The following is a 230,686-nucleotide window of genomic DNA, read 5'->3' as shown; positions in this document are numbered from 1 at the left end:
GGTGTCGTTTGACTGCAAAGTGGCACAAGTGGTCAGCGTGGGCACGCACGACATTCTGTTTTGCGAAGTGCAGGCGCTGGTACGCAATGATGAAACGCACGGTCTGGCATGGTTTGACCGTGGCTATCATCACCTTTTACGGCAGGACGCCCGCTAACGCCGCCTTGTGCGGCCCGCTTTCACTGACACCCTGGAGATGACGATGGCGAGTTCCTGGTTCCCCCGCTGGCAGAAAAAGTCAGCCATGACCGATGATGGGCTGATTGCGCCGGACGAAACGCTGCCGTTTGCGCAGACGGTCGTGCTTGGCCTGCAGCATGCTGTAGCAATGTTTGGCGCAACGGTGCTGATGCCGTTGCTGATGGGACTGGACCCCAATCTGGCGATTCTGGTTTCGGGCATCGGTACGCTGCTGTTCTTCCTGGTCACCGGCGGGCGCGTACCCAGTTATCTCGGATCCAGCGCGGCGTTTGTCGGCGTAATCATCGCGGTAACCGGCTTTAACGGTCAGGGACTCAACCCCAACCTGGCGCTGGCGCTGGGCGGCGTGATTGCCTGCGGCGCGCTCTATACGCTGACTGGCCTGATCGTGATGAAGGTCGGCACCGGCTGGATCGAGCGTCTGATGCCGCCGGTGGTCACGGGCGCGGTGGTGATGGCGATTGGTCTGAACCTGGCGCCAATTGCGGTGCACGGTGTATCCGGCTCGATGTTTGACAGCTGGATGGCGGTGATGACGGTGCTGTGCATTGGTCTGGTGGCGGTATTCACGCGCGGGATGATCCAGCGCCTGCTGATTCTGGTCGGCCTGATTGTCGCGTGGGCCATCTATGCACTGCTAACCAACGTGATGGGCTTCGGCAAACCGGTGGATTTCAGCGGCCTTGCCAACGCACCGTGGTTTGGCCTGCCGCACACCACCGCACCGATCTTTGATATGCAGGCCATCGTGATGATCGCGCCTGTGGCGATCATTCTGGTAGCGGAAAACCTCGGGCACATTAAAGCCGTGGCGGGCATGACCGGGCGCAATCTCGATCCCTGGATGGGCCGCGCCTTTGTCGGTGACGGTCTGGCAACCATGCTGTCGGGCTCAATCGGCGGCAGCGGTGTCACCACCTACGCGGAAAATATCGGTGTGATGGCGGTGACCAAAGTCTATTCAACGCTGGCCTTTGTGGCCGCCGCGGCGATCGCTTTGGTGCTTGGCTTCTCACCGAAATTTGGCGCGCTAATCCACACCATTCCCGGTCCGGTGATTGGTGGCGCCTCGATTGTAGTATTTGGTTTGATTGCGGTGGCAGGCGCACGCATTTGGGTGCAGAACCATGTGGATTTCAATCAGAATGGCAATTTGATCATGGTGGCGACCACGCTGGTGCTGGGCGCCGGTGATTTTGCCCTGAAGATTGGCAGCTTCACCCTTGGCGGCATCGGCACCGCCACCTTTGGTGCCATCATCCTGAACGCGATTTTACAACGTCGCGGCGCCGCGCTGGCGAACGAGGCGGCACGGCAACACCCTTAAGGCTCGAGCGGTGCCTGATCGGGCACCGCTTTCTTGCGGCGTATACGCAGTTCGCTGACGATTACCCCACAAACAATCAAGGCCGCGCCCAGCAGCGCAGCAGCAGGTAGACGCTCGCCCGCCAAACGCCCTACCACGCCCGCCCACACCGGTTCACCGGCGTAAATCACCGTGGCACGCGTCGGTGAAACGCTGCGTTGCGCCCAGTTCATCGTCACCTGAATCAAGGCGCTGGCCGCGCCCAGACCCAACGCGCTCAGCAGCAACGGCGTTGACATGGCAGGAACCGATTCGCCATTCGGGATCATCAGAACAAAGGCGCAGGCCGATGCCACCATCAGCTGAATCAGCGTGACGCGGCGCACATCGACCTGTCCGGCATAACGGCTGATCAGGATGATCTCCGCCGCGATTGCCAGCGTGCTCAGTAAGGTGGCGATTTCACCGGCATTCAGCGTCAAACTGCCATCCTGCGGACCCGCCACCAGCACTAAACCGGTAAACGCCAGCAAAATGCCCAGCCACGCCATCAATCCCGGCGGACGGCGCAGGAATAACCATTGCAGCAGCGGCACCACCGGCACGTAGAGCGCGGTGATAAACGCCGACTGACTGCTGGAAATGGTTTGCATGCCCCAGGTTTGCAGACCGTAGCCGCCGGCAATCGACAGGCCAATCAGCGCCCCGGCTTTGATTTCCAGCCAGGTAACTTGCTTGAGATAACGACGGAAGAAAAAGGCCAGCAGCAGCGATGCCGTAGCAAAACGTAATCCCACAAAAAAGAACGGACCGGAATGGGCCATCGCCCGGTGTACCACCAAAAAAGTGCCACCCCAAACCATGGTAATAAATATGAGCACCAACTCCTGACGCGAAATACGCAGGCTGAGACGAGAAGAAGAAGCGGACATAACGCACCAGAATAATCAGTTGGCGGTCAGTTTGCTCAGAGAGCGGGGAAATTGCAATGCCTGTCACCGCCGGGCGAACCCGGCGGCCGGGGATTAACGGTCAGTCGCGCTATTTCTTGCCGCGGCTGCGTCCCCCTTTTTCACCGGCTACAGACGCGCGCTGTGGGTCGTTTCTAAAATTACCCCCGCTGTTTTTGCCGCCTTTGCGACCCGCTTCTGCGGCCCTTTCACGGTCCTCTGCGAAATTGCCTGATCCTCCACGATGTTCGGCCATCATTTCCTCCACGGATTGAGCATCCAGATTAGGGGCTTGTCACGATGCTGCCGTGAAAAGCCTGGCGGCGGATATTCCGCACACCTGATTAAATAATAGACAACGCAGCGGTGAGATCGGCCTGATATTCACAATTTGAAACAGATAATTCACTCATTTCACTGCGAAAAAGCAAATTTACCGCCGCGTTACAAGCAGTTAGCCGACACTTATTGGCACCTGCTTAACCTCTGTACAGCAGCCTGCGCAGGCTCTTCTATACTTTTGGTTACTCACCACCCTCGCAGGATGAAAACCATGGCAAAGATTTTGGTGCTCTATTATTCGATGTACGGACATATTGAAACCATGGCGCAAGCCGTGGCCGACGGTGCAAAGAGCGTGAGCGGCGCGGAAGTTACAATATTGCGCGTGCCGGAAAGCATGGATGCCGAGCGTTTCGCCCAGGTTGGCGGCAAAGTGGATCAGGCTGCGCCTGAAGCGAAACCGGAAGATTTGCCGCAGTATGATGCCATCATCGTTGGCACACCCACACGCTTCGGCAACATGGCGGGGCAGATGCGTAACTTCTGGGATCGCACTGGCGGCTTGTGGGCTTCGGGCGCGCTGTACGGCAAAATCGCCAGCGTCTTTGCTTCCACCGGTACCGGCGGCGGCCAGGAGCAAACCATCACTTCCGTCTGGACCACCCTCGCCCATCACGGCATGGTGATTGTTCCCATCGGTTATGGCACTAAAGAACTCTTCGACATCTCCCACGTACGCGGCGGAACGCCCTACGGCGCCACCACCCTGGCGGGCGGAGATGGATCACGTCAACCTTCGGCGGAAGAACTGGATATTGCCCGTTTTCAGGGCCAACACGTCGCCGGACTGGCGGTAAAGCTACAGGGATAAAATCCACAACAGGAGACCTTCATGACAACAGAACAGTCGAAAGAGCATCACGTAGGCGAATGGGCATCACTGCGCCACACTTCACGCGAAATCGCTGAAGCCATTTTTGAGGTAGCCAACTACGACGAACGTTTAGCCGAGCAGATCTGGAGCCAGCAAGGCAGCGATGAAGTGCTGATTCGCGCCTTCAAAAAGACCGACCAGGATGTTCTGACCTGGGACGATAAAACGGTCGAGCGCAAAAACGTTTGAATTGCAGGCGGGCATTGTCCCGCCTTTGTTACCTTTACATCACCAAGGAGCCTTGTATGTCAGCCTATCAAAGTATCAATCCAGCCAATAACCAACTGCTAAAAGCGTGGAACGAGCACGATGATGCCTATGCACAACAGGCGCTGGAAACCGCAGATGCGCTTTATCATTCCGCGTGGAGTAAAGGCGATATTCAACCGCGTCTGCAGGTGCTACACCGTTTAGCCGATTTGATTGACCAACGGGCCGAAGAGCTGGCGACCATCGCCAGTAAAGAGATGGGCAAACTGATTGGCCAGAGCCGTGGTGAAGTAAAAATCTGTTCGCAGATCGCCCGCTACTACGCTGAACATGCCGCGACATTTTTACAGCCGCAACCCTACGCCAGCGATGTGGGCGATGCCTGGCTTGAGTACCATCCGATTGGCGTGATCGTCGCGGTCGAGCCGTGGAACTTCCCTTACTATCAGCTGATGCGCGTGCTGGCGCCAAACCTGGCGCTCGGCAATCCGGTGCTGGCGAAACACGCCAATATCGTGCCGCACTGCGCCGATGTGTTTGAAAAGCTGGTAGAAGAAGCCGGTGCGCCAAAAGGCGCATGGACCAACCTGTTTATCTCCACCGATCAAGTCGCGGATTTGATTGCCGATCCGCGCGTGCAAGGCGTGGCGCTGACGGGTTCCGAACGCGCCGGTAGTGCCGTGGCGGAACAGGCCGGTAAACACTTGAAGAAATCGACGCTGGAGCTGGGCGGTAACGATGTGTTTGTGGTGCTGGACGATGCCGATATCGATGAAGCGGTACGTCAGGGTGCGCAAGCTCGCCTCAGTAACTGCGGCCAGGTCTGTACCGCCGCCAAGCGCTTTATTTTGCATGAGAAAATTGCCGATACGTTTATGGCCAAATTTAGCGCGGCTCTGCAATCGGCCACGCCGGGCGATCCGCTTGATGAGAAAACCACGCTTGGTCCGCTCTCTTCAAAAGATGCGCGCGATCGTTTAGTGAAGCAGGTTGAGGAAGCGGTGCAAAATGGCGCGCGCGTGGAGTTTGGTGGACGCGCCATTGATGGCGTCGGCTGCTATTACCAGCCAACGGTGCTCACTGGTCTGACGCCAGACAATCCTGCTTACTATCAGGAGTTCTTTGGCCCGGTAGCACAGGTGTATGTGGTGGCGGACGATCGTGCCGCTGTGGCACTGGCGAATGATTCAAATTACGGCCTGGGCGGTTCAGTCTGGACTAAAGACATTGCGCGCGGCCGTAAGATGGCATCGCAGATTGAAACCGGCATGGTGTTTATCAATTCGCAGAGCGATACCTCCGCAGAGCTGCCGTTTGGTGGCGTGAAACGTTCCGGATACGGACGTGAGTTGTCGGATCTGGGGATTAAAGAGTTCGCCAACCAAAAACTGGTGGTCGTCGCCGGTTAACAGGCACAAAAAACCCCGCCGCGGCGGGGTTTTCTTTGAGCAGCAAACTCAGTTACTGGTCGCTGCTTTGGCCGGTTCTTCTGATTTGGCTGGCGTAGCATCGGCTTGCGCTTTCTGTGCTGCTGCCGCATCAGCCTTGGCTTTCTCATCCGCTGCTTTCTGGGCAGTGGCTTTCTCCGCTTTGGCTTTTTCGTCTGCCGCTTTCTGCGCGGCCGCTTTATCCGCCTTCACTTTCTCTTCAGCCGCTTTCGCGTCTGCAGCCTTCTGTGCTGCGGCTTTATCCGCTGCTGCTTTGTCTGCGGCTGCTTTATCCGCAGCAGTCTGATCGGCTTTCTGCTTAGCGTCATCTGCGGCTGGTGCTGCGGCCGCAGGTGCTGGCTGTTCTGCCGCAGCCGGTGCCGCAGCAGGCTGCAGTGGCGTACCTTGCAGAGCACCGTTCAATGCGCCGATGAATTGATCCCAACTGCAGTAGCCGTTGGCATCCGTTTCACAGCCCGCCAGTTGCAGCGTGACGCGCTTCGGTGGATTTTTCAGGCTCAGCACATCGGCATCGCGCAGCTGATCGGCCGTTTGATAGACGTACTCAATTTTCAGCAGATCTTTGTTGTTCTTCACATCGTGCCAGCGTTCGAATACTACCTGGCCGCCAATCGGCGTTTTCTCATCGTTGCCCGGCAGTTCATAAGGCTTAACCTGCAGCGCGCTGAGTAAGGAGGCGATGTTGGAATCATGACCAACCATCAGCGTCACTTTTGGCGCGTTGGCTTTATCCTGATCGACTAACTGGCTGCGGATGTAATCCACCAGCGGTGCGGCCACTTCGCGCGCCACTTCAGGAGAGGCGAACAGCGCATCCTGATAACCGTTTTTGATCGACGCCAGCTCTTTCCACTGTTCAGGCGTTTTGATCTGGCCCCAGGCAACCTGATCGGCCGGGAAACCTTCGTAATATTGCAGCGTAAACGCATCCACCAGCGAGTTGCCGATTTTCAGCGGACCGCTTACGTTCGGCTCTTTACCGTTATCCGCGCTGAAAGTGTTATCGCCGCTGCTCAAATCACACTGCTTTTTGCCGTTACAGGCCGGGGCAGATTTGTAATCAACGATTTTTTCCAGCTGCTGGAAGGCAGGCTTCAGTGCCAGCTTTTCATTGGCGGCGGTCATAGCAGCCAAGGCTTTCTTGTTGAATTCATCGCTGCCGTCGGTGACGACCGGATTGAAGATCGGATCCATGGTGCCCATCGCATCCTGATGCGTGACCGCGATATCACAGCCAGGGAAGGCGCCAGTGATAAAGTACTGCGCGGTCGCCACGGTGCGCTGCAGGCTGTTGGCGTAGACAAAGATGTTGCTGCTATCCGGGCAAGTCCCGTTCTGGACTAAGCCCTGCTGTGCCAGCCACTGACGGGTATAATTCCCCATGTAGACTTCCAGCACGCCACCTTTGGTGGTGAGCTCACCGCCCGCGACATCCCACTGCGGCCAGCTCTTTTTGGTGGATTGTTCCAGTACGCTGCCGTTGTTGGCGAGCGGCGCACGCAGGTTATGACGGCTTAACATCAGCACCTGCTGGAGTTGCATATCTCCATCCGCAGCATAGGCGGACATGCCCATCGGGAGCGCAGCGATGACTGACAACGCGCAAAGACTCAGTTTCTTGATCATTGTGCCTATTCCATAATTCATCAGTGAAACACTCTGGCTTTCAAACGATTAGCCCGCCAAAGAGCGAATTACCGCACAGTGTAACTCAGCTTGCATCGGAAAATCGCCAGATGTTTGCAAAAAACCGTGCATGGAATATAGCAGTTAACGCGCGTGGCGTCGGGGAACGGCAGCAGATGGAAAAGCAACGCGATGTTTTTCGGAATTTATGAACGCAGAAAAGCAAAAAGCCCGCATTTCTGCGGGCTTCTTTAATATGGCGGAGGAACAGAGATTCGAACTCTGGGATGGTTTCCCATCGACGGTTTTCAAGACCGTTGCCTTAAGCCACTCGGCCATCCCTCCGGGGATTTTTTTGTTGCGTCACTCTGCAAGAGTGAATGGCGGAGGAGGAGAGATTCGAACTCTCGGATGGTTTCCCATCGACGGTTTTCAAGACCGTTGCCTTAAGCCACTCGGCCACCCCTCCGCAATGAGGCGCACTATAAACATCCCCCATAACGATGTAAAGCCTGCAATGAATCGTTCGGCTGAAAAACAGCCAAATTCTATTTTTTCGGCGTCAATTTCGCCATTCTGCTCAGCGAAACAGCAATTTATCGCGTAAAGATGGGTAAAACGCCTTTTCTGTCTTTCAGGCGCTGCGTATCCTCGTGCCATATTTGGTGTTTCTCTCTTTAAGGAGCGCATGATGGAAAGAATTTTTAGCTCGTCGCAGCAATCGTTAGTCAGCACCCACAAGGTGCTGCGCAATACTTATCTGTTACTTGGCTTTACGCTGGCCTTCTCGGCCGTCACCGCCACACTCAGCACCGTGTTTGCCTTGCCTTCACCGGGCCTGATTCTGATGCTGGTCGGCTTTTATGGCTTGATGTTCCTGACGCATAAACTGGCTAACAGCCCGGCAGGTATTCTGGCGGCCTTCGCTTTCACCGGCTTCCTCGGTTACTGCCTTGGTCCAATCCTGAGCTCGTTCCTCACTGCAGGCATGGGTGATGTGATCGCTATGGCGCTGGGCGGCACCGCGCTGGTGTTCTTCGGTTGCTCGGCCTACGTATTGACCACGCGCCGCGATATGTCATTCCTGAGTGGCATGATGATGGCCGGCTTTGTCGTGCTGCTGGTGGCGGTGGTTGCTAATATCTTCCTGCAACTGCCTGCGCTGCATCTGGCGATTAGCGCCCTGTTCATCCTGTTCTCTGCCGGTGCCATCCTGTGGGAAACCAGCAACATCATTCACGGCGGTGAAACCAACTACATTCGCGCTACCGTAAGCCTGTACGTTTCGCTGTATAACATTTTTGTTAGCCTGTTAAGCCTGCTGGGCTTCGCTAACCGCGATTAAGCTGCTGCAATAGTTATTACACCCCGCTTCGGCGGGGTTTTTGCTTTTTATGGTCGGGCGAATTTACAATGTGTCGATTAACGCCATGAGGAATGACTGTGAATTTTGCTGGTAAAGAGATTGCCACCGATGCGGAAGGCTATCTGAAAAATAGCGCGGACTGGAGCGAGCCGCTGGCTGCTGCCATCGCGGAGCAAGAAGCGATCGTGATGAGTGACGCGCATTGGGAAGTAGTGCACTTTGTGCGCAACTTTTACCAGGAATTTAATACCTCGCCGGCGGTACGCATGCTGGTGAAAGCCATGGCGCAAAAGTATGGCGAGGAGAAAGGCAACAGCCGCTATCTGTTCCGTCTTTTCCCGGAAGGCCCGGCCAAGCAGGCGACCAAAATTGCCGGATTGCCGAAACCAGCCAAATGCCTGTAATCAGCCGGAGGTGAATCGCGTAGGCATTTCCCTGGGCTGATGCGGCTCCACCAGCACTTTATCCACCCGCGCGCTACGCGGCCCACCCGCTTTGAGCCAACTGATTAATGCATCGACCTGCTGCGCCTCACCGGACGCCAGCACTTCAACGCTGCCGTCCGACAGATTGTGCGCATAACCGTTAAGATTCAACTCTCTGGCCTGCGCTTGGGTGTGGTAGCGAAACCCCACGCCCTGCACGATGCCGTGCACCCAAATTTTGCAGCATGTGGTAGCCATTGCGTTCTCCCATCGTCTTGCGTTGCAATTTGCCGCCATCCGCCGGAAAATGGCGCCTCATTTTTTCAGGTAAGCATAGCAAACTATGACCGTTCGATTGATTCTCACAAAGGGACGTGAAAAATCCCTGCTCCGCCGCCATCCGTGGGTGTTCTCTGGTGCCGTTGCACGTATGGAAGGTAAAGCCCAGTCTGGTGAAACCATTGATATCTGTGACTGCAATGGCAAATGGCTGGCTCGCGCCGCGTATTCTCCGCAATCACAAATTCGCGCACGCGTCTGGAGTTGGCAACAGGATGAGTCAATCGACATCACCTTCTTCGTGCGCCGCTTTGAGCAAGCCCAGCTGTGGCGTGACTGGCTGGCGAAACGTGATGGGCTGGACAGCTATCGTCTGATTGCCGGTGAGTCTGATGGCATGCCGGGCGTAACCATCGATCGCTTCGGCAACTTCCTGGTGATGCAGCTGTTGTCTGCGGGTGCCGAGTATCAGCGTCCGGCCATCGTCTCCGCCTTACAGCAGTGTTTCCCGGATTGCGCTATTTACGATCGCTCAGACGTGGCGGTGCGTAAAAAAGAGGGACTGGAGCTGGCGCAAGGGCCGGTTTCGGGTGAACTGCCGCCACCGCTGCTGCCGATTACTGAACACGGCATGAAGCTGCTGGTGGATATTCAGGGCGGTCATAAAACCGGCTACTACCTTGATCAGCGTGACAGCCGTTTTGCCACGCGTGGCTACTCAGATAATGCACGCGTGCTGAACTGCTTCTCTTACACCGGTGGTTTTGCGGTTTCTGCCTTGATGGGCGGCTGTCGTGAAGTGATTAGCGTTGATACTTCGCAAGACGCACTCGACGTGGCGAAACAGAACGTTGAACTCAATGGTCTGGATGTGTCGCGTGCCCAGTTTGTGCGTGACGATGTGTTCAAACTGCTGCGTCGTTATCGCGACAGCGGCGAAAAGTTCGACCTGATCGTCATGGATCCGCCGAAATTCGTAGAGAACAAGAACCAGTTGATGGGCGCGTGTCGCGGCTATAAAGATATCAATATGCTGGCCATTCAGCTGTTGAATCCTGGTGGCGTATTGCTGACCTTCTCCTGTTCTGGCCTGATGCCAACCGATTTGTTCCAGAAAATCATCGCTGATGCCGCCGTTGATGCCGGTCGTGATGTACAATTTATAGAGCAGTTCCGTCAGGCAGCCGACCATCCAGTGATCGCCAGCTATCCTGAAGGGCTTTATCTGAAAGGTTTTGCCTGCCGCGTGCTGTGACTTGAAAACGCTGTCCCTGCCTCCATATTGGTTACAGGGCAGTCTTTTGGGAGGTCACAATGATTACGACTAAATTTGGAATTGGACAGCAGGTCCGACATCGTCTCTCCGGGGTGCTCGGCGTTATCGTGGATGTCGATCCGGAGTTTTCGCTTGATGAGCCAGAAGTTGATGATGTCGCTGCCAGCGAAACGCTGCGCGCCGCGCCCTGGTATCATGTGGTGATGGAAGATGAAGAAGGCGATCAGGTGCATACCTATGTCGCTGAAGTTCAGCTGGCGGGGGAAACCTCCTTCGAACATCCCGAACAACCTTCAATGGATGAGCTGGCCGCGTCAATTCGGCAACAGCTGCAGGCACCCAGCCTGAGACATTAATCAAACGGCGACTCCGGTCGCCGTTTCTGTTTTAGTGCCTAATCCCCAGCCGAGGAATTTCAATTTTTGGACAGCGATCCATTATCACGGTCATACCCGCATCTTGCGCCAGCACCGCCGCCTGCTCATTAATCACGCCCAGCTGTAACCACAACGTATCCGCACCAATGGCGATCGCTTCCTGCGCTACGCCCCATGCCGCTTCGGCATTGCGAAACACATCTACCATATCCACTTTTCCGGGTACATCCGCCAGCGTGGCATAGGCGGTTTGACCAAGAAGTTGCTGTCCCGCCAATTTAGGACTCACCGGAATCACCTCGTATCCCTGATCGAGCAAATATTTCATCACGCCATAGCTCGGGCGATCGGGGCGGTCGCTGGCGCCCACTAACGCGATACGTTTGGTTTTAGTCAGCACATCGCGAATCGTTTGATCATTCATCTTTTTTCTCCTGGTTCATTCGCTTAAGTGTAGATGGCATTGCGCATCAGGCTGCAACTGTTGGTCACCAGAACTTTGCGCAGCAGCACGAATAAATATGTAAAAATGTAAATTTACTGCCATAATGTAATACTTTGCTACACATAATCGATTTACCCCCTTCTGCCGGGAGTTGAAATGAAGCTGTCTTTAACTGCTACGGGTTTACTGCTGTTGCTCGTATCAGCCTCATGCCAGGCCATCACTCTCAAGCTCGATCCCGAGATCGAACTGCTGGTGCTGGACGGGCGTAAAATTTCTGGTTCGCTGTTGAAAGGCGCAGGCAGCCTTGAGCTGGATCGTGGGCAGCATCAGTTTCTGTTTCGTGTGGAAAAACCGGGCACTGACGCCGCGCACTTTCATTCCGTGCCGATGATTGTCACTTTCAGCGCCAATGCCCATTCGGTGGCAATTCGCTTGCCTGCGCTCACTAATCGTCGTGAACGTACCACCTTCGACAAAACCCTCAACTTTCAACTGATTGATGAACGCGGCATAGAAATCACCAGCCTGCGCGACCATTTGCCGAAGCCAGGTGATAACGATTTCGAAAAGGCGATGGTGAATTATAATCGTGATGCCCACGCCGCTTCGGTTCCGCGTTTTGCCTTACATTCGCTGAGCGCCAGCGAGGCGCAGTTGAATCTGGATTACGCCTGGCAAGAAGTTAGCGATCTTCCCTCTTTGCATGGCTGGTTCAAGCGTTTTGATGCCGCCACACGTCTGCGTTTTATTAGCTGGATGAAAACCTTACGCGCAAGTTGATAGTGATGAAACGCCAGGGGTAAACTCCTGCATTAACACATAATGCATGAGAAGAAACAGGAAGCCCTATGGAGCAGACCGTTCGTACCCTTCAGGTTCAGAAACATATCGCCCTCGTTGCACACGATCACTGTAAAGCCTCGCTGCTGGAGTGGGTGCAAACCAACCAAAGCACGCTGCAACAGCATGTGTTGTACGCTACCGGCACCACCGGCAATCTGATTAATCGTCATACCGGATTGGATGTTAACGCCATGCTAAGCGGCCCGATGGGCGGCGATCAGCAAGTGGGTGCGTTGATTTCGGAAGGTAAAATTGATGTGCTGATTTTCTTCTGGGATCCGCTGAATGCGGTGCCGCACGATCCAGATGTCAAAGCGCTGCTGCGCCTCGCCACGGTGTGGAATATCCCGGTGGCCAATAACCGCACCACCGCAGATTTTATTATCCAGTCACCGAAGTTTGCCCAACAGATTGAGATTCAGATTCCAGACTATCAGCGTTATCTCGCCGAACGCCTGAAACCCTAATCATCAGGCCTTACGGCTTTGTGGCACACCTAATTCGCGCAGGTGCTCGACAAATACCGAAGGCCGATCTTTATCGAACATCAGCCACACCTGCTGGCGCGCACGCGTCATCGCCACATACGCCAGCCGTCGCTCCTCTGCATCCGGGAAATCTTCCGGCTGCGGCAGCAAACCCTCTTCCATGATGGATTCCCGCGCTTGTGCCGGGAAACCGTCGCGTCCCTGATGCAGCCCCAATACAATAACAAAATCCGCCTGTTGTCCTTTGCTGGCATGGATCGTCATGAAATCCAGCTTTAACTTTGGCCAGCGCGTTTTAGCTTTATCGAGGATTGCTGGCCGCAAATGGTGGTAACGCGCCAGCAGCAGTACGCGCTCTTCGGGTTTGGCATAACCGCTCAGTTTATCGAACAGCGCTTCCAGTTGATCCTGCGGCAGCAAAGTCACCGATTTTTTATTGCCTTTGCTCAAGCTGTTCAGCGGCTTGCGCAGCTGATGCGGGTTCTGTTGTACAAAGCGATTGGCTATCTCACCAATACGATCGTTAAAGCGATAGGTGGTATCCAGCACGCAGCGATCGCCATCGCCGAAATAGTGATGGAACGCGGTGGTCAAACTCATTTCGGCACCGCTAAAGCGATAGATTGCCTGCCAGTCATCGCCCACCGCGTACAGGCTGGTTCGCTTGTTTTGCTGACGCAGCGCCGTTAGCAGTGCAGCTCGCTGCGGTGAGATGTCCTGAAACTCATCGACCAGAATATGCTTCCACGGGCTGATAAAACGCCCTTTCTCCAGAATGGCAATCGCCTGATGAATCAGCCCGGAAAAATCGACCGCGCCCTCCTCTTTCAGCGCGCTTTTCCATGCCTTTAACAGTGGCGCCATCAGTTTGACACGCTTGCTGAAATTATCGCGCTGCGCTTCTGCCACATCCGCGATCATTGCCGCCTGCGCGCCGCCGTGCATGCGCATCAAGCCCAGCCAGCGCTCCATGCGCGATACGATGCGCTGCGCCAGTTTGTCATCTTGCCAAAAGGGACCTTCGGGAATCTCCCACTCCAGCTCATCCTGCAACCACTGACGCCATCCGCTGGCCTGTGCTTTCTTGCTGTTGCACTGCTCGCGCCAGGTCGCAATCAGTAACTGTCGCCGCGCCTTGCTGTCGCTTTCCAGCTTGCTGATCACCGGTTGTTTGTTACTGCCTTCGCGGATGATATGCAGCGCCAATGCATGGAAGGTACGCGCCTGAATCGCGCTCTCACCAAGGCGCGTTTGAATACGGTCATTCATCTCTTCTGCCGCCTGACGACCAAACGCCAGCAACAGAATTTGATCCGCTTGCGCCAGCTTGCGTTTCAGTAGCCAACCCGCGCGCGCCACCAGCACCGAGGTTTTGCCACTGCCCGCCCCCGCCAGCACCAGCAGCGCGTCTTCGCCATTCACTACAGCTTCGCATTGCGATGGATTGAGCGGCGTGGTTTCAACCGTGGAGAAGAATTCGTGATAGTCGCTGAGGATCTTGCTGGTCCATTGGCGATTGCGTTGGCGGATGGCCGCTTCACCTTGCTCAAGCCATTGCTGGCAGAATTCCCAGCGCTCACGACAGTTGTCAAACTCGGCAATGCGCGCGAGAGGCAACGGCAAGGCAGAAAACTGGCGCGTAATGCTCTCTTTTACCGCACTCAGCTCACTGCGTTTCAACCAGCGATCCTGTTGGGTGAAGGCGAGGATTTCCTGCTCCAGCGCAACCAGCACCTCCGCGCTCACCTCGCTCATCTCCTGGCTCCACTGCTGCCAGGCGTGCTGCAAATAATGGAAAAAGCGCTGCGTTTCCTGCCATTCGGTGCCATGAAGGCGCACAACTTTCTCGTCTGGCAGTAGAAACTCCAGTTCGCCCCATACCATGCCGCGTTTGCAGGCAATGTTGAGCAACTGGTTAAACGGAATCAGATATTCATGGCGATCGCCACTGACTTCCACGCCGGCGGCCAGCAAGCGCACCCGATTATAGGGATGCTGTGCCAGACGTTTACCCATTGATGTTGCTTTCAGTTCCATGTCCGCACCGTCATGTGGAATTCGATATCGCGCAGTTTACCTGTCAGACTCTTGACGCTCCAGCCTTAAAACAGGCTAAACTTGGCGCCACATATTGCGGATTGCAAAAGGAAAAACACGTTTATGCGTACCGTACTTAACATTCTTAATTTCATTCTCGGCGGCTTTTTCACCACCCTCAGTTGGTTGTTTGCCACGCTGGTGAGCATCGTGCTGATTTTTACGCTGCCGTTGACGCGTTCCTGCTGGGAAATCACCAAACTGTCTCTGCTGCCCTTTGGCAACGAAGCGGTGCATGTCGATGTGCTGCGTCCCGACAGTAAAAGCCATGTGATGAATACCGGCGGCACCTTCCTTAACATTTTCTGGCTGATACTGTTTGGCTGGTGGTTGTGTCTGGCGCATATCTCGGCCGGTATCGTGCAGTGTCTGACCATCATTGGCATTCCTGTTGGCATCGCCAACTTCAAAATTGCCGCGATTGCGCTGTGGCCGGTTGGCCGTCGCGTGGTCTCCGTTGAAGAAGCGCAGGCTGCGCGTGAAGCCAATGCGCGTCGCCGCTACTGAGGCCGTTCAATGATTCATGACGCCTTGCCAGGCTGGCGACGTTATCTGTTTAACAGCAGCCTGCGCTATTTGCTGCGCATCTTCTTTGCTTTGACCGGATGCGCGGCGGTGCCGTGGTGGCTGCACCAAATCGAGTGGACCATTCCGCTGACGCTGGGCGTGGTCGCCGCGGCGCTGGCAGATCTCGACGATCGCTGGATTGGGCGTGTACGCAATCTGTTGATCACCCTGGTGTGTTTCTGTATTGCTTCGGTGTCGGTGGAGCTGCTGTTCCCCCATCCGTGGGCGTTTGCTCTGGGTCTGGCGCTTTCCAGCTGGGGCTTTATTTTGCTCGGTGCGCTGGGACAGCGTTATGCCACCATCGCCTTTGGTGCGCTGCTGATTGCGGTTTATACCATGCTGGGCATCGGCTTGTTCCCACAGTGGTGGATGCAGCCAGCGCTGCTGTTGATCGGTGCCCTTTGGTACAACTTGCTGACCTTTGTTGGTCATTTGATGTTTCCGGTGCGCCCGGTGCAGGAACAGCTGGCAGGCAGTTTTTCCCAGCTGGCGCGCTATCTTGAAGCCAAAGCAAACCTGTTTGATCCTGATGGCGGCGATCAGGATGACGCTACGCTGGTTGCCACGGCGATGGTCAACAGCCAGTTGGTGGCCCAGCTCAATCTCACTAAAAGCACCATTCAAAGTCGTTTGCGTGGCGACCGCGGTTCACGCAGCACGCGTCGCAGCCTGCACTACTATTTTGTCGCGCAGGATATCCATGAACGCGCCAGCTCCTCGCATCTGCAATATCATTTGCTGCGTGATAACTGGCGTTACAACGAAGTGCTGTTCCGTTTCCAGCGCCTGATGAACATGCAAGCGCGCGCGTGTCGGCAACTGGCGGAGACCATTTTGCTGCGTCAGCCGTGGCATCACGACAGCCATTTTGAACGCACCTTTGAACGGCTGGAAACCGCGCTGCAACGCCTACAGCAGAACGAGCCGCAGGATCCACACATTCATGCACTGTTCTGGCTGCTGCGTAATCTGCGTGCCATTGATGCACAACTGGCATCGATTGAGTCAGAGCAGATGCTGGCCGAACCGTCCCCGCAGAGCGATCACCATCTGTCACGGGAAGGGCTCAGCGGCTGGGCGGATATCCGCTTACGCTTGAGTCGCCATCTCAGCCCACAATCTGCCCTGTTCCGCCATGCAGTGCGTATGTCGCTAGTGCTGTGTGTTGGCTACGCCTTTATTCAAATCACCGGCGTCGATCGCGGTTACTGGATCTTGCTGACCAGCCTGTTCGTCTGTCAGCCCAATTACAACGCCACCCGACGCCGCCTCGCCTTGCGTATCGGCGGTACCTTAGCCGGCATCGCCATCGGTTTGCCGGTCTTGTGGCTGGTGCCCTCGATTGAAGGTCAGCTGGTGCTGATTGTGCTGAGCGGCGTGCTGTTCTTCGCATTCCGCCAGATTCAATATGCACAAGCCACGTTGTTTATCACCTTGCTGGTTCTGCTGTGCTTCAATTTGCTCGGCGAAGGCTTTGAAGTGGCGCTACCGCGCGTGGTGGATACCTTGCTTGGCTGTGGCCTGGCATGGCTAGCGGTGGCTTTTGTCTGGCCCGACTGGCGTTTTCGCAAAATCACCGCCGTTGCCGATCGAACATTGGATGCCAACTGCCGCTATCTGGATGCGATTATGGAGCAATACCATCAAGGCAAGGACAATCGCCTGGCTTATCGCGTGGCACGTCGCGATGCGCATAACGCCGATGCTGAGCTAGCGTCAGTGGTGTCAAACATCAGTGGTGAACTTAAGCTACAACAACCGTTACGTGAGAATGCGTTTCGACTGCTGTGTCTGAACCACTCCTTCCTCAGCTATATCTCGGCGCTGGGAGCGCATCGCGAACAGCTGGCAGATAGTACCTTGCTGACCTTACTGGATGACGCGGTCTGCTTCATAGAAGATGTGCTGCAGATCGATCAGGTTACGGATACGCAAGCCACAGAGATGCAGCAGGCGCTAATGCAGCGCATGAGCGAGATGAAAAACAGCCCGGATACACGCGCACCATTAGTGATTCAGCAATTGGGATTGTTGGTCGCGCTGCTGCCCGAAATTGCCCGTCTACGCCGCACCCTCGTCAACGATTAAGGCTGCTGATGCTCCGCCGCCGCATGCTGGCGGAGCATTTTTAGATACCAGGCGTAGAGCTCTTGCCGGATGGCGCTGGGTAACGCCGCCTCATGATGTCCTGATATTGCACCTTCCAGCGCCAACAGCGTTTTTAACCCAATGTGCTTATTCACCGCGCGTAGTTTCAGCCAGCTTTGTCGCGATCCTGTTTCACACAGCAACCGCACCGAACTGATCCCCACCTTATGCAGCATCAGCTCCAGTCGCAGGCTTAAATTCGGCAGATCTTTCAATCGCAGCGAGACAAGTCTGGTAGCCGCTTCCTCCTGTGCGGCGCGCAATGAGCTAGCCGATAACTGCAATAATTGTTCGGGGTTTTGCCATAACTGTGTATCTACTTTGAAGTAGCTTAAGGTCACCGGCACGCCACGCTTGCGGTAAATCAGCGGTTCGAGTGAACGCTGTGCGTTATAGACGTGAAGCGCCTCGCTGGCTCGGAGATAAAGTGCATCTTCATTGATATAAGCAAAAATCACCTTCTCAATAGTCAGCGCATACCCCCCAAATTGCGTACGTGATTCAATTTTACCTAATGCCGCCAACTGCGCTTTTGATTGCTCAACTACCGGGTTATATCTCTTCATAACGCCCCCTCCAATGGATTCCATGCGCGGGAAATTTCCTATAAAAGCTCGCAGATTCATCTGGTTAGAAGATAAAAAAAACGATTTAGCTGTTCAATGAATAAAAGCAGGAGTGCGGGATCTTGTGCAGAAATTGCGAGGCGTTTTCAGAAATTGAGGTTGATCTTTATCCAGGAAGTCATTACTGTACATCCATACAGTTCATTACTGAGTGATTAAATTATGCGTACTCATTTCTCTGGCCCTGCTGATCGTTCACATCGTTTCGCTTCACCTGGCTTAGCGCAACCTTCGCTGGGTGGAATCACTGAACTGCGCTCCAGCGAACAACCTGAAATGATGCAACTTATGCTGCTTCCGGTACTAAAACAGTTGAGCGAGCAATCGCGCTGGCAGCTGTGGCTCACTCCGGCTCATAAGCTAAATCGTAGCTGGATGCAGCAGTCGGGATTGCCGTTAGAAAAGAGTATGCATATCACCGAATCTGAGCGTTTTAACACCGTTGAAAGTATGGTGAAGGCATTACGTACAGGTAACTACAGCGTCGTGCTTGCCTGGATTCCGTACGAATTGAGTGATGAAGAGCGTTTAGAATTGGAACAAGCAGCGGCGGAAGGTGAAGCACTCGGTCTGATTTTGCGTCCACAGGGACGTCAATATGCTCATTCCAGACAACCTAATGCGTCAAAAATTCCCTCAGATTTGTTTCATTAAGTAAATCCAGGAATTTTCTCAGCATTTTTTTTGCAAAAGTTGCATCTAAGCTACTGATTCTTTTCCCGCCAGCTATGACAATGGCTTAGACGCTTTTTTGTTTTCTAATACCGAAGATTTAGCCATATGATTTGTTAAAATGTGTGTATAAATCGCTGTTTTTTTGCTGCCCGGCGTCACATCATACTTGTAAGTTTCCAATCTCGTTGTAGACTTTAGCTCGCCAGGGTGCTCAATAACCTCCGTTTTTTCGGTAGAGTCAAAAGCGAGCGTTTAGACCCGGCGAAGGATTAACACAAAGAGCAACCTTTTTGCTCATTGCCTATTTGGATGATAACGAGGCGCAAAAATGAAAAAGACAGCTATCGCAATTGCAGTGGCACTGGCTGGCTTCGCTACCGTAGCGCAGGCCGCACCTAAAGATAACACCTGGTACACCGGTGCTAAACTGGGCTGGTCTCAGTATCACGATACTGGTTACTACGGTAACGGTTACGCGAACAATGACGGTCCAACTCACGAATCTCAGCTGGGTGCTGGTGCTTTCCTGGGTTATCAGGCTAACCCGTACCTGGGCTTCGAGCTGGGCTACGACTGGTTGGGCCGTATGCCTAACAAAGGCGACACCATCAACGGCGCGTTCAAAGCACAAGGCGTTCAGCTGGCTGCTAAACTGAGCTACCCAATCACCGAAGACTTCGATGTCTACACCCGTCTGGGTGGTATGGTATGGCGTGCTGATTCAACTCAGAACAACAACGGCGTTCGCATCAGCGACCACGACACCGGCGTTTCTCCGCTGGCTGCTGTTGGTGTTGAATACGCACTGACCAAAAACTGGGCAACTCGCCTGGACTACCAGTGGGTTAACAACATCGGTGACGCAGGTACCGTTGGTGCACGTCCAGACAACAGCATGCTGAGCGTGGGCGTTTCTTACCGTTTCGGTCAGGATGAAGATGCAGCGCCAGTTGTAGCTCCGGCTCCAGCTCCAGCGCCAGTTGTTGAAACTAAGCGTTTCACCCTGAAGTCTGACGTTCTGTTCACCTTCAACAAATCTACTCTGAAGCCAGAAGGTCAGCAGGCTCTTGATCAGCTGTACAGCCAGCTGAGCTCAATGGATCCGAAAGACGGCTCTGTTGTAGTACTGGGCTTCACCGATCGCATCGGTTCAGAGCAGTACAACCAGAAATTGTCTGAGAAGCGCGCGCAATCTGTAGTTGATTACCTGGTATCTAAAGGTATCCCTTCTAACAAGATCTCTGCACGCGGTATGGGCGAATCCAACCCAGTTACTGGCAACACCTGTGACAGCGTGAAAGGCCGCAATGCCCTGATCGACTGCCTGGCGCCAGACCGTCGCGTTGAAATTGACGTGAAAGGTATCAAAGACGTTGTAACTCAGCCACAGGCTTAAGTTATCACGCAGTAAAAAACCCCGCTAAGGCGGGGTTTTTTTATGGCTGAATGTAATGAGAACGAAAAGGATTCTACTCTTTTTCCGAGCCACCATTTCCGAGGATCGCCTGCAGATCCTGCTTCAGCGTAGACATCTGGCTGGCGTACTTCTCTTTGCGTTCAGCATCTTCAATTAACTGAACTATGGTTTCTGACAGCGTATTACTGCGACGCTGCGCTAATCCTGCCAGACGCTGCCACACCAGATATTCCAGATCGATCGATTTCTTACGCGTGTGCTGATGCTCAGCATTAAAGTGACGTTTACGACGTGCACGTATTGTCTGCTTGAGACGATTCTCCAAATCTGGATGAATGTGCTGGGCGATCCACTCGTTAACCTCAACCGGGCTGTTTTCCATCGACAACAACGTATCGACCGCAGCTTGCGCCGCACTAAGCTCAAGATGACGGGTGATCAGTTCACCCTCCCGATGCTTTTTCACCAGGTATTTCCACTTCCATCCACTTTCAAGATTTTCGAGTTGCTGGTATTTCATCGGAATCTCATCGTGATCACGTAACAAACTAAGAATAACAGCTTTTTTCCTGGATGCAGCAAGGAAAAACATGTTGCAGCCGTCACAATCCGGGCCGGAACTCCGCCGTGATTAACCAGGTTGATTCCTGTATAATCGCGCTTTTCCTAAATCAGACTAATGCGAATATTTTGACCAGCACTCAAATTACGTGGCAAGCCCTGCAGCCGGATAGCGACCGCTACCAATCCATTTTCTCGAACGTCTCACTGGAAGATTGCGATAGTCTTGCCGCGGTTCAGCCGCGTCTGCTGAATGCGCTGGCGCATTTGCATCATCAAACCCTGGGTTTTCCGCTGCTGCTGTTACGCAGTCAGGAAAACAGCGATTACCTGGCCTGCATCGCCGATGCGGCGCAACGTTTCCAGCCGGATGAGAATTCTCTTTACGGTGGCGACTATCATGTGATGGGCGATACCGTCAGTCTTCTACCGCCAACCGATATCAATCGCCCCTTCACCAGCCAGGGCGGCGTGCATTTCGCCGACTGGATTGAAGCTGAACAGTTGTTCGGTTGCGTACGTCAATATAAAGACCGTGTGCAGCCTGAACCGGGCTTACTGCATCGCGCCAATGGCGGTACGTTGATTCTTGCGGTCAACACTTTACTGGCACAGCCGCTGCTGTGGCTGCGTTTGCGTAAGTGTATTGAGCAAGGTCGCTTCGATTGGTATTCACAGGATGAGCGTCAACCATTGCCTGTCGCCATTCCCCCGCTACCGTTGCAACTGCGTCTGGTACTGTGTGGCGACCGTGATGCACTGGCCGCTTTCCAGGAAATGGACGTCGAAGTTCATGAGATGGCGCTGTATAGCGAATTCGAAGAGAGCTTACTAATTCTCGACGAAGATGACATGACGTCATGGTGCCAGTGGACGCTAACGCAAGCCGAACAAGCCGGATTAGCGCAGCCTGAAGCCGATTTCTGGCCATTGTTGATCACCGAAGCAGCACGCATGACCGGTGATCAAGACACGTTGCCGCTTTGCCCGCGCTGGCTTCGTCGCCAGCTGCAAGAAGCGGCGCTGCATGGCGACAGCATCAATGGCGAAGCGTTGAAAGAAGCGCTGGAAGCGCGCCAATGGCGTGAAGGCTTCCTCGCCGATCGCATGCGTGATGAAATCCTGCTTAATCAGATCATGATTGAAACCGAAGGCGAAGTGGTTGGGCAAATCAACGGCCTTTCGGTGGTTGAGTTCCCAGGTCATCCGCGTCCGTGGGGAGAACCTTCGCGCATTACCTGTGTGGTACACCCGGGCGATGGCGAGTTCACCGATGTGGAGCGCAAAGCCGAATTAGGTGGCAACATCCATGCGAAAGGCATGATGATTATGCAAGCCTACCTGATTGCCGAGCTGGAGCTAGAGCAACAGCTGCCCTTCTCCGCTTCACTGGTGTTTGAACAATCCTATTCCGAAGTGGATGGCGACAGCGCCTCACTGGCCGAGCTCTGTGCGTTAATCAGTGCGCTGGCTAATCAGCCGGTTAACCAGCAGATTGCGGTGACCGGCTCAGTTGATCAGTTTGGTAACGTGCAGCCCGTCGGCGGCCTGAACGAAAAAATTGAAGGCTTCTTCCAAATCTGTCATTCACGTGAATTGACCGGCAAGCAAGGTGTTATTTTCCCTGCCAGTAACGCGCGCCATCTCAGTCTGAATCAGGATGTTGTGGAAGCGGTTAAGGCCGGACAATTCCATCTTTGGGCCATTGAGAGCGTAGATGAAGCGTTGCCGCTGCTGACCGGCATTGCCTGGCAGAGTGAAAGCGGCGAATCTCTGCTTAGTACCATTCAGGAACGTATTACCCAGCTGAACCAGCAGGAAGCTCGCCTGCGTCCGTGGCCACTACGTTGGCTCAACTGGTTCAACCACAGCTGATAACATTGCTCAGCGTACAACTGTTCGCTAATATTCGGGCTTCACTAAAAGAAGGCATATTGAGAACATGGTAGATAAACGCGAATCCTATAGTAAAGAAGACCTGATTGCCTCGGGTCGCGGCGAACTGTTTGGCGAAAATGGACCGCCGCTTCCATCCAACAACATGTTGATGATGGACCGCGTGGTCAAAATGACCGAAGACGGCGGTAAATTCGATAAAGGTTTCGTCGAAGCCGAACTGGATATCCGCCCTGACCTGTGGTTCTTTGACTGCCACTTCATTGGCGATCCGGTAATGCCGGGTTGCCTCGGCCTCGATGCGATGTGGCAGCTGGTAGGTTTCTACCTCGGCTGGCTGGGCGCAGAAGGTAAAGGCCGCGCGTTGGGCGTGGGTGAAGTGAAGTTCACTGGACAAGTCCTGCCTACCGCCAAAAAAGTGACCTATAAAATTCACTTCAAACGCGTGATTAACCGTAAACTGGTGATGGGCGTGGCAGATGGCGAAGTCTTCGTTGACGGGAACCTGATTTACTCTGCGACCGATTTGAAAGTGGGTCTGTTCAAAGACACTTCAGCTTTCTAATCCTTCCAAATGAAAACCTCCGCACGCAGCGGAGGTTTCTTCCATAATGTTAGACATCCAGCAGTGCTAGGCCACCGCTGACCTGTCCTCCATGGCTTGACGCCAACCTCCCAACCAGTGAGACCGTGCATCGATCAATTGATAAGGGCATATCTCTTTCGAGCGGCCCGTAATACCGGCTTGGTAGCCTCGTGAATGTGCTCGTTCCAGGCGGTCTCTCTTCTGTCTCTTCATGCCTCGTTTCCCTCATTTCAGGTCTGGTGGAATCTGGGTGGAAAGAAAGAGTGGCGATATAATGTTCAACCACAATAATGTTCTAACCCGATGCCGAAGAAAGGTCAATGCGCAAAATTCACGCCAATGTCATGTTTTTGACGTTAAAGTGCCATGTAGAATTGTCAGTTGATTGTCTATCTGGCTGATTAGGCAATAAAAAAAGCCCCTGATTTGACTGCGATCACACTACAGTAAATCAAGGACTTAGCATAAGCATCGAACAAATCTTAATTTAGCGAAACGACACTATTTGCGATTTGTTGTGCGGTTTGCTGCCAGCCGAGAGCCAGAGTACGTACCAGCGCATCATAGCCATCTTCGGTTTGCGGCAGCGTCAGATTAAAGCCATGTTTGATTAGGCGTCCTTGATGCTGCAGTAACCATTCGCCACTCACCACCACTTGTCCATCGTAGCGTCCCTGGAAACCGGTAACGTTTACCGACAGCGTATCGTGCGCATCGCCCAGCGGCGCACCGGCAACCAGGCGGCCAGGTAGCGCTTTACTGAGATTACTGATCAACGTTTGCTGCAACTGTTGATCGAGCGGACTGGCCCACAGGTTATTGGCTGCAATCACGTACTTCACATCGCTGGTCTGATAGACCAGGCCGTTGCCCGCCATGTAATCCGGTACCGTTACTTGCTCAACCCAAATCATCGGTTGGCCAGTGCCCGCGGCACTTTCAACGCGCGCCACATTGCTGCCCGCAGGCAGCTGATAATAGGTATTTTCAATGGTGCTGCTGCAGCCTGCCAGCAGCAACAGCGCCCCGATAATTAGCCCTTTTTTCACTGTTTCGCCCTCTTTGGCTGTGGATCCTGGCCCGGCTTGGCCTCAAACACCAGCGCGTTACTTTTGCTATTCAGCGTTTTCAGCACCGGCTGCAGTTCTCGCAATACCTGATCAAGCCGCTGCATATCGCCCACCAGCTTGCTGTAAGCCGGCGAACCTGGCTGCAGCCCTTTCATGCTGCGGTTCAGTTCGCGCAGGGTTTGCTGCATGTCTGAAGGCAGGGTTTTCATCGCCGGATTCGCCGTGACCTGATTAAGGTTATCCAGCGTTTTCTGTAGCCGCTGCAGGGTGCGCTGGCTCTCTTTCAAGGTACCTGTGGCTTCATTCAGCACTGGATTAAGTGGCAAGCCGTTGATCTTATCCAGCGCCGCCATCAGTTTCTGCTGAATCTGCGCCAGGCCGCCGCTGACGGTTGGAATCACTTCCAGGCCAGCCACCTGATTCGGGCCTTGATACGCCGGTGCGTTATCGTAGAAATCGAGGTCGATAAATAGCGCGCCAGACAGCAGGTTGCCGGTTTTCAGCGTCGCACGCAGACCGCGTTTTTTGCCATCCTGCAGATGCTGCTCAAGATTGAAATCTCCGCCCAGGCGATTAACAAAGCGATCCGGCTCAATGCGAATCAGCACCGGCACACGATAATCCGTATTCAGCGCCTGATTCACGCCCGGAATCATATAAGGCACTTGTGACACCGTACCCAAACGAATGCCGCGGAACTCAACCGGTGCGCCAACCTGCAAGCCGCGAATCGAATCGGTGAAGAACAGCAGGAAATCGGTATGAGCACTGTAGAGCGAATCCTGGATGCTGCGCTGATCGTCGTACAGATGGTATTCCGCCTTGTTCTCCGCCGCCCGGCCCAGCTCAGCGCCGTCCGGCACATCAAAGCTGACGCCGCCGCTGAATAGCGTAGTGAGCGATCCCATCTCTACGCGCATGCCTGATGCAGACATATCAACGGCAATACCGCTGTCTTTCCAGAAACGCACGTTGGTGGTGATCAGGCGATCGTAAGGCGCCGAGATAAACAGCTGATAAGTCATCATGCGTTTATCGGTATCAAAGTTGCTGGTTTCCACCGAACCTACGCGATAACCGCGGAACAGCACCGGATCGCCCGCATTAAGCTGACCGGCTTTTTTGCTGTCGAGCGTTATGCGAATGCCTTTGGCATCCGGCGGCGCCAGCGGCGGTGCATCCAGCAGTTGATAACGTTCCGGCTTATCGCCCTTCGCGCCCGGCTGCAGCTCGATATAGGCACCGGAAAGCAGCGTGCCCAATCCGGTAATGCCTTCGCGACCAATTTGCGGTTTCACCACCCAAAATGCGCTGTCGCCCTGTAGCAACTTTTCCATGCCCGAATTAAGACGCGCTTTAATCTCTACATGGTGCAAATCGTCGGTCAGAACCGCGCTTTCCACCACACCGACGTTGACGCTGCGGCTCTTAATGGTGGTTTTACCGGCTTCGATGCCTTCCGCATTTTCGGTAATCAGCGTCACTTCCGGGCCCTGATGGCTGAAGTGATAAAAAAGAATCCATCCGCCGATTAACAGCGTGACGATAGGTACAATCCAGACCGGCGACCAGCGTTTAATCTGGTCGACCTTAGCAGTCCCGTGATGGTTGTCCGTCAAGACGCGGCTCCTTACGTTCAGTTTCTCGTTGTCGATCCCACAGCAGGCGCGGATCAAAGGTCATTGCGGCAAACATGGTGAGGATGACCACCATGGCAAACAGCAGCGCGCCTGGGGCAGGATACACGCTCATCAGCCGACCCATCCGCACCAGCGCAGAGAGAACGGCGATTACAAACACATCAATCATTGACCAACGGCCAACGAATTCAACCACCTCATAAACCACGTGCATCTTTTCATCATCGCGCCCACCGCGTCCGCTGCCGTGCCAGCACAGCCAGGCAATCGCCAGCATTTTCAGCGAAGGCACCATGATACTGGCGATGAAGATCACCAGCGCCACCGGCCACGAACCGTCGCTCCATAGCAAAATTACTCCGGCCATAATGTTCGAAGGATATTGCGAACCGAGCGTTTCGGTCACCATGATCGGCATGATATTTGAGGGAATGTAGAGCATCACCGAGGTGATCAGCAGCGCCAGCGTCCACTGCAGACTGTGCTTGCGGCGCGCATGCGCCTTCACACCACAACGCGGGCACGCCAGTTGGTCAGCGGGCAGAATCGCGGTACAACACGGACAGCTACGCAAACCTTGCTTGAGGCCGCTAACACCGGCCAGCGGCGTTTTCGGCAACGGCGGTAACGGATTGATGCGGTGCCACACCCAACGGCGATCAACACATTGAAAAGCGCGCAATTGCAACACGCAGAACAGACACCACGGCCAAAAACTGCTGCCGAGGCCAATCTCACCATACGCCATCAGCTTAACGAAACTGACCAGCACGCCGGCCATAAAAATTTCCGCCATGCCCCAGCTACGCAGCTGAAACAGCACGCGCGCCAACCCAAGCCGCAGGCTGTGCGGCATGCGGACGTTATTGACCAGCAGAATAATGGTGATCATGCAGAAGGCAGGAATGCCCTGCACAAACAGCAGAAACAGCGTTGCCAGGCTGCGGTAATCTTCGCGATCCATCACCTGGGGGATTTCGAGCAGCGATATCTGGCTGCTCAATCCCGCAACGTGCATATTGATGAAAGGAAACAGATTGGCCAGCACCAGCATGAACAGCGCCGAAAAGGCGTAGCCGGTCGGACGTCGACGCGGCTCCTGCCAGTTGGCTTGCAACGTGGTGTGACAACGCGGGCAACGCGCACGGCTGCCAACCGGTACAGCGGGCAGCTTTACTGTTAAATCACACTGTGGACAAAGACTCCACTGATGCGCTTGATCCGCTGCACACATGCTGACTCCTTCCGATTACGCGCCGTTTTTCAGTGCTTCCAGTTCTTCCCAGCGTTCGAACGCCACTTCCAGCTCCTGCTCGGTTTGCGCTAACGCATCCAGAACCGGCTGGGTTTTATCGTGTGGCTGGCTGAAGAAATCTGGATGACTCATTTTAGCCTGCAACTCACCGATGCGGGTTTCCAGCTGCTCCAGTTTTTGTGGCAGCTGTTCCAGCTCACGTGCCAGGTTATAGCTTAGCTTGTTGGCCGGACGTTTGGCGGCGTCGCTTTTCTCAGCGGTTTTCACCGGTGTAGCCGATTTAGCCTGCGAGGCTTTGCCCTGCTTATAGGCTGCGCGCTGCTGCTGAGCATCGTGATAGCCACCGACAAAGGTGCCGATTTCGCCGTTGCCTTCAAAGATCCAGCACTCGGTCACGGTGTTGTCGACGAATTGACGGTCGTGGCTCACCAACATCACGGTGCCCTGATAACCATCCACCAGTTCTTCCAGCAATTCCAGCGTTTCGACGTCGAGGTCGTTGGTCGGTTCATCAAGAATCAGCAGGTTGCTTGGCTTGAGGAACAGACGCGCCAGCAGCAGGCGGTTTCGCTCACCGCCGGACAAGGCGCGCACCGGCGTCATGGCGCGTTTCGGATGGAACAGGAAGTCCTGCAGGTAACCGAGCACGTGGCGCGGTTTGCCGTTAACCATCACTTCCTGCTTACCTTCAGCGAGGTTATCCATCACGGTACGATCTGGATCCAGCTCAGCGCGGTGCTGATCGAAGTAAGCGATTTCCAGCTTGGTACCGCAATGCACGCGGCCGCTGTCGGCTTTCAGCTGATCCAGCATCAGACGCAGCAAGGTGGTTTTACCGCAACCGTTCGGGCCAATCAGGGCGATTTTGTCGCCGCGCTGCACCTGAGTAGAGAAGTCTTTCACCAGGGTTTTGCCACCCACGCTGTAATTGACATCTTCCATCTCAAACACGATTTTGCCTGAACGTGCCGCTTCGCCGACTTGCATATTGGCTTTGCCCATCACTTCACGACGTGCAGAGCGCTCGTTACGCAGCGCTTTCAAGGCACGTACACGGCCTTCGTTACGCGTGCGGCGCGCTTTGATGCCCTGACGGATCCACACTTCTTCCTGCGCCAGCTTGCGGTCAAACTCGGCGTTCTGCATCTCTTCGACACGCAGCGCTTCTTCTTTACCGGTCAGGAACAAATCGTAGTTGCCCGGCCAGGAAACCAGCTTGCCGCGATCAAGATCGACAATGCGCGTCGCCATGTTGCGAATAAACGAACGGTCATGCGAAATGAAGATGATGCTGCCGGTGAATGTCTTGAGGAACGTTTCCAGCCAATCAATGGTTTCGATATCAAGGTGGTTGGTCGGTTCGTCGAGCATCAGTACGCGCGGGTTGCTCACCAGCGCGCGGCCCAACGCCGCTTTACGCAGCCAGCCGCCAGACAGCGAAGACAACTCGGTATCCGCATCCAGACCAATCTGCTGCAGCACGTCGTTGATGCGGCTATCCAGCTGCCACAGATTCTGATGGTCAAGGATGGTTTGCAAACGACCCATCTCGTTCAGGTTCTTCTCGCTCGGATCTTCCATCACCAGATGGGAAATCGCGTGATAAGCCTTGAGATGCTCCGCCTGCTCGGCCACGCCTTCGGCAACGAAGTCATAAACAGAACCGGTAATGTTGCGTGGCGGATCCTGTTGCAGACGCGCCACCACCAAATCCTGCTCATAAATGATGCGGCCGTCATCCAGCGGCTGTTCGCCGTTGATGATTTTCATCAGCGTCGATTTACCGGCGCCGTTACGGCCAACCAGACAGACGCGTTCGCCCTCTTCGATATGCAGTTCGGTGTTATCCAACAGCGGCGCATCGCTGAACGAGAGGTAAGCGCCATGGATACTGATCAGTGACATAAAACTTATTCCTTACCGGCGTGGCTAACCAGCCAGCAGTTGTGAATTTGACGGTTGCGCGCGAAATCCTGCGACAGCGTTTTTTGGGTAATTTCCTGCGCCTGCAGACCCAGACGTTCTAAGCCGTCGAGATCCATTTTGAAGCCGCGCTTGTTATTGGAGAACATAATGGTGCCACCGCGACGCAGCAAACGTTTCAGGTTCTGCATCAGCATCATGTGATCGCGCTGCACGTCGAAATCGTCTTCCATGCGCTTAGAGTTAGAGAACGTCGGCGGATCGATAAAGATCAAATCAAACTGTTCGTCACTCTCACGCAACCAGCTCAGGCAATCGGCGTGCATCAGGCGATGATTACGGCCGGTTAAACCGTTAAGGCGCAGGTTGCGCTCGGCCCACTCCAGATAAGTACGCGACATATCCACGGTGGTGGTGGTTTTCGCGCCACCCAAACCGGCGTGTACGCTGGCGGTGCCGGTATACGCAAACAGATTGAGGAAATCTTTGCCTGCGCTCATTTTGCCCAGCATCTGGCGCGCGATACGGTGATCGAGGAACAAACCAGTATCCAGATAATCGGTGAGATTCACCAGCAGGCGCGCATCAAATTCCTGCACTTCGAAGAAATCGCCCTTCTCGCCCAGCTTTTGATACTGGCTTTTGCCTTTTTGGCGCTCGCGGGTCTTCATTACCAGACGATTGGCCGGGATCTCCAGCACGCTCAGCGTAGCGCTGATCACATCGAACAGACGCTGACGCGCTTTGTTCGCGTCCACGGTTTTCGGCGGCGCATACTCCTGAATCACCACCCAATCAGCGTAACGATCGACCGCTACGTTGTATTCAGGCAGATCGGCGTCATACAGACGATAGCAATCGATATTCGACTGACGCGCCCATTTATCCAGCTTCTTCAGGTTCTTGCGCAGGCGGTTAGCAAAATCTTCGGCGATCTGCGCGCCGCCTTCTGCGCTGGTCGCAGCCAGCTGATAGTTTTTCTGCACGCACTCCAGCGGGCCATTTTTGGCTTTGAACTGGCGATCGGCACGCAGTTGCAAGCAGCTCAGCAGCTCTGGCGAGGCGCTGAACAGCGACAGATTCCAGCCGCCGAAGTGCTGCTTCATGATGCGGCCCAGCTGGCTGTGCAGCGCAATCAGCGCCGGTTCGCTTTCCAGACGCTCACCGTACGGCGGGTTGCTCAATACCGTGCCGGTAATCTCTTTGCCCGCCAGCGGATTCTTCAGCTTAATCACATCCTGCTGCGCAAAGGTGAACAGCTCGAACACGCCTGCACGACGGGCGTTGGCGCGCGCCGATTCCAGCACGCGGCTGTCATTATCGTAGCCAAAGAAACGGGCGGTCGCAGCGGCGGTACCCACGCGCGCGCGCTCTTTTGCGGCAGCATGAACTTCCTGCCATGCAGCCTGATTATGTTTCTTCCAGCGATTGAAGCCCCAATGGGTACGCAGCAGGCCAGGCGCGCGATCGCAGGCGATCAACGCCGCTTCCAGCAGCAGCGTACCGGAACCACACATCGGATCGACCAGCGGCGTGCTGCTCTGCCAACCGGAACGCATCACAATGGCTGCCGCTAAGGTTTCTTTTAGCGGCGCTGCGCCGGTTTGCTGGCGATAGCCGCGCTGATGCAGTGAATCACCGCTTAGATCCAGCGCGATGCTGACGCGATCTTTGTTGAGCCACGCATTGATGCGGATGCCCGGTTGTTCACGATCAACGTTCGGGCGCTCCAGATTCTGGCGGGTAAAACTATCGACGATGGCATCTTTAATGCGCAGCGCACCGAACTGGCTATTGCGGATCACCTCGTTGGTGCCGCTAAAATGGATGGCAAAACTGGTGTTGCTGTCGAACATCTCGGTCCACGGGATACTTTGCGCCCCCACGTAAAGATCGAGATCGCTCCAGACGCCAAATTCTCCCAGCGGCAGCAAAATGCGCGAAGCCAGACGGCTCCACAGCAGGCTTTGATACATTACATGGTCGTCGGCCTGGAAGTGGACGCCGCCCTGCACCACCTGCAAATCCTGCGCACCCAGCGCGTCTAGCTCACTTTTCAACAGCTCTTCGAGCCCACGCGCCGTACTGGCAAACAGAGAATTCATATCGTCACTTTTTACTCTTGCTTAAATTGCTGCGCATTATAGCGAATCAGCGTGCTATGTCATAAAGTTAGCTTCTTTAAAACTTATGACCTCTTTTTTGGAGTGGTGATGATTACGCTTTCACGCCTTTACATCCATCCCGTTAAATCTATGCGCGGTCTGCAACTGTCACATGCGCAGGTGCTGGAAAGCGGTCTGGGCTTTGATCGCATCTTTATGGTGACCGAACGGGACGGCACTTTCGTGACCGCCCGCCAGTTTCCGGAAATGGTGCGCTTTACCCCGGCGCTGCTGCCGGACGGGCTGTTTCTGCAGGCACCGGATGGTTCGCAGGCGCTGATCCGCTTCGCTGATTTCACCGCTGAGCAGTCACCCACCGAAGTCTGGGGCAACCATTTCACCGCGCATATTGCACCTGACGCGATCAATAACTGGTTAAGCACCTTCTTCCCGCGTCCGGTGCAGCTGCGCTGGACCGGCGTGCAACCGACGCGCCGCGTGAAGCGTTTTGATCATGTGCCACTGAGTTTCGCCGACGGTTTTCCTTACCTGTTAGTGAATATGGCCTCGTTGCAGGATCTGCAACAGCGCTGTCCGGCCAGCGTGCGCGTTGAGCAGTTCCGTCCCAATCTGGTGGTGAGCGGCGCGGCTGCCTGGGAAGAAGATAGCTGGAAACGCCTGCAAATTGGCGAGATCACCTTTGAGATGCCGAAACCGTGCAGCCGCTGCGTGTTTACCACCGTCGGTACCGAAAGCGGCCGTAAGCATCCTGATGGCGAACCGCTCTCGACCTTGCAGGGTTTTCGCAGCGCGCAGGATGGCAGCGGCGATATCGATTTCGGCCTGAATTTGATCGCCCTTAATAGCGGCATTATTCGCGTCGGCGATGCGGTGACCATTCTCGAGAAGCAAACCCCACGCGCTTACGGTGCGGGCGCCGTGGTCGAAACGCTGGCGCCAGCCGCCAGCAGCCACAGCGCGGTGAGCATCGATTATCAGGGGACGAGCTTTAGCGGCGACAATCAGCAAGTGCTGCTGGAACAGTTGGAAATGCAGGGTTTCCGCATTCCCTACTCGTGCCGTGCCGGGATTTGTGGCAGCTGCAAAGTGACGTTGGTGGCGGGTGAAGTGAAAGCACTGAAGAAAAGCGCGGTGCGCGCGGATGGTACCATCTTAAGCTGCAGCTGTATTCCGGCAGGCGATATCGAACTAGCGTAAGCCGATTACACCGCCCGCGCAAAGTGGGCGGTTTGTTCCTGCTGCTGCGGACGCAGACGATCGTTCATGATCTTAATCGCATCACCCAACTGCATACCTTTACCCGCCACGGTTAGCGCGTTTTGCGCTAATAAGCACAGCGCGGCATTTTCACCGCTTTCAACCACAAACAGTTGTGCCTGTTCGCCGCTATCAGCCAGCGTCACCGCCACCATATCGCCCGCAGCGGGCTGCCAGCTGTGCGCGTGATTGGTGAAGTGCCAGCTTTTTGGCATCAGAGGTTTGAGAAAACGACTGGCCACCAGCGCGTTTAACACTAACTCCGCACGCTGATCGCCTTTTAATCCACTCTGACGGCAACGTTCTTCAAAGCTAAAATAGAGCGCGGCGTCATCAACGCAAAAACCGCTGACATTAAAGGCATCAGGCGTCAGCATTTTGCGCGAGAAGCGCGAGCGAAATAACATGCCGTCGGCTAAATCCAGCATCATGCGGTCATGATCAGCGTCGAAATACCAACGCCAGTTGTCATCAGGTTTGATTTTCATGATCTGCCCTGTGGTTTATCGCTGCGCTAAACGGCGCTTAATTAAAAAAATAAATCTGAGAAAAAGCTGAAAAAGGCATCAGCAGGACAAAATATAAACGAGCCGAAGGGATAAATAAACCCCTCGGCGCAGTAAAGTGGGAAATGTCTTAGAGGTGGGTCACGATATCTTTAATTAAGCCTGGGCCTTTATAAATAAATCCAGAGTATATCTGCACTAATGTTGCACCCGCGGTAATTTTCTCACGCGCAGAAACCAGCGAATCAATACCACCGACGCCGATAATAGGTAAGCGGCCCTGCAGCTCTTGCGCAAGGCGGCGAATCACTTCGGTGCTGCGTGACTGCACCGGACGACCACTTAATCCGCCCATTTCTTCGGCATATTTAAGGCCGGTCACCAGCGAACGATCAAGCGTGGTATTGGTGGCAATCACACCATCAATATTGTGGCGCACCAAACTGTCGGCAACCTGGATCAATTCTTCTTCAGTCAGATCCGGCGCGATCTTTACCGCCACCGGCACATATTTAAGGTGCCTTGCCTGGAGTTCTTGCTGTTTTAATTTGATGGCAGAAAGAAGATCGTCCAGCGCTTCGCCATATTGCAGCGTGCGTAATCCTGGCGTGTTGGGTGACGAAATATTGATGGCGATATAACCGGCGTGGGCATATACCTTTTCCATGCAGATCAGATAATCGTCTTTGCCTTTCTCGACCGGCGTATCTTTATTTTTGCCAATATTGATGCCGAGAATGCCCTTAAAGCGCGACTTTTTAACGTTGGCAATCAGATGATCAACGCCGAGATTATTAAACCCCATGCGGTTAATAATCCCTTCGGCAGGCACTAAGCGGAACATACGCGGTTTATCATTTCCCGGTTGCGCCAGCGGCGTTACCGTTCCCACTTCGACAAAACCAAAGCCCATCGCGCCGAAGGCATCAATGCACTCGGCATTCTTATCGAGACCGGCCGCTAAGCCGAGCGCGTTCGGGAAGGTTAATCCCATGCAGGTTACCGGACGTGATGGCAGCGACTGGCGAATCAGCCCTTCCAGCGGGGTGCCGCTAATAAAACGCAGTTGTTGAAAGGTGAGTTCGTGCGCACGCTCAGGATCAAGCTTAAACAGCGCTGGCCGGACGATAGGATATAACATGCACTCTCCTCAATGACGGAAACCAGGGAAGTCGGGGTGCACGGGAAAATGTGCGCCAGAATGGTAAGGTGCGCTGGCGCAAAAGTAAATTGTTCTACTGCATCACAATTTGATCGTTATCAGCGTCGTGCAGAATAGCGGCCAAGCTGTTCGCGACACGCCTGCAAACCACTGTAAATCGTCGGGCAATACCACATCAGCTTCAGACGCGCGCTTTGCTGCAATACATTGCGCACCAGCTGATTCACCTGCGGTTGCCAATCCGTTGGGATCACCATGTGATTTTTGCGCATCTGCGCCAGGCAGCTGTGCATCACCGTTTGGTAATAGCTATCCAGCAACGCTGCATCCACCGGCAGATGCCGATCGCGCAGGAACTGTTCGCTGCTTTCACGCGCAATAAAGTAATTTTTCACATAGGAAAAATCGCGCGTGCTTTGCGACAGCGACGTCAGCATAAAGCGTTTGTAGTAGTAGCTTTGGCTGGTGCAATAAATGTTACGCGCCTGCAGATAGAGCGCAAACATGTAAGGCGCATCTTCATGGTTTTGAATCGGCAGAAACTGCAGCGCCAGTTGATCAATCAAGCGACGCGAAATGATGCTGCTCCACACGACGCGATGCGCCGACTGATGCTGCATCAGCGAACGTAAACTGGTGCTGCCGCCGGGCAGCAATCCACTGACATGACGCTGGTGAATGGTTTGATAGTGGCGCTGCGCGGCAGGCACATCAAAAAACATTTTCGCGCCAAAGCAGAACAGATCGATATCTTCATGGCGCGCCTGCACGCGACGGAAGTCGGCGAACAAATCGGTGGAGACAAAATCATCGGCATCCATGAAGTAAACAAAATCACCGGTTGCGACAGAGAGCCCTTTCATACGCGCGGCACTGACGCCGCCGCGCTCACCGCTCAGCAGGATCACCTGCGGATGCTGGGCCGCAAACGCCGTGAGCCAGGCTACGCTGCTGTCGCTGGAACCATCGTCGATAACAATGATCTGTTCCGGCGGCGATGACTGACGCAACAATGAACCCATCGCTTCTGGCAGCCAGGGCGCGCAATTCCAGTTCGGTATGATGACCGAAACCGTAGGGATACTGTGAGATGACATCATGCTCATCCTCTTTCCTCAACGTTAAACAACGGAATTCTGAGACGCTTCAACACCACACTATGCAGCAGACAACAGACGCCGAGATTGAATGCGCCAATCAGGCCAAGCCACAGCAGGTTGAGCCAGCGATTTTGGTTCCACTCGATCGGCAGCAAGGTGCTCAGCCAGGCGACAGCCGCAGAAACCGCCCAAATCAGCATCACGTCGCGGGTTAACCAGGTGAAATGAATGCCCGGCGCAAAGCGGCGATGCACCAGCCACGCCCAGCCCACCAGATAGAAGATGTTTTGGCCCAGCCACAGCCAACCGGTGCCCAGTGCGCCGTAGTGAATGGCACACCAGATGTTGAGCGGCACCAGCAGCACGGCAAAGCAGGTGAAGCCTTTCATGTGCAGCTTGAGGTTGCCGTTGATGTATTGCAGGTGATAGAGCAAACCGCAGATGGCCTGAATGCCGCTGCCCAACGCATACAGGCTAAGGACAAATGACATCTCATCAACAATCTGACTTTTCTGCGTCCACGCCCACAGCAGCGGGCCGGCGTAACAGGCGATGGTGATACTGAGCGGCGCCATAAAGATCGCCACCGCCTGCGTAGTGTAGCGGTAAAGTTTCAAGGACTCCGCATCGCCCTCTTTGCGGGTTTTCATGCCGGTCATGCGTGGCACGATCGCCTGCATAATCGGGCTGCTGAGCAGTAGAATGCCGGTCGCGGCGGTCGCCACCACGGTAAATGAACCGTATTCACTTAGCGGCAGCGTCTTGGAGAGCACCAGTCGGTCAATTTGCGAAATAAAGGTCCACACCGCACTGGAAAATGCCGCGCTGAGCGCAAAACGAATAAAAGGTTTCAGCACCTCTTTCAGATCGCCGCGCTTCTCTTTGCGCGCCGCTTTGGGGATCAGCTGGCAGGATTTGTAGATACAACAGGCCGCTTCGGCAATCGACACCAGCAACTGCCAGACAAAGAACGCCAATACCGCATTAGAGAAGAATTGAATCACCAGCACCGCGCCAAAGGTGCGCAAGGTGGTGATAATCAGGTTGACGCCGTTCAGCCACACCTGATGTTCGAAGCCCACAATCACGCTGCGATACGGACTGGTGCGCCAGCGTATCGCCGCAGTGATCACCATAATCGCCACGGCAATCACCACATCGCCCGCCGGAAGATGACGCGCATCCAGCCAGTGCGTGGCAATCCATGGCGTCGCCAACCAACCCAACACCACCAGCACAATCGTGGAGAACAAGAAGAATTTGGTCAGCGTGGCAAACAGCGCCGGGAACCAGACAAATTCCGCCTGATTAGCACGATAGCGCGCCGCTTCCCGCATCAAGGTGGTCGAAACACCGGCATCGAGTAATTGCAGCCAGGTTAATAAGATCGAAAAGAAGCCCACTAAACCGTAGGCTTCCATACCTAAGTGTTGAATATAAAGTGGTACAACCAAAATACCTGACAGCGTCAGATAGATTTGACCAACATAGTTGGCAATCGCGTTACGTTTTATAGACATAGGTGTTTTGGCATCTGGGGATTATCTCAGTGGCCTTAAGCGTGACATAAAAGTATTCACGCGCACACCGGAGTTATTCTTAAAATTAACGTTGGTGCTAAGCGCCCAGCTTTTTTCTCATTTTCATCATGGAGAAATAGATGTCAGGTTGTTTCAACATAAGTTTTTCCATTGCACCTTTGGCCGGGAAGTTTTCCGCAAAGTAGGTTAATGCATGGCGGGTATTATCTGAGAATTTATCGGCGCCACTTAACTCGTGCTGGACTAATTGTAATAAGCCGCTGCGTAAATAACTTTCCCGATAGCGGTTTCGCTCCGGAATATAGTGTGACAATCGCGTGAGTTTTTCATAATCGGTAATAAATTGCTGATAGGTTAAGCGCGGCGAGGCTTCTACCTGAGTGGTCAGCGACGCTTCACTGGCGTAATCGAGCACCCACGCCGTTTGCGTATGCAGTAATCCGGCTAGCATCACATCCTGAATACGCGTCAGCGGCCCACCCGCGCGGGCCAGCCCAGCACGCAAGATCACCACAAAGCCGCCCTGCTGCCACCAGCGCTGCGCATGCAGTTGCTGAAACAGCTGCAGAGAAGAGTGTAAACCGTTCGCCAGCTCGCGCTTCGCCAGTGAGACCACAAAACAGTTCAGCTCGGGACGCTGGTCACTGAGCTTTGCCACGTCCTGCAGCAGGTTGGCCGGCAAGGCGCTGCGTTCCGCGCTGAACAGCAGGAAATCATCTTCAGCCGGCGTGCTGTGCGGAAAGGTCGGCAGCAATGACGAGGTGAGATGCGATCCCGCAGCATCGGGTTGCAGCCAGTAACATACCAGCTCTTCTGCAGCGTTAGGTGAGGGTGAGATGCGATTGAAGGTGGCAGGCGCGACCCGCTGCTCAGTTAAATCCTGAGCAAATGAAGAACTACCCATATATATCTCCCTAAAAATAAATTGGTTTGCCGCAACGGCAGCTCACGCCACAAAACGCGGGCGTAAATAAATAAGTGAAATATCGTTATCGTGTTCTAGCGGAAATTAGCTCAACCGATTATAAACAGGCTTGGAGTTGTAATTCCAACCACGATTAGCATTAACATGTAACTTACGAAATTAATTGTTCAGCGCAGCTGCATGAAGTGTGATGTTGATCGGCGAAAATTTGCATGACTTGTAACAAGCGGATTGAATAGTGCGTATTTTATTAACCTTTATTCGCGTTTAGACATAAATTTCGTGAAATAAAAACCACGGTAAATTAGGAAATAAACAACTGTTGCTCAGTTTTATCCGATTCATGGAGGAGGGAATAGTGGAGAATTGTTTATCTTTTCTTATAACTTTCAATACCAAGCACTGCATGCAATCGGTAACTGCGCGGTCTGTATAAATATATTTCTCTGGTTACTACTCTGTTTTACCCATGCATCACGCCCTTTAATCATTAACGTCATTCACTGAGGCCGCAGGATTTATATAACCGCACCCTTGCAGCCTCGCTTTTCAGATTATACCTAAGCGCCTGAAATCTGCGTTTTCATCCCCTCTTTATATGCTACTGGCTATCCCATTTTGCGACTTAGGATTACCAGATAAATCATTTAAGCCTCGCTGCCTGCTCTGACAGTATTGAACACATCAGTTCTGAATATCAGATAATCAATAACTTTCAGTTATAAGGAGTGACCATGCGGGTTATTACGCTGGCGGGCAGCCCTCGCTTCCCTTCACGCTCTACTGCGCTGCTGAGCCTGTGCCAGCACGCGCTGGAAGCACGCGGTGTCGAAGTGATTTCATGGAATATTCACAACTTCCAGCCTGAAGATTTGCTCTATGCACGCTTCGATTCTCCCGCATTGGCCGCGTTGAAAGCCGATTTGGCGCTGGCGGATGGCGTAATTGTCGCCACGCCTATTTATAAGGCTTCGTTCTCCGGCGCACTGAAAACCCTGCTCGATCTGCTGCCCGAGCGCGCGCTGGAACACAAAGTGGTGTTGCCACTGGCCAGCGGCGGCAGCGCTTCACATCTGCTGGCGGTGGATTACGCGCTGAAGCCAGTACTCAACGCGCTAAAGGCGCAGGAAGTGTTGCACGGCGTGTTCGCCACTGACGGCCAGATTACCGATTACGACCGCCAGCCGCTGCTCGATCCGCTGCTGTCGCAACGCATTGATGAAGCGCTGGATACCTTCTGGCACGCGCTGCATCGTCGCCACCCACCTTACGCACAAGCGGTATAAAGGAAGAGAGATGAAAAGGATATTGACGGGTTTACTCATGCCAGCCGTCGCGGCGCTGCTCACCCTGAGCGTGAGCGCGCAGGCCACCGACGCACCTGAACAGTTGCGCATCGGTTATCAGAAAGGTTCGGTGAGCATGGTATTGGCGAAAACCCACAAGCTGCTGGAGCAGCGCTTCCCGCACACCAACATAAAGTGGGTGGAATTCCCGGCGGGCCCGCAGATGCTCGAGGCGCTTAACGTCGATAGCATCGATTTGGGCAGCACCGGCGACATCCCGCCGCTGTTTGCGCAGGCCGCAGGTGCCGATCTGCTGTATGTCGGCTCGGAGCCACCCAAGCCGCAAGCCGAAGTGATTTTAGTGCCGAAAGACAGCCCGATTCACAGCGTGGCCGAACTGAAAGGCCATAAAGTGGCGTTCCAGAAAGGCTCCAGCTCGCACAACCTGCTGCTGCGTGCGCTGGAACAGGCCGGGCTGAGTTTTAAAGATATCCAGCCAACCTATCTGACGCCTGCCGATGCGCGCGCCGCGTTTCAGCAAGGTGATGTTGATGCCTGGGCAATTTGGGATCCTTACTACTCTGCCGCGCTGCTGCAAGGCAACGTGCGCGTGCTGGCCGACGGCAGCAAACTCAATCAAACCGGCTCCTTCTATTTAGCCACGCGCAAATACACCGAGGCGAACGGCGCCTTTGTGCAGCAGGTCCTGAATACCTTCAGCGAAGCCGATGCGTTAACGCGCAGCCAGCGCGACCAGAGTATCGATCTGCTGGCGAATGCAATGGGCTTACCGAAACCGGTAATTGCCAGCTATCTCGACCATCGTCCACCGACCACCATTACGCCGGTCAGCGCCCATACCGCGCAGGCCCAACAGCAAACGGCCGATCTGTTTTATGCCAATCATCTGATGCCGGTAAAAGTGAATATTGCTGACCGCATCTGGCATCCACAATCCGCCCAGCCTAAAGGAAATTAATCATGAGCGTATCCGTATTTTGGTTTCTCCCGACGCACGGCGATGGCCACTATCTTGGCACCGCGGAAGGTTCGCGCCCGGTTGATCATGGTTATCTGCAACAGATTGCGCAGGCAGCGGATCGCCTTGGCTTCGGCGGCGTGCTGATCCCTACCGGCCGCTCCTGTGAAGATGCCTGGCTGGTGGCGGCGTCATTGATTCCGGTTACGCAGCGTCTGCGTTTCATCGTCGCACTGCGTCCGGGCGTGATTTCACCGACGCAGGCGGCGCGTCAGGCCGCCACGCTGGATCGTCTGTCGAATGGTCGCGCGCTGTTTAATCTGGTCACCGGCGGCGATCCGGAAGAGTTAGCCGGCGATGGCGTGTTCCTCGATCACCGTGAACGCTATGAAGAGTCCGCTGAGTTTACCCGCGTCTGGCGGCGGGTGAGCGAAGGCGAAACCGTCGATTACGAAGGCAAGCATGTGAAGGTGCGCGGTGCGCGTCTGATGTTTAAAGCGGTGCAGGAACCGCGTCCGCCGCTGTGGTTTGGCGGATCATCAGATGCCGCGCAGGATTTGGCCGCTGAACAGGTCGATGTCTATCTCACCTGGGGCGAACCGCCGGCGTTAGTTAAAGAGAAGATTGAGCAAGTGCGCGCCAAAGCGGCGGCACAAGGCCGCACCGTGCGCTTCGGGATTCGTCTGCACGTGATTGTGCGCGAAACCAATGAAGAAGCGTGGCAAGCGGCAGATCGCCTGATTGCCCATCTCGACGATGCCACCATTGCCAAAGCGCAGGCCGCGTTTGCGCGCACCGATTCGGTAGGCCAGCAGCGCATGGCCGCACTGCACGGTGGACGTCGCGACAAGCTGGAGATCAGCCCGAATCTGTGGGCCGGTGTCGGCCTGGTGCGCGGCGGCGCAGGTACCGCGTTAGTGGGCGATGGCCCAACCGTGGCGGCGCGCATGCAGGAGTATCAGGATCTCGGCATCGAGACCTTTATTCTCTCCGGCTATCCGCATCTTGAAGAGGCTTATCGCGTAGGTGAGTTGCTGTTCCCGCACCTCGATTTGGCGATTCCGGAAGTGCCGAAGCCGCGCGTGGTGCAAGCGCACGGTGAAGCGGTGGCCAACGATTTCACACCGCAAAAAGTGTCGCAGAGCTAAAGGAGCAGATGATGGCGAACGTTAAAAAACAGCTAACGAATGCTGTACTGCCCTGGGTTTTACCGGTGGTGCTGATTGCGCTGTGGCAACTGGCATCGCAAGTGGGTTGGCTGTCGACGCGCATTTTGCCGTCGCCGGAAAACATCCTCATCACCTTCTGGAAGCTGACGGTGAGCGGAGAACTGTGGCAAAACCTGGCGATCAGCAGCTGGCGTGCTGCCATCGGTTTCTCTATTGGTGGCTCGATTGGTTTGATTCTGGGTTTGATTACCGGCACCTCGCGCGTCGGCGAACGCTTGCTGGATACCTCGGTGCAGATGCTGCGTAACGTGCCGCATCTGGCGCTGATTCCGCTGGTGATTTTATGGTTCGGCATCGACGAATCCGCCAAGATTTTCCTCGTGGCGCTGGGCACGCTGTTCCCGATTTACCTGAATACTTATCACGGCATTCGTAATATTGATCGGGGTTTGGTCGAGATGGCGCGCAGCTACGGCTTGTCTGGCTGGAGCCTGTTCATTCAGGTGATTCTGCCGGGTGCGCTGCCTTCAATTATGGTTGGCGTACGTTTTGCCCTTGGCCTGATGTGGCTGACGCTGATTGTCGCCGAAACCATTTCCGCTAACTCTGGCATTGGTTATCTGGCGATGAACGCCCGTGAATTCCTGCAAACCGACGTGGTGGTGGTGGCCATCATTCTCTATGCCCTGCTCGGCAAACTCGCCGACGTCGCGGCACAACTGCTGGAGCGCGTCTGGCTGCGCTGGCATCCGGCTTACCAAGTGAAGGAGAACGCATGAGCAACGCAACCCTAAATCCGGCGCGCTTAAATCGCGGTACACCGGTTGGCGTGAATGGCGTCAGCAAGCAATATGGCGATCGTACCATCCTGAATAATATCGACCTGCACATCCCCTCCGGGCAGTTCGTCGCCGTGGTCGGCCGTAGCGGCTGCGGGAAAAGTACCTTGCTGCGTCTGCTGGCGGGTCTGGAATCCACCACGCGCGGGGCGTTGCTGGCGGGCAATGCGCCGTTATCTGAGGCACGCGAAGATACGCGTTTGATGTTCCAGGATTCACGCTTACTGCCGTGGAAAAAGGTGATTGATAACGTTGGGCTGGGACTGAAAGGCCGCGAATGGCGCACCGCCGCGCTGGAAGCACTCGAAGCGGTGGGATTGGCGGATCGCGCCAACGAGTGGCCTGCCGCGTTGTCTGGCGGGCAGAAACAGCGTGTGGCGCTGGCGCGTGCGCTGATTCACCGCCCAGGTTTGCTGCTGCTCGACGAGCCGCTCGGTGCGCTGGATGCGTTGACGCGTATCGAAATGCAGGGATTGATTGAGTCGTTGTGGCAGCAGCATAACTTCACCGTGCTACTGGTGACGCACGATGTCAGCGAAGCGGTGGCTATTGCCGATCGCGTATTGTTGATTGAGGAAGGCCAGATTGGCCTGGATTTGATCGTCGATCTGCCGCGCCCACGTCGTCGCGGATCGGCACGTTTGGCAGAGCTGGAAGCGGAAGTGCTGGATCGGGTGATGAAGCGCGGCTCGTCAGAACAGCCGTTGAAGTTTGCGCAGCAGAGTTAATTAAAGACGCGCGATAAATCGCGCCGCTACGGATGTGTGCATTTATTCGTAGCGGCGCAATTAATTGCGCATGGTTTTCTTACGCGTTCAACGCCTTGGTGATCTTCTCGTACAGATCGCCAGAAAGCTTATCCAGCCCTTGCAACGTTTCCAGCGCTTTACGCATCAGCGCCTGACGATCGGCATCGTAGCGTTTCAGGCGAATCAGCGGCTCAATCATGCGTGCAGCCACTTGCGGGTTGCGCGTGTTGAGATCGGTCAACATCTCCACCAGGAACTGATAACCGCTGCCATCTTTAGCGTGGAACGCTGCGGGATTACCAGACGCGAACGCACCAATCAGTGAACGGATACGGTTCGGGTTGCCCATGGTGAACGAACGGTGATTCAGCAGCTCACGCACATTACTCAGCACGTCCGCCGCTGGGCTGGTGGCTTGCAGCACAAACCATTTATCCATCACCAGACCATCCTGATGCCAGCGCTCATCGTAGGCCGCCAGCAGCGTATCGCGACATGGCAGGTTCGCCGCCACCGCGGCAGACAGCGCCGCTAACGCATCGGTCATGTTGTTTGCCTGCTGATATTGCGCCTGCACCAGCTTGTCCGCCTGTGCCGCATCGGCGAAGGCCAGGTAACCGAGGCAGACATTTTTCAGCGTGCGCTTGCCAATCTCCGCGTGCTCAATTTTGTATTCGCTGCTTTGGTTGGCCAGATAGAGCGCAAAGAATTCGTCACTCAGCTCTTTAGCCAGCGTACGCACCAGCGCATCGCGCACCGCTGAGATCGCCAGCGGATCGATGACATCAAACAGTTCGGCGATTTCATTCTCAGACGGCAGCGAGAGAATCAACGCTTTCAGCGCCGGATCGCCCTGCTCTTCCAGCAGCACCGCGCGGAACGCATCAGCCACATGCAGCGGCAGCGATAGCGGCTGGCCCTGCTGATGACGTGCGACGTTGAGGCGAATGTAGGTTGCCAGCAGGCTTTGCGCCGCATCCCAGCGCGCAAAGTCATTACGCGCGTGGCGCATCAGGAAGGTGAGTTGCGCATCGCTCCATTTGTAGTCGAGCTTCACGGGCGCAGAGAATTCACGCAGCAGCGATGGCACCGGCTGGAAGTAAACGTTATCGAAAATAAAGGTCTGGAACTCTTCGGTGACGTTCAGCACGTGATGCACCGGATGACCGTTATGCTGCAGCGGGATCACCTTGCCTTCGTTATCGTACAGTTCGATATCCAGCGGAATGTGCAGCGGCAGCTTCTCTTTCTGCTCGGCGGTGGCCGGCGTGCGCTGGGTGACGTGCAGCGTGTACTGTTCCAGCTCTGGATTGTAGTCATCGCGCACCGTCAGGACTGGCGTGCCCGCCTGGCTGTACCAGCGGCGGAACTGCGACAGATCGACGTTCGATGCATCTTCCATCGCTTGCACGAAATCATCGCAGGTGGCGGCGCTGCCATCGTGACGCTCGAAATAGAGTTGCATGCCTTTCTGGAAATTCTCTTCGCCCAGCAAAGTGTGCATCATGCGGATCACTTCTGACCCTTTCTCATACACCGTTAAGGTGTAGAAGTTGTTCATTTCGATCACCTGATCCGGACGGATCGGGTGCGCCATTGGGCTGGCGTCTTCCGCGAACTGCGCACCGCGCATCACGCGTACGTTATCGATACGGTTCACCGCGCGCGAACCGAGATCGGAGCTGAACTCCTGATCGCGGAACACTGTCAGCCCCTCTTTCAGGCTGAGCTGGAACCAGTCGCGGCAGGTCACGCGGTTGCCGGTCCAGTTGTGGAAATATTCGTGACCGATCACCGCTTCAATGCCGAGATAATCTTTGTCGGTGGCGGTTTCGACTTTCGCCAGCACATATTTGGAGTTGAAGACGTTGAGGCCTTTGTTCTCCATCGCGCCCATATTGAAGAAATCCACCGCGACGATCATAAAGATGTCGAGGTCGTACTCAAGGTTAAAGCGCTCTTCATCCCACTTCATGCTGGCTTTCAGCGAGGTCATCGCCCAATCAGCACGATCAAGGTTGCCGCGATCGACAAAGATCTCCAGCGCCACATTGCGGCCTGAACGCGTGGTAAAGCTATCACGTAATACGTCGAAATCACCCGCCACCAGCGCAAACAGGTAGCACGGTTTCGGGAACGGATCTTGCCACTTCACCCAATGGCGGCCATCTTCATGGCGACCGCTCTCCAGCTTGTTGCCGTTGGAGAGTAAATAAGGATAACGCGCGGCATCGGCAATAATGGTGGTGGTGAAGCGCGCCAGCACGTCTGGGCGATCGAGATACCACGTAATATGGCGGAAACCTTCGGCTTCACATTGGGTACAAAGCGCATCGCCGGATTGGTATAACCCTTCCAGCGCGGTGTTTTTATCCGGATGAATGTCATTAATGATGGTCAGAGTGAAGTTGTCCGGTAACTGGCTAATGAACAACGCGCCCTCTTCTTCGCGGTAATGCGACCACGGATTGCCATCCACCGCCAGCGATACCAGCGTGAGATCTTCGCCATCTAAACGCAGTTCCGCATCGGCAGCGCCAATACGCTTCACCTGACTGACCGCCGTGACGCGCGTCGAAGCTGCATCAAGATCAAAAGTCAGGTCGATATCGGTGATGGTGTAATCCGGCGCACGGTAATCGTGGCGATATTTAATTTGCGGCTGTTGCGTCATAAGTCCTTCTCGCATCGTTATTCGTTAATATGTTGACCCGTCAAAGTCTAAGCGGGTTGTGCCTCGGTTGCCACGGTCAATGCGTGCGTTCGTTGAAAAGGCTACAATTCATTAACAATGGCACAAATGACCCTCGACCTGCCACCCGCAATTATGGTGTGATCGCGGTCATTACTGTTTTATACTCCTGCGTCTTTATGACTTTGTTGAACACCGGGCTCTGCTCCGCGGAAGAGGATGCTGAAACGCACCATGACTGGACATGCTTCCCCGATTTTGACCACGCTGCTTGATACCGATGCGTATAAGCTTCACATGCAGCAGGCCGTCTATCATCGCTATTATGATGTCCCGGTTACGGCGGAATTTCGCTGCCGTGGCGACGAACTGCTCGGTATTTATGCGGACGAGATCCGCGCACAAATTGAAACCCTGCAAACGCTCGCCCTGAGCGACGATGAGTATCACTACCTCAGCGGGCTGCCTTTCTTCCAACGCGATTACCTTGACTGGCTGCGCCAGTTCCGCCTCGATCCCTCACAAGTCAACGTACGTAACAACAACGGCCATCTGACCATTCAGATCAGCGGGCCGTGGCGTGAAGTGATTTTGTGGGAAGTGCCGTTGCTGGCGCTGATCAGTGAAGTGGTGCATCGCCATCGCACGCCGCAGATGGGTGTGGATCAGGCGGTTGTGCACTTGCAGCATAAGCTTACGAATTTCCGTCAGCAGGTCGGCGATTGGGATATGTCGCGCTTCCAGCTAATGGATTTCGGCACCCGTCGCCGTTACTCCAAAGCGGTACAGGAAGCGATTGTCGCTACGCTTAAAGCGGAGTTTCCGTGGCTGGTGGGCACCAGCAACTACGATTTGGCGCGTCGCCTGCAGCTTAATCCGGTGGGTACACAAGCGCATGAATGGTTCCAGGCGCACCAGCAAATCAGCCCGGTATTGGCGAACAGCCAACGTGCGGCGCTGCAATCCTGGCTGGATGAGTATAACGATCAGTTAGGTATTGCTTTAACCGACTGCATTACCATGGATGCTTTCCTGCGTGATTTTGGCCCGGGCTTTGCGCATCGTTATCAAGGCCTGCGCCATGACTCCGGCGATCCGCTGGAATGGGGTGAAAAAGCCATTGCGCACTATCAGCGGCTGGATATCGATCCCAAAAGCAAAACGCTGGTGTTCTCGGATAACCTCAATCTGGACAAAGCGCTGGCGCTCTATCGTCACTTCGGCCAACGTGCCAACGTGGTGTTCGGTATCGGAACACGCTTGTCCTGCGATATTCCGGGCGTTACGCCGCTGAATATCGTGATCAAACTGGTGAGCTGCAATGGCAAACCGGTGGCAAAACTCTCCGACAGCCCCGGCAAAACCATTTGCCAGGATAAAGCCTTCGTGCGCGCCTTGCGCAAAGCCTTCGATCTGCCGCTGGTCAAAAGAGCCAGCTGATTCTTATATCAGGGCGCTTGCGCCCTGCTCTCACGCAACAAATCTCCTGTTTACCCGGCAATTTTGCTTGTTTCCTGTGGGCTCGCAAGTAACATAGCAAAACCCTGAAAAAGGGCTTTTATCCACCTTCTTTTATATATAGAGAGAACTTTATGAGCGTTGTGCCTGTAGCGGATGTACTGCACGGCCGTGTCGCGGTTGACAGTGAAGTCACCGTACGTGGTTGGGTGCGTACCCGAAGAGATTCCAAAGCTGGTCTTTCCTTTATCGCCGTTTACGACGGTTCCTGCTTTAATCCCGTTCAGGCCGTCGTCAATAATTCTCTGAATAATTATCAGGATGAAGTGCTGCGTCTGACCACCGGCTGCTCGGTAATCATTACCGGTAAAGTGGTCGAATCGCCGGGCGAAGGCCAGGCTTTCGAGCTGCAGGCGACTAACGTTGAAGTTACCGGCTGGGTTGACGATCCGGATACCTATCCGATGGCGGCGAAACGTCACAGCATCGAATATTTGCGAGAAGTGGCGCACTTGCGTCCGCGTACCAACCTGGTCGGCGCCGTGGCGCGTGTGCGTCATACGCTGGCGCAAGCGCTGCATCGTTTCTTCCACGAAAACGGTTATTTCTGGGTTTCTACTCCGCTGATCACCGCTTCGGATACCGAAGGTGCCGGCGAGATGTTCCGCGTTTCGACGCTGGACCTGGAAAACCTGCCGCGCGATCCGCAGGGCAAAATCGATTTCGATAAAGACTTCTTCGGTAAAGAAGCCTTCCTGACCGTATCGGGCCAGCTCAACGCCGAAACTTACGCCTGTGCGCTGTCTAAGGTGTATACCTTTGGTCCCACTTTCCGCGCCGAAAACTCCAACACCAGCCGTCACCTGGCGGAATTCTGGATGCTGGAGCCGGAAGTGGCGTTCGCGACGCTGGATGATGCGGCCGCATTGGCAGAATCCATGCTGAAATATGTGTTCCAGGCTGTGCTGAACGAGCGCGCCGACGACATGGCGTTCTTTGCTGAGCGTGTAGACAAGGATGCGGTTGCGCGTCTGGAGCGCTTCGTACAGACCGACTTTGCTCAGGTGGATTACACCGATGCGGTTGAAATCCTGCTGAAAAGCGGCCAGAGCTTCGAGAACCCGGTCTCCTGGGGCGTGGATCTCTCATCCGAACACGAGCGTTATCTCGCCGAGCAGCACTTCAAGGCGCCGGTGGTAGTGAAAAACTACCCGAAAGACATTAAAGCCTTCTATATGCGCATGAACGAAGATGGCAAAACCGTAGCGGCGATGGATGTTCTCGCGCCGGGCATCGGCGAAATCATCGGGGGTTCACAGCGTGAAGAGCGTCTGGATGTGCTGGATGCACGTCTGGCAGAAATGGGACTCAATAAAGAAGATTATTGGTGGTATCGTGACCTGCGCCGTTACGGCACCGTGCCACATGCCGGCTTTGGATTAGGTTTCGAACGATTAATCGCCTATGTCACCGGCGTACAAAATGTAAGGGATGTTATCCCCTTCCCACGTACCCCTCGCAACGCGAATTTCTAAATTTAGCGATTAATTATAAGTAATTCATATATATAAAGAGGTCGGCCTAGCCGGCCTTTTTTTATTTTTGTAAATTTAGAGTTCTCTCACAAAGTTCCCGAATTTTTACAAATTGTCATACAATTTTTCCTTTTGATACTTAATTGCGAGATTTGAATCATCTTCGGGCTAGAATTAGCAACCCTGTGATGGAAAGATGCGTGCAGACACAGGAGACATCAAACTTCTTTCAAGGTTCTGTAAAGATTTCTTGGCAGCAGTGGCAGATGTCCAAATAACTCCAATGAGGGTAATAAAAAATGATGAAGCGCAACATTCTTGCAGTGGTTATCCCTGCTCTGTTAGCTGCCGGCGCAGCAAACGCAGCAGAAATCTATAATAAAGACGGCAACAAGCTGGACCTGTACGGTAAAGCTGTTGGTCTGCACTATTTCTCGGATGACGCTGGCAGCGACGGCGACCAGACTTATGTTCGCTTCGGCTTCAAGGGTGAAACCCAGATTAATGACCAACTGACCGGTTACGGCCAGTGGGAATACAACGTTCAGGCTAACAACTCTGAAGGTTCTGATGCACAAGACGGCAACAAAACCCGTCTGGGCTTCGCAGGTCTGAAATTTGGCGATGCGGGTTCAATCGACTACGGTCGTAACTACGGCGTTGTATATGACGCAATCGGCTGGACTGACGTTCTGCCAGAATTCGGTGGTGACTCAGGTTACTCAGACAACTTCATGAACGGTCGTAGCACCGGTTTGCTGACCTACCGTAACACCAACTTCTTCGGTCTGGTTGACGGCTGGAACTTCGCAGTACAGTACCAAGGCAAAAATGATCGCTCTGATACTCGTCGTGCCAACGGAGACGGTTACGGTATCTCTACCTCTTACACCTCACCAATTGGTCTGGGTGTAGCAGCAGCATATAGCAGCAGCGACCGTACTAATGCGCAGTCTGCTGGTGCTCAGACTACTTACACCAACAGCACAACAGGCGGAGCTACTGTTACTGATGTAACTGGTGAAGGCGCTGGTAAGCGTGCTGAAAATTGGGCAGCTGCGCTGAAGTATGATGCGAACAACATCTACCTCGCAGCAATGTATGGTGAAACCCGTAACTCTACTCCAATTTCAGCCTCAAGTTCTGGCACATTCGTTGCTCAGAACGGTAACACTTACACTGACGCTGCCATTACTGGCTTTGCTAACAAAGCTCAGAACTTCGAAATTGTTGCGCAGTACCAGTTCGACTTCGGTCTGCGTCCGTCCATCGCCTACGTTCAGTCTAAAGGCAAAGACATCGAAGGCGTTGGCGATGCTGACCTGGTTAAATACATCGATGTGGGCGCAACCTACTACTTCAACAAAAACATGGCTACCTATGTTGATTACAAAATCAACCAGTTGAACGATGACAACCCACTGGGTCTGGCTACCGACGACGTAGTAGCTGTTGGTCTGGTATACCAGTTCTAATCACCCGATTAGATTTGCGTAATACCTAAAAACGGAGCCCTCGGGCTCCGTTTTGCATTTCAGTGATCGGCTTCGCAATTAGCTTTTCTACTTTATCTCACCGACATATTTCTTTTTTATATCAGCGGTTGGCAAGCGTGCCGACTGACGTTAACCTGATAGCTCATTTCGCTAAAGTTCACCTAAACGGAACTGACTCATGTTTGAATCGATCTCTGCCGCACCCGCCGATCCTATTCTGGGACTGGCTGACCTTTTTCGTGCCGATGACCGGCCGAATAAAATCAATCTTGGCATTGGTGTTTATAAAGATGAAACCGGTAAAACGCCGGTCCTCACCAGTGTTAAAAAAGCTGAGCAGTATTTGCTGGAAAATGAAACCACCAAGAACTACCTGAGCATTGATGGTCTGGCGGATTTCGCACGATGCACGCAGGAGTTGCTGTTCGGCAAAGAGAGCGCGCTGATTTCTGCGGGTCGCGCATGCACCGCACAAACGCCAGGCGGCACCGGCGCCCTGCGCGTAGCGGCAGATTTTCTGGCAAACCAGACCAGCGTTAAGCGCGTTTGGGTGAGCAACCCAAGCTGGCCGAACCATAACAATGTGTTCAACGCTGCTGGCCTTGAAGTGTGTGATTACGATTATTACGATGCCGCAAGCCACAGCCTGGATTTCGACGCCATGGTGGCATCGCTGCAGGAAGCCAAAGCAGGCGATGTAGTGCTGTTCCACGGCTGCTGCCACAACCCAACCGGCGTTGATCCGTCTGCAGAGCAATGGCAACAGCTGGCGCAACTGTCGCTAGAGAAAGGATGGTTGCCGCTGTTTGATTTCGCCTATCAGGGCTTTGCTCGCGGTCTGGATGAAGATGCGCAAGGGCTGCGTATTTTTGCCGCTTCACATCAGGAACTGATTGTTGCCAGCTCTTACTCGAAGAACTTCGGTTTGTATAATGAGCGTGTAGGTGCATTAACGCTGGTTGCAGCGAGCAGCGACGTGGCCAAAACTGCGTTTAGTCAGGTGAAATACACCATTCGCGCCAATTACTCTAACCCGCCGTCACACGGCGCGGCGGTCGTCGCCACCATCCTCAGCAATGACGCGCTGCGCACCATCTGGATTCAGGAGCTGGCCGATATGCGTCAGCGCATCCAGCGCATGCGTCAGCTGTTTGTGAACACATTGGCGGAGAAAGGCGCTAATCAAGACTTTAGCTTCATCATCAAGCAGAACGGCATGTTCTCATTCAGCGGCCTGACCAAAGATCAGGTAGTGCGTCTGCGGGAAGAGTTTGGCGTGTATGCGGTGAACTCGGGTCGCGTTAATGTGGCAGGCATGACGCCAGATAATATGTCGGCGCTGTGTGAGGCGATTGTCGCAGTTTTATAAATCAGGCGGCAAATAACGACAAATGGGCCAAGAGGGCCCATTTTTTTATTCTTGCAGGAACGGATTGCTGATGCGTTCGTGGCCTAGCGTCGAGATAGGCCCGTGCCCCGGCACGAAAGTCACATCATCGCCTAGCGGCAACAGCTTGGTTCTAATCGCATCGATCAGGTCGCTGTGGCTGCCCTGCGGGAAATCGGTGCGTCCAACGCCACCGTTGAAAATCACATCTCCCGAAATCAGAAGACGCCCAGCCCGATCAAAGAACACGATATGTCCCGGCGTATGGCCCGGACAAAGCAGCACTTCCAGCGTGACATTGCCAACCTGCACAGTTTCACCCTCTTCCAGCCAGCGATCGGGCGTGAGCGGCGCGCACTCGGGCAAACCGAACATGCGGCTTTGTGTGGGCAGATTATCTAACCAGAAAGCATCGAGCGGATGCGGACCGACAATGGGCACCTGATAATGTGCCGCTAGCTCGGCAGCGGCACCAACGTGATCAAGATGTCCATGCGTGAGCAGGATCTGCGATGGCGTTAAACCACGTTCTGCCAGCACGGCTTTGATGGTTTCCGCATCGCCGCCGGGATCGACCAGTGCGGCTTGTTGGGTTTCGTCATCCCATATAACTGAACAGTTTTGGGAAAAAGCCGTAACCGGAATAATTTGGTAGTTCATAGCGCTCCATGACCGACACACGCAGCGCTGCCGGTATCAGGACCAGTGCCTTGCGGGCCCGGTATCTATGTGTACGAAGTTGCTGCGCGGGTAATATCCTACACCACCGGCGCGCATAGATAACGCCGCTTTGCGAACATTGCTCAACGAAATTCCCTCAATGTGGAAATCCATCGCTTGTCCTTTAGTGTGATAGCTTTTTTTCGCCACGCCCGGGCCCGATTCACGCAGCATGGTGTTGGTGGCTAAGGTGCGGTAACCCGAGATCAACTGCACCGGCTTGCGCGTATCCAGCAATGTTTGCAGGCGGTAAAGCTGGTCAAAAAGATGGGGATCGATGGTCTTCACCTGATTGGCGCGGTAATCACGGAAGAAGTGATTTAAGCGGGCTAACTCATCCTTGTCATAACGCTTACCGTTAAAAAACTCTGTTTTAAGGGTTTCACCGGTGTGAAGGTTACTAAGCGTCAATACTCGTGGGCGGGCGGTGGAAAGCGAAGCCAGAGCGGAGCCAGGAAGCAGTGATAATCCTGCTGCTGCGCCTCCAATCAAGAGTAATCGACGACGTTGAGAATCAATATTAGCCATGAAGCGAGGTTACCTAATCTAAAGCGGATAAAATATGTGCGAAAAGTACACAAGGCCGAACATTAACGTCCGCCTAAGACTCAGTCAACCCAGAATATGTTGCAGAAGACCAAAACCAGCTCAAAATCAAATTTTCGAGACTGGTCTTGGTTAAATTCATGTGAAGAGAAAACAGCCAAATCAATTACTAGAGTAACAACTGACCGGCTTTATGCAGTACCTGACTACCGGAACGGGCGGGATTATCATAATTGTAAATATCTGTACGATATTGCGGCTGGCCGTCATCTGCGACCCATGCGGTTAAATAGTAAAGGTTCACAGGAATACGATGGCGAATCGGCACGTAACGGGTATTTCCCTCTTTCAAGGTGTCTGAGATACGACCGTCGTTCCAGCCCACATCCTGCAACAGCAGATCGGCCAGTTCTGAGGCTTTATTCACGCGCACACAGCCCGAACTGAGCGCACGAATATCGCGCTGGAACAGGTTATGGTTTGGCGTATCGTGCAGATAAATCGCATCCGAACTCGGCATGTTGAATTTGTAGCGACCCAGTGAGTTGGTTGCGCCCGGCGCCTGTCGAATGCGATACGGGAAGCTCGCGGCCGACACCATACGCCAGTCAATCATCGAAGGATCGATCACTTCCGCATCCGCACTCCAGCCCGACAACAGCGTATAACCGTGCTTATACAGATAAGTCGGATCCTGTTTCACCTTCGGCACAATATCCTGGCGCACCAGCGTGGTTGGCACGTTCCACGGTGGATTGAGCACCACATTATTCAGCGCGCTACGCATCAGCGGCGTTTTGCGGTCAGGACGACCCACAATCACGCGTGATGACAAAATGGTGGCGCCGTTGTTGTAGTAGGTCAGCGAATAGTTGGGAATGTTCACCATGATGCCGTTATGCATATCATCCGGTAGCAGACGCAGGCGCTGTATGTTGAGCGCCAGCAGCGAAGCACGCATCTGCGGCGGCACATTCAGCCATTCACGGGTACGTGGACCAATCGCGCCGTCATCGGCCAATCCCTGCCAGTGCTGGAAGCGTTTAACGCCCTCCACCAGCGCAGCGTCATAGACGTTGGGTCCGGTTGCCGTTGGATTAGCAGCCACATTATTGGCCACTTCAGACGTCGCCGCGAGAGCCGGAGCCGCATCAATATCATCAAAGTTTGCCGCAGATGGGCTCACCGGCTGATTGCTTTGGCTCACCGGAACCGGCGCGGTTGGCACCGCATCTTCCGCCGGCGTTGGCGTAGTACTATGGCTGGCGGTCAACATGCCGGTGCGTTGCAGAATCTCACGCAGCGCAGGCACATCATTACTGATTTGCCCTGGGCGTAGCGTAACGGTATCACGCAGCTGTGGCCACGGGCGATCGTCGGTGAGTAGCGTTTTCAGCGCATTATGCATTGGCGCATATTGCGGATGCTGCGGTTGCAATGAGACCACAAAAGTCCGGCTGCCGCCGCCGTTCACCGCATTTTGCCATTGATTGATGGCCGCCAGAGATGGCATGGTCAGCTTGTAAGGCACATTGCTGTAAAGCCAGGTTTCGCCCTGCGTCGGCACATTGGCAACAAACTGCAGATAGCCAAGCATCGCATCACTGAGCACGATGTCGCGCGCCAGGCCTTTGATGTTCGGATTGGTCAGACGCTCAACCCAGCGGGTGAATTGCGGCTGCACGCCAGAGAGCGCCACTTCCGCCAATTGCTGCTGGAAAGCCTGCACCGCTTGCGGGTCTTGCCATAGCGGAGCCATATCGCGCGACGCATAAATAACGGCTAAACCGGGCAAATAGAAAGGTTGTTCAGTGGCGCTGAACGCCTGCTGAATCTGCTGCTGGCTGGCAGCAACCGACATCGAACTGTGGTGCGTTGAATTGGGTAGCGTGGAGGTGATGGCCGCATGGCTCACAGCCAGCGGCGATAGTACCAGTGACAAACCGAGTGCTACTGCAGCACGACTCATTTTGCTCTTATTGTTTAGCAACATCCCTGCCCCCTTCTCACCAATGACATAGCGCCCTGTGATCGCCATGTACAGCCATACTCATAATGTTGAGTATACGAATAAAAAACGGCATCTGCCTCTCAGTGCAGATGCCGCATACAGATTAAACGTAGTGCTGTTTTTTAACCAGATTAAGCGCTATGAATTCTCATATTCAAGACCGACCTTAGGACTTTGATCCTTGCTCGGTGCAGGATCTGCCGAGAAGCCGCGCAGCCCAACCACATGCACATGTTCGGTGTTATTGAACATTTTACGCACCAGTTTGTAGGTGGTGCCTTTTTCTGGGCTGATGTTCTCTGGCGCCGCGATGATCAGTTGCATCTCCAGACGTTCGCACAGCTCAAACAGTGTGGCGATCGAACGCGCATCAAGACGTGCCGCTTCATCGAGGAACAGCAGACGACACGGCGAAATATCTTTGCCACGCAGACGACGTGATTCCTCTTCCCAGCTCTGTACCACCATCACCAGAATCGACATCCCGGTACCGATCGCTTCACCGGTAGAGAGCGCGCCACTTTCTGCACGCAGCCAGCCGTCAGTACCACGGTTCACTTCCACTTCCATCTCAAGATAGTTGCGGTAGTCGAGCAGCTCTTCACCGATGGTTTGCGGCGTGCGCTGGCCCATGTCGATCTGCGGATTTAGGCGCTGATAGAGTTTCGCCAGCGCTTCCGAGAAGGTTAAGCGGTTGCTGGTAAAAAGATCCTGATGCTGTTCATGCTCTTCCGACAGCGTATCCAGCAGCGTTGAGTGCGCTTCACGCACGTTCACGTTAAGACGCACGCTGCGCACCTGACCAAAGCTTACCGCCTGCAACCCCTGGTTCAGCTGGCGAATACGGTTTTGCTCGCGCTGGATGGTTTTACGAATGATGTTCGCCGCACTGCGTGAGCTGATTGCCAGCGTCTGTTCACGCGCCGTCAGCTCTTCGGTCAGACGATTCAGCTCAATCTCCATCTGCTCGATGGCTTCAACCGGATCGTCGGTACGAATGATGTCCTGGCGAATACGTTCGCGCAGGTGCTGATACACCGCGATAAAGAACTGAATCTTACGTTCCGGACGTTTCGGATCTTCAGACATACGCAGCACATCGCGCAGATGTTCGTTATCCGCCACCGCCAGACGCAGCGCACCCAGCGCCTTATCCGACATCGAACGCAGCTCATCGCCGCTGAGATAGGCCAGCTCGCGACGATGCAGACGACGCTCAACGCCATTCTCTTTCACCAGACGCAACACCGTGCACCAGCCCGCTTTCGCGCTGACCACCTGCTCACGAATCTGATGATAATCGCGTTCCAGCTTGCGCAGTTTTTTCTGCAGGCTGTCCATTTCGGCTTCACAGAAGGTGATCTGTTTTTCCAGCTGGTTGCGACGCGCACGGTTGTGGCTTAGCGCGCTATACAGCTCATCACGACGAATGCGCGCGCGCTCTTCTGCACTGGCATCGGCATGCACGCCGATATCCTGCATCTCTTGTTGCAACTCTTTCAGCATGTCGCGTTTGGCATCGTATGAACTTTTTAGCGATGCCAGCACCTGCGAATACTGCGTCAGCTGGGCCTGATGTCCACGCAGACGTTCGCGTGCGCGGCTGCGCTCGCCTTCCGCCTGCTCCAGACGCTGACGCAACTGTTCGTTGAGATCGCTGTTGCCACCTAGCATGCCAGCCGAACTTTCATAGCTGAAGTGCGCGCGGCGCTGCACCACTTCGGTCAGCGCAAAGGCTTGCTGACGCGCATCACGCTGCTGCTGCTGTGCCTGCTGATAGTCGCGCTGCAGCTGTTCGTGCTGTTGCGGATCGCTTTGCAGTACCGCAATCAGCGGCTCCAGCTTGCTGAGTTTGCTGCCGTGCTGATGCAGGAAGCGCGCGGCTTCCTGTGCTTCTTCGACGCGCTCGCGGATCTCTTCACAGCGATCGCCAAGCGTGTCGTCGAGCAGCAGATTTACGCGCGGCAACAGGCGGTTCAGCTGGCTGACGCCCTCTTTTGCCTGCTCAAACTGCGCGCGCTGCTGCTGATTGTCATTTTCATGCTGCGCCAGCGCCCGCTCCAGCTCGCCACGACGGCTGTTAAGCTGACGAATCTGCGCTTCCGGATCTTCATCAAACGCCACCGCTAAATGGCTACCGATGAAGCGGCTGAAGGATTGATGCAGACGCTGGGTTTTCTGTACATCAAACGACAACGTGGCATAACGCTCAGCCAGCTGTTCACGTTCGTTGTTCAGCAACTCAAGCTGGTTTTCACGCGCCGCGCGACCAAATAGCGGCACTTTCGGGAAGCGGGAGTAGCGCCACTGACGCTCAGCCACTTTCACCACCACCGCTTTTTCCAGCTCTTCGACGCTAAATACGCTGTCGTCAAAGGCTTGCGGATCGCCTTCAATCAGATAGAGATCTTCCGGGCACTCGTCTAAACCGTCGAGCAGGTCGCGCACCAGCGACAGATCTGGCACCACGATGGCGTGGCGCGATGGACCGTATAGCGCCGAGAAGTACGGTGCGTCATCCAGCGTAACGTCATCATAAATTTCCGACAGCAGCACGCCGCCAAAACGTTCCGCCAGCTGCGTCAGGCGCGCATCTTCTGCGCCGCCCGGTTGGCTCAGACGTTCAATCTGCTGTTCAACTTCGCGCTTACGCGCGGCCAGCTCGTCGCGCTCAACCGTGGTTTCACGCTCGCGCTCCAGCAGTTGCTGCATAAATTCGGTGATTTGCTGGCTGCTGGTCAGCTCCTGACCGGTTTGCTCGCTCAGCTGCGTCAGGATTTCCTGCGCCGCCAGCCAGTGTGGCGCACGCGCGGTCAGCGCAGTGATGCGTCCACGCAGCTGCTCCAGCTCCTGACGCATCAACATGCGGCGTTCACCGGCATCGGCAACGCTGCTATTCAGTTGCTCAATCTGCGCTTCGAGTTCACGCTGCAAGCCGTCCAGCGCATCCGCATCGTATTGCTGGCCCTGACGTTTGCAGAAATCCGCCAGCAAACGCTCAGCATCATGCTGCTCACGCAGACGGGTTTCTAATTCATTGAGGCGCAGACGCAGCGAAGAAAGCTGTTCGGCCTGGTGGCGCTGATTGCCAGCGTCGCGCAGTAATTCGCGCCCCACTTGCCACGCATCCTGACGACTGACGTCACCGGCGATGCTGGTAACTAACGCTAACGCTTGCTCAAACTGGCTGTGTGCCGCTTCGGCGACGCTCAGTTTCTGTTCCAGACGCAGCAGGCGCTCGGTGGCTTCTTCTTCACGCGCCTGGAAGGTTTCCTGCCATTCGGCCGCGTTATCGATAGTTAAATCAGGCAGCTGACACTGCGTACGCGCCTTTTCCAACGCCTGCAAGGCTTGCTGATACTGGATTGCCCGCGTCTGTTGCACGTCGAGCGCCTGCTGGAAATCGGCGAGTTGGCTTTTCAGCTCATCGACTTCCACCTCAGCTGCTTCGGCACGTGCTTCATTCTCTTCCTGCACTTCGCGCGCTTCGGCAACCACTTCGTTCTGCTCTTCGAGGCGATAGGTCAGTTCTTCCAGATCGGCATCGTAACGCTCGATTTTTTCCTGCTGGCGCATGGCGGTTTGCACCAGATTCAGATGGTCGCTGGCGCCCTGATAATCGCTTTCCAGATCGCTCTCAGCACCGCTGTGCTCGGACAACTCGCGCGCCATTTCAATGTGGCGATACTGTTCGGAAATCAGTTGGTTGCGGCTGGTAAACAGCTCATTACGCAGCTGCAGCGCGCCGTCGAGGTGAATACGACGCTCGTTGGCATGGCGCATGTAGTCAGCGGAAACGTAGTTGGTAGCTTCCGAGATCAGATGCTTAAACAGGTCGCGATCGGATTGGGTGACGCGAATCGCTTCCAGCGTCATGCGGTTTTCCCGCAGCGCGGCTTCCATATCCTGGAAGGCTTTACGCACACCGCCGTTTTCTGGCAGCAGGTAATCGCGCAGTGAACGGGTGATAGCGCTAGAGATACCGCCGTACAGCGAAGCTTCAATCAGGCGATAAAACTTACTGCGATCGCTGGCGTTACGCAGACGACGCGGCACCACGCCGAGCTCGAACAGCACCGCATGGTAATCGGTGACCGAGTTGTACTGTTTGAATTGCACGCCTTCCTGCGCTTCCACACGCTCCTTCACTTCCGTCAGCGGCAACACGCGCGCCTGACGGTTATTAAGGATTTCGGTCAGCATATCGGTCGCCTGTGAATCGCTCGGCAAGCCGTGAATACTGAATGGTTTGATATCGACCTTTTTATCGCGTCCCGCCACCTGCTGCAGACGTACACCAACGATCACGCGCTGATGGCGTGAGTTGACCACATCCAGCACCGAATAACAGACGCCGGCGCGTAGCTTGCCGTGCAAACCTTTATCACGCGAACCGGAAGTTGCACCGGCTTCGGTGGTGTTACGGAAGTGCAGCAAGGTTAAGTCAGGGATCATCGCCGTCACGAAGGCGGCCATGGTGGTGGATTTACCCGCACCGTTACCGCCCGAAAGCGTGGTGACCAGTTCATCAAGATCAAAAGTACGGGCAAAGAAGCCGTTCCAGTTGATCAGCGTTAGCGAACGAAATTTACCGCGTTCAATCATGCTTGTTCATCCTCCGCGTTATCACTCGCGTCGCTCTCAGCGTCAATATCGTTATCTGCTTCATCGTTCTCAGTCGCAGCCGGCGCACTTTCCAGCGTCATCGCTTCACCGTCACGTATCAGGCGCAGCTGCGCTTCACGCGCATCGTCACCGCTGCGCACGTCGGCGCCAAAGCGGAACACTGATTCGGTGATGCGGAATTTGCTGCTGTCGTTGCCCATAAACCACACCATGCCGAGACGGCGCAGGCGACTCAGCGACGCGCGCATTTTTTCCTGCAGCTTGGCGCGATCAAGATCGGAACCGGTGGAACGCTGATTGACCAGCTTGAGCAGTTTGCTCTCATCGGCCAGGGACAGCAGTTCGTCGTACAGCTCTTGCTGGGTAAAAATCCCCTCATTCGCCAGACGTTCCGGGCTGAGATAGAGATAGCAAAGAATTTTGCCCACCATCATATCCAGCTCGGACAACACCGAGCGCGGAATCAAAGTGGTTGAACGCGGACGCAGATAGAAGAAGCCTTCCGGCGCGCGGATCAGCTCAACGTTGTAGCGCGCGTAAAACTCTTCGAGATATTCCTGGTAATCCATCAGGAAGGCGTGATTATCCAGCTCTTCAATGCCAATGTGGCGACCCGCGCGTAACTGGCTATCGAGCGCTGGGAAAATCGGGTTTGCCAGAGCCAATGCCAGTTTGACTGGCATCACTTGTTCAATATTTGTCGATGACATGTGCCTGCACCTTGGCTCCGTAATCATTAATGGCCTGCCATTGCGCAGGCAGACCGGCTAAATCAGCTTCGGCCACGCCGAGTCGCACCGCTTGATCGATGACGATACGCGCCAGATCAAAGTGGCGCGCGCGCGGATACTGCGACAGATAGTCGCGCATCACCGTGGCCAGATGGAGCGGCTTCTGCTCCTGCTTATAAATCTGCAGCGCCTCTTCGATCATCGCGGCCAGCTGCTCGCGAATCTCATTAAACTCTTCGTATTCCATTTCCGGCGGCAGCTCGCCCATCACCTCGTCATTACGCAGCGTCATCTCTTCATCGCGCATATCGTAAAGACGATCGGCATTGGCGTAGGTCAGCGCCCACGGCTGATCGAAATAGTTTTGCACCGACAGGCGTAAACGCTGCGCAAACACGCGGTTCTTATCCATGTCGATGGCGGTACGAATAAACTTGTGTACGTGGCGGTCGTAGCCGATCCACAGATCGATAGCCTGCTGGCCCCAGCTGATGATGCGATCGAGCTTGTTTTGCAGGTCAAACACCAGCTTATCGACAAAGCCCAGATCCGGGCTGCTCAGCGTCGCATCCTGGATGCGCAGCAGGTTGGCCTGCAGCTTATCGCCGGCCGCCTCCAGCGTATCCTGCAGTTCACGCAGCGTACCGGACGTTTCCGACAGCAACATTTCACAGCTGGAGATCGCCGCGCGCCAGTCTTTGTTAAGCAGATCGGCAATATCGGTTTTCACCGCTTGCTGCTGCTCATCCATCAGACGCTGCGTCATGTCGATGCTATCGAAGATTTCCGCCACCGAATATTTCAGCGGCGCAAACACGTTACGATGCCAGTGGAATTCATCACCGTCTTCTTCGGCGGCATCCGCGGCACGTTTCAACTCCTGCGCCACAATCGACAGCTGCATCGACAGGCGCAGCGTGGAGAACTCGCGCTGGCGGATGTAATAGTCGGTAATGCCGATGGCGAGTGGCGTCAGGCGATAGATGGCGTGCCCTTCCGTCAGCTCGCTGGTAAAGCGGTTCAGCAAGCGCTGACGCACCATGTCATTGATGGCGTTATTGGCACGGACCTGCACGGTTTCGTGGGTTTGTTCGAATGCTTTGCTAACGTGACGAAACGCGTCAATCAGCTCGCCTTCACTCATCTCGCCGTCCATGCGCTCACCGTTTAAGGTGGCGATGGCCAGCAAAAAGGCCAGACGTTCTACCGGCAGCGCAAGCGAAAAATCGTTCTTGCGCGCCCATGCCACCAATTCGGGGACCGTCTGGGAAAATTCGCTCATAGTTGATCCTTCTGGCTGGGTTTGCGCGCGGTCACGTGGATATAGCGCCCTAAGCTTAAAAAGGGCTCCTGGCGACAGAAACGCCGTTCCATCTCAATGATTTCCTCAACGCTCTTCCCTGCGCCGGGTTGCGGCTTCATGTAATCACAGAAGACGCGAATGCCCGCACGCCGTTCAATTTCAAATCCGCAGTTTGTCAGCCAACGCGTCACATCATCCGGATCGCGCGGGAAATCGGGCGACAGCGTGCGCTTTTTACGTTTGCTCATATTGGCGCGCATATAGCCGAAGTTGCCAAGCGTCAGGGTGCGGAAGGTTAAGCCGTGCGCGTTGTAAAACATCAACGACAGCACGCCGCCGGGCTTGAGCGTGTGCCACAGCGCTTGCAGCACCTCTTCCGGATGCGCGACCCATTCCAACACCGCGTGAAACAATACCAGATCAACCTGCGTATCCAAATGTTCGCCCACCTGCTGGGCGCTAATTTGTTTGAATTGCATGTTGTGGCTCACACCCGCGGCAAGCGCATGGGCTTCCGCCAGCTTCAGCATCTCAGCAGAGAGATCGCACAGCACAACCTGATGACCGCGCGCCGCCAGGCCGCTTGAGACTTGTCCCACGCCGCCGCCGGCATCCAGCACCTTCAAGGATCCGGCAGGCAATGTCGGTAACAGAGCTTCCAGTTCGTCCCAGACAATCGCCTGGCGCACTTGCCCTTTGCGCGTGCCATAAATGTTCTGTGAGAATTTGTCCGCCAGATCGTCAAAGTTACGATCCTGCATGATGATGGCTCCGCTTTGCTGCATTCAACTTGTGCTATTTTGTCACAGGCTCAACAAGAATGAACCTTTCATGCCGCAGTAACCGTCTGGCAGCTGTTTTTTTGGACAAAAGAGGCCATATTCGATGTTTTTCGCATTTAAAAAAGTCATTGGCGGGATGTTGCTTCCCTTGCCGCTGCTGTTATTAATGATGGCGGCAGGACTTTTGCTGCTCTGGTTCAGCCGCTGGCAAAAAAGCGGCAAAATCCTCATCTCTTGCAGCTGGCTGCTGCTGCTGATTTTGAGCCTGCAGCCGGTTGCCGATCGCCTGCTGTCACCGCTGGAAAATCATTATCCCACCTGGAACGGTAACGAGCCGGTCGATTATATCGTGGTGCTCGGCGGCGGCTATACCTTCAATCCGAATTGGGCACCGAGTTCCAACTTGATTAATAACAGTCTGCCGCGTGTGGCCGAAGGCGTGCGTCAGTGGCGGCGCTATCCGCAGGCCAAAATGATCTTTACGGGCGCAGCAGCCGGCGAAAACCCACGCAGCAGCGCCAGCGTGGCGGCCGAAGTGGCGGAAAGTCTGGGCGTGCCATCAGCAGCGATTATTCAGTTGGATCAACCCAAGGATACGATTGGCGAAGCTCGCGCGGTGAAACAGACGATTGGTGAACACCCGTTCTTACTGGTGACTTCCGCCAACCATCTGCCGCGTGCCATGCATTTCTTTCAAAGTGCCGGCATGAATCCGCTGGCCGCACCGGCAAATCAGTTGGCAGTGACCTCGCCGCTAAACTGGTGGGAACGCGCTATTCCGTCACCGCTGTGGCTGGCACATAGTGAGCGTGCGATCTATGAAACGCTGGGACAAACCTGGCAGAAGCTGCGCGGTGACGATCTCACCTCAACCCAGCCAGGGGAGTAATTGCGCGCGGGCGTGATCGAAGCGCGGACGGTCAAACTGTCCGCTGCTGACCAACGTGTCGACGCAATCCCACAGCTGATACAACCAGCGCCGCCAGAGAAAACCTTCCGCCACGGGCGCGCGCTGCAGATAGCGCTGCAGCAGTGACGCTTCTGCGCCGCTATCCGCCAGGCGCATCAGATCGTATTCGCGCGGTGCCCAGAGAATGTTGCCCGGCTGCATCATGGCAATAAGCTGATCGCTGTGCGCATCTTTTAACATACTGGCTAAGCGCAGGTTGCCGTGCATCAATACGCAGGGATCATCAAAACCGTTGAACAGACGCGGTAATAGCTGACGGCTGCGAAACAGAATCTGACGATCTTCCAGTGTAAAAAACGGCGGTGACAAATAACCCAGCGTTGACCACAACACATCCACCCGCTGGCGATACCATGCGGGCCAGTTATTCTCCTGCACGCTGTCCACGCTGCCGACTAAGCCATGGCTGTCAATACGATGCCACGCCAGCACGCCTTCGACGATCTGTTCGCACAGCTGTTCCCAGCGTGCTGCGCTGCGGGCCGGAGCTTCCGCAGAAACACCGCTAAAGCGTGCCATCAGCAACATTTCATGTACCGGCTTTTGCTGGCTAAGCACCAGACCAAACACGGCAGGCACGGCGATCAAGCCATCATGGCCGAGCATGGTCAGTTTTTTAGCTTCCAGCGCAGCGCGTCCCTGATGACGAAAATACTTTGCCACCAGCGGCATCGGTTTACCGGCGTTATCGTATAGCGCATACAGCCGCGTGTGCGCCTGCTCGCTAATGGTTTCGAGACGACTGATGCTTTCACCAAGCACCAACGCGAGTTCTGAACGGAGCTGTTCCATGCAATATCCTCCGACGTCAAAGGGCTGGAATATGCTGGAGGTGATGGCGGCGCAAAGCTTAGCGCCAGATCAAACTTTCAGGCCAGCGAGAGCCGCTGGCCGGTCGGAGATTACCCCTGCATAGCGAGACGAACCCGCTCAAGGTCTTCCGGCGTATCCACCCCAACACTTGGGATAGTTTTTGCCACCGCGACGTGAATCTTTTCACCGTACCACAGCACGCGCAGCTGTTCGAGCAACTCAATGTGCTCCAGCGGGCAAGGTTCCCACGCAATGTAGCGACGGATGAAACCGGCGCGATAGGCGTAGATACCAATGTGGCGGAGCAGCGTGTCGCCAATCTGCTCGCGCGAACGCGCATAACGCTCGCGATCCCAGGGAATGGTGGCGCGTGAGAAGTAGAGCGCATAACCTTTGGCGTCCATCACCACTTTCACCGCGTTCGGGTTAAAGGCTTCTTCTGCATCGGTGATCGGCACCGCCAGCGTCGCCATCCCGGCTTCAGATTGCGCCAGATTACCTGCCACCTGACGTACAATCTCCGCCGGGATCATCGGCTCGTCGCCCTGCACGTTAACGATGATGGTGTCGTCGGCAAACTGATACTTTTCGATCACTTCGGCCAAACGCTCAGTTCCGGACTGATGATCGACCCGCGTCATGCACACTTCGCCGCCGGCCGCCGTTACCGCCGCAGCCACATCCGGATGATCGGTGGCGACAATTACGCGATCGGCACCCGATTCACGGGCGCGTTGCATAACGTGTAGCACCATCGGTTTACCCTGAATATCCACTAGCGGTTTGCCGGGCAGACGGGTTGAAGCATAACGCGCAGGAATAATGGCAACAAAACTCATGGATGGATCTCTTCAACAGACAGCGTACGCGCTTCCACTTCCAGCAGCACTGGAATACCGTCACGTACCGGGTAAGCCAGGCCATCCGGTTTACAGATCAGCTCTTGCTGCTCTTTGTTGAAATAGAGTTTTCCGTTGCATACCGGGCAAGCAACGATTTCGAGTAAACGGTGATCCATAATCTTCTCCATTCAGGACCGATTCAGACGGGTAGCATAGCATAATAGCGTGCGCGTGAATGACGCACTCAAGCCGGACAAATGGCAGCTTTATTCACCAATCGACCAGCGATTTGACCAGGCAGCCAGCAGTTCTGCCGGCGCATTTTCGATAATCACTTGGTTGGCGCCTTGCCACGCGGCGAAGCGATTAATGGCTTTTTGGACGTCATTAAGGAAAGCGTTACTGATGCGTGTGCCCTCTTCCAGCCAGAATGCACGAATCACTAATTGCTGCGCCTGACGCTCCATTTTGGCATCAATGCGCGCTTTCAATAATCCGCGATGCAGGACCGGCAGGACAAAATAACCATATTTGCGCTTTTCCGCAGGCGTATAGCACTCAATGCGGTAATCAAAATTAAACAGCTCCAGCGCGCGACGACGATCCCAAACCACTGGTTCAAAGGGTGACAACAGCGCGGTATGCGTGGCAGAGAGTGGCTTTTCCAGCAGCGGCAATAATGCGTGGTGTAACCACATTTCGCCCAGTTGCTCGACCTCAACACGCACAATTTCTCCGCGCGCAGCCGCATCCTCAAGCCATGACTTGAGCGGTGCGCGTTTGAGCCGGTAATAATCGGCTAACCAACTGCCACGGAAAATGCCGAGACTGCATGCGCTGTGACTCAGCATCTGTAACACCGCTTCGTCTTCACTTAACGCATGCTGTTCATCAATCCAGTCCGGCATCACGCGGCTGTGCAGATCGTAAACCCGCTGGAAGTTGCGCCGCTCCACCACCATCAACTGACCCGCGCTGAACAAATTCTCCAGATGACGCTTATGCGGCTTCCACGCCCACCAGCCCGGTTTGGTCTGTTTATCATTACTGAAATCGGCTGCTCGCACTGGGCCGTTGACGGAGATGTGTTGCAGTAGGTCAGTGATTTCCTGTTGATGTTCCTCAACCCATCGTTGGTTGTACTTCCAGCCCAGTCGCTGCGGTTCCAGCATGCGGTGGCGCAGCAACGGGTAATCTTCGAAAGGAATAAAACAGGCTTCATGAGCCCAATATTCAAATAATGCGCCCGAGGCCAGCGCCTCTTCCAGCCAGTTGGTCTGATACGCGCCAAGGCGGCTAAACAGCACCAGATAAGGACTGCGTGCCACCACATTGATGGTATCAATTTGCAGCAAAGACATCTGACGCACAGTCGCGTGTATATCAGCAAAGCGCGCACGTCGGCCTAAAGGACGTAACAGTCCCTGAGCAGCCAGATGCAGATGACGAGCAGTTTGCAACGAGAGGGAAGCGACGAGGTTCATAACTCCATTCCCTTTTTGGTGGTTAGCGCGAACGGGCGTCGCGCGCGGTAGTGCAGAGATGGGTGATATCGTCTAACAAGGTTGTCACCGCCGCGCCTTGCAGATGCGCATCAACTGGCAAATACCACCAGTTTGGGCGAGCAAAACTACGGCATTTTACCGCATCTTTTTCCGTCATCAGCAAGCACTGATCTGCCTGAGTCAGACGCCGCAATTCGTCTTCGCTGTAAGCATGGTGATCGGCGAAGGCAATTTCAGCCACTGGCTTGATGCCTTGCTGCTTAAGCGTGTTGAAGAAGCGCGGCGGATGACCTATGCCGGCCATCGCGACAATTTCCGGCAATTGCGCTAACGCCACGCTTGCACCGTTGATCAGGTTGACCGCCAGACCGGGCTGCAATGACATCGCAATTTCGCCCGCCTGCGCATCGCCGCCGTTAACGATCACCGCATCTACGGTGCTAAGTCGTGAGGCGCGTTCACGCATCGGCCCGGCCGGTAACCACCAGCCATTGCCAAAACGACGCATCCCATCCACCACCACGATTTCGCGATCGCGCTGCAGCGCATAATGCTGCAGGCCATCATCGGTGATAATCACATCCAGATCGTGCGCAGCGAGCAAGCCTTCTACCGCCAGACGCCGCCGTGGCGCAACGGCGACCGGCACTTGCGTGCGTTGAGCGATCAGCACAGGTTCATCGCCGGCCTGCGCCGTGGGCGTTTCAGCGGTAACCAGCAGCGGATAACGTTCAGCTTTTCCGCCGTAACCCCGCGACACCACGCCAGCACGTACTCCACGTTGTTGCAGCGCCTGCACCAACCAAATCACTACGGGCGTTTTACCATTCCCACCTGCGGTGAGGTTCCCCACCACAATCACAGGGCAAGGCGCGCGCCAACTTTTTCGCCAACCGCGCTGGAAGCTGAGGCGAATCAATAGGGTGATCGCCCCATAAAGCAGACTCAGCGGCCATAGCAGCAGCCATAACGGCGAACGCCCGCTCCAGATGCGTTCGATCATTGACCGAACTGCAGTTTGTGAAGCTGCGCATAGGCGCCCTTCTGTTCAAGCAGCACGCTGTGAGTACCGCGTTCGACAATGCGACCATCTTCAACTACGACGATCTCATCGGCTTTCTCAATGGTCGACAGACGGTGCGCAATCACCAGTGAGGTGCGATTTTTCTGCAGCTCATCAAGTGCGGCCTGAATCGCCCGCTCAGATTCGGTATCGAGCGCTGATGTGGCTTCATCGAGAATCAAAATCGGGCAGTCGCGTAGTAACGCACGCGCAATCGCAATACGCTGACGCTGACCACCGGAAAGCAGCACGCCATTCTCACCTATCACGGTATCAAGGCCATTATCCATCTTCTGGATGAAGTCCATTGCATGCGCCATGGTCGCAGCCTGCTCGATTTGCTCGCGCGTGTATTGACCATTACGGGCATAAGAAATGTTGTTGGCGACGGTGTCGTTGAAGAGATGAACGTTCTGGGAAACCAATGCCACTTGATTACGCAGTGAACGCAGGGTGTATTCGCGCAGATCATGGCCATCCAGCAGAATTTCACCGCTATCAATGTCGTAGAAGCGCGTCAGCAAGCTGGCCATAGTGGATTTACCAGAGCCAGAACGGCCGACCAGTGCAACGGTTTTACCGGCAGGCAGCGACAGGTTGATATCACGCAGCGCAGGAATTTCACGGCCTGGATAGGTAAAGGTCACGTTGCGGAATTCCACATCACCCTTAGCACGATCCATTTCACGCTTGCCGTTATCCACTTCCTGCTCACTGTCAAGAATCGAGAACAGCGTCTGACAAGCCGCCATACCGCGCTGGAACTGTGCATTCACGTTGGTCAGTGACTTGAGCGGACGCATCAAGGCGATCATGGATGAGAAGACCACGGTGATGGTACCGGCTGTCAGCGTTTCCATCACGCTTGGGAAACTGGCGGCATAAAGCACAAATGCCAGTGCCAGCGAGGCAATCAACTGGATTACCGGATCAGAGATTGAAGATGCTGACACCAGTTTCATGCCTTGTTGGCGCATTCTGTTACTGACCTGAGAAAAACGCTTGGCCTCCACTTCCTGGCCACCAAAGATCAGCACTTCTTTATGCCCTTTTAGCATCTGTTCGGCGCTGGTGGTGACCTGTCCCATGGTGTTCTGCATGTTCTTACTGATGCTGCGGAAACGTTTGGAAACAGTACGAATAGCAAAGGAGACGATCGGTGCCAGCACAATGAGAATCAAAGACAGCTGCCAGCTGTAATAGAACATCATGATGAACAGGCCAATGATTGAGGCCCCTTCACGCACCACCGTAACCAGTGCACTGGAAGAGGAAGAGGCCACCTGTTCAGAATCGTAGGTGATGCGTGACAGCAGCGTCCCCGTTGATTGCTGATCAAAGAAGGTTACCGGCATGCCCATCATATGGCCGAACAGGCGGCGACGCATGTTCATGACAACGTTGCCGGACACCCATGAGATGCAGTAACTGGAGATATAGCTGGTCACGCCACGTACCAGCATCAGGCCAATTACCACTAGCGGCATCCACAGCATTACGGATCTGTCTGCTTTACCGAAGCCATCATCCAGTAAAGGTTTCAACAGAGAGAGCATCAGGGTATCGCCTGCCGCATTGAGTATCAGCGCCACCGCTGACACATACAGGCCAGCCTTGTGGGGCGCAATCATCGGCCAGAGTCGACGGAATGTCTGCCACGTTGAGAGATCTTTATCTTGATGCATTATTTATTCACGCTGTTTGAAATAGCCGCTCATTCTACCTGGAATCGCGTTTGACGCCAAACCACTGATGGTACCATCGAGGCATTATTTGCTCTCTTAAGCCCTTAATTTGCCAATGACCTTGTCTGATACCCACATGAATCTGACCCGATTGTGCCGTGTCGTACCACATATAGCCTTGCTGACGATAGCGTTGCACCACGGCTGGCGCAGGCATACGCCAGGCGTTATACCGCGCCACCGAAGCAAATGCTGCTTTCCCAGCAACATTACGTAACAGTAATGCGCCTGATGAAGTCCGACTACCATGGTGCGGAACCTGCAAAATTGTCGCGTTCAGAGCCTCTTTTTCCAGCGCGACAATTTTTCTCTCGGCTTCTAACTCAATATCCCCGGTGAGTAACACGCTGAAGAGCCCGTCATCGACTCGCACCACACAGGAATCGTTATTTTGTCCCTGGGTCTGATTCTCCGGCGGCCACAAAGCGGTAAATTGCAATTTGCCCCACTCCCACCGCTGACCACGGAAGCATGGCAGGTGTCCGTCTTCCGCCAGGGCACTACGAATTGCTACCGCTGGATTAACTTTGAGCAATGAGTGTAGCCCACCACGGTGATCAAGATGCTTGTGGCTTAATATCAAAGAATGGAGGCTTCTGCCGTGATACTGCAACCATGGCAGAATGACGCGCGAACCGGCATCATCCTGTTTCCATCCCGGTCCAACGTCATATAACACCACTTCATTGCCCTGTGTAATGGCAATCGCCAGGCCATGCCCCACATCAATCATGTCGATTTGCCAGTCATCACGCTGTGAAGCGCTGCGCCAAAGGATGATTGCGAGTATCAGGCTAAAGCACGGCATCACACTGCGATAAATCAGCTTGCTGCGCCAGAGAACTAATCCTACCCACAGCAGCACGATAGCAGGTAACGTATCGCTCCATGCCCACCAGCCAGCGGGTAACCACTGCAGCAGGAGCATGACCTGGCTTATGGAAAGATCCGCCAGAGACCATAATCCCGTTGAAATCAGCGGCACTGGCAATAGCATTGCCAGCAATATTAGTGGCACCGTGACAAAAGACACAACCGGCACCGCGATCAGATTTGCTAATAACGCACTCAGGCTTATTCCCTGAAACAGGAAGATTTGTAGTGGAGCCATGAGGATCATCATTCCTAACTGCAGATGTAGCAATTGCAATAACAGCCATCGACGCTTTGCGCGAAAGCGATGTGTTAATGGAAACCATTGATACCAGGTAATCAGCATCGCGACCGCCAGTGCCGACAACCAAAAGCTTTCTGACAGCACAGTTAATGGATCTAGTACCAGCAAAGCGCCGATACATAACGTCCAGACTTGCCAGCCACTGAGCTGCCAACCGGCGCTGCGCATCCCTATCCATAATATGAGCGCGATCATCGCGCGCTGGGCCGGTGCATGACTGCCAGAAACCCACGTGTAAGTCGCTGCGGTCATAACACTAACCAGCAGCGGAAATAAATGACCAATCAAATGACCCGGCAAAATTACCTGGATAGCACGCGCCAACAGCCATCCAACGCTGGCAGCTAATGCAATATGCATTCCCGAGATTGCCATCAAGTGGGCAGTACCTGTTTCCCGCAGCAACTGTCGCTGTTCTTCAGTCATGTTGGTACGTATACCAAACGCTAAAGCCTGCATAATTGCCGGTTGTTTGAGCGTATCGAATGCGGGTAGATGATGATTAATTAAACGCGTCCGCCAGTTGCAAGTTAGCGAATCCACCTGCTGACTGATGATGCGCCCTTGCAGCGGCGTGTGATTAGACAAGGCAAAGCGCTGCAGATCGAACTCGCCTTGATTTAATCTGCCGTGGACGGCACGCAGTCGCAGTTTCATCTGCCAGCGCTGACCGGCACAGTACGGCTGCTCCATCGAATCATTATTGAGCGTGACAAAGAGAGGTGGAAACTGATAACGCTGACCTACACGCAAGATTTGCACGGTTAATTGCTGCTTCTGTTCACGAACTTCAGTCACACGTACAGTGGCTTCAATTGAGGCGGCAGTCAGATCCCCAATGGCACTGACCATCTGGCGGGCTTCAGTCAATGTCCAGGCCACCATTAAGAGAGCAATTCCTGCAAGCCGTAGCAACGTGATTGGCATCAACCCAAGCGCCACAGCGAATACAACCATGATGACTATTCCGTTGGCAGCGGGTATGTGCGGCAATATGCCCAACGGCAATGCCGAGGCAATCATCAATCTGGCCAGAACAATCCAGTTCATATGCATTATTACTCTCCCTCATTGGCGGAAGAGTGTGCCGAGAAAAGCAGGGATTGACTTCATTGAAAAGAGAGTGTGTCGCGATGGATTCCGAGACTTTTGCAGAGATTACATTGATGAGACTTCATTTTGGAAAGCAGATCTCAATTCCGCATACTCTAAGCAAAAAAAAACGACACCCTAGAGTGTCGTTTTTATCGTTCGGTAGCGGCTTAGCCGTAGATGTTCGCACGGTCACGCAATTCTTTGCCCGGCTTAAAGTGGGGAACGTATTTACCTTCCAGATCCACTTTGTCGCCCGTTTTCGGGTTACGCCCCGTACGCGGTGCACGGTAATGCAAAGAAAAGCTGCCGAATCCCCGGATTTCAATGCGCTCGCCCTGGGCCAACGTAGTGGCCATGTGCTCAAGCATCTCTTTGACCGCATCCTCAACGACTTTCGCCGGAATATGAGTATGCTGGCCAGCAAGTCTCTCAATTAGTTCTGACTTGGTCATGTAACCTCCGGTTAATCCTTATTTGGAAAGGTATGACAGCTTTTACCGAAACCGGACGATTTTCATCGTCCGGTGCCTTAGGTCGATTACTCGCCTTTAGCCGCTTTGAACGCTTCAGCCATCGCGCTAGAGAAGTTGCTGCCTTCATCCTGTTTGGTGTTAACAGTGTTGATAGCTTCTTTCTCATCAGCCTGGTCTTTAGCACGAACAGACAGGCTCACAACGCGGTTCTTGCGGTCAACGCCGGTGAATTTAGCTTCAACGTCGTCGCCAACACTCAGAACCAGAGTTGCGTCTTCGATGCGGTCCAGAGAAGCTTCAGAAGCGCGCAGGTAACCCTCTACGCCGTCAGCTAATTCTACTGTAGCACCTTTCGCGTCAACTGCAGTGACTTTACCAGTCACGATAGCGCCTTTCTTGTTCAGGGTGATGTAGTTGTTGAATGGATCTTCAGCCAACTGCTTCACGCCCAGAGAGATGCGCTCGCGCTCTGCATCAACCTGCAGTACAACGGCAGCGATTTCGTCGCCTTTTTTGTACTCACGAACGGCTTCTTCGCCAGTCGCGTTCCAGGAGATGTCAGACAGGTGAACCAGACCGTCGATGCCACCGTCCAGGCCGATGAAGATACCGAAGTCAGTGATTGACTTGATTTTACCTTCAACGCGATCGCCTTTGTTGTGGGTCTCAGCGAACAGCTGCCATGGGTTAGATTTGCACTGCTTCAGACCCAGGGAGATACGACGACGCTCTTCATCGATGTCCAGAACCATTACTTCAACCACATCGCCTACGTTTACAACTTTAGACGGGTGGATGTTTTTGTTGGTCCAGTCCATTTCTGAAACGTGTACCAGACCTTCAACGCCTTCTTCGATTTCTACGAAGCAGCCGTAATCAGTCAGGTTGGTTACACGACCAGTCAGGCGAGTGCCTTCTGGATAGCGCTTAGCGATAGCAACCCAAGGATCTTCGCCCAGCTGTTTCAGGCCCAGAGATACACGGGTACGCTCGCGGTCGAACTTCAGCACTTTAACAGTGATTTCGTCGCCCACGTTGACGATTTCGCTCGGATGCTTAACGCGTTTCCAAGCCATATCGGTAATGTGCAGCAGGCCATCAACGCCGCCCAGATCCACGAATGCACCGTAGTCAGTGAGGTTCTTAACGATACCTTTAACTTCCATGCCTTCCTGCAGGTTTTCCAGCAGCTGATCGCGCTCAGCGCTGTTCTCAGATTCGATAACTGCACGGCGTGAAACCACGACGTTGTTACGTTTCTGATCAAGCTTGATTACTTTGAATTCAAGCTCTTTGCCTTCCAGGTGCAGAGTATCGCGAACCGGACGAACGTCTACCAGTGAACCTGGCAGGAACGCACGAATACCGTTCAGCTCAACTGTGAAGCCACCTTTAACTTTGCCGTTGATAACACCGGTAACAGTTTCAGCGTCTTCGTAAGCTTTTTCCAGCGTGATCCAAGCTTCGTGACGTTTAGCTTTCTCACGGGACAGCAGGGTTTCACCGAAGCCGTCTTCTACTGCGTCCAGCGCAACGTCAACTTCGTCGCCTACCTGGATTTCCAGTTCGCCGGCTGCGTTCTTGAACTGCTCTGCAGGAATTGCAGATTCAGATTTCAGACCCGCATCAACCAGAACTACGTCTTTGTCGATAGAGACAACAACGCCACGAACGATGGAACCCGGACGGGTTTCGATTTCTTTCAGGGACTCTTCAAAGAGTTGAGCAAAAGATTCAGTCATATTGATAATCTTAGGATTCTTCAATTTAACGTCCACCTGACTTCATTGTCGGATGGGGTTGTTTCACATGCCCTGCACCGGGTCCTTGGTACAGGGTTACAGCAATTCGGTTGCCGAAAGATTAAATGCCCAACTTACGCTTAGCATAATCAAGCGCCTTTTCAATCACTTGCTCAATCGACATACTGGTTGAATCCAGTACCAGAGCATCTGTGGCAGGCACTAAAGGGGCGATGGCACGATTACGATCGCGGTCGTCGCGTTCCCTTATCTCGGATAAAAGGCGATCAAAGTTAACATTAAAGCCTTTCTCCTGCAACTGTAGCATACGGCGATGCGCACGCTCTTCCGAGCTGGCGTCGAGGAATATTTTCACTGGCGCATCAGGGAAAACCACGGTTCCCATATCGCGTCCATCAGCGATTAAACCGGGCTCTTCGCGGAATGCACGTTGGCGTCGAAGCAATGCCTCACGCACCCGCGGGAAAGCGGCAACGCGCGATGCGGTGTTGCTGACTTCTTGCGTGCGGATTTCACCGGTGACATCTTCACCTTCAAGAACCACCTGCATTTCACCGTCAACCGATAGAAAACGCACATCAAGATGCGCAGCCATCGGTACTAATGCTTCCTCGGACTCAATATCCACCTGATGGTGAAGTGCGGCCAATGCTAAAACGCGATAAATAGCGCCAGAATCCAGTAAGTGCCACTGCAACGACTCCGCCATCGCTTTACATAAAGTCCCTTTACCCGCGCCACTTGGCCCATCGATGGTAATAACCGGGGCGATTGCCGTCATTGTTCTCTCCTGTTGCTGCGTGCTTATTGTCAGCCCTTCCAGGCCGCCTGGATTGCGCGGCATTATACGCTGCCTGCGTCGGGTTAGTTACCCTTTAGCGTAGACAGCGCTAGAAATATAGACAGATTCAGAACAATTTCCGCCTGATAAGGCCAGAAGAGAGCAAAGAAACCCGGCGCAGTGCACCGGGTTAAACGATCAGGAAGTATGACTGATTTTCGCCAACTGCTGGAAATAGCTCGGGAAGGTTTTCGCAGTGCAGCCTGGATCAAGGATGGTTACCGGCGTATCCGACAGAGCCACCAGTGCGAAGCACATTGCCATACGGTGATCGTTGTAAGTACCGATGTCCGCATGTTGCAACTGAGCCGGCGGTGTGACACGAATAAAGTCTTGCCCTTCTTCTACTTCCGCCCCCACTTTGCGTAACTCAGTCGCCATCGCAGCAAGACGGTCGGTCTCTTTTACGCGCCAGTTATAGATGTTGCGCATCAACGTGGTGCCTTGAGCGAAAAGTGCAGTAGTTGCAATTGTCATTGCCGCATCGGGAATATGGTTCATATCCATATCGATTGCCGTCAGCGATCCGCGTGTGCAAGAGATATAGTCATCTCCCCACTCAATCACTGCGCCCATCTTTTCCAGCACATCAGCAAAACGGATGTCGCCCTGCACGCTGTTGCGGCCAATACCGGTTACACGTACGGTACCCCCTTTAATGGCAGCGGCAGCGAGGAAGTATGATGCAGAAGACGCATCACCTTCCACCAGATAATCGCCCGGAGACTGGTACTGTTGCTGCCCTTTAACCACAAAACGCTGATAGTCCTGATTATCAACATCCACACCAAAGCAGCGCATCAGGTGCAAGGTGATATCAATGTAAGGCTTAGAAACCAGATCGCCTTTTATGGTGATGATGGTGTCTTGCTGCGCCAGTGGCGCGGTCATTAGCAATGCCGTGAGGAACTGGCTGGATACACTGCCATCGACGCTGACTTCCCCACCAACAAAACCACCATTAAGACGCACTGGCGGATAATCGGTCTGTTCGAGATAGTCAATCTTTGCTCCGCCCTGACGCAGTGCATCAACCAGATGACCAATCGGACGCTCTTTCATGCGTGGCTCGCCAGTCAGAACGATTGACTGCTCGCCCAAACAGAGCGCGGCAGCCAAAGGTCGCATCGCTGTACCTGCGTTACCGAGAAACAGCTCAAGCGGTTTTCCAGCATGTAAAGGGCCCGCGTTACCTACTACTTCGCATACGGTGCGATCGTCTGAGAGCGTATAGCTGACACCCAGCGCTTTGAGGGCATTCAGCATGTGCTTAACGTCATCGCTATCAAGCAAGTTAGTCAGGCGGGTGGTGCCCTTTGCCAGCGCGGCCAGCAAGAGTGCGCGGTTCGAGACGCTTTTTGAACCCGGTAAGTTTACCGTGCCGTCAACGCGAGCAATCGGTTGTAGAGTCAGGGAGTCCTGCATGTGAAACCAAATCTCCAGAAAATACGAGACCCCATCGAGTGACGGGGTCTGATACCAGACAAGCTGGCATGAAAAAGCAATTAGCCGTGGCGACGTTCGAAGTCGACCATGAACTCAGTGAGCGTTTTAACCCCTTCCAGCGGCATCGCATTGTAGATCGATGCACGCATACCGCCAACCACGCGATGGCCTTTCAACGCGTGCAGCCCAGCCTTGAGAGACTCTTCCAGGAACACTTTGTCCAATGAGGAATCGGCTAACTGGAATGGCACGTTCATACGTGAACGGTTTTCGCTTGCGACATCGTTACGATAAAATGCGCTGTTATCAATCACACCGTAGAGTAAGTCGGCTTTTGCCTGATTCAGCTTGTCCATCTCGGCCACGCCGCCCTTCTCTTTCAGCCATTTGAATACCAGGCCAGAGAGATACCATGCGAAAGTCGGCGGAGTGTTAAACATCGATTCATTTTCGGCCAACACCTTGTAATCAAGGATAGAAGGCACATAACGTTGTGCTTTGCCTAGCAGATCTTCGCGCACAACCACTAAGGTTAAGCCCGCCGGGCCGATATTTTTTTGCGCGCCAGCGTAGATCACGCCATAGCGACTTACATCGATTGGACGAGACAGAATAGTAGAAGAGAGATCGGCAACTACGACTTTATCGCCAAAATCCGGCTCTTCATCGATAGCAATGCCATCAATCGTTTCGTTCGGGCAGAAATGGACATAAGCCGCATCATCATTTAACTGCCATTCACGCATTGGTAATAAAGCACGCTTACCATCACGCGTAGTTTTAATATCAATGGTATTTGGCGAGCAGAATTTCTCGGCTTCTTTAATTGCGCTGTGAGCCCAGTAACCGCCGTCAATATAATCCGCGTTTTTTGCATCACCCAGCAAGTTGCCGGGAATGGCCGCGAACTGCGCACGCGCACCGCCATGGCAGAATAAAACTTTGTAGTTGGCTGGGATCTTCAGCAGATCGCGAAAATCTTGTTCTGCCGCTTCTGCAACAGCAATAAACTCTTTACTGCGGTGACTGATCTCCATCACCGAGGTGCCTAATCCGTGCCAGTTTGTCAGTTCTTGTTCTGCGCGACGGAGCACTTCTACCGGCAGCATAGCCGGGCCAGAGCTAAAATTATAAACCTGAGTCATTTCCCCTCACCACTGTCATATCGAACGGTTATGAATACCCAACCGGTTTTATCATTGCCTCCAGATGGCTGCAATCATTAATCCGGCAGCGATCACATTTCCAGAGCCAGCTTCACCGCAGCTTATGTCATAAATGCATTAAGCCATGGAATTTTGTGAGGTTGTTCCAGAAAGAAAAATCGGCAAGCGGAATGCCGTAACAACCTTAACCAGTCTGAGATAAATTTGGCTGACTGAATAGCGAAGCACGCATAAAACCCGTATTATTGCGCGCTTTACGCCCACCCCATTGACTTAAGAGAGCGCCACCATGACGCAAACGTTTATCCCCGGAAAAGACGCCGCACTGGAAGATTCCATTGCTCGCTTTCAGCAGAAACTGCAAGACCTTGGTTTCAACATTGAAGAAGCTTCCTGGCTGAATCCGGTGCCACACGTCTGGTCAGTACACATTCGCGATCGCGACTGCCCGCTGTGCTTTACAAATGGCAAAGGTGCTAGCAAAAAAGCCGCTCTGGCTTCAGCGCTGGGCGAATATTTTGAGCGCCTCTCTACTAACTATTTCTTCGCCGATTTCTGGTTGGGTGAATCCATCGCTAATGGTGATTTTGTTCACTATCCGAATGAAAAATGGTTCCCGCTCACTGAGGACGACAGCCTGCCAGAAGGCATTTTGGATGCGCGCCTGCGCAAGTTCTATGATCCTGATGAGAGCCTGGGTGCTTCTGAGCTGATTGATCTGCAATCCGGCAATGACGAGCGTGGAATTTGTGGCCTGCCATTTACCCGTCAATCTGACCAGCAAACAGTGTATATCCCGATGAACATCATCGGTAATCTGTACGTTTCGAATGGTATGTCTGCCGGTAACACCGCGAACGAAGCGCGTGTACAGGGTCTTTCTGAAGTGTTTGAGCGTCATATTAAGAATCGCATCATCGCCGAATCCATCAGCCTGCCAGAAATTCCAGCAGAGGTGATGCAGCGTTATCCTGGCGTAATTGAAGCAATTGAACGTCTGGAAGCAGAAGGTTTCCCAATCTTCTCATACGATGCGTCACTCGGCGGCAAATACCCGGTTATCTGCGTTGTGCTGTTCAATCCAGCAAATGGTACCTGCTTCGCTTCGTTTGGCGCACATCCGGACTTTGGCGTCGCACTTGAGCGAACCGTTACTGAACTGCTGCAGGGCCGTGGTCTGAAAGATCTCGACGTGTTCACACCGCCGACGTTCGATGATGAAGAGGTAGCGGAACACGCTAACCTGGAAACGCATTTCATCGATTCAAGCGGCCTGATTTCATGGGATATGTTTAAAGACGATGCCGATTATCCTTTCGTCGACTGGAGCTTTGCGGGTACCACTCACGAAGAGTTTGATACGCTAATGGCGATCTTCCGTGCGGAAGATAAAGAAGTCTATATCGCTGACTATGAACATCTGAGTGTTTACGCTTGCCGCATTATCGTGCCGGGCATGTCTGATATTTATCCAGCAGAAGATCTGCTGCTGGCAAATAACAGCATGGGCGCACCACTGCGCAAAACCCTACTGGCGCTGCCAGACAGCCAATGGGAACCCGAAGCCTATCTCGAGCTGATTGTGCAACTGGATGAGGAAGGTCATGATGACTTTACTCGCGTGCGCGAGCTGCTGGGTCTGGCATCAGGCAAAGACAATGGCTGGTACACGCTGCGTATCGGCGAGCTGAAAGCCATGCTGGCGCTGGCCGGCGGCGACTTGGATCAGGCTCTGATCTGGACTGAATGGACGATGGAGTTTAATCAGTCCATCTTTAGTGAAGAGCGCGCAAACTACTACCGCTGTCTGCAAACCTTGCTGCTGCTGGCAATGGAAGAGGAACGCGATCCGCTACAATATCATCGCGCCTTTATTCGTATGTACGGCCAGGCTGCTGTTGAGGCTGCTTCAGCGGCAATCAGTGGCGAAGCGCCCTTCTATGGATTGCAAGCGGTCGATCTGGATCTGAAAGCTTTCCCTGCGCATCAATCATTACTCGCTGCCTATGAAAAGCTGCAGACAGCTAAACGTCGTTATTGGTCACAAAAATAGCCTTAACGCTTAAATTTCCATTTATAGAAATTAGGGTATTGGTCAATGGCACTGAAAAAATCAGTGCCATTTTTTTATATTGATCATACAAAGAGATTTAAGTGCATTAATAAATAACAATTCAGCTTTAATCGTTAATGATATTTAACAAAATCTAGTCTTGCCCGCAGCCACCTTCAACTTATTTTGCATAAATTAAAAATTATTTATTGTAATAAATTCAATAATTTAAGCAGCACTCAGACGCATTTACGCTTCGCTTATCAGCGACCTTCCGGTCAAATATGATCCACATCAATTTCTGACCTATACTCCTTTGTTAATATCTTTACAGGCAATTTTTGGAGAGCGTTAGTGTGAAAGCTGACAACCCTTTTAATTCATTATTACCGGCGGCAATGGCGAAAGTTGCAGAAGAAGCCGGCATATATAAAGCTACTAAACGTCCTTTAACCACCTTCTTCCTTGCCATCACTGCTGGCGTATTTATCTCAATCGCATTTGTCTTCTATATCACTGCGACCACCGGAAGTGGAGCAATGCCCTACGGCATAGCAAAACTGATCGGCGGTATCTGTTTCTCGCTCGGTTTAATGTTAGTCGTGGTGTGCGGTGCTGACCTGTTCACCTCAACTGTTTTGATCGTGGTGGCAAAAGCCAGCGGCCGTATCACCTGGCTGCAACTCGGTCGACACTGGTTGACGGTCTATATCGGGAACCTGTTTGGTGCGCTGTTCTTTGTCGCGCTGATCTGGTTAGCCGGTGAACACATGGTGGCGAATGGTGCCTGGGGTTTGAATGTCCTGCAAACCGCTGACCATAAAATGCATCACACCTTTATTGAAGCAGTGAGTCTCGGCACGCTCGCCAACCTGATGGTTTGCCTGGCGGTGTGGATGAGTTATTCCGGCCGCAGTCTGATGGACAAAATGTTTGCGATGATCCTACCGGTGGCGATGTTTGTTGCCTGCGGTTTTGAACATAGTATTGCCAACATGTTCCTTATCCCGATGGCCATCGTTATCCGTGATTTTTCCAGCCCGGAATTCTGGCAAATGGCTGGTGCAAGCGCAGCACAGTTCCCATCACTAAGCGTTAGTGACTTTATTGTTAACAACCTGATTCCCGTGACCATCGGCAACATTATTGGCGGCGGATTATTAGTCGGTTTGACCTACTGGGTAATCTATCTGCGTGGCGATGAGCCGGTGCATTAATGAATTGGTACGGGCGTGCTGAGTCAGCGCGCCATACGTCAAAGTCTCCCTAAATAAGGCAGGTATATCATGTCCGAACTGAATGAAAAAATGGCGTCAGCCTGGGAAGGATTTAGCGCCGGCGAATGGCAGAACAGCGTCAATGTCCGTGACTTTATCCAGAAAAACTACACACCGTATGAAGGCGACGAATCCTTCCTCGCTGGCGCGACGCCGGCCACAACTAAGCTGTGGGACAGTGTACTTGAAGGCATCAAAATCGAGAACCGCACCCACGCGCCGGTAGATTTTGACACCGATCTGGCTTCAACCATCACCTCTCATGATGCCGGCTACATCAGCAAATCGCTGGAAAAAATCGTTGGCCTGCAAACTGAAGCACCTTTGAAACGTGCCATCATCCCGTTTGGCGGCATCAAAATGGTTGAGGGTTCTTGCAAGGTTTATGGCCGCGAACTTGATCCCGCGCTGAAAAAAGTCTTCACTGATTACCGCAAAACCCATAACCAGGGCGTGTTCGATGTTTACACCCCTGACATCATGCGCTGCCGTAAATCAGGCGTGTTGACGGGTTTACCGGATGCCTATGGCCGCGGTCGTATCATCGGTGACTATCGCCGCGTTGCGCTGTACGGCATCGATTTTCTGATGAAAGACAAAGTTGCGCAGTTCAATTCTCTGCAGAGCGATATGGAGAATGGCGTTGACCTCGAAGCCACCATTCGCCTGCGTGAAGAGATCTCTGAACAGCACCGCGCACTGGGTCAGATCAAAGAGATGGCTGCGAAGTATGGTTCAGATATCTCGCTGCCCGCTACCAATGCTCAAGAAGCCGTTCAGTGGACTTACTATGGCTATCTCGCGGCGGTGAAATCTCAGAACGGTGCGGCAATGTCCTTTGGTCGCGTATCCACCTTCCTTGATGTGTATATCGAGCGCGATATTCAGGCCGGAAAACTGACTGAAGAAGAAGCACAGGAACTGATTGACCATCTGGTGATGAAACTGCGTATGGTGCGCTTCCTGCGTACGCCTGAATACGATGAGCTGTTCTCTGGTGACCCAATCTGGGCAACAGAATCACTGGCGGGTATGGGCGTCGATGGTCGTACTCTGGTGACTAAAAGCACCTTCCGTTTCCTGAATACGCTTTACACCATGGGGCCATCTCCGGAGCCAAATATGACCATCCTGTGGTCAGAAAAACTGCCGGTTAACTTTAAGAAATACGCCGCAAAAGTGTCTATCGATACATCTTCATTGCAGTATGAGAATGATGACCTGATGCGTCCTGACTTCGACAACGATGACTATGCTATCGCCTGCTGCGTTAGCCCAATGATTGTCGGTAAGCAGATGCAGTTCTTCGGTGCGCGTGCCAACCTGGCAAAAACCCTGCTGTACGCAATCAACGGTGGCGTTGATGAAAAACTGAAAATGCAGGTGGGTCCGAAAGAAGCACCAATCACTGACGAGATTCTTGATTACAACATCGTGATGGAGCGCCTGGATCACTTCATGGATTGGCTGGCTAAGCAGTACGTCACCTCCCTGAATATCATTCACTACATGCACGATAAGTACAGCTACGAAGCTTCACTGATGGCGCTGCACGATCGTGACGTTTATCGCACCATGGCCTGTGGTATCGCGGGTCTGTCTGTTGCGGCTGACTCACTTTCTGCCATCAAATACGCCAAAGTGAAAACCATCCGTGATGAAGATGGTCTCGCAGTAGACTTTGAAATTGAAGGCGAATATCCGCAATTTGGTAATAACGACTCTCGCGTTGATGACATGGCGTGCGATTTGGTTGAACGTTTCATGAAGAAAATTCAGAAACTGCAAACCTACCGTAACGCGGTGCCAACTCAGTCAGTGCTGACCATCACTTCTAACGTGGTTTACGGTAAGAAAACCGGTAATACGCCAGACGGACGTCGTGCGGGTGCGCCATTCGGTCCGGGTGCTAACCCAATGCACGGCCGTGATCAGAAAGGTGCGGTGGCTTCACTGACCTCCGTCGCGAAACTGCCCTTTGCTTACGCGAAAGACGGCATCTCTTATACTTTCTCCATCGTGCCAAATGCGCTGGGTAAAGATGATAACGTGCGTAAAACCAATCTTGCTGGCCTGATGGATGGATATTTCCACCATGAAGCCAATATTGAGGGCGGTCAGCATCTGAACGTTAACGTGATGAACCGTGAGATGTTGCTGGATGCGATGGAACATCCTGAGAAGTATCCGCAGCTGACCATTCGCGTATCCGGTTATGCTGTGCGCTTCAACTCGCTCACCAAAGAGCAGCAGAAAGATGTAATTACCCGTACGTTCACTCAGTCGCTGTAATCGTAGTTCACTGAGATTGAAAGGCTCCTGCGGGAGCCTTTTCTCCACAAGTCCGTTTTGCCAGTTTGCTGGTGCTGGCGACCTGGCAAAATCGACTTTCACTTTTAGAGCACAACATAGATTGTGCTGCCTGATATTCAGGCTCACCTGGAGAACTCATCGCAATGTCAACCATCGGTCGTATCCACTCCTTTGAATCCTGCGGCACCGTTGACGGCCCAGGCATCCGCTTCATTACCTTTTTTCAGGGCTGCCTCATGCGCTGCTTGTATTGCCATAACCGCGATACATGGGACACGCATGGCGGTAAAGAAGTTACCGTTGAAGAGTTGATGAAGGATGCGCTCTCATATCGTCACTTCATGAATGCATCTGGCGGTGGCGTGACGGCGTCGGGTGGCGAAGCGATCTTACAAGCGGAGTTCGTGCGTGACTGGTTCCGCGCTTGCCAGGCAGAAGGCATTCATACCTGTCTCGACACTAACGGCTTTGTTCGTCGCTACGATCCGGTGATCGATGAATTGCTTGATGCCACTGATTTGGTAATGCTCGATTTAAAACAGATTAACGATGATGTGCATCAGATTCTGGTGGGCGTTTCCAATCATCGTACGCTGGACTTTGCGCGCTATCTGCAGAAGAGAGGCAAACGCACCTGGATCCGCTTTGTAGTGGTGCCTGGCTACTCCGATGATGATGACTCCGTTCATCGCTTGGGTGAGTTTACCAAAGATATGGATAACATAGAGAAGATCGAATTGCTGCCTTACCACGAGTTAGGCAAACACAAATGGATCGCCATGGGCGAAGAGTACAAGCTGGATGGTGTTAAGCCGCCGAGCAAGGAAACCATGGAGCGAGTGAAGAATATCCTCGCCAGCTACGGCCATGAAGTGATGTATTAACCGCAAACAAAAGGGGAACCACCGGCTCCCCTTTTTACTATTTCATGGGAATGCGTTAAGCATGTGCGACAGGAGTAGCCTGATGATCGGCTTTGCGCAGTAACATCACCAGATAAACCAGTGCAACTGCAGCAATCATCACAAACAGCAGGCGGTCAGAGTAATTCTGCATCAGCATTGACGTCATTCCCGGCCCCACCAAACTGCCCACGGTATAGCTAAACAGTAACGCCTGATTCATTGCCACTAACTCATGATGCGCGACGGTTTCGCACGCCCAGGACATCGCCACCGGATAAAGTGTAAAACCCGCAAGACCCAGCACAAACAGCGCTGGTGCCATCGCAGTATCACCTAACATAGCAATCGCACCCAGGATAACCACAAACACTTGCACACGCAGTACCATCAGGCGACCAAAGCGATCGGCTAAACGTCCTACCGGCCACTGACCGACGATGCCGGAGCTGACCAGTAACGCCATCCAGTATCCGACGTTTGCATCACTCATGCCCTGATGTGACAGATACAATGGCATCAAGCCATAAAGTGAGCCGAGAACGATACCGGAAATAATGCAGCCATTGATGCCAAGACGAGAACTACGACGACGCAACATAACCCAAAGGCGCCCCGTTGAAGCTTCTTCTGTCGCAGCGCTGGAATTGACATGCACAAATACTACCGGCAATACCGCACAGATAATCAGTGCAGTCACCCATGGAATCACGTGGAGCAGCTCGGTTGACACGCGGCTCACCAGCAACTGGCCTGCAACAGTGCCGAGGTAATAGATGATCATATAAGCCGCCAGCAACTGACCGCGATTACGCACGGTACCGCTGCATAACAAGGCACTCTCAACCACCACCCAAATCAGTGCACAACCGACACCTGCGGTAAAGCGCAGTAATGTCCAGCTATAGAAACCATCCAGTATCACCATGCCCATGGTCGCTACGGCAAAAAGCACGCTGGCGAGGTAAAAACAGCGATTAAAACCATAACGAGTAATCAACCAGCCCGCGAGCAAGGTGCCCAGCAAGTTTCCGGTGTAATACGATGAGCTAGCCATTCCCACTTGCCAGGTTGGCAATTGATCATGGGTAAGCCAGAGCGGTACCAGCGTATTAAGCACAGCGATAGACACCGTCATAAGCATTAAGCCGCAAAGCAGCAAAACGACGGGGCGCGACCAGGTTGACATAGGGAATAAAACCAAAAGAAATGACGATAATTGCGCGCAGTTTGCCATCCGCTATTTTAAAGTCAATGTGCAAAAATTCGTCGCCGCACGATTTGCAGCGGAACAATTTATTTTTTTTATCTTCAGAGGGTTAGAGGCATGAGGAGGGATACAAGTCTGGCATCTATCTATTTGAATTTACGATTTTTAATGATTAATAGCCATTTATTGTCGATAACGTTTATTTCTTATTAATTCCGACTAAAAAATAATTATTTTGCCGCTTAAGAAACAAAAAACCCGGCATTGCCGGGTTTATATAATTGCGCGTTGATTAGCCAACGAATTCCAATCCGCCCATATAAGAACGTAGTACTTCTGGCACTTCAATGCGGCCATCTGCTTGCTGATAGTTTTCAAGCACAGCCACCAGAGTACGACCCACTGCCAGACCAGAACCATTCAGCGTGTGCACCAAACGCGGTTTCTTGTCGGTTTTGCTACGGCAGCGCGCCTGCATACGACGAGCCTGGAAATCACCCATGTTGGAGCAAGAGGAGATTTCACGATAGGTGTCCTGTGCTGGCAGCCAAACTTCCAGGTCGTAAGTCTTGGAAGAGCCAAAGCCCATATCGCCGGTGCAAAGCAGCACTTTACGGTATGGCAGATTGAGCAACTGAAGCACTTTCTCTGCATGGCCCACCAACTCTTCCAGTGCATCCATGGAGGTTTCAGGCGCCACAATCTGCACCATTTCCACTTTATCGAACTGGTGCATACGGATTAAACCACGCGTATCGCGCCCGTACGAACCGGCTTCAGAACGGAAGCATGGTGTGTGCGCAGCAAGTTTGAGCGGCAAAGATTCTTCTTCAACGATCTCATCACGCACCAGATTGGTCAGCGGCACTTCAGCGGTAGGGATCAGCGCATAGTTGCTGCTACCCGCTTCTTCGCCCAGCGGCTTAGTATGGAACAAATCTTCACCAAACTTCGGCAGCTGTCCGGTGCCATACAACGTTTCCTGATTCACCAGATAAGGAACATAGGTTTCAAGATAACCGTGCTGCTGCGTATGCAGATCAAGCATAAACTGGCTAAGCGCACGGTGCAGACGCGCAATCTGGCCCTGCATCACAATGAAACGTGAACCCGTCAGTTTCACTGCGGCGGCAAAGTCCAGACCTTTGGCGGCTTCACCCAGCTCAACATGATCTTTCACCGGGAAATCGAACTGGCGCGGCTGGCCCCAGCGGCTGACTTCCTGGTTCTCGCTGTCATCTTTACCCAACGGGACTTCGTCAACCGGGAGGTTTGGCAATGCGAGGGCAAAGTCACGAATTTCGTTCTGCAGGGCATCCAGTTCTGCTTTAGCCGCATCCAGGCGTTCGCCCAGCGCGTTCACTTCCTGACGCAGCGGCTCGATGTCTTCCCCACGTGCTTTGGCCTGACCGATGGATTTGGATCGGGAATTACGCTCAGCCTGCAGATTTTCAGTTTCTACCTGCAAGACTTTACGACGCTCTTCAAGCGAACGTAAGGTTTCCACATCCAGTTTAAATCCTCGGCGTGCCAGTTTTTCTGCGACTGCGTCTGGCTCGTTACGCAGCAGGTTGGGATCGAGCATGCTAATCCTGTGTAATAAAAGGTTGATTGAACGAATGGCGGGACTTGCATCCCTATGGAATGCAATGAAATCCTTGCTCACCTTACCGTAAGGTGTTTATCAGCGGTAGCGTTTTATCGGGCTATTTTGATCCTGCTCAGCCAGCCAGGCGAGTTTTTCGCCAATTTTCCCTTCGAGCCCGCGATTAGTCGGTTGATAGTAGCGCGTCTGCGCCATTTCAGGCGGGAAATAGACTTCGCCAGCGGCATAGGCGTTAGTCTCGTCGTGCGCATAACGATACTCTTTGCCCAGCCCCATCTCTTTCATCAATTTGGTTGGGGCGTTGCGTAAATGTTCCGGCACATCGTAGTCAGGAAATTCGCGCGCATCGCGCATCGCGGCTTTGAAAGCGGTGTAAACGGCATTACTTTTGGGTGCACTGGCAAGGTAAACAATCGCCTGCGCAATCGCCCTTTCGCCTTCGGCTGGACCGACGCGCGTAAAGCAATCCCAGGCCGCTAGCGCAACCTGCATGCCGCGCGGATCGGCGTTACCCACATCTTCCGAGGCGATAGCCAGCAAACGGCGTGCGACATACAGCGGATCGCCGCCTGCGGTGATGATTCTTGCATACCAGTAAAGTGCCGCATCAGGTGCTGAACCGCGAACAGACTTGTGCAGAGCGGAGATCAGATCGTAGAAACGATCGCCTTTGTTATCAAAACGCGCCGCTCTTTCACCGGAAACTTCGTTGAGTAATTGTGGCGTTAATTCACGCTGGCCTTCGGCATTGCTTTCAGCCATATCCGCCATCATTTCCAGCGTATTCAATGCCCGACGTGCATCACCGTTCACCAGTTCCGCTATCATACGGCGCGTATTATCCGGCAGCACAATATCGCTTTTGCCATAACCGCGTTCGTCATCCTGCATCGCCTGCAGCAGAACCTGTTCAATATCTGCAGTGGTCAGAGACTTGAGTAAATATACGCGGGCACGGGATAGCAGCGCCGAGTTGAGTTCAAACGAGGGATTTTCTGTGGTGGCACCAATAAACGTAATGGTGCCATCTTCAATATGCGGCAGGAAAGCATCCTGCTGACTTTTGTTAAAGCGATGGACTTCGTCGACAAACAGGATGGTGCGTCGACCCACCTGACGATTTTGTCGGGCACGCTCGATCGCTTCACGAATCTCTTTCACCCCAGAAGTGACAGCAGAAATGCGTTCAACATCAGCTTTACCGTAATGGGCGATAATCTCGGCTAATGTCGTTTTCCCTGTCCCAGGCGGTCCCCACAAAATCATCGAATGCAGATGCCCGGCCTCAATGGCGCGCGGCAGCGGTTTACCGGGCGCCAGCAAATGCTGTTGCCCAATGTAGTGTTGCAGCGTCGCCGGCCGCATACGCGCGGCCAGCGGCTGAAACTCATTCGTTGGAGCGAAATCCAGAGACAGGTTACTCACCTTGACCTCACTGACGTTGATCGTCCACCGTTACCCCTTTTGGCGGCGTAAAGGTGAATTTGTCTGGGCTAATAGCGCCGTTGTTTTGGCTCTTCAGCTGATAATCGCTGTGCTGACCATCTTGCTCAATCGCGCTGAACTTATTGATGGTGCCAGACGATGTCACATTGATGGTGAACTGCTTGAGGTTGCCATCACTGCTCTTTGGCGTTAGCTCGAAGTTATCGCCCTGCTGCTTGATGTTGTACTGTTTCCAGTCGCTTGGCTGGTTACGCGCAATCAGCATAAACGGCGTATTACTGGCTGCATTTTGCAACAGGCTAACGCTGGCTTGTTCAACGAATGGATTGTAGAACCACAGATTTTTGCCATCAGAAATAATTACGCTTTCATCCGGCGCTGTCATGTGCCAGTTAAACAAGCTTGGGCGCTTCACCCACAGCTCGCCTTCACCATCCTGCACGTTGGCGCCGCTGCCATCGGTCACTTTCTGACTGAAGCTGGCATGGAAGCTGTTCACTTTATTAAGACGCTGCTGCAGATCGCTGGACGCATCCGCCAATACTGATGCGGAAACAAAACTGGCCAACAGGCCACAGGCAATAACGCGTAATTTCATCTGATTCGATTCCTTATTTATTGTTTCCCGACACTTACAGCATTAAACGTAGTTGCCATCCTGTCTCTTCGACAGGAGAAAAAGCCGAAAGCTCCCGAAGATATGGGGATCGACCAACAGATAAACAATGGGCCAGTGTTAACTGGCCCATAAGCAGACAACTGCACGCGATAAATTACATCTCGTGTGGCGGCGGCGAAAGCACTTCGCGGTTGCCGTTATGTCCCGGTTCAGAAACGATGCCCTGCGCTTCCATCTGCTCGATGATACGTGCGGCACGGTTATATCCGATACGGAACTGGCGCTGAACTCCAGAAATGGAGGCTCGGCGTTTTTCCACTACGAAAGAAACCGCCTGATCAAACAGCGGATCCAGCTCTTCATCGCCCATCATTCCGCCAGCTGCGCTCTCGCTCTCTTCACCAGCAGTAATGCTTTCGATGTATTGCGGGCGACCGCGTGCTTTCCAGTCCTGAACCACCGCATGCACTTCCTGATCGCGCACGAATGCACCATGCACACGTACAGGCATTGAGGAGTTTGGCGGCATGTACAGCATGTCACCCATCCCCAGCAGCGATTCTGCACCGCCCTGATCGAGGATGGTACGTGAGTCGATCTTGCTGGAAACGGTGAAGGCGATACGCGTCGGGATGTTGGCTTTGATCAGACCGGTAATCACATCAACCGACGGGCGCTGTGTCGCCAGCACCAGGTGAATACCCGCCGCTCGCGCTTTCTGAGCCAGACGAGCAATCAACTCTTCGACTTTCTTACCGACCGCCATCATCAGATCGGCAAATTCATCGACCAGCACCACGATATAAGGCAGTTTTTCCAGCACCGGAGGTGTGGTGTCCATGCTATCGCCCGGTTTCCAGAACGGATCCGGAATCGGTCGACCCATCGCGGCAGCCTGCTCAATCTTCTCGTTATAGCCGGCCAGATTACGCACGCCCAGCGCAGACATCAGTTTATAGCGACGCTCCATTTCACCAACACTCCAGCGCAGCGCATTGGCCGCATCTTTCATGTCTGTAACCACTTCGGTCAGCAAGTGAGGGATGCCTTCGTAGACTGACAGCTCGAGCATTTTCGGGTCGATCATGATAAAGCGCACTTCTTCCGGCGTGGCTTTATACAGCATGCTAATGATCATGGTGTTAACGCCCACTGATTTACCGGAACCGGTGGTACCGGCAACCAGCAAGTGCGGCATTTTCGCCAAATCAGCCACCACCGGCTGGCCAGCAATGTCTTTACCCAACACCACTGCAAGCGGTGACGGGTTTTCACGAAATTTAGGGCAATCCAGTACTTCGCGCAGATAAACGGTTTGACGATGTTTATTTGGCAGTTCAAGCCCGACGTAAGGCTTGCCTGGAATCACTTCCACCACGCGCACGGCAACCGCAGACAGAGAACGCGCCAGGTCACGCGACAAGTTAGAAATACGGGAAGCTTTAACGCCTGGCGCTAAATCGAGCTCGAAGCGGGTAATGACCGGACCAGGTGAAATACCTACAACCTCGGCCTTCACTCGATAATCAGCCAGGCGTGCTTCAACCAGCCGCGCGGTTTGCTCCAGCGCAAACATATCCACCGGCTCTTCTTCTGCCGGTGGTGACGTGAGCAGATCCAGCGTGGGCAGCGGCGTAGAAGGTTTTTCCAGCGGCTGTTCATGGCGAACCAGGAACGGGTGGAACAAGCTGTCCTGCACAGGCGCAGCAGGTTTCACTGGTGCAGGCGGCGCAGAATAAGCTTCCTGTTCCGGCGACGACCATGGGCTGGATTCAGCACTCAACGACGGCATTGCCGCTGGCTCCGGCGCAGCAGGTTGTTGCCACGGCGCGGGCTCTTCCGGCTCTGGCGATGCAGAAATAGTGAACAGTGGCTCGCTCGGGCTATCGTCGACCAAATCTTTCATTGGTGAAAAATCAAAAGCAGACGACGTATCCAGATTAAATACCGGTGCTTCCTTCACTTCAGGTTCGGTATAGCGTTGCTGCTGCTGATCGGCGAACTGACGTGCAAGTTGAGCCTGCTGCAATGCATCCTCATCATCAGGCTCAGACGCTCCCTGCCAGCTTTCACCGTAACGATTCTGCTGCTGCGACGCGAAGGCATCACGCAACTGCGCCTCTTGCAGCTCAACATCCTCTTCCTGTGGAGGAACGCTGTAAGACGCAGTGACTTCTGGCTGTTGCTGCTCAGCATCTTTAGCCTGCTCTTCCGCCATGCGCTGCGAAGGCAACTTAATACCGTACGAAGCTAACTCGCGTCGTGTTGGCAACTTAACTTTATTTGGACGCGGCAACTCTGGACCAATGCCCTGCTTCACCTGCGGGTTGTAATCACGCTCAGGTACGATATCGAAGGCAGGTGAATAAGCAGCAGGTGATGTCGCTGCTTTGACTGCTCCAGCGGCAAGTGAAGCGGCGGCGAGACTGTTTAAAGGTGCAGAAGATGAAGCGGCATCCTGCCAGTTGCCCATGCTCGGGCCCTCATCATCATCAGCCGGCGAAAACGGTGAAGGTGCTGCTTCACCTGGCATCTCGAAACGATAGAGCGGAGCAGAAGGCTGCGCGATTGGTTGTTGCGCTGCAGCAACAGGCTGAGGAGCCGGAGTCGACTGAGCCGTGGCTTCGGCAACGCGTGGCATTGCGTCGGGTTCGGCAGATGCGGCTGGAGCAGGCTGCATAGCAGCTGGAGTTTGCTGTGCGGCTTGCGTAGTAACCGCAATTGCAGCGGCAGTTGCCGCACTCGCCTTCGCCAGCAGCGGATCGTCGCTCAACTCCGCAGCAACCGGTTCGCTCACCATGCGCGGTTTAGCTAACAACACATCATCGTCGTCATTAACGGAGTGTGCAGCATGCATCGGAGGCGACACCTCATCAGCAAGCTCTTCGTCGTCGTATTCTTCTTCCTGCCAGGGTTCGTCATGTCGTGAACGGTTGCTGGCAAAGGTCAGAATACCCATCACCACGCCGCCGATCTTCTCGGCAATCGTCAGCCATGACCATCCGGTGTAAAGCGTGATGCCGGCAGCCCAGACGCACAGCAGCGTCAAGGTGCCGCCAGCCGAACTGAACCACGGTGCCATCGCATTGCTGACCAGGCTGCCGATTACGCCGCCGGAAGCAAAATACCAGATGTCATCTACGTTGAGCGCCGCCAGACCACAGGTCGTTACCACCAAGGCCAGCACGCCAATCAGGCGTAAACCAACGGCAAAGTAGTCGATGTAATCCTGACGATCACGTTGGCGGAAGGTGATCCAACACAGACCAATAATGACGGGAGGAATGGCGTAGGCCATCACGCCAAAGATGAACAATAGCGTATCGGCCAGCCATGCGCCGACGCTACCACCCAGATTATGGATAGGTTCGTGCCATGCGGTTTGTGACCAGCTTGGATCTGACGGGTTAAAACTAACCAGCGACACCATCAAATAGATGGCGAACAAGGCCACAAGAATGAGCAACGCTTCCAGCAGACGACGTCCACTGCTCAGCGGTTGTAACGAAACATCTTTATCTTCTGTATATTCCTGGCTCAAGAGAACTCTCCAGGTGCCTGTAAATTAAGAAGGCAACAACGTCGGGCATGCCCGACGCTGGTCCTGTATGAATTCACAGGAGTGTACCGAAATCCTGCAAGCTTTGCACCTGCCCTGCACTACCGGGTTTTGATCACCAGACGATTGCTCTGTTTGACCTCTTCCATCACCACGTAAGTACGGGTGTCGTTTACGCCCGGCAGACGCAGCAAGGTCTCACCCAGTAGTTTACGATAAGCGGACATATCCGGTACGCGGGTTTTCAGCAGGTAGTCAAAATCACCGGAAACGAGGTGACATTCTTGAGTTTCCTCAAGTTTTTGCACGGCGGCGTTAAATTGTTCAAACACATCTGGCGCACCACGATTCAGAGTAATCTCAACGAAAACCAGCAGTGAAGCATCCAGATAATGCGGGTTGAGCTGCGCGGTGTAGCCCAGAATGAAGCCTTGACGCTCGAGGCGGCGCACGCGCTCAAGACATGGAGTTGGCGATAATCCAACACGTTTGGAAAGCTCGACATTAGAAATTCGACCGTCTTTCTGCAGTTCATTCAGAATATTTCTGTCGATACGATCTAAATCTTTTCCGGGGCGTTTCTTATTGTCTACCATTATTATTGTCTCTCTTAATTCCTTCCCTTTACCTGCCACACCCTGAAAACGCTCATTGTTCAGGGCCTTACTGAAGTGAAGACCATAAGCCTGTGCAGTAACGCGTCCATCCGTATGACGCATGTTGTCTGTCCACATCATGCGTCACTACCAATGTCAGGCTGAGTTTATTCGGCTAAACAGCCCAAAACAGAAATGAAATTCTGTTTTGAATCGCTAAATATTCTCTGCTTCTCCCAATGTTTTCGCAAAAGCGCAGGCGATTGTCAAAGTAAAACATCCAAATTCAGTACAAGATGCCAGATAGAGTTCTGGGTTGCTGTTTTTAAATGAGAATTTTTATGCTGCTGCACCACTAATTGCCGAGCATTGCCCCCTTTTGGCGTAACGCGCGTGCAAAACTTGCACTCATCGTCTACGCCGCTTGCAGTGATTGTTAACAAAATTGCTGGAGCCTTTTTTTACGGCGTTAATTTCCCTACAATCAAAAACTATGTTGTCAGAAAAAAATTGAGGAACGTATGAGTACGGCCAAACACAGTAAGCTGCTCATTCTGGGCTCCGGCCCTGCCGGTTACACTGCTGCGGTATATGCAGCGCGCGCTAACCTGAATCCGGTGTTAATTACCGGACTGGAGAAAGGAGGTCAGCTCACCACCACCACCGAAGTGGAGAACTGGCCAGGCGATGCAAACGATCTGACCGGTCCAGCGTTGATGGAGCGCATGCAGGAGCATGCCGAGAAATTCAACACCGAGATCATTTTTGACCACATTCATACCGTCGATTTGCAGAACCGTCCGTTCCGTCTGGTCGGCGACAGCGGTGAATACACTGCTGATGCGTTGATCATCGCCACTGGCGCATCGGCACGTTATCTCGGATTGCCATCAGAAGAAGCGTTCAAAGGCAAAGGCGTCTCTGCTTGTGCGACCTGCGACGGCTTCTTCTACCGCAATCAGAAAGTTGCCGTCATTGGTGGCGGTAACACTGCCGTTGAAGAAGCGCTTTATCTGGCTAACATTGCTGCAGAAGTGCATCTGATTCACCGTCGCGACAGTTTCCGCGCTGAGAAAATCCTTATTGACCGTCTGATGGAAAAAGTGCGCAATGGCAATATCGTGCTGCACACCGACCGCACGCTGGATGAAGTGGTTGGCGATCAAATGGGCGTGACGGGCTTGAAACTGCTGTCTACCAAAGGTGAAGCGGCTGAATCACTGGACGTCGCTGGTTTGTTTGTCGCCATCGGCCACAGTCCAAATACCGCAATTTTTGATGGTCAGCTGGATTTGGAGAATGGCTACATCAAAGTGCAGTCTGGTCTGCACGGCAACGCCACGCAAACCAGCATCCCAGGCGTGTTCGCTGCCGGCGATGTGATGGATCATATTTATCGTCAGGCCATTACCTCTGCCGGTACCGGCTGTATGGCGGCGTTGGATGCGGAACGCTTCCTCGATGGACTGGTTAAAAACGATAAGTAAGTTGTTAATAACCTGATCATAATCGCTAAAAGGCGGCCAGTTTTGGTCGCCTTTTTTGTTACCTGCGTGCTACAGTTCACGCGCCCGATATTGCTGGGTTTTCATCCGGGATTCACATCTCTTTTGAGTTACCAAACGGCATCGCATGAACAAATCACGGCAACAAGAACTTCTCCGCTGGCTCCGTCAGCAACGTCATCACGGTGCGCGCAACTTACGTGCGGCTTCGCTGCTGGGTTTTGCTGGCGCATTGGTCATTATCGCCCAAGCCTGGTTACTGGCTTCGCTGCTACAAAATCTGCTTGTCGCACAGCAACCGCGCGTATCACTGCTCACCGATTTTCTGTTGCTGCTGCTGTGCTTTGTTTTGCGCGCCGGATTGCATTACGCCCGCGAAATGGCAGGACATCGCGCCGGCGTTGCCATTCGCCGTGCGCTGCGTCAGCAGGTTCTGGATCGACTCAATGTGCTCGGTCCCGCCTGGATTCAAGGTAAGCCAGCAGGCAGTTGGGCTACGCTACTGCTCGAACAAATCGAAGAGATGCAGGAATACTACGCGCGTTATCTGCCTCAGATGTCGCTGGCACTCTTTATTCCGTTAGCCATATTGATCGCCATTTTTCCAATTAACTGGGCGGCGGGATTGATTCTGCTGGTCACCGCGCCACTCATTCCCCTATTTATGGCGATGGTTGGCATGGGCGCTGCAGATGCCAATCGCCGCAACTTTGTTGCACTCGCCCGGCTAAGTGGTGATTTTTACGATCGTCTGCGTGGACGTGAAACGCTGCGCCTGTTCTATCGCGCTGCGGCAGAGCAAGAAGCGATTGCCGCCAGCACCACCGATTTTCGGCAACGCACTATGGAAGTGTTGCGCCTGGCGTTTCTCTCATCTGCCGTGCTGGAATTTTTTGCCTCACTGGCGATTGCTGTCGTCGCGGTCTATTTCGGTTTCTCTTATCTCGGCGAACTGAATTTTGGTCATTACAGCACCGGTGTAACGCTGTTTGCTGGTTTCCTGGCACTTATTCTGGCGCCTGAATTTTTCCAGCCGTTGCGCGACTTAGGCACCTTTTATCACGCCAAAGCGCAAGCGATTGGCGGAGCTGATGCGCTGGACCAGTTTCTACGCGAAAGTCCCGATCCACACGAAGAGCACGCTTCTCGCGAGCTTTCTCTTACTGCACCGCTGCATATTCAGGCTCAGAATTTGGTGGTCATGACTGCTGGCGGTGAAGCGCTCTCTCAATCGCTCAATTTCACTCTCGATACTGGTAAACGTGTAGCGCTGGTAGGACAAAGCGGTGCAGGCAAAACCGCGCTGATGAACGTCTTGCTGGGTTTCCTGCCTTATCAAGGTTCACTGCAGGTTAATGGGCAGGAGCTGCGTGATATCAACCGCGATAGCTGGCAACAATATATTGCCTGGGTTGGCCAAAATCCGCATTTACCCGCGCAAACGCTACGCGAAAACCTGCTGCTTAATAGCCCCATTGATGACGCGACGCTCATGTCGGTTCTGCAGCGCGCGGGCGTTGACGAGTTTTTAGATCGTCTGCCAAACGGATTAGATACTCTTTTAGGCGATGGCGGCGTGGGGCTTTCCGTCGGTCAGGCGCAGCGTATTGCCGTGGCGCGTGCGCTGCTTAAACCGGCACAACTGCTATTGCTTGATGAGCCCGGTTCTGGGCTGGATAGCCAAAGTGAGCAACATGTTATCCGCGCACTGCAGCAGGCGGCCACCCAGCAGACAACGCTGATGATCACGCATCAACTCAACGAGCTCCCTAGCTGGGATGAAGTGTGGGTGATGCAGGCCGGGCAACTGGTGCAACAAGGTCCCTGGCAGCAGCTGATTGAACAAGATGGACCTTTGCGTGAAATGGCGCAGCATCGTCAGAAGGAGATCGCATAATGAATAATTTGTTGCCTTTCCTGCGTCTGTTTAGCCGTCATCCATGGCGTTTGGGACTTGGCATTATTCTCGCCATTATCACTTTGCTTGCCAGTATCGGATTGCTGACTTTATCCGGCTGGTTCCTTGCCGCCTCTTCGCTGGCGGGCGTAGCGGGACTTTATACGTTCAATTACATGTTGCCCGCTGCCGGCGTGCGCGGCGCGGCGATCACGCGCACGGCTGCACGTTATTTTGAGCGCCTCGTGAGCCACGATGCCACCTTCCGCGTGCTGCAACATTTGCGCGTATTCACCTTCAGCAAAGTCATCGCCCTATCGCCGGAACAGCTGGCTCGTTTTCGTCATGGCGAATTGCTCAACCGTTTTGTCAGCGACGTGGATACACTCGATCATCTTTACCTGCGTGTGATCTCGCCGTTAATCGGTGCAGCGGTGGTAATTGTGGTGGTCACCTGCGGTTTGGCGCTGCTGGATGTACCGTTAGCTTTGCTGCTCGGCGGTATGATGCTTTTGACGCTGCTGCTCATGCCGCCGCTGTTCTGGCGGCTTGGCACCTCAGCCGGACATCAAATCGCCCAGCATCAGGCCAGCTGGCGCATGCAGTTGACGCACTGGATTACTGGCCTGTCTGAGCTGAAAATTTATGGTGCAGCACAACAGTGGCGCGACCAACTTGATAGCGATGAACAGAAGTGGCAACAGGCGCAACGCAGACAACATTGCCTGCAGGCACTGGCGCAAAGTCTGTTGCTGGTCATCAGCGGCGCGACGGTTACGCTGTTGCTATGGATTTCCGCGAATGGCGTGGGTGGAAACAGTTCGCCGGGCGCATTGATCGCGCTGTTTGTGTTCTGCGGACTGGCGGCGTTTGAAGCGCTGGCCCCGGTTGCCGGAGCGTTTCTGCCGCTGTCGCAGGTGACCAGCGCCGCTAAGCGGGTACAGGAAATCATTGAACAGCCCGCCGCGATCCGTTTTCCCAGCGCAAAAATCAGTAGCCCATCAGGTATCAGCCTGAAAATGGAAAACATCCGCTTCAGCTATCCGCAGCGCCCCGAACCGGTGTTGCAGCATTTTTCCCTATCGTTAAATGCAGGTGAGCATTTGGCGCTGCTCGGTCCAACCGGCTGCGGCAAATCCAGTCTGCTGGCGCTGATTACCCGCGGTTGGGAAGCGCAGCAAGGTTCAATTAGCCTCAACGATAGCGATCTCACCACCTGGGATGAAGCTTCATTGCGTCGCCGCATTAGCGTGGTAACACAGCGCGTGCATCTGTTCAGCCAAACGCTGCGCGACAATCTCCTGCTGGCAAAACCCGATGCCAGCGATGAGCAACTGGAAGACGCGTTGAGTAAGGTGGGTCTGGCCCATCTCGCCGAACACAGCGAAAGATTGAATGCGTGGATGGGCGACGGCGGTCGACCGTTGTCCGGCGGCGAACTGCGTCGTCTGGCAATAGCGCGTGCCCTGCTGCATGATGGCGATTTGTGGCTGCTGGATGAACCTACCGAAGGTTTGGATGCCAGCACCGAGCAGCAAATTCTGGCGTTATTGCAACACGTCACCCGCGGCAAAACGCTGATTATGGTGACGCATCGCTTAAGTGGTTTAGACGCCATGGACCGCATTTGCGTTATGGATCAGGGACAAATTATCGAATCCGGTTCGCACGCCGAATTAATCTCAAAAGCAGGCCGCTACTGGCGTTTCCATCAGCGCTTTACGCTATAGTCTTAGCCAACAGCCCTGAGTGTGATTGATGCAATGAGACTGATACAGCTTTCACGAGATTCATTAAATTTCCCACCACCGGAAATGGCGCTGCGCGAGCCCAATGGATTATTGGCGATGGGCGGCGATCTCTCCCCTGCCCGCCTGATGAATGCTTATCAGCGAGGCATTTTTCCGTGGTTTTCTCCTGGCGATCCGATTCTCTGGTGGTCGCCGGATCCCCGCGCGGTCATGCTGCCAGAATCTTTCCATCTCAGCCGCAGTATGGCGCGCTTCCATAAGCGCTCACCGTATCGCGTCACCATGAATCATGCGTTTCCGCAGGTGCTGGAAGGCTGCGCCAGCGGCCGTCAGGAAGGGACATGGATCACTTTCGAAGTGAAACGTGCGTGGTTGCGGTTGTACGAACTGGGCCACGCACATTCGATTGAAGTCTGGTGCGAGCAGCAACTGGTCGGCGGGATGTATGGCCTGGCGCTGGGGCAAATTTTTTGCGGTGAATCGATGTTCAGCCGTCAGGAAAATGCCTCGAAAACAGCGCTCTGGGTGTTCGCACAACATTTTCTGGCGCATCAGGGCCGGCTGATTGATTGTCAGGTGCTGAATCCGCATACCGCTTCCCTCGGTGCGGTGGAAATTCCTCGCGTTGATTATCTGCAGTACGTGCAAACGCTGGCGTGGCAACCGGTTTCCGAGAGTTGCTGGCACACACAAACCCTTTTTTGACATCGGTCACCGATGTTTTGCACACAATTCCCGACAAAAGTGATACAATAAGCGAGTTTGGTATGTCGTCCGCGCTTCGCTGTGGCGAGCCGGAATTGCCAGGTTGGGAATCTCACACATTTCCCGAAGCTGTTTTGATTGTGCAACTGATGCCGATTGCTACAGATTCTTAGCCCGCTAATCCCCCGCAGACGTCAAAAAACACCCTAATTTATCCGTACTGCACGCGCAACGGCGCGACGCACGGCGAAGCGTTGGCAAAATCATCAACGGTTCTTTACATAAATCATGGAATTCGGCATTATCTTGCCGGTTCAACAGTTTGGTAGTACACCCAGAGGATTCGATGGCCAAAGAAGACAATATTGAAATGCAAGGTACCGTACTGGATACGTTACCGAACACCATGTTCCGCGTAGAGCTTGAAAACGGGCACGTGGTTACCGCTCATATCTCCGGTAAAATGCGCAAAAACTATATCCGCATCCTGACGGGCGACAAAGTGACTGTCGAGTTGACCCCGTACGACCTGAGCAAAGGCCGCATTGTCTTCCGTAGTCGCTAAGTAGATATTTCTATCTCGCGCTGATGGCATAAACTCAGCGCAAAAAAAAGGCCGGATTCGCATCCGGCCTTTTTCATATCTGCAAAACGCTTAGTGTACAGTACCTTCGGTTTTACGTTTTTCCGCACTCAAGAAGTGGTAAGTCAGCTGGTTTTTATCTTTATCCAGCGCTACTGATACCGATCCACCATCAACCAGCGAACCAAACAGCAGTTCATTCGCTAACGGTTTCTTCAGATTTTCCTGTACGGCACGTGCCATCGGACGCGCACCCATCGCTTTATCGTAGCCTTTATCAGCCAGCCAATCGCGCGCATCGTCGCTAACTTCCAGCGATACGCCCTTCGCATCCAGCTGAGCCTGCAACTCGACGATAAACTTATCCACTACCTGATGAATCACTTCCTGAGACAGGTGACGGAACCAGATAATGTTGTCGAGACGGTTACGGAACTCTGGGGTGAAGATCTTTTTGATCTCTTCCATTGCGTCTGTGCTGTTGTCCTGATGAATCAAGCCAATCGACTTACGTTCAGTCTCACGCACACCGGCGTTGGTGGTCATCACCAGCACCACATTGCGGAAATCTGCTTTACGGCCGTTGTTATCGGTCAGCATACCGTTGTCCATTACCTGCAGCAGCAGGTTGAAGACATCCGGGTGCGCTTTCTCGATCTCATCCAGCAGCACCACAGCGTGCGGATGTTTAATTACCGCATCAGTCAGCAAACCGCCCTGATCGAAGCCAACGTAGCCCGGAGGCGCACCAATCAAACGGCTAACGGTGTGACGCTCCATATACTCGGACATATCAAAACGCAGCAACTCGATACCCAGCGCTTTTGCCAGCTGGACGGTAACCTCTGTTTTACCGACACCGGTTGGGCCCGCAAACAGGAAGGAACCGACCGGTTTACGATCCTGGCCCAAACCTGCACGGCTCATTTTGATCGCTTCAGTCAGTGCTTCAATCGCATTATCCTGACCAAACACCAGCATCTTCAGACGATCGCCGAGATTTTTCAGCGTATCACGATCGGTTTGTGACACGCTCTGCTCAGGAATACGCGCAATACGTGCCACCACCGTTTCAATATCCGAAACGTTAACGGTTTTCTTACGCTTGCTGACGGGCACGAGACGCGCACGCGCACCGGCTTCGTCAATCACGTCAATCGCTTTATCCGGCAGATGACGATCGTTGATGTACTTCACCGCCAGCTCCACTGCCGCACGTACCGCTTTGGCGGTATAACGCACGTCATGGTGCGCTTCGTACTTCGGTTTCAAGCCGTTAAGAATTTGCACGGTCTCTTCCACAGAAGGCTCGGTGATATCGATCTTCTGGAAACGACGCGCCAGCGCACGATCTTTCTCAAAAATGTTGCTGAATTCCTGATAGGTCGTTGAACCCATCACGCGAATTTTGCCGCTGGAGAGCAACGGTTTGATCAAGTTCGCCGCATCCACCTGGCCACCCGATGCCGCACCGGCACCGATAATGGTATGAATTTCATCAATAAACAGGATGCTGTTACTGTCCTGCTCCAGCTGTTTCAGCAGCGCTTTGAAGCGTTTTTCAAAATCACCACGGTATTTGGTACCCGCCAGCAGCGAACCGATGTCGAGTGAATAGATGGTGCACTCTTTCATCACTTCCGGTACGTCGCCCTGCACAATGCGCCAGGCAAGCCCTTCGGCAATCGCGGTTTTACCCACGCCCGATTCCCCCACCAGCAGCGGGTTATTCTTACGACGACGGCATAACACCTGAACAGTACGTTCCAGCTCTTTATCGCGGCCGATCAGCGGATCGATTCCGCCGACACGAGCAAGCTGATTAAGATTGGTGGTGAAGTTTTCCATACGATCCTCCCCGCCTGCTTGCTCTTCGTTAACCGGATTCTCCGCATTGTTCTGCGGCTGGCCGGGTTCGTCTTTACGCGTACCATGGGAGATGAAGTTCACCACATCGAGACGGCTCACTTCGTGTTTGCGCAGCAGATAAGCCGCTTGCGACTCCTGCTCGCTGAAAATCGCGACCAGCACGTTCGCGCCTGCGACTTCACTGCGACCGGAGGACTGGACGTGGAATACCGCGCGCTGCAGCACACGCTGGAAGCTGAGCGTAGGTTGGGTATCGCGCTCCTCTTCACTGGCAGGCAGCACCGGCGTGGTTTGTTCGATGAAGGCTTCGAGTTCCTGACGCAGAGCCACGATATCCACCGAACAGGCTTCCAGTGCCTCTCTGGCCGACGGGTTACTGAGCAATGCCAGCAACAGATGCTCGACGGTCATAAACTCATGACGGTGCTCGCGCGCTCTGGCGAAAGCCATATTTAAACTGAGTTCCAGTTCTTGATTGAGCATTTGGCACCTCCCCCAATTATCGCTCTGACAACCTATCTCCTATATGGAGATGGCTTCAGGCTTTTTCTAGCGTACACAGCAACGGATGTTCATTATCTCGTGCGTAATTGTTCACCTGGGCTACTTTGGTCTCCGCCACTTCTGCAGTGAATACACCACAGATTGCTTTTCCATGGTAGTGAACTTTCAACATCAGCTGCGTTGCACGTTCAATATCATAAGAAAAGAACTTTTGCAGAACGTCAATAACAAATTCCATAGGTGTATAATCGTCATTATTCAGAATGACTTTATACATTGAAGGCGGCTTTAACCCTTCGCGTACTTTATCTTCGGCTAGATGTTCAAAATTAAGCCAGTCGTTTGTGTTTGCCATAATGTTCCGTCGAAATTCTGCGTTACGGTTGTGCACATCTCTGCGCCCATTCCTAAAGTTTAACATGCCTGTCAAGCCGGTTTTCAGTTGATAAAAACTGGCCCTAAAAGCACATGCGCGACCTGTATCACAAAATTTGCAATAGCGTTAACTGCCTCAAATTTTGATGAATTTATCCCCGTCCGCCAGGGCCGTTTGCTTGACGGTAAGGTCCGTTTCTCTACATTCTACTAACACAAGCTGATTGAGTTTTAAACAAACTCGACTCACAGCTTCGATGACCTCACCTACTTATCAAAATGTCTTGCGAGGGAAGTAAAAGCATGGAGACGGGTACAGTAAAATGGTTCAATAACGCCAAAGGCTTCGGGTTTATCTGTCCGATTAGCGGCGGCGACGATATCTTCGCACACTACTCCACGATTCAGATGGAGGGATACAGAACGCTGAAAGCTGGCCAGCAGGTTCAGTTTGATGTCCATGAAGGACCAAAAGGCAATCATGCCAGCCTGATCGTGCCCTGTGAAGCCACGCAAGCCGCGGTCGCTTAACGCGCATGCTGTTTCACGTATTCTGACCACTCCCGAAAAAAAATGCCAGCCGCAGACGCTGGCATTTTTATTTGGCGCATCTCACCCTTTCCTCAATCCGCCCGGCCGCGAGCCAACCACATCACGCGCGCAAACAGCTGATCCAGCAACGGCGGAATCGCCTGTGGCCCGCGTTCAGCCGCAGCCATCGCGACGGCAATCGCCAGCTCAGGTTTCGAGCTGTGCTGAATGGCTTTACTAATAATACGCCGCGTGTTCATCGGTGCGTTTAACGGCAGGTGCGCCGTCTGGTAATAAACATCGCTGAACCCCTGCTTAAAGAGAAAATGTTCGATATCCGGTGCCGGAAACTGCGTGAGATGATCGCTTTCCCGTGCCGCCGACGGCAGCTGGCTGCGGGCAGTAGCCGCATATTTGCTGCCCGCCTGGTCGCCGTCGGTCAGCACATGCCAGGCGATGCCCATGCGTTGGGCGAACTTCAGCAGCGGTTTCAAACCCGATTGCGCAAACTCAATGACTTTTACCCCTTCCGCCGCGAAGTGATAGCCACGCTGCCGCGCCAGTTCATTGATAATCCACACTTCGGTCTCGCCTTCCACCAGCAGCCAGCAGCGGGCAAACAGCGCCGAAGGACGATTCACGCGGATGTGGAAACCGATACGGCGACTCTCTTCAGCGCTTAAACCTTCTGGCCCAATGCGCCATGCCGCCACCCGCGCGGGTTCACGCACCAGCCGACACATATTTTCCAGTGGCACCTGCGATAGCAGTTCACCCGAGTTGGTGGTGGCGATTTTCTGTAGCGGCATCAGTTCCAGTAAATTCCACGCCACCGACAGCATAATGGGATGCAGCCGCGTCTCCGGATCTTCCACCAGCAGCAGCGGATGCGCACCCGCCGGCAGCGGCTCGTTGCCGTGCGCCTGAATCAACAGCGAGAACATGCGCAGCAGAATCACCTGACGACTGCGTGATTCAGTGCCGGCAATCAGGTGATTAAGTTTATCCAGCGATCGCCAGCCTTCGCTGCCATCGCGAACTTCCGGTGCCACGCGCGGCGCGCTGCTGCCTGACTGCTGCACCAGAAAATAGTGTTCCAGCAGCTGCTGCATAGTATGCAATCCCTGACGCAGCAGATCGTCGCTGAGCGTTTGCGGACGCACCACCAAATCGCGCGTCAGCTTTTCCACTTCCTGCGCCAATGCCGTCAGCGTCGTCTCGCGGCGCTCCGCATCGCTGTCAGCATGGCGGTTACGACGGCCAAAACGCGCATCGCGTAAACGCAATACCGGATAATAAGCGCGCAGATGTGCCAACGCTGCGTCAGTGCCTGCCGCTGGCAACACATCGTTATGCTGATCGATGAAACGCCAGCTGGTTTTTACACCCTGATCCTGACGTTTAGCACGCGTGCTGAAACGGATATAGCGGCCATGCTCATCGTGCTGCCAGAAAGGCTGAAACAACGCACTCTCATCATCGCTCTGGGCACGAAAACGAAATACCAGCTGCAACTGGCGCATGCGGGCATCAATGTCGCCGGGCGGGAAGTGAAAGTCGTGTTCGCTAAACTGATAAGGCTCGGCGGCGGGCGCCAGCAACAGCGTCAATGCATCGAGCAGGCTCGATTTACCCCAGGCATTTTCCCCAATCAACACATTGGTGTTGGTCAACGGCAATGACAGCCGATTAATACCGCGAAAACCGTGAATATCGATATGTTCCAGAATCATCATACATTCCATCTGCTACTTTGCCTGAGCATGGTCCGCCACGCTGCGTTGGTCAAGTCAGCGCCAGGGGAAAAGGTTTACACTTCAACCATTTTTCGCTAGCGTGGCAGCCCGCAAATCATGGATAGAAACCTCACATGTACGGATTGATTATCATCCTTTTGCCGCTGATTTTCGGCTATCTGCTGCCGCTGCGCCACACCACGCTTTTACAAGCGGTTGCCCGCACGCTGAGCGCGCTGGTCTACATCATTCTGTTCTTTATGGGCACCAGCCTGGCATTCCTCGATAACCTGAGCAGCAATTTGCTGGCCATTTTCCACATCGCGCTGGTGAGCATGCTGAGCATTCTTGCCTGCTCGCTACTGGCGCTGTGGCTGCTGGAGCGACGCTGGCCTTGGCGTCATCAGCACAAGCCACAAGCGCTGCCGTCGCGTCTGCATATGGCGCTGGAGTCGCTCAAGCTGTGCGGTTCGGTGCTGGCGGGCTTTCTGCTCGGTTTGAGTCAATGGGCGCCGCTGCGTAACGCCTCGACCATCAGTGAATACGCCTTGATGCTGATGCTATTGCTGGTCGGTATTCAGCTGCGCAGCAGCGGCATGACGCTGCGTCAAATCACCATCAACCGTCGCGGCATGCTGGTGGCGCTGGTATCGCTGTGCAGTGCGCTGGTGGGCGGCGTAATGGCCGCGCTGCTGCTGGATCTGCCGATCAAAACCGGCCTGGCGTTAGCCAGCGGTTTCGGCTGGTATTCGCTCTCCGGCATTCTGATGAGCGAATCGTTCGGCCCGGTGATAGGCAGCGCCGCCTTCTTCAACGACCTGCTGCGTGAGCTGATCACCATTATGCTGATCCCGCTGCTGATCACCCGTCAACGCAGCATGACGCTGGGCTTGAGCGGCGCAACCTCGATGGATTTCACGCTGCCAATCCTGCAACGCACCGGCGGCATGGAGATCGTGCCCGCTGCGATTGTGCACGGTTTTATTATGAGTTTGCTGGCGCCAATCCTTATCGCCCTGTTCTCGGCATAACGCATTTTTTCACGCCTGCACGCCAGCTTCATCGTCTACGCTTTCTGACTGACACGTTTTCGCCATCGGCATGGATGGCTCAACACCAGAAAGGAGCATAACGATGAAGCAAACTGTGGCGGCAATGCTGGCAAAAACTTTGGAAAACGCCGGCGTGAAACGCATTTGGGGCGTCACCGGTGACTCTCTCAACGGGCTGAGCGACAGCCTGAATCGCATGGGCACCATCGAATGGATGCCGACGCGCCATGAAGAAGTGGCAGCCTTCGCGGCCGGCGCTGAAGCACAAATCAGCGGTGAATTGGCGGTATGCGCCGGTTCCTGTGGACCGGGCAACCTGCATCTCATCAACGGCTTGTTTGATTGCCACCGCAATCACGTTCCGGTTTTGGCCATCGCCGCCCACATTCCTTCCAGCGAAATTGGTAGCGGCTATTTTCAGGAAACCCACCCACAAGAATTATTCCGCGAATGCAGCCACTATTGCGAGCTGGTTTCCAATCCGGAGCAGCTGCCGCAGGTGCTGGGCATTGCGATGCGTAAAGCGATTCTCAATCGTGGCGTATCAGTGATTGTGATCCCCGGCGACGTGGCGTTGCAGCCGGCCCCGGAAAGCGCACGCAGCGAATGGTATCCGCCGCAGTTGCCGCACGTGGTGCCAACCGCCCGCGAAGTGGCCGCCTTAGCTGAAACGTTGAATGCAGCGAAAAATATCACCCTGCTGTGCGGCAGCGGTTGCGCTGGCGCGCATGACGAAGTGGTGAAGCTGGCAGAAACGCTGAAAGCGCCGATTGTGCACGCGATGCGCGGTAAAGAGCACATCGAATATGATAACCCTTACGATGTCGGCATGACCGGATTGATTGGCTTCTCCTCTGGTTTCCACGCCATGATGAATGCCGATACCTTAGTGCTGCTGGGGACGCAATTCCCCTATCGCGCCTTCTATCCGGCCGATGCCAAAATCATTCAGATCGACATCAATCCGGGCAGCCTTGGCTCACACAGCCATGTGGATATGGCGCTGGTGGGTGACATCAAAACCACCTTGCATGCGCTGCAGCCGCAGCTCACCAGCAAAACCGATCGTCAGCATCTGGACAAAGCGCTGGAGCATTATGTCGATGCGCGCAAAGGGCTGGACGAACTGGCCACCGCTAACGATAAGCTGGCGATTCACCCGCAATATCTGGCCCAGCAAATCAGCGAATACGCCGATGACGACGCCATCTTTACCTGCGACGTCGGCACGCCAACCGTGTGGGCAGCGCGCTATCTGAAGATGAATGGCAAACGTCGTTTGATCGGCTCGTTCAATCACGGTTCGATGGCCAACGCCATGCCGCAGGCATTGGGCGCGCAGTCGCTGGACAAGCAGCGTCAGGTGGTGGCGCTGTGTGGCGACGGCGGTTTTAGCATGTTGATGGGCGATTTCATTTCGGTGGCGCAGCTCAAACTGCCGGTGAAACTGGTGATCTTCAATAACAGCGTGCTGGGCTTTGTGGCGATGGAGATGAAAGCCGGTGGCTATCTGACCGACGGCACTGACCTCGAAAACCCGGATTTCGCCGCCATCGCCGCCGCCTGTGGCATCAAAGGCATTCGCGTTGAGAAAGCCTCCGATCTCAACGGCGCGCTGCAGGAAGCCTTTGCGCATGATGGCCCGGTGTTGCTTGACGTGATTACTGCCAAAGAAGAGTTGTCGATGCCGCCGCAGATTAAAGCCGAGCAGGCCAAAGGTTTCAGCCTCTACATGATGCGTGCCATTCTGAATGGACGCGGTGATGAGATCGTGGAGCTGGCGAAAACCAACTGGCTGAGGTAAAACAATTCAGGCCAAACATGATGATAACGCGGGCGCTTCGCCCGCTTTTTTATTTCAGGAGAGCGACGTGATCGATCTACGCAGTGATACCGTAACCCGCCCAAGTGCTGCCATGCTCGATGCCATGATGGCAGCCGAAACCGGCGATGATGTCTACCGCGATGACCCCACCGTATACGCACTGGAAGTCGAAGCCGCACGCTTGAGCGGCAAAGCCGCCGCCCTGTTCTTCCCCACCGGCACGCAAGCTAATCTGGTTGCGCTGCTGTGTCACTGCCAGCGCGGCGATGAATATATCGTGGGTCAGCAGGCGCACAACTACAAATATGAAGCCGGCGGCGCAGCGGTGCTTGGCAGCATTCAGCCACAGCCAATTCTGCATGCGGAAGATGGTTCCCTGCCGCTGGCGGAGGTGGCAGCCGCCATCAAACCCGACGATTTCCACTTCGCCCGCACCCGTCTTCTGAGCCTGGAAAACACCCATCACGGTAAAGTGCTGCCGCTCAGCTATCTGGAGCAAGCGTGGACTCTCACCCGCGAGCATAAGCTGGCGCTGCACATTGATGGCGCACGTATTTTTAACGCCGTGGTGGCACAGAATGTGGAGCTGGAAGCGATTGCGCGTTACTGCGACACCTTAACCATCTGCCTGTCAAAAGGCCTTGGCACGCCGATTGGTTCGCTGCTGTGTGGCGATGAGGCCTACATTGAGCAAGCGCGTCGCTGGCGCAAAATGACCGGCGGCGGCATGCGCCAGTCGGGCATTCTGGCCGCGGCGGGGTTGTATGCGTTGAAGCACAATGTCGCGCGTCTCAAAGAGGATCATGATAATGCGGCATGGTTAGGCGAGCAGCTCAGCGCCATCGGTGTTGAAGTGCTCAATCAGCACACCAACATGCTGTTTGTGAAGGTGCCAACAGAGAAAGTTGACGCGCTGAAAAGCTGGATGCAGTCGGGCGATGTGCTAATCAGCGTTGGGCCCGTAACGCGTATTGTCACGCATCTGGATGTCAGCCGTCAGGATCTGCAACGGCTGGTGGCGCACTGGCAGGCATTCCTGCAGCAGTAAACAAACGGCCGCCATTTATGGCGACCAATGCCGCGTATCACTGCGCCGCACCGTACTTCGCTAATAACGCGCGGGCGATCGCCAGGGTTTCTGCATCGGCGATGCCGCGATAATCACGCGGGCGGAAATGCATTTGAAACGCCGCAATCAGCTTGCGCTGCATCTGCGGCGTGGTCGCCGCCGCCACGTCGTAGCCATAGCGCTGCAGCGCATCCAGCAGTTCTGCCTGATCCACGCCTTCATCCGCCGCGCGTCCGTTAAGATAGCGCTGCACCGTTGCCTGCTCGGGCCAAGCGCCTAAACCGTGCTCTGCCAGCTGCTGCCAGGGAAACAGCGGACCGGGATCCTGCTTACGCTGCGGCGCGATATCGCTGTGCCCGACCACATTTTCCGCCGCGATGCCGTAGCGCTGAGTGATATCTTTGACCAGCGCCATCAGCGCGCTGATCTGCTGCGGCGTAAAGGGCTGCCACTGCAAACCCGTTAAGGTTCGACGATAACCACTGTTGACGATTTCAATACCAACCGAAGTGTCATTAATGCGCGTTGCGCCGCGCCAGAAACTCGGGCCTGCGTGCCACGCGAGTTGGCTTTCCGGCACCAATTGCCACACCACGCCCTTGCCGTTTTTCTGCGGCGGATTTTGCGGAATCAGGTAGTGCGCGCTAACTTCCCGATCGGTCAGCGTCGCCAGCGAATTGGAGAAATCCTCAGCGGTGTAATGAATCACCACCACCTTAATACGCGGCCGCGCGCCCTGCGCCGGATGCGCGGTATCAACCCAGTAACCGTGGCGCGCTTCAATCGATGACTGACAAGCGCTAAGTAACAGCGCCACCGCCAGCAGGACAACCACGCGCATTAGCGAATAATCACGGCGGTGCCGGTGACGCTCACCATCAACATGCTGCCCTCTTTGCCGACAGTTTCGTAGTCGATATCGATGCCCACCACCGCGTTGGCGCCGAGCGCTTTCGCCTGCTCTTCCAGCTCTTTAAAGGCGATCTGGCGCGCTTTGCGTAACTCTTTTTCGTAGGCGCCAGAGCGGCCACCGACGATATCGCGGATACCGGCGAAGAAATCGCGGAAAATATTGGCGCCGAGAATCGCTTCACCGGCGACCACGCCGCAATATTCACTGATGCTGTGTCCTTCCAGCGTGGGCGTTGTAGAAAATTTCATGGTGTTCTCCTTTTCTGAATCAGCTCGTAGCGCTTAAAAGCAAGGCTATACTCTATGCTAAAAATGGCGCTTTGCCAGTGAACAATAAGGAAATCGAGATGAGAAACAATGCCTTTGCGCTGCTTATTCCCGCAGCGTTGCTGCTAAGTGCTTGTACCACCGTTGAGCCAGTGATTAAGGATAATGGCCCGCGCACCGCTGCCTGCGTTGACGGGGGTCCGGACAGCGTGGCGCAACAGTTCTACGATTTACGCGTCAGCCAGCCGACGCAAGGTTTGCCAGACAGCAACACACTGGCGAAATATCGCCCTTACCTGAGCGATCGCCTGTATCAAAAGCTGCTGAGTGCCAGCAGCCAGAATCCGAAACCAGCGGCGTGGACCCGCGGCGATCTCTTTTCCAGCCTGGCGCAAGGCCCAACTTCAGCGGACGTGGCCAGCGCATCCACCATTCCTAACCGCGACGCGCGCAATATTCCGCTGCGGGTTGAGCTGAGCCGCGACAGCAAAACCTGGCAAGATGAAGTGCTGATGATCCACGAAGGCACCTGCTGGGTGGTTGATGACGTGCGTTATGTCGGCCAGGTGCCCCACGCTGGCGGCGGTTCGCTGACCCAGCTGCTGGAAGCGAAAAAGTAACCGTTCACTTTTCCCGCCGTTAATACCATTGTTTAGCGCGCCGCATCCTTGCGGCGCTTTTTGTTGATATTTTGTGAACAAAATAGGGCTCGCCAGCCCTCATCCACCTTGAGTTGCGCGATTTTGTGCTACGCTTTGGAGGTTTCACTGCTCTTTAATAAATATTAACCCACCACAATTGCATAACTATTCTGGTGACGTTAAAATCCGCGACACTAATTACTATTCATTTTTTGCGCATGAGTATTCAACTAAACGCCATAAACTGTTTTTACGGTACCCATCAGGCCCTGTTCGATATCAACCTGGCTTGTCCGCAGGGTGAAACGCTGGTGTTGCTCGGCCCGAGTGGCGCGGGTAAAAGTTCGCTCCTGCGCGTCCTCAACTTGCTGGAGCAACCGCGCTCCGGCAGCCTACAGATTGCCGGCAACCAGTTTGATTTCACCAAAGCCCCTTCCGACAGCGCGATTCGCGAGCTGCGGCAGAACGTGGGCATGGTATTCCAGCAATATAATCTGTGGCCGCACCTGAGCGTGCTGCAAAACCTGATTGAAGCGCCGTGCCGCGTGCTCGGCCTCAGCAAGGACGCCGCGCGTGCGCGTGCTGAAAAGCTGCTGGACCGTCTGCGCCTGACGCCTTACGCCGATCGCTTCCCGCTGCATCTTTCCGGCGGCCAGCAGCAGCGCGTAGCGATTGCCCGTGCGCTGATGATGGAGCCGCAGGTGCTGCTGTTTGATGAACCGACCGCCGCGCTCGATCCCGAAATCACCGCCCAGATCGTCAGCATTATTCGTGAGCTGGCACAGACCAACATCACACAAGTGATCGTGACGCACGAAGTGGAAGTGGCGCGTAAAACCGCCAGCCGCGTGGTGTATATGGAAAACGGTCACATTGTTGAGCAAGGCGATGCCAGCCACTTTACACAGCCGCAAACCGACGCGTTTGCTAATTATCTTTCGCATTAAGTCAGGATGCTTCTAATGAAAAAAGTTGTAATTGCTGCCCTCCTTGCTGGCCTGAGCCTGAGCGCTTCAGCGGCACAGACATTGCGTTTTGCTACCGAGGCTTCTTATCCTCCGTTTGAATTCGTCGACTCTGATAACAAAATTCAGGGCTTTGATGTCGATCTGGCTAACGCGCTGTGTAAAGAGATGGATGCGACCTGCACCTTCACTAATCAGGCGTTCGATAGCCTGATCCCCAGCCTGAAGTTCCGTCGTTTTGACGCGGTGATGGCAGGCATGGACATCACGCCAGATCGTGAGAAGCAAGTGCTGTTCTCCAAGCCGTATTACGACAACTCGGCCATCTTCATCGCGCAGAAAGGCAAAATGGCTGACGTGGCCGCGCTGAAAGGCAAACGTGTAGGCGTGCAGAACGGCACCACGCACCAGAAATACCTCTCTGACAAACACAGCGACATCACCGTTGTGCCTTACGACAGCTACCAGAACGCCGTGCTGGATCTGAAAAATGGTCGTATCGATGCGGTATTCGGTGACACCGCGGTAGTGAACGAGTGGCTGAAGCAGAACGCCAACCTCGCGCCGCTGGGTGAGAAAGTGACGGACAAAGATTACTTCGGTACCGGTTTGGGTATTGCTGTGCGTCAGGGCAACAGCGAGCTGCAGGGCAAGTTCAATGCGGCGCTGGAGAAGATCAAAGCTGACGGCACCTACAAAACCATCTACAGCAAATGGTTCCAGCAGTAATTTCTGATGAATGAAATGATTCCACTCGCAAGCGCCGCCGGTATGACCGTCGGCCTTGCCGTTTGTGCACTGATCGCCGGCCTTGTGCTGGCAATGATTTTTGCTGGCTGGGAATCGCTGCGCTGGAAACCACTGGCGTGGCTCGGTACCGCGCTGGTCACACTGATTCGCGGCCTGCCGGAAATTCTGGTGGTGCTGTTTATCTATTTCGGCGCCTCACAGCTGCTGCTAACGCTCTCCGATGGCTTCCACATCAATCTCGGCCTGTTCGCTATTCCGGTGCAGGTGCAAATTGAAAACTTCGACGTCAGTCCCTTCCTGTGTGGTGTGATTGCGCTGGCGATGCTCTATTCCGCCTATGCATCACAAACCCTGCGCGGCGCGCTGAAAGCGGTGCCGGTGGGTCAATGGGAATCGGGCCAGGCGCTGGGGATGAAGAAGTCGGCGATTTTCCTGCGCCTGATCATGCCGCAGATGTGGCGTCACGCGCTGCCCGGTTTGGGTAACCAATGGCTGGTGCTGCTGAAGGATACTGCGCTGGTATCGCTGATCAGCGTGAATGATCTGATGCTGCAAACCAAAAGTATCGCTACGCGCACGCAAGAGCCGTTTACCTGGTATCTGGTGGCGGCGGCGATCTATCTGATTATCACGCTGTTCAGTCAGTTCGTGCTGCGCCGCATTGAATTGCGCACCACGCGTTTCGAGCGAGGGGCTTAAGCATGCTGGATTACTTACCCGAGCTGCTGAAAGGGCTACACACCAGCCTGACGCTGACCGTGGCATCGCTGATTGCGGCATTGGTGCTCTCTGTACTTTGCACCATCGTGCTGGCGCTCAAAGTGCCGGTGCTCAATTGGCTAGTGAAAGGCTATATCACGCTGTTCACCGGCACGCCGCTGCTGGTGCAGATCTTCCTGATCTATTACGGTCCCGGCCAGTTCCCCAGCATCCAAAACATTCCCTGGTTGTGGCATCTGCTGTCGCAGCCGTGGCTGTGTGCGCTGCTGGCGCTGTCGCTCAACAGTGCGGCTTATACCACGCAGCTGTTTTACGGTGCGGTGCGCGCCATTCCGTCCGGTCAATGGCAATCCTGCGCGGCGCTCGGCATGAACCGCAAAGATACGCTGCGCATTCTGCTGCCGTACGCCTTCAAGCGCGCCTTGTCGTCCTACTCCAACGAAGTGGTGCTGGTATTTAAAAGTACCTCGCTGGCCTACACCATTACGTTGATGGAAGTAATGGGCCACGGACAACTGCTGTATGGCCGCACTTACGATATCTCGGTATACGCTGCCGCTGGCCTGATCTATCTGGTGGTTAACGGCTTGCTGACGCTGATGATGCGTCTGGTCGAGAAGCGTGCGCTGGCATTTGAGCGTCGTAACTGATTTATTCCCTGCGGGCGCACTAAAAAAGCGCCCGCTGTTCGTTTAAATTAATAAGCAAAAATATTGCATATAAATTCATTAACTGGCATCGTGTAACCCGTTCCGTCTCTGGCATGGTTTACAGGAGTTACATAATGAAAAAATGGATCGTTGCTGCTGCGCTGGCAACTCTGGCAATGAATGCTTATGCGGCGGAAAAAATCCGCTTCGCCTCTTCCGCCACTTATCCCCCGTTCGAATCCCTTGATCACGACAACCAAATCGTGGGCTTCGATATCGATCTGGCAAAAGCACTGTGTCAGCAGATGAAAGCGGATTGCACCTTCACCAACAACGCCTTCGATAGCCTGATTCCGTCGCTGAAATTCCGTCGCTATGACGCAGTGATTTCCGGCATGGATATCACCGCCGATCGCAGCAAGCAGGTCGATTTCACCCAACCTTACTACGCTAACTCGGCGATTGTGATTGCGCATAAAGGCCAGTTCACCGACTTCAGCCAGCTGAAAGGCAAACGTGTTGGCGTTGAGAACGGCACCACACATCAGAAATACCTGCTGGAGAAACATCCGGAGGTGATTGCGGTGGCGTATGACAGCTATCAGAACGCGATTCTCGACCTGAAAAACGGTCGCCTGAACGGCGTGTTTGGTGATACGGCGGTGGTGAATCAGTGGCTCAAGGCCAATGACGATCTTAGCGCGGTAGGCGAGCACATCACCGATACCGACTTCTTTGGCACCGGTTTAGGTATCGCGGTACGCAAAGGCAATGAGCCGCTGCTGAACGAGCTGAACAGCGCGTTAGTGGCATTGAAGGCCAACGGCACCTGGCAGCAAATCAATCAGAAGTGGTTCCCGGAATAAGCATTATGGGATGGCGGAGCGTGCTGCCTGCCAGGTTCTGCACGTCCTCCGTGCAGGTGAACGTTACGCCGTCCCACCCTTCTTGCTCAGCAAGCACAGCACTTCAAAATGCGCGGTATGCGGGAACATGTCGAACAGCTGTACGCGGCTCACGTCATAATTGGCCAGACGCGCGATATCCTGCGCCATGCTGCTGGGATTGCAGCTGGAATAGAGAAGGTAATCCGGCGCCATCTCACTGAGATAAGCACACAACTCTGCGCCAATACCGCGACGTGGCGGATTCACTAATACCAGCTGCGGCACCGCTTCCCGTGAAGTGGCGAACTGCGTGGAATCCAGCGCGGCAAAACTCACTTTTTCTAATCCCAGCTGCTGCGCCGACTGCTGCGCACAGGCGATGGCTTCAGCATTGATTTCGATGCCGGTCAGCTGCATTTCGGGCGTTGCGCAGTGCAGGCCAAATCCCCCGACGCCACAAAACAGATCCCACATGCTGCTCACCGGCAACTGCGCGACCCAATCGCGCGCGGTGGCATAGAGATCGGCTGCAACCTGTGGATTGGTCTGAAAGAAGCTTTGCGGGCGAATATAGAGCGGAACCTGATTAAAGCGCTCCGCTAGCGCCTGATCCGGCGTCAGCGCAATCTCTTCGTCGCCTTCAAGAATCGCCATATGCACCGGCTGAATATTGGCGGAAATCACCTTCAGCTGCGGCAGTTGCTGTTGCAGCCACGGCAAGGCGTCGCGCAGCTGCTGCAGCTTGCTGGTGGAACGCAGCACAAAACGCAGCATCATGCCGCCCTGCGTACTCTCCGTCAGCAGCAGAAATTTCAGCTCACCGCGTTTACGCGCCACGTTGTAGGGCGTTAAACCGGCGCGGGCGATAAAAGGTTTGAGCTGCGCGAACACCGCACTGAAGCTGTCGGGATAGAGCGGGCAAGCGCAGAGATCGACCGGTTCACCGTCGCGCGCCACCATGCCTAAAATCGGCCGCTCTACGCTCCCGCTGACTACCATTTTGGCCTTATTGCGAAACCCTTGCTGCGCGGATTGCACCGGCGGCAGCCATTCGCCCACCGGCTTTTCAGCCAGCAGTTGTTCAAGCAGCGACTGCTTATCGTTGAGCTGTTGCGGATAGGGTTTTTCCAGCCACTGACACGAACGACAGCGACCGGCATCATAAAGCGCGCAATGCATGCAAATGCCTGTAGTCAGAATCGGGAGAAAAAATGGGGGGCGATTGTATCACCGGCGCCGGAAAAAAGCGCGACTGCTGGCCGGCACAAACAGCAGCCCTAATACCAACACATCCGGGAGCTTTTGCAGCAGCGTGTGATGAATGATCTGCGCATTACTTTCACCGGGAATGCTAAAAATTTCCGGGTAGATCCAGCCCACCGATGCCATCAACATGTAGATCAGCACAATGATTTGCGTCGCGACATAGCCCCAGCGCCCACGATTGTTGCCGCGCATCAGAATAAAGGCGCAGCGCAGTTCAAACAGGAAAATCAGCTGGCTAGCGATAAAGATCAGGGTAGAATCCCAGGCTTGCGCGCTGCGATGCACGAAGTTGGCGAGTTCGTCGTAACCCAGTTCGTTGGCCAGCATCAACACGCTGAGGCAACGCGTAATGATGATAGCGCTGCCCGCCACCATCACGGGCACCGGTGTAGCGTTAATCATTGAACCGTGTTTCAGGGTTTCCGACATGGTGTCGCTCCGTAACCATAATAAAACGGGCCGATAAAATCAGCCCGTTCTTATAGTGACAAATGTTACGGCTTTCAGCCACGTTTTGCTTTCTGAATATCGCGTAAACGCTGCTTTTCTTCGTGCGCCATAAAGCGCCAGGCGATAAAACCAACTAAACCGACGACAAACAGAATCAGCGAGGCTAAAGCATTGATCTCCGGATTGACGCCACGACGCACGGTAGCGAAAATCGCCATCGGCAAGGTGGTCGCGCCTGGGCCGGTCACGAAGCTGGCAATCACTAAATCGTCCAGCGACAAGGTAAACGCCAGCAGCCAGCCGGTAACGATCGCGGGCGCGATCATCGGTACGGTGATCACAAAGAACACTTTCACCGGCGTTGCGCCGAGATCCATCGCCGCCTCTTCAATTGAGCGATCCAGTTCGCGCAGACGCGAATTGATCACCACCGCCACGTAAGCAGTACAGAAGGTCACGTGCGCCAGCCAGATGGTCAGCATGCCGCGATCGCTCGGCCAGCCAAGGGTGTTGCCCATCGCCACAAACAGCAGCAGCAGGGACAAACCGGTGATCACATCAGGCATCACCAGCGGCGCCGTCAGCATAAAGGCGAAGCCGTTGTGTCCACGGAAGCGGCCAAAGCGCACAATCACTACCGCCGCCATGGTGCCGAGCACCACCGCCATGGTGGCTGAGAGCGCGGCGATGGTCAGGCTGAGCCCCACCGCATCCAGCATCGCCTGATCCTGGAACAATACGTTGTACCAGTGGAACGAGAAGCTCTCCCATACCGTGACCAGCGGCGAACTATTGAAGGAATAAACCACCAGCAGCAGCATCGGCGCATAGAGGAACATAAAGCACAGCAGCAGAATCACAGTGCGCCACGGAGAGCGAATAGTCGGTAACTGGCTCATTCTTTCTCTCCAACTTCACGATTCTGATGCTTGTGGAACCAGATAATCGGCAATATCAGAATCAACAGGATGATCACCGCCAGCGCGGACGCTACCGGCCAGTCACGGTTGTTAAAGAACTCCTGCCACAAAATACGCCCAATCATGATGCTGTCCGGACCGCCGAGCAGTTCCGGGATCACGTACTCGCCGACCGCCGGAATAAACACCAGCATTGAGCCGGCAATAATCCCGCCTTTGGTCAGCGGCACAATCACGCTGAAAAAGGTCTTCAGCGGACGTGCACCGAGATCCAGCGAGGCTTCCACCAGCGAATAATCTATACGCGTCAGCGCGGTATAAATTGGCAGCACCATAAACGGCAGATAGCAGTAAACGATCCCGATATACACCGCCGTGTTGGTGTAGAGGATCACCAGCGGATGATCGATAACGCCGAGCCACATCAGGAAGCGGTTGAGAATGCCGTTGTTGTTGAGCAGGCCCATCCACGCGTAAACGCGCACCAGGAACGAGGTCCACGATGGCAGGATCACCAGCAGCAGCAAAATAGTGCGCATTGACGGCTTGCTGTGCGCCACCGCCCACGCCAGCGGATATCCGATCATCAGGCAGATAATGGTGGAGATGCCCGCCACTTTCAGCGACGTCAGGTACGCATCGGCATACAGCGGATCGTCGGTCAGCGTGAAGTAATTACCGAGATTGAGTACCAGATTGAGCTGACCATCGGCCCAGGTGACCAAATCGGTGTACGGCGGAATAGCGCGCGCAATATCGGCAAAGCTGATCTTCAGCACGATCAGGAACGGCAGCAGGAACAGCAGGATCAGCCACAGATACGGCATGGCAATCACCAGCTTGCGGCCATGCTGCATCTTGATGCGCGTCGCCCAGCGCTGCAGCGGCGTGCCCACCACTTCGGGCTCGCTGCGTTGAGAAATCTGGCTCATATCGCCCCCTTAAACCGTCAGAACCACACAGCTGTCGGCGTCCCAGCAGAGACGCACTTCATCGCCCCACGTTGGCGCGCCTTTGCGGTAGCGGTGGGCGTTTTGCAACTGTGCGCTGATCATCTGGCCGCTGCGCAGGCGCACGTGATAAATCGACAGGTCGCCGAGATAGGCGATATGCACCACTTCACCTACGGCAAAGTTACAGCCATCGGCAGGCACCTCTTCGCACAGCATCACTTTTTCCGGACGCAGCGCCACATGGACCGGCACGTTATCGACGACAGAAACATCGGTCTGCACTTTCAGCGGATGCACCAGGCCCGGCGCATCGATGATCAGCGCGTCTTCACCGCGTTCGCGCAGTAAGCCTTCGAACACGTTTACCGAACCGATGAACTCGGCGCTGTAGCGGCTGGTGGGATGCTCGTAGATCTCTTCCGGCTCACCAATCTGCACAAATTTACCGCGGTTCATGATGGCGATGCGGCCCGCCATGGTCATCGCTTCTTCCTGATCGTGCGTCACCATTACGCAGGTGGCGCCGACGCGCTCGAGAATATCGACCACTTCGTGCTGCATGCGGTCACGCAGCTTTTTATCCAGTGCGCCCATCGGCTCGTCGAGCAGCAGCAGTTTTGGCCGCTTCGCCAGGCTACGCGCCAGCGCCACACGCTGACGCTGACCGCCAGAGAGCTGATGCGGCTTACGCTTCGCGAACTCCTGCATATGCACCAGCGACAGCATCTCTTCAACGCGGCTGCTGATTTCGCCTTTCGGCAGTTTGTCCTGCTTCAGGCCAAAGGCGATGTTCTGCTCCACCGTCATGTGCGGGAACAGTGCGTAGGACTGGAACATCATGTTGATCGGGCGCTGATACGGCGGAACATGGGAGAGATCCTGGCCATCCAGCACGATCTGGCCGCTGGTGGGCGGTTCGAATCCCGCCAGCATGCGCAGCAAGGTCGATTTACCACAGCCGGATGCGCCCAGCAGCGCAAAAATCTCACCTTTGTAAATGGTCAGACTGACATCATCCACGGCGTGCTGGCCGTCAAACGATTTAGTCAGGTTGCGAATTTCCAGCAGCGGCGTCATCGCCTTAGCCGTTTTATTTGGGGGGCGGGGAATCGCGTCGTTCACTAACATTTCTCCGGCGCTAAAATCGCGCGGCACAGCCAGCCGCTAAAAATGGCACAACAGAGGCCATTACTGCGCCTCTGCTGTCGTCTTCAGGCAATAATCGTTCAGAACGAATTACTTACCACTTTTTACTTTAGTCCATGCACGGGTGCGCACACGATCCAGTTTCGGATCCTGGACCTTGAGCACAAACAGTTTGGCCATGGCATCCGGCGTTGGGAAAATGCCCGGATTGTTGCGCACGTCCGCATTGATCAACGGCAGCGAGGCTTTGTTACCGTTGGCGTAGTTCATGTTGTTGGAAACGTCAGCGATGACTTTGGGATCCATCATGTAATTAAGGAATTGGTAGGCGCCTTCCACATTTTTCGCGTCTTTTGGAATCGCGAACATGTCAAAGAATGCCAGTGCGCCCTGCTTTGGCACGATATAGCCGACATGCACGCCGTTGTTGGCTTTGTCCGCACGATCTTTCGCCTGCAGGATATCGCCCGACCAGCCAATCGCCACGCAGATGTTGCCGTTCGCCAGGTCGTTGATGTACTGCGACGAGTGGAAGTAACGGATGTTCGGACGCAGTTTCAGCAGCAAATCAGTGGCTGCGCCAGAGTAATCTTTCGCGTCAGAGCTGTTGGGATCTTTGCCAAGGTAGTTCAGCACAGTAGCGAAAATCTCTTCCGGCGCATCAAGGAAGGAAACCCCACAGCCTTTCAGTTTTTCCAGGTTTTCCGGTTTCAGCACCAGATCCCAGCTATCCAGCGGCACATCTTTGCCCAGTGCGGCTTTCACTTTATCGACGTTATAGCCGATGCCGGTGGTGCCCCACAGATAAGGAATCGCAAATTTGTTACCCGGATCGTGCTGCTCCAGTTTCTTCATCAGATCGGGATCAAGGTTTTTGTAGTTCGGCAGCTTGCTCTTATCCAGCTCCTGGAATACGCCGGATTGCAGCTGACGCGCGAGGAAGCTGGAAGACGGCACCACCACGTCATAACCAGTGCTACCGGCCATCAGTTTACCTTCCAACACTTCGTTGGAATCAAAGACGTCATACACCACTTTATCGCCGGTCTGCTTTTCGAAGTTCGGCACGGTATCCGCCGCGATATAATCGGACCAGTTATACACATGTACCGTACTGCCTTCGGCCTGCACACCGCCGGCCGCAGCCATCAATGCACCAGCAACCACACCTGACAACCATTTTTGACGTTGGTTGAACATGTTTTACTTCCTCCTGAGCGGGTCATCACAACGCTGCATACACGGCGATCCGGACGTTGCGTTTTCTGTTAAATCACAGGCACACAATGAATCAATATTCAGCGGGAGTTTAATAGCAAAAACCTATACCTGCGCTGAGGTTGCACGTCTCAAGCAGCCCCGCAAGAATAGCCCCCCCGCACCACCTTCACCAGATCCCAGCTTAAAAAACGCCTTTTTGCGATGAGTTATGCATGTTTCTGCTATGGGGTTTGGCACTAGTGGCATAAAGCACGACTAATATCTGGCAATAAAGGGCAAAGTGCAGAATAAAAAGTGGTGGGACAAAAATGAAAACTGCCGCAAAAAGCGGCAGTTAGCGAGGCGGGGAACTCAGTGCAGCATCGCGTGGCTGCTGGAGCTCGGCTGTCGCTCCTCTTCTTCTTCAACCACCAGCAGGTGGTTAGCAAAGGCTTCCATGATTACCATAGAAACGCCCTCTTCACTCTGCTTCATAAAGTGGGAGAACTGCCCGAAGGTTAATCCGGCGCTGGTACTGATCGACTGGCAGACAATCAGCTTCGGCAGATTGTCGTCCTGAATATCAACAAAGGCTTTAATCGTTAGCGAACTGGCATTGATCTGCGAGAGATCGCCCACCAGCGGAATCAGCGCCGTAGGTTTTACTTCTGCCAGCGCGGAGAAGAGGATAACGTTATCCACCAGGTCAATTTTTGCATCAAACACCCCGTCAAAATTCTGCATGTGCGGCAGGTGCAGTGCCTGACAGGCATCGCATTCGAACCAGGTGATATTTTGTTGATCCAGCCAGCGACGCAGCACGTCAATGTCCGGAACGACCAGTGAATCCATCGTAATATCCTGTGGGGTGAAGAAATAAGCGCCTTAGCTTACGGAAAAACCGATCTGGATGCCACGAAAACCGCTGAAAAGCGCCGGTTAGCCGCCGGTTTTAGGACGATAGCCGGGGCAAGCGTGCTGCTCAATCCACGTGATCATCATGCTGGCGATATCTAAACCGGTAATGCCCTCAATCCCTTCCAGTCCCGGTGAGGCGTTTACCTCCATAACCAGCGGACCACGCTGGGCGCGCAGGATATCCACACCGGCCACTTCCAGCCCCAGCGTGCTGGCGGCTTTCACCGCGATTTTGCGCTCCTGTTCCGTGATCTCCACCGCACGCGCTTTGCCGCCACGATGCAGATTGGAACGAAAATCGCCCTCTTTCGCCTCGCGCTCAATCGCCGCCACCACTTCATTGCCAATCACCAGGCAGCGAATATCGCGTCCTTGCGCTTCCTTGATGAACTCCTGCACCAGAATATGGGCATTGAGGCCACGAAAGGCGTCAATCACGCTCTCCGCTGCCTGCCGCGTTTCCGCCAGCACCACACCGATGCCCTGTGTGCCCTCCACCAGTTTCACCACCAGCGGCGCACCGCCCACCATCGCGATCAAATCATCAGTATCATCCGGCGAAGAAGCAAAACCGGTGATCGGCATATCAATGCCCTCACGCGCCAGCAGCTGCAGCGAACGCAGTTTGTCGCGCGCGCGGGTAATGGCCACCGATTCATTGAGGGGGTAGCTGCCGCGCACCTCAAACTGGCGCAGCACCGCAGTGCCATAAAAAGTGGTAGCGGTGCCAATGCGCGGGATCACCGCATCAAAATGCCCCAGCGCCTCGCCGCGGTAGTGCACTGCGGGCGAATCGGAATTGATGTTCATGTAGCAGGAGAGCGGATCGATCATCTGCACTTGATGGCCACGCTCCTCCGCGGCGTCGCGCAGACGCTTACACGAATAGATCGATCCATCGCGAGTGAGAATGGCCATTTTCATTACAGAGTTCCTTGTGTTTAGCGCGTCGCCCAGCCCTGCTGATGCAGGTAATCCAGTATGAAGGGACGCGTTTCTTTAATAATCAGACGCTGAATCAGCTGACTCCAGGTTTCGGAACGCTGGTTGCTATCACGCTGCTGATAATAGGCGGTAATTTGCTCATCGTATTGCGCCAACAGGTTTTTATCGACTGCATGATAGCGGTTTTCATGTACCAGCATCGCGTGCGGCATGCGGGGTTTAACATCGGGTGTATCAGCCGGATGACCGATGCAGAAGCCGAACAGCGGCAGCACAAACTTCGGCAGTTCAAGCAGCTCGGTCACTTCAGCGATGCTGTTGCGAATCCCGCCAATAAATACGCCGCCAAGGCCCAGCGATTCCGCCGCCACCATGGCATTTTGCGCCATCAGCGCGGTATCAACGCAACCGAGCAGCAGCTGTTCAGCACGCCCGAGTTGCGCATCCGGGCAGATCTGTTGATGACGATTGAAATCCGCACAGAACACCCAAAACTCCGCCGCCGCGCTGACCCAAGGCTGGCCGCCGGTCAGCTGGACCAGTTGCTCGCGCTTAGCGGGATCGGTGATACGAATAATTGAGGAGCACTGTAAAAAGCTGGAGGTCGAAGCCGCTTGTGCCGCTGCAATGATGGCGCTGCGTTGCGCCTCGTCAATGCCCTGTTCGGTAAAAGCGCGAATGGAACGGTGGCTGCACAGTAAATCGATAGTCGGCGTCATAAATTCTCTCCGGTGGTTACTTCTTTTTGTTGGAATGATTGAATAATTGCGGGGCCATCGCCTTCGCCGTGCGCCACATCATCATCCATGCCGCAGGCAGCATCAGCGCGATGCCAAGAAAAAACAGCAGCGTCGCCAGCGGCTTTTTGGCGATGAAATCAGGTGCGCTCACCCAATCGTTGGTAAGCAACAAGGCGCCAATCACGGCAAGCACGCCGAGCACTTCGAGTAGCAACACGGGTTTGGGTAATGTAGCGAGATGACGCATACGATGGTTCCTTGATTGTTCTTTCAGCGTTAACCGCATTTTACCCAATGTATAGGCGGTAAGTATTAGAGTAACAGGTATATTCTTCTTCCTTTAAGCAGGATGGGCGGGCATGATGTGACGCATTATTCACGCTGTGATGTGATTCTAGTCACAAAACAGCAGCGGAAGGAGAGAAGCAATGATTGCAGTGATTTTTGGCCGTTCTAGCTGCCCTTACTGCGTACGTGCGAAAGAGTTGGCGGCTAAGCTGACCAGCGAGCGCGACGATTTTAACTATCAGTACGTGGATATTCAGGCCACCGGCATTACTAAAGCCGATCTGGAAGCCCGTGCCGGCAAGCCGGTGACAACCGTGCCGCAGATTTTCCTCGACGATCAGCACATCGGTGGTTACACCGAATTCGCTGCCTGGACCAAAGAAAACCTGGGTATCGAAGCCTAAGAGAACGGGCCTGCGGGCCCGTTTTTGCAGGTGCTATTCGGCTCGCATCGCCAGCATAATCCGCAGCAAGCGCACCAGCAGCGCACCACAGCCCGCCCAAAACAGCGCACTCAAACTCCAGGCCACAATCAACAAGCCGCTGTGCGTCATTGGCACCGCCAGCATCAACCACATCATACCCAGCAGCGTACCGCCTAGCGCGACCCACAAGGTGCTGATAAGCGGACTTTCCGGCTGCAGTAGCGCCATCAAACATCCCGGCAGTAAAAACAGCAGTAATTCTGGCTGTCCGCGAACGGCTTGTTCACTGGCGGCGGACCAGAAATGATGTGCATAAATAAACACCAGCGTATAAAGCATCACGCCCAGAATGGATGCTGGCCAGCGATTATTGCGCTGCAACATAATTATCCTCAACTTTGACGTTAACAATTATGAAACTTTTACTGCCCTGATGCGCACGACTGGAAATAAAAAGAAACAGCTGGAGGCGAAAGGAATGAAAACTGCCGATAGCTGAGGGTGTTAATTATGATTAGAATGACGCCGCTTTAGATTTCGGCTTGAACGCTTTTGTTGCAGGAACCTTAACGTTCGGCACAAGATAGCGAAAAAAGTCCCTCTCATCAACTGGTTACAGGTTAAGAAGAAGTTAAACCGTGAACATTAACGTCGCAGAATTGTTAAGCGGAAATGACGTTCTGTTATTATTTGTCGTTTTAGCCCTCGGACTCTGCTTAGGTAAATTACGCCTCGGTTCGGTCCAACTCGGTAATTCCATTGGAGTCCTGGTTGTTTCGTTGATTTTAGGTCAACAGCATTTCGCCATTAATACTGACGCATTAAGTCTTGGCTTTATGTTGTTTATTTTTTGTGTTGGCGTGGAAGCCGGGCCTAACTTTTTCTCGATATTTTTCCGCGACGGTAAAAACTACTTCTTTCTGGCGATTGTCATGGTTGTCAGCGCGCTGTTGATCGCCCTGACGCTCGGCAAAGTATTCGGCTGGGATATTGGTTTAACCGCGGGCATGTTGGCCGGTTCAATGACCTCAACGCCGGTGCTGGTGGGTGCTGGCGATACGTTGCGGCAAAGCATCAGCGACAGCCATCAGCTCACCTTGATGCAGGACAACCTCAGCCTCGGATATGCCCTCACCTATCTGGTAGGTTTAGTCAGCCTGATTTTTGGCGCGCGCTATCTGCCGCGCCTGCAGCATCAGGATCTGCCGACTTGCGCGCAGCAAATCGCGCGCGAGCGCGGCCTCGACGCTGATAGCCAGCGCAAAGTGTTTCTGCCGGTGATCCGCGCGTATCGCGTGGGTCCGGAACTGGTGGAGTGGAGCGGCGGTAAAAACCTGCGCGAGCTGGGCATTCATCGCCAGACCGGCTGCTACATCGAGCGTTTGCGCCGCAACGGTATTCTCGCCAGCCCGGACGGTGACGCGATGCTGCAGCTGGGCGACGATATCTCGCTGGTGGGCTATCCCGATGCGCACGCGCGTCTTGATCCCAGCTTCCGTAACGGCAAAGAGGTGTTCGACCGTGACCTGCTGGATATGCGCATCGTCACCGAAGAGATTGTGGTGAAAAATCACAACGCGGTGAACAAGCGCCTGAGTCATCTCAAACTGACCGATCACGGCTGCTTCCTCAACCGGGTGATTCGCAGCCAAATCGAAATGCCGATCGATGACAGCATTATGCTAAACAAAGGCGATGTCCTGCAGGTAAGCGGCGAAGCGCGTCGCGTGAAAAGCCTGGCCGATCGCATTGGCTTTATCGCCATCCACAGCCAAATCACCGATCTGCTGGCCTTCTGCGCCTTTTTTATCGTCGGCTTGATGGTCGGGATGATCACCTTCCAGTTCAGCAATTTCAGCTTCGGCATCGGTAACGCCGCTGGACTGTTGTTCGCAGGCATCATGCTGGGCTTTATGCGCGCTAACCATCCTACATTTGGCTACATCCCGCAGGGTGCGCTGACGATGGTGAAAGAGTTTGGCCTGATGGTGTTTATGGCGGGCGTAGGTCTGAGCGCGGGCAGCGGCTTGCAGCACGGTTTCGGCAGCGCCGGCGCGTTGATGCTGCTGAGTGGCTTGCTGGTGAGTTTGCTGCCGGTGGTGATTTGCTATCTGTTCGGCGCTTACGTGCTGCGTATGAACCGCGCGCTGCTGTTTGGTGCCATCATGGGCGCGCGCACCTGTGCGCCAGCGATGGAGATCATCAGCGATACCGCGCGCAGCAGCATCCCAGCCTTGGGCTATGCAGGAACGTATGCGATCGCGAATGTTTTGCTGACGCTGGCCGGTACCCTGATCGTGATAATCTGGCCGCTTTTGCCTTTATAAAAATATTTTTGCGCTGTCCAGAACTTTCTTCTGGGGTCGCAGTCTGAATAAGTGCCACTGCTTTTCTTTGAAATCCCCAAATTGTGGAGCCCGCCGGTCACTGACTTGCGGGTTTTTTTATGGCTGCCATTCTGCCGCTTAAGGTTCTTCTCAGACAAAAATTCCATCCTGCCACTCTGATGTCGATTTTTTAAATCTTCATGCAACTTTCATCAAAGTTAAACACTCCAACAACCCGCGATAAGATTAAGAGCGCGACTATTTATTCCTGGTTCGGACGCTTCTAGGCTATCAGCTTTATTTTGCAGACAATTTTGCTCTGCTGTTTTTCGGGTAAACAAGACGAGGACAAGGAATCGTGATGGAAGCATTGAACCACACGCTCTTTTTATGGATTAACGCTACAGAGGATTCACCGCAGTGGCTGATCACTCTGGCGACTTTTATCGCCAAAGATGTGATCGCCATCGTACCACTGCTGATTGTGGCGCTGTGGCTGTGGGGACCGCGCGATCAGGTACAGTCTCAACGCGAGCTGGTGCTAAAAACCGGCATGGCGCTGCTGTACGCGCTGAGCATTTCATGGTGCGTCGGCCAGCTGCTGCCGCATCCGCGTCCGTTCGCTATTGGTTTTGGCCATCAGTTACTGTCACACCGACCTGATGATTCCTATCCGAGCGATCACGGCACCACCATTTTCACCTTTGCGCTGGCATTTATCTTCTGGCATCGCCTTTGGTCAGGTGTGGTGTTGCTGGTGATAGGCAGCGCCATCGCCTGGTCACGCGTCTATCTTGGCGTGCACTGGCCGCTGGATATGCTGGGCGGATTCCTGGTTGGCTTGCTGGGTTGTCTGGCGTCGCACATGGCGTGGCAGCTGTATGGCGAACGCATGCTGGCGTTTACGCATCAGGTGTATCGCGCGCTGTTCGCCATGCCGATTAAGAAAGGGTGGATTCGTGAGTAAGCGATGGGGTCGCCATTAATGACGAGCCTGTAAAAAACGGTGCGCATCAAGCGCACCGTTTTTGTCTCAACTAAACCACTTTCCGAACCAGCCGTGGAATTTCATCATGATGAAATCCCAAATGCGACCAACAAAGCCACCTTCCGGCACAGCTTCCATCGTCACCAGCGGACGTTGCTCAATGGTTTTGCCATCCAGCTGGAAATCGATAGTGCCCACCACCTGATTCTTCTCCAGCGGCGCTTCCAGCTGCGGTGAATTTAGGGTAAAGCTGGCCTTGAGGTTTTTCATCTGCCCTTTTGGCACGGTGATCGCGGCGTCTTTTGCGACGCCAAGATTGACCTGGCTGCGATCGCCAAACCAAACGCGCTGCTGCGCAAACGGTTTATCGGCCTTAATCGGCGTCACGGTTTCATAGAAGCGGAAGCCCCACGTCAGCAACTTCTCACTTTCGCGGAAACGCGTGGCATCGGTCGCCGCACCGAGCACCACGGAAATCAGCCGCATATCGCCTTCGGTTGCCGACGCCACCAGATTGTTACCCGCGCCGGAGGTGTGACCTGTTTTAATGCCATCCACCTTGAGATTGGTGCTCCACAGCAGACGGTTGCGGTTCATCTGCTTAATCTTATTGAAAGTGAACTCTTTTTCGCTGTTGATCGCATACTCTTCCGGCACATCGCTAATCAGGCGCTGGCCGATAATCGCCATATCACGCGCGGTGCTGTACTGCCCTTCGGCGTCCAGGCCGTGTACCGTCATAAAGTGGGTGTTTTGCAGGCCAAAGGCTTTGACGTAGTTGTTCATCAACCCGATAAATGAATCCTGGCTGCCCGCGACATAATCAGCCAGCGCGATACAGGCATCGTTGCCGGATTGAATCACCACACCTTTATTCAGCTCAGAGACCGGAATGCGATCGCCGGGCTTAAGGAACATCAGCGATGAGCCGCGCAGCTTGGGATTGCCGGTTGCCCACGCATCCTGGCCGATGGTAACCATGTCATCGTTGTGAATCTTGCCCGATTTCAGCGCCTGGCCGACCACATAGCTGGTCATCATTTTGGTCAAACTGGCGGGATCGAGGCGTTGATCGGCATTGGATTCCGCCAACACTTTGCCGCTGTTGTAATCCATTAAAATCCAGGCTTTGGCGTCAATTTGCGGTGCCGCAGGTGCCTGTTCAGCCAGGGTGGCTGCGGGGATAAAGAGTAAAAGAAGTGAAGACGCAGCCAACGGCCGCCAGACAGAAGCGAAGGTGTTTTTTCTCATGAGCGTGACCAGATTGTCCTTGTTAAATCTCGGTTTTCTTGCAGGCAAGACATGTCTTGCCCCACGCTAACGGTTCAGGCCAGCGAAAAAAACCGCTCAATCGTAAAGTTTTATAGAGTTTATTAGACTAACCTTGGCACCAACCGCGCAGCGCCGCCACTTTTGCCCATCTGACTATTGAAAAATTTTGCGTGTAATTCCGATTTTTCGCAGAACGGTTAAGCCAGTCACAAATTTCCGCTAACCTGAACTCAGTCAGCCTGAGGAGAGCCGCGATGGACTTAGCCATTTTCGATTTGGACGAAACCCTGATTTGTGAAGACAGCACCAGCCTCTGGCTGCGCTGGTTGGTTTCACAGGGCTTTGCCCCCGAAGAGATCATCCAGCAGGAGAAAATCCTGATGGAGCAATATCACACCGGTACGTTATCCATTGAAGAGTATATGAACACCACGCTGGCGCCACTCGCCGGCATGGCTACGATGACCGTTGAAGGCTGGGTACGCCGCTTTATCCATCGCGACATCATGCCGCGCGTGTTCCCTGCCGCCCGCGAGCGTATTGCGTGGCACCAGCAGCGCGGCGACACGGTAATGATCATCACCGCCAGCGGCGATCATCTTGCGGTGCCCATCGCCGAACGCCTTGGTGTACACGGCGCGCTGGCGATTGGCGTGGAAGTGGTGGATGAACGCTACAGCGGACAAACCTACGGCACCATGACCTATCGCGAAGGTAAAGTGACACGCCTCAGTGACTGGAAAGCCTTACAGCAAGATCAACGCTTTGAACGCACCTGGGCTTACAGCGATTCGATGAATGATTTACCGCTGCTGGCACATGCCGATCATGCGTGGGTGGTCAATCCCAATCCGCTGCTGCTGCAGGAAGCACAACAGCGCGGATGGGAAGTGTGTAACTGGGCTCGCTAATTTAACCGCGTGGGGCGCTGGCTGTGTCTGGCAGCCCCACTTTCAGCAGCTTGCCGTTGGATTCATCGGTTAGCACGTACAGATAACCATCCGGGCCTTGCCGCACATCTCGAATACGCTCACCACGATTTTCCAGCAATCTCTGCTCCTCCACCACTTTCTCGCCGTTGACCTGCAAGCGAATCAAACTCTTCTCTTTCAGCGCACCAATAAACAGGGAATTTTTCCACTGCGGGAAACGCGCGCTGTTGTAGAACGCCATGCCGCTGATGGCCGGCGAGACTTTCCAGAAATGCAGCGGTTGCTCAGTGCCTTCCACTTCACTGCCCTTTGCTTCCGGCACTTTCTGCCCGCTGTAATCAATGCCGTGCGTCGCCAGCGGCCAGCCGTAATTTTTGCCCTTCTCGGGGATGTTGACCTCATCACCCCCGCGCGGGCCGTGTTCGCTTTCCCATATTTGCTGCGTCCACGGATTGAGCGCCAGCCCTTGCGGATTGCGCATGCCGTAGGACCAGATTTCCGCGCGCGCGCCTTGACGATCAACAAACGGATTGTCCGGCGGGATTTCACCGTCTTTGGTCAGACGCACGATTTTACCGGAGAGCTTATCCAGCTGTTGCGCGCTGCTGCTGGCGAAGTTGTCACCGAAGGCGATATAGAGAAAGCCCTGGCGATCAAATGCCAGTCGCGTGCCGATATTGGCGCCGCCCGACAGCTTCGGCGTTTGCTCCAGCACCACTTTAAAGTCACTCAGCTGACGGTTGTCATCGCTCAGGCGACCATAACCCACCACGCCACCCGCCCGACCGCTGGCATCGGCGGTGGTGTAGCTGAGCCACACGCGGCGGCTTTCGGCGAAGTCCGGTGCCAGCACCACATCCAGCAAGCCACCCTGACGATTCGCCCACACCTTCGGCACCCCGCCGATCGGTGGCGACGAGCCTTTACCCGGCTGCCAACTGCGCAGCTGGCCGGATCGTTCAGTGATTAACAGCGTTTGATTATCGGGTAGAAAAGCCACGGACCACGGATGGTCGAGCTTGTCCTGAAGCACCTGAACCTGCACATCGGCAGCGAATAACGGTAAGGACGTGCTTAAAGCGCCAAACAGTAGCGCGGCGGGCAGTAAACGCATGGCATTCTCCTTTATCGCGGTCTGCCGTAAAGCGTAGTCAGCGCGCGACAAAGGATGTGCAGGATTTACAAAACATTAAGCCCGGCACGCCGCCGGGCGAGAATTTACTGTGCGGGGAAGGTCAGCGCATCGCGGACCATCTCGTCGATGCCCGGACGCAGATCGTTAAGTGTGATTGGCGCACTGTTGTTCGGCAGATTTTTACCAAATGCCTTGCGTACCACCTTGATCAGCGGCTTGCCAGTCTGCGCATCCAGCGCTTCCATTTCGAGGAACAGCGCGCTGTTTTGCGTGCGATGTCCAGTCGCTGCCATGGTGCTGGCAACAACAGCGGCAATTGGCACCACTTCATAGAACTGCACGCCTTCATTTTCGGCAGAAACGGCGGTGATAGCGGTTTTAACTACCAGCGTGTGAGGGCCTTTTTGCGTCACCAGCGGTTTACGCTGGGAAATCGCGTGCTTGAGTTGCGTATCGGTATAGCTGCGGATCGCATCCAATGTTTGCTGATCGATACGTGCCGTGGGGTGTGCCACCGGATAATAGACCACTGGCGTATACACCACGCCTTTATAATCAGCATCATGGTAATCGGGTGAAATCCAGCGCAAGGTCGGTTTACCGCTGGGCGACTCGGTGGCCTTCAATTCACTGTAATCGCCGAGAAATCCTGAATATTGTTGTTGATTAGTCACATGAGAGGTACAGCCCGCCGCCAGTATTGCCAGCGTTAAAACAGAAGCATAAAGGGGAAATCGCATGAGAAAGCCCTTATCAGAGGTAATTGCTTCTCAAGTGTAGGAGGTCGTCAAAAACGTGGCGGGAAATATTAACGAAATGCGAGGATAACCACCTGCAATGCAGGTGGTTAGGCGGAATTACTCGAAGCAGGTCTCCGGGTTTTCCGACAGCGAAATAAAGGATTCACCGCCTTTGGTCAGGGCAATGATTCCGCCACTCTCAATATCATAAACCCATCCATGCAGGCGAATTTTGCCTTTACGCAGCGCTACCGCTACGGAAGGGTGTGTTTTGATATTGTTCAGCTGCGCAATCACGTTCTCTTTCACCATTTCGTTGAGACGCTTCTCAACGGAATCGTAGTTACGCTCTTCCACCACCGCTTTCGCCGCGTTGGCGTAGTGCAACCAGTGATCGACCGCGGGCATGGTTTCGAGATCGGCATTGGAAGCAATGGCGTTCATGGCACCGCAGTTAGAGTGACCACAAATAATAATTTCGGTCACGCCCAAAGCGACAACCGCGTACTCAATGGTTGCGGACACGCCGCCCGGCTCTGGACCAAACGGTGGCACGATATTACCGGCGTTTCGGATCACGAACAGCTGACCCGGCTCCGACTGCGTCACCAGCTCTGGCACCAGACGGCTGTCTGAGCAGGAGATAAACAGGGCTTTGGGATTTTGGTTGGATGCCAAACTTTTGAAAAGATCCTTCCTTTCAGGGAACACATTCTGTTGAAAATTCAGAAAACCTTTGACGATCTCTTGCATATGTCTGCTCTCACATTATCCACTTCTGCCCTGGCAGTGAGGATTCACTATCAGTGCGATTTGAAATTTTCAGCGAAGATAACAACTTACCTTCACCGACCCAACATTTAAGCAAAAGGCGCCAGCTTACACAACTCGGATCGCCACAGAGGGCCATTGCGCCAGCGAGTGAGCCGCACCGCCAACAGAGTTAAGCACAATCATCATGCATTAGTTACCCCATAAGGAGATTCTTACACAGCCTATACATTTTCCCCGGCAACCTCTGTACAATCGCCCCCCTATCCACACTAATTATGATGAATTTTTATCCTTATGAGCCATGTCAAAAATCCACCGCGCGTGGGGTTCGTCTCCCTCGGCTGTCCGAAAAACCTCGTCGACTCTGAACGCATCCTGACGGAGCTGCGTACTGAAGGCTATGACGTGGTGCCACGCTACGATGATGCGGAGATCGTCATCGTTAACACCTGTGGATTTATTGACAGCGCCGTACAGGAATCTCTGGAAGCGATTGGTGAAGCGCTGAATGAAAACGGCAAAGTGATCGTCACCGGTTGCCTCGGTGCCAAAGTGGATCAGATCCGCGAAGTGCATCCGAAAGTGCTGGAGATCACTGGCCCGCACAGCTACGAGCAGGTGCTGTCGCATGTGCACACTTATGTGCCAAAACCAGAACACAATCCGTTCCTGAGTTTAGTGCCAGAGCAAGGTGTTAAACTGACGCCGCGCCATTACGCCTACCTGAAAATTTCCGAAGGCTGCAACCATCGCTGCACCTTCTGCATCATTCCATCAATGCGTGGCGATCTTGATAGCCGCCCAATCGGTTCGGTGCTCGACGAAGCTAAACGTCTGGTTGAAGCGGGCGTGAAAGAGCTGCTGGTAATCTCACAAGACACCTCCGCTTACGGCGTGGATGTTAAACATCGCACCGGTTTCTGGAACGGATCGCCGGTGAAAACCAGCATGGTGAGCCTGTGCGAGCAGTTAGCCAAACTCGGCGTGTGGGTGCGTCTGCACTATGTTTATCCTTATCCGCATGTGGATGATGTGATCCCGCTGATGGCCGAAGGCAAGATTCTGCCGTACCTCGATATTCCGCTGCAGCACGCCAGCCCGCGCATCCTCAAGCTGATGAAGCGTCCCGGCGCGGTAGAGCGCACGCTGGAGCGCATTAAGCGCTGGCGTGAAATCTGTCCGGAGCTGACGCTGCGTTCAACCTTTATCGTCGGTTTCCCCGGTGAAACCGAAGAAGATTTCCAGATGCTGCTCGACTTCCTGCGGGAAGCGCGCCTCGATCGCGTTGGCTGCTTCCAGTACAGCCCGGTAGATGGCGCAACTGCTAACCAGCTGCCGGATCAGGTACCGGACGACGTGAAGCAGGATCGTTTTGATCGCTTCATGCAGCTGCAGCAGAAGATCTCCAGCGAACGTCTGCAGGAGAAAATCGGCCGCGAAGTGCTGGTGCTGATTGATGAAGTGGACGAAGAAGGCGCGGTGGGGCGCAGCATGGCTGACGCCCCGGAAATCGATGGCGCGGTTTATCTGAACGGCGATCGTCAGGTGAAAGTCGGCGACGTGGTCCGCGTTAAAGTGGAACACGCCGATGAATACGATCTGTGGGGCACGCGCGTTTAACCATACTTCTGCTGGTGCGCACGCTTGCGCGCCAGATAGTCAGTATCCGCGCGCAGTTTATCCCAGCACGCTTTGAAAACGGCCGCCGCAGCGGCCTTCTCTTTTTCTGTGGTACGCGGCAGTTCGTTGCCTGCCTCGTCATATTTACGCCCGCCCTGATGATTACTGTAGCGGCGTGCACGCGTATAACCCATCTGAATATATTTGCGCGCCATATCCATACCGACAAAATCGTCCTGCGCGCGATATGCCTCAAACAGCTGCATAATCTGCTGTGAAGATTCTTTTGCCAGCTCGACGGTGCGAAAACGCCAGTGCGGCAGAATCTCACTTTTATAGGGCTCGACCATCAGCACGCCCTGCTCGCCGCGCCCCACCTGATACAGCTCAGGCTGCTGGCGAAAATTGATGTGCTTGAAATCCTGCTCGTAGTTAAACGCTTTCATCTGTTTTTCCCGCCTCTCATCGTCCCGTGACGTAATTATTTCCTGCTGGCACTTAAGCGATTTGCTTTTATACCGATAACCTGGATATCAGCCTACTTCCTCAGAGACGCACCTATGTTTAAACGAATGAAAATTGTGACAGCCATCATGATGATATTGGTGGTTTTCACCGCGATGCAGGCGATTTCCGGCTCGCTGTTTTTATCATCACTGATTACCGGACAGCATAATTTCACCACCAGTAATCAGCTGTCACATCAGCAGCGTGAGCTGGCCGACGGTTGGCAAACGCTGGTGAAAACGCGCGTAATCATTAACCGCGTCGCCATTCGTATCCTGAAAAAACAAACGGATGAAGCGTCCGTCGCCGCCATCAACAAACTGCTGATCAGCGCGGGTGCGTCACTGGATGAAGCAAAGCAACATTATGACCTCTACCAGAGCATGCCGCGCATTGCCGGACAAAGCGCTGATTCAGCCAGTGTAGTCGACGCTAAATTTGCTGCCTTCGCAGAATTACTGAAACAGTCGGCAGCGTTCCTGAAAGCCAATGATTACGCCGCCTATGGCAACCTTGACGCCCAGCAGGCTCAGGACGATCTGGAAGTCGCGTACAAGCAATGGCGCGAGCACAACGTGCAGCTGCTGGCCGAGCGCAATGCGGAATATGATAATAACTATCAGCACATGCTGGTGTTGGTCGCCGTGATGGCGATAGTTGTGGTGCTGTTGCTGGTTGCGGTGTGGATTCTGGTGCGTCGCATCCTGCTGGCACCGATGAAGCAGGTGCAGCAGCAGATGGAGCGCTTCGCCGACGGCGATCTCTCCGTCCGTTTGCAGGTGGAAGGCCGCAGTGAAATGGCATCGATTGCCGCCAGCCTCAACCATATGCAGCAGTCGCTGCTCAGCACCATCAACAATGTGCGTGATAGTGCGGATGCGATTTTTGGTAGCGCCAGCGAGATTGCCACCGGCAATAACGATCTCTCTTCACGCACCGAGCAGCAAGCGGCATCGCTGGAAGAGACCGCCGCCAGTATGGAACAGCTGACCGCCACGGTGAAACAGAACGCCGATAACGCGCGTCAGGCCACGCAGCTGGCGAAAACCGCCTCGGAAACCGCCGACAAAGGCGGCAACGTGGTAGATGGTGTGGTGAAAACCATGCGCGATATCGCCGACAGCTCGAAGAAAATCGCCGATATCACCAGCGTGATTGATGGCATCGCCTTCCAGACCAACATCCTCGCGCTGAACGCGGCAGTTGAAGCGGCGCGCGCCGGTGAACAAGGACGCGGTTTTGCCGTGGTAGCGGGTGAAGTGCGCAATCTGGCACAGCGCAGCGCTCAGGCGGCGAAAGAGATCAAACTGCTGATTGAGAATTCCGTGCAGCGTGTCAACACCGGTTCGCAGCAGGTGAGCAGCGCCGGTGAAACCATGCAGGAAATCGTCAGCGCTGTTACCCGCGTCACCGATATCATGGGCGAGATTGCTTCAGCGTCCGATGAGCAGAGCCGCGGCATCGACCAGATTGGTCAGGCGGTCAACGAGATGGATCGCGTCACGCAGCAGAACGCCACGCTGGTGCAGGAATCGGCTAACGCCTCAGCGTCGCTGGAGCAGCAGGCCAGCAGCCTCTCTTCTGCGGTGGCCCGCTTCAAAACCGGCACGCGCCAGGCGACTGCAACGGTGGCGAAAGTGGTGAAACCGGTGATAACACCAACCCGCGCGCAGCCTGCCGCCGCGCACAGTAATGACAATTGGGAAACGTTTTAAGACCGGAGTGGTGCGGTTATTGAAGAGGTCGCCATAAATGGCGACCGGACCCACCATCAGGTCTTCAATTTGGGATCCAGCGCATCACGCAAACCATCACCCAGCAGGTTAAACGCCAGCACGGTGAGGAAAATCGCCAGGCTCGGGAAGATGGCGACATGCGGCGCAATTACCATATCGGCGCGCGCTTCATTGAGCATCGCGCCCCACTCCGGCGTGGGCGGCTGCGCGCCGAGGCCGAGAAAGGACAAACTCGCCGCCGTGATAATCGAGGTACCGATACGCATGGTGAAATAGACCACAATCGACGACACCGTGCCGGGCAGGATGTGACGCATAATTATGGTCCAGTCCGACGCGCCAATACTGCGTGCCGACTCAATATAGGTTTGATGTTTCAGCACCAGCGTATTGCCGCGCACCAAACGGGCAAACGCCGGAATGCTGAAGATCGCCACCGCGACAATCACGTTGCTCATGCCGCTGCCCATAATCGCCACCACCGCAATCGCCAGCAGAATGCCGGGGAAAGCGAACAGCACATCGCAGATACGCATGGTGATGCGATCCCACCAGCCTTCGTAATAGCCCGCCAGCAGACCTAAAACGGTGCCGATCAGAGCGCCGATCGCCACCGAGAAGAAACCGGCGATCAGCGAGATACGCGTGCCCACCAGCACACGGCTGAAGATATCGCGCCCCAACGAGTCAACGCCAAACCAGTGCATCAGCGACGGCCCTTCGTTTAGCCGGTCGTAATCGAAATAGTTTTCCGCATCAAACGGCGCAATCAGCGGCGCGATAAACGCCACCACGATCAGCAGCAGCACAAACAGTCCGGCCAGCAGCGCCACATGCTGACGGCGAAAGCGTCGCCAGAATTCGCGCCACGGCGTGCGTACCCGGTTTTCCGTGATAGTCGGCAGGGTTTTCAATGCCGCGGCTCGTCGCCAGTTCTTCAATTGCAACTCCTTACTTGTAGCGAATTGCCGGGTTGATTGCCGCGTACAGCACATCGACAATCAGGTTAATCAGGATGAACTCCAGCGAGAACAGCAGCACTTCGGCCTGAATCACCGGGTAATCGCGCATCTCGACCGAATCCACCAGCAAGCGGCCCAGGCCTGGCCAGTTGAACACCACCTCCACCACAATCGAGCCGCCGAGCAGGAAACCAAACTGCAGGCCCATCATGGTGACCACCGGGATCATCGCGTTGCGCAGGCCGTGTTTCACCACCACCAGCGATTCGCGCACCCCTTTGGCGCGCGCGGTGCGCATGTAATCTTCCTGCATCACCTCCACGAACGACGCGCGGGTGAAGCGTGCCATCACCGCCGCCACCGCTGCACCCAAGGTGATCGATGGCAAAATGTAGTGTTTCCAGCTATCCGCGCCAACGGTCGGCAACCAGCCGAGCTCGACAGAAAACACCTGCATCAGCAGCATGCCGAGCGCAAACGCCGGGAACGAGATGCCCGACACCGCCAGTGTCATGCCGATTCGATCCGGCCAGCGATTGCGCCACACCGCCGAGGTGATGCCAATCGCCATACCGAATATCACCGCCCACACCATGCTGCTGAGTGTCAGCCACAGCGTCGGGAAAAAGCGCGCGGCAATTTCGTCAATCACCGGACGTTTCGAGACCAGCGAATGGCCGAAATCGCCCTGCACCGCATTGATCATAAAGTGCCAGAACTGCTTGAGCAGCGGCTGATCGAGGCCGAGATCCTGACGCACCAGCGCCACCACCGAGGCATCCGCTTCCGGGCCGGCAATCAGGCGCGCCGGATCGCCTGGCAGCAAATGGACGAACAGGAACACCAGCACCGCCACAATCAGCAGCGTGGGAATCAGTCCCAGTAATCGTTTGAGAAAATAGTTGAGCATGCGAAGTCCTGCGCAGCATCGGCCAGCCCGCTAAGGCTGGCCGCGTCTGTTACTTCAGATCGGCCTCATCAAAATTGAATGAGGTATCGGGCATGACATAAAAACCGCTGAGGTTTTTATTGTTGGCTGACAGCAGTTGTTCCACCACCAGCGGGATCCACGGATGATCGTTCCAGATGCGATCCTGCGCGTCTTTGTACAGCTTAGCTTTCTGATCGCGATCGGTGGTTTTCAGCGCATCGGCGAGATCTTTATCCACCTGCGGATTGCTGTAGAACGCGGTGTTGAAGATTGCTGGCGGCCATGAAGTGGTGGCGAACAGCGGCGTCAGCGCCCAGTCGGCTTCACCGGTCGAGGCGGACCAGCCGGTGTAGAACATGCGCACACCGCTCTCTTTCTGCCCTTTGCTCTCTACTTCAGCGGCACGCTGACCGGCATCCATCGCCGTCACTTTCACCTTCACGCCCACCTGTGCCAGCTGCTGCTGGGTGAACTGCAGCACTTTCTGCGCGGTGCTGTGGTTGTGCGAAGACCACAACGTGGTTTCGAAACCGTTCGGGAAGCCCGCTTCTTTCAGCAGTTCGCGCGCTTTGGCCGGATCATATTTGATTGCCGGATAGCTCTGCGCAAAGTCGATGCTCGGCGGCACGATGCCGGTGGCTGGCGTGGCGTAACCGGCAAAGGCGACTTTTGCCAGTGCCTGACGGTTGATGGCGTACTCCAGCGCTTCACGCACTTTCGGATTATCAAACGGCTTTTGCGTCACGTTGAGGCTGATGTAGCGCTGCATGATTGACGGCGTGGTGACCACATCGAGCTTGCTGTTGCCTTCCAGCAGTTTGGCCTGCTCGAACGGCACCGGGAACGCAAAGCTCGCTTCGCCAGTTTGCAGCATCGCCGCGCGGGTGTTGTTATCCACCACCGGACGCCAGGTAATGCTATCCAGCTTCGGATAGCCTTTTTTCCAGTAGCCGTCCCACTTCTTCACTTTCACGAAGTCGGTCTGGTTCCAGGTATCAAAGGCAAACGGGCCGGTTCCTACCGGATGGAAGCCGATATCCTTGCCATATTTCTTCAGCGCGGTCGGCGAGATCATCACCGCCGCCGGATGCGCGAGGTTGTTGATGAAGGCCGAGAACGGCTGCTTCAGGGTGATTTTCACCGTGGTCGGATCGACCACTTCGGTGGTGGCGATATATTTGAACAGGTTATAGCGTTTGAGATGGTTATCCGGATTGCTGGCGCGATCGAGGTTCACCTTCACCGCTTCGGCATTGAAGTCAGTGCCATCCTGGAATTTCACGCCGGCGCGCAGCTTAATGGTGTAGGTCAGGCCGTCGCTGCTCGCCTGATAACTTTCCGCCAGCACGTTGGTCAGCTTCATGTCTTTATCGAAGCCGAACAAGCCCTGATAGAAGGACTTCGCCACCGCCTGCGACAGCGTATCGTTAGCGTCATACGGATCGAGCGTGGTAAAGGTCGAGGCCACCGCAATCACCGCATCTTTCGCCGCCCACGCGGGCAGCGCCAGCGCCGAACTCAACAAACCGGCAGTGATAACCCCTTTTCGCATAATATGGTGCATCGTTATCGTTCTCCTGTAATCCCTGTCATGCGCGACATCCAAAGATGTGCGGTTGTTTGCTGCTCAGGCGCCGCTAATTGCGTGCCGGGCGACAAAATGGCCCGGTGCCACTTCCAGTAAAGGCGCCACTTCTGGCTCATCGCCCAGCGGGCGAATCGGGCTGGGGATCTCATCCACCATCAGCGCCCGCTCACGATGTCGATGGGCCGGATCGGCCACCGGCACCGCGGCCATCAGTTTTTTGGTGTAGGGATGGCGCGGCTGCTCAAATACCGCCTGACGCGGCCCCATCTCCACAATTTGTCCGAGATACATCACCGCCACGCGATGGCTGATGCGTTCCACCACCGCCATATCGTGTGAGATAAATAAGAAAGCGATACCAAATTCACGCTGCAAATCGAGCATCAGGTTAATGATTTGCGCCTGAATCGACATATCCAGCGCCGACACCGATTCATCGGCGATCACCACTTTGGGATTGAGCGCCAGCGCGCGCGCAATGCAGATGCGCTGGCGCTGGCCGCCGGAAAATTCGTGCGGATAACGCTGCGCATGTTCCGGCAGCAGGCCGACACGCTCCAGCAGCCAGGCAACGCGCTTCTCCGCCTGACGACGATCCAGCGTTTTGTGCACCAGCAGCGGTTCCATGATCGAAAAACCCACGGTCAAACGCGGATCGAGCGAGGCGTAAGGATCCTGGAAGATAAACTGGATATCGCGACGCAGCGACGCCAGCGCATTGCCCTGCAGCGCATCGATGCGTTGGCCGTCAAAAGTAATGGTACCGCCCTGGCTGGCTACCAGCCGCAGCAGCGAACGCCCGGTAGTGGATTTTCCGCAGCCGGATTCCCCCACCAGCGCCAGCGTTTCACCGGCATGGAGATCGAAACTGACTTTCTCGACCGCGTGCACGCGGCGTTTAACGCGATTGAGCAAACCGCCACGAATATCAAAGCGCGTGACTAAATCGCGCACCTGCAAAATCGGCGGTCGATCGTGACGCACCGTGTCCTGCGGTGCGGCCTGTTCTTCACGTCCGTTGCTATGCAATAAGGGAAATTTAGCCGGTAGCGGCTGACCATGCATCGCCCCCAGTTTGGGCACCGCCGCCAGCAACGCGCGGGTATAGGGCTGCTGCGGGTCGGCAAACAGCTGCTGCACCGACGCGCGCTCTACCACATCGCCGCGATACATCACCTGCACGCGATCGGCCATCTCCGCCACTACGCCCATATCATGGGTGATGAAAATCACCCCCATCTGCATCTCTTTTTGCAGCACGCGGATCAACTGCAGAATTTGCGCCTGAATAGTGACGTCGAGTGCGGTGGTGGGTTCGTCGGCAATCAGCAGCGCCGGTTTGCACGACAGCGCCATGGCAATCATCACGCGCTGGCGCATGCCGCCTGAGAGTTGATGCGGATAGCGTGATAACACATTTTGCGCTTCGGGAATGCGCACCAGATCGAGCATGCGCCGCGCTTCCGCCAGCGCCTGCTGGTGACTTTTGCCCTGATGCAGACGGATGGATTCCGCAATCTGCTCGCCGACGGTGAACACCGGGTTGAGCGAGGTCATCGGCTCCTGAAAGATCATCGCCATATCGGCGCCGCGCACTTTGCGCATCTGACCGTTCGACGCGCGCATCACATCCAGCACCTCGCCATTGCGACGCCGCAGCTGGATATCTCCGCACACTTCGCCGCCGGCCTGCTGAATCAAGCACATCAGCGCCAGCGAGGTGACGGATTTACCCGAGCCGGATTCGCCCACCAGCGCCAGGGTTTCACCGCGATGCAGGTCGAGCGACAGGTTGCGTACCGCTTCGGTAATGCGCCCTTCATGCTCAAAGCGCACGTTAAGATCGCGCACCGCCAGAACCTGCTCCGGCGCAAACTGCAGCTGTTGGTCCGTCATGCCTGCTCCTTAGCTGTCGCGGTAAATCGCTACCTCAACATCGCCATTCACATAGGCGAATCCGCGATACATGCCTTCGCTGTTAAACGGCAGCGCCACATTGCCTGCGGCGTCAATGGCAATCAGCCCGCCGCTGCCTTCCAGCTCTTGCACTTTGTCATGAATGACGTTGGCGGTGGCCTGTTGCAGCGAGCGTCCGGCGTAATGCATCTGCGCCGCCACGTCGTAAGCGGCGAGCGTACGGATAAACACTTCGCCGGTACCGGTACAGGAGACCGCTACGGTGTCGTTGCTGGCGTAGCAGCCTGCGCCGACTAAAGGCGAATCGCCCACACGACCGGCCTGTTTGTTGGTCATGCCGCCGGTTGAGGTGGCGGCCGCCAGATTACCCTGAAGATCGAGCGCGACCGCACCGACGGTACCGAATTTGCGATCCGGGTCCAGCGGATCGTCGCTGTGACTGTTTGCTTCGCCGTCGTGATCCAGCACCATCTGCTGGCTGTGCAGCGCGCGCTGCAGCTGCTCCCAGCGCTCCGGCGTGGAGAAGAAATCAGCTTCGACCGGCGCTAAACCTTGCTCAGCGGCGAAGGCTTCTGCGCCCGCACCGATAAACAGCACGTGCGGGCTGTTCTCCAGCACCTTACGCGCAGCCAGAATCGGATTGCGGATGTGGCTGACGCCCGCGACCGCGCCGACGTCCAGCGTGCGACCATCCATAATGCTGGCATCGAGTTCATGCGTGCCCTGATGGGTGAACACCGCGCCCTTGCCCGCGTTAAACAGCGGACACTCTTCCAGCAGGCGTACGGCTTCGGTAACGGCATCTAACGCGCTGCCGCCCGCCGCAAGAATTTGCTGGCCTGCGGTAACGATTGCGGTGAGTTGCTGACGATAGTGCTGCTCTTTTTCGGCGCTCATTGCCGCACGCGTAATCGCGCCCGCACCGCCGTGAATTGCGATAACTGCTTTAGCCATAACCGGTACCCTGTTAAGGAATCAGAACCAAAAACACTGATTTAGAATGGTTTTCATCTTTTTTTGGCAATTTTCGACTATAGAAAGGCACCCTCATCTTGTAAAGCAGAAACTGCCTGCGCGGTCATAACCTTTTATTGTGGATTATGCTTTTTTGGTTGTGATGTGCTTAGCGGATGCGCACCTGTAAAACAGGAAAACCATTTTTACCATTCGCACATTCCGTAGCGGCGCGATTTATCGCGCAATAAATTGCGCCGCTACGGAATGTGCATTGATTGAGTAAAGTGCACTCTCGCTTAACGGCCACGCATTACCCATAATAGACCGCATCTGAAATTAACCAGGCAGAGATGGACATGGAACCTTTTACCGCAGGATTAATCTCCCTCGAAGACGCGCAGCAAAAGATGCTGCAACAACTGACGCCGATTAGCGATTCGATCAACGTCTCGCTGTTTGAGGCCGCCGGACGCATCACCGCCAGGCCGATCAACTCGCCGCTCGATGTCCCCTCGTTTGATAACTCGGCGATGGATGGTTACGCGCTGCGTCTGGCCGACATCGCACCCGATCGCGTGTTCCCGGTGGCCGGTAAAGCCTTCGCCGGTGCGCCGTTTAACGGTGCGTGGCCCGCGGGCAGCGTGATCCGCATCATGACCGGCGCGCCGATTCCCGCCGGTTGTGACGCCGTGGTGATGCAGGAGCAAACGGAGCAGCGCGACGGCGGCATTGTCATTACCGCGCCGGTGCAGACTGCGCAAAATATTCGTCGCATCGGTGAAGACATTCAGGCGGGCAAACAGGTGCTGGACGCCGGAGTGCGCCTTGGTGCGGCCGAACTGCCGCTGCTGGCGTCGCTGGGGATTGCTGAAGTCAGCGTGCTGCGCAAACTGCGCGTGGCAATCTTCTCCACCGGCGATGAACTGCAGGCGGTCGGCCAGCCGCTGGCGGAAGGTCAGATTTACGATACCAACCGCTTTACCGTGGCGTTAATGCTTAACAAGCTGGGCTGCGAAGTGATCGATCTCGGCGTGATTGCCGACGATCATGCGGCGCTGCGTACCGCCTTTACCGAAGCCGATCGCCAGGCCGATGTGGTGATCAGCACCGGCGGCGTGTCGGTTGGCGAAGCCGATTTCACCCGTGCGATACTGGAAGAGCTCGGCGCTATCACCTTCTGGAAACTGGCGATCAAACCGGGCAAACCCTTTGCTTTTGGTCGCCTGGCCAACAGCTGGTTCTGCGGCTTACCGGGCAATCCGGTTTCTGCGGCGGTAACCTTCTATCAATTGGTCCAGCCGCTGCTGGCCACCTTAACCGGCCAAACCACGCGCATCATGCCGCTACGCCAACGTGCGCGCGCCACCCAGCGTTTGAAGAAATCGCCGGGTCGTCTCGACTTCCAACGTGCGATTCTCAGCCGCGGTGACGATGGCGTGCTGGAAGTGCGCAGCACCGGTGCGCAAGGTTCGCATGTGTTCAGCTCGTTCGCGCTGGCCAACTGCTTTGTGGTGCTGGAGCGCGAGCGCGGCGATGTGGAACCGGGCGAATGGGTGGAGATCGAAGCCTTTAATAGCCTGCTGGAGGGCTAATGAGCGTTGAGTTGAGCGACGAAGAGATGCTGCGCTATAACCGTCAGATTGTCCTGCGCGGTTTTGATTTTGATGGCCAGGAGAAGCTAAAGGCGGCACAGGTGTTGGTGATCGGCCTCGGCGGACTCGGCTGTGCGGCGGCGCCCTATCTGGCCTCGGCGGGTGTGGGACATCTCACGTTGCTCGATTTCGATAGCGTTAGCCTCAGTAATCTCCAGCGCCAGATTCTGCACAGTGATGCGAAAATTGGCGTAGCGAAAGTCGCCTCGGCGCAGCAGCAGTTGGCGGCAATTAATCCGCATTGCCAGCTGGAGCCGATTAATGCGCAGCTGGATGACGTGCAGCTCAGCACGTTAATTGCGCGCCATGATGCCGTGGTGGATTGCACCGATAACGTCGATACCCGCGAGCAGATCAACCGCCTCTGTTTTCAGCACAAGGTGCCGCTGATTTCCGGCGCAGCAATTCGCATGGAAGGCCAGCTTAGCGTGTTTACCTGGCAGCCCGGCGAGCCGTGTTATCGCTGCATCAGCCGCTTGTTTGGCGATCAGGTATTAAGTTGCGTGGAAGCCGGCGTGATGGCGCCGTTGGTGGGTGTGGTCGGTGCAATGCAGGCGATGGAAACCTTAAAAGTGCTGACGGCGTTCGGTCAACCTGCTAGCGCACGCTTATTGATGTACGACGCGATGAGCGCGGAGTTCCGCAGCATGAAAGTGGCGCAGGATGCGCATTGTGAAGTGTGTGGTGAACAAGGTCGCCATGAATGACGACCTAACGCGAGATATAACGCTGGCAGTTGACGTGCATTAAGGCGTGTGTGCCGGGCCCGGAGTAAAGCCTCCGCCGCCGGGATACGGCGGCCGAGGTTACAGGGAAATATTTACACCGTCGTTACGCAGCGACCCGGCATTTTCGCCTGATCGGCGCCGAAACCTCACAAGCCTTAAACAATGCCCTGACTGCGCAGGTAATCTTCGTAATTACCCGTGAAGTCGATAATACGATCGGCTTTCATCTCCATCACGCGGGTAGCCAGCGAGCTAACAAACTCACGGTCGTGCGAGACGAAAATCAGGGTGCCTTCGTACATCTCCAGCGCCATGTTGAGCGACTCGATCGATTCCATATCCAGGTGGTTAGTCGGTTCATCCATGATCAGGATGTTTGGCTTTTGCATCATCAGCTTGCCAAACAGCATGCGGCCCTTCTCACCACCGGACAGCACCTTAGCGGGCTTGTTGATCTCGTCGTGACCAAACAGCAGACGACCAAGAATACTGCGCACCGCCTGCTCGTCATCGCCTTCCTGCTTCCACTGGCTCATCCAGTCGAATACCGTCAGATCGTCAGCGAAGTCTTCCGCGTGATCCTGGCCGTAATAACCAATGCGCGCATTCTCAGACCATTTCACTGTGCCGCTATCCGGCGTATGTTCACCGACCAGCGTTTTCAGCAGCGTAGTTTTACCGATACCATTGGCACCGAGAATCGCCAATTTCTCGCCGACTTCTAACATCAGGTTGAGTTTATTAAACAGCGGACCGTTATCAAAACCTTTGGTCAGCGCTTCAACTTCCAGCGCATTACGGAACAGCTTCTTATCCTGATCAAAACGGATAAACGGGTTTTGACGGCTGGAGGCTTTAACTTCTTCCAGCTTAATTTTATCAATCTGTTTAGCACGCGAAGTCGCCTGACGCGATTTAGAGGCGTTGGCGCTAAAACGGCTAACAAACGATTGCAGATCGGCAATTTGCGCTTTCTTCTTGGCGTTATCCGATAATAAACGTTCGCGTGACTGGGTAGCCGCGGTCATATATTCGTCATAATTACCCGGATAAACGCGCAGTTCGCCGTAATCCAGATCCGCCATATGCGTACACACCATATTCAGGAAGTGACGGTCATGCGAAATGATGATCATGGTGCTGTTACGTTCGTTGAGCACTTGCTCCAACCAACGAATGGTATCGATATCCAGGTTGTTGGTCGGTTCATCGAGCAACAAAATATCAGGATTGGCAAATAATGCCTGCGCTAAAAGGACACGCAATTTCCAGCCCGGCGCAATTTCGCTCATCGGACCGTAATGCTGCTCCACAGGAATGCCAACGCCCAGTAATAATTCACCGGCACGTGATTCTGAACTGTAACCGTCCATCTCGCCGTATTCGACTTCAAGGTCGGCCACTTTATAGCCTTCCTCTTCGCTCATTTCTGGCAATGCATATATACGGTCACGCTCTTGCTTCACTGCCCACAATTCATTGTGGCCCATGATCACGGTGTCCAGCACACTATATTGCTCGAAGGCAAATTGGTCCTGACGTAACTTACCGATACGCTCATTTGGGTCGAGGGAAACATTTCCACCCGTTGGCGCCAAATCGCCGCCCAGTATTTTCATAAAGGTAGATTTACCGCTGCCGTTCGCACCGATTAAACCGTAACGATTACCGCCGCCAAATTTAACGGAGATATTTTCGAACAGCGGCTTACTGCCGAACTGCATGGTGATATTGCTGGAAACTAACACGGCATTGACCTTTGTTACGCAGTGGAGGAAAAAACAGCGGGCATTATGCCAGAAGCGGGCACCCGGACGCCACCTCTGCGCCAGAGGCAGACGTTACGTTGGGCTAAAGGTGTTGTTGCTCATAAAGAAATAAAAACAACAAAAAAGCCGGGGGCATTTGCCCCCGGCTCCCACTTACAAGGATTGTGCGGATTATTTGATCAGGAAAGTGTCGAGGCTTTTACCTGAATCCAGCGCTTTTTTAATCGCTGCTGGTGTACGGCCCTGACCGGTCCATGATTTTACTTCACCGTTTTCGTCGGTGTAGGAATATTTTGCCGGGCGTGGTGCACGCTTAGCGCGTTTTTTACCAACTTCCAGAGCGCCCAGTAATTCGTTCGGGTCAATACCATCAGCCAGCAGCATTTCGCGATATTTAGACAGCTTCTCTTCTTTTTCGCGGTTCTGCGCTTCTTCAGCGTTTACTTCGTCACGACGTTCAGTCACGACAACCGTTAATTTTTCCAGAATTTCTTCCAGATCGCTCAATGGCAGTTCACGAGCCTGCGCACGTAATGTGCGAATGTTGTTCAGAACTTTAAATGCGTCACTCATCACAATGTCCTTGCTTAAGGGGGTTAAATAAACTGTAGTGGCAAGATTACCTAATTCAAATAAAAAAATAAATTAATTTTATTGCCCGGATTAATCTGAAGTTGCTTACATATTTCTTACGTTAGGGTTTAAAACGCGGATAACCGCTTTAATTAACCCTGAATTAACAACCGTAATGTGTTCCATATGTAGCAACTGGAATCGATTTCAAAGCAATATTCCCAGGTAATAAACAATCATTTAGCGGCTATTACGCGCTGCAGCATTAGTGAGCATAATGGTAAGCAAGGATTAATGGTGTAACGTAAAACCCGTTTTCATCACGGATTATTATATTGCCCGGGATGAGAGAAGAATCTCATTTTTTCATATCGTGCCGATAAAAAAAGCCGGTGTTTAACCGGCTGCTAAGGGAAATTAATGCACTTCCGTTGCGGGACCAAACACAGAATAGTCTGGCAAATTGACGTTTTGATAAGGTTCCCAGCCACCGCCCAGCGCTTTATATAACGCCACTAAATCAAGTGCACTTTGCATCCGCGCCTGCGTCGATTGCGCTTTAGCTTGCGCCAGTTGTCGCTGCGCATCTAATACATCGAGGAAGGTGGAAATACCCTGACGATAACTGTCGCTGGCCAAATCAAATGCACGTTGCAGTGCGCCGGTGGTTTCATCCAGCGCTATAACCTGCTGCTGATCGGCGCGATAACTGACCAACGCGTTCTCCACATCCTGCAGCGCAGTTAATACCGTTTGCCGATAATCAAGCGCCGCGCTGGCTTGCTGCGCGCGCGCCAGTTTTACGCTGGAGACTAAACGGCCGCCCTGAAAAATTGGAATCGACAGCGACGGACCAACGCTAAAGAAGTGGCTGCTCCAGTCATCCAGATAGCTGGCATCGGTATTTCGCACACCCAGTTGCCCGGTGAGCGACAAGCTGGGGAACAGCTCGGCAACGGATACGCCAATATTCGCGGTCTGCGCATGCAGCGTGGCTTCAGCCTGACGAATATCTGGACGTCGCCGCGCCAGCGTCGACGGAATGCCCACCGGCACCAATTTCGGCAAATCAGGCAGCGGTTTTTTGTTCATCAGTTCGTTATCCAGCGCGCCCGGTGTTTTACCCAGTAGCACCGCCAAACCGTTCATTGCCTGCAACTGCTGCGCCTGATATTGCGGCAGCTGCGCATTCAGCGAGGCTAATTGCGCGCGGGCATTTTCCACATCCGTGGTCGGCGCTAAGCCGTTTTGCTGCTGGCTCTTTGTCAGTTCCCAGGTTTGCTGCGCGACCTCAATTTGCTGCTGCAAGGTCGCCAGCACCGCCTGCGAACCGCGCAATTGCAGATAGGCGCGCGCCACTTCGGCTTCCAGCGAGACCAGCGCATCGTTGCGTTGTTCTATGGCCGCCTGCTGCTGCGCATCCGCAGCTTCCATCTGGCGGCGTACTTTGCCCCACAGATCCAGCTCCCAGCTGGCGTCGAAGCTGCCCTGATACAGGGTGACGGAATGGTCTAAACCGTTGAGCTGGCTGGCGACATCGCTATCAACCTGGTCATAAACGCCGTTGGATTTCAGCAAGCCTTTTAAACCGAGCTGCTGACGGGTCACTTTTGCCGAGCCGTTAAGCGACGGGAATAACCCACCGCGCGCCTGCGCCAGCTGCTCACGCGCCCCGGCAATACGCAGCACCGATTGTTGCAGCGTTAAGTTGCCGGCAATAGCGCGCTCAATTAGGCTATCAAGCTGCGGATCGTTAAAGCTTTTCCACCACAGCGGATTGGTTGCTGCCGCCAGCGGCTTAGACGCTTGCTGTGAAGGCAAATCATGGTAACCGCCCGGCGTGTGCGCCTGCGGCGGCTGATAATCAGGTCCTACGGCGCATCCGGCCAGCAACAGTGACAGCGCCAGCAACGTCAGTGACGGCGTAGAGCGCGAAAACTTACTCATTTTAATGTGCTCCTGCACTGCCTTCGCTCTTGATCGGCGAAAGCAACCAACAAAATGGAATCAATAGCAACGCCACGATACTCAGGCCCGTAAATACGTCGATGTACGCCAGAATACGGGCCTGCGCGATCATCTCCTGGTAGAGCTGCCCGCTCGCCAGCACCAGCGGATCGCCCACTGCGGTGGTGAAATTACGGATCGAATCAGCCCAATGCTGCAGCGTGAGATTGTAAGGCTCATTGAGCGGCGACATGTTGTGCACCATGTTGGCCGATCGCGTCTGCATGCGTTCGGTAATGCCCGCCGTCGACAGCGAAATTCCGATCGAACCCGCGACGTTACGGAACATGGTGAACAGCGCCGACGCATCGGCGTTTAATCGCTGCGGCACGGTGATGAACGCAATGGTGGTCAGCGGCACAAACAGGAAGCCAAGGCCAATCGACTGCGCGCTGCGCATTAACACCAGCGTGGTGAAATCAACGTTGGGCGTAAGCCGGGTGGAATAGAAGAAGGCGCTGGCAAGGCAGGTGAAGCCGAATGCGATAATGTAGCGCGTTTGCACAATCGGCATCAGCTTCAGCACGATGGGTATCGTCAGCACAATCAATATTGCGCCGGGCGACAGCACCAGCCCCGACCAGGTTGCGGTGTAACCGAGATCCTGCTGCGCCAGTTGGGGAAGTACCACCGAACTGCCGTACAAAATCATCGCCATGCCCGCCATCAGCAAGCCCGCCACCCAGAAGTTACGATCCTTCATTACGCTAAGATCGACCACCGGTTTGCGTGCATACAGCAGCCAATAAATGGCGCCGATAATGCCGATCACCGCCAGCATGGCGAACAGGCGAATGAAGTGCGAGGCAAACCAATCTTCATCTTCGCCACGATCGAGGAACACCTGCAAACAGCCAAGTCCCAGCGTGATCAGGCTGATGCCAATGTAGTCGATCTTCAGGCGGCCTTTATCCCACTTGCGCTCCCACGGCGGATCTTCCAGCAGCTGGTAAATTGCCATTACCGTCAAAATACCGACTGGAATATTAATGAAGAACACCCAGCGCCAGCTGTAGTTGTCGGTGATCCAGCCGCCCAGCGTCGGACCAATCACCGGCGCGACGATAATCGCAATCGACGATAGACCAAAGGCTTTGCCGCGATCTTCCGCTTTGAAGTAATCGAGCAGCACCGATTGCTGTACCGGCTGCAATCCGCCGCCAAAAAAGCCCTGCAGGATGCGGAACAGAATGATCTGCCACAGCTCCGTCGCGATGCCGCACAGGAAGGAGCAGATGGTGAACATCACGATGCAAATCAGGAAGAACTGCTTGCGGCCAAACAGGCGGCTGAAGAACGCCGAAATGGGCAACACGATGCCGTTCGCCACCAGATAAGAGGTTAAAACCCAGGTCGATTCGTCGTAGCTGGAGGAGAGCGAACCGGCAATGTGTGGCAGCGCGACGTTCACGATGGTGGTGTCGAGGATCTCCATAAACACCGCCAGCGTCACCGTAATGGCGACCAGCCACGGATTGCTGGCCGGACGCCAGCTTTCGCTCGCACTCATTCCACTGTGACCTTCGGCTCAACCGACAAGCCCAGCGGCAGCGGATGATTGGGATCCAATCCTTTATCGATAACGATTTTCACCGGCACGCGCTGCACGATTTTCACGTAGTTGCCGGTGGCGTTTTCCGCCGGGAAGGTGGAGAAGCGGGAACCGGATCCCATCTGCACGCTATCCACATGCCCTTCCAGCTTCATATCCGGCCAGGCATCGACACTGATTTCCACTTTATTACCCGGCTTCATGCGCGCCAGCTGTGACTCTTTGAAATTGGCATTAATCCAGATTTCAGGCGAAACCAGCGAGAACAGCGCGCTGCCAGCCTGCACCAGCGTGCCGAGTTGCACGTTACGCTTGGTGACAAAGCCATCGTAAGGTGCGCGAACCTGGGTATAAGAGAGATTCAATTCGGCGGTGTTGAGCTGTGCCTGCGCCTGCTCAACCTGCTGCTCACGCGCTTCCACATTGGTTTCCTGCTGGCGGATTTGCAGCTTCACCTGAGAAGCCACTTCAACCTGCGCCTTAGCGCTTTGCAGTTGCGCTTCAGCCGAACGCAATTGCGCAGCGGCAGTATCAATATTGCGCTGTGAAGTGGCACGCGGATCAACACCGCGCTGGCGACGATAATCTGCTTGGGCATTGAGCAAATTGGCCTGCGCTTTGGCCTGATCGGCGAGAGCTTGATCGCGCTGTGCCGGATACTGCACGCGGGACAAGGCTAACTGCGCCTGCGCCTGATGCAGCTGCGCCTGGGCCAGACCAAGCTGGGCTTTAGCCTGATCGCGCTGCGCTTCACTGTCGCGCGCATCGATCTCCACCAGCAAATCGCCCTGCTTCACGCGCTGGTTATCGCGCACCAGCAGCTTGACCACATATCCGGCCGCTTTCGGCGCGATGGTCACCGCATTGCCTTCGGTAAAGGCATCATCTGTGCTTTCGATATTGCGCGTGGTGAGCCAAAACCATAATCCCACCACGATCATAATCACCACCACAATGGCGAGAAAAATCAGAGGTTTCTTTCCGGGACGTTTACGTTCTGGTTCGTTGTTATCTTGATGGGTATTGGCGGTTTTTTGCGGATCCTGCTGATCGCGTTCAGACGGTTGATTCTGGTTTTCCATAATTTTTCATCGTAGGCAGTTGTCCCGATTCCCGGGCAAAAACGGTCAACATAACCTTAGATGGGAAATTGACAAATGCCAATGCAACTTTACACAAGCCGACATTGGCACGGTGCTAACGCATGAGGTGTAACAGCAGCCATCCGCCTAACATCGACCAAGCCAGCATCGGGATGGAAAACAAGTGGAAACGCCACCAAACGCGCGCGTCCTGCGCCATCCGCAAGGCAATCAGGTTGGCGAGCGAACCCGGCAATAAGCCAAATCCGCCGATATTCACCGCCCACGCCAGCACCTCCGACGGTGGCACTTTCTGCAAAAGCAGTATGGTGGCGGGAACGTTACTAATGAATTGCGACAAGCCAATCGCCAGCAAATAGATTCCGCCCTCGCCTAGCTGACCGATAGCGGCAAAGTGCGGCTGCAGCCAGGACAAATGCATCAACAGGAAGACATCGATAAACATCGCCACGAACACCAGCAGCAAACTCCAGTCGATGCTGATCAACACGCTGCGCGCCATGATCAGGAAACAGGCCGCCACCAGCAGCAGCGCCCAGCCGGTCATTTTCAGCTCGAGCGCGACGATAAATACGATATACAGCAGCACGCTAATCGTGAACAACGGTTTGCGCCACGCCTGAGTTTCACTCTGCTCATGCTTTTGGATCGCGCGCGCCGGGAAACTCCACCAGGTTAACGCCATCAGCGAAAGCAGTAAAAATGCCGCCAGCGGCGCCATCTGCGCAATGAAACCGGGCACGCTAAGCGTGCCGTGACTCCACAGCAGAATGTTTTGCGGGTTACCAACCGGCGTCAGTAAGGAACCCGCGTTCACTGCCAAGGCTTCAAAAATGATCAGGCGCGAAATAGGCAGCCGCGAGAATTTACGCAGCGTCAGCGTGAGCGGCACCAGAATAAACAGCGCAACATCGTTGGTGAGAAAAGTTGAGAGTAACGCGGCGGCGCACACCATGAATAACGCCAATGCGCGTTCATGCTGGAAACGCTGAATCAGACGTGCGCCGAGCACATCAAAATAGCCGCTGTTTTCCAGCCCTTTGGTCAGCATCAGTAAGCCGGTGAGCGTCATGATGGTATGCCAGTCCACAGCGGAAGGCAGTTGCGACCAGCGGAAATTCGCCAGCGGCAACATGATCACACCCAACAGCAATAACAAATGCAAAATACGATCGCGCATAAAAGAACGAAGCAGATTGGGCATGATGGCGGAAGGCCTTGTAGTTAGCGATTCTCGTAGAATTTCTGGAACACGGCCAGAGTTTCATCACTAACGTGATGCTCCAGGCCTTCTGAATCACGGCGCGCGGTTTCCGGGCTAACGCCCAGCGCCAATAGGAAAGTTTCAACAATATGATGGCGGACGCGGCTCGCTTCAGCCAGCTTCTCGCCTTCGGCGGTGAGGAATACACCGCGATACGGCACTTGCTCAACCAAACCGGTGGTGCCAAGACGCTTTAACATTTTCGCCACGGTCGGCTGGGAAACGCCCAAACGTGCAGCCATATCCACCTGACGCGCTTCGCCAAATTCACGAATCAAATCAGAGATTAATTCAACGTAGTCATCGATCAGCTCACGACGATGCGCCTCGCGCACCTGACGAAATCCTTCGACATGCTCCTCTATCTCTTTTAGCGGGCCCTGGGGCATGTTGGTGGCGATTTTTGCACGACGACTCATCTAACTTCCTCTTTATTATCTGCCGCACTTTACCTGCGGTGCGGGCTGGCTGCGCCCATTGTAAACCAGGCACAAATAAGCACAAATTTTTCCTAAATAGTGTTGGCTAAAGAGTATAGCCAGTGCTATCTTTGTTGATAATGTAAGCGAATAGCTTATAAAGGCTACAAAGAAATGTCGTCATTCACTCGGGAGGTGAACATGACTACCATGAAAAACTGCCTCGACTGTGGCAAATGTTTCCAGGCTGAACAAAGCAAACCGGCTTTTGAGCTGAAATCGCTGCTGTGCCTGTTGACCCGCTCGCCGTTTGCGCTGCGCTTGATGCTGATTGAAAAGCTCACCGGCAAACAGCTGGTTGAACGTCCGTGCCCAAAACTAATCTGGCGCGGCTAACGTTCCCGACGCATATAAATTCCAATAAAGCCCGCTAATGTAGCGGGCTTTGTGTTTCTGGCGGCAGGTAAATCGTTAATCGCGCCCATAAAAAAACGGTCCCGAAGGACCGTTTATTGTGCAACTGGTCTAAGCAAGAACTTAGAAGCTGTAACCTACGCCAGCAATCCAGGTGCCAACGTCAACGTTGCGGATACGGCTCTGCTCGTAACCCACGTCAACAGCGATGTTTTCGATTGGGTTGAACTGCATGCCCGCACCGTAAGAGAAACCGTAGTCGCTGGTATCAGCTTTCTGGCGCTCTGGAGCGGTAGACTGGAATTTACCGTAGCCAACACCTACAACACCGTAGATGCTCGCCCAGTCGTTCAGACGGTAAGCTGGACCACCAGTCACACCGTAGTACTGGCCTTTATTGTAAACGCCAGCATCAGTACGATCTTTCTCGGTATAGGTGAAAGAACCGATCCAACCCAGTGGGTTAGTACCGTCTTCGTAACGATATTTCAGGTTGAAGCCGTTTGCTTTGTTAGCAACGCCTTGATAATCGCTCTGAGCGTAACCACCGGTAACGGTGCTTTGTGCCATGGCAGAACCTGCAGAAACTGCAAGTACACAAGCCAATGCTGAAAGACATGCAATTTTTTTCATAACCACCTCAAATGTGAATATACTTCTCTCCTGACAACGCTATAAATATAACAAAAAACAGCAAGAAACTCTGCCCGCATTTTGTTGTCTAACAGATTGTTTGGTGTAACAGAAAGTTAATGAAGTTTCCTATGTCATTCATTTTACTTATAAAAAGCATCATATTCCTGCAGCATAAATTTCGATCACAAAAAATGCCTTTAAGTAAATTCCTAAACTAACCTGACGTTTCTTTACGGAAATGGCACTAAAAATGGCCAAATTCTGACCTGTCAGCGCGTTTTATTTCCCCGATTCGCGTCTCCTTATTTGCCTGAGATTCCATTACACTGAGCGCTTGTTGCTCTACTGTTAATAAATAAAAGGAATGGATTACAGGATGTCTGCCCCTCTGACGACCAAAAATATGGCCCCGGTGTTGTTCCCTATTGCGGTGCTGCTGATTGCCATGCTCTCACTACAGGGCGGCGCTTCACTGGCAAAATCGATGTTTTCCACCGTTGGCGCCACCGGCATTACCGCGCTGCGTCTTGGTCTTGGCACCCTGATTCTCTGCATTATCTTTAAACCCTGGCGTTTGCGCTTCACGCGCGAGCAGCGCAGACCGCTGCTGATGTACGGCTTAGCGCTGGGCTGCATGAACTATCTCTTCTATTTAGCGATTCGCACCGTGCCGCTGGGCGTTGCCGTCGGATTGGAGTTTTTGGGTCCGCTAACTTTGGCGTTGATCGGCGCGCGTCGTCCGCTTGATTTTCTTTGGGTGCTGCTGGCGGTGGCGGGTTTGTGGTTCCTGTTGCCCATCGGGGAAGGGATGAGTCATATCGATCCGCTCGGTGCGTTGCTGGCGGTAGGTGCGGGTGCCTGCTGGGCGGTGTATATCCTTGCAGGACAGCGTGCCGGCGCGGAGCATGGTCCGGCGACGGTGGCGATGGGTTCGCTGATTGCCTCGGTGATTTTTGTGCCGCTCGGCCTGACCTTTGCCGCGCCGGGCATCTGGCATTGGGAAGTATTGCCGCTGGCACTGCTTATCGCCCTGCTCTCCAGCGCCATTCCCTATTCTTTAGAGATGATGGCGCTGACACGACTGCCAGCACGCATTTTTGGTACCTTAATGAGTCTGGAACCGGCGATGGCGGCGTTATCAGGCATGTTATTCCTGGGCGAGCTATTGACGCTGAAGCAGTGGATTGCGCTGCTGGCGATCATCATCGCCTCGGCCGGTTCAACGCTCACCATGAAACAAAAAAGCGCAAAAATAAGCGAAGTCGACATTACGCATCCGCAATAAATATTCAATAATTCAGCCTGCTGCGCGGCAGGCTAAATATAGAAGCATTCTCATTATCATTTTTAACGCGGTATTAAGATTTTTCCGTTATTATTTTGCAACACGTTTAATAAATAATTAACATGCCTCACAAGCATCTGTTTTAACTGAAATAATCATCAAGATGTACAATCCCTGAGCAATATTAAGGTTTATCTATTCCTGTCATTGATTTAATCAACCCTGCAAGTTAAAAAACTGCTGCTATACTTATTTCCGTGCTTGATTAGGACAACCATCAATAAGAGGACATTAATGATGAGTACCGCAAAACTGGTTAAAACTAAATCGTCTGATCTGATTTACACCCGTAATGACGTCGCTGACAGCGATAAAAAAGCGACCATCGAGGTGCTCAACCGTCTGGTAGTGGAGTTTATTGACCTGTCGCTGATCACCAAGCAGGCGCACTGGAACATGCGTGGCGCCAACTTTATTGGCGTACATGAGATGCTGGATGGTTTCCGTACCGCCATTACCGATCATCAGGACACTATCGCTGAACGTGTAGTTCAGTTAGGCGGCGTGGCGCTGGGTACCACTCAGATCGTTAACGATAAAACACCACTGAAAAGCTATCCGTTGAACATTCATAGCGTGCAGGATCACCTGAAAGCGCTGGCCGATCGCTATGCGATTGTGGCGAATGACACGCGTAAAGCTATCACTGAAGTCAGCGATGAAGATACCGCTGATATCTTCACTGCGGCATCGCGCGATCTGGATAAATTCCTGTGGTTTATCGAATCGAATATTGAATAAATTTCAGTGTTATAACGAAGGCGGGTTATCCCGCCTTTTTTTACGTCTGTAACATTGTGGTGCTTTTTTTGACGTTGTTAACATTTCCTTAATCCCTTCTTTCGCTCTCCCCGCCCTTGGTGCACACTGTGCCTGCACCACAACAGCACCATGCACCAAAATGAAGCACCAATACGGTGCAAAACTTTTCTTCTGTGCAAAATCGTGTCAGCAAGTGCTTAAAACTACTGATTTCGAGCAAAATGAAAAGTTGGCATAATTTTTTCATATGATAGGCCGTACATCGGGCCACCAGGCCTGAGGGGTAATAAGGAAAAAAATGATGAAGTCATTGATTAAAGTCTCCGTGGCCGCGCTGGCGCTGGCCTTCTCGCTTTCCTCCACCGCAGCAGACAAAAAACTGATCGTCGCAACCGACACCGCATTCGTTCCCTTTGAGTTCAAACAAGGCGATAAATACGTCGGTTTTGATATCGATCTGTGGGATGCCATCGCGAAAGAACTGAAACTCGATTACGCCTTCAAGCCAATGGACTTCAGCGGCATCATTCCTGCGCTGCAAACCAAAAACATTGACCTGGCGCTGGCGGGTATCACCATCACCGAAGAACGTAAAAAAGCCATCGAGTTCTCTGACGGCTACTACAAAAGCGGCCTGCTGGTGATGGTGCGCGAGAATGAAAAAGACGTTAAGAGCATTGACGATCTGAACGGCAAAGTGGTGGCGGTGAAGAGCGGCACCGGTTCAGTGGATTACGCCAAAGCGCACATCAAGTCGAAAGACCTGCGCCAGTTCCCGAATATCGACAACGCGTACATGGAGTTAGGCACTAACCGTGCTGACGCCGTACTGCACGATACGCCGAACATCCTGTACTTTATCAACACCGCCGGTAAAGGCCGCTTCAAAGCGGTAGGCGAGTCAATTGAAGCGCAGCAGTATGGCATCGCGTTCCCGAAAGGCAGCGACGACCTGCGTGAAAAAGTGAACGGCGCCCTGAAAACTCTGCGCGACAACGGCACCTACAACACCATCTATAAAAAATGGTTCGGTACTGAACCAAAATAATTGCGGCCTGAGCCGATTTTTCCAGCAGGGAGCCTGACACTCCCTGCTTTTTACATTTCCACGCAACAGATTTTGGAGTCACACCATGGAGTTTGACTGGAGCGTCATTTGGCCTGCCCTGCCGATTTTAATCGAAGGCGCCAAAATGACCCTGCTGATCTCGGTCCTCGGCCTGGTCGGCGGTTTAATTATCGGTTTAGTTGCCGGTTTTGCCCGCGCCTACGGCGGCTGGATCACCAACAACATCGCCTTAGTCTTCATCGAACTGATTCGCGGCACGCCAATCGTGGTTCAGGTGATGTTTATCTACTTCGCCCTGCCGATGGCTTTCCCGGATCTGCGTATCGATCCGTTCAGCGCGGCGGTGGTCACCATCATGATCAACTCCGGCGCTTATATCGCGGAAATCACGCGCGGTGCGGTACTGTCGATTAATAAAGGCTTCCGTGAAGCGGGTCTGGCGCTGGGTCTGTCGCGCCGCGAGACCCTGCGTTATGTGATCATGCCGCTGGCCCTGCGCCGTATGCTGCCACCGCTGGGTAATCAGTGGATTGTCAGCATCAAAGATACGTCGCTGTTTATCGTGATTGGCGTGGCCGAACTGACGCGTCAGGGTCAGGAGATCATTGCCGGTAACTTCCGCGCGCTGGAGATCTGGAGCGCCGTTGCCATTATCTATTTGGTTATTACGTTGGTGTTGAGCTTTGTGCTGCGCCGTATTGAGAAAAGGATGAAAATTCTGTGATTGAATTTAAAAACGTCTCGAAGAATTTCGGCCAGACTCAGGTTCTGCACAACATCAACCTGAAGATTAATCAAGGCGAAGTGGTGGTGATTATCGGACCTTCCGGTTCGGGTAAATCCACGCTGCTGCGCTGCATCAACAAGCTGGAAGAGATCACCACCGGCGAGCTGGTTGTCGATGGCATGAAGGTGAATGATCCAAAAGTGGATGAGCGACTGATTCGTCAGGAAGCGGGCATGGTGTTCCAGCAGTTCCATCTGTTCCCACAAATGAGCGCGCTGGATAACGTCGCCTTTGGTCCGATTCGCGTGCGTGGTACGAAGAAAGAGGAAGCGCATAAGCTGGCGCGTGAGCTGCTGGGTAAAGTGGGCCTCGCCGAGCGTGCACACCACTTCCCGTCTGAGCTTTCCGGTGGTCAGCAGCAGCGCGTGGCGATTGCGCGTGCGCTGGCGGTGAAACCGAAGATGATGCTGTTTGATGAGCCAACCTCAGCGCTGGATCCCGAGCTGCGTCACGAAGTACTGAAAGTGATGCAGGATCTGGCGGAAGAAGGCATGACGATGGTCATCGTGACGCACGAAGTCGGTTTCGCCCAAAAAGTGGCTTCGCGTCTGATCTTTATCGACAAAGGCACCATCGCAGAAGATGGCAACCCGGACGATCTGATCACCAACCCGCCGAGCGACCGTCTGCGCGAGTTCCTGCAGCACGTATCCTAAGCTCTGCCATTAAACCGTCGCCCATTTTCGGCGGCGGTTTTTTACATGCAGCATTTGTAGCGGCGCGATTTATCGCGCCACTACGGCAGGTACCACGATTCAATTTTCCTTTTCAAAATCTTCACCTTCCATCACTGACTATACTTCTCTCTTGTGCCGCTGCGCGAAGCTAAAGGAGAAAAGCGATGTCGTCTGCCAGCCCACCATGGCGTTCAGCCGTGTGGTTACTCTTCAGTTTTTTCACTCTGTTTCTCATTCCCCCGGCGCAGGCCGTTAATCTGCCGCAGGCGGCCGTCGCAGCACAGCAGTCGCAAACCCCGGCAGCGGATGATAAAGCCGAAGGCGAACCCAGCTTAGACGAGAAAAAAGCCGCCTATGCCGCGCTGGCGAATATTCTGGATAACAATGCCTCGCGTCAGGAGCTGATCGATCAGTTACGTCAGGCTGCCAACAGCCAATCCACCAGCGACCAACCGGTGCTGGCGCCGCCGCAGGCCAATCAGGACGATCTCACGGTACTGGAGAGCGTCACCAGCGTAACGCGTGAATATGGCGGCGCGGTGGCCGCGCAGTTTGTGCAACTGCATGACAACATCGCCAATGCGCCACACAAATCCTTTAACCAGCAAACCTTCTTCAACGCGCTGAAATACTTTGCTGCGCTCTCCGCCGCAGTGTTTGCGTTTTACTGGCTGACACGCCGCCTGATGTGGCCGGTGTGGCGCCGCATGGGCCGCTGGGGACGCGATCAAAACCTTGAGCGCACCAAGTGGCTGCACTTGCCCGCCACTATCTTGATGGCCTTTGTGCTCGATATTGTGCTGCTAGCGCTGACACTGTTTGTCGGTCAGATCATCAGCGACAACTATCACAACAACAACCGCACCATCGCCTATCAGCAAGGCCTTTTCCTTAACGCCTTCGCGCTGATTGAGTTCTTTAAAGCGGTGCTGCGGCTGATATTCTGCCCGCGTTTCCCTACGCTGCGCTTCTTCCACTTAACCGATGCGCGCGCCAGCTACTGGAACACGCGTCTGAGCTGGCTAAGCGGCATCATCGGTTACGGTTTACTGGTGGTGGTGCCGATTGTCTCCAATCAGGTGAATATTCAGGTGGCGGCGCTGGTCAACATGCTGATTATGGGGATCATGACCGGCTGGGCGCTGTGGCTGATTTTCCGCAACAAAAGCAACATCCATCATGAACTGTCGCGTCTTGCCGATCGCAGCTTGAGCTTCTTTGCGCTGTTCATCCGCGCCTTTGGCATGGTATGGCACTGGCTGGCCAGCGCCTACTTTATCGCGCTGTTCCTGTTCTCGATCTTCAATCCCGGCGACAGCCTGAAGTTTATGATGTCCGCCACGGTGCGCAGCCTGGCGATCGTGGTTATCGCTGCGCTGATTTCTGGCATGCTGACGCGCTGGATTGGCAAAACCGTCACGCTGTCGCCCGACATGCGCCGCAACTATCCCGAGCTGCAAAAGCGCGTTAACGATTGGGTGAAAGCGCTGCTGAAACTGGCGCGCGTGGTCACGGTGTTTGCCACGCTGTTGCTGCTGCTCAACGCATGGAATCTGTTTGATCTCTGGCACTGGCTCACTATTGGCGCCGGCCAAAAAATGGTGGATGTGCTGATTCGTATCGTGATCATTGTGCTGCTGTCGGCAGTCGGCTGGACGCTGCTGGCAAGCCTGATCGAAAGTCGCCTCGCCTCGGATTCGCATGGCCGCCCCATGCCGAGCGCACGCACCCGTACGCTGCTGACGCTGTTTCGTAACGCGCTAGCGGTCGTAATAAGCACCATCACCATTATGATTTTGCTGTCGGAAGTGGGCGTCAATATTGCGCCGCTGCTGGCCGGTGCCGGTGCGCTCGGTCTGGCGGTGTCGTTCGGTTCGCAAACGCTGGTGAAGGACATCATCACCGGCATCTTTATCCAGTTTGAGAACGGCATGAACACCGGTGATTTAGTCACCATTGGCCCGATCACCGGCACCGTAGAGCGCATGTCGATTCGCTCGGTGGGCGTGCGTCAGGATACTGGCGCGTATCACATTATTCCGTGGTCATCGATCACCACCTTCGCCAACTTTGTGCGCGGCATCGGCTCGTTCGTGGCGAACTACGATGTGGATCGCAGTGAAGATACCGAACGCGTTAACCAAACGCTGCAGGGCGCGGTGAAAGAGCTGCTGGAGAACCCGGAGATTCGCGGCATGGTGATTGGCGAGCCGAGTTTTGCCGGATTAGTGGGATTAACCAACCAATCCTTTACCGTGCGCGTGTCATTCACCACCCAGCCGCTGAAGCAGTGGACGGTACGTTTTGCGCTGGATGATAAGGTGAAGAAGCATTTTGATGCGGCCGGCATTAAAGCGCCGCATCAAACGGTAGCAGTGATGCAAACCGGCAGCGATATTACCACCGCTGCCAGCTTACCGGCGTTGCCGCCGGCGCAATGAGGTTAGCGTTTCAGCCGTTTGGCGCGCGTCGCCGGCGGCTGGAACGTCCAGGCGATAAAGCGGCTCTGCTTCTGACCTTGCGCCATTTCGATGATGCGCACTTCATAAGCATCGAGATCGCGCAGTTGGTCGCGCAGCGCCGGTAAATTCTCTTTGCGCGAGACCAGCGAGGTGAACCAAATAATGGCGTCTGAGTGCGTCACGCTTTCAGCGATCATTTGACCAACAAACTTGCGCTCACCGCCGTCACACCACAATTCGTTGTGATGGCCACCAAAATTAAGCGGCGCATTTTTGCCTAAGCCAAGGTTGCGCGTTTTGCGCTGACCCACGCTGGCCGCCTCTTCCGCAGATGAATGGAAAGGCGGATTGCACAGCACCGCATGATAGCGTTCATTTTTATGCACCACGCCGGCGAAAATCGCCGAGGCCTCTTTTTGCCGACGCAGACGCACGCCGCGCTGCAAGCCCGGATTACTCGCCACAATCTGCCCGGCCACGGTAATCGCTTCGGCGGTGATATCGGTGCCGGTGAAGCGCCAGCCATATTCGGCGTTGCCAATCAGCGGATAGATGCAGTTCGCGCCGCAGCCGATATCCATTACATCCAGATCGCGTGGAACCACGCCGCCGTTGTCGCTCGCCAGCACATCGGCCAGCGCATGCACGTAATCGGCACGGCCCGGCACCGGCGGCGTCAGATAACCTGCAGGTAGCTGCCAGTTGAGGTTATAGAACAGCTTCAGCAGCGCCTGATTCAGCAGCATCACCGCTTCAGGATCGGCGAAATCCACCGACAACTCGCCGTAGCCGTTGGGACGCACTTTCACCGCCAGCGGCGGATGGGCTGCGGTCAGAGCAGCAAAATCATAACGGCCCTGGTGGCGGTTACGCGGATGGAAAGGTGACGTGGCGGCTGGCTTGTTCATAGTTTCTCCGGAAAATAGCGCGGGCGTAAGATACTCTGGCTAGCGGCATCGCACAATGCGCTTAATCGAATTCACCGTATTAGATGAGATTAGTGCACCACACTCAGGTTCTCTTATAAGGATGGTTATGACTCGTCAGCGTTACTCTTATCAGCCCCGCGCGGGACACGGTTTGCCGCACGATCCGTTGAACGCCATCGTCGGCCCTCGACCAATCGGCTGGGTCAGCTCGCAAAGCGCCCGCGGCGTACGCAATTTAGCGCCCTATAGCTTCTTTAACTGCTTTAACTATCATCCGCCGATTATTGGTTTTGCCAGCAGCGGCTGGAAAGACAGCGTACAAAATATTTCAGAGACCAAAGAGTTTGTCTGGAATCTGGCCACGCGTCCGCTGGCCGAGGCGATGAATGAGAGCTCCGCATCGGTGCCGTCCGAACAGGATGAGTTTGCGCTGGCGGGATTAACGCCGCTTGCAGCGTCACATGTCAATGTCAGCATGGTGGCGGAAAGCCCGGTGAATTTTGAGTGTAAGTTGACGCAGTTGATTCAGTTGCAGGATGCCCAGGGCCAGCCGATTGATAGCTGGCTGGTGCTGGGCGAAGCGGTCGCCATTCATATTGATGAAGCCCTGCTGGAAGAGGGTATTTATCAAACGGCCAAAGCACAGCCAATCCTGCGTGCCGGAGGCCCGTCGGCCTATTACGGCATCAGCGAAGAACTGCGTTTCGATTTGGTGCGGCCGGACGCTCGCCGCTGATCCTTGGTCAGGTCGCCGTAAATGGCGACCATGTTACAAACCGCTCTTCAACACCTCTACCGCCCGCGCGATCTCCGGTGCCAGCCAGCGGTCTTCCTGCCAGTTGGCAACCACCGCGCGCAGGCGACGCAATGCCTGCGCCGTTCCCTGCGCCAGCTGCTCTTCGCCGTGGAAATCCAGCGCCTGCGCCGCCAGCAGATACTCGATCGCCAGAATCTGCCACACGTTGCCCACCAGCTTCAGCAGCTTCAGCGCCGCGCCGGTGCCGAGGCTGAGATGATCCTCCTGCAAACCCGAGGTCACATAGTTATCCAGCACCGCCGGCTGCGCCAGCTGGCGATTCTCCGCACAGAGTGACGCCGCCACATACTGCGCAATCATCATGCCGGAGTTAACGCCCGGCTGCGCCACCAGAAACGCCGGCAAGCCGCTCACCAGCGGATTGACTAAACGATCAAGCCGCCGCTCGGCGATGCTGCCGATTTCCGCCATGGCAATCGCCAGCAGATCCGCCGCCATCGCCACCGATTCGCCGTGCGGGTTAGCATGCGACACTACGCGCCAGTTATCCGCCGTGCCGAGCACCAGCGGATTATCGGTGCAGGCATTGAGTTCGGTTTCAATCTGGCGCGCCGCGTGATCGAACTGATCGCGGCTGGCGCCATGTACCTGCGGCATGGATCGCAGGCTGAGCGCATCCTGAGTGCGAATGCCAACGCTGGTCGCCAGCAGCGGGCTATCACTCAGCAATGCGCGTAAGCGCTGACCGCTCAGCTGCATGCCCGGACTGGCTTTCAGCGCGATCACTTCGGCATCAAAGGCCACCCGCTGTCCACGCAGCGCCTCAAAACTCATCGCACCGGTGACATCGGCCCAATCCAGCAAACGCGCCGCATCATCCAGCGCCAGGCAGGACAAGCCGGTCATGCACGGCGTGCCGTTGACCAGGCTCAAACCCTCTTTGGCCCCCGGACGATAAGGCTGTAATCCCGCCAGCGTTAACGCCTGCGCCGCGGGCATGATCTGGTTTTGATACTCCACGTCGCCGACACCAATCAGCGCCAGACCGATATGCGCCATATGGCTGAGGTAGCCGACCGAACCCTGCGACGGCACCTGCGGCGTAATCTGCTGATTGAGCAGCGCCAGCAGATGCTGCACCAGCGCCACCGACACGCCCGATTTGCCGTGGCTGTAATTGGCAATCGCCGCGCACAGAATGGCGCGCGCCTGCTCACGCGTCAGCAGCGGACCCACGCCACAGGCATGACTCAGCAGCGTATTGCGCGACAGCTGGCTGAGCTGATCTTCCGGCAGGGTGATGTTGCACAGCGCGCCGAGGCCGGTATTGATGCCGTAAGCGATCTGGCCGCTGGCGACAATCTCATCGACAATTGCGCGCCCCTGCGCAATGCGCTGCCAGGCGCTGACGCTCAAACTGAGTTCCGCGTTGTGCCGCGCCACCTGCACCAGCTCTTGCCAGGTTAAGGGGCTGTCGCCCCATACGATGGTCATGCTGGCTGCTCCGCGCCGTGATGGCTGGAGATAAACTGCTTAAAGCGCTGCGATCCCTGCTCGCCAAACATCTCTTCCGGCGCGCCCTGACAATCAATGGTGCCCTGATGCATAAACACCACGCGGTTGGAGACGTTGCGCGCAAAGCCCATTTCGTGCGTCACCACCAGCATGGTGCGCCCCTCTTCCGCCAGGCTGCGCATCACTTTCAGCACTTCGCCCACCAGTTCCGGATCGAGCGCCGAAGTCGGTTCATCAAACAGCATCACTTCCGGATCCATCGCCAGCGCGCGGGCAATCGCCACGCGCTGCTGCTGGCCGCCCGACAGTTGCGCCGGGTAGAAATCTTTGCGATTGAGTAAGCCAACGCGATCCAGCAGTTGCTCTGCCTGGGCGATGCAGCTTTTCTTGTCGCGCTTCAGCACATAGTGCGGCCCTTCAATGACGTTTTGCAGCACCGTCATGTGCGACCAAAGATTAAAGCTCTGGAACACCATGCCAAGGCGTGAACGCAAGCGCTCAATCTGTTTCGGATTGGCCGCCAGCTGATGGCCGCGCGCATGGCGTTTCATCTCAATGGTTTCGCCGCCGACACTCACCACGCCAGCATCCGGCGTTTCCAGCAGGTTGATGCAGCGCAGCAAGGTACTTTTGCCCGAGCCGCTGGCGCCAAGAATCGAGATGACATCGCCTTGATGCGCCTGTAGCGAAATGCCTTTCAGAACTTCCATCGCGCCAAAGGATTTATGGATATCAGTGGCGGATAAGGTAACGGGTGATATGGAATGCATATTACTCTCCGGCAAGCGGTTTAACGGCGGGCATCGGCTTTTTTGCGACACGATGCGCCGGGGTCAGACGGCGCTCTAACAGCGCGTACAGCTGGACGATAATAAAGTTGAGGATCAGGTAGATCGCCGCCGCACAGACAAACACTTCCATGGTGCGATAGGTACGCTGAATGATCTGCTGCGCCACGCCAGTCACGTCCCACACGGTGACGAGGCTGGCGAGCGCGGTGGATTTCACCAGCAAAATCGCTTCGGTGGAGTACGCCGGCAACGCATAGCGCAGCATGATCGGCGCGATAATACGGCGCAGCAGCAGCCAGCGTGACATGCCGCAGGCGAGACCGGCTTCCACTTGTCCAGCCGGCACGGCGAGCAGCGCTCCACGCAAAATCTCAGCGGTGTAAGCTGCCGTACAGAGTGACAGCGCCAGTACCGCGCAGATAAATGGCTCGCGCAGGAACGGCCAGACGAAGCTGTGGCGGATGACGCCAAACTGGCCAAGACCGTAATAGATGAGAAACAGCTGAATCATCAGCGGCGAGCCGCGAAACACCAGAATGTAGCCGCGTGCAAAGCCGCTCAGCACCCGCCAGCGGCTCATGCGCAGTGACAAAATGCCAATCGCCAATATGCCGCCGCAGAGAAAGGCGCTGATAAACAGGCCAAGCGTCACCGGCAGCGCGGCGCTCAGCTTGAGGAAGGTATCCGAGAGAAAAGCGAAGTCGATCATGCTGCTGCTCCTTAATGCTGCGCCGCAGTGCGACTTTGCCACGCGCGACCAAGGCGCGACTCTGCCCGACGAAACGCATGATTAGACACCAGCGTCAGCACCAGATAACAGGCAGCGCCAACCAGATAAAACGTGAAGTAATCGCGCGTGGATCCCGCCGCAACCTGGCTGGCGCGCATCAGCTCGACGATGCCAGTGACCGACACCAGCGCCGAGTCTTTCAGGCTCATCTGCCACACGTTCGACATGCCCGGCAGCGCGTAACGCACCACCTGCGGCAGCAGAATGCGTTGCGCAATGCGCCAGCGTGGCATGCCAATCGCCACCGCCGCTTCCACTTCGCCTTTGGCCAGCGCCAGACGCGCCGCGCGATACACTTCACCCTGATACGAACCCGAGATGAGCCCGATGGCCAGCGCCCCAATCAGGAACGGCGGCGCTTCGATAAAGCCATCTGCGCCGAACATCTGCCCAACCAGCGTAATCAGGCCGGATCCACCAAAATAGAACAGGTAGATCACCAGCAGTTCCGGGATGCCGCGAAACACCACCGAATAGCCTTCACCCAACCAGCGCAGCCAGCGCTGAGGCGATAATTTGGCGGCCGCCACACCGGAACCGACCACCGCACCAATCATCAGCGCCACCAGCGACAGCAGCAGCGTAGTGCAGGCGGCGCTCAGGATCAGGCGGCCCCAACCATCAGCACCAAAACTCAGCAGGCTCATCATCTTTCACCTCACTTACGGAGTTACGTCAGTTTTAAACCACTTCTCACTGAGCTTTTTCACCGTGCCGTCAGCCAGCGCGGCATGGATCGCCTCATCCAGCCTGGCTTTCAGATCGTTATCCGCCATGCGCACGCCCATTGCTTCGCCCTCGCCCCAAATTGGACCGCCGAGCTGTGGGCCGCTGAAGACCAGATTGTTGTTCTCTTTGCGCGCCAGCATCGATTGCGCAAAGGTCACGTCATCGAACACCGCATCGATACGACCGGATTGCAGATCGAGCATCGCATCCGCCGAAGAGGTGTATTCGCGTACCTCGGTATCGCCTTTGAAGTACTTGTCGATAAAGGGCGTGTAAACCGTGCCGGAGGCGATACCAATGGTTTTGCCCTTCAGCGCCGCTTTCAGTGGGGCAATTGCCGCGTTGATCGCTTTCTCGTCGTCATGCAGCTTGATGATGTTGTGATCGGCCGGCAGCAGCGGATTGTCTTTAGTGGTAATAAAGGTGGCGGGCGTTGAAGCGTATGGCGTGGTGAAGTTAACCACTTTTTTGCGCTCTGGCGTGATGACAATCGCATCCATGATCACGTCATATTTTCCGGCGTTGAGGCCGGCGATCATGCCGTCCCAGTTCTGCACCACCAGCTTGCACTGAATGCCCATGCGCTTGCACAGGTCTTCCATCAGTTCCGGTTCAAAGCCGCCCAACTTGCCGCCCGGCAGTGTCAGGTTCCAGGGTTCATAGCTGCCTTCGGTAGCGATGGTGATCGATTTCCACTCTTTCGCCTGGACGGCAATGCCGCTGATCATCAGGCTGGCAAACAGGGTCGTGAGGCAAAAACGGCGAATCGGGGCGCGGTGCGTCATGCGGCTTCTCCTGGCTATTAATCGAATTTGGCAGTCTCTGCTTGTGCAATATTTGCAGATGACCTTTCATGTATATACAAGTTAGCGTGCGGCAGATCATTGTCGGCATAAGCTTTTTGTGAGCCAGCCAGTATAAAAATTAATAATCGCTGCGCGGTCTTTACTTGTACATACAACCTAGCAAGCACTATGCCAAATCGGCAAAGCCGCAAATTCAGGGAGATGGTCACGCGATGGACGTAATATTGCACCGCGAGGAGGCAAGGTGTGCATTGTGATGGTGCAGGAACATGAATCGTAGCGGCGCGATTAATCGCGCGTATGAATGGCGACCACATTGCCAATCTGAATAACGTGCAATAAATTGCGCCGCTACGAATAGGTGCGGGGATTTAGTTCGATTTACCGGCGTCTAGAAACGCCTGCATCAGCGGTTTCAGTACCTTCTGCAGCTGCGCTGCGCGATCCTGCTGCCAGGCAAACGGCGGGGTTTCATCCATATAATTGAGCTGCGCCAGCTCCAGCTGCACCGCCTGCACGCCTTGATCCGGCTGGCCGTAGGCGCGGGTAATATAGCCGCCTTTAAAGCGTCCGTTCGCGATCCAACTGTAATCGTTTTGCGCATTACACACCTGTTTGATCGCGTTGATCACCGCCGTTGAACAGCTGGCGCCATCATTGGTACCGATGTTGAGATCCGGTAAACGCCCCTCAAACAGCCGCGGGATCACCGAGGCGATCGAGTGCGCATCAAACAGTAGCGCGTAACCATGTTCAGCTTTCAGGCGTGCAAGCTCCTGCTGCAGCTGTTGATGATAAGGCTGCCAAATCGTGTCCAGATAACCCTGGCGTACCTCGGCGCTCGGCGTTTTACCCGGTGCAAAGGTGGGGCTGCCGTCGAACAGGGTTTCCGGATACAAGCCGGTGGTCGCCGTGGTGTAGAGCGGCTGATTATCCGCCGGGCGATTAAGGTCAATAACAAAACGTGAATAGTGACCAATTAACACGCTGGCGCCGAGATCGCGCACAAAATCGTACAGCAGCGGCAAGTGCCAATCGGTATCCGGCAGGCCGCGCGCTGCGTCGCTCAGGCCGGCGTCCACTTCCGGCGTTAACTGCGTGCCGGCGTGAGGAATGCTGACCAGCAGCGGAATCTTACCGGCGGTGAAATGAAAAGGTGTCATTGCGCTTCTCCACGATAAATAACCTGGCACGGCAACTCGCCGCCCAGCCAGTAAACCAGCTCAGCCGGACGCGCCAGCGGCCAGTGAACAAAATTCGCGACCTTGCCCGCTTCCAGCGAACCGTGCGAGTGCTGTAATCCCAGCGCTTTGGCGCCCCACAAGGTCACGCCCGCTAACGCCTCTTCCGGCGTCAAACCAAACAGCGTGCAGCCCATGTTCAACATCAGTCGCAGCGAAAGCGCCGGTGAGGTGCCCGGATTGGCATCGCTGGCCAGCGCCATCGCTACGCCGTGTTCACGGAACAGTGCTACCGGCGGACGCTGGGTTTCACGCAACAGATAAAACGCGCCCGGCAGCAACACCGCCACGGTGCCGTGCTGCGCCATCGCTTGCGCATCCGCTGCGGTGGCGTACTCCAGATGATCGGCGGAGAGCGCACCGTAACTGGCCGCCAGCGCCGCGCCGCCCAGCGCCGAAAGCTGCTCGGCGTGCAGTTTCACCGGCATGCCCAATGCTTTGGCGGCATCAAAGACCGTGCGAACTTGCTCAGGAGAAAAGGCCAAATGCTCGCAAAACGCATCCACCGCATCCGCCAACCCTTCTGCTTTCACCTGCGGTAACAGGCGCTGGCAGATGATATCGATCCAGCCTTGCGGATTGTCTTTAAACTCCGGCGGGAAACCGTGCGCGGCTAAGCAAGTGGCCTGCACATCGGCAGGCACCGTTTCCGCCAACTCACGAATGGCGCGCAGCATGGTCAGTTCGCTGGCCTCATCGAGGCCGTAACCGGATTTGATCTCTACCGTGGTGACGCCTTCCGCCAGCAGGCGATCCAGCCGCCAGCGCGCACTTGCCACCAGCTCTTGCTGCGAGGCCGCGCGGGTGGCGCGCACCGTGGAAAGAATGCCGCCGCCCTGCGCAGCGATTTCTGCATAGCTCACACCATTAAGACGCTGCTCAAACTCCTGGCTGCGATCGCCGCCAAACACCAGATGCGTATGGCAATCCACCAGACCGGGCGTGATGATGCCGCCGGAAAATTGGTGCTGTTCGCGCGCGGAAAAAGCCGGGCATTTACTGCGTGGCCCCACCCAAATCAGTTTTCCCTGATTGACCGCCAGCACGCCGTCGGCAATCAGATTGTAGTGCCCGTCACGCATCGTAACGATGTCGGCCCCCAGCCACAGGCTGTCGATCTGCTCTGTTTCTGCCATCCCACTCCCCTTCGCGTTGGGCGATTTACACTGCGCTTCAAAGTATGTATATGTATATACAACTTTCCGCCATGCAGGATCAACCATGACAACCTATTTTGCCCCACGCGCACTGCTGGCCGACGGCTGGCATGAGCGCGTGCTGATTACCACCAACGCAGCCGGACAGATCACCCAACTCGCGCCCAACAGCGAGCCCGGCGATGCTACGCGTCTTGCCGGACCGGTGATTCCGGCGATAGCGAATCTGCATTCACACGCCTTCCAGCGCGCGATGGCGGGATTGGCCGAAGTGGCGGGCGATCCGCAGGACAGCTTCTGGACATGGCGCGATCTGATGTATCGCATGGTGCAGCGCCTGTCGCCCGAGCAGGTTGGCGCTATCGCCACGCATCTTTACATCGACATGCTGAAAGGCGGCTACAGCCAGGTGGCGGAATTCCACTATTTGCACCACGATGCGCACGGCAAACCCTACGCCGATGATGCCATGCAGCTGGCACTGATGGCGGCGGCGGAGACCGCCGGCATCGGTCAAACCTTGCTGCCGGTGCTCTACAGCTACAGCGGTTTTGGTTCGCAACCGGCCAGCGACGGCCAGCGCCGTTTCATTCAGCAAACCGACGCCTATCTGCAACAGCAGCAGCGCGTGGCGAGCTGGAGCGCGGATAAGCCGCTGCTTAATCATGGCATCTGCTTCCATTCGCTGCGCGCGGTGAATGAAGCGCAGATGCACGAAGTATTAGCCGCCTGCCCGCAGGATGTGCCAGTGCACATTCACGTTGCCGAGCAGGAGAAAGAGGTTAACGACAGCCTGGCGTGGAGCGGTGAGCGTCCGGTGGCGTGGCTGCTCAATCGCTTCGCGGTCGATCAGCGCTGGTGCTTGATTCACGCCACTCATCTTGATGACGACGAAATTCAGCGCATGGCGGCAAGCGGCGCGGTGGCGGGATTGTGTCCGACCACGGAAGCCAACCTCGGCGACGGCATTTTCCCGGCAGTCGAGTACATCGCGCGCGGCGGCCGCTGGGGCATTGGCTCCGACAGCCACGTGTCGCTTAGCGCATTGGAAGAGCTGCGCTGGCTGGAGTACGGCCAGCGACTGCGCGATCGTCGTCGCAACCGCATCACCTTGCCCAATCAACCTTCCGTAGGCGATCTGCTGTGGCAGCAAGCCGCACAGGGCGGCGCGCAGGCGTGTGGTTTGCCGGCAGGTGAACTGGCGATTGGCAAACGTGCTGACTGGCTGGTGCTGGCTGAAGACGCGTTCCTCAGCAGCGTTAGCAGCACAGCGCTGTTGAACCGCTGGCTGTTTGGCGGCCAGCGCGAACAGATCCGCGACGTGTTCGTGGCGGGCAAGCAGGTGATCAGCGAAGGCCATCATGCGGCAGAAGAGCGCGCAGCAGCGAACGTTGCCCAGGCGATGAGGGCATTACAATGAGCACCCGTTTTGCCTACGACCAGCTTGCGGTCAGCCGCTGGCGCAACGGCGGCGGTGAAACACGAGAAATCGTCAGCTATCCGCCGGGCGACGCGAAGTTTGCCTGGCGCGCCAGCATCGCTACCATCTCCGCCGACGGGCCGTTTTCACCTTTTCCCGGCATTGATCGCGTGATTACCCTGCTGCACGGCGACAGCGTGCTGTTGCGCGGCGATCACGGGGAACACGTTTTACAGCCGCATCAACCATGGGCGTTTCCCGGTGAATGGGCGATTGAGGCCCGCATTCGCGGCAGCTGTGAGGATTTTAATATCATGACGCGCCGCGACAGCTGGCATTCTCAGGTTACCGTTGAGCAAAAAATGGCCAGCAGTGAAAACGGCGTGGCGTGGGTGTTGGCGGGAGAATGGCAAACTGCGGCAAGGGAAAAACTAGCCGTCAATCAAGGTGTGTGGTGGATGGATGAACTTACGCAGCTTGAACCGTTAACCTCAGATGCCAGCCTGCTGTTTGTGATGCTCAGTAGGGTTGAATAAGTGCCGCGTTCCCCTCATCCCAGCCTTCTCCCGCAGGCGGGAGAAGGAGCAATTAGTCCCCTCTCCTGCTTGCGGGAGAGGGTTAGGGTGAGGGAAATCTTTGCTCAACCATGTCCTCTGAAGCGCCCCAGCAACTTATAGCGCGATCCCGGATACAACAGTCGCGCGTAGGTCACAATCTTGTTGTCGCTCCACGTCTGACGACGAATCAGCAGGCACGGCTCATGTTCATCCAGCGCCAGATGCTTACGCTGGCGCAGATCCGGCAGCACCGCTTCCACAATATGCTCACCAGCGGTCAATGGCGCAACGCGCATCAAATAGGTGTACGGCGTCAGCTGATGATAATCCTGGCTGAGATAATCCGGTGCCACCAGCGGATTGACTAAACGGTCTTCCAGCTGCACCGGCAGATCGTTTTCGTAATGCACAATCAGCGAATGGAACAGCGTTTGCCCGGTGGATAATCCCAGCACCGCCGCCTGTTCCGGATCGGCCTTCATCTGCCCAATCGACAAAATCTTGCAGCTGTGACGATGGCCACGCTGCGCGATCTCATCGGCGATGTTGTGCACTTCCAGCATCGCGGTGTAGCCCTTCATCTCCGCGACAAAGGTGCCCACGCCCTGCATGCGCACCAGAAAACCCTCGCTGGTGAGTTCACGCAGCGCGCGGTTAATGGTCATACGACTGACGCCCAGCTCGTTCACCAGTTCACTTTCAGACGGCACGCGCTGGTTGGCTTTCCAGTGACCTTCGCGGATTTGGCTGACGATCGCCTGCTTCACCCGCTGGTAAATCGGCGCAGGCTCATCGCCCATCGCCGCAGCCAGCTGTGCTACTGCTGTTTGCTCCGCCATTTCCTGTTCCTATAAAGAATAATGCCCAAAGTTTACTGTCTCAGCCCGTAAATGTATATACATCTAATTGTGCAAGGTGCCCAGCATTGGTGCAGCTTTCACCCTGCTCCGGTGCAATCACGCTGCGTTTACAACGCATAAACCGCATTGCGTCGTATTTCACAGAACAAGAACAATCTGGCATAGCGCTTGCTACTTGTATAGACAAGATTAGACACTTATGCTTCACTCATCGCAATCCACGGCAAATCGGACAGCCACATCGCAAAATATCGGCGTCCCATTCATGCCAGATCACTTGTATAGACAGGAGTAGACTATGTCAGGTTCGGTTCAGGAAATTCGCCTCGTTCCCGGTGAAGTGGACCTCGCTACCTTGCGCACCATCTATCAAAGCAAGGTAACGCTCACGTTGGCCGATGATGCGCGCGCAGCGATTGCGCGTGCCCATGAAACCGTCGATGCCATCGTCGCATCCGGCAACGTGGTGTACGGCATCAACACCGGTTTCGGCAAGCTGGCGCAAACCCAGATCCCTTCGGCGCGGCTGGCCGAGCTGCAGCGCAATCTGGTGCTGTCGCACAGCGTTGGCCTCGGCGATTTGCTGCCGGACAACGTGGCGCGTCTGGTGGTCGCGACCAAAATTATCAGCCTGGCGCGCGGTCACTCTGGCGTGCGTATCGAACTGATTGAAGCGCTGCTGGCGCTGTTCAACGCCGGTGTGATGCCGTGCATCCCGGAGAAAGGTTCGGTGGGCGCGTCAGGCGATCTGGCCCCGCTGGCACATCTTTCCCTGATGCTGCTGGGCGAAGGTCAGGTACGCGTCGATGGCGAGTTAATCCCCGCGACCGAAGGCTTAGCGCGCGTTGGCCTGCAGCCGATTGTGCTGGGCCCCAAAGAAGGTCTGGCGCTGCTCAACGGCACGCAGGTTTCGAATGCGCTGGCGCTGCGCGGGCTGTTCGAAGCGGAAAACCTGTTCGCGGCGGGCCTGATGGCCGGCGCACTGTCGCTGGAAGCGATTAAAGGCTCGGTGAAACCTTACGATGCGCGGATCCACGAAGCGCGCGGCCAGCTGGGACAGATCAACGTTGCCGCCGCCGTCTCCTCTTTATTAGCCGGCAGTGAAATCCTCGGCTCACACACCCACTGCGGCCGCGTGCAGGATCCCTACTCGATTCGCTGCGTGCCACAGGTGATGGGCGCCTGCCTGGATAACCTGTCGCACGCCGCGCGCGTGTTGCAGATTGAAGCCAACGCCGCCTCCGATAATCCGCTGGTGTTCAGCGACAGTGGCGATGTGATTTCCGGCGGTAACTTCCACGCCGAGCCGGTGGCCTTCGCCGCTGATATTCTGGCGCTGGCGATTGCCGAAATCGGCGCGATCTCCGAGCGTCGTCTGGCGCTGCTGCTGGATACCGGCCTTTCCGGTTTACCGCCGTTCCTCGTCAATGATGGCGGCGTTAACTCCGGCTTTATGATTGCGCAGGTCACTGCTGCAGCGCTGGCGTCTGAGAACAAATCGCTGGCGCATCCGGGCAGCGTTGACAGCCTGCCAACCTCCGCTAACCAGGAAGATCACGTCTCGATGGCGACCTACGCGGCCCGCCGCCTCGGCAGCATGTGCTTCAACACCGCCGCTGTGGTCGGCATTGAGGCGATGGCTGCGGCACAAGGCATTGATTTCCATCGTCCGCTGCAAAGCTCGCCGACGCTGGAACAAGAGATGAGCCGCATTCGCGAGAAGGTGGCCTTCCTCGATCACGACCGTTTACTGGCGCCGGATATCGAATCCATGCGTCTGTGGGCCAGCGCACCTGCATGGCCTGAATCTCTTACCGCGCTGCTGCCAAGCCAGCGTAAGACTGTTAATTAAGGAATCGATGATGAGCGAAACTTTGACTCAGGCTGTAGCCCGTGAAATCCGTGCGCCGCGCGGTAATGAATTGCACTGCGCCAACTGGTTGATTGAAGCGGCTTACCGCATGATCCAGAACAACCTCGATCCTGACGTGGCAGAACGCCCGGAAGATCTGGTGGTGTACGGCGGCATCGGTAAAGCCGCGCGTAACTGGGAGTGCTTTGAGCAGATCCTGCGTTCGCTGCGCGCCCTGCAGCCGGAAGAGACGCTGCTCATCCAGTCCGGTAAACCGGTGGGCGTGTTCCGTACGCATGCCGATGCGCCGCGCGTGCTGCTGGCTAACTCGAATCTGGTGCCGCATTGGGCCAACTGGGATCACTTCCACGAGCTGGATCAAAAAGGCCTGATGATGTACGGCCAGATGACCGCCGGTTCGTGGATCTACATCGGTGCGCAGGGCATCGTGCAAGGTACCTTCGAAACCTTCGCTGAAGCGGGTCGTCAGCATTACGACAGCGATCTCAGCGGCCGCTGGATCCTCACCGCCGGTTTGGGCGGCATGGGCGGCGCACAACCGCTGGCGGGTGTGTTAGCCGGTGCCAGCGTGCTGGCGATTGAGTGCCAGGAATCACGTATCGATTTCCGTATCCGCACCCGCTACGTCGACCACAAAGCCTATACGCTGGACGAAGCACTGGCGCTGATTGATCAGGCCAACAAAGAGAAGCGTGCCATTTCTGTTGGTCTGCTGGGCAACGCCGCTGAAATCGTGCCGGAGTTGGTGAAACGTGCCAAAGCGGGCGGCATGAAGCCGGACATCGTCACCGATCAGACCTCAGCACACGATCCGGTTAACGGTTATCTGCCGGTTGGTTGGGATCTGGCGCGCTGGGAAGCCGAGCGTGTCAGCAACCCGAAAGCGGTGGAGAAAGCCGCGCGCGCCTCAATGGCGGTACATGTGCAGGCGATGCTGGATTTCCATCACATGGGCGTCCCGACCGTGGATTACGGCAATAACATCCGTCAGGTGGCGCTGGATGAGGGCGTGAAAAACGCCTTTGATTTCCCGGGTTTTGTGCCGGCCTATATTCGCCCGCTGTTCTGCGAAGGCAAAGGCCCGTTCCGCTGGGTGGCGCTGTCAGGTGATGCGGAAGATATCTACAAAACCGATGCCAAGCTGAAAGAGCTGTTCCCGGATCACCAGAATCTGCACCGCTGGCTCGACATGGCGCAGGAGCGTATCGCCTTCCAGGGCTTACCGGCGCGTATCTGCTGGCTGGGTCTCGGCGAGCGCCACAAAGCGGCGCTGGCGTTCAACGAAATGGTGCGTAACGGCGAGCTGAAAGCGCCGATCGTCATCGGTCGCGACCATCTGGATTGCGGTTCCGTGGCGTCACCGAACCGTGAAACCGAAGCGATGAAAGACGGCTCGGATGCGGTATCCGATTGGCCGCTGCTCAATGCCCTGCTGAACACCGCAGGCGGCGCGACCTGGGTGAGTCTGCATCATGGCGGCGGCGTCGGCATGGGCTTCTCGCAGCACTCCGGCGTGGTGATTGTGTGTGACGGCAGCAAAGAAGCCGATGCGCGTCTGGGCCGCGTGCTGTGGAACGATCCGGCCACCGGCGTAATGCGTCACGCGGATGCGGGTTACGAATTAGCGCAAAGCTGCGCGCAGGAGCACGGTCTCAACCTGCCGATGCAGAAATAACGTTCAACCCGCGCACGCCGATCAATCCCCTCTCCCGCCTGCGGGAGAGGGTTAGGGTGAGGGACAGCGCGCACCTTTCAACATTGTGCAGCTTTCCCCTGATCCCAGCCTTCTCCCGCAAGCGGGAGAAGGCGCTTAACAGCCCGTTCGCTATATTCCATTCCGCTATACCCTATAGCCAAATTATTCCGTTCCGCGATAGACGCCGCCATGCGCTTGCCACTACAGTAAATACATTATTTTGCAGCTCACGCTGCTAATGGAGAGCCTTACCTTATGAGCCTGCCTGCTGCACTGCTGGAAAACGCCCTCAACTGGCGTCATCAGTTACACCAACATCCTGAGCTGGGTTACCAGGAGCAGCAGACCAGCGAGCTAGTCGCACAGGTCCTCACCGAGGCCGGATTACAGGTATTTCGTGGCTTAGCGGGCACCGGCGTAATCGGCACCTTAGAGAACGGTCCCGGACCGGTTATTGGTCTGCGCGCCGATATGGATGCGCTGCCGATCACCGAAAAAGGCGCGCCGCAGTGGAAGTCGCAAACAGCCGGCGTTATGCATGCCTGCGGTCACGATGGTCACACTTCGATCCTGCTGGCGGCGGCTTGTCAGCTGGCGGTTACGCGCAACTTCAGCGGTACTATTCACTTCATCTTCCAGCCCGCCGAAGAGAATCTCGGTGGCGCACGCAAGATGGTGGAAGAAGGTCTGTTCCAGCGCTTCCCGATGGATGCGGTTTACGCCATGCACAACTGGCCGGGCATGCCGGTGGGCACGCTGGCGGTGAATCCGGATGCGATGATGGCGTCACTCGACTCGTTCGAAATTACGCTGCACGGTAAAAGCTGCCATGCGGCGATGCCGGAAAGCGGGGCCGATCCCATGGTGGTTGCTGCCGAGCTGATTCTGGCGCTGCAAACCATTCCGTCGCGTCGTCTGTCGCCACTGGCTTCGGCGGTGGTGAGCGTGACGCAGATTCACGGCGGCGAAGCGATTAACGTCATTCCTGAGCAGATTGTGTTGCGCGGCACGGTGCGATGTTTGCAGACCGACGTGCGCAATCGCGTGCGCGGTCTGATTGAGGATTTTGTCACGACGTTGCCGCGCCCGTTTGGCGTCAGCGGCGAGATTCACTGGTATCCCGGTTATCCGGTCACCGCCAACCATGCGGAGCAAGCCGAACAGGTGCGTACGGTGGCGGTTGAGGTGCTTGGCGAGGCGCAGGTTCACTGGCAGGTGAACCCTTCAATGGCTTCGGAAGATTTTGCCTGCATGATGCAAGCCTGCCCCGGCGCCTATTTCTGGCTGGGTGCCGATGGCGCGACGCCGTCCGCACCGCTGCATAACGCCAATTACGACTTTAATGATGAGCTGCTGCCGATCGGTATTACCTTCTGGCAGCAGTTGGTAGAGCGCGTGCTGGCGAAAGCGTAAGGGCGGTCGCCAGGAATGGCGGATGCTTGCTCGTGCCGTCGCGGCGCAATTTATTACGCAATAGCGGGATGGCGACATTGCCGCCATTGAACAGCGCGATTAATCGCGCCGCTACAGCTTGTGTGCGCTGTAAATGAGGCGCTTAATTCAATGGCTTTATTCTTCACATCCCCGCCAACTGTAACTTCACTTCTGCATCCGCCAGGCTAGCCGATTCACCGGTCGCCATCAAACAACACGCCAGCTGCAAACGCAGCGCCTGCGGCACCGCGCGTTCCCCGGCTAATACCTGATTGATCCACGCGGCGGTGTCCTGTGCACTTTTGCTTTCCGGCAGTTCCACACTGACTTCCGGCTGGCGCTCAACCCACACTTCCGCTTCTGCACCCGCGCCACGAATGTAGTTAATCGCCGGGCAGCGCTGCGGATTGGCATACACCTCGCCTTCGGTCCCGTTGAGCAGAATCGCCGGTGCATCGATATCCTGGAAGAATTTCCCCACGCGCGGCACATATTCCGGATGCGAGACGCTGGCCAGGCGCAGCGCAGCACGTTCGGCAAACGGCGTCGCCAGTTTCGCCAGCGTATGCGCGCTGTTACGCACGCCCATGCGCCAGCGCAGCGACAGCTGTTGCGCCATTGGCGCACACAGATGGTCGATGGTGATAAACGCCAGTTCGCCGTTATCCAGCTTCGCCTGCGCCTGTGCGGCGGAGGTGACAGGCGCGATGTCCAGCGCTGCCAGCACCGCTTCGGTGGTGATGCGCGTAGGATCGTCGCTGACGCCGTGCAGCAGCACCGGGAAGCCCAGCTTCACCAGCAGCAGCGCCAGCAGCGGCGTCAGATTGCCCTGACGGCGCGCGCCATTGTAGCTGGGAATGACAATCGGCATGGGCCGGTTAGCGGGTGCCTGCAACTGCATCATCTGCTGCTGCATCGCGTGATAAAAACCGCGCATCTCCTCTTCGCCTTCGCCCTTGATGCGCAGCGCAATCAGCACGCCACCGAGCTCCAGCTCCGGCACGTCACCGGCCAGCATCGCGCTGTAGAGCGCCTGCGCGGTGGCGAAATCGATATCGCGCGCGTGATTTTTACCGCGCCCAATCTCTTTAATAATTTTATTCAGTTCCATCAGGCATTCCCGCTTCCAGGGCGCGCCGCCGTGCGGCTGCCAAAAATTGATCGTTAGATTTTCTTACTGCGACGTTTTTTCGTCTTGTCACTGCTGGCTTCCGGCATCGGCGGTTGCTCAATCGGGAACACCGGTAGCGCGGCCAGCAGTCGGCTGCCATAGGCTTTGTTGAGCAGGCGGCGATCGTAAATCACGATTTCGCCAAAGCAGCTGTGGCTGCGAATCAAACGTCCTACCTGCTGAATCAAGGTAAAGGAGGCGCTCGGCAAGCTCTGCACTTCGAACGGATAGCGTTTCAGGCTCTTCAGCCATTCGCCCTCGGTCAAAATTACCGGACTGTCCACCGGTGGAAAAGCGATTTTATGGATATGCACCTGCGACAGCAGATCGCCTTTCAAATCCAGCCCTTCGGCGAACGATTGCAGCCCGACCAGAATACTGATTTTACCGGCTTCGACGCGTTCACGATGCAGCGCCACCAGGCGCGAACGCGGCTGATCGCCCTGCACCAGCATCGACAGGCGCAGATCAGGAATATGTGCGACAAACTGCTGCATCGCGCGGCCGCTGGCGAACAGCACCAGCACCCCTTTGTGCTTCTCTTCGGCGATCTGCTGGAGGAAAAAGCGCGCCATCTCGGCAATGTGCTCCGCTTCCTGCGCCATCTGCGGCTCAAACTGCATCTGCGGAATCACCAGCTTGCCCTGGTCGATATGGTTAAACGGTGAATCCAGTGCCACAAAGCGGTCGCCGGCTTTCTCACTCAGGCCGGACATTTCCTGCAAACGGTTGAAGCTGTTGAGCGAGCGCAAAGTGGCCGAGGTCACCACCACATGCGGGATTTTGCGCCACAGGATTTTTTCCAGCTGATCACTCACGCGAATGCCCGCGCAGTGGAACAGCAGATGCGCCTGGCCTTCACGGATCTCACGCGTAATCCACTTCGACACCGGCGCATTGGAAGCTTTCTCCATCGCCGCCAGCCGCCACAATTTGCTAATCGACTCGAACCAGCCGAAGTGGCGATTGAGCTGAATGATAGCTTTATGCAGCCGCATGATATCGGCTTTCCCGGTTTGCTCGCCCAACTCGTTGAGCAGGCCTTCGCTTAAGCCGCGCAGCGCGTCACTCAGCTTGAACAGCCGCGCGCACAGGCTCAGTAGCTCTTCCGGCAATTCACCCAGAACAAAGCGGAACTCGCCCGGCTGATTATGGCCCGGCAGCAGTGGATTGAGCGCATCGCACAGGATCTGCAGCAGCTCGCGCATTTCATCGCAGTGACCTTTCAGGCGCTCCGGGTTGGTGAGCGGCGGCGGCGATTTTGGGCGGAACTGCGCCATGATGGTTTCCACCAGCCGCACAAACAGATCGAGCTGCAAACTGCTCCAGCCGGGCGTGATCTCCGCGCTCATCTCCAGCGCATCGCGCGCCACTTCCGGCAGATGATGGCCTTCGTCCAGCACCAGCATCAGGTTTTTCGCCGGTGGCAGCACCGATTCATTCTCCATCGCCGCCATCACCAACGCATGGTTGGCGACCACCACATCCGCCTGCTCAATTTCGCGACGCGCGACAAAGAACGGGCATTCGCGATACCAGCGACAGTGATGGCCGAGGCAGTTGGCTTTGTCGGTGGAGAGGCGTTGCCACAAGCTGTCCTCGATGTTGACATCGGTGTGATCGCGCAAGCCATCCCAGCGGTAGCTACTGAGCTGCTTCTCTAGCTTGGCGCAGAATTTCTGCTCCTCTTTCGAGCCGGTGACCGCCTCTTCATCCAGATAGAGCAGCAAATCGCCCTGCTGATCTTCGGTCGCCGCCAGCGCCGCAAGGTTGCGCGGACAAACATAGCGTCCACGGCCAAAGGCGGCAGTAAAAGTGAGATCGGGGATGATTTTCTTCAGCAGCGGCAGATCCTTGCTGAAGATCTGGTCCTGCAACGCCACGTTGGCGGTGCTGATCACCAGCCGCTTCTCCTCGGCGCGGCTCACCGCAATGCCGGGAATCAAATAAGAAAGGGTTTTGCCGACGCCGGTGGGCGCTTCAATCGCCAGATGACGACCTTCGTCACCGGCCAGACTTTTCGCCACTTCGGCAATCATCTGGCGCTGCGGCGCGCGCGGGATAAAGTCAGGAACCTGCTGCTGCAGCGCCTTATACCATTGCGCAATCTGGCTTTTTATCGCTGCTGTCAGGGCCATTTTCGTTACTGTTTGCTGAATTGGCCTGTATTTTTACACAGTATTGGCGCAGCGTCAGCTTTCGCTGCTATTTTTTCGCGCTGGATTCAGAATTTCACGCATCGCGCGGATTAAGGTTTCACGCGCGCGCCCACGGCGAAACGCAAAAGAGAAAGGCGCGCGGAAATGGAAATGGTGCGGCAGCAGGCGGCGCAGCGTGCCCTGCAGTTCCCCGCTGCGCGCGTAGTGTTCGGGCAAATAGCCAATGAAGCGGCCAGAGAGAATCAGCGTCAGCTGCGCTTCGATGCTCTCCACTGAAGCGTTGCTCTGGCGGAAGCCGCGCTTGTTCAGCTCCTGCTGATTCCAGTAACGCCGCGTCACCATGCCGGTTTGCTGCACGGTGCGCACATCCGGATGGCCCTCAGCCAGCGGATGTTGCGGGCTGCAATAGAGCCAATGCTGTTCTTCGTAAAGCGGAATGGTCACCAGATTGCTGGCGCGCAGCGGAAAGTGCCCAATCGCCAAATCGAGCCGATCCTCCAGCAACTGCTGCTGCAACTCATTGGGATCGCGCACGCTCAGATTAAAGAACACCGCCGGAAAGCGCTGGTTAAAGCGGGCGATAGCGGCAGGCAGATCCAGCGTGCTATCGGTGACGGTGGCGTCCACCACGCCAAGCGAGAAAGTGCCGCCCTGCGCGCTTTTCAGCGTCTCAACCTGCTCCTGCCAACCCGCCAGCGTCGCCAGCATCTCCTGACAGTAGCGATAAAACTGCTCGCCTTTGCTGGTCAGGGTAAAGCCGCCGCGCCCGCGCTGACAGAGGATAAAACCGAGCTGGCTCTCGAGCTCGCTCATGTAGGCGCTGATGGCCGGCGTGGTCATGTTCAGCGCCTGCTGCGCGCGCGAATAGCCCTGATTTTCTACCACGCTGGCGAACACCTGCAGCAGTTTAAGATTGGGAAGCGTCTGCACCGATTTTCCTTCAGAGATTGCTGACTAAAGTTAAGTAATCTCTGAAGTGATTATCGGCTGTCAAGGATTTTTCCGGCGCGCGGGCTGGGTAATGATGGGTTTTACCTGACTGAAGGAGTGCGTGATGACCGATTTCCCCCAGCCGCAAGGCGGCAACGAAATGCCCCGTTTCGCCGGACGCGGCACCATGATGCGTTTACCCGCCGCTGAATCACCAGCCGATTTGGATGTGGCGTTCGTCGGCATTCCGCTGGATATCGGCACCTCGCAGCGCAGCGGTACGCGCTATGGCCCACGCGCCATCCGCGCCGATTCAGTCATGATCCGACCCTACAACATGGCCACCGGCGCCGCGCCCTTTGATTCGCTGCGCGTCGGCGATCTCGGTGATGTGCCGATCAACACTTACAGCCTGCTGAAATCAGTCGATGTCATTGAAAACTATTATACCGAGCTGAATAACTGGCCGATTATCCCGTTAACGCTGGGCGGCGATCACACGCTGACGCTGCCGATTTTGCGCGCGCTGGCGAAGAAGCATGGGCCGATGGGGCTGATTCACATTGATGCCCACACCGACACCAACGACGAGATGTTTGGCGAGAAGATCGCGCATGGCACCACGTTCCGCCGCGCGGTGGAAGAGGGCCTGCTCGACTGCCAGCGCGTGGTGCAAATCGGGCAACGTGCGCAAGGTTACGCCGCCGATGATTTTCAGTGGGGCGTCGATCAGGGCTTCCATCTGGTGCCCGCCGAACAGTGCTGGTATCGCTCCATGACGCCGCTGATGGCCGAGGTGCGCGCGCGTATCGGCGACGGCCCGGTGTATCTCTCTTACGACATCGACAGTTTCGATCCCGCGTGGGCACCCGGCACCGGCACGCCGGAAGTGGGCGGTTTAACCTCGATGCAAGGGCTGGAGATCGTGCGCGGCTGTCGTGGACTCAATCTGGTGGGCGGCGATCTGGTGGAAGTCTCGCCGCCGTACGACATCAGCGGTATGACCTCGCAGCTGGCGGCCAATATCCTTTATGAGATGCTGTGCGTGTTGCCCGGCGTCCGTTACACAGAGAACAAGTGATGACACAACAGAATCTGGTTTTCCCGGCGCGCGTGCTGCGCGGTGCGGGCGTGATCAACCAATTAGGCGCGATCTGCGCCGGACTGGGACAGCGTGCGCTGCTGATTGGCGGCCATCAGGCGTTGCAGGCAGTAGAAGCGCAGGTTCGCGCGCAGCTGCTGGCGGCCAACGTCACGCTGCTGGCGCAGGAGTGGTTTGGCGGTGAAACCTCGATCAATCAGATCAATCGTCTGGCGGCGATGGCCAGCGAGCTGCACGCCGAGGTGCTGATTGGCGTGGGCGGCGGTAAATCGCTGGATACGGTGAAAGCGGTAGGCGCCCAGCTCGGCGTGCCGGTGATCACGCTGCCAACCATCGCCGCCACCTGTTCCGCGGTGACGCCGCTGAGTATTCGCTATGACGATAACGGCAATTTCTTCGACATCTTCCCGCTGCCGCAGGCACCGGCGGCGGTGATCATTGACAGCGAGCTGCTGGCTAAAGCGCCCGCCCGCTGGCTGGCCGCCGGGCTGGGCGATACGCTGGCGAAGTGGTACGAGTTCCGCGCGGTCAGCGCACGTCATCCGGCACGCGAGGGCAATGCGCTCTCGTCACTGGCGCACAGCCAGATCTGTTATAACGTAATTGGTGAACATGGACCGGCAGCGTATGCCGCAGTGCTGCGTGGTGAGAGCAGCGCGTCGCTCGATCAGGTGCTGGATGCGATCTTCACCTGGGCGGGATTAACCTCGCTAATGAGCAACGGCGCACACGCGGCGGCTTCGCATGCGATTTATGAAGGCTTTACCTTCTGCGATAAAACCCGCGAGTTTGGGCACGGCTTGCTGGTCGGCTTTGGCAATCTCTGTTTGCTGGCGCTGGAGAACCGCACCGATGAGGAAGTGCTGGATGAGATGCGCCTGGCGCGCGATTGCGGCGTGCCGCTGACGCTGAGCGAGATTGCCGAGCTGGATGAAAGTGAGCTGGCGCTGATTGTGCGCGAATCAGTGCATGCGCCGGATATGGAGAACATGGCCGAAGCAGTGACCGAAGCGCGCTTGCTGGCAGCGATAGCGCGGATTGAGGGGTTAGCAGGCAGGGTTTAGTTTGTGCTCGCTGTGGTTTGAATGTGCTCGCTGTGGTTTGGATGTGCTCGCTGTGGTTTGAATGTGCTCGCTGTGGTTTGAATGTGCTCGCTGTCCCCCTCCTCGGTCCTCCCCCATAAATGGGGGAGGAAGATGCTGCCACATATTCGTTCTGAAGCTGCATGTGGCAGCGTCTCCTTCCCCCATTAATGGGGGAAGGCCGGGATGGGGGACAGCGAGCACACACCAAAAGGAAAAAATCACCCAATCCCCAACAACCCCACCACTTCCCGCACATCCGCCACTTCATCCAGCTCCAGACACACCGCCTCGAGCTGTTCGACCTGCTCCAGCGGCAATACGCGCGCGGCCAAACTGCGGTATTTCGCCAGCAAGGCATCCAGCGTGAGCGGATTGGTTGGCGCGCCTGACGGCACCGGCACATGCTGCTGCCACTGCGCGCCCTGCCCGGTTTCCAGCCGCACCCACGGCTCGTCGTCGCGGCTCTGCTGCTCATCGATCACCAGCTCAATACGTGCCAGCAACGCTTCCACATCGGGATGCAGGCGTTTGGCGTCGTCATAACTGGCCAGCTCCGCCGAGCCGTACAGTGCGCGCGCCGCCAGCGCATACGGCAGGCTCATCTGCGCCGCCGCCAGGCTGTGTAACTCGCGTCCGCCGCACATCTCCAGCAGGAACGGATTAACGCCCACCACGATGCGCGCAATCTGCTCTACCCGCACATCATGCTGTTGCAGCAGGATTCCCAGCGCATCAATCGCCGCGTGGGTGCCACGGCACGAAGCGTAGGGTTTGATTGAGCAGCGCGCCAGTTTCCACACCTCGCCGAGATCGGCCGTCAAAGCCTGCGGCTGCTGGGTTTCCGCTGCTAAGGTTTGCAGGAAGCCGCCCCAGCGCGGTTCAAACACCACTGAAGGGCCGCTGATACCGCGTTGTGCCAGCAGCGCGGCCTGTACGCCGCCTTCTGCTGCGCGCGCGGCATGGAGTTTCTTGGTGTGCGATCCATCGTGAATAAAGCCCCACAAACCGCCGCTGAAGCTGGCGGCAATGCCCAGCGCAGACGCACACTGCGCGCGATCCAGCTGCAGCAGCGAACAGACCGCCGCCGCCGCACCAAACACGCCGCAGCTGGCGGTAGAGTGCCAGCCTGCGCCGTTGTGCGCCGAGTAACCGCCGCAGGCTTCTAACACGCGGCGGCCAACGTCATAGCCGATCACCATCGCCACCAGCAGCGCTTGCCCGTCCACCGGCTGCGTCGCCAGCGGCAAAGCCGCCAGCAGCGCCGGGATCACCACCGCACCGGAGTGATCGCAGCCGCCGGTATCGTCGAGTTCATACATGTGCCCCGCCACGCCGTTCAGCCACGCCGCCTGTCGCGGATTGGCCTGCTGCGCGCTGCCCCAAATCTGCGCCTGTTCGCGGCCACCTTCGGCCTGCACCAGCGCCAGACACTCGCGCCAGATCGGGCTGTCGCAGCCCGCCAGCGAAGCACCGAGCGTATCAAGCAGATGGCGTTTCGCCTGCTCCACCAGCGGTTCAGGCAGTTGTGCAAAACGCGTCCCGGCGATAAAGGCCGCCAGTTGATCAAGCGAGTTCGCCATGCGCACCTCCAGTGATGCGGGTAAACACCTCCGCCGGATGGCAGACATCGTTATCCGGCTGCGTCTGCCAGTGTGCCGCCGCCTGCTCAGCGGTGGCGATCCACACATTGTGCTGTTGCAGCATGTCGAGCAGCGCCCGCAACAAACCAATACGTCCGGCGGTGCCGATGATTTCCGGATGCAGTCGCAGCAAGTAGCACAGGCCAAAGCGGTGGAAGCCGTGGAAATCCTGCGTCATATTCGCCAAAGTTTCGCCATACGGCGCGATGCGCGATTGTCCCGGCGGAATAGCCGGGCTGAGGTTAAAGGCGAAGTACGGCTCATCTTCCAGCGTGTAGTGCATCGGTAATTCCACCAGACGCGTACCGGGATGGAAATACGGCAAATCGTCGCCGCGCCAGTTGGAGGACCATTGAATGCCGCGTGCGATCAACGCCTGCGCCAGTCCCGGTATCCACTGCCCGGCGGGCGTACGGAACCCCGTGATTTTGCGTCCGGTTATCTGCGCCAGTTTGTCGCAGCCGCGCGTCACGCTGGCGATCTGCTGCTCCAGCGTTAGCAGCGAGAAATCTTCGTGGGTATCGCCGCTGCAGGCGATTTCATGGCCGCCGGTCACGATGCGCTGCACCAGTTCCGGCTGCTGTTCGGCGACAATCGCGGGCATACACCAGCTGGCTTTGAGCTGCTTTTCTGCCAGCAGCGCCAGCAGGCGATCGACGCCGCGCAGCGTGCCGTAGCGCCACACCGACAGCGTTTTATCGCGCCCCGCCACTGCCGGAGCCTGGGTGAGAATGCCGTGAATATCGTTGAAATCGATAGTGAGGATCGCCGCCGACTGGAAGCCCAGCGGCCAGCGTGAAGGTTCAGTCATGCTGTTGCTCCTGCAAATACCACTGCGCCACCGCGTCGCAGCGCGCAAACCATACGTCATCGCGCGCCGTCATATGTGCAAACAGCTGTTCGAGCAGCAGCAAACGTCCCGGCTGGCCGGAGATTTTCGGGTGGAACAGCGTGGTGAGGCATAAGCCTTCATCCATCGCGCCATCGAACTCGCGCTGCCAGTTATCACACGTGTGCGCATAGCTGGCGATGCGGTCGCCGCCTTTGGGGAAATCGGGCTGACGCGTGTAGGCCAGCGAGGCGTAATCATCCATTTCCCACTTGCCGGGGATCTCCACCAGCGGCGTATGGCCCGCCACCGGAATGCTGTAGGGGCGATCGTCGCCGCGCATGCTGCTGGAATAAATCACGCCCGCGTCGCGCAGGATTTGTGGCGTTTCGGCATGCCAGTCGCCCGACGGCGTACGAAAACCGCAGGCGGTGATGCCCAGATGTTGGTGAAAGATTTCAGCAGATTTTGCCATTACCGCACGCTGTTCATCCGGTGAAATCGCCCAGAAGGATTCGTGGCGATAGCCGTGATAGGCCACTTCGTGGCCCTGTTCGATAATCGCCTGACACTGCTGCGGCCACTGCTCCACCACCCACGCCGGCACAAAGAAGGTGGCGGGGAGGTGGAAGGCGCGCAGCAGGTCAAGCAGACGCCCGAGCGCGCGGTACGGCCCGTAAGCCCCAAAGGTAAAATACTCTGGCGTTGACCACAGGCTGCCATTCAGCATGGCATCGCCGGTGGGACCGTCGAGGTCAAACGCCAGCGCCATACAGCCGCGTTTACCCTGCGGCCAGCGCACTGCGCCCGGTTGTTGCATCTGCGCGCTCCTTTAGCCCTGGTTGACGGTGGCCTTCGCCACGCCGTTGTCTGCCAGACCCCATTTGCCGAGGATTTTCTGGTAAGTGCCATCGGCAATCATCGCGTCGATAGCCGCCTGAATCGCGGTGGTCAGCTCGCCCGCATCTTTACCAATCGCCATGCCGGTGTACTGGAAGGAGAAGGCTTTATCCAGCGCCTTATATTTGCCCTTTTCCAGATCCATGATGTACGGCAGCGTTTCACTGCCCTGCACCACGCCATCCAGACGGTTCTGACGCAGCTGAGTGCGCGCATCGGCGGTGCCTTCGGCACCTACCACAATGATCGCCGGCTTACCGGCCGCTTCACAGTGTGCTTTTGACCAGTTGGCAATCTCCTGCGGGAAGGTGGTGCGACGGCTGGTACCGACTTTCTTACCGCACAGATCCATCGCGCTGTTGATGTCGCTGCGCGCGGATTGGGTGTAGAACTGCGGGCCGGTTTTGAAGTAATCGATAAAGTTCACCACCTGCTGACGCTCTTTGGTGTCCGTCATGCCGGACATCACCAGATCGACGCGCTTGGTCACCACCGCGTTCACCATCTGTTCGAAGGCGATCTCCTGCCAGTTGATCTTCACGCCGAGTTTTTCACCAATCGCCTGGCCGAGGTCGTAGTCCACGCCGGTCAGCTGGTTGGTCGCCGGATCTTTAAAATCCATTGGCGGATAGTTCGGCATGATCGCCACCGTCAGCCCTTTCTCTTTGATCGCCGCGGGTACGGCGATGTCTGCCCAGGCAGAGGATTGCAGCAGCAGCGCGGCACTGATGGCACTCAATAACAGCTTTTTCATATTCACCCCGGTAATGTTTAAAGAAGAATCGCGTTAATAAAGTTTTTCATCCGTGGATTTTGCGGGTTCAGCAGAATGTCTTCCGGTGCGCCCTGCTCGATAATCCGTCCCTCGTCCATAAACACCACCTGATTGGCCACCTCACGGGCAAAGCCCATTTCGTGCGTGACCACCAGCATGGTGGTGCCCTCTTTTGCCAGCTGACGCATCACCGCCAGCACTTCGCCCACCATCTCCGGATCCAGCGCCGAGGTGGGCTCGTCAAACAGCATCAGTTTGGGTTTCATCGCCAGCGCACGAGCAATCGCTACGCGCTGCTGCTGACCGCCGGAGAGCGACTGCGGATAGTCGTGCGCTTTGTGCGCCAGACCCACGCGATCGAGCAGCGCCATCGCCTCTTCGCTGGCTTCGCGCCTTGGGCGCAGCAGCACGTGACACGGCCCTTCGATGATGTTCTCCAGCGCGGTTTTGTGTGGGAACAAGTTAAAGCGCTGGAACACCATGCCGGTTTGCAGGCGCTGACGCGCAATCTGTTTGTCGCTTAGCGCATGCAGTTTGTTACCGGCGATGCGATAGCCCGCCAGCTCGTTGTCGACCCAAATTCCGCCTTTATCGACCTTCTCCAGCTGGTTAATGCAGCGTAAAAAGGTGCTTTTGCCGGAACCGGATGGACCGAGGATGCACATCACCTCGCCGTAGTTCACTTCGAGGCTGACATCCTTCAGGGCGTGGAACTGGTCGAAATATTTGTTCACCTTGACGGCGCGCACGATGTTTCTCATGTTGGGCTCCTGTTTACTGACGCTGACGATGGCCGCGTGAGAAATAACGTTCCAGTCGGCTCTGTCCAAACGACAACACCGTGACCACAATCAGGTACCAAATGCCTGCCACGAACAGCAGTTCCATGACGCGCGCGTTGGCGAAGTAGATGGTTTGCGTGTTGTAGAGCAGTTCCGAGTACTGAATCATGCTGGCGAGGCTGGTGGTTTTGATCATGCTGATAAATTCGTTACCGACCGGCGGCAGAATCACGCGCATCGCCTGCGGCAGAATGATGCGCTGCAACGCCTGCAGACGCGGCATGCCGATGGCTTTCGCCGCTTCGTATTGCCCGGTATCCACCGACAGCAGGCCCGCGCGCACCACTTCCGAGGTGTACGCGCCCTGATTGATGCTCAAACCGAGCAGCGCGGCGAGGAACGGCGTCATGATGGTGACGGTTTGCACGCTGAACACGCCGGGAATGCTGATGGTGGGAAACACCAGCGCGAGGTTGAACCACAGCAGCAGCTGCAGAATCAGCGGCGTACCGCGAAAAATCCACGCGTAGCCCACGGCGATGTAGTGCAACACCGGATTCGGCGACATGTACATGATGGCGGTGATGACGCCAAACAGTACGCCGAGCCCCATCGCCAGCACCGACATGATCAGCGTGTTGACCACGCCGTTGAGAATCGCCTGGGCGGTAAAGAACTGGCCGACAAACGACCATTCGATATTGCCGTGCGCAAAGGCGTTTACCAGCAGCGCCAGCAGCAGCAGAATCACCGCCGACGCGGTGATACGGCCGTAGTAACGGCGCGGCACCACTTGGTAACGATCGAGATCGTAATGCGTCTGCTCGCGGCTGTTGTTCAAACCCGGCTCAATCGGCGTTGATTGCGACATAAGTTCTCCTCAGGCGCGTGGGCCAGCGTAATCGTCGGTCCAGCGCTGCTGGTCCTGCATCAGGGTTTGCAGACGTGCCAGTTGCTCACGTACGCGTGCCGGTGCGGTACCGCCGTAGCCGCTACGGGCCGCCAGCGCGGCTTCCAGCGTCAGCGCACTGCGCACCTCCGGCGTTAAGCGGACATCCACCGCCTGCAGTTGCGCATCGCTGAGATCCGACAGACCGCAGTTTTCGCGCTCGCACAATTGCACCAGCTGGCCGGTGATCTCATGCGCTTCGCGGAACGGCACACCGCGCATCGCCAGCCAGTCGGCCACTTCGGTCGCCAGCGTGAAGCCGTCCGGTGCCTGCTCGCGCATCACGTCGGTGTTGAATTTCAGCGTCGCCATCATGCCTGCCATCGCCGGTAGCACCAGCAGCAGCGTATCCACCGCATCAATCACGTTGCGTTTGTCGTCGCTGAGATCGCGGTTGTAGGAGAGCGGCATCGCTTTCATGGTGGTGAGCAGCGCCATCAGATTGCCGACCAGGCGGCCAGTGCGGCCGCGCGTCAGTTCGGCGATGTCCGGGTTTTTCTTCTGCGGCATGATGGAGCTGCCGGTGGCGTAGCTGTCATGCAGCTCGACCCAGCGGAACTGGCGCGATGCCCACATGCACACTTCTTCGCACAGGCGTGACAGGTTGATGCCGATCATGCTGGTGACAAACAGGAATTCAGCGGCATAGTCGCGGCTGGCAACGGCATCAATGGAGTTTTCGCACGGCGCGAGATAGGAAAGATCGGCGGCGGCCTGCTCCGGCTGGCGCGCAATGGCAGAACCGGCCATTGCCGCGGCACCGAGCGGACAGCGTGCGCTGCGGCGATCCCAATCCTGCATACGTTCAATATCGCGGGCAAAGGATTGCGCGTGAGCCAGCAGTTGATGACCCAAAACAATCGGCTGCGCCTGCTGCAGATGCGTGAAACCGGGCGCGACGCTTTCGGTGTGCTGTGCCGCCTGCTCGACCAGCGCCTGCTGCAAGGCCAGCAACGCGCTCACCACCTTGCGACCGTTGTCGCGCAGGTAAAGACGCAGGTCGTTAACGGTTTGATCGTTACGCGAACGCCCGGCGCGCAGCTTGCCGCCCAGCGGACCTAAACGCTCGGTCAGCGCGCGTTCGATAAAGGTGTGCACATCTTCGTCGGCGGCAATGGGATGTAGCTGACCGGCGCGATAATCGGCGTCTAACGCGTCAATGGCCGCCAGCATGGTGCTGAGCTCTTCGGCGCTCAGCAGCTCGCCGCGTGCCAGTTCACGGGCATGCGCCCGGCAGCCCGCCAGATCGTAAGGTGCCAATGCAAAGTAATAATCCGGGCTACGAGACAGCGCGGTTAAACTCGCCGCCGGTGCCGCTTTAAAACGCGCGCCCCATAACAGTTCGGCATTATCAGACATGCTATTTCCCCTTACAGATAATCATCAGCGATATGAAAAAGATATGGATGAGCCAGTTGAAATAATAAACACTTATTTTATGGCTACACTGGTAAATAGGGCCTATTTCAGGTTCACTGTACTTTCACCGCAATTATTCCGGAGTTGAATAGCAAAAATGGAAAGTAAAGTTTCCCAGTCCGGAAACAATGCAAATAATCGCAGCGATAATGCGGTTCTGGCACTGAGTAATATCGATTTAAAATTACTGCGGGTATTTAAATGCGTGGTAGAAGCGGGCGGATTAACCGCTGCCAGCCACGAATTGAATATTGGTCTGGCGGCGATCAGTAAACAGGTTTCCGATCTGGAAATTCGTCTCGGTATGACGTTATGCAGCCGCGGACGCGAAGGTTTTGAGCTGACGCAGTACGGCATCAACGTCTACCAGGCCACGCTGGAGCTGTTCGTCTCGCTGAATCTGTTTCGCGAGCGGCTGCACAACAGTCGCAATGAACTGCTGGGTGACATTGCCATTTGCGTGGTGGATAACACCATCTCCGACCCGCAATCACCGGTCACCGCGGCGGTGCAACAGCTGCACCAGAAAGCGCCAAAGGTACAAATTCGACTGCAAACTGCGCAATTAGATGATATTGAGCGCGGCATCAGTGAAGGCCGTTTTCATTGTGGTATTGCACCGGTTTATGAAATGAAAAGTGATTTTGATTACTTCCCGCTTTATAAGGAATATTCAAAATTATATTGCTCTATGTCACATCCTTTATATTCGGGATCGTGCGATAAAAATATATCGCTGGACATATTACGTGAGCAGAAAATTATTAATCATTTATATGTGACGCCGCGCGACGATCGTCGCATCATTCCCTTACAGGACAGCGGCGTGCAGGCGGTTCAGGTTGAATCTGTCGCCATGCTGATTTTAACCGGCCATTTTATTGGTTATTTACCGGAACATTATGCCGCCGCGTTTATTGCGCGTGGGCAGCTGTGTGAGTTGGGTGATGATTCGACTCGCCGTGAAAACCCGTTTTGTTTGATGATGAAGAAGGGCCGCAAAATAAACCCGATTATCCGGCTGTTTATGCAGGCGCTGGGGATTGGCGAGGCGGAAGGACCGCACTGAGTTGGTGCATTTTGGGATTGTGCTCGCTGTCCCCGGTCTGTGCTCGCTGTCCGTCCAGTTTTGTGCTCGCTTTCCCCGGTCTGTGCTCGCTGTCCCCCTCCTCGGTCCTCCCCCATAAATGGGGGAGGAAGATGCTGCCATATGTCAGTGATGAAGCTGCATGTGGCAGCGTCTCCTTCCCCCACTTGTGGGGGAAGGCCGGGATGGGGGACAGCAGGCACAAGCACAATCACCCCAACACCTTATACATCACCGTAGTCGCATCCAGCACACCTTCGGTTGACTCGGCATACAGCGGAATCGACCCAGCAATCTGCCAATCCATCGACAAATAGAGATCCGTTGCCACGTCGCCGCTGCGCGTATCCAGCACCAGCAGGGTTTTCCCCTGCTGTGCCGCCAGCTGTTCCGCCTGCTGCATCAGGCGGCGCGCGATGCCCTGACGTCTGGCGCGGGGATGCACCAGCAGCTTACTGATCTCCGCCCGATGGCGACCGTTCGGCATTGCGCTGAATCCCACCATCACCGTCGCCATAATCACGCCCTGCTGATACGCCACCAGCAGCTGATTGTCGCCGCTCGCCAGGCTGTAAATTTTGTCCTGCCAGAAGCGCTCAATGGCCGCGCGATCGTCCGCATCAATAAAGCCCACGCTGGCGCCATCGGCGACGCAGCCCTGCAGCACATCACACAATGCCGCCAGCAGCGGCTGCGCCTGGGTGGCGCTGAGAGGTTCGATGTCAATCATGGTTTGCATACCACCAAAATGTAGCGCGCGCCGCCTTCGGCATGGGCAGCAAACGCGGATTTGCCAGTGAGATGAAAGCGCAGACAGTCGCCTGCCTGCAGCGTCCAGTGCTGATCGTCCATGCTGATGGTCAGCTCGCCCGATTGCAGCCAGATGTGCTGCTCAAGTCCCTGAATCGGCGGCGCATCGTAATCGATGCGCGCGCCAGGACGCAGCACACCTTCCACCACTTCCGCTTTAAAGTGGCTGGCGGGCGGTGATACGTTGCGGCGCTGGAAGCCGCTGGCGTCATCGCGCCATACCGGCTGTTGCGCCGCTTTCAGCAGCAGCGCGGCCTCCTCTTCCACCTCGCTCAGCAGGCGCGACATGGTCAAGCCGTAGGCCACGCAAAGGCGGTTAAGCAAAGCGGCTGTGGGGCTCGTTTCGGCGCGTTCAATGCGCGACAACGACGCCCGACTGATGCCGGTCGCCATCGCCAATTCATCTAATGACCAACCGCGTTGAACGCGTAATTCAGCCAGTCGCGCCGCCAGTCGATCGTCGGTATCCGAAGCAGACATCTTCACCTCTCATATACGGGAAATAAATCTCACATATGAGATATGACCTTAAATAAATAAAACGGTCAAGTTGTACAATTAAAAAATCATTGTACAACCCAGTCGTGGGGGTTAAGGTGTTGTTATGCAGGTCAGAATTTTTGAGGACTTTATGGCCTTATACAGTATCGGGGATGTGGCCGAACGCTGTGGAATCAACCCGGTAACGCTTCGCGCCTGGCAGCGACGTTACGGTCTGTTAAAACCCCAGCGTACCGAAGGTGGTCATCGGCAGTTTGATGATGAAGATGTTCAGCGTATCGAAGAGATAAAACGCTGGATAGAGAGCGGCGTGCCCGTTGGCAAAGTGAAAGCGTTGCTGGAAGGCGCGACGGTCAATGTGGATGACGGTTGGTCGGCGCTGCAGGAAGAGTTGATGAGCGTACTGCGCCACGTTCGCCCGGCAAAATTGCGCGTTAAAATTGCCAATATTGGCCGGGAACATCCGGTGGATGCGTTAATCGATCACGTGTTCGTGCCGGTTCGCCAGCGTCTTGGTTTAGATCAGAACACCGCGCGCACCATGTGCAGTCTGCTTGATGGCGCGCTGATTGATTATGTGGCGTTTTGTCTGGCCTGTGGACGTAAAAAAGCCGGTAAAGATGCCTTGATGCTGGGTTGGGCGGTGGAGGATCGTACCCGCATCTGGCTGGAAGCCTGGCGTTTGTCGCAGCAAGGCTGGCGCATGGATGTGTTGGCGGAGCCGCTGGACATGCCACGCCCTGAGTTATTCCCCGGACAAAACCTGTTTATCTGGACCGGCAAAAAGCCGACGCGCCGTCAGGTCGAGCAGTTTGAACACTGGCAGGCGCAGGGTTTTGCCATTCACCTGCACGATCCCGCATAAGTAAAATCGCACACACGGCCTTTGCCTGGCGTGGTGTGCGCGTTATCATGCCGCCCTAAATTTCTTTTCTCAGGTCTCCTCATGAACTGGAATAAACTCCTTATCGGTTCCCTGTTTGCCATCATGGCGCTTGGCGGCATGGGCGGCATGATGCTGGTCGGTTACAGCCTCATTGTGCATACCCACTAAGTTTGCGCTGCACGCGCTCTAGCAGGCGATCGCAAATCAACGCCAGCAGCGCCACCAGCAGCGCGCCCTGAATCACATAGGCGATGTTAAAGCCGCTTAGACCGATAATCACCGGCGATCCCAGACTCTCCGCGCCCACCGTGGAGGCGATAGTTGCCGTGCCGATGTTGATCATCACCGAGGTTCGCACGCCCGCCATGATCACCGGTGCCGCCAGCGCCAGCTCAATCTGCCACAAGCGTCGCCACGGCCCCATGCCGAGGCCGACTGCGATTTCACGATTGCTGGCCGGTACGCTATCTAAACCTGCCAGCGTGCCCTGCAAAATCGGTAGCAAGCCGTAGAGAAACAGCGCCATTACCGCGGGCGTGGCACCAAACCCCATCACTGGCACCGCAATCGCTAACACCGCAACCGGCGGAAAGGTTTGCCCGGCCGCCGCCACGGTTTCCAGCAGCGGACGAAAGGCGCGCCCGGCGTGACGCGTAGCAAACACCGCACAGGCAACGCCGACCAGCAACGCCAGCAGGCTGCCGCTGACCACCAACGCCAGATGCGCCAGCGCCAGCCGCCAGAAACTCTCCTGCTGATACAGCGGACGCTCGAGCTGTGGAAACCAGTGAGCAAACAGCGGACCGCTGTGCGGCAAGCCCCACAGTAGCAGCAGAAAGGCCGCCAGCAGCCAGTAGAGCGGATCGCGTAACAGCCGCATCAGCTCGCCTCCCGCTGGCGCAGCAGATCGCTGAAGTGCAGCACGCCCAGCGGCTGTTGCTGCTGATCGATCACCGGCAATTTATCGGTGCGGCGCGCAATAAATTGCGACAGCGCTTCACGCAGCGTCAGCGATTCGGCAATCGGTTCGGCGTCCAGCCATTCACCGCGTCGCGCCGCGCTGCCCGCACGTCCCAGCGCCAGCAAACGCACGCCGAGCTCGCTGCGACCAAAGAACTCGCGGGCAAAGTCGTTCACCGGCTGCGTCAGCAGATCGATTGGCCTGCCCTGCTGCACGATTTCGCCGCCGTCCATCAGCACCAGCTGATCGGCCAGCGTCAGCGCTTCGTCGATGTCGTGCGTCACCAGCACCACGGTGCGACCGGACATTTTCTGAATGCGCAGCATCTCGTGTTGCAACGCCAGACGGTTAACCGGATCGAGCGCGCCGAAAGGTTCATCCATCAGCAGCAACTCGGGATCGGCCGCCAGCGCACGCGCCACGCCGACGCGCTGCTGCTGTCCGCCCGACAGCTGATGCGGCATGCGCGTCGCCAGATGGCTGTCGAGATTGAGCAGCGCCAGCAGCTCATCGACGCGTTGAGTGATCTTCGCCTGCGGCCAGCCGAGCAGCGAGGGCACGGTGCCGATGTTCTTCGCCACGTTCCAGTGCGGAAACAGGCCAATCGACTGAATGGCATAACCGATGCGACGACGCAACGCGCGCGCATCCATGTTTTCGATGGCTTCGCCAGCAAAACGGATTTCGCCGCTGTCGTGCTCCACCAGCCGGTTGATCATCTTCAGTGTGGTCGATTTACCCGAACCGGAGGTGCCAATCAGCACGGTAAAACTGCCCTTCTCAATCTTTAGCGACAGGTTACGTATCGCCTCTTTGCCAGCGAACACTTTGCTCACCTGGTGAAATTCAATCATGACGTCTCTCCAGCAGTGCCGACAGTAAACGCAGCAGCGCATCAAAAATCACCGCCAGCGCCACCACCGGAATCACGCCCAGCAGCACCAGATCCAGCGCGCTGCTCAGCAATCCCTGAAAAACAATGGCGCCGAATCCGCCCGCCCCAATCAGCGCCGCGACCACCGCCAGGCCCACGGTTTGCACCACCACCACGCGCAGCCCGGAGAGCCACACCGGCAGCGCCAGCGGCAGTTCGGCGTGCCAGAACTGTTGCCACGCGCTCATGCCCATGCCGCGCGCGGTTTCACGCACTTCCTGCGGCACCTGCTGCAAACCGGCCACCACGCTGCGCACCAGCGGCAGCAGCGCGTAGAGCACCAGCGCAATCAAGGCCGGTGCAATACCGATGCCGCTGATGCCCCAACGGGCCAGCAGCGGAAAATGCGCCACCAATCCCGCCAGCGGCGCAATCAGTAAACCGAACAGCGCCACCGACGGCACCGTTTGAATCAGGTTAAGCACGCTAAATGCGGCATTCTGCCAGCGCGGACGGCGCGCAATCGCCAGCCCGAGCGGCAATCCGATGATTACCGTCGGCAGCAGCGTGCCGCCCAGCAGCCACAAATGCTGCGTGAAGGCCGCATCAAACACCGCCGTGCGGTTGGCGTACTCTTTCAAAAGCGAGAGACGATCAAGATGACCGCTGAGTAACAGCGCCAGCGGCAGCAGCCAGATTTGCAGGTTGAGCACAATGCGCCACGGGGTACTGCGGGTGATTTGCCGGACCGCTTCCGCCGCCAGCAGCAGCGCCAGCGCCGCCGCACACCACAAGCCGCTGCCAAACGCGGTGCGCGCCAGCGGGCTCCCGCTGTTCGCCAGTTGCGTGGCCTGTTGTCCGGCCAGCCAGATGAGTAAGGCCAGCAGCACTTCCGCCGCCAGCAGCACCGATATCGCGTGAATGCGGCGCGGCGGCCACCACAAGCTCTGCCACAGCCACAGCAACGGGATGAACAGCAGTATGCTGTTGGTCACCTGCCATAACGTCAGCGGCTGGCCAGAGACCAGCCGATTGGCGGCAAAGCTCAATAGCGGCAAGGCAAACAGCGCCAGCGTGATAAGCGCGATTAACACCAGCAGCACCGGCTGCTGGCGCGGTCGGAATAACAACGACGACACTGCTTACAGCAACTTATTGGTCTGTAGCCACTGTTTCGCGACCTGGCTGGCATCCTGACCATCCACCGCGATCTGCGCATTCAGCTGCTGCAGGGTTTTCTCATCCAGCTTGCTGAAGACCGGCTGCAGCCAGTTGCCGATGTCCGGATATTGTTTGAGCACGCTTTCGCGGATCACCGGCGCAGGGGCATAAATCGGCTGCACGCCTTTCGGATCGCTCAGCGTTTGCAGGCCCAGCGCCGCTACCGGACCGTCGGTGCCGTACGCCATCGCCGCGTTCACGCCAGAGGTTTGCTGCGCCGCCGCTTTGATGGTCACGGCGGTGTCGCCACCGGCCAGCGACAGCAGCTGCGCCTGCTCCAGTTTGAAGTTGTAGGCTTTTTCAAACGCCGGTAACGCATCGCTGCGTTCGATAAATTCCGCCGAGGCAGCCAGTTTGAAAGTGCCGCCTTTTTTCAGGTAAGCGCTGAGATCGTCCAGCGTGTTGAGGTTGTTCTTCTGCGCCACGTCGCCGCGCACCGCAATCGTCCAGGTATTGTTAGCTGGCGCGGGCGTCAGCCACACCAGATGATTTTTCTCGGCGTCGAGTTTTTTCACCTTCTCGTAGCCCTGCTGAGCGTTCTTCCACGCCGTGTCTTTTTCATCGTTGAAGAAAAATGCGCCGTTGCCGGTGTATTCCGGGTAGATATCCAGCTCACCGGCGGTGATCGCGCCGCGCACCACTTGCGTGGTACCGAGCTGGATTTTATTGACGGTTTTTACCCCATGTTTGTCCAGCACCTGCAGAATAATGTTGCCGAGTAGCGAGCCTTCGGTATCAATTTTGGAACCGACTTTCACCGGATCCGCCGCCTGCGCTGCACCCATGCTCATTGCCAATGCCATCATTCCCAATAAACCCTGCTTTATCATCCCGCTTCCCTCATTTGTTTTCATTGTGTGACTATCAAGCGTAGCCTGGCGAAAGGGGATAGGCGCGGTCAAGCGGCTTACTTCGTGCTTTTTTTGCTATCAATAGCCTATGGGTTATAACCAAAACGCAGCACATATAACCAATTGGAATTTTCGATGTTAAGACGGCGGCTTATGCTCACAGTCCCACTCATTACAATAAATTACAAAACATCATGACCGACTTAGCTTCTCCGGCGCACGTCGCGCAGGCAGGGAATGTCCCCACCGGTGAGACCAAATGGATCCGCAGCGCGGCCGATGTCTCCGGGCTGGTGAACAACAGCAACGAATCACGCAGCAACGCGCGCATCGTCATCGCGATTGCGCTGGGCGGCGTGTTCCTTGACGCCTACGATCTCGGCGCATTGGCGTTTGGCATCAAAGACGTGACGCGCGAGTTCCAGCTGACGCCCGCAGGCACCGGCATGGTGGCATCGGCGATTACCTTTGGTGCGATTGTCGGGGCGCTGATTGGCGGCTACCTCACCGACAAAATCGGTCGCTATCGTGTGTTTATGGCCGACATGTTTTTCTTCGTGGTGGCAGCGTTAGCCTGTGCGTTCGCGCCAAACGAATATGTGCTGGCCAGCGCGCGCTTTGTGATGGGACTGGGCGTCGGGATCGATTTACCGGTGGCGATGGCGTTTCTCGCCGAGTTTTCGAAGCTGCGCGGGCAAGGTAACAAGGCCGCCAGCGTGGCGATGTGGTGTCCGACATGGTACGCGGCGATCAGTATTTCCTATCTGCTGGTTCTGCTGCTGTATGCGGTGTTGCCCGAAACCCACACCGATTGGCTGTGGCGTTTGATTCTGGGTTTTGGTGCGGTGCCTGCGCTGCTGATCATCGCTATTCGCAGCCGTTACATGAGTGAGTCGCCGATTTGGGCAGCCAATCAGGGCAACCTCACAGGCGCGGCGGAGATTCTGCGCAACTCTTACAACATCAACGCGCAGGTGGCAGATGACGCCGATCTGACGCCGCAGAAAGCGGTACGTAAAGCCAGCTGGCGCAACTACGGCGCGCTGCTGCAGGGCGTCTATCGTCGTCGTACCATTCTGGCAACCGTCACCTCCATCGCCTCGTCGTTTGCCTATAACGCGGTGGCGTTTGGCCTGCCTGTGATTATCTCCAGCTTCTTTGCGCAATCGATGCTGACCACCATTCTGGTATCGCTGGCGCTGAATCTGCTGTTTGCCTTTGTCGGCGGCTTGCTGGCGGTGCGGCTGGTGCCGCGTCTCGGCGCGTGGAAGATGTCGGTGGCCGGTTACGCCTGTCAGTGCGTGGCGCTGCTGGGACTGGCGTTGATTGGTCGTCCGGAAGGCGGCGAACAGGCGGCGGTGGCGATTGCCATGCTGGCGCTGTTCCTGTTTGGTCAGGGCTTTGGTCCCGGCTCGCACACCATGACATTTGCCTCGCTAAGCTATCCAGCTTCGCTGCGCGGCGTGGGCGTCGGCTTCAACCAGACGCTGATGCGCGGCAGTTCCACCGTGTCGCTGTTCACCTTCCCGCTGCTGGTGGCGGCGTTTGGTACCGGCGTGTTCTGGGTGATTTTCCTTGCGCCGCTGATTGGCTTACTGGCGCTGCTGGCGATTCGCTGGGAGCCGTCGGGTTACGACGTGGATGCGGAAGATTTTCAGTGATGGATTAACAGAGGTCGCCATAAATGGCGACCTTCGTCTTTAAGCCGTCAGGCGAAACTCGCCCAGCGTATTGGGAATGCGCGGGAAGGTATGCAAAAACCACGGCGTGAACTGCGCCGGATTCTCCTGCATCTCCTGCTGAATCTGCGCAATCGAGCGATAGCACCATGCATCCGCCTCTTCCGGGTTGAGGACCGGCTGCTCATCGCTGATGGCGAAGAACACGTGGCCATATTCATGCTCGGTCAAGCCGTTACTCAGCGGCAGGTTGTAGCTCAGCTCAAACACCGGCGTTAACGCAACATTCATGCCCATCTCTTCACGCAAACGGCGCTCGGCGGCATCGCGCGTGGATTCCTGCGGATAGGGATGACTGCAGCAGGTGTTACTCCACAATCCACCACAGTGATATTTAGTGCTGGCACGGCGTTGCAGCAGCACTTCATGGCGCGAATTGAACACGTAAACCGTCACCGCGCGATGCAGCAATCCTTTTTCATGCACTTCCAGCTTTTCCATTTTGCCGATAGGGCGATCGAGGTGGTCAACGAGAATAACTTCAATGGCGGGCATGACAACTCCTTCGGAAAATTCGCAGCTATTGTACACAACCTCCAAAGGGTTGATGGAGGAAATAGCGCACATTCCGTGCGTTAACGTGGGCACATTAAAGCGTAGCAGCCTGCGGAGAATTCAGCATAAAAAAGCGGGGAATGGCGTTAATAGAGAAGATGTGTGCGGTGTGTGAGAAGGCCGCCATGCATGGCGACCAACTCCACAAAACTTACAGCTTAAAGCTTTGTACCACCTGCTCCAGCTGCACGCTTTGCTGCTGCATCGACTGCGCGGCGGCTGAAACCTGCTCGACGAGCGCGGCGTTCTGCTGAGTGCTGCCGTCCAGCTGGGTAATCGCCACGTTAACCTGATCGATGCCCATGCTCTGCTCGCGGCTCGCTGACATGATTTCGCTCATCAGCGTAGTCACGCTGCTGACGCCCTGCATCAGCTCATCCATGGTTTGCCCGGCCTGCTCCACCAGTTGGCTGCCGGTATCAATATTCGCCACCGACTCCTCAATCAGCTTCTTAATTTCACGCGCCGAGTTAGCCGAGCGCTGTGCCAGGTTGCGCACTTCCGAGGCCACCACGGCAAAACCGCGCCCCTGTTCACCGGCGCGCGCCGCCTCTACCGCGGCGTTCAGCGCCAGGATGTTGGTCTGGAAGGCGATGCTGTCGATGACGCTGATGATATCAACCACTTTGCGCGAAGAGTGATTAATCGCGCCCATGGTGGTGACCACCTGACGCACCACTTCGGTACCGCGTGCCGCAACCTGCGACGCGCCATCCGCCAGCTGATTCGCATGCGTGGCGTTATCGGCGTTCTGACGTACCGTGCCGGTCAGCTCTTCCATCGATGCTGCCGTTTCAACAATCGAACTGGCCTGCGATTCGGTACGCGCCGAGAGATCGGCGTTGCCGCTGGCAATTTCACGCGAAGCCGCCGTAATCGCCAGCGCGCTATCGCCCACCTGACGCATCAGGCCTTGCAGATAGGCGATGAACTGGTTGAAGCTCTGCGCCACGGCGTTGAATTCCGGGCTATTACTGGCGGGCAGACGCTGCGTCAAATCGGCACCGCCGGTCGATAAGGCTTCAATGTTGCTGTTCAGCACCGCGAGGCGTTTCATCATGGCGCGCACAAAGCCCAGCAGCACCAACAGCAGGATCACCGCCAGCGGAATCTGCACCAGCCCCAGACGCGTCAACATGCTGTGAGTTTGCGCATCCAGCAAGCTCGACGGCACATCGCTGGCGAGATACCACGGGCTACCGGCAATCGCCTGCACAAACAGCGTGTGTTCGCCATCTTCACCTGCAAAGGTGGTTTGCGCGGGCTGGCTGCCCGCCTGCGCCAGCAGACCTTTTAACGCGGACGCCATCGGCAGCTGGGTATCGGCGAGGTTTTCCAGCTTCGGCGCACCATCCACCAGCGCGGCGTTACCCACCACTTTACCGTCGGCTTCAACGATCAGTACGCGGCCCTGAATCGCCTCACCCATCTGTTTTGCCAGCTGGTTGAAGAAGCCGAGCGTCACGTCAATGGTCGCCACGCCCCATACGGTGCCATCGCGATAGATCGCCATCGCGCAGTTGGTACGCGGCTGCGGGCTGGCAGCATCCTGATAGGCTTTTGCCCATGCGCACTGGCCCTTCGGCGCGCTCAAACCATCTTTGTACCAGGATTGCTCCCAGTATTTGTCGGCGGCGTCCGAGTTCCAGTAAGTGTTGACCTGCAGCTGGTTACTGGCGTTGCGCGCAAAGAACGAACTGTCTTTCTCTTTGGCCGGATCGCGACGGTTCGGTAACGGCCAGATGCCACCGCCGAACACGTTACTGTCCTGATATTGGTTAACTAAGGCGGGCAGCAAGGTATCAATGGCAGCGCTGTCCATCACGCCTGCGGCTTCGGTAATGGCGCGCTGCTGTGCCTGTACGCGGTTCATCTGCTCGACGATGCGTCCGGCCAGGCCGTCCACTTCGTAACGTACCAGACGACTTTCATTTTCGGAGAGTTGCGGAGCGATAAACTGATTAATTACCAGCACGGTAACCAGCATCAGACCGGCAAAAAAGGCGACCAGCGTCGCGGTGAAACGGGATTGTGTTGTTTTGAACATTATGTGTGCCCTTACCCTGGTTGGCGAGTTGCCTGATCGAGGTTAACGGCGTGTTAATGGGGAACTTGAGGTGAGCACGATCACAAAGCAGTGAAATAGTTGATTTGGGTGATAATTTAAAATCGTAGGGTCGGCATCGATGCCGACCTGATTTACGGAGCGGGAGTTTCAACCACTTCCTGGCGCGGCCGGAACACATGATTATTGCCGTCCGCCAGCAAACGTTGCAGCAGCTGCTGCCCACCGCGATCGTCAGCCTGCGCAAACTGGCGTTCGGCTTCGGTAATTGGCGTGGACCAGAGCAGATTCACGCGGTCGCCATCGCGTTTCGGCAGGCGGAATTGCGCCGCTTCGGTAGCGAGATCGTTGGCCAGCAGGAAGCTTTCAAAGCCAACCGGCGCCACTTCCGACGCCAGCGTATGCCCTTCGCCAATCCAGGTCAGGCGCGCCCACGGCAGATGGGCAAACTCAGCCAGCGCGCTCGCCATCTGCACCGCATTGGCTTCGGTCATCACTTCACCGTCCACCGCCATCGCCAGCTCGACGCGGCGATACTGCGGCGCCAGCTCGTCAAACAGGTGATCCACCTGCGGCATCGGACGGATCCCCATGCCAAGCGTCAGGAAATACCAAACGCCATTGTGCAAGTGCTGTGAAATCGCCATTGGCGGCCAGTTGCCTTGATCGATGGAGTAATATTTTACCGATTCGCCAAACTGCGCCTGATAACACTGCATCAGCTCGCGCTGCACCACATCCCACAAGTGTCCGTCGTGCCAGTCACGCCAGAAGTGACGCTGCTGTTCAGCGCGCGCGTAGTAATCGTTGGTGGAGGCCGATCCCAGCGGTGCGGTCAGGCGATTCTCTTTGATGCAGGCAGCAGAAAAACTCACCTGCTTATCCTGATACAGGCTCCAGCCGGGGATCACCGCCAGCAGTTGACCGTAATACCACAGCGCGGCGCCGTCGTCGCTGGGCTCCCACAGCACCTGTAAGCCGGCGGGATCGAGCATCGGCTCGGCTTCCAGCGTGCGGCAATACTCGGCACTCAGCAGCGGCGCGATGCCCTGCTCCATCGCTTCACGATCTTCCTGCGCGGGCGCAGGCAGCAGGTTACGCAGCCAGCAGCCGCGCACCGCGTATTGGCTGCGAAACAGGTCATTCGGCCAGATATAAAAATAGGCCGTACGCGCATCCTGCTCGACGATCGCGGTTAGTGTGTGTTGCTGATTCGGCACCTCAGCAATCAGAGGTTGGTGGGTCATAACGCCTCGATATTACCTGGAGGAATCCATTTTCCCCGAGAATAGAGCAGGATCGGCACTCGTGCCATGTGACACAAGGGTAAAACTCTCAAAGTGCCGGAAGGGAAAGATGAGTGCGGCTTATCATTTGCCGCTTAACACGCTGACAAGCTTCAAATTAATTTGCGATTCTTTTACCATTTCGCGTGATATGGTTTGCGCATTCACCTCTTTGGAGCTGCCATCATGGTGCTGCAAAACCTCGATCTGAACCTGCGTGACGTGGTTATTTTCGCGATGTTGGTGTGGCTGTTTATCCGTTATACATGGGTGATGACGTCGCTAACGCTGTTGCTGAGCGGCGTGGCGTTGCTGGTGTTATTACCGCTTGATATCTATTACAGCCTGCTGCCGCTGGCGCTGATTGGCCTCGGACTTGGCATGTTGCTGCACCATTATCAGCAACGTCAGCTGGCACTAAAACGTGAAGCGCGCACACCGCGCACCTACACGCAGAAAGAGGATGAGCTGCATTTGTAACGCTTAGCGGCCCATGCGCTGCATGGCGCGGGTATAAGCGCCGCGCTGAATCGACCAGCGCAGCAGCCCCGCAATCACCGCCATTTCCCGATCCACACGCCACTGCGTCAGCGGCCCAACCGGCTGCTGAATCTGCTGTTGTGCCCAGTCAGGCAACAATCCCATCCCCGCTTTCAGCATCACGCGCATTGCCGGTTTCGCCTGCCAGCTGGGTGCAGGCGCGTTAATCAGCAACTGCATCACCTCCAGCGTGCGCGCATCACAGAGCAACTCGGGCCGCATCAGTTGTAGATACGCCTCAACCGCCTGCACGCTTTTCGGCACCCGCTGTGCGCCAAGCGCCTCGGCAACTAATGCCGCTTCCTGATAGTAACGATCCTGATCGGCCAGGCTGAGCTGCGGATTTTTGTAGCGCAGATGCGCCGCCAGAAAACGGCTGGTTTCCGCAACGTGTACCCAGGTAAGCAGATGCGGATCGCTGGCGGCATACGGCTTGCCCGCGTTATCGACGCCGGTGACGCGCAGGTGAATCCGTTTGACGCGGTCGATAAGGATGTTGGCATCGGCGGTGTTACCGAAGGTGGTGACGGCGATAAACTGGCTGGTGCGCCGCAGGCGGCCCATCATGTCCTGCCGGAAATTGGAGTGATCCCACACGCCCGCCAGCGCCGCCGGATGCAGCATCTGCAGCATTAAGGCGCTGATACCGCCGCACAGCATCGAGGGGAAGTCGCCATGGACGCGCCAGATAACGTGGTCCGGGCCAAATAAGCCGGGATCGCCAGGCGGTTGCGAGATGTCGAATTCGTTGAGTGACAGGCCGTTGAGGCGGAAGACTTGCTGTTGGATGCGTTCGCGGATGTTCATGGGTTTGTGCGCTCATTGGCCTGGTCGGCATGAATGCCGACCCTACAAATCACCGAAGCATAACATGTAGGGTCAGCATTCATGCTGACCGAGCGAAAGAGCGCAACAATCTTACTTACAGATAATCAAACTGCGCATCCTGAGTGCGCACTGAATCCAGTCCAATCATCACGTTGATTTTGCCTGGCTCGGCAACCTGCTGCATCTTCTGGTTCCAGAATTTCAGCGCATCAACGTCGATCTTAAACTTCACGGTCTGCGATTCACCGGCTTTCAGCATGATGCGCTGGAAGCCGCGCAGCTCTTGCACCGGACGGCTAATGCTGGCGACCGGATCGTTGAGATAAAGCTGCACCACGGTTGCACCATCGCGTTTACCGCTATTGGTCACGGTCACTGACGCTTCCACCGAGCCGTTACGCGGCATAGTGCGTGAAGACATCTTCACCGGCGACACCGTGAAGGTGGTGTAGCTCAGGCCGTAACCAAACGGATAAAGCGGACCGTTCACCGCATCGTAGTAGTGCGAGGTGTACTTGTTCGGCCTGGCGAAGTTGTAGGGACGACCGGTTGGCAAGTGGTTGTAATAAATCGGAATCTGGCCCACCGAACGCGGGAAGGAGACCGGCAGCTTGCCCGACGGGTTGTAATCGCCGAACAGCACATCGGCGATCGCGTTGCCGCCTTCAGTACCGCTAAACCAGGTTTCCAGCATCGCATCGGCTTGCTGATCTTCCTTCGCCACCGTCAGCGGACGGCCGTTCATCAGCACGATCACCAGCGGTTTGCCGGTGGCCTTCAGTGCGGCCAGCAGCTTCTGCTGACTTTCCGGGATCACCAAATCGCTGCGGCTTGAGGCTTCGTGCGCCATGCCCTGCGCTTCACCCACGGCAGCCACCACCACATCAGCTTTTTTCGCCTGCGCTACCGCTTCGTCAATCAGCTCCTGCGGTGAACGCTTGTCCACGCTGACCGCCTGCTCATACAGATTGAGGAAGTCCTGAATGCCTTTGTTGTCGGTGATGTTAGCGCCTTTGGCGTACAGCACCGTGCCTTTGCCCGCCATCGCATTGCGCACGCCTTGCAGCAGCGGAATCGACTGTTTCGCTACGCCGGCGGCCGACCAGCTGCCCATGATGTCGCGCTGGCTATCCGCTAGCGGACCCACCAACGCAATGGTGGCGTCTTTCTTCAGCGGCAGCGTTTCGCGCCAGTTTTTCAGCAGCACAATGCTTTTACGCGCCACGTCACGCGCTTCGGCGCGATGCAAACGGCTTTCCGCATTGGTGTCCTGCGGATCGCCCTCTTTCGGCCCTAAATGACTGTAAGGATCGTTAAACAAGCCCATGTCATATTTGACGTTCAGCACATGGCGCGCGGCATCGTCCACTTCCGCCATGCTCACCGCGCCGCTCTTCACCAGGCCCGGCAGATATTTGCTGTAGTACTCGTCGCTCATGCTCATGTCGATGCCTGATTTCATCGCAATGCGCACCGCATCCTGTGGATCGCTGGCCACGCCGTGTTTAATCAGTTCTTTAATCGCACCGTGATCGCTAATGGTGATGCCTTTGAACTTCCAGTCGCCGCGCAGGATGTCTTTCAGCAGCCAACTGTCTGCTGTGGCCGGTGTGCCATTCAATGAGTTAAGCGCCACCATTACGCCACCGCTGCCCGCATCCAATGAGGCTTTATACGGCGGCAGATAATCCTGGAACAGGCGCTGCGGGCTCATGTCGACGGTGTTGTAATCTCGTCCACCTTCCACTGCGCCGTAGGCCGCGAAGTGCTTCACGCTGGTCATGATCGAGTAGCGATCCGCCGCGCTTTTGCCCTGCATGGCTTTCACCATGCTGCTGCCCATTTGCGCGCTGAGGAAGGTGTCTTCACCAAAGCCTTCCGAGCCGCGTCCCCAACGAGGTTCGCGGGACACATCAACCATCGGCGCCCACGTCATGTTGAGGCCGTCATCCGCGGCTTCATAAGCAGAGACGCGTCCCACCTCAGCGATGGCATCCAGATCCCAGCTTGCCGCCAGGCCAAGTGGAATCGGGAAAATGGTGCGCTGACCGTGCACCACGTCATAGGCGAAGAACAGCGGAATTTTCAGGCGGCTGAGCTGCATCACCTGATCCTGCATGGCGCGAATATCCTGACGCGTCACGGTGTTAAAAATTGCCCCGACCTGACCGTGCTGAATCATGTCGCGAATCGCCGATTTTGGCGTATCCGGTCCTACGCTGATCAAACGCATCTGCCCGATTTTTTCATCAAGGGTCATTTTGCTGAGCAGCTGATTCACAAAGGCGTCGCGCGCCTGTTCAGTCATCGGATGTGGGCCAAACAGATCGTCCGCGAAAGCGGGTTGCATGGCTAAGGAGACAGCGAGGCTAACAGAGTAAATCCATTTCATCAGGTCGGGTTCTCTTAAGTGACTGCGCAATATCGAAATAACCGGGGCAGTTTGCCACAAGATGAGGATAGCAGGTAGCCGCCATGTCACACCGCGCTCCTGTCGCTGGCGCATGCTACAGTAAAAGCGCCATGTTAAAGACAAGGATAGGCCAATGAATAACAACACTTCGCACCCTACTCTGCTCGCCGAACTGCGTCGTCTGGTCGGATCGTCGAACCTGTTAACCGACGCGGAACAGACCGCGCGCTACCGTAAAGGTTTTCGCTCGGGCGAAGGCGAAGCGCTGGCGGTGATTTTCCCCGGTTCGCTGCTTGAGCTGTGGCGTGCGTTGCAGGCGCTGGTGAGCGCCGATGCGATCATTTTGATGCAGGCCGCCAACACCGGCCTGACCGAAGGTTCCACGCCAAACGGCAACGATTACGATCGTCCAGTGGTGATCATCAGCACCTTGCGTCTGGATAAGTTGCAGCTGATCGACAACGGCAAACAGATCCTCGCCTTCCCCGGCAGCACGCTGTATCAGCTGGAAAAAGCGCTGAAGCCGCTTGGCCGCGAGCCGCATTCGGTGATCGGTTCCTCCTGCATCGGCGCCTCGGTAATGGGCGGGATTTGCAATAACTCGGGCGGATCGCTGATCAAACGCGGTCCGGCCTACAGCGAAATGGCGCTGTTTGCGCAGATTGATGCCAGCGGCAAACTCAAGCTGGTGAACCATCTCGGCATCGATCTCGGCCACTCGCCGGAAGAGATGTTGGGTCGGCTGGATGACGATCGCTGGCAGCAGAGCGATGTGCGCTGGGATGAACGTCACGCCTCGGATCATGAATACGCCGAACGCGTGCGCGATATCCATGCAGAGACGCCAGCGCGCTTCAACGCCGATGAGCGTCGCCTGTTTGAAGCCTCCGGCTGCGCCGGTAAGTTGGCGGTGTTTGCCGTGCGTCTGGATACTTTCCCCACCGAACCGCAGCAGCAGGTGTTCTACATCGGCACCAATAATCCGGCGGAACTGGGCGATATTCGCCGCCATATACTGGCGGAATTTACCCATCTGCCGATGGCGGGCGAATATATGCACCGCGACATTTTCGACATCGCCGAGGTGTACGGCAAAGATACTTTCGTGATGATTGATAAACTTGGCACCGACAAAATGCCGCTGTTTTTCACCCTGAAAGGCCGCGTGGATGCCTGGCTAGGCAAGCTGAACTGGGTGAAACCGCATCTCACCGATCGTTTATTGCAGCGCGTCAGCAGCTGGCTACCGGCGCATCTGCCTAAACGCCTGAAGCAGTATCGCGACAAATATGAGCATCACCTGATGCTGAAGATGTCCGGCGACGGCGTCGCCGAAGCGCAGGCCTATCTGACCGAATATTTCCGCGAAGGCGGCGGCGCGTTCTTCGCGTGTGACGCCAAAGAGGGCGCGCACGCGTTCCTGCATCGCTTTGCCGCCGCCGGTGCCGCGGTGCGCTATCACGCGGTGCATGCCGATGAAGTGGAAGATATTCTGGCGCTGGATATCGCGCTGCGTCGTAATGATGAAGCGTGGTTTGAACGACTGCCGCCCGAGTTCGATAACGATCTGATCCATCGTCTCTACTACGGCCACTTTTTCTGCCACGTCTTCCATCAGGATTACATCGTGAAAAAAGGCGTGGATGCGCATGCGTTAAAAGAGAAGATGCTGGCGATTTTAGCCGCGCGCGGCGCCGAGTATCCGGCCGAGCATAACGTGGGCCATCTGTATCAGGCGAAACCGCAGCTGCAGGCGTTTTATCAGCAGCTCGATCCCACTAACAGTTTTAATCCAGGAATTGGGAAAACCAGTAAGCAGAAGGGTTGGGCGGTTATAAAATAAACAACGATGTGGCCGTGTGTTAGGCCACATCTTTTCCGATCCGTAGCGGCGCAATTAATTGCGTTGTTTTGACCTTTTCATCGCAGTCAAATTGCGCGATAAATCGCGCCGCTACAGTAGGTGCAATCACGTCATTATGGCAACGGATCGCTTTGCTGATCTTGTGCTGCGGCCACGGCGCGGCGCTCGATGATCATGGTCTGCGGCGTCGATAGCATAATGCCCTCTTTGCGCAGACGCGTCAGAATATCGAACAGCAGATCGCTCTTGGCACCGGAAATCTGGCGTTGACCGGCAACGTTGCCGGTGACGCTCAACACGATGCCCGCTGGCGTCAAATCTTTGAACGACACGGACGGCTCCGGCGTCTCCAGAATACGTTCGTTCTCCTGATACACTTCCAGCAGAATTTCACGCACCCGCACCGGATCGATATCCAGCGGGAACGTCAGCAAGATGGTGACCACGCCCTGCGCGTTACCCATGGTGGCGTTTCGCACGTTCTGCGAAATAAATTGCGAGTTCGGCACAATCACCGTTGATTTGTCGCCCAGCTGAATTTCGGTGGCGCGCACGTTAATACGACGGATATCCCCTTCAATGCCGCTGATGCTCACCAGATCGCCCACTTTCACCGGACGCTCGGTCAACAGAATCAGGCCGGAAATAAAGTTCTTCACAATCTCCTGTAAGCCGAAACCGATACCGACCGACAAGGCGCTCACAATCCACGCCAGTTTGTTCCACTGCAGGCCCATAATCGACAGCGTCAGCAGGATAATCAGCACGTAACCGATATTGCTGAACAGCGTCACCAGCGACACGCGCATGCCGACGTCCATGGTGGTTTTGGGCAGGAAATCTTTATCCAGCCAGCGACGCACCGAACGCAGCACGTAAATGCCCACCACCAGACAGAGAATTGCATTGACCATGTGCGCCGGCACAATGTTCAGCGACTCCAGCCCTTTGCCGCCCCAGAACTCAATCACCTTCTGGATCAGCTCAATCGGCGTTGATGAGGCAAAGGTGCCGTTCAGCAGTGCCAGCGCCAGAATGGCAATCAGCACGGTTTTACCCAGCGCGCTGAGCAGCGTCGCCGCCTGTTGCAGGTAACGCTCATCAATATTCAGCGTGGTTTGCAGGCGCTTGCCGGTGGCATTGCTGGTGGAGAACAGGCTTTCGCAGCCGTCATTCACCAGATGGCTGAGGAAGTAGAACGAACCAAACAAAATGCCGCACCAAATCACTTCATAGCTAAGGAAGCGCGCCAGCGTGACGTAACCGATGATCAGTGAAATCAGGATGCCGAGCGCCGTCAGCATCAGCGCCAGCTGCACCAATCCCACCAACGTTGAACGCGCTTCAGGCTGCTGACCTTCCTGCACCATGCGGCGGCGTACGCGGTTGATGCGCATGCCGATCGCCAGTCCGGTACTGCCAATCAGCAGCGCGGTCAAGCCGTTAGCAAAAATGGTGGTATTCAGGCTGGTGCCGACGCTGTAGTTGAAGGCTTCCACCGTCTGGAAAATAAACACCAGCGCCGCAGTGAACGGCGGGAACGGCTTCAGGGCTTGCGCGACTTCGTTGGAGATGGCCGGCAAACGCCAGCTTGGGCGACGTGTGGAGAGGAACGCGCGGCCTAAACCGGCAATCAAGCCGCAATAGACGCTGAGCTGCACCAGCCGATCAACAAAATCCTGCACATCACCCGAGACTTCATCACGGCGCGTAAAGGCCAGCGCGATGAAGTTAAAGGTGATCACCACCGCGGCCAGCGTGGTGAGCGCGGTGGTGGCGGCGAGGAAGCTGCGACGTAAGCGCCCCTCCGGCATCTTATGAATGCTGACCCAGGCAAAGAACTCTTCGCTGTAGCGACGGCCCAGCGTCATCACCAGCATCGCGGCAAACAGCCAGGCCACGGTGCCGAAACGCCAGCCAGATTCCCACGACAGCGCGGCGGTGTCCTGCAATTCAGTAATGAACTCGCTGATCTTCTCGCCATCAAGATCCTGACTGCTAACCAGCGGCGCCCAGAAGCGCGGGCCAAGGATACTGCCAGAGTTCAGCGCCAGCTGGCTTTTCAGCTGGTCACGACGCAGGTTGACGATCTGCGATGACAGCACCAGCGCACCGTTTTTGATGCCATCGGCTTGTTTGATCTGATCGTCCAGCTTGGCTTTCTGGCTCTCCAGCGCCGCACGTTTGCGCGTCACTTCAGGCGTCTCTTTCACGCCGCTGTCGGCTTTCGGTGCCGGGCCAAGAACCGCCAATTGCGCATCCAATTGCTGGCCCTGCGGGATCAACGCCTGGCCGAGGGTTTCGGCATTACCGGAAAGCTCCAGCGCCATCTCATTAAGCTGGTTGAGCTGGCTTTCATTGGTATCGCCCGAGACCTGGCCTTTAATTTTGTCGAGAATTTTCTGCATCTTAGGCAGCTCGACCGAGGCATTCACCTTGGGTGCGGCGTCCTCTGCCTGATCGTTGGGCGGCGTATCTGCGGCCACGCTCAGCGTGGGAGCTAACAGCACAAGCAGCAGTAAAAACGGGGTAAACAGATGACGAAACTTGAACATATGAATGAGATTCCAGCGTAATAACAGCCGATAAACGCAAGTGCGATCGTGAATGGCGGCTAGTTTAAGACGTTGCCGACACTGAAACTATAGGAATGAAGGTGTAAAACTTTGGCGCTAACGATAAGCGTTTTTGCAGATGAGCGTAACAACACAACGCACAATCTGTAGCGGCGTAATCTATTGCGCATCCTGCAGAATCTGCAATGGGCAATAGATTGCGCCGCTACGGTATGTGCGTGCTTTAAATCCAGTTATTCATTATTCGCGGTCAAACCTGACTTCTGCTTCTTATACGCCAGCGCAGCGGCCGGAACCGGTGCGGCTTTACCGGTTTCCAGCCAGTCGCGCAGGCGGTTGGCATCGGCGAAATGGGTATATTTACCAAAGGCATCCAGCACCACCAGCGCCACCGGACGGTTATTGATCACCGTACGCATCACCAGGCAGTGCCCGGCTTCATCGGTATAACCGGTTTTGGTCAGCTGGATGCGCCAGTCGTTTTTGTACACCAGATGATTGGTGTTACGGAACGGCAGCGCGTAGCTCGGATGTTTGAATACGGCGGTGTCTTCTTTGGTGGTGCTCAGTTCGCCAATCAGCGGGTACTGTCGCGTGGCTTTCAACAGCTTGACCAGATCTTCCGCGCTGGAAACGTTCTGAATCGACAGGCCCGTCGGCTCGACATAGCGCGTGTGCGTCATGCCAAGTGAGCGTGCTTTGGCGTTCATGGCGCGAATAAACGCATCGTAACCGCCCGGATAGTGATGCGCCAGGCTGGCGGCAGCGCGGTTTTCCGAGGACATCAGCGCCAGTAGCAGCATGTTGCGGCGGCTAATTTCGCTGTTCAGTTTGACGCGGGAGAACACGCCGCGCATCTCAGCGGTATGGCTGATATCCACCGACAGCATTTCATCCATCGGCAGTTTGGCATCCAACACCACCATCGCCGTCATCACTTTGGTGAGTGAGGCGATCGGACGTACGCGGTTAGGATGGCTGGAAAACAGCACCTTGTTGTTTTCCAGATCGACAATCATGGCACTGCCGGAGGCGATTTGCGGTTGGGCAATCGGCGCCAGGTTTGCGAGTGCCGCCGGCGCAGCGAGCGCGGGCGTTATAGCGGCTGGCGCGGCGACAAACAGCGCCAGCGACAGCAAGGAAATACGCATTTTTGCAGACATCGTGTCAAAAAAATCCGGTCAGGAGTTTTGCGCTGTGTTGAGACACAGGCCGCCCGCAACAATCCAGACGGGATGCGGGCTGGCAGCAGTATCATACGCACTTACCTGAGAAATTTCTTATTGAGATTGTTTCCGGGCGTTAAAAAGGTCGCCATGAATGACGACCTTACGAGGTGAGTGCGTGTTGCGGGAAGGTCGCCATTGATGCCGACCAGGCTTTCCTCAGAACAACCGTGGCCCGTAACCCCACAGAACCACTGTCAGCGCCAGCAGCACTTCAAACACCAGCACACCAATCGCCAATGTCGATCCGGAGAAGCGCAAGCTCTCATCACGGTCGATGCTCAGGAACACCGGGATGCCGACGTAAAGCAGATAACCGGTGTAAACCAGCGCCATCGCGCCCACCAGCACGCATAGCCACACCAGCGGATAGAGCGCCACCAGCCCGCTAAGAAACAGCGGCGTGGCCACATAGCCGGCAAACACCGTACAGCGCTGCAAGCTGGGACGCTGCGGATAGTTACGCGCCATCCAGTGGATCACGCGGCCCATTACCGCCACGCCGCCGAGGATAATCAGATAGAACAGAATGCCGAGACCGATACCGGTCAGTAGATTGAGTTGTACGAACTGCCCTTCGCCCAGATTCCAGCCCAACTGCGTGGTACCGATAAAGGCGCAGATCACCGGGATCGCCGCCATTAGCAGAACATGATGGGTGTAATGGTGCGAAACGCTCTCATTTTCCTGTTTAATATCGCGCATTTCCTGACCTGGATGCGCCAGTAAACCCCAGACATGATTCATACATTTACTCCTTTGCTGCGATGGGCTGCCCTTACAGCCAACGGCCTGATCAACGGAGGCAGCGTTAGCTCAAGTATAATCGTCGTCGCCGTTTTTGCGGGGCACCACACAAATTAAGCCGCTGGTATACACTAATAGCGATTTCACACTTTGCAGGGAGGATAATTTGCATCTCGATATCAATGGATTAATCACCCAATACGGTTATCTGGCGCTGCTGATTGGTTGTATTGCCGAAGGGGAAACGTTCACGTTGTTGGGCGGTGTGGCGGCGCATGAAGGCTTATTGCACTTCAGCGGCGTGGTGCTGGCGGCGATGATCGGCGGCATTATTGGCGATCAGTTGCTGTTCTGGCTGGGACGCCGTTATGGCACGCGCATTTTGCGCCGTTTCAGTAAACATCAGGAAACAATTGGCAAGGCTAAGCGGCTGATTCAAAAACACCCGAGCCTGTTCGTGATTGGCGTGCGCTTTATGTACGGCTTCCGCATTGTCGGGCCGATCATTATTGGCACCAGCCGCCTCAAGCCGCTGCGTTTCTTCATTCTGAACGTGATTGGTGCGGCGCTGTGGGCGCTGATCTTTGTCTCGCTTGGCTACTTTGCCGGACAGATTGTCGCGCCGTGGCTGCACAAGATCGATCAGCACCTCAAGCCGCTGTTGTGGCTGGCGGCGGCGGTGATTTTTGGCATCGTCTTGCGTTACATCATTCGCCACTGGAATCACCGCCGCGCCGGTTGATTACGAGTGGTACCCCTTAAACTGCGGATTGGCCAACATAAAACCACCGTCGACAATAAACGATTGTCCGGTGGTATAAGTTGCCCACTCCGAACAGAGCCACGCCACTAAACTCGCCACTTCACGCGTATCGCCGGGACGCCCAATCGGGATTTCCGGCATACGTCGTCCTTGCTGGTCATCTTTCATATCGTTCATCGCCGTGGCAATTGCGCCCGGTGCGACCGCGTTCACCAGAATGTGGTGCGGTAAGAGACTCAGCGCCATCGATTTGGTCAAGCCGCCGAGCGCATGTTTGGCAGCGGTATAGGCGGAGGCATCCGGCAGCGGCGTGTGTTCATGCACCGACGTAATGTTGATGATGCGTCCGCCGTCGCCCTGATCAACCATATGGCGCGCGGCAATCTGCCCGCAAAGAAACGCGCCATCTACATCCACGTTGAACACTTTGCGCCAATCCTCAAAGGTGACATCGAGAAAGTCGGCTTTGGTCATCACGCCGGCATTACACACCAATACGTCAATGCGCCCCAGCGAGTTGATCAGCTGCGTCAGTTGCTGTGCGCCGGCTTGCGGATCGGAGAGATCAACCTGCCGCACCTGCGCCTGCTGTCCACGGCTCTCCACCATACGCGCGGTTTCCTGGGCGCCCTCTTCATCCGAACTCCAGGTGATGCCCAGCGTATAACCCGCTTCGGCCAGCATCACCGCACAGCTGCGACCAATGCCTGAACTGGATCCGGTAACCACAGCGACTTTCTGTTTTCCTAAGCTCATAACATTCTCCTGATTGAGGGTGTCTTTACAGTATAGAAGTTATCCTTCTGTGCCTCGGGGCCGCCGAATCTGCCGTTTCGTCTATAGTTAACAATTACCTACGGCAAAGGGGGCACGATGAGCGAGATTAAACGCAGAATAGACGACCATGGCGTGATTGGTGATTTACGCACCTGCGCACTGATTGCTAACGATGGCACCATCGATTATCTCTGCTGGCCGGCGCTCGATAGCCCGTCGGTTTTCGCCGCGCTACTGGACAGCGATGAGGCCGGCCTGTTCTCCCTCGCGCCGGACTGGAAAAATGCCCGCCAGCAACAGCTCTATTTACCGGATACCAATATTCTGCAAACCCGCTGGCTGGATGACGCGGGCGTGGCAGAGATCACCGATTACATGCCGATCTGCGATGAGCAGAGCAAAGTGCCGCGTATCGTGCGCCGCGTAAAGATGGTACGCGGCACCGCCACTTTTCATCTGCTGTGTGCGCCACGCCACGACTACGCGCGCGCCGAAACCACCACCGAACTGCGGCCCGGCGGTATCGCCTTCCTTGCGTCGGGACAACCGGCGTTGCGCCTCAGCGCTTCGGTGGTGATGACGCGCGAGAACCACAGCGCGGTAGCGGAATTTACCCTGAAAGCCGGGGAAACCGCTGAGTTTGTCTTTGGTAACGATGACGATCCTAACGTGGCCACCATCGCCACCGAGCACTGTTTCCATGACACGCTGGAGTACTGGCGACGCTGGAGCAGCCACAGTTCCTATCGCGGCCGCTGGCAGGAGATGGTGACGCGTTCGGCGCTGGCGCTGAAGTTACTCACTTCGCATCAGCACGGTTCCATCGCCGCCGCCGCCACCTTCGGCTTACCCGAAGAGTTGGGCGGCGAGCGCAACTGGGATTATCGCGCCTCGTGGATCCGCGATGCCTCATTCAGCATGTACGCGCTGATGCGCCTCGGCTACACCGAAGAAGCGCGCGACTTTACCAAATGGGTCGGCCGCTGCGTCGAGCACAGCCACGACGACACGCCGCATCTGCAAGTGATGTATCGCCTCGACAGCGGCACCGAACTGCACGAAACCGAGTTGCTCAATCTTTCCGGCTACGCCAATTCACGTCCAGTGCGCATCGGCAATGATGCCTGGCGTCAGACGCAGCTCGATATTTACGGCGAGTTGATGGATGCCATCTATCTCGCCAATAAATATGGCGAGGCAATTTCGCATCGCGGCTGGAAGTATGTGTCCGATATGATCGATTACGTCTGCGTGAACTGGAATCAGCCCGATGCCGGGATCTGGGAAATGCGCGGCGAGCCGGAACATTTCCTGCATTCACGCCTGATGTGTTGGGTCGCGCTCGATCGCGCACTGCGCCTTGGCCTGAAACGTTCGCTGCCGATGCCGTACGACCGCTGGGATAAGGTGCGCAGCGAGATCCGCGACGATATCTGGCAGAACTTCTGGAACCCGGAGCTGGGCCATTTTACCGCGACGCGCGGCGGTAATTTCCTGGATGCTTCGATGCTGCTGATGCCGCTGGTGCGCTTTGTCAGCTCCACCGATCCCGACTGGATTTCGACGCTGGACGCGATTAAAACGCATCTGGTGAGCGACGGTTTAGTCCGACGCTATAACATTCACGAGACGCCTGCCGATGCTTTAACCGGCGGAGAAGGATCTTTCGGTGCCTGCTCATTCTGGTATGTGGAGTGTCTGGCGCGAGCCGGTCGCGTACATGAGGCGCATTTTGAATTTGAAAAGCTGCTGAGTTACGCCAATCCGCTTGGTTTGTACGCCGAAGAGTTCACTTCACACGGCGAAGCGTTGGGTAACATGCCGCAGGCGTTGACGCATCTGGCGTTAATCAGTGCCGCTTTTTTCCTCAATCGCAAACTGAGTAATGAAGTGACGCTGTGGCAGCCGTGAAAATTCACATTTTGGGCTGCGGATCGAAGGGAATTGTCGGGTAAAGACAAGGAATTGCGTAAAGTATATGCAGCCAGTAAAAATCCTGATTTCCATCAATGCGCCAATGCACATATAATGCGCAGCGGGTCATACTGACCACGATGGATTCGACACACTGACAAGCCTGAAACATGGCCATAACGACTTGAAAAACATGAAAATGAGCATTCGCGCGTTCGCTTCACTCGCCCTCGCACTGGCGGCGTTCAGCCAGTCGGCATTTGCAGTAGTCTATCCGCTGCCGCCGGCTAACAGCCGTCTGATCGGCGAAAACATTGAAATCACTGTCCCTGATGACAGCAAACTTCCGCTGGAAGCCTTTGCTGCACAGTATCAGATGGGCCTCAGCAATATGCTGGAAGCCAATCCGGGCGTTGACGTTTATCTGCCAAAAGCTGGCACTAAAATGATCATCCCACAGCAGCTGATTCTGCCTGACGCGCCGCGTGAAGGCATCGTGATCAACAGCGCTGAGATGCGTCTTTACTACTACCCGAAAGGCACCAAGACCGTGGTCGTGCTGCCAATCGGTATCGGCGAGCTGGGTAAAGATACGCCGGTCAACTGGACGACCAAGGTTGAGCGTAAGAAAGATGGCCCAACCTGGACGCCAACCAAAGCGATGCACGCAGAATATGCGGCACGCGGCGAGAGCATTCCTGCGGTGTTCCCAGCGGGTCCGGATAACCCGATGGGCCTGCACGCGCTCTATATCGGCCGCCTGTATGCGATTCACGGCACTAACGCCAACTTCGGTATCGGCCTGCGCGTTAGCCACGGCTGTGTGCGTCTGCGTGCTGACGACATCAAATGGCTGTTCGACAACGTGCCGGTTGGTACGCGCGTACAGTTCATCGATCAGCCGGTGAAAGCCACCGTTGAGCCAGATGGTTCGCGCTACGTGGAAGTACACAATCCGCTGTCGACCACCGAAGAGCAGTTCAATTCACGCGAAGTGGTGCCGATCAACCTGACTTCCGCTGTGACCAAAGTGATTGCCGATGCCAGCACCAACCAGGATGCGGTCAACAACGCTATCCAGGCGCGTAACGGTATGCCGATCAAAATCAACGGTCCAGCTGGCGAAGTGCAGCCAGCACCGGTGCCAGTTCAGGAGTCTTCTGATGCATTGCCGAAAGAAGAGCCAATGACGCCGCAAGGTATCAACGGCGCAGCGCCAGCAGCGCAGCCGGCCACCAGCCTGTAATCGCGAGTTAAGAAGCGCAATAAATTGCGCCGCTACAGATACATGCACCTACCGTAGCGGCGCGATTCATCGCGCAACGTCAATCAATCACGCGGTCGTCGAAACGCCAGCCAACCCGCCACCAGGGTAAACGCCAGTACTACTAACACCAGCAGCAAAAAGCCGTGCGGATTATTCGCCAGCGGAATCCCGCCCACGTTCATGCCAAAAAATCCCGCCACGATATTGATCGGCAGCGCCAGCACGGTGATCACCGTCAGCAAAAACAGCGTGCGGTTGCTCTGCTCCATCAATCGTGCGGCAATCTCTTCCTGCAGCAAACGAATCCGCTCCATCAAACTCGTCAAATCATTCAGCGCCACGCTGAACTCTTCGGTGAAAATTCGCAGCTCGCCCAGGGGTTCACGCTTTAGCCATTTGGGCGGACGATTCAGCAAGCGGAACAGCGCCGCCGGTTCCGGTGCCAGCAAACGCTGCACGCGCAGCAGCATACGACGCAGTTGTCCCAGCTCACGGCGATTGGTTTTAATCGCCGCACTCAGCAAGCGCTCTTCAATCGCATCCACCGCCTGACTGGAACGCCGCACCACTTGCTCCAGCTGCGCTTCCTGCTCGCCAAGCAGCCACAGCAGCATCGCATCCGGCTCGGCGAACTTCAGTTCATTCATCTGCTGATGCATGCGTTCGATCATGCCAACCGGGCGAAAACGCGCGGTGACCACCACACGCGGGCAGCACCACATCCACAACGTGGCGTTCTGCGTGCTGCGCTCCTCTTTACTGAAGGTGACGTCATTGAGTACCGCCAGCAGCGCATCGTTTTGCTGGGCTAAACGGGTGCGCGGCGAAGCAGAATGTATCTCGTCGAAAAAATCGTGGTCTACGCCAAAGTGGTCATGAACCCAGCGTTCAGCACGCGCGTGATTAAGGTTGATGTGCAGCCAGATAAAGGTCGACTCCGGCAGCTGCTGCTGCGATAGCTGGGCCGCTTCGCGTGCATTGAGCCGCTGTGGCAGCGACGCGGGCGTAAACAGATAACCATGAATCAGTCCGGCGACGTCGTTATTGAAGTCCGGCAGCGAGGCGAGCGGTAGTACGGGCTGGAGCATTAGCAGGTCATTCCCGAGCGGTCAGATCCACAGCGTGCGACAGGGATGTTGCAGCAAGATGACACCGGGCGTGCGCCATCATCATTCTGTCATACAAACCACGTATCACACTGCCATTAACGGGTGCCGTTCGAGCATCGTGATTTAACACTGAGGTGTTTTATGGCTGAAAACAGTTTACCTGCATCGACCTCCTCGTCCCACAGCGGACGCCCGAACCTTAACCGCGGCAACGGCCCTGCCTCACGTCTGATCTTTGTACTGTTGCTGATCGCTGGCCTGCTGTATGCCGGCATCAACCTGTTTAATGACGTTGAAGAGACCGGTGCGCCGGTCACCAGCTACATACCGTTCCTGCTGCTCGGCGTGGCGCTGATCATTGCGCTCGGTTTTGAATTTGTGAACGGTTTCCACGATACCGCCAACGCCGTCGCCACGGTGATCTACACCCATTCACTGTCGCCGGGCGTGGCGGTGATGTGGTCCGGTTTCTGTAACTTTTTGGGCGTGCTGCTCTCCAGCGGCGTGGTGGCGTTCGGCATCATCTCGCTGCTGCCGGTGGAGTTAATTCTGCAAGCGGGCAGCGGCCACGGCTTTGCCATGGTCTATGCGCTGCTGTTCTCGGCGATTATCTGGAACCTCGGCACCTGGTATTTTGGTTTACCGGCCTCCTCTTCGCATACGCTGATCGGTTCGATTATCGGCGTTGGCGTGGCGAACGCCTTGCTGCATGGCCGCAGCGGCACCAGCGGCGTGGATTGGGATCAGGCAATTAAAGTCGGGTATGCGCTGCTGCTGTCGCCGATTGTCGGCTTCGTCTGCGCCGCACTGCTGCTGCTGGCGATGAAAGCCTTTATCCGCAATCGCCAGCTGTATGAAGCGCCGAAGGGCAACCAGCCGCCGCCGGTGTGGATTCGCGGCTTGCTGATCCTCACCTGCACCGGCGTCTCTTTCGCGCACGGCTCGAATGACGGGCAGAAAGGCATGGGCCTAATCATGCTGATTCTGGTCGGCACCATGCCGATTGCCTACGCGTTGAACCGCTCGCTGCCGCCGGAGCAGATTCCGCGCGTCGCCGCCTTGACTCAGGTGACGGAACAGCAGCTGCTGACGCTGCAACCGGCGCCCGCCGCCATGCCCGCGCAGCGCGAGGTGCTGACCGAATTCGTGCGTACCAGCCAGAATCGTCCACAAGTGTTATCGGCGCTCGGCATGATGCTGGGCGATATCGGCGACCAGATTCGTCGCTACGGCGCGGTGGAAAATATCCCGGCGCAGGCGGTGACCAACACGCGAAACGACATGTATCTGGCCTCCGAAACCATTAAGCATCTGCAAAGCGCCAAAGTAGCGCTGCCGGAAGAGACCGCGCGCAACCTGGCGGCGCTGAAGAAAGAGCTGGATGCCGCCACGCGCTTTATCCCGATGTGGGTGAAAGTGGTGGTGGCGATAGCGCTGGGTCTCGGCACCCTGGTTGGCTGGCGTCGCATTGTGGTGACGGTGGGCGAACGCATCGGTAAAACCCATCTGACCTACGCGCAAGGTGCCAGCGCTGAGCTGGTAGCGATGGCGACCATCGGCGCGGCCGACGCGTTTGGCCTGCCGGTTTCTACTACCCATGTGCTCTCATCCGGCGTCGCCGGTACGATGGCCGCTAATCGTTCAGGTCTGCAACTCGCCACCATCCGCAATCTGGCGATGGCGTGGGTGCTGACGCTGCCGGTATCCGTGTTACTTTCGGGGTTGCTTTACGCCCTGTTTATCCACTTTTAACTGCGGTAAACAACGGCGGCGCACGGGGGTTTGCCGGTGAAGCGTTATTCGCTCAGCGCTTGCGCAGCCGTCTGGCGGCCGTGTTGCTGGTGCAGACGCAGCGTGATGGCAAATGCGCCCAGCACCATCAGCGCCGCCGCCAGATAGACCGATTGCATGCCCCAATGCCCAATCAGCAAGCCCGCCACCGGACCGGTTAATCCCAGGCCTAAATCGAGAAACGCCGAATAAGTGCCGAGCGCCGAACCCTGATCCTGCTGCTGTACGCGCTTCACCGCTTCCACGCCCAGCGCCGGGAACACCAGCGAGAAACCGCCGCCGGTGAGAAACGCGCCCAAATCCACCAGCCAGATGCTGTCGGCCTGCCAAATCAGCAGCAGTCCGGCACACTCCAGCACAAATGACACCAGCGACACTTTCAGGCCACCGAAACGCGTGATGTAGCGACCAAAACCGAGACGCACAATCACAAAGCCGAGGCTGAACAGCGTCAGCGCGAACGCCGCACCGCTCCAGTCGCGGCTGGCGAAATAGAGCGTGATAAAGGTGGAAATTACGCCGAAACCGATGGTGCCAAAGCCAAGCGCCAGGCCAAACATCCACACGCGGCTGACCACGCGATGAAACGGAATGCGCACGCCGGCGGAGACGCTGACGCCCGCTTTGCGACTCGCCATCCAGAATCCGGCAACGCCCATGATCGCCACCAAACCAGCAAAGCCGCTGATGCCAAACCACTGATTCAGCAGCACGCCGAGCGGTGCACCAATCGCCATGGCGAAATAGGTGGCTACGCCGTTCCATGAGATTACCCGCGCGGTTTGCAGCGGACCGACAATGTTCATGCCCCACAGCGTCGATCCGGTGCTACTGAAGCTTTCACCTACGCCGAGGAACAAGCGCCCCGCCGCCAGCAGCGCCAGGCTCAGCAGCGGCATGTCGCTGCACAGCGCGGCGATAATCGATAACACGCCGCTCATGCCGCAGAACACCAATCCCATCATCACCACGCGCTTCGGACCAAAGCGATCCGCCAGACGACCGGAGTGCGGGCGGCTTAATAGCGTAGCGAAATATTGCAGGCTGATGATTAATCCCGCGATGAACGAGCTGAATCCAAGCTGGTTATGCACGAATCCCGGCAGCACCGCGAGCGGCAACCCCACCGAAAGGTAGCAAAAGAAGGTGAAAACAATGACGGAGAGAATACGTTTATTTAACTGAGCGTTACTCAGTACAGCGGCGTCAGACATGGAAAGTGGCGTCGGGAACGGTGATGAAAATGGACAATAACTATAACCTTAGCCTGCTAAGAGATCGCGACTTTTTTAGTTATAAAGTACTAACAGATTGGAGGAAATAATGAGCACACATCCGGTCTTTAACATGGCGCAATAAATCGCGCTGCTACGAAATGTGCGTATTGGTGATTAAGCGATGATACGTGTGGCATGTCGGTCAATTGCATCAGCGATTTCGGCGGAAACGCGCAAGGTGCGCACTTCGCTGAACAAGCCGTCGGCTTGGTGATACGCCTTGCGCAGGTAGCCAAGCCACTGCTTGATGCGCGCCACGTGATACATGCCGGTATCGCCCTGCTTTTCCAGCTGAGTGTACTTCAGCAACAAGGCAACCACGTCGGGCCACGCCATCGGCGCTTCGTTGTACTTCACCACGCGCGCCAGATTCGGCACGTTGAGCGCACCGCGCCCAATCATCACCGCATCGCAGCCGGTAATGCGCATACAATCCTGCGCGTCCTGCCAGTTCCAGATCTCACCGTTGGCGATCACCGGAATGCGCAGACGCTGGCGGATTTCGCCAATCGCCTGCCAGTTAATGCTTTCGGCGCGATAACCGTCTTCTTTAGTACGACCATGCACCACCAGCTCGCTGGCACCGGCTTGCTGCACCGCATCGGCAATCTCAAAACGACGATCGCCAGAATCCCAGCCCAACCGCACTTTCACCGTCACCGGCAGATGATCCGGCACCGCTTCACGCATCGCTTTCGCGCCGCGATAGATCAGTTCGGGATCTTTCAGCAAGGTGGCACCGCCGCCGCTGCCGTTGACCAGCTTTGACGGACAGCCGCAGTTGAGATCAACGCCCCAGGAACCAAGTTCCACCGCGCGCGCGGCGTTCTCGGCCAGCCACTCGGGGTATTGCCCGAGCAGCTGCATGCGAACGCGCGTGCCTGACGGCGTGCGGCTGTGATTATGCAGCTCAGGACACAAACGATAGAAGGATTTTACCGGCAGTAGCTGATCGACCACGCGCAAAAACTCGGTCACGCACAAGTCATAATCATTCACCCCGGAGAGCAGCTCACGCACCAGCGAATCAAGCACGCCCTCCATCGGCGCCAGCAACACCCTCATGACGTTAGGCGTTCCCGGTTTTCTTTGGTGCCGGACGACGACGACCGCTGTTGGCGGCTGGCGCAGCCTGGCTTGCGCCCTGCGCAGGACGACGCGCGGAACGCGCTTCACCCTGCGGACGTGGCGCATTGCCGCTGTGCGGGCGAGAAACGTTGCCGCCCTGACCGCGACCCTGGCCTTGACCACGTCCACCTTGACCGCGACCGCCGCCCTGCTGCTGACGACCGTTCTGGATTGGCTCGGCTTTGATGCTGGGATCGACTTCGAAACCAGGCAGCTCGATGCGCGGGATTTCACGCTTCAGCAGACGCTCAATATCACGCAGCAGTTTGTGTTCATCAACACACACCAGCGACAGTGCCGCGCCGGTAGCAGCCGCACGGCCGGTACGACCGATACGGTGCACGTAATCTTCCGCCACGTTTGGCAGCTCGTAGTTCACCACGTGTGGCAGCTCTTCGATATCCAGACCACGCGCCGCGATATCGGTCGCGACCAGTACGCGAATGCCGCCAGATTTGAAGTCAGCTAATGCACGGGTACGCGCGCCCTGGCTCTTGTTGCCGTGGATCGCGGCGGCGGTGATGCCGTCTTTGTTCAGCTGCTCAGCCAGATGATTGGCGCCGTGTTTAGTACGGGTAAACACCAGCACTTGCTGCCAGTTATCACGACCAATCATCAGCGACAGCAGTTCCCGCTTGCGCTTCTTATCCACGAAATGCACTTGCTGTGAAACCTGCTCAGAGGCGGTGTTACGACGCGCAACTTCCACCTGTTCTGGGTTGGTAAGCAGTTTTTCCGCCAGCGTTTTGATCTCATCAGAGAAAGTGGCAGAGAACAGCAGGTTCTGACGCTTAGCAGGCAGACGCGCCAGCACGCGACGGATGTCATGGATGAAGCCCATATCGAGCATACGATCCGCTTCATCCAGCACGAGGATTTCAACCTGTGACAGATCAACCGCGTTCTGGTGTGCCAGATCAAGCAGACGGCCCGGTGTTGCCACCAGCACGTCAACGCCGCCGCGCAGTTTCATCATCTGCGGGTTGATGCTCACGCCGCCGAATACCACCAGCGAACGGATATCCAGATATTGGCTGTACTCACGCACGTTCTCGCCAACCTGAGCCGCCAGTTCGCGGGTCGGGGTCAGGATCAACGCACGCACCGGACGGCGGCCACGCGCCGTAGACGGTTTTGCAGTCAGACGCTGCAGCAACGGCAGCGTAAAGCCGGCGGTTTTACCGGTGCCGGTTTGGGCGCTCGCCAGCAGGTCACGACCAGCCAGCACCACAGGAATTGCCTGACGCTGAATTGGCGTCGGCTCTTGGTAGCCTTGTTCTGCTACCGCACGCAAAATATCGGCACTTAAGCCGAGAGAGTCAAATGACATGCAGGTGTATTACTCCGAACCGTCCTGACCGCCGTAGGCGATGTAGTTTTCAGGAGGGATATGACGCAAGCGCGGGGCTCACGTGTGAAAAGGGCACAAACTACCATGCGTAAGGGCGCGAGTTTAGCAGCTTTCCGCGCGTACAGCATCCATAAAAAAAGGAGCCGCATTCGGCTCCTTTTTGTCAGGTCCGCAGGGTTGCGGTCCCTAATCGATCAACTGCGCTTCTTCTCGATGCGCTGGACCGGCTCTTTCGCCAGCAGTGAAACCAGCGCCGGTCCCACCAACATCACCACGCCGAGGATACCAATCAGCAGGTTGTTGTGGATAAAGCGGGAGATCAGGAACAGCGTTAACATCGCTGCGCCAAAGTAGTAAGTGGTGGTCACCTCTTCGAGGGAATCACCCATTCTACGTAAACGGGCACTACGCTGCATGACCAGCATGGTAATGAATACCACCGCATAAGCTGCCACCAGGGTACTGCTCACTTCAACCAGCGCCCTATGTTTCCAGCCCCAAACCAGTGCGGCAATCACCAGCAGGTGCATTGCAATGTGCAAACAGGTTTGTCCGGTAACAATCTGAACACGATTAGACCATTTCATTCTCTTCTCCTGGCAGACCCAACAGGTCGCCCAAGTGTATCTGGCTGGAGGCCAGACGAACGTCCTCAATGTAAAGCAAATTTCGGATTACGCCCTAATTTTCTGCCCTTAACACCACCCATTTGTGACAAAGACTACACTTTGTGCTGTTGATGATGAAAAGGAGCGCGTCGAAGTATGCCACAAAATACGCAAGGATTTTCATTTAAAGTCCTGACGATCAATACCCACAAGGGGTTCACCAGCTTTAATCGCCGCTTTATCCTGCCGGAATTGCGCGACGCTGTTCGCGCCACATCGGCGGATATCGTCTTCCTGCAAGAGGTGATGGGCACCCACGCCATCCATTCGCTGCATATCGAAAACTGGCCGGAAACCTCACATTACGAGTTTCTGGCCGATACCATGTGGGACGATTTCGCCTATGGCCGCAACGCCGTTTATCCCGAGGGACATCACGGGAACGCGATATTGTCACGATTTCCCATCGTTGAATATGAAAACCGCGATATTTCCGTCGCCGGAAGTGAAAAGCGCGGCATGTTGCACTGCCAAATCCGCCTGCCGGATCGGGCGGAGCCGCTGCATGTGTTCTGCGTGCATCTCGGTCTGAAAGAGAAACATCGTCAGGCGCAGATGAAGATGATGTGCGACTTCATCGATACGCTGCCGCCCGATGCGCCTTTGGTGGTGGCCGGTGATTTCAATGACTGGCAGGTCAGCGCCAATCGCTTTCTCAAGCGCGCGGTGGGCTTAGAGGAAGTGTTCAGCATCAAAACCGGCCGCCCTGCCCGCACCTTCCCGGCGCGTTTTCCGCTGTTACGGCTTGATCGTATCTACATTCGCAACGCCACGGTGAGTAAGCCGTGGGCGCTGCCGGTTAAACCCTGGTCTCACCTGTCCGATCATGCGCCGTTAGCGGTGGAGATTTTCCTATGAGTTTCAATTGGCGCGACGGTAATCAGCTCCGTCTGTTAGAAAATGGTGACCAGTTTTTCCCGCGCGTATCAGGCGCGATCCAACGCGCCGAGCGCACGCTGCTGCTGGAAACCTTCATCCTGTTTGAGGATGAAGTCGGCACCGATCTGCACGAACAGTTGCTCAAGGCGGCGCAGCGCGGAGTAAAAGTCGAGGTGATGGTCGATGGCTACGGCTCGCCGGATCTCTCCGACCGATTTGTTGATAGCCTGACCGCCGCCGGCGTGCGTTTTATCTATTACGATCCGCGTCCGCTGGTGCTCGGTATGCGCACCAATGTGTTCCGCCGCCTGCACCGCAAAATCGTGGTGATCGATGAAGAGATCGCCTTTGTCGGCGGCATCAACTTTTCTGCCGAACACAACACCGATTTCGGCGCGCAATCCAAACAGGATTATGCGGTGGAGGTGAAAGGTCCGGTGGTGCTGGATATCGCCCAATACGTGCGGCAAGAGATGGGCAGCGAACAGCACACGCGGCGATGGTGGGGCGCGCGTTCCCATCGCCCGGCGGTCAACGCCACGCCCGGTGAAGCGCAGGTGCTGTTTGTCTATCGCGATAACGACGAACACCGCGACGACATTGAGCAGCACTATCTCGCCATGCTGCGCAAGGCCAAGAAGGATGTGATCATCGCCAACGCTTACTTCTTCCCCGGCTATCGTCTGCTGCGTGAGATGCGCAGCGCGGCTCAACGCGGCGTGCGCGTCAGGTTGATTGTGCAGGGCGAACCCGATATGCCGATCGTCAAAGTCGGTGCTGAGCTGCTGTACAACTATTTGGTCGATGGCGGCGTGGAAGTGTATGAATATTGCCGCCGCCCGCTGCACGGCAAAATTGCGGTGCAAGATCAGCAATGGTCCACCGTCGGCTCCAGCAACCTCGATCCGCTGAGTTTATCCCTCAATCTGGAAGCCAATTTGATGGTGCACGATCGCGCTTTCAACCAGACGCTGCGCGACAATCTGGAACTGCTGATTCAGCAGGACTGCGTGCGCGTGGAGGATGACAAGCTGCCGCCGCGCAACTGGTGGCAGCTCACCAAAGGCGTGATTGTGTTCCACTTTTTACGCCACTTCCCGGCCATCGCCGGTTGGTTGCCTGCGCATACGCCGCGCTTGTCGCAGGTTGCGCCGCCGGTGCAGCCTGAAATGGAAACTCAGGATCGGGTTGAAGCCGATAATCCAGGAGCGAAACCCTAATGTCGAAAAAGAATCCGCGCTGGCAACTGGCGAAGAAAATCCTCACCTGGCTGTTTTTTATCGCGGTGATCGTGCTGCTGGTGGTGTATGCACGCAAGGTGAACTGGGAAGATGTTTATACGGTGATCGTCGGCTACAACCGCTATGTGGTGCTGAGCGCTGCCGCGCTGGTGGTGGTGAGTTATCTGACCTACGGATTATACGACCTGATTGGACGTGCGTACTGCGGCCATAAGCTGGCGAAGCGCCAGGTGATGCTGGTGTCGTTTATCTGTTATGCCTTCAACCTGACGCTCAGCACCTGGGTAGGCGGCGTGGCGATGCGCTATCGGCTCTACTCAAGACTCGGTTTGCCGGGCAATACCATTACGCGCATTTTCTCGCTGAGCATCGCCACCAACTGGCTAGGCTATATTCTGCTGGCCGGCGTGGTGTTTGCGGCGGGCATGGTGCCGATTCCCTCCGGTTGGTTCATTGGTGAAACCACGCTGCGCATCATTGGCGCGGTGCTGCTGGTGATGGTTGCGGTCTACTTGTGGGCTTGCGCCTTCGCGAAGAAGCGCCGCTGGACGGTTAAAGGCCAGCATCTGCAGCTGCCTTCGCTGCGCATGGCGCTGTTCCAGTTTGCGGTCTCCTGCGCCAACTGGATGGTGATGGGCATGATTATCTGGCTACTGCTGGCGCGTCAGGTGGATTATCCGATTGTGTTAGGCGTGTTGCTGATCAGCAGTATCGCCGGTGTGATCATTCACATCCCGGCCGGGATTGGCGTGCTGGAAGCGGTATTTTTGGCGCTGCTCAGTGGGCAACACGCCTCGCACGGCACCATTATTGCAGCGCTGCTGGCTTACCGCGTGCTCTATTTTATTCTGCCGCTGTTGGTGGCGCTGGTGCTCTATTTGTGGCTGGAGAGCCGCGCGAAGCATTTACGGCAGAAGAATGAGCAGAAGATGGAGAAATCGGTATCGCGGTGAGTTTGTGCGGAGTTCCCCTCTCCCGCCGGCGGGAAAGGGGACAGTCTGGTGCGGGATTTAGCGGCGGTTGCCGAAGATGCGCAGCAGCATCAGGAACAGGTTGATGAAGTCGAGATACAGCGTTAACGCACCCATGATTGAGGCGCGACGCAGGTTCTCTTTGTCATTGACGTTGATATTCTCGCCAATCGCCTTCAGCCTCTGCGTGTCATAGGCGGTTAAGCCAACAAACACCACCACGCCGATATAGGTAATCGCCCACATCAGCGCCGGACTTTTCAGCCAGAAATTCACCAGTGACGCCAGCAAAATACCGATCAGCGCCATAAACAGCAGGCTGCCAAAACGGCTCAGGTCGCGCTTAGTGGTGTAACCGTAGAAGCTCATGGCACCGAACATCCCGGCCGTCACGAAGAAGGTGCTGGCGATGGATGAGTAGGTGTAAACGAGGAAAATACTCGCCATGGTTAATCCGGTTAGCGCCGAATAGAGCATAAACAGTGCGGTGGCGACCGCGCCGCTCAGGCGATGCACCATGCCAGACAACACAAACACCAGCGCTAACTGCGCGATGATCAAGCCAAAGAAAGTGATGCGGTTAGCAAACACCAGTTCCATTACTGCAGGTGTGCGGGCAGCAAACCACGAAACAAACGCGGTGAGCAGCAAGCCGCAGGTCATCCAGCCATACACCTGCGCCATGTAGGTCTGCAGCGAGGTGGATGCCTGCTGCACGATTGAATCATTACGTGGATATCGATCCATGAAGCGCCTCATTAGCGGTTACGTTAACAAACTCTGTAAGTGTGGAGTGTACACCCGTTTGCGTCAACGGCGCGTCAAGCACTGTTGATAGCGGCCATTTACGCGCTGAGCAAACCACGCGGTAGTGAGATTGCGGGTGATTTTCGGGCTCTCCAGCTTGATGCCCGGCAGCATTTCGCGCGGCAGACGTTTTCCGGCCATCTTATCGGCGAGGATAAAGGTCTGCTTCCACAGCGTGCTGTTAGCAAAATCTTCGCTGTCGCCCTTCTCCAGATCGCGGCGGATTTCGCGATTGCTCATATCCAGCTGCTTGCTCAGGCTGCGCACCGCCAGTTCGGTAGAACCGGCCTGATCGCTGCCATAGACGATCAGGTCGCCATCCAGTGCCAGCTTGATGCCGCTGGCGCGCGCGATGGCCGCCTGAAATGCGGCGTTGCGGCTGGCGTACCAACCGGCGTTGAAGTCGGCGAAGCGATACAGCGGCTGGCTGTAATCGGCCGGGTAGCCAAGCAGATGCAGCGTGCCGAAGTAGATACCACCGCGACGAGTGAAGACTTCACGACGAATCGAGCCGTCAACCGCATACGGATAGCCTTTGGCGTGCGCTTCCGCAAACGCAATGCTGACCTGCATCGGCCCGCCGGTATGAATTGGGTTGAGGTTGCCAAACAGCTTTTGCCCCATCGGCACCATATCGATGAAATCATCAAAAATGGCGCTCAGCTCTTTCTCGCTGCGCACCTTATCCAGACGTGCGGCATAGCTTTCGCCATTCGGTGATTTGATCAGCAGTGCGGTGCGCACCAGAAATGCCGGCACATGCACTTTGGCGGCGCGGCGATCAATCTCGCCCCAGGCGATTTTCGGTAAGCCCGGCACCACCGCATCGGCGCTGAAGTTAGACTCCTGATCGGTAACGGCAATCACCGCGCAGAGGTTGCTGACGCTGGCATCAATTTGCTGCACGCGGAACGCGGTATAGATATCGTCGGCCCAGGCGGATTTCTGTTTAACGTCGCTGGGCAACAACTGCTGGATTTGGCTTTTTACATCGGCGGGCTGACGCGCGGGCGCCTGCGGCTCTTTTTTCGTGCTACAACC

202 protein-coding genes and 2 tRNA genes (2 of these 204 only partly in view) are annotated in these 230,686 nt (G+C 55.6%); 82 read left to right on the top strand and 122 right to left on the bottom strand.

The annotated features are described in order from the left end of the window. Together rutF and rutG are read left to right on the top strand one after the other, a co-directional pair. On the top strand, positions 1-157 hold the 3' portion of the coding sequence (gene rutF / locus K5Y33_RS03000) for an NADH-dependent FMN reductase RutF (protein WP_110865878.1). The gene continues 365 nt to the left of window position 1, outside the view; 157 of the gene's 522 nt are visible here — the last part of the coding sequence; its start codon lies beyond the left edge, outside the window; its stop codon occupies positions 155-157. 45 nt (positions 158-202) lie between these two features. Continuing rightward, complete coding sequence (gene rutG / locus K5Y33_RS02995; RefSeq protein WP_222233226.1) at positions 203-1,528, top strand: pyrimidine utilization transport protein G; 1,326 nt, start codon at positions 203-205, stop codon at positions 1,526-1,528. On the opposite strand, the gene K5Y33_RS02990 is transcribed toward rutG, so the two are convergent. Beyond that, a complete protein-coding gene (locus K5Y33_RS02990) occupies positions 1,525-2,439 on the bottom strand; it encodes a DMT family transporter (protein WP_008109428.1) in 915 nt (304 codons plus the stop codon). The two genes, rutG and K5Y33_RS02990, sit on opposite strands and share 4 nt — an antisense overlap. Before the next feature lie 109 nt (positions 2,440-2,548). Further along, a complete protein-coding gene (locus tag K5Y33_RS02985; protein ID WP_061717065.1) occupies positions 2,549-2,713 on the bottom strand; it encodes a general stress protein in 165 nt (54 codons plus the stop codon). Positions 2,714-3,010: 297 nt separating this feature from the next. Here K5Y33_RS02985 and wrbA point away from each other — a divergent pair, with 297 nt between their 5' ends. From wrbA to K5Y33_RS02970, 3 genes are read left to right on the top strand one after another with little or no spacing between them, the layout of a single operon-like run. Next, on the top strand, positions 3,011-3,610 hold the full coding sequence (gene wrbA / locus K5Y33_RS02980; RefSeq protein WP_101760909.1) for an NAD(P)H:quinone oxidoreductase: 600 nt from the start codon (positions 3,011-3,013) through the stop codon (positions 3,608-3,610). 21 nt (positions 3,611-3,631) lie between these two features. Continuing rightward, positions 3,632-3,862: a YccJ family protein gene (locus tag K5Y33_RS02975; RefSeq protein ID WP_007887329.1), complete on the top strand. Its 231-nt coding sequence runs from the start codon at positions 3,632-3,634 to the stop codon at positions 3,860-3,862. 56 nt (positions 3,863-3,918) lie between these two features. Next, positions 3,919-5,292 carry an NAD-dependent succinate-semialdehyde dehydrogenase gene (locus K5Y33_RS02970; protein WP_101760910.1) on the top strand — a complete coding sequence of 458 codons (1,374 nt, stop codon included), beginning with the start codon at positions 3,919-3,921 and terminating at the stop codon, positions 5,290-5,292. A 48-nt stretch (positions 5,293-5,340) separates the two neighbouring features. Here the strand turns inward: K5Y33_RS02970 and agp are convergent, their stop codons facing one another. The 3 genes from agp to K5Y33_RS02955 all read right to left on the bottom strand — a co-directional run bounded on the left by agp (position 5,341) and on the right by K5Y33_RS02955 (position 7,426). Next, positions 5,341-6,957, bottom strand: coding sequence for a bifunctional glucose-1-phosphatase/inositol phosphatase (agp, locus tag K5Y33_RS02965; protein ID WP_222233225.1), 1,617 nt, complete (start codon positions 6,955-6,957; stop codon positions 5,341-5,343). A gap of 257 nt (positions 6,958-7,214) precedes the next feature. Then, a tRNA-Ser gene (locus tag K5Y33_RS02960) sits at positions 7,215-7,302 on the bottom strand. A gap of 36 nt (positions 7,303-7,338) precedes the next feature. Next, positions 7,339-7,426 (bottom strand) — tRNA-Ser (locus tag K5Y33_RS02955). A gap of 222 nt (positions 7,427-7,648) precedes the next feature. Between K5Y33_RS02955 and yccA the strand changes: the two genes are divergently transcribed. Together yccA and tusE are read left to right on the top strand one after the other, a co-directional pair. Beyond that, positions 7,649-8,302, top strand: coding sequence for an FtsH protease modulator YccA (gene yccA / locus K5Y33_RS02950; RefSeq protein ID WP_007887332.1), 654 nt, complete (start codon positions 7,649-7,651; stop codon positions 8,300-8,302). A gap of 98 nt (positions 8,303-8,400) precedes the next feature. Then, a complete protein-coding gene (gene tusE / locus K5Y33_RS02945) occupies positions 8,401-8,727 on the top strand; it encodes a sulfurtransferase TusE (RefSeq protein WP_101761038.1) in 327 nt (108 codons plus the stop codon). Here tusE and yccX read toward each other — a convergent pair whose 3' ends face one another. Further along, entirely contained in the window at positions 8,728-9,006 is a 279-nt protein-coding gene (gene yccX / locus K5Y33_RS02940) for an acylphosphatase (protein WP_222233224.1), read from the bottom strand. A gap of 85 nt (positions 9,007-9,091) precedes the next feature. On the opposite strand from yccX, the gene rlmI reads away from it, so the two are divergent. After that, positions 9,092-10,282, top strand: a complete 1,191-nt coding sequence (gene rlmI, locus K5Y33_RS02935) for a 23S rRNA (cytosine(1962)-C(5))-methyltransferase RlmI (protein WP_110865872.1) — start codon at positions 9,092-9,094, stop codon at positions 10,280-10,282. Between the two features lie 59 nt (positions 10,283-10,341). Next, positions 10,342-10,659 carry a heat shock protein HspQ gene (gene hspQ / locus K5Y33_RS02930; protein ID WP_008101422.1) on the top strand — a complete coding sequence of 106 codons (318 nt, stop codon included), beginning with the start codon at positions 10,342-10,344 and terminating at the stop codon, positions 10,657-10,659. 31 nt (positions 10,660-10,690) lie between these two features. Here hspQ and K5Y33_RS02925 read toward each other — a convergent pair whose 3' ends face one another. Next, a complete protein-coding gene (locus K5Y33_RS02925; RefSeq protein ID WP_101760915.1) occupies positions 10,691-11,104 on the bottom strand; it encodes a CoA-binding protein in 414 nt (137 codons plus the stop codon). Between the two features lie 177 nt (positions 11,105-11,281). Between K5Y33_RS02925 and K5Y33_RS02920 the strand changes: the two genes are divergently transcribed. Then, positions 11,282-11,908 (top strand): DUF2057 family protein, encoded by a 627-nt coding sequence (locus K5Y33_RS02920; protein WP_101760916.1) that lies wholly within the window; start codon positions 11,282-11,284, stop codon positions 11,906-11,908. A gap of 68 nt (positions 11,909-11,976) precedes the next feature. Next, complete coding sequence (locus K5Y33_RS02915) at positions 11,977-12,438, top strand: methylglyoxal synthase (protein ID WP_101760917.1); 462 nt, start codon at positions 11,977-11,979, stop codon at positions 12,436-12,438. A gap of 3 nt (positions 12,439-12,441) precedes the next feature. Here the strand turns inward: K5Y33_RS02915 and helD are convergent, their stop codons facing one another. Next, positions 12,442-14,496, bottom strand: a complete 2,055-nt coding sequence (gene helD / locus K5Y33_RS02910) for a DNA helicase IV (protein ID WP_222233223.1) — start codon at positions 14,494-14,496, stop codon at positions 12,442-12,444. A gap of 123 nt (positions 14,497-14,619) precedes the next feature. On the opposite strand from helD, the gene K5Y33_RS02905 reads away from it, so the two are divergent. Together K5Y33_RS02905 and yccS are read left to right on the top strand one after the other, a co-directional pair. Then, positions 14,620-15,063, top strand: coding sequence for a YccF domain-containing protein (locus K5Y33_RS02905; RefSeq protein ID WP_008101434.1), 444 nt, complete (start codon positions 14,620-14,622; stop codon positions 15,061-15,063). A 9-nt stretch (positions 15,064-15,072) separates the two neighbouring features. Continuing rightward, positions 15,073-17,211 carry a YccS family putative transporter gene (gene yccS / locus K5Y33_RS02900; RefSeq protein WP_110865869.1) on the top strand — a complete coding sequence of 713 codons (2,139 nt, stop codon included), beginning with the start codon at positions 15,073-15,075 and terminating at the stop codon, positions 17,209-17,211. Here the strand turns inward: yccS and K5Y33_RS02895 are convergent. Then, complete coding sequence (locus tag K5Y33_RS02895) at positions 17,208-17,837, bottom strand: TfoX/Sxy family DNA transformation protein (protein ID WP_101760920.1); 630 nt, start codon at positions 17,835-17,837, stop codon at positions 17,208-17,210. The genes yccS and K5Y33_RS02895 overlap by 4 nt on opposite strands. 222 nt (positions 17,838-18,059) lie before the next feature. Here K5Y33_RS02895 and sulA point away from each other — a divergent pair, with 222 nt between their 5' ends. After that, positions 18,060-18,551, top strand: coding sequence for an SOS-induced cell division inhibitor SulA (gene sulA, locus K5Y33_RS02890; RefSeq protein ID WP_101760921.1), 492 nt, complete (start codon positions 18,060-18,062; stop codon positions 18,549-18,551). Between the two features lie 349 nt (positions 18,552-18,900). After that, positions 18,901-19,968: a porin OmpA gene (gene ompA / locus K5Y33_RS02885; RefSeq protein ID WP_192413827.1), complete on the top strand. Its 1,068-nt coding sequence runs from the start codon at positions 18,901-18,903 to the stop codon at positions 19,966-19,968. A 73-nt stretch (positions 19,969-20,041) separates the two neighbouring features. Here the strand turns inward: ompA and matP are convergent, their stop codons facing one another. Next, positions 20,042-20,509 (bottom strand): macrodomain Ter protein MatP, encoded by a 468-nt coding sequence (matP, locus tag K5Y33_RS02880; protein WP_008101445.1) that lies wholly within the window; start codon positions 20,507-20,509, stop codon positions 20,042-20,044. A 53-nt stretch (positions 20,510-20,562) separates the two neighbouring features. Here matP and K5Y33_RS02875 point away from each other — a divergent pair, with 53 nt between their 5' ends. Continuing rightward, the gene (locus K5Y33_RS02875; RefSeq protein ID WP_222233222.1) at positions 20,563-22,425 is read left to right on the top strand and encodes a Lon protease family protein; all 1,863 of its coding nucleotides are present in this window, start codon (positions 20,563-20,565) and stop codon (positions 22,423-22,425) included. Between the two features lie 67 nt (positions 22,426-22,492). Further along, positions 22,493-23,011, top strand: coding sequence for a bifunctional 3-hydroxydecanoyl-ACP dehydratase/trans-2-decenoyl-ACP isomerase (gene fabA / locus K5Y33_RS02870; protein ID WP_101760924.1), 519 nt, complete (start codon positions 22,493-22,495; stop codon positions 23,009-23,011). Between the two features lie 66 nt (positions 23,012-23,077). On the opposite strand, the gene rmf is transcribed toward fabA, so the two are convergent. The 6 genes from rmf to rlmKL all read right to left on the bottom strand — a co-directional run bounded on the left by rmf (position 23,078) and on the right by rlmKL (position 31,025). Next, a complete protein-coding gene (gene rmf, locus K5Y33_RS02865; RefSeq protein ID WP_071531634.1) occupies positions 23,078-23,245 on the bottom strand; it encodes a ribosome modulation factor in 168 nt (55 codons plus the stop codon). Between the two features lie 269 nt (positions 23,246-23,514). Further along, the gene (gene pqiC / locus K5Y33_RS02860; RefSeq protein WP_222233221.1) at positions 23,515-24,081 is read right to left on the bottom strand and encodes a membrane integrity-associated transporter subunit PqiC; all 567 of its coding nucleotides are present in this window, start codon (positions 24,079-24,081) and stop codon (positions 23,515-23,517) included. Further along, on the bottom strand, positions 24,078-25,721 hold the full coding sequence (gene pqiB, locus K5Y33_RS02855) for an intermembrane transport protein PqiB (RefSeq protein ID WP_101760926.1): 1,644 nt from the start codon (positions 25,719-25,721) through the stop codon (positions 24,078-24,080). Before pqiB ends, pqiC begins: the two co-directional genes overlap by 4 nt. Continuing rightward, complete coding sequence (pqiA, locus tag K5Y33_RS02850) at positions 25,693-26,976, bottom strand: membrane integrity-associated transporter subunit PqiA (RefSeq protein ID WP_192413834.1); 1,284 nt, start codon at positions 26,974-26,976, stop codon at positions 25,693-25,695. The genes pqiB and pqiA overlap by 29 nt, the downstream gene beginning before the upstream one ends. 15 nt (positions 26,977-26,991) lie before the next feature. Then, positions 26,992-28,902, bottom strand: coding sequence for an ABC transporter ATP-binding protein (locus K5Y33_RS02845; protein ID WP_222233220.1), 1,911 nt, complete (start codon positions 28,900-28,902; stop codon positions 26,992-26,994). A gap of 5 nt (positions 28,903-28,907) precedes the next feature. Continuing rightward, the gene (gene rlmKL / locus K5Y33_RS02840) at positions 28,908-31,025 is read right to left on the bottom strand and encodes a bifunctional 23S rRNA (guanine(2069)-N(7))-methyltransferase RlmK/23S rRNA (guanine(2445)-N(2))-methyltransferase RlmL (RefSeq protein WP_192234381.1); all 2,118 of its coding nucleotides are present in this window, start codon (positions 31,023-31,025) and stop codon (positions 28,908-28,910) included. 108 nt (positions 31,026-31,133) lie between these two features. Here rlmKL and K5Y33_RS02835 point away from each other — a divergent pair, with 108 nt between their 5' ends. Further along, complete coding sequence (locus K5Y33_RS02835; protein ID WP_222233219.1) at positions 31,134-32,243, top strand: YcbX family protein; 1,110 nt, start codon at positions 31,134-31,136, stop codon at positions 32,241-32,243. A 5-nt stretch (positions 32,244-32,248) separates the two neighbouring features. On the opposite strand, the gene K5Y33_RS02830 is transcribed toward K5Y33_RS02835, so the two are convergent. From K5Y33_RS02830 to K5Y33_RS02810, 5 genes are all read right to left on the bottom strand, one after another. Next, positions 32,249-32,791, bottom strand: coding sequence for a cell division protein ZapC (locus tag K5Y33_RS02830; protein ID WP_101760931.1), 543 nt, complete (start codon positions 32,789-32,791; stop codon positions 32,249-32,251). 148 nt (positions 32,792-32,939) lie between these two features. Then, the gene (pyrD, locus tag K5Y33_RS02825; protein ID WP_210080565.1) at positions 32,940-33,950 is read right to left on the bottom strand and encodes a quinone-dependent dihydroorotate dehydrogenase; all 1,011 of its coding nucleotides are present in this window, start codon (positions 33,948-33,950) and stop codon (positions 32,940-32,942) included. A gap of 119 nt (positions 33,951-34,069) precedes the next feature. Then, positions 34,070-35,071 (bottom strand): glycosyltransferase, encoded by a 1,002-nt coding sequence (locus tag K5Y33_RS02820; protein ID WP_255610230.1) that lies wholly within the window; start codon positions 35,069-35,071, stop codon positions 34,070-34,072. Between the two features lie 2 nt (positions 35,072-35,073). Continuing rightward, positions 35,074-36,591, bottom strand: coding sequence for a lipopolysaccharide biosynthesis protein (locus tag K5Y33_RS02815; RefSeq protein ID WP_137385508.1), 1,518 nt, complete (start codon positions 36,589-36,591; stop codon positions 35,074-35,076). A gap of 97 nt (positions 36,592-36,688) precedes the next feature. After that, positions 36,689-37,516 (bottom strand): hypothetical protein, encoded by an 828-nt coding sequence (locus K5Y33_RS02810; RefSeq protein WP_192413842.1) that lies wholly within the window; start codon positions 37,514-37,516, stop codon positions 36,689-36,691. A 755-nt stretch (positions 37,517-38,271) separates the two neighbouring features. Here K5Y33_RS02810 and ssuE point away from each other — a divergent pair. The 5 genes from ssuE to ssuB are packed head-to-tail and all read left to right on the top strand — an operon-like array spanning position 38,272 to position 42,538. After that, positions 38,272-38,823, top strand: a complete 552-nt coding sequence (gene ssuE, locus K5Y33_RS02805) for an NADPH-dependent FMN reductase (protein ID WP_222233217.1) — start codon at positions 38,272-38,274, stop codon at positions 38,821-38,823. 10 nt (positions 38,824-38,833) lie between these two features. Continuing rightward, positions 38,834-39,802, top strand: a complete 969-nt coding sequence (locus tag K5Y33_RS02800; protein ID WP_304624135.1) for a sulfonate ABC transporter substrate-binding protein — start codon at positions 38,834-38,836, stop codon at positions 39,800-39,802. A gap of 2 nt (positions 39,803-39,804) precedes the next feature. Continuing rightward, a complete protein-coding gene (gene ssuD / locus K5Y33_RS02795; protein ID WP_222233216.1) occupies positions 39,805-40,950 on the top strand; it encodes an FMNH2-dependent alkanesulfonate monooxygenase in 1,146 nt (381 codons plus the stop codon). A gap of 11 nt (positions 40,951-40,961) precedes the next feature. Further along, positions 40,962-41,750, top strand: coding sequence for an aliphatic sulfonate ABC transporter permease SsuC (ssuC, locus tag K5Y33_RS02790; protein WP_192234541.1), 789 nt, complete (start codon positions 40,962-40,964; stop codon positions 41,748-41,750). Then, entirely contained in the window at positions 41,747-42,538 is a 792-nt protein-coding gene (ssuB, locus tag K5Y33_RS02785) for an aliphatic sulfonates ABC transporter ATP-binding protein (RefSeq protein ID WP_192234391.1), read from the top strand. Before ssuC ends, ssuB begins: the two co-directional genes overlap by 4 nt. A gap of 79 nt (positions 42,539-42,617) precedes the next feature. Here the strand turns inward: ssuB and pepN are convergent, their stop codons facing one another. Next, positions 42,618-45,233: an aminopeptidase N gene (pepN, locus tag K5Y33_RS02780; protein WP_222233215.1), complete on the bottom strand. Its 2,616-nt coding sequence runs from the start codon at positions 45,231-45,233 to the stop codon at positions 42,618-42,620. A gap of 252 nt (positions 45,234-45,485) precedes the next feature. On the opposite strand from pepN, the gene pncB reads away from it, so the two are divergent. The 4 genes from pncB (at position 45,486) to K5Y33_RS02760 (ending at position 51,109) form a co-directional block, all read left to right on the top strand. Next, positions 45,486-46,691 (top strand): nicotinate phosphoribosyltransferase, encoded by a 1,206-nt coding sequence (gene pncB / locus K5Y33_RS02775; protein WP_222233214.1) that lies wholly within the window; start codon positions 45,486-45,488, stop codon positions 46,689-46,691. A 152-nt stretch (positions 46,692-46,843) separates the two neighbouring features. Then, positions 46,844-48,244 (top strand): asparagine--tRNA ligase, encoded by a 1,401-nt coding sequence (gene asnS / locus K5Y33_RS02770; protein ID WP_101760942.1) that lies wholly within the window; start codon positions 46,844-46,846, stop codon positions 48,242-48,244. A 299-nt stretch (positions 48,245-48,543) separates the two neighbouring features. Next, positions 48,544-49,719: a porin OmpF gene (gene ompF / locus K5Y33_RS02765; protein WP_304624134.1), complete on the top strand. Its 1,176-nt coding sequence runs from the start codon at positions 48,544-48,546 to the stop codon at positions 49,717-49,719. Between the two features lie 199 nt (positions 49,720-49,918). Next, positions 49,919-51,109: an amino acid aminotransferase gene (locus K5Y33_RS02760; RefSeq protein ID WP_192413848.1), complete on the top strand. Its 1,191-nt coding sequence runs from the start codon at positions 49,919-49,921 to the stop codon at positions 51,107-51,109. Between the two features lie 45 nt (positions 51,110-51,154). Here the strand turns inward: K5Y33_RS02760 and K5Y33_RS02755 are convergent, their stop codons facing one another. The 7 genes from K5Y33_RS02755 to cmoM all read right to left on the bottom strand — a co-directional run bounded on the left by K5Y33_RS02755 (position 51,155) and on the right by cmoM (position 61,825). Continuing rightward, positions 51,155-51,787, bottom strand: a complete 633-nt coding sequence (locus K5Y33_RS02755; protein WP_222233213.1) for an MBL fold metallo-hydrolase — start codon at positions 51,785-51,787, stop codon at positions 51,155-51,157. Positions 51,788-51,823: 36 nt separating this feature from the next. After that, positions 51,824-52,375 carry a YcbK family protein gene (locus tag K5Y33_RS02750; protein WP_101760946.1) on the bottom strand — a complete coding sequence of 184 codons (552 nt, stop codon included), beginning with the start codon at positions 52,373-52,375 and terminating at the stop codon, positions 51,824-51,826. 187 nt (positions 52,376-52,562) lie between these two features. Then, positions 52,563-54,386, bottom strand: a complete 1,824-nt coding sequence (gene ldtD / locus K5Y33_RS02745; protein WP_222233212.1) for a L,D-transpeptidase — start codon at positions 54,384-54,386, stop codon at positions 52,563-52,565. 156 nt (positions 54,387-54,542) lie between these two features. Further along, positions 54,543-59,009 carry a chromosome partition protein MukB gene (gene mukB / locus K5Y33_RS02740; protein ID WP_222233211.1) on the bottom strand — a complete coding sequence of 1,489 codons (4,467 nt, stop codon included), beginning with the start codon at positions 59,007-59,009 and terminating at the stop codon, positions 54,543-54,545. Further along, positions 59,006-59,740, bottom strand: coding sequence for a chromosome partition protein MukE (gene mukE / locus K5Y33_RS02735; protein WP_101760949.1), 735 nt, complete (start codon positions 59,738-59,740; stop codon positions 59,006-59,008). The genes mukB and mukE overlap by 4 nt, the downstream gene beginning before the upstream one ends. After that, positions 59,721-61,043 (bottom strand): chromosome partition protein MukF, encoded by a 1,323-nt coding sequence (mukF, locus tag K5Y33_RS02730; protein ID WP_007887410.1) that lies wholly within the window; start codon positions 61,041-61,043, stop codon positions 59,721-59,723. The genes mukE and mukF overlap by 20 nt, the downstream gene beginning before the upstream one ends. After that, positions 61,040-61,825: a tRNA uridine 5-oxyacetic acid(34) methyltransferase CmoM gene (gene cmoM / locus K5Y33_RS02725; RefSeq protein WP_101760950.1), complete on the bottom strand. Its 786-nt coding sequence runs from the start codon at positions 61,823-61,825 to the stop codon at positions 61,040-61,042. Before cmoM ends, mukF begins: the two co-directional genes overlap by 4 nt. Positions 61,826-61,949: 124 nt before the next feature. On the opposite strand from cmoM, the gene elyC reads away from it, so the two are divergent. Beyond that, positions 61,950-62,735 carry an envelope biogenesis factor ElyC gene (gene elyC, locus K5Y33_RS02720; protein WP_222233210.1) on the top strand — a complete coding sequence of 262 codons (786 nt, stop codon included), beginning with the start codon at positions 61,950-61,952 and terminating at the stop codon, positions 62,733-62,735. Here elyC and K5Y33_RS02715 read toward each other — a convergent pair. The 12 genes from K5Y33_RS02715 to serC form a co-directional block, all read right to left on the bottom strand. Next, the gene (locus K5Y33_RS02715; RefSeq protein ID WP_222233209.1) at positions 62,715-63,608 is read right to left on the bottom strand and encodes a YcbJ family phosphotransferase; all 894 of its coding nucleotides are present in this window, start codon (positions 63,606-63,608) and stop codon (positions 62,715-62,717) included. The genes elyC and K5Y33_RS02715 overlap by 21 nt on opposite strands. A 110-nt stretch (positions 63,609-63,718) precedes the next feature. After that, positions 63,719-64,468, bottom strand: coding sequence for a 3-deoxy-manno-octulosonate cytidylyltransferase (gene kdsB / locus K5Y33_RS02710; RefSeq protein WP_222233208.1), 750 nt, complete (start codon positions 64,466-64,468; stop codon positions 63,719-63,721). Then, the gene (locus K5Y33_RS02705; RefSeq protein ID WP_007887424.1) at positions 64,465-64,647 is read right to left on the bottom strand and encodes a Trm112 family protein; all 183 of its coding nucleotides are present in this window, start codon (positions 64,645-64,647) and stop codon (positions 64,465-64,467) included. The genes kdsB and K5Y33_RS02705 overlap by 4 nt, the downstream gene beginning before the upstream one ends. 90 nt (positions 64,648-64,737) lie before the next feature. Continuing rightward, positions 64,738-65,955 carry a winged helix-turn-helix domain-containing protein gene (locus K5Y33_RS02700; protein WP_222233207.1) on the bottom strand — a complete coding sequence of 406 codons (1,218 nt, stop codon included), beginning with the start codon at positions 65,953-65,955 and terminating at the stop codon, positions 64,738-64,740. A 22-nt stretch (positions 65,956-65,977) separates the two neighbouring features. Further along, positions 65,978-66,979 (bottom strand): tetraacyldisaccharide 4'-kinase, encoded by a 1,002-nt coding sequence (lpxK, locus tag K5Y33_RS02695; protein ID WP_110865845.1) that lies wholly within the window; start codon positions 66,977-66,979, stop codon positions 65,978-65,980. Next, entirely contained in the window at positions 66,976-68,724 is a 1,749-nt protein-coding gene (msbA, locus tag K5Y33_RS02690) for a lipid A ABC transporter ATP-binding protein/permease MsbA (protein ID WP_101760956.1), read from the bottom strand. Before msbA ends, lpxK begins: the two co-directional genes overlap by 4 nt. Positions 68,725-68,758: 34 nt before the next feature. After that, positions 68,759-71,017 carry a DNA internalization-related competence protein ComEC/Rec2 gene (locus K5Y33_RS02685; RefSeq protein WP_222233206.1) on the bottom strand — a complete coding sequence of 753 codons (2,259 nt, stop codon included), beginning with the start codon at positions 71,015-71,017 and terminating at the stop codon, positions 68,759-68,761. Positions 71,018-71,223: 206 nt separating this feature from the next. Continuing rightward, on the bottom strand, positions 71,224-71,508 hold the full coding sequence (ihfB, locus tag K5Y33_RS02680; RefSeq protein WP_003849360.1) for an integration host factor subunit beta: 285 nt from the start codon (positions 71,506-71,508) through the stop codon (positions 71,224-71,226). A gap of 86 nt (positions 71,509-71,594) precedes the next feature. Beyond that, on the bottom strand, positions 71,595-73,271 hold the full coding sequence (gene rpsA / locus K5Y33_RS02675) for a 30S ribosomal protein S1 (RefSeq protein ID WP_052025984.1): 1,677 nt from the start codon (positions 73,269-73,271) through the stop codon (positions 71,595-71,597). Between the two features lie 121 nt (positions 73,272-73,392). Continuing rightward, positions 73,393-74,073: a (d)CMP kinase gene (gene cmk / locus K5Y33_RS02670; protein WP_192234411.1), complete on the bottom strand. Its 681-nt coding sequence runs from the start codon at positions 74,071-74,073 to the stop codon at positions 73,393-73,395. Between the two features lie 198 nt (positions 74,074-74,271). Continuing rightward, the gene (aroA, locus tag K5Y33_RS02665; protein ID WP_222233205.1) at positions 74,272-75,558 is read right to left on the bottom strand and encodes a 3-phosphoshikimate 1-carboxyvinyltransferase; all 1,287 of its coding nucleotides are present in this window, start codon (positions 75,556-75,558) and stop codon (positions 74,272-74,274) included. A gap of 80 nt (positions 75,559-75,638) precedes the next feature. Continuing rightward, a complete protein-coding gene (gene serC, locus K5Y33_RS02660) occupies positions 75,639-76,724 on the bottom strand; it encodes a 3-phosphoserine/phosphohydroxythreonine transaminase (protein ID WP_192413866.1) in 1,086 nt (361 codons plus the stop codon). Positions 76,725-77,034: 310 nt separating this feature from the next. On the opposite strand from serC, the gene ycaO reads away from it, so the two are divergent. From ycaO to pflA, 4 genes are all read left to right on the top strand, one after another. After that, positions 77,035-78,798 (top strand): 30S ribosomal protein S12 methylthiotransferase accessory factor YcaO, encoded by a 1,764-nt coding sequence (gene ycaO / locus K5Y33_RS02655; RefSeq protein WP_101760960.1) that lies wholly within the window; start codon positions 77,035-77,037, stop codon positions 78,796-78,798. 356 nt (positions 78,799-79,154) lie between these two features. Continuing rightward, complete coding sequence (gene focA / locus K5Y33_RS02650; RefSeq protein WP_101760961.1) at positions 79,155-80,015, top strand: formate transporter FocA; 861 nt, start codon at positions 79,155-79,157, stop codon at positions 80,013-80,015. A 69-nt stretch (positions 80,016-80,084) separates the two neighbouring features. Further along, on the top strand, positions 80,085-82,367 hold the full coding sequence (gene pflB / locus K5Y33_RS02645) for a formate C-acetyltransferase (RefSeq protein WP_222233204.1): 2,283 nt from the start codon (positions 80,085-80,087) through the stop codon (positions 82,365-82,367). A gap of 164 nt (positions 82,368-82,531) precedes the next feature. Then, entirely contained in the window at positions 82,532-83,272 is a 741-nt protein-coding gene (gene pflA / locus K5Y33_RS02640; RefSeq protein ID WP_101760963.1) for a pyruvate formate lyase 1-activating protein, read from the top strand. Positions 83,273-83,327: 55 nt separating this feature from the next. On the opposite strand, the gene K5Y33_RS02635 is transcribed toward pflA, so the two are convergent. From K5Y33_RS02635 to lrp, 6 genes are all read right to left on the bottom strand, one after another. Further along, entirely contained in the window at positions 83,328-84,479 is a 1,152-nt protein-coding gene (locus K5Y33_RS02635) for an MFS transporter (protein WP_110865841.1), read from the bottom strand. A 313-nt stretch (positions 84,480-84,792) separates the two neighbouring features. Continuing rightward, positions 84,793-86,085, bottom strand: coding sequence for a serine--tRNA ligase (gene serS, locus K5Y33_RS02630; protein ID WP_222233203.1), 1,293 nt, complete (start codon positions 86,083-86,085; stop codon positions 84,793-84,795). Between the two features lie 99 nt (positions 86,086-86,184). Then, positions 86,185-87,531, bottom strand: coding sequence for a replication-associated recombination protein A (locus K5Y33_RS02625; RefSeq protein ID WP_222233202.1), 1,347 nt, complete (start codon positions 87,529-87,531; stop codon positions 86,185-86,187). 7 nt (positions 87,532-87,538) lie between these two features. Then, the gene (gene lolA / locus K5Y33_RS02620; protein WP_008102417.1) at positions 87,539-88,150 is read right to left on the bottom strand and encodes an outer membrane lipoprotein chaperone LolA; all 612 of its coding nucleotides are present in this window, start codon (positions 88,148-88,150) and stop codon (positions 87,539-87,541) included. A 175-nt stretch (positions 88,151-88,325) separates the two neighbouring features. After that, positions 88,326-91,712, bottom strand: coding sequence for a DNA translocase FtsK 4TM domain-containing protein (locus K5Y33_RS02615; protein ID WP_222233201.1), 3,387 nt, complete (start codon positions 91,710-91,712; stop codon positions 88,326-88,328). Positions 91,713-91,831: 119 nt separating this feature from the next. Further along, positions 91,832-92,326, bottom strand: coding sequence for a leucine-responsive transcriptional regulator Lrp (lrp, locus tag K5Y33_RS02610; protein ID WP_006118610.1), 495 nt, complete (start codon positions 92,324-92,326; stop codon positions 91,832-91,834). A gap of 521 nt (positions 92,327-92,847) precedes the next feature. Here lrp and trxB point away from each other — a divergent pair. From trxB to infA, 5 genes are all read left to right on the top strand, one after another. Further along, positions 92,848-93,813 (top strand): thioredoxin-disulfide reductase, encoded by a 966-nt coding sequence (gene trxB, locus K5Y33_RS02605; protein ID WP_061717155.1) that lies wholly within the window; start codon positions 92,848-92,850, stop codon positions 93,811-93,813. Positions 93,814-93,958: 145 nt separating this feature from the next. Continuing rightward, positions 93,959-95,728, top strand: a complete 1,770-nt coding sequence (cydD, locus tag K5Y33_RS02600) for a cysteine/glutathione ABC transporter permease/ATP-binding protein CydD (RefSeq protein WP_222233200.1) — start codon at positions 93,959-93,961, stop codon at positions 95,726-95,728. Then, positions 95,728-97,458 carry a cysteine/glutathione ABC transporter ATP-binding protein/permease CydC gene (cydC, locus tag K5Y33_RS02595; protein ID WP_222233199.1) on the top strand — a complete coding sequence of 577 codons (1,731 nt, stop codon included), beginning with the start codon at positions 95,728-95,730 and terminating at the stop codon, positions 97,456-97,458. Before cydD ends, cydC begins: the two co-directional genes overlap by 1 nt. A gap of 33 nt (positions 97,459-97,491) precedes the next feature. After that, the gene (gene aat / locus K5Y33_RS02590) at positions 97,492-98,184 is read left to right on the top strand and encodes a leucyl/phenylalanyl-tRNA--protein transferase (protein ID WP_101760971.1); all 693 of its coding nucleotides are present in this window, start codon (positions 97,492-97,494) and stop codon (positions 98,182-98,184) included. Positions 98,185-98,530: 346 nt separating this feature from the next. After that, positions 98,531-98,749 carry a translation initiation factor IF-1 gene (gene infA / locus K5Y33_RS02585; protein ID WP_002211347.1) on the top strand — a complete coding sequence of 73 codons (219 nt, stop codon included), beginning with the start codon at positions 98,531-98,533 and terminating at the stop codon, positions 98,747-98,749. Positions 98,750-98,839: 90 nt separating this feature from the next. Here the strand turns inward: infA and clpA are convergent, their stop codons facing one another. Then, positions 98,840-101,119: an ATP-dependent Clp protease ATP-binding subunit ClpA gene (clpA, locus tag K5Y33_RS02580; RefSeq protein ID WP_064740732.1), complete on the bottom strand. Its 2,280-nt coding sequence runs from the start codon at positions 101,117-101,119 to the stop codon at positions 98,840-98,842. Positions 101,120-101,174: 55 nt separating this feature from the next. Then, positions 101,175-101,495 (bottom strand): ATP-dependent Clp protease adapter ClpS, encoded by a 321-nt coding sequence (gene clpS / locus K5Y33_RS02575; RefSeq protein ID WP_007887621.1) that lies wholly within the window; start codon positions 101,493-101,495, stop codon positions 101,175-101,177. A 323-nt stretch (positions 101,496-101,818) separates the two neighbouring features. Between clpS and cspD the strand changes: the two genes are divergently transcribed. Continuing rightward, positions 101,819-102,046 (top strand): cold shock-like protein CspD, encoded by a 228-nt coding sequence (cspD, locus tag K5Y33_RS02570; protein ID WP_007887624.1) that lies wholly within the window; start codon positions 101,819-101,821, stop codon positions 102,044-102,046. Positions 102,047-102,138: 92 nt separating this feature from the next. Here the strand turns inward: cspD and K5Y33_RS02565 are convergent, their stop codons facing one another. Further along, positions 102,139-103,779 carry an ATP-dependent endonuclease gene (locus K5Y33_RS02565; RefSeq protein ID WP_222233844.1) on the bottom strand — a complete coding sequence of 547 codons (1,641 nt, stop codon included), beginning with the start codon at positions 103,777-103,779 and terminating at the stop codon, positions 102,139-102,141. 137 nt (positions 103,780-103,916) lie between these two features. Between K5Y33_RS02565 and K5Y33_RS02560 the strand changes: the two genes are divergently transcribed. From K5Y33_RS02560 to ltaE, 3 genes are all read left to right on the top strand, one after another. Next, complete coding sequence (locus tag K5Y33_RS02560) at positions 103,917-104,813, top strand: lysine exporter LysO family protein (protein ID WP_217547094.1); 897 nt, start codon at positions 103,917-103,919, stop codon at positions 104,811-104,813. 103 nt (positions 104,814-104,916) lie between these two features. Beyond that, positions 104,917-106,638: a ubiquinone-dependent pyruvate dehydrogenase gene (gene poxB / locus K5Y33_RS02555; protein ID WP_192234431.1), complete on the top strand. Its 1,722-nt coding sequence runs from the start codon at positions 104,917-104,919 to the stop codon at positions 106,636-106,638. Positions 106,639-106,705: 67 nt separating this feature from the next. Then, positions 106,706-107,707: a low-specificity L-threonine aldolase gene (gene ltaE, locus K5Y33_RS02550; RefSeq protein ID WP_192234433.1), complete on the top strand. Its 1,002-nt coding sequence runs from the start codon at positions 106,706-106,708 to the stop codon at positions 107,705-107,707. 37 nt (positions 107,708-107,744) lie between these two features. On the opposite strand, the gene K5Y33_RS02545 is transcribed toward ltaE, so the two are convergent. Then, positions 107,745-108,569 (bottom strand): N-acetylmuramoyl-L-alanine amidase, encoded by an 825-nt coding sequence (locus K5Y33_RS02545; RefSeq protein WP_222233198.1) that lies wholly within the window; start codon positions 108,567-108,569, stop codon positions 107,745-107,747. After that, on the bottom strand, positions 108,569-108,889 hold the full coding sequence (locus tag K5Y33_RS02540; RefSeq protein WP_007887640.1) for a heavy metal-binding domain-containing protein: 321 nt from the start codon (positions 108,887-108,889) through the stop codon (positions 108,569-108,571). Before K5Y33_RS02540 ends, K5Y33_RS02545 begins: the two co-directional genes overlap by 1 nt. A 98-nt stretch (positions 108,890-108,987) precedes the next feature. Between K5Y33_RS02540 and K5Y33_RS02535 the strand changes: the two genes are divergently transcribed. The 6 genes from K5Y33_RS02535 to artJ (K5Y33_RS02510) all read left to right on the top strand — a co-directional run bounded on the left by K5Y33_RS02535 (position 108,988) and on the right by artJ (K5Y33_RS02510) (position 113,499). Then, positions 108,988-109,527, top strand: coding sequence for a lipoprotein (locus tag K5Y33_RS02535; protein ID WP_101760977.1), 540 nt, complete (start codon positions 108,988-108,990; stop codon positions 109,525-109,527). Positions 109,528-109,766: 239 nt separating this feature from the next. After that, positions 109,767-110,495 carry an arginine ABC transporter ATP-binding protein ArtP gene (artP, locus tag K5Y33_RS02530; RefSeq protein ID WP_101760978.1) on the top strand — a complete coding sequence of 243 codons (729 nt, stop codon included), beginning with the start codon at positions 109,767-109,769 and terminating at the stop codon, positions 110,493-110,495. A gap of 15 nt (positions 110,496-110,510) precedes the next feature. Beyond that, entirely contained in the window at positions 110,511-111,242 is a 732-nt protein-coding gene (gene artJ, locus K5Y33_RS02525; protein ID WP_008102446.1) for an arginine ABC transporter substrate-binding protein, read from the top strand. Between the two features lie 6 nt (positions 111,243-111,248). Further along, positions 111,249-111,962, top strand: a complete 714-nt coding sequence (artQ, locus tag K5Y33_RS02520; protein ID WP_110865829.1) for an arginine ABC transporter permease ArtQ — start codon at positions 111,249-111,251, stop codon at positions 111,960-111,962. Positions 111,963-111,964: 2 nt separating this feature from the next. After that, on the top strand, positions 111,965-112,633 hold the full coding sequence (gene artM, locus K5Y33_RS02515) for an arginine ABC transporter permease ArtM (protein ID WP_008102451.1): 669 nt from the start codon (positions 111,965-111,967) through the stop codon (positions 112,631-112,633). A gap of 134 nt (positions 112,634-112,767) precedes the next feature. Then, positions 112,768-113,499, top strand: coding sequence for an arginine ABC transporter substrate-binding protein (gene artJ, locus K5Y33_RS02510; protein WP_097094391.1), 732 nt, complete (start codon positions 112,768-112,770; stop codon positions 113,497-113,499). 63 nt (positions 113,500-113,562) lie between these two features. Here the strand turns inward: artJ (K5Y33_RS02510) and rlmC are convergent, their stop codons facing one another. The 10 genes from rlmC to K5Y33_RS02460 form a co-directional block, all read right to left on the bottom strand. Continuing rightward, positions 113,563-114,699, bottom strand: a complete 1,137-nt coding sequence (gene rlmC, locus K5Y33_RS02505; RefSeq protein ID WP_222233197.1) for a 23S rRNA (uracil(747)-C(5))-methyltransferase RlmC — start codon at positions 114,697-114,699, stop codon at positions 113,563-113,565. A gap of 48 nt (positions 114,700-114,747) precedes the next feature. Then, positions 114,748-115,215, bottom strand: coding sequence for a YbjO family protein (locus K5Y33_RS02500; RefSeq protein WP_101760982.1), 468 nt, complete (start codon positions 115,213-115,215; stop codon positions 114,748-114,750). A gap of 74 nt (positions 115,216-115,289) precedes the next feature. Beyond that, positions 115,290-116,135 (bottom strand): putrescine ABC transporter permease PotI, encoded by an 846-nt coding sequence (gene potI, locus K5Y33_RS02495; protein WP_101760983.1) that lies wholly within the window; start codon positions 116,133-116,135, stop codon positions 115,290-115,292. Beyond that, positions 116,132-117,088, bottom strand: a complete 957-nt coding sequence (potH, locus tag K5Y33_RS02490) for a putrescine ABC transporter permease PotH (RefSeq protein ID WP_101760984.1) — start codon at positions 117,086-117,088, stop codon at positions 116,132-116,134. Before potH ends, potI begins: the two co-directional genes overlap by 4 nt. A 9-nt stretch (positions 117,089-117,097) precedes the next feature. Continuing rightward, entirely contained in the window at positions 117,098-118,231 is a 1,134-nt protein-coding gene (gene potG, locus K5Y33_RS02485) for a putrescine ABC transporter ATP-binding subunit PotG (RefSeq protein WP_158238594.1), read from the bottom strand. Positions 118,232-118,345: 114 nt separating this feature from the next. Beyond that, positions 118,346-119,455 carry a spermidine/putrescine ABC transporter substrate-binding protein PotF gene (gene potF / locus K5Y33_RS02480; RefSeq protein WP_101760986.1) on the bottom strand — a complete coding sequence of 370 codons (1,110 nt, stop codon included), beginning with the start codon at positions 119,453-119,455 and terminating at the stop codon, positions 118,346-118,348. Between the two features lie 372 nt (positions 119,456-119,827). Then, positions 119,828-120,307: a YbjN domain-containing protein gene (locus K5Y33_RS02475; protein ID WP_008102469.1), complete on the bottom strand. Its 480-nt coding sequence runs from the start codon at positions 120,305-120,307 to the stop codon at positions 119,828-119,830. Positions 120,308-120,394: 87 nt separating this feature from the next. Continuing rightward, a complete protein-coding gene (gene rimK / locus K5Y33_RS02470; protein WP_222233196.1) occupies positions 120,395-121,297 on the bottom strand; it encodes a 30S ribosomal protein S6--L-glutamate ligase in 903 nt (300 codons plus the stop codon). Positions 121,298-121,314: 17 nt separating this feature from the next. Then, positions 121,315-122,037 carry an oxygen-insensitive NADPH nitroreductase gene (gene nfsA / locus K5Y33_RS02465; protein ID WP_101760988.1) on the bottom strand — a complete coding sequence of 241 codons (723 nt, stop codon included), beginning with the start codon at positions 122,035-122,037 and terminating at the stop codon, positions 121,315-121,317. Between the two features lie 16 nt (positions 122,038-122,053). Then, positions 122,054-122,305 carry a DUF1418 family protein gene (locus K5Y33_RS02460; protein WP_222233195.1) on the bottom strand — a complete coding sequence of 84 codons (252 nt, stop codon included), beginning with the start codon at positions 122,303-122,305 and terminating at the stop codon, positions 122,054-122,056. A gap of 181 nt (positions 122,306-122,486) precedes the next feature. Here K5Y33_RS02460 and K5Y33_RS02455 point away from each other — a divergent pair, with 181 nt between their 5' ends. Then, entirely contained in the window at positions 122,487-122,750 is a 264-nt protein-coding gene (locus tag K5Y33_RS02455) for a GrxA family glutaredoxin (protein WP_007887673.1), read from the top strand. Positions 122,751-122,783: 33 nt separating this feature from the next. Here K5Y33_RS02455 and ybjM read toward each other — a convergent pair whose 3' ends face one another. Beyond that, positions 122,784-123,155: an inner membrane protein YbjM gene (gene ybjM / locus K5Y33_RS02450; RefSeq protein ID WP_110865823.1), complete on the bottom strand. Its 372-nt coding sequence runs from the start codon at positions 123,153-123,155 to the stop codon at positions 122,784-122,786. A 254-nt stretch (positions 123,156-123,409) separates the two neighbouring features. Here ybjM and K5Y33_RS02445 point away from each other — a divergent pair, with 254 nt between their 5' ends. Together K5Y33_RS02445 and ybjG are read left to right on the top strand one after the other, a co-directional pair. After that, the gene (locus K5Y33_RS02445; protein ID WP_101760991.1) at positions 123,410-125,098 is read left to right on the top strand and encodes an aspartate:alanine antiporter; all 1,689 of its coding nucleotides are present in this window, start codon (positions 123,410-123,412) and stop codon (positions 125,096-125,098) included. Between the two features lie 361 nt (positions 125,099-125,459). Beyond that, a complete protein-coding gene (ybjG, locus tag K5Y33_RS02440; RefSeq protein WP_101760992.1) occupies positions 125,460-126,065 on the top strand; it encodes an undecaprenyl-diphosphate phosphatase in 606 nt (201 codons plus the stop codon). Positions 126,066-126,131: 66 nt separating this feature from the next. On the opposite strand, the gene K5Y33_RS02435 is transcribed toward ybjG, so the two are convergent. Beyond that, complete coding sequence (locus tag K5Y33_RS02435; protein ID WP_101760993.1) at positions 126,132-127,337, bottom strand: serine hydrolase; 1,206 nt, start codon at positions 127,335-127,337, stop codon at positions 126,132-126,134. 275 nt (positions 127,338-127,612) lie between these two features. Here K5Y33_RS02435 and K5Y33_RS02430 point away from each other — a divergent pair, with 275 nt between their 5' ends. Beyond that, positions 127,613-128,269 carry an HAD family phosphatase gene (locus K5Y33_RS02430; protein WP_101760994.1) on the top strand — a complete coding sequence of 219 codons (657 nt, stop codon included), beginning with the start codon at positions 127,613-127,615 and terminating at the stop codon, positions 128,267-128,269. Position 128,270: 1 nt separating this feature from the next. On the opposite strand, the gene K5Y33_RS02425 is transcribed toward K5Y33_RS02430, so the two are convergent. The 3 genes from K5Y33_RS02425 to K5Y33_RS02415 form a co-directional block, all read right to left on the bottom strand. Further along, on the bottom strand, positions 128,271-129,404 hold the full coding sequence (locus K5Y33_RS02425) for a PQQ-dependent sugar dehydrogenase (RefSeq protein ID WP_192236548.1): 1,134 nt from the start codon (positions 129,402-129,404) through the stop codon (positions 128,271-128,273). 104 nt (positions 129,405-129,508) lie between these two features. After that, on the bottom strand, positions 129,509-130,165 hold the full coding sequence (locus tag K5Y33_RS02420) for a DUF3313 domain-containing protein (RefSeq protein WP_222233194.1): 657 nt from the start codon (positions 130,163-130,165) through the stop codon (positions 129,509-129,511). A gap of 117 nt (positions 130,166-130,282) precedes the next feature. Next, positions 130,283-130,918 (bottom strand): carbonic anhydrase, encoded by a 636-nt coding sequence (locus K5Y33_RS02415; protein WP_101760997.1) that lies wholly within the window; start codon positions 130,916-130,918, stop codon positions 130,283-130,285. Positions 130,919-131,233: 315 nt separating this feature from the next. Here K5Y33_RS02415 and rimO point away from each other — a divergent pair, with 315 nt between their 5' ends. Continuing rightward, positions 131,234-132,559, top strand: a complete 1,326-nt coding sequence (gene rimO, locus K5Y33_RS02410; RefSeq protein ID WP_110865820.1) for a 30S ribosomal protein S12 methylthiotransferase RimO — start codon at positions 131,234-131,236, stop codon at positions 132,557-132,559. Here rimO and K5Y33_RS02405 read toward each other — a convergent pair. Beyond that, positions 132,556-133,005, bottom strand: coding sequence for a DUF4385 domain-containing protein (locus K5Y33_RS02405; RefSeq protein ID WP_101760999.1), 450 nt, complete (start codon positions 133,003-133,005; stop codon positions 132,556-132,558). The genes rimO and K5Y33_RS02405 overlap by 4 nt on opposite strands. Before the next feature lie 114 nt (positions 133,006-133,119). On the opposite strand from K5Y33_RS02405, the gene K5Y33_RS02400 reads away from it, so the two are divergent. Next, positions 133,120-134,781 (top strand): methyl-accepting chemotaxis protein, encoded by a 1,662-nt coding sequence (locus K5Y33_RS02400; RefSeq protein WP_222233193.1) that lies wholly within the window; start codon positions 133,120-133,122, stop codon positions 134,779-134,781. Positions 134,782-134,837: 56 nt separating this feature from the next. On the opposite strand, the gene gsiD is transcribed toward K5Y33_RS02400, so the two are convergent. The 5 genes from gsiD to K5Y33_RS02375 all read right to left on the bottom strand — a co-directional run bounded on the left by gsiD (position 134,838) and on the right by K5Y33_RS02375 (position 141,154). Further along, on the bottom strand, positions 134,838-135,743 hold the full coding sequence (gene gsiD, locus K5Y33_RS02395; RefSeq protein ID WP_101761001.1) for a glutathione ABC transporter permease GsiD: 906 nt from the start codon (positions 135,741-135,743) through the stop codon (positions 134,838-134,840). Between the two features lie 10 nt (positions 135,744-135,753). Beyond that, positions 135,754-136,674 carry a glutathione ABC transporter permease GsiC gene (gsiC, locus tag K5Y33_RS02390; protein ID WP_217547126.1) on the bottom strand — a complete coding sequence of 307 codons (921 nt, stop codon included), beginning with the start codon at positions 136,672-136,674 and terminating at the stop codon, positions 135,754-135,756. A gap of 49 nt (positions 136,675-136,723) precedes the next feature. Further along, a complete protein-coding gene (gene gsiB, locus K5Y33_RS02385) occupies positions 136,724-138,259 on the bottom strand; it encodes a glutathione ABC transporter substrate-binding protein GsiB (RefSeq protein ID WP_110865816.1) in 1,536 nt (511 codons plus the stop codon). A 63-nt stretch (positions 138,260-138,322) separates the two neighbouring features. Continuing rightward, on the bottom strand, positions 138,323-140,179 hold the full coding sequence (gsiA, locus tag K5Y33_RS02380) for a glutathione ABC transporter ATP-binding protein GsiA (RefSeq protein WP_222233192.1): 1,857 nt from the start codon (positions 140,177-140,179) through the stop codon (positions 138,323-138,325). A 9-nt stretch (positions 140,180-140,188) separates the two neighbouring features. Then, a complete protein-coding gene (locus K5Y33_RS02375) occupies positions 140,189-141,154 on the bottom strand; it encodes an isoaspartyl peptidase/L-asparaginase family protein (protein ID WP_222233191.1) in 966 nt (321 codons plus the stop codon). A gap of 359 nt (positions 141,155-141,513) precedes the next feature. On the opposite strand from K5Y33_RS02375, the gene moeA reads away from it, so the two are divergent. Continuing rightward, entirely contained in the window at positions 141,514-142,749 is a 1,236-nt protein-coding gene (moeA, locus tag K5Y33_RS02370) for a molybdopterin molybdotransferase MoeA (RefSeq protein ID WP_304624136.1), read from the top strand. Continuing rightward, positions 142,749-143,516 (top strand): molybdopterin-synthase adenylyltransferase MoeB, encoded by a 768-nt coding sequence (gene moeB / locus K5Y33_RS02365; RefSeq protein WP_222233189.1) that lies wholly within the window; start codon positions 142,749-142,751, stop codon positions 143,514-143,516. Before moeA ends, moeB begins: the two co-directional genes overlap by 1 nt. A 176-nt stretch (positions 143,517-143,692) precedes the next feature. On the opposite strand, the gene K5Y33_RS02360 is transcribed toward moeB, so the two are convergent. The 7 genes from K5Y33_RS02360 to mntR form a co-directional block, all read right to left on the bottom strand. Then, complete coding sequence (locus K5Y33_RS02360; protein ID WP_064741202.1) at positions 143,693-145,285, bottom strand: ABC-F family ATPase; 1,593 nt, start codon at positions 145,283-145,285, stop codon at positions 143,693-143,695. Between the two features lie 192 nt (positions 145,286-145,477). After that, complete coding sequence (locus K5Y33_RS02355) at positions 145,478-145,879, bottom strand: H-NS family nucleoid-associated regulatory protein (protein ID WP_101761007.1); 402 nt, start codon at positions 145,877-145,879, stop codon at positions 145,478-145,480. Between the two features lie 417 nt (positions 145,880-146,296). Then, positions 146,297-147,826 (bottom strand): efflux transporter outer membrane subunit, encoded by a 1,530-nt coding sequence (locus K5Y33_RS02350; protein ID WP_101761008.1) that lies wholly within the window; start codon positions 147,824-147,826, stop codon positions 146,297-146,299. Between the two features lies 1 nt (position 147,827). Then, on the bottom strand, positions 147,828-149,396 hold the full coding sequence (locus K5Y33_RS02345) for a DHA2 family efflux MFS transporter permease subunit (protein ID WP_101761009.1): 1,569 nt from the start codon (positions 149,394-149,396) through the stop codon (positions 147,828-147,830). Then, positions 149,393-150,520: an HlyD family secretion protein gene (locus K5Y33_RS02340; RefSeq protein ID WP_176970930.1), complete on the bottom strand. Its 1,128-nt coding sequence runs from the start codon at positions 150,518-150,520 to the stop codon at positions 149,393-149,395. The genes K5Y33_RS02345 and K5Y33_RS02340 overlap by 4 nt, the downstream gene beginning before the upstream one ends. A 115-nt stretch (positions 150,521-150,635) precedes the next feature. Continuing rightward, on the bottom strand, positions 150,636-151,745 hold the full coding sequence (locus tag K5Y33_RS02335; RefSeq protein ID WP_137385455.1) for an SLC13 family permease: 1,110 nt from the start codon (positions 151,743-151,745) through the stop codon (positions 150,636-150,638). Positions 151,746-151,765: 20 nt separating this feature from the next. Then, on the bottom strand, positions 151,766-152,224 hold the full coding sequence (mntR, locus tag K5Y33_RS02330) for a manganese-binding transcriptional regulator MntR (protein ID WP_101761012.1): 459 nt from the start codon (positions 152,222-152,224) through the stop codon (positions 151,766-151,768). A gap of 201 nt (positions 152,225-152,425) precedes the next feature. On the opposite strand from mntR, the gene K5Y33_RS02325 reads away from it, so the two are divergent. Continuing rightward, positions 152,426-152,620: a hypothetical protein gene (locus tag K5Y33_RS02325; protein ID WP_101761013.1), complete on the top strand. Its 195-nt coding sequence runs from the start codon at positions 152,426-152,428 to the stop codon at positions 152,618-152,620. Positions 152,621-152,761: 141 nt separating this feature from the next. On the opposite strand, the gene ompX is transcribed toward K5Y33_RS02325, so the two are convergent. Continuing rightward, positions 152,762-153,271 (bottom strand): outer membrane protein OmpX, encoded by a 510-nt coding sequence (ompX, locus tag K5Y33_RS02320; protein ID WP_176970932.1) that lies wholly within the window; start codon positions 153,269-153,271, stop codon positions 152,762-152,764. Positions 153,272-153,650: 379 nt separating this feature from the next. On the opposite strand from ompX, the gene rhtA reads away from it, so the two are divergent. The 6 genes from rhtA to ybiO all read left to right on the top strand — a co-directional run bounded on the left by rhtA (position 153,651) and on the right by ybiO (position 160,355). Beyond that, positions 153,651-154,559 carry a threonine/homoserine exporter RhtA gene (gene rhtA / locus K5Y33_RS02315; RefSeq protein ID WP_222233188.1) on the top strand — a complete coding sequence of 303 codons (909 nt, stop codon included), beginning with the start codon at positions 153,651-153,653 and terminating at the stop codon, positions 154,557-154,559. 297 nt (positions 154,560-154,856) lie between these two features. Further along, complete coding sequence (gene dps, locus K5Y33_RS02310; protein ID WP_036620516.1) at positions 154,857-155,360, top strand: DNA starvation/stationary phase protection protein Dps; 504 nt, start codon at positions 154,857-154,859, stop codon at positions 155,358-155,360. Positions 155,361-155,682: 322 nt separating this feature from the next. Next, a complete protein-coding gene (gene glnH / locus K5Y33_RS02305) occupies positions 155,683-156,429 on the top strand; it encodes a glutamine ABC transporter substrate-binding protein GlnH (RefSeq protein WP_036647919.1) in 747 nt (248 codons plus the stop codon). Between the two features lie 85 nt (positions 156,430-156,514). Further along, positions 156,515-157,174 carry a glutamine ABC transporter permease GlnP gene (glnP, locus tag K5Y33_RS02300; protein ID WP_007887744.1) on the top strand — a complete coding sequence of 220 codons (660 nt, stop codon included), beginning with the start codon at positions 156,515-156,517 and terminating at the stop codon, positions 157,172-157,174. Then, positions 157,171-157,893 (top strand): glutamine ABC transporter ATP-binding protein GlnQ, encoded by a 723-nt coding sequence (glnQ, locus tag K5Y33_RS02295; RefSeq protein ID WP_110865810.1) that lies wholly within the window; start codon positions 157,171-157,173, stop codon positions 157,891-157,893. The genes glnP and glnQ overlap by 4 nt, the downstream gene beginning before the upstream one ends. Positions 157,894-158,078: 185 nt before the next feature. Beyond that, positions 158,079-160,355, top strand: coding sequence for a mechanosensitive channel protein (gene ybiO, locus K5Y33_RS02290; protein WP_222233187.1), 2,277 nt, complete (start codon positions 158,079-158,081; stop codon positions 160,353-160,355). 2 nt (positions 160,356-160,357) lie between these two features. Here ybiO and rlmF read toward each other — a convergent pair whose 3' ends face one another. Beyond that, complete coding sequence (rlmF, locus tag K5Y33_RS02285; RefSeq protein ID WP_222233186.1) at positions 160,358-161,284, bottom strand: 23S rRNA (adenine(1618)-N(6))-methyltransferase RlmF; 927 nt, start codon at positions 161,282-161,284, stop codon at positions 160,358-160,360. Between the two features lie 127 nt (positions 161,285-161,411). On the opposite strand from rlmF, the gene K5Y33_RS02280 reads away from it, so the two are divergent. After that, positions 161,412-162,041, top strand: coding sequence for a flavin reductase family protein (locus tag K5Y33_RS02280; protein ID WP_110865807.1), 630 nt, complete (start codon positions 161,412-161,414; stop codon positions 162,039-162,041). Positions 162,042-162,074: 33 nt separating this feature from the next. Here the strand turns inward: K5Y33_RS02280 and hutH (K5Y33_RS02275) are convergent, their stop codons facing one another. From hutH (K5Y33_RS02275) to hutI, 7 genes are all read right to left on the bottom strand, one after another. After that, entirely contained in the window at positions 162,075-163,556 is a 1,482-nt protein-coding gene (gene hutH, locus K5Y33_RS02275) for a histidine ammonia-lyase (protein WP_222233185.1), read from the bottom strand. After that, positions 163,553-164,347 carry an ABC transporter ATP-binding protein gene (locus K5Y33_RS02270; RefSeq protein WP_222233184.1) on the bottom strand — a complete coding sequence of 265 codons (795 nt, stop codon included), beginning with the start codon at positions 164,345-164,347 and terminating at the stop codon, positions 163,553-163,555. The genes hutH (K5Y33_RS02275) and K5Y33_RS02270 overlap by 4 nt, the downstream gene beginning before the upstream one ends. Before the next feature lies 1 nt (position 164,348). Continuing rightward, a complete protein-coding gene (locus K5Y33_RS02265; protein WP_101761022.1) occupies positions 164,349-165,077 on the bottom strand; it encodes an ABC transporter permease in 729 nt (242 codons plus the stop codon). 11 nt (positions 165,078-165,088) lie between these two features. After that, positions 165,089-165,808: an ABC transporter permease gene (locus tag K5Y33_RS02260; protein ID WP_101761023.1), complete on the bottom strand. Its 720-nt coding sequence runs from the start codon at positions 165,806-165,808 to the stop codon at positions 165,089-165,091. 12 nt (positions 165,809-165,820) lie between these two features. Beyond that, a complete protein-coding gene (locus tag K5Y33_RS02255) occupies positions 165,821-166,672 on the bottom strand; it encodes a transporter substrate-binding domain-containing protein (RefSeq protein WP_192236565.1) in 852 nt (283 codons plus the stop codon). A 392-nt stretch (positions 166,673-167,064) separates the two neighbouring features. Then, positions 167,065-167,856, bottom strand: coding sequence for an N-formylglutamate deformylase (hutG, locus tag K5Y33_RS02250; RefSeq protein ID WP_101761025.1), 792 nt, complete (start codon positions 167,854-167,856; stop codon positions 167,065-167,067). Next, the gene (gene hutI / locus K5Y33_RS02245) at positions 167,853-169,070 is read right to left on the bottom strand and encodes an imidazolonepropionase (RefSeq protein WP_222233183.1); all 1,218 of its coding nucleotides are present in this window, start codon (positions 169,068-169,070) and stop codon (positions 167,853-167,855) included. The genes hutG and hutI overlap by 4 nt, the downstream gene beginning before the upstream one ends. A gap of 85 nt (positions 169,071-169,155) precedes the next feature. Between hutI and K5Y33_RS02240 the strand changes: the two genes are divergently transcribed. Together K5Y33_RS02240 and K5Y33_RS02235 are read left to right on the top strand one after the other, a co-directional pair. After that, positions 169,156-170,511, top strand: coding sequence for a formimidoylglutamate deiminase (locus tag K5Y33_RS02240; protein WP_222233182.1), 1,356 nt, complete (start codon positions 169,156-169,158; stop codon positions 170,509-170,511). Beyond that, positions 170,508-171,047, top strand: coding sequence for a HutD family protein (locus tag K5Y33_RS02235; protein WP_222233181.1), 540 nt, complete (start codon positions 170,508-170,510; stop codon positions 171,045-171,047). Before K5Y33_RS02240 ends, K5Y33_RS02235 begins: the two co-directional genes overlap by 4 nt. Before the next feature lie 104 nt (positions 171,048-171,151). Here the strand turns inward: K5Y33_RS02235 and hutC are convergent, their stop codons facing one another. Next, the gene (gene hutC / locus K5Y33_RS02230; RefSeq protein WP_008102577.1) at positions 171,152-171,907 is read right to left on the bottom strand and encodes a histidine utilization repressor; all 756 of its coding nucleotides are present in this window, start codon (positions 171,905-171,907) and stop codon (positions 171,152-171,154) included. Between the two features lie 319 nt (positions 171,908-172,226). Between hutC and hutH (K5Y33_RS02225) the strand changes: the two genes are divergently transcribed. The 3 genes from hutH (K5Y33_RS02225) to K5Y33_RS02215 all read left to right on the top strand — a co-directional run bounded on the left by hutH (K5Y33_RS02225) (position 172,227) and on the right by K5Y33_RS02215 (position 176,910). Beyond that, positions 172,227-173,780, top strand: a complete 1,554-nt coding sequence (gene hutH / locus K5Y33_RS02225) for a histidine ammonia-lyase (protein WP_217547157.1) — start codon at positions 172,227-172,229, stop codon at positions 173,778-173,780. Between the two features lie 10 nt (positions 173,781-173,790). Next, the gene (gene hutU / locus K5Y33_RS02220; RefSeq protein WP_222233843.1) at positions 173,791-175,476 is read left to right on the top strand and encodes a urocanate hydratase; all 1,686 of its coding nucleotides are present in this window, start codon (positions 173,791-173,793) and stop codon (positions 175,474-175,476) included. Between the two features lie 276 nt (positions 175,477-175,752). Next, entirely contained in the window at positions 175,753-176,910 is a 1,158-nt protein-coding gene (locus tag K5Y33_RS02215; protein WP_222233180.1) for a M20 aminoacylase family protein, read from the top strand. A 163-nt stretch (positions 176,911-177,073) separates the two neighbouring features. Here K5Y33_RS02215 and ybiB read toward each other — a convergent pair whose 3' ends face one another. The 3 genes from ybiB to K5Y33_RS02200 are packed head-to-tail and all read right to left on the bottom strand — an operon-like array spanning position 177,074 to position 181,191. Then, positions 177,074-178,042 carry a DNA-binding protein YbiB gene (gene ybiB / locus K5Y33_RS02210; RefSeq protein ID WP_192236573.1) on the bottom strand — a complete coding sequence of 323 codons (969 nt, stop codon included), beginning with the start codon at positions 178,040-178,042 and terminating at the stop codon, positions 177,074-177,076. Between the two features lie 53 nt (positions 178,043-178,095). Continuing rightward, positions 178,096-180,240, bottom strand: coding sequence for an ATP-dependent DNA helicase DinG (gene dinG / locus K5Y33_RS02205; protein ID WP_222233179.1), 2,145 nt, complete (start codon positions 180,238-180,240; stop codon positions 178,096-178,098). A 54-nt stretch (positions 180,241-180,294) separates the two neighbouring features. Next, positions 180,295-181,191 carry a LysR family transcriptional regulator gene (locus K5Y33_RS02200; RefSeq protein WP_192236574.1) on the bottom strand — a complete coding sequence of 299 codons (897 nt, stop codon included), beginning with the start codon at positions 181,189-181,191 and terminating at the stop codon, positions 180,295-180,297. Positions 181,192-181,315: 124 nt separating this feature from the next. Here K5Y33_RS02200 and speB point away from each other — a divergent pair, with 124 nt between their 5' ends. Further along, on the top strand, positions 181,316-182,272 hold the full coding sequence (gene speB, locus K5Y33_RS02195) for an agmatinase (protein WP_255610228.1): 957 nt from the start codon (positions 181,316-181,318) through the stop codon (positions 182,270-182,272). Next, positions 182,272-183,357, top strand: a complete 1,086-nt coding sequence (locus K5Y33_RS02190; RefSeq protein ID WP_222233177.1) for an iron-containing alcohol dehydrogenase family protein — start codon at positions 182,272-182,274, stop codon at positions 183,355-183,357. Before speB ends, K5Y33_RS02190 begins: the two co-directional genes overlap by 1 nt. A 239-nt stretch (positions 183,358-183,596) precedes the next feature. Here the strand turns inward: K5Y33_RS02190 and K5Y33_RS02185 are convergent, their stop codons facing one another. The 7 genes from K5Y33_RS02185 to argH are packed head-to-tail and all read right to left on the bottom strand — an operon-like array spanning position 183,597 to position 190,612. Next, complete coding sequence (locus K5Y33_RS02185) at positions 183,597-184,958, bottom strand: MmgE/PrpD family protein (RefSeq protein ID WP_217547168.1); 1,362 nt, start codon at positions 184,956-184,958, stop codon at positions 183,597-183,599. Next, complete coding sequence (locus K5Y33_RS02180; RefSeq protein ID WP_222233176.1) at positions 184,942-185,829, bottom strand: polysaccharide deacetylase; 888 nt, start codon at positions 185,827-185,829, stop codon at positions 184,942-184,944. The genes K5Y33_RS02185 and K5Y33_RS02180 overlap by 17 nt, the downstream gene beginning before the upstream one ends. After that, positions 185,822-186,667: a polysaccharide deacetylase gene (locus K5Y33_RS02175; RefSeq protein ID WP_222233175.1), complete on the bottom strand. Its 846-nt coding sequence runs from the start codon at positions 186,665-186,667 to the stop codon at positions 185,822-185,824. The genes K5Y33_RS02180 and K5Y33_RS02175 overlap by 8 nt, the downstream gene beginning before the upstream one ends. 12 nt (positions 186,668-186,679) lie before the next feature. Next, the gene (locus K5Y33_RS02170) at positions 186,680-187,501 is read right to left on the bottom strand and encodes an ABC transporter substrate-binding protein (protein ID WP_101763140.1); all 822 of its coding nucleotides are present in this window, start codon (positions 187,499-187,501) and stop codon (positions 186,680-186,682) included. 17 nt (positions 187,502-187,518) lie between these two features. Further along, the gene (locus K5Y33_RS02165; RefSeq protein ID WP_217547173.1) at positions 187,519-188,283 is read right to left on the bottom strand and encodes an amino acid ABC transporter ATP-binding protein; all 765 of its coding nucleotides are present in this window, start codon (positions 188,281-188,283) and stop codon (positions 187,519-187,521) included. 13 nt (positions 188,284-188,296) lie between these two features. After that, positions 188,297-189,175 carry an amino acid ABC transporter permease gene (locus tag K5Y33_RS02160; RefSeq protein WP_101763141.1) on the bottom strand — a complete coding sequence of 293 codons (879 nt, stop codon included), beginning with the start codon at positions 189,173-189,175 and terminating at the stop codon, positions 188,297-188,299. A gap of 9 nt (positions 189,176-189,184) precedes the next feature. Further along, the gene (gene argH / locus K5Y33_RS02155) at positions 189,185-190,612 is read right to left on the bottom strand and encodes an argininosuccinate lyase (protein ID WP_222233174.1); all 1,428 of its coding nucleotides are present in this window, start codon (positions 190,610-190,612) and stop codon (positions 189,185-189,187) included. Positions 190,613-190,769: 157 nt separating this feature from the next. On the opposite strand from argH, the gene K5Y33_RS02150 reads away from it, so the two are divergent. Next, entirely contained in the window at positions 190,770-191,741 is a 972-nt protein-coding gene (locus K5Y33_RS02150; RefSeq protein ID WP_192236582.1) for a LysR family transcriptional regulator, read from the top strand. Positions 191,742-191,970: 229 nt separating this feature from the next. Here K5Y33_RS02150 and K5Y33_RS02145 read toward each other — a convergent pair whose 3' ends face one another. Together K5Y33_RS02145 and K5Y33_RS02140 are read right to left on the bottom strand one after the other, a co-directional pair. Beyond that, the gene (locus K5Y33_RS02145) at positions 191,971-192,489 is read right to left on the bottom strand and encodes a GNAT family N-acetyltransferase (RefSeq protein ID WP_222233173.1); all 519 of its coding nucleotides are present in this window, start codon (positions 192,487-192,489) and stop codon (positions 191,971-191,973) included. Further along, positions 192,486-193,049, bottom strand: a complete 564-nt coding sequence (locus K5Y33_RS02140) for a helix-turn-helix domain-containing protein (protein WP_101763144.1) — start codon at positions 193,047-193,049, stop codon at positions 192,486-192,488. The genes K5Y33_RS02145 and K5Y33_RS02140 overlap by 4 nt, the downstream gene beginning before the upstream one ends. A 151-nt stretch (positions 193,050-193,200) precedes the next feature. On the opposite strand from K5Y33_RS02140, the gene K5Y33_RS02135 reads away from it, so the two are divergent. Next, positions 193,201-193,935 carry a MerR family transcriptional regulator gene (locus K5Y33_RS02135; RefSeq protein ID WP_101763312.1) on the top strand — a complete coding sequence of 245 codons (735 nt, stop codon included), beginning with the start codon at positions 193,201-193,203 and terminating at the stop codon, positions 193,933-193,935. Positions 193,936-194,104: 169 nt separating this feature from the next. On the opposite strand, the gene K5Y33_RS02130 is transcribed toward K5Y33_RS02135, so the two are convergent. The 4 genes from K5Y33_RS02130 to K5Y33_RS02115 are packed head-to-tail and all read right to left on the bottom strand — an operon-like array spanning position 194,105 to position 197,842. Beyond that, on the bottom strand, positions 194,105-194,836 hold the full coding sequence (locus K5Y33_RS02130; RefSeq protein ID WP_222233172.1) for an ABC transporter permease: 732 nt from the start codon (positions 194,834-194,836) through the stop codon (positions 194,105-194,107). After that, a complete protein-coding gene (locus tag K5Y33_RS02125; RefSeq protein ID WP_217547183.1) occupies positions 194,836-195,771 on the bottom strand; it encodes an ABC transporter ATP-binding protein in 936 nt (311 codons plus the stop codon). Before K5Y33_RS02125 ends, K5Y33_RS02130 begins: the two co-directional genes overlap by 1 nt. Further along, the gene (locus K5Y33_RS02120; RefSeq protein ID WP_101763147.1) at positions 195,764-196,930 is read right to left on the bottom strand and encodes an ABC transporter permease; all 1,167 of its coding nucleotides are present in this window, start codon (positions 196,928-196,930) and stop codon (positions 195,764-195,766) included. Before K5Y33_RS02120 ends, K5Y33_RS02125 begins: the two co-directional genes overlap by 8 nt. Positions 196,931-196,933: 3 nt before the next feature. Beyond that, entirely contained in the window at positions 196,934-197,842 is a 909-nt protein-coding gene (locus K5Y33_RS02115; protein ID WP_101763148.1) for an ABC transporter substrate-binding protein, read from the bottom strand. Positions 197,843-198,057: 215 nt separating this feature from the next. On the opposite strand from K5Y33_RS02115, the gene K5Y33_RS02110 reads away from it, so the two are divergent. Further along, positions 198,058-199,524 carry an MFS transporter gene (locus K5Y33_RS02110; RefSeq protein WP_222233171.1) on the top strand — a complete coding sequence of 489 codons (1,467 nt, stop codon included), beginning with the start codon at positions 198,058-198,060 and terminating at the stop codon, positions 199,522-199,524. 39 nt (positions 199,525-199,563) lie between these two features. On the opposite strand, the gene idi is transcribed toward K5Y33_RS02110, so the two are convergent. From idi to K5Y33_RS02095, 3 genes are all read right to left on the bottom strand, one after another. Continuing rightward, entirely contained in the window at positions 199,564-200,097 is a 534-nt protein-coding gene (idi, locus tag K5Y33_RS02105; RefSeq protein WP_101763150.1) for an isopentenyl-diphosphate Delta-isomerase, read from the bottom strand. Positions 200,098-200,308: 211 nt separating this feature from the next. Next, positions 200,309-202,204, bottom strand: coding sequence for a methyl-accepting chemotaxis protein (locus K5Y33_RS02100; protein ID WP_192236589.1), 1,896 nt, complete (start codon positions 202,202-202,204; stop codon positions 200,309-200,311). A 152-nt stretch (positions 202,205-202,356) separates the two neighbouring features. Further along, positions 202,357-203,469 carry a suppressor of fused domain protein gene (locus K5Y33_RS02095; RefSeq protein WP_222233170.1) on the bottom strand — a complete coding sequence of 371 codons (1,113 nt, stop codon included), beginning with the start codon at positions 203,467-203,469 and terminating at the stop codon, positions 202,357-202,359. A 225-nt stretch (positions 203,470-203,694) separates the two neighbouring features. On the opposite strand from K5Y33_RS02095, the gene K5Y33_RS02090 reads away from it, so the two are divergent. Continuing rightward, positions 203,695-203,988 (top strand): hypothetical protein, encoded by a 294-nt coding sequence (locus K5Y33_RS02090; RefSeq protein ID WP_222233169.1) that lies wholly within the window; start codon positions 203,695-203,697, stop codon positions 203,986-203,988. 3 nt (positions 203,989-203,991) lie between these two features. On the opposite strand, the gene K5Y33_RS02085 is transcribed toward K5Y33_RS02090, so the two are convergent. Both K5Y33_RS02085 and bglX read right to left on the bottom strand, forming a co-directional pair. Further along, complete coding sequence (locus tag K5Y33_RS02085) at positions 203,992-204,855, bottom strand: oxygenase MpaB family protein (RefSeq protein WP_222233168.1); 864 nt, start codon at positions 204,853-204,855, stop codon at positions 203,992-203,994. A 115-nt stretch (positions 204,856-204,970) separates the two neighbouring features. Further along, positions 204,971-207,268 (bottom strand): beta-glucosidase BglX, encoded by a 2,298-nt coding sequence (gene bglX / locus K5Y33_RS02080; protein ID WP_222233167.1) that lies wholly within the window; start codon positions 207,266-207,268, stop codon positions 204,971-204,973. A gap of 154 nt (positions 207,269-207,422) precedes the next feature. Between bglX and dld the strand changes: the two genes are divergently transcribed. Beyond that, positions 207,423-209,132 carry a D-lactate dehydrogenase gene (dld, locus tag K5Y33_RS02075; protein ID WP_222233166.1) on the top strand — a complete coding sequence of 570 codons (1,710 nt, stop codon included), beginning with the start codon at positions 207,423-207,425 and terminating at the stop codon, positions 209,130-209,132. Between the two features lie 134 nt (positions 209,133-209,266). Here dld and K5Y33_RS02070 read toward each other — a convergent pair whose 3' ends face one another. The 3 genes from K5Y33_RS02070 to K5Y33_RS02060 all read right to left on the bottom strand — a co-directional run bounded on the left by K5Y33_RS02070 (position 209,267) and on the right by K5Y33_RS02060 (position 213,702). Next, positions 209,267-211,708: a DUF3772 domain-containing protein gene (locus tag K5Y33_RS02070; RefSeq protein WP_101763157.1), complete on the bottom strand. Its 2,442-nt coding sequence runs from the start codon at positions 211,706-211,708 to the stop codon at positions 209,267-209,269. 254 nt (positions 211,709-211,962) lie between these two features. Beyond that, the gene (gene pbpG / locus K5Y33_RS02065) at positions 211,963-212,892 is read right to left on the bottom strand and encodes a D-alanyl-D-alanine endopeptidase (RefSeq protein ID WP_137385419.1); all 930 of its coding nucleotides are present in this window, start codon (positions 212,890-212,892) and stop codon (positions 211,963-211,965) included. 222 nt (positions 212,893-213,114) lie between these two features. Then, positions 213,115-213,702: a Yip1 family protein gene (locus K5Y33_RS02060; RefSeq protein ID WP_101763159.1), complete on the bottom strand. Its 588-nt coding sequence runs from the start codon at positions 213,700-213,702 to the stop codon at positions 213,115-213,117. Between the two features lie 166 nt (positions 213,703-213,868). On the opposite strand from K5Y33_RS02060, the gene K5Y33_RS02055 reads away from it, so the two are divergent. Then, on the top strand, positions 213,869-214,444 hold the full coding sequence (locus K5Y33_RS02055; RefSeq protein WP_110865775.1) for a DedA family protein: 576 nt from the start codon (positions 213,869-213,871) through the stop codon (positions 214,442-214,444). Here K5Y33_RS02055 and K5Y33_RS02050 read toward each other — a convergent pair whose 3' ends face one another. Continuing rightward, positions 214,445-215,221, bottom strand: coding sequence for an SDR family oxidoreductase (locus tag K5Y33_RS02050; protein WP_222233165.1), 777 nt, complete (start codon positions 215,219-215,221; stop codon positions 214,445-214,447). It lies immediately after the preceding gene. A 117-nt stretch (positions 215,222-215,338) separates the two neighbouring features. Here K5Y33_RS02050 and K5Y33_RS02045 point away from each other — a divergent pair, with 117 nt between their 5' ends. Together K5Y33_RS02045 and K5Y33_RS02040 are read left to right on the top strand one after the other, a co-directional pair. Further along, positions 215,339-217,153 carry a glycoside hydrolase family 15 protein gene (locus tag K5Y33_RS02045; protein ID WP_101763162.1) on the top strand — a complete coding sequence of 605 codons (1,815 nt, stop codon included), beginning with the start codon at positions 215,339-215,341 and terminating at the stop codon, positions 217,151-217,153. A 196-nt stretch (positions 217,154-217,349) separates the two neighbouring features. After that, positions 217,350-218,402: a L,D-transpeptidase family protein gene (locus K5Y33_RS02040; protein WP_101763163.1), complete on the top strand. Its 1,053-nt coding sequence runs from the start codon at positions 217,350-217,352 to the stop codon at positions 218,400-218,402. 83 nt (positions 218,403-218,485) lie between these two features. On the opposite strand, the gene K5Y33_RS02035 is transcribed toward K5Y33_RS02040, so the two are convergent. Then, positions 218,486-219,511: a transporter gene (locus tag K5Y33_RS02035; RefSeq protein WP_222233164.1), complete on the bottom strand. Its 1,026-nt coding sequence runs from the start codon at positions 219,509-219,511 to the stop codon at positions 218,486-218,488. A 162-nt stretch (positions 219,512-219,673) separates the two neighbouring features. Here K5Y33_RS02035 and K5Y33_RS02030 point away from each other — a divergent pair, with 162 nt between their 5' ends. Further along, positions 219,674-221,284: an inorganic phosphate transporter gene (locus K5Y33_RS02030; RefSeq protein ID WP_222233163.1), complete on the top strand. Its 1,611-nt coding sequence runs from the start codon at positions 219,674-219,676 to the stop codon at positions 221,282-221,284. A gap of 44 nt (positions 221,285-221,328) precedes the next feature. On the opposite strand, the gene K5Y33_RS02025 is transcribed toward K5Y33_RS02030, so the two are convergent. From K5Y33_RS02025 to K5Y33_RS02010, 4 genes are all read right to left on the bottom strand, one after another. Further along, positions 221,329-222,537 carry an MFS transporter gene (locus tag K5Y33_RS02025; RefSeq protein WP_101763166.1) on the bottom strand — a complete coding sequence of 403 codons (1,209 nt, stop codon included), beginning with the start codon at positions 222,535-222,537 and terminating at the stop codon, positions 221,329-221,331. 177 nt (positions 222,538-222,714) lie between these two features. Beyond that, positions 222,715-223,665 (bottom strand): tRNA dihydrouridine(16) synthase DusC, encoded by a 951-nt coding sequence (dusC, locus tag K5Y33_RS02020; protein WP_210080629.1) that lies wholly within the window; start codon positions 223,663-223,665, stop codon positions 222,715-222,717. 4 nt (positions 223,666-223,669) lie between these two features. Continuing rightward, on the bottom strand, positions 223,670-225,058 hold the full coding sequence (rhlE, locus tag K5Y33_RS02015) for an ATP-dependent RNA helicase RhlE (protein WP_008102680.1): 1,389 nt from the start codon (positions 225,056-225,058) through the stop codon (positions 223,670-223,672). 215 nt (positions 225,059-225,273) lie between these two features. Then, complete coding sequence (locus K5Y33_RS02010) at positions 225,274-225,666, bottom strand: YbhQ family protein (protein ID WP_007890591.1); 393 nt, start codon at positions 225,664-225,666, stop codon at positions 225,274-225,276. A 177-nt stretch (positions 225,667-225,843) separates the two neighbouring features. Between K5Y33_RS02010 and K5Y33_RS02005 the strand changes: the two genes are divergently transcribed. The 3 genes from K5Y33_RS02005 to K5Y33_RS01995 are packed head-to-tail and all read left to right on the top strand — an operon-like array spanning position 225,844 to position 228,820. Then, the gene (locus K5Y33_RS02005; RefSeq protein ID WP_154191953.1) at positions 225,844-226,605 is read left to right on the top strand and encodes an endonuclease/exonuclease/phosphatase family protein; all 762 of its coding nucleotides are present in this window, start codon (positions 225,844-225,846) and stop codon (positions 226,603-226,605) included. Next, positions 226,602-227,846 carry a cardiolipin synthase ClsB gene (gene clsB, locus K5Y33_RS02000; RefSeq protein ID WP_222233162.1) on the top strand — a complete coding sequence of 415 codons (1,245 nt, stop codon included), beginning with the start codon at positions 226,602-226,604 and terminating at the stop codon, positions 227,844-227,846. Before K5Y33_RS02005 ends, clsB begins: the two co-directional genes overlap by 4 nt. Continuing rightward, the gene (locus K5Y33_RS01995) at positions 227,846-228,820 is read left to right on the top strand and encodes a lysylphosphatidylglycerol synthase domain-containing protein (RefSeq protein WP_101763171.1); all 975 of its coding nucleotides are present in this window, start codon (positions 227,846-227,848) and stop codon (positions 228,818-228,820) included. The genes clsB and K5Y33_RS01995 overlap by 1 nt, the downstream gene beginning before the upstream one ends. 57 nt (positions 228,821-228,877) lie before the next feature. Here K5Y33_RS01995 and K5Y33_RS01990 read toward each other — a convergent pair whose 3' ends face one another. Beyond that, entirely contained in the window at positions 228,878-229,585 is a 708-nt protein-coding gene (locus K5Y33_RS01990) for a Bax inhibitor-1/YccA family protein (protein ID WP_101763172.1), read from the bottom strand. 63 nt (positions 229,586-229,648) lie between these two features. Continuing rightward, a protein-coding gene (locus K5Y33_RS01985) for a DUF1615 domain-containing protein (protein ID WP_101763173.1) crosses the window boundary here: on the bottom strand, positions 229,649-230,686 show its 3' portion. 57 nt of this gene lie beyond the right edge of the window; only the last 1,038 of its 1,095 coding nucleotides appear in the window; its start codon lies beyond the right edge, outside the window; its stop codon occupies positions 229,649-229,651.

The sequence above is a fragment of the Pantoea sp. DY-17 genome (assembly GCF_019795975.1).
Classification (GTDB): domain Bacteria; phylum Pseudomonadota; class Gammaproteobacteria; order Enterobacterales; family Enterobacteriaceae; genus Pantoea; species Pantoea leporis.
This window is presented reverse-complemented; position numbering and strand designations above follow the sequence as displayed.

Excerpts from the sequence above, each read along its gene's own strand:
- rutG (WP_222233226.1), top strand. The coding sequence starts at position 203 with ATGGCGAGTTCCTGGTTCCCCCGCTGGCAGAAAAAGTCAGCCATGACC.
- K5Y33_RS02990 (WP_008109428.1), bottom strand. The coding sequence starts at position 2,439 with ATGTCCGCTTCTTCTTCTCGTCTCAGCCTGCGTATTTCGCGTCAGGAG.
- K5Y33_RS02985 (WP_061717065.1), bottom strand. The coding sequence starts at position 2,713 with ATGGCCGAACATCGTGGAGGATCAGGCAATTTCGCAGAGGACCGTGAA.
- wrbA (WP_101760909.1), top strand. The coding sequence starts at position 3,011 with ATGGCAAAGATTTTGGTGCTCTATTATTCGATGTACGGACATATTGAA.
- K5Y33_RS02975 (WP_007887329.1), top strand. The coding sequence starts at position 3,632 with ATGACAACAGAACAGTCGAAAGAGCATCACGTAGGCGAATGGGCATCA.
- K5Y33_RS02970 (WP_101760910.1), top strand. The coding sequence starts at position 3,919 with ATGTCAGCCTATCAAAGTATCAATCCAGCCAATAACCAACTGCTAAAA.
- agp (WP_222233225.1), bottom strand. The coding sequence starts at position 6,957 with ATGATCAAGAAACTGAGTCTTTGCGCGTTGTCAGTCATCGCTGCGCTC.
- yccA (WP_007887332.1), top strand. The coding sequence starts at position 7,649 with ATGGAAAGAATTTTTAGCTCGTCGCAGCAATCGTTAGTCAGCACCCAC.
- yccX (WP_222233224.1), bottom strand. The coding sequence starts at position 9,006 with ATGGCTACCACATGCTGCAAAATTTGGGTGCACGGCATCGTGCAGGGC.
- rlmI (WP_110865872.1), top strand. The coding sequence starts at position 9,092 with ATGACCGTTCGATTGATTCTCACAAAGGGACGTGAAAAATCCCTGCTC.
- hspQ (WP_008101422.1), top strand. The coding sequence starts at position 10,342 with ATGATTACGACTAAATTTGGAATTGGACAGCAGGTCCGACATCGTCTC.
- K5Y33_RS02925 (WP_101760915.1), bottom strand. The coding sequence starts at position 11,104 with ATGAATGATCAAACGATTCGCGATGTGCTGACTAAAACCAAACGTATC.
- K5Y33_RS02920 (WP_101760916.1), top strand. The coding sequence starts at position 11,282 with ATGAAGCTGTCTTTAACTGCTACGGGTTTACTGCTGTTGCTCGTATCA.
- K5Y33_RS02915 (WP_101760917.1), top strand. The coding sequence starts at position 11,977 with ATGGAGCAGACCGTTCGTACCCTTCAGGTTCAGAAACATATCGCCCTC.
- helD (WP_222233223.1), bottom strand. The coding sequence starts at position 14,496 with ATGGAACTGAAAGCAACATCAATGGGTAAACGTCTGGCACAGCATCCC.
- K5Y33_RS02905 (WP_008101434.1), top strand. The coding sequence starts at position 14,620 with ATGCGTACCGTACTTAACATTCTTAATTTCATTCTCGGCGGCTTTTTC.
- yccS (WP_110865869.1), top strand. The coding sequence starts at position 15,073 with ATGATTCATGACGCCTTGCCAGGCTGGCGACGTTATCTGTTTAACAGC.
- K5Y33_RS02895 (WP_101760920.1), bottom strand. The coding sequence starts at position 17,837 with ATGAAGAGATATAACCCGGTAGTTGAGCAATCAAAAGCGCAGTTGGCG.
- sulA (WP_101760921.1), top strand. The coding sequence starts at position 18,060 with ATGCGTACTCATTTCTCTGGCCCTGCTGATCGTTCACATCGTTTCGCT.
- ompA (WP_192413827.1), top strand. The coding sequence starts at position 18,901 with ATGAAAAAGACAGCTATCGCAATTGCAGTGGCACTGGCTGGCTTCGCT.
- matP (WP_008101445.1), bottom strand. The coding sequence starts at position 20,509 with ATGAAATACCAGCAACTCGAAAATCTTGAAAGTGGATGGAAGTGGAAA.
- K5Y33_RS02875 (WP_222233222.1), top strand. The coding sequence starts at position 20,563 with ATGCAGCAAGGAAAAACATGTTGCAGCCGTCACAATCCGGGCCGGAAC.
- fabA (WP_101760924.1), top strand. The coding sequence starts at position 22,493 with ATGGTAGATAAACGCGAATCCTATAGTAAAGAAGACCTGATTGCCTCG.
- rmf (WP_071531634.1), bottom strand. The coding sequence starts at position 23,245 with ATGAAGAGACAGAAGAGAGACCGCCTGGAACGAGCACATTCACGAGGC.
- pqiA (WP_192413834.1), bottom strand. The coding sequence starts at position 26,976 with ATGTGTGCAGCGGATCAAGCGCATCAGTGGAGTCTTTGTCCACAGTGT.
- K5Y33_RS02845 (WP_222233220.1), bottom strand. The coding sequence starts at position 28,902 with ATGTCACTGATCAGTATCCATGGCGCTTACCTCTCGTTCAGCGATGCG.
- rlmKL (WP_192234381.1), bottom strand. The coding sequence starts at position 31,025 with ATGAATTCTCTGTTTGCCAGTACGGCGCGTGGGCTCGAAGAGCTGTTG.
- K5Y33_RS02835 (WP_222233219.1), top strand. The coding sequence starts at position 31,134 with ATGATTACGCTTTCACGCCTTTACATCCATCCCGTTAAATCTATGCGC.
- K5Y33_RS02830 (WP_101760931.1), bottom strand. The coding sequence starts at position 32,791 with ATGAAAATCAAACCTGATGACAACTGGCGTTGGTATTTCGACGCTGAT.
- pyrD (WP_210080565.1), bottom strand. The coding sequence starts at position 33,950 with ATGTTATATCCTATCGTCCGGCCAGCGCTGTTTAAGCTTGATCCTGAG.
- K5Y33_RS02820 (WP_255610230.1), bottom strand. The coding sequence starts at position 35,071 with ATGATGTCATCTCACAGTATCCCTACGGTTTCGGTCATCATACCGAAC.
- K5Y33_RS02815 (WP_137385508.1), bottom strand. The coding sequence starts at position 36,591 with ATGTCTATAAAACGTAACGCGATTGCCAACTATGTTGGTCAAATCTAT.
- K5Y33_RS02810 (WP_192413842.1), bottom strand. The coding sequence starts at position 37,516 with ATGGGTAGTTCTTCATTTGCTCAGGATTTAACTGAGCAGCGGGTCGCG.
- ssuE (WP_222233217.1), top strand. The coding sequence starts at position 38,272 with ATGCGGGTTATTACGCTGGCGGGCAGCCCTCGCTTCCCTTCACGCTCT.
- K5Y33_RS02800 (WP_304624135.1), top strand. The coding sequence starts at position 38,834 with ATGAAAAGGATATTGACGGGTTTACTCATGCCAGCCGTCGCGGCGCTG.
- ssuD (WP_222233216.1), top strand. The coding sequence starts at position 39,805 with ATGAGCGTATCCGTATTTTGGTTTCTCCCGACGCACGGCGATGGCCAC.
- ssuC (WP_192234541.1), top strand. The coding sequence starts at position 40,962 with ATGGCGAACGTTAAAAAACAGCTAACGAATGCTGTACTGCCCTGGGTT.
- ssuB (WP_192234391.1), top strand. The coding sequence starts at position 41,747 with ATGAGCAACGCAACCCTAAATCCGGCGCGCTTAAATCGCGGTACACCG.
- pepN (WP_222233215.1), bottom strand. The coding sequence starts at position 45,233 with ATGACGCAACAGCCGCAAATTAAATATCGCCACGATTACCGTGCGCCG.
- pncB (WP_222233214.1), top strand. The coding sequence starts at position 45,486 with ATGACTGGACATGCTTCCCCGATTTTGACCACGCTGCTTGATACCGAT.
- asnS (WP_101760942.1), top strand. The coding sequence starts at position 46,844 with ATGAGCGTTGTGCCTGTAGCGGATGTACTGCACGGCCGTGTCGCGGTT.
- ompF (WP_304624134.1), top strand. The coding sequence starts at position 48,544 with ATGATGAAGCGCAACATTCTTGCAGTGGTTATCCCTGCTCTGTTAGCT.
- K5Y33_RS02760 (WP_192413848.1), top strand. The coding sequence starts at position 49,919 with ATGTTTGAATCGATCTCTGCCGCACCCGCCGATCCTATTCTGGGACTG.
- K5Y33_RS02755 (WP_222233213.1), bottom strand. The coding sequence starts at position 51,787 with ATGAACTACCAAATTATTCCGGTTACGGCTTTTTCCCAAAACTGTTCA.
- K5Y33_RS02750 (WP_101760946.1), bottom strand. The coding sequence starts at position 52,375 with ATGGCTAATATTGATTCTCAACGTCGTCGATTACTCTTGATTGGAGGC.
- ldtD (WP_222233212.1), bottom strand. The coding sequence starts at position 54,386 with ATGTTGCTAAACAATAAGAGCAAAATGAGTCGTGCTGCAGTAGCACTC.
- mukB (WP_222233211.1), bottom strand. The coding sequence starts at position 59,009 with ATGATTGAACGCGGTAAATTTCGTTCGCTAACGCTGATCAACTGGAAC.
- mukE (WP_101760949.1), bottom strand. The coding sequence starts at position 59,740 with ATGTCATCGACAAATATTGAACAAGTGATGCCAGTCAAACTGGCATTG.
- mukF (WP_007887410.1), bottom strand. The coding sequence starts at position 61,043 with ATGAGCGAATTTTCCCAGACGGTCCCCGAATTGGTGGCATGGGCGCGC.
- cmoM (WP_101760950.1), bottom strand. The coding sequence starts at position 61,825 with ATGCAGGATCGTAACTTTGACGATCTGGCGGACAAATTCTCACAGAAC.
- elyC (WP_222233210.1), top strand. The coding sequence starts at position 61,950 with ATGTTTTTCGCATTTAAAAAAGTCATTGGCGGGATGTTGCTTCCCTTG.
- K5Y33_RS02715 (WP_222233209.1), bottom strand. The coding sequence starts at position 63,608 with ATGGAACAGCTCCGTTCAGAACTCGCGTTGGTGCTTGGTGAAAGCATC.
- kdsB (WP_222233208.1), bottom strand. The coding sequence starts at position 64,468 with ATGAGTTTTGTTGCCATTATTCCTGCGCGTTATGCTTCAACCCGTCTG.
- K5Y33_RS02705 (WP_007887424.1), bottom strand. The coding sequence starts at position 64,647 with ATGGATCACCGTTTACTCGAAATCGTTGCTTGCCCGGTATGCAACGGA.
- K5Y33_RS02700 (WP_222233207.1), bottom strand. The coding sequence starts at position 65,955 with ATGAACCTCGTCGCTTCCCTCTCGTTGCAAACTGCTCGTCATCTGCAT.
- lpxK (WP_110865845.1), bottom strand. The coding sequence starts at position 66,979 with ATGATCGAACGCATCTGGAGCGGGCGTTCGCCGTTATGGCTGCTGCTA.
- msbA (WP_101760956.1), bottom strand. The coding sequence starts at position 68,724 with ATGCATCAAGATAAAGATCTCTCAACGTGGCAGACATTCCGTCGACTC.
- K5Y33_RS02685 (WP_222233206.1), bottom strand. The coding sequence starts at position 71,017 with ATGCATATGAACTGGATTGTTCTGGCCAGATTGATGATTGCCTCGGCA.
- ihfB (WP_003849360.1), bottom strand. The coding sequence starts at position 71,508 with ATGACCAAGTCAGAACTAATTGAGAGACTTGCTGGCCAGCATACTCAT.
- rpsA (WP_052025984.1), bottom strand. The coding sequence starts at position 73,271 with ATGACTGAATCTTTTGCTCAACTCTTTGAAGAGTCCCTGAAAGAAATC.
- cmk (WP_192234411.1), bottom strand. The coding sequence starts at position 74,073 with ATGACGGCAATCGCCCCGGTTATTACCATCGATGGGCCAAGTGGCGCG.
- aroA (WP_222233205.1), bottom strand. The coding sequence starts at position 75,558 with ATGCAGGACTCCCTGACTCTACAACCGATTGCTCGCGTTGACGGCACG.
- serC (WP_192413866.1), bottom strand. The coding sequence starts at position 76,724 with ATGACTCAGGTTTATAATTTTAGCTCTGGCCCGGCTATGCTGCCGGTA.
- ycaO (WP_101760960.1), top strand. The coding sequence starts at position 77,035 with ATGACGCAAACGTTTATCCCCGGAAAAGACGCCGCACTGGAAGATTCC.
- pflB (WP_222233204.1), top strand. The coding sequence starts at position 80,085 with ATGTCCGAACTGAATGAAAAAATGGCGTCAGCCTGGGAAGGATTTAGC.
- pflA (WP_101760963.1), top strand. The coding sequence starts at position 82,532 with ATGTCAACCATCGGTCGTATCCACTCCTTTGAATCCTGCGGCACCGTT.
- K5Y33_RS02635 (WP_110865841.1), bottom strand. The coding sequence starts at position 84,479 with ATGTCAACCTGGTCGCGCCCCGTCGTTTTGCTGCTTTGCGGCTTAATG.
- serS (WP_222233203.1), bottom strand. The coding sequence starts at position 86,085 with ATGCTCGATCCCAACCTGCTGCGTAACGAGCCAGACGCAGTCGCAGAA.
- lolA (WP_008102417.1), bottom strand. The coding sequence starts at position 88,150 with ATGAAATTACGCGTTATTGCCTGTGGCCTGTTGGCCAGTTTTGTTTCC.
- lrp (WP_006118610.1), bottom strand. The coding sequence starts at position 92,326 with ATGGTAGACAATAAGAAACGCCCCGGAAAAGATTTAGATCGTATCGAC.
- trxB (WP_061717155.1), top strand. The coding sequence starts at position 92,848 with ATGAGTACGGCCAAACACAGTAAGCTGCTCATTCTGGGCTCCGGCCCT.
- cydD (WP_222233200.1), top strand. The coding sequence starts at position 93,959 with ATGAACAAATCACGGCAACAAGAACTTCTCCGCTGGCTCCGTCAGCAA.
- cydC (WP_222233199.1), top strand. The coding sequence starts at position 95,728 with ATGAATAATTTGTTGCCTTTCCTGCGTCTGTTTAGCCGTCATCCATGG.
- aat (WP_101760971.1), top strand. The coding sequence starts at position 97,492 with ATGAGACTGATACAGCTTTCACGAGATTCATTAAATTTCCCACCACCG.
- infA (WP_002211347.1), top strand. The coding sequence starts at position 98,531 with ATGGCCAAAGAAGACAATATTGAAATGCAAGGTACCGTACTGGATACG.
- clpA (WP_064740732.1), bottom strand. The coding sequence starts at position 101,119 with ATGCTCAATCAAGAACTGGAACTCAGTTTAAATATGGCTTTCGCCAGA.
- clpS (WP_007887621.1), bottom strand. The coding sequence starts at position 101,495 with ATGGCAAACACAAACGACTGGCTTAATTTTGAACATCTAGCCGAAGAT.
- cspD (WP_007887624.1), top strand. The coding sequence starts at position 101,819 with ATGGAGACGGGTACAGTAAAATGGTTCAATAACGCCAAAGGCTTCGGG.
- K5Y33_RS02565 (WP_222233844.1), bottom strand. The coding sequence starts at position 103,779 with ATGATTCTGGAACATATCGATATTCACGGTTTTCGCGGTATTAATCGG.
- K5Y33_RS02560 (WP_217547094.1), top strand. The coding sequence starts at position 103,917 with ATGTACGGATTGATTATCATCCTTTTGCCGCTGATTTTCGGCTATCTG.
- poxB (WP_192234431.1), top strand. The coding sequence starts at position 104,917 with ATGAAGCAAACTGTGGCGGCAATGCTGGCAAAAACTTTGGAAAACGCC.
- K5Y33_RS02545 (WP_222233198.1), bottom strand. The coding sequence starts at position 108,569 with ATGCGCGTGGTTGTCCTGCTGGCGGTGGCGCTGTTACTTAGCGCTTGT.
- K5Y33_RS02540 (WP_007887640.1), bottom strand. The coding sequence starts at position 108,889 with ATGAAATTTTCTACAACGCCCACGCTGGAAGGACACAGCATCAGTGAA.
- K5Y33_RS02535 (WP_101760977.1), top strand. The coding sequence starts at position 108,988 with ATGAGAAACAATGCCTTTGCGCTGCTTATTCCCGCAGCGTTGCTGCTA.
- artP (WP_101760978.1), top strand. The coding sequence starts at position 109,767 with ATGAGTATTCAACTAAACGCCATAAACTGTTTTTACGGTACCCATCAG.
- artJ (WP_008102446.1), top strand. The coding sequence starts at position 110,511 with ATGAAAAAAGTTGTAATTGCTGCCCTCCTTGCTGGCCTGAGCCTGAGC.
- artQ (WP_110865829.1), top strand. The coding sequence starts at position 111,249 with ATGAATGAAATGATTCCACTCGCAAGCGCCGCCGGTATGACCGTCGGC.
- artM (WP_008102451.1), top strand. The coding sequence starts at position 111,965 with ATGCTGGATTACTTACCCGAGCTGCTGAAAGGGCTACACACCAGCCTG.
- artJ (WP_097094391.1), top strand. The coding sequence starts at position 112,768 with ATGAAAAAATGGATCGTTGCTGCTGCGCTGGCAACTCTGGCAATGAAT.
- rlmC (WP_222233197.1), bottom strand. The coding sequence starts at position 114,699 with ATGCATTGCGCGCTTTATGATGCCGGTCGCTGTCGTTCGTGTCAGTGG.
- K5Y33_RS02500 (WP_101760982.1), bottom strand. The coding sequence starts at position 115,215 with ATGTCGGAAACCCTGAAACACGGTTCAATGATTAACGCTACACCGGTG.
- potI (WP_101760983.1), bottom strand. The coding sequence starts at position 116,135 with ATGAGCCAGTTACCGACTATTCGCTCTCCGTGGCGCACTGTGATTCTG.
- potH (WP_101760984.1), bottom strand. The coding sequence starts at position 117,088 with ATGAGCCAGATTTCTCAACGCAGCGAGCCCGAAGTGGTGGGCACGCCG.
- potF (WP_101760986.1), bottom strand. The coding sequence starts at position 119,455 with ATGTTCAACCAACGTCAAAAATGGTTGTCAGGTGTGGTTGCTGGTGCA.
- K5Y33_RS02475 (WP_008102469.1), bottom strand. The coding sequence starts at position 120,307 with ATGGATTCACTGGTCGTTCCGGACATTGACGTGCTGCGTCGCTGGCTG.
- rimK (WP_222233196.1), bottom strand. The coding sequence starts at position 121,297 with ATGAAAATGGCCATTCTCACTCGCGATGGATCGATCTATTCGTGTAAG.
- nfsA (WP_101760988.1), bottom strand. The coding sequence starts at position 122,037 with ATGACGCCGACTATCGATTTACTGTGCAGCCACCGTTCCATTCGCGCT.
- K5Y33_RS02460 (WP_222233195.1), bottom strand. The coding sequence starts at position 122,305 with ATGCGTCATCTCGCTACATTACCCAAACCCGTGTTGCTACTCGAAGTG.
- K5Y33_RS02455 (WP_007887673.1), top strand. The coding sequence starts at position 122,487 with ATGATTGCAGTGATTTTTGGCCGTTCTAGCTGCCCTTACTGCGTACGT.
- ybjM (WP_110865823.1), bottom strand. The coding sequence starts at position 123,155 with ATGTTGCAGCGCAATAATCGCTGGCCAGCATCCATTCTGGGCGTGATG.
- ybjG (WP_101760992.1), top strand. The coding sequence starts at position 125,460 with ATGGAAGCATTGAACCACACGCTCTTTTTATGGATTAACGCTACAGAG.
- K5Y33_RS02435 (WP_101760993.1), bottom strand. The coding sequence starts at position 127,337 with ATGAGAAAAAACACCTTCGCTTCTGTCTGGCGGCCGTTGGCTGCGTCT.
- K5Y33_RS02430 (WP_101760994.1), top strand. The coding sequence starts at position 127,613 with ATGGACTTAGCCATTTTCGATTTGGACGAAACCCTGATTTGTGAAGAC.
- K5Y33_RS02425 (WP_192236548.1), bottom strand. The coding sequence starts at position 129,404 with ATGCGTTTACTGCCCGCCGCGCTACTGTTTGGCGCTTTAAGCACGTCC.
- K5Y33_RS02420 (WP_222233194.1), bottom strand. The coding sequence starts at position 130,165 with ATGCGATTTCCCCTTTATGCTTCTGTTTTAACGCTGGCAATACTGGCG.
- K5Y33_RS02415 (WP_101760997.1), bottom strand. The coding sequence starts at position 130,918 with ATGCAAGAGATCGTCAAAGGTTTTCTGAATTTTCAACAGAATGTGTTC.
- rimO (WP_110865820.1), top strand. The coding sequence starts at position 131,234 with ATGAGCCATGTCAAAAATCCACCGCGCGTGGGGTTCGTCTCCCTCGGC.
- K5Y33_RS02405 (WP_101760999.1), bottom strand. The coding sequence starts at position 133,005 with ATGAAAGCGTTTAACTACGAGCAGGATTTCAAGCACATCAATTTTCGC.
- K5Y33_RS02400 (WP_222233193.1), top strand. The coding sequence starts at position 133,120 with ATGTTTAAACGAATGAAAATTGTGACAGCCATCATGATGATATTGGTG.
- gsiC (WP_217547126.1), bottom strand. The coding sequence starts at position 136,674 with ATGCTCAACTATTTTCTCAAACGATTACTGGGACTGATTCCCACGCTG.
- gsiB (WP_110865816.1), bottom strand. The coding sequence starts at position 138,259 with ATGCACCATATTATGCGAAAAGGGGTTATCACTGCCGGTTTGTTGAGT.
- gsiA (WP_222233192.1), bottom strand. The coding sequence starts at position 140,179 with ATGACGGACCAACAGCTGCAGTTTGCGCCGGAGCAGGTTCTGGCGGTG.
- K5Y33_RS02375 (WP_222233191.1), bottom strand. The coding sequence starts at position 141,154 with ATGGCTAAAGCAGTTATCGCAATTCACGGCGGTGCGGGCGCGATTACG.
- moeA (WP_304624136.1), top strand. The coding sequence starts at position 141,514 with ATGGAACCTTTTACCGCAGGATTAATCTCCCTCGAAGACGCGCAGCAA.
- moeB (WP_222233189.1), top strand. The coding sequence starts at position 142,749 with ATGAGCGTTGAGTTGAGCGACGAAGAGATGCTGCGCTATAACCGTCAG.
- K5Y33_RS02355 (WP_101761007.1), bottom strand. The coding sequence starts at position 145,879 with ATGAGTGACGCATTTAAAGTTCTGAACAACATTCGCACATTACGTGCG.
- K5Y33_RS02350 (WP_101761008.1), bottom strand. The coding sequence starts at position 147,826 with ATGAGTAAGTTTTCGCGCTCTACGCCGTCACTGACGTTGCTGGCGCTG.
- K5Y33_RS02345 (WP_101761009.1), bottom strand. The coding sequence starts at position 149,396 with ATGAGTGCGAGCGAAAGCTGGCGTCCGGCCAGCAATCCGTGGCTGGTC.
- K5Y33_RS02340 (WP_176970930.1), bottom strand. The coding sequence starts at position 150,520 with ATGGAAAACCAGAATCAACCGTCTGAACGCGATCAGCAGGATCCGCAA.
- K5Y33_RS02335 (WP_137385455.1), bottom strand. The coding sequence starts at position 151,745 with ATGCCCAATCTGCTTCGTTCTTTTATGCGCGATCGTATTTTGCATTTG.
- mntR (WP_101761012.1), bottom strand. The coding sequence starts at position 152,224 with ATGAGTCGTCGTGCAAAAATCGCCACCAACATGCCCCAGGGCCCGCTA.
- K5Y33_RS02325 (WP_101761013.1), top strand. The coding sequence starts at position 152,426 with ATGACTACCATGAAAAACTGCCTCGACTGTGGCAAATGTTTCCAGGCT.
- ompX (WP_176970932.1), bottom strand. The coding sequence starts at position 153,271 with ATGAAAAAAATTGCATGTCTTTCAGCATTGGCTTGTGTACTTGCAGTT.
- rhtA (WP_222233188.1), top strand. The coding sequence starts at position 153,651 with ATGTCTGCCCCTCTGACGACCAAAAATATGGCCCCGGTGTTGTTCCCT.
- dps (WP_036620516.1), top strand. The coding sequence starts at position 154,857 with ATGAGTACCGCAAAACTGGTTAAAACTAAATCGTCTGATCTGATTTAC.
- glnH (WP_036647919.1), top strand. The coding sequence starts at position 155,683 with ATGAAGTCATTGATTAAAGTCTCCGTGGCCGCGCTGGCGCTGGCCTTC.
- glnP (WP_007887744.1), top strand. The coding sequence starts at position 156,515 with ATGGAGTTTGACTGGAGCGTCATTTGGCCTGCCCTGCCGATTTTAATC.
- ybiO (WP_222233187.1), top strand. The coding sequence starts at position 158,079 with ATGTCGTCTGCCAGCCCACCATGGCGTTCAGCCGTGTGGTTACTCTTC.
- rlmF (WP_222233186.1), bottom strand. The coding sequence starts at position 161,284 with ATGAACAAGCCAGCCGCCACGTCACCTTTCCATCCGCGTAACCGCCAC.
- K5Y33_RS02280 (WP_110865807.1), top strand. The coding sequence starts at position 161,412 with ATGACTCGTCAGCGTTACTCTTATCAGCCCCGCGCGGGACACGGTTTG.
- hutH (WP_222233185.1), bottom strand. The coding sequence starts at position 163,556 with ATGACCATCGTATGGGGCGACAGCCCCTTAACCTGGCAAGAGCTGGTG.
- K5Y33_RS02270 (WP_222233184.1), bottom strand. The coding sequence starts at position 164,347 with ATGCATTCCATATCACCCGTTACCTTATCCGCCACTGATATCCATAAA.
- K5Y33_RS02265 (WP_101761022.1), bottom strand. The coding sequence starts at position 165,077 with ATGATCGACTTCGCTTTTCTCTCGGATACCTTCCTCAAGCTGAGCGCC.
- K5Y33_RS02260 (WP_101761023.1), bottom strand. The coding sequence starts at position 165,808 with ATGATGAGCCTGCTGAGTTTTGGTGCTGATGGTTGGGGCCGCCTGATC.
- K5Y33_RS02255 (WP_192236565.1), bottom strand. The coding sequence starts at position 166,672 with ATGACGCACCGCGCCCCGATTCGCCGTTTTTGCCTCACGACCCTGTTT.
- hutG (WP_101761025.1), bottom strand. The coding sequence starts at position 167,856 with ATGACACCTTTTCATTTCACCGCCGGTAAGATTCCGCTGCTGGTCAGC.
- hutI (WP_222233183.1), bottom strand. The coding sequence starts at position 169,070 with ATGGCAGAAACAGAGCAGATCGACAGCCTGTGGCTGGGGGCCGACATC.
- K5Y33_RS02240 (WP_222233182.1), top strand. The coding sequence starts at position 169,156 with ATGACAACCTATTTTGCCCCACGCGCACTGCTGGCCGACGGCTGGCAT.
- K5Y33_RS02235 (WP_222233181.1), top strand. The coding sequence starts at position 170,508 with ATGAGCACCCGTTTTGCCTACGACCAGCTTGCGGTCAGCCGCTGGCGC.
- hutC (WP_008102577.1), bottom strand. The coding sequence starts at position 171,907 with ATGGCGGAGCAAACAGCAGTAGCACAGCTGGCTGCGGCGATGGGCGAT.
- hutH (WP_217547157.1), top strand. The coding sequence starts at position 172,227 with ATGTCAGGTTCGGTTCAGGAAATTCGCCTCGTTCCCGGTGAAGTGGAC.
- hutU (WP_222233843.1), top strand. The coding sequence starts at position 173,791 with ATGAGCGAAACTTTGACTCAGGCTGTAGCCCGTGAAATCCGTGCGCCG.
- K5Y33_RS02215 (WP_222233180.1), top strand. The coding sequence starts at position 175,753 with ATGAGCCTGCCTGCTGCACTGCTGGAAAACGCCCTCAACTGGCGTCAT.
- ybiB (WP_192236573.1), bottom strand. The coding sequence starts at position 178,042 with ATGGAACTGAATAAAATTATTAAAGAGATTGGGCGCGGTAAAAATCAC.
- dinG (WP_222233179.1), bottom strand. The coding sequence starts at position 180,240 with ATGGCCCTGACAGCAGCGATAAAAAGCCAGATTGCGCAATGGTATAAG.
- speB (WP_255610228.1), top strand. The coding sequence starts at position 181,316 with ATGACCGATTTCCCCCAGCCGCAAGGCGGCAACGAAATGCCCCGTTTC.
- K5Y33_RS02190 (WP_222233177.1), top strand. The coding sequence starts at position 182,272 with ATGACACAACAGAATCTGGTTTTCCCGGCGCGCGTGCTGCGCGGTGCG.
- K5Y33_RS02185 (WP_217547168.1), bottom strand. The coding sequence starts at position 184,958 with ATGGCGAACTCGCTTGATCAACTGGCGGCCTTTATCGCCGGGACGCGT.
- K5Y33_RS02180 (WP_222233176.1), bottom strand. The coding sequence starts at position 185,829 with ATGACTGAACCTTCACGCTGGCCGCTGGGCTTCCAGTCGGCGGCGATC.
- K5Y33_RS02175 (WP_222233175.1), bottom strand. The coding sequence starts at position 186,667 with ATGCAACAACCGGGCGCAGTGCGCTGGCCGCAGGGTAAACGCGGCTGT.
- K5Y33_RS02170 (WP_101763140.1), bottom strand. The coding sequence starts at position 187,501 with ATGAAAAAGCTGTTATTGAGTGCCATCAGTGCCGCGCTGCTGCTGCAA.
- K5Y33_RS02165 (WP_217547173.1), bottom strand. The coding sequence starts at position 188,283 with ATGAGAAACATCGTGCGCGCCGTCAAGGTGAACAAATATTTCGACCAG.
- K5Y33_RS02160 (WP_101763141.1), bottom strand. The coding sequence starts at position 189,175 with ATGTCGCAATCAACGCCGATTGAGCCGGGTTTGAACAACAGCCGCGAG.
- argH (WP_222233174.1), bottom strand. The coding sequence starts at position 190,612 with ATGTCTGATAATGCCGAACTGTTATGGGGCGCGCGTTTTAAAGCGGCA.
- K5Y33_RS02150 (WP_192236582.1), top strand. The coding sequence starts at position 190,770 with ATGGAAAGTAAAGTTTCCCAGTCCGGAAACAATGCAAATAATCGCAGC.
- K5Y33_RS02145 (WP_222233173.1), bottom strand. The coding sequence starts at position 192,489 with ATGATTGACATCGAACCTCTCAGCGCCACCCAGGCGCAGCCGCTGCTG.
- K5Y33_RS02140 (WP_101763144.1), bottom strand. The coding sequence starts at position 193,049 with ATGTCTGCTTCGGATACCGACGATCGACTGGCGGCGCGACTGGCTGAA.
- K5Y33_RS02135 (WP_101763312.1), top strand. The coding sequence starts at position 193,201 with ATGGCCTTATACAGTATCGGGGATGTGGCCGAACGCTGTGGAATCAAC.
- K5Y33_RS02130 (WP_222233172.1), bottom strand. The coding sequence starts at position 194,836 with ATGCGGCTGTTACGCGATCCGCTCTACTGGCTGCTGGCGGCCTTTCTG.
- K5Y33_RS02125 (WP_217547183.1), bottom strand. The coding sequence starts at position 195,771 with ATGATTGAATTTCACCAGGTGAGCAAAGTGTTCGCTGGCAAAGAGGCG.
- K5Y33_RS02115 (WP_101763148.1), bottom strand. The coding sequence starts at position 197,842 with ATGATAAAGCAGGGTTTATTGGGAATGATGGCATTGGCAATGAGCATG.
- K5Y33_RS02110 (WP_222233171.1), top strand. The coding sequence starts at position 198,058 with ATGACCGACTTAGCTTCTCCGGCGCACGTCGCGCAGGCAGGGAATGTC.
- idi (WP_101763150.1), bottom strand. The coding sequence starts at position 200,097 with ATGCCCGCCATTGAAGTTATTCTCGTTGACCACCTCGATCGCCCTATC.
- K5Y33_RS02100 (WP_192236589.1), bottom strand. The coding sequence starts at position 202,204 with ATGTTCAAAACAACACAATCCCGTTTCACCGCGACGCTGGTCGCCTTT.
- K5Y33_RS02095 (WP_222233170.1), bottom strand. The coding sequence starts at position 203,469 with ATGACCCACCAACCTCTGATTGCTGAGGTGCCGAATCAGCAACACACA.
- K5Y33_RS02090 (WP_222233169.1), top strand. The coding sequence starts at position 203,695 with ATGGTGCTGCAAAACCTCGATCTGAACCTGCGTGACGTGGTTATTTTC.
- K5Y33_RS02085 (WP_222233168.1), bottom strand. The coding sequence starts at position 204,855 with ATGAACATCCGCGAACGCATCCAACAGCAAGTCTTCCGCCTCAACGGC.
- bglX (WP_222233167.1), bottom strand. The coding sequence starts at position 207,268 with ATGAAATGGATTTACTCTGTTAGCCTCGCTGTCTCCTTAGCCATGCAA.
- dld (WP_222233166.1), top strand. The coding sequence starts at position 207,423 with ATGAATAACAACACTTCGCACCCTACTCTGCTCGCCGAACTGCGTCGT.
- K5Y33_RS02070 (WP_101763157.1), bottom strand. The coding sequence starts at position 211,708 with ATGTTCAAGTTTCGTCATCTGTTTACCCCGTTTTTACTGCTGCTTGTG.
- pbpG (WP_137385419.1), bottom strand. The coding sequence starts at position 212,892 with ATGTCTGCAAAAATGCGTATTTCCTTGCTGTCGCTGGCGCTGTTTGTC.
- K5Y33_RS02060 (WP_101763159.1), bottom strand. The coding sequence starts at position 213,702 with ATGAATCATGTCTGGGGTTTACTGGCGCATCCAGGTCAGGAAATGCGC.
- K5Y33_RS02050 (WP_222233165.1), bottom strand. The coding sequence starts at position 215,221 with ATGAGCTTAGGAAAACAGAAAGTCGCTGTGGTTACCGGATCCAGTTCA.
- K5Y33_RS02045 (WP_101763162.1), top strand. The coding sequence starts at position 215,339 with ATGAGCGAGATTAAACGCAGAATAGACGACCATGGCGTGATTGGTGAT.
- K5Y33_RS02040 (WP_101763163.1), top strand. The coding sequence starts at position 217,350 with ATGAAAATGAGCATTCGCGCGTTCGCTTCACTCGCCCTCGCACTGGCG.
- K5Y33_RS02035 (WP_222233164.1), bottom strand. The coding sequence starts at position 219,511 with ATGCTCCAGCCCGTACTACCGCTCGCCTCGCTGCCGGACTTCAATAAC.
- K5Y33_RS02030 (WP_222233163.1), top strand. The coding sequence starts at position 219,674 with ATGGCTGAAAACAGTTTACCTGCATCGACCTCCTCGTCCCACAGCGGA.
- K5Y33_RS02025 (WP_101763166.1), bottom strand. The coding sequence starts at position 222,537 with ATGTCTGACGCCGCTGTACTGAGTAACGCTCAGTTAAATAAACGTATT.
- dusC (WP_210080629.1), bottom strand. The coding sequence starts at position 223,665 with ATGAGGGTGTTGCTGGCGCCGATGGAGGGCGTGCTTGATTCGCTGGTG.
- rhlE (WP_008102680.1), bottom strand. The coding sequence starts at position 225,058 with ATGTCATTTGACTCTCTCGGCTTAAGTGCCGATATTTTGCGTGCGGTA.
- K5Y33_RS02010 (WP_007890591.1), bottom strand. The coding sequence starts at position 225,666 with ATGAAATGGTCTAATCGTGTTCAGATTGTTACCGGACAAACCTGTTTG.
- K5Y33_RS02005 (WP_154191953.1), top strand. The coding sequence starts at position 225,844 with ATGCCACAAAATACGCAAGGATTTTCATTTAAAGTCCTGACGATCAAT.
- clsB (WP_222233162.1), top strand. The coding sequence starts at position 226,602 with ATGAGTTTCAATTGGCGCGACGGTAATCAGCTCCGTCTGTTAGAAAAT.
- K5Y33_RS01995 (WP_101763171.1), top strand. The coding sequence starts at position 227,846 with ATGTCGAAAAAGAATCCGCGCTGGCAACTGGCGAAGAAAATCCTCACC.
- K5Y33_RS01990 (WP_101763172.1), bottom strand. The coding sequence starts at position 229,585 with ATGGATCGATATCCACGTAATGATTCAATCGTGCAGCAGGCATCCACC.